A 230,686-nucleotide genomic window follows, 5' to 3' on the forward strand; every position below is an offset into this window, starting at 1 on the left:
ATAGAAGGATTAAAGGGGCTGCCACTTTACACTTCAGGAAAAAAATTAAATTTGCGGACAGCTTTCAGGTAGGGAAAAAACCTCTTTTACTGTTTTATATAAACAGTATAAAAAATAATAAACGGACATGCTGAACACCGTTTTACAAAGTAGGCACACTTAATCTAAAACAAAGAAATGGACAATCAACTCAGATCATTAGTAATGCTTTGCACAGCAGTATTATTGGTTTCTTGCAACAATGGTACAAAAACAGAAAAATCAAATTCAACTTCTATTCCTGCAGAAGATTTAAAACCGGTAGTGTCTCATGTAATGACGAAGGAAGAGCAAACCAGACTTACACCTGATGCTATCTTAGAGGATTTTATAGCAGGAAATAAACGATTTCAAAGCGGTGTAACTACGGTTCGCGACCATAGTAAACAAGCCCGAAAATCGGCACCGGGCCAGTTCCCAAAAGCTGTTGTATTAAGTTGTGTGGACAGCCGAGTACCAGTGGAAGACGTATTTGATCAGGGATTGGGTGATATTTTTGTGGGACGTGTAGCCGGAAATTTTGTAAATGAAGATTTACTGGGCAGTATAGAATTTGCCTGTAAAGTTTCAGGCGCAAAATTGGTTTTAGTGATGGGACACCAGCATTGCGGCGCTATAAAAGGTGCTATCGATGATGTAAAATTGGGAAATATAACTGCCATGCTTTCAAAAATAAAACCAGCTGTAGAAATGAGTCAGGATTTTAATGGTGAAAAAACATCTAAAAATGATAAATTTGTAAAACACGTTTCAGAAAACAACGTGCTTTATGCTATGGATCAAATTCGTAAAAAAAGTCCAATTCTTAAAGAAATGGAAGATAAAGGACAGATAAAAATTGTAGGTGTGTTTTATAATTTGACAGACGGAACCCTTGAATTCTTAAAATAATGAACAAGAAAAATTATGTACTAATCCTCGTTTTTTTAATTGGAGGCATACAATCCGTAATCGGGCAGAATAATCGTATTACTACCAATAACAGCATTGGATGGTATAATTTTTTTGGCACATTCAAAATCTCAGAAAAATTTGCAATACATACTGAATACCAATGGCGCAGAAATGAAACCATTACCGAATGGCAGCAAAGTTTATTAAGAGTCGGCCTAAATTATAATTTAAATTCAAGAGTGCAGTTCCGGGTTGGTTATGGCTGGATCGAAACCTATCCTTATGGAGAAATACCCCTTAATGGCATGGGCAGAGATTTTACAGAACATAGGATTTTTGAAATGGTACAGCTAAATCACAAAGAAGGAATTGTTGATTTATCGCATAGATTTATGTTAGAACAAAGATTTGTTGGCAGATACAGTTCCATTAATGAGACAACAGAAGACGAATTTCCGCTATTGAACCGAATTCGATATATGATAAGAGTTCAGGTGCCTTTAAAAGGAAATGAGATAAAAGACAAAACACCCTATTTAGCTTTCTATGATGAAATTTTTGTTGGATTTGGAAAAAATGTTAATATGAACGTTTTTGATCAAAACAGAATTGGAATTTTATTAGGCTATAGGTTTAATAAAAATATTAGAATTGAAGGTGGTTATCTAAATCAAACTGTACAGTTAGGAAGACAGATAGAGGGTAAAAATGTTTTTCAGAACAATAATGGAGTAATTTTGAATACTAATTTAAACTTTGACCTGACTAAAAACAATAAATAAAACCAGAGCAAATAGTCAATAATAAATTAAGAAGGCTGAAAAATCAAAGTTTTTCAGCCTTTTTTTTCCTAAAATTCTCAGGAAAAATTACTTCTGATTTTTTGCCAGATATTCATCTGGTTTTTTCATAAAGTCATCTTTACATACCGTTGAACAAAAACCGTATAATTTCCCTTTATAAGTAACAGTATCACTAACGCCATACTTGCTGACATCCATATTACAGCTAAAGTCTATGTTGCTGGCATAGGTTAATTTATTGAGCGGGTTTTTAGGATCTTTATACATTGTTTCAGATTCCATAGTATGAGGATGATCATGAGGATGTGCTTTTTCCTCTTTTTTATTACAGCTTAACACAGCAGTAATAGCGGCAATTAGAAGGATTTTTTTCATAATAGTATTAAAATTTTATTATTTCCTATTTTTTATTTTTTACTGGTTTGATAATCTGCGGAACTGCTCGGGTGTCTTGTTTGTCTGTCTTTTAAAAAAAGTAACAAAATAGGACGCATTTTCAAAACCGAGCTGATCCGCAATTTCATTTATAGAATAATTGGTAAAATGAATAAGCCGCTGTGCTTCTATTACGATACGCTTTCGTATCAGGTCACCTGCTGTATAATTTGTTACTTCCTTACATATCTTGTTCAGATAATTTGGCGTTACATTGAGCAGATCCGCATAGGCGGCAGGCATTTTTTTCAACTTAAAATCTTTGTCAATGAGTTTTTCAAATTCTTTTACCTTCTGTTGTTTAGGCGAATTATTTACAACAAATCCCGAGGGATCATACAGCCGTTCCAAATCAAAAAGCAGGATATTGAGATAAGATCGGAGTACTTTTACCGATTCTTTTCTATGGAGACTGAACTCTTTGAAAAATATTTCAAGCAGATATTCCCACTTGTTTGCTTCCTCTTCACTAAGCCTGACAAATAACTTAGAAGTATCATCAAGAAATGAAAATTGGTCTAAAATGTTATTGTTGTAGCGCAGGGAAAAAAATTCTTCAGTAAAACAGATTATTTTTCCTTTGGCTTTTCTGTTAATGTCTATGAAGCTTACACAACGAGGTTTTACAGCGATGACTTTAGCGCTGTCAAGACGGATTTTTTGATTGTCAATACTAATTTCTCCTTCTGCGTCATCTATAAAGAGAAGCATAAAGAAATTCTGCCTGTGAGGGTATTCCAATAAAGGAAACCTTTGCAGCAGGTTAGCTGTGTTATCCATCCAGAAATGACTCTCATCACCTGTGAATAAACTCAGGCTGCGCTCGGGTATTTCTGATATTTGCATTTTTTTGATTTTATGATTAATACTAAAACGAGAGCATTAACCGCATCTGGGAGGATGATAAATCGAAAAAACATAATTAGACTTTTGACCGCACGCCTGCAGCAACGGATATTTCTTTTTAATCATAAAATGGATCGGTGTGAATAAAAATTCCAGAGGACTTTCAAAAAAAAGCTGCACTTCTTTGTAAGTTATTGTTGGAAATTTCTGTTCCTGCTTATCATTTGCTTTCAATTTAGTATCCAGATAGCATTTTCCATTACAAATAGGAATGGAATCAAACCTGTTGATACATAAACTTTTAGCTATATAATTCCTATTGATATAAAAATCACCAATAATCCAGATACTGCCAGTATTTTGAAACACAAACAGCATGAGAATAAATAAAGTGATACATTTTTTCATAAGTGAATTATTATTTTGCCTCACTTTCTTCTAAAAGAGTTTTCACATCGGCAATTAGTCTTGTTGTTTCCTTTGGATTTGTCCCATCATAAACGCCGCGAACATGTCTGTTTTTATCAATAAGCAAAAATCCGCCGCTGTGCACAAAACCTCCAGGCTCATTTTTATCCGGATATGCTGTTGCAAAGTAGCTTTCGGTTGCAATTTTATAGATACTGTCTTTGTTTCCAGTCACAAAATGCCAGTTCTTTTTTATATCGTTATTTACCGTATAGGCCTTAAGACGCGGTACAGTATCATGCTCAGGATCTATGGTATGAGAAAGAAACAATACCTCATTATTAGTTTTGTACACATCGTACACTTTTTTAAGTTGAGTATTCATTTTCGGGCAGATCGAAGGACAGGAAAGAAAAATAAAATCGGCTATGTAGATTTTCCCTTCAAAAGTATTGTTGTTTATCTGCAGACTATCCTGATTGATAAACGAAAACTCTTTGATACGCGGGTACTGCGTTTCATTTCCTTTTACTATTGGATTTCCTAATATTGGAAGTTTCTCCTGTGCTTTCTCACATGATATTACAAATAGAGAAAGCAAAAGAATTAAAGCTGTTTTTTTCATATTTTATTATTTAATCCAGCAGATTATGCTATAAACTACGGACTTGTTTGTATGTATAATTTCAATGAAGATTGATCAAATAAAATTCTGTTAGTATTCAAATAAGGATATTGCCAATCCTATTACACACAGCACTAATTAAAGTTGCTGCCAAAGATTAACAAGGACATGACTTAACAAAACCAATTGTCAAAAACCTTTAAATTTTCTATTTAATTTTTTATCTTATGAAGAATAAATGAATACAGAAAAATAAACTTAGTTCATAGCAATAGCAGTATTGTCAAGCTGCGAAAGGCAATGACAATTTTGTTAATCAATTTGAAAAGAATTTTAGATGTATAAAATAGTGCCGGGCGGGCGAAAAGTAGTAGAGGAAATTCCAATTGGTTTGCTGCTTAAAAAAGCAAAAACATTTTTATGATATCCTGAAGGAGGTAAAAAAGTAAAATTTACTTCAGAGTTGCAGATATAGACAATCTCTACTTTTTCTTTAAGACTGTCCTGCATTTGTTTTTCGTTATCAGAATATTTTTTAAGGCTCTTTTGAAGTTCACATCGACCATTACAAGAGTTAAAAATCTGTTTACGCTGTACACAGATTGTTTTGGCAATTTCCTGCTGATTCAGTTTGAATGAAGCATATACAAACATACTTCCAAAAGATGGAAGAAAAATTAGACCACAAAGTACTATGATAATATACTTTTTCAAGAATGTCAATTTGTTTGTAAATGCAAAAGTACACTAATTTTGTTTTTATTCTCAAGAAATTTGTTGTTTGATTAAACATAACAATTACGTAAAATCCTAAACAAAATTAGAAAGCAGATTACTCTTAGCTAGAATTGTAAAAAAGTTTAATTTTAATCCGATGAAAACCTTCATTACGATTACATTATAACAAATTTAAAGCCTCTGCTGTTCTTACTGCCTCAATAGAATTATTTACATTTAGTTTTTCCAGAATATTTTGTCTGTGCCTATTAACAGTATTAAGGCTGATATTTAGTTTCGTTGCAATTTCTTTACTAATCACACCTTTACCAATTAATCTTAAAACTTCTTTTTCACGCGATGTCAAAAGATTAATACAATTTACATAAGTGTCAATGTAAAAACTTTCCCCCGTTTTGGTATTAATTATTTTACCATCTATACCTGATACAGAACCTGATTTTTCAAATAAATAATTATAAAGACAAACAGCAAGCCACAACCCTCCTTCTGAACTGTTTTTGAGATAAAAACTACGATGCAGAATATACTGGTATTCCTTGTTAGTATTTAGAGTTCTAATTCTGCATTTTGTGGCATAATTTAATCTTTCCTCAGGAGATACTATCTTTAAAAAATTAAAAAATTCTAATTCCAAGAGATGTCTTTGAAAAAGATCATCAGGGTGAATACGCTGATAAATTTCATCTTCCCAAATAGAATCAATTGTTCTATATTCAGAGGATTGCATATTTAAAAAAACACCGAAATTACCTGTAAAAATATAACTTTTATTACTTGCCAAATCAGATAAAACAGCCAATGAATTATCTAATTTCACATATGCATCAATCATCTGAATGGCTTCATTTAATGCTTCTTTACGCTTTTCTGAGCTGTCAATTGATTCGAAAGAGAATTTGTATTCTAAGTTCGATATAGGATCCATAAGTTGAGTAGTTATATAATAAGATAAGAAAGAGATTATAATCAGTTTTTGAAAATGGTTATATATGACTATTGCTGCAAACAGATCAAATCACATCCTTTGTAAATTATTAATAAAATTCAAATTTAAGAAATCATGAAGAGAATTCACTTAGTTTTAATCTGTATCTGTATAATGGCTGTAAAAGCAAATGCACAAAAACTAAATACCATGAACTGGCTCAATGAACCAGCAGAATGGGAAATAAAAGACAACAAACTTATTATGCAGGTAACACCTCAATCTGATTATTGGAACAAAAGCCATTACGGATTTACAGTTTTCGACGGACCATTTTTATATACGGAAAGAAGCGGCGAATTTGAAGTTGTAGTAAAAATGAGCGGAGTATATAAAACCAGATTCGACCAGGTTTGCCTAATGTTAAGAATAGATGAAAATAATTACATTAAAACTGGTGTTGAATATGTAGATGGAATTTATAATATAAGTACCGTGCATACGATTGATAAAAGTTCATGGAGCGTACTGGGCCTGAAAGAAAAGCCTAAAAATGTTTGGATGAAAGCGGTACGCCGACTAGATGCAGTCGAAATTTTTTATTCTGTTGACGGAGTTAACTACACGATGACTAATACTGCTTACTTTCCTGAATTTAAAACGGTGCAAGTGGGTATGATGGCCGCAAGTCCGGACGGAAAAGGTTTTACTGCTGCTTTTGAAGACTTTAAAATCACGCATCTTCCTGATCAAAGACGTTTAGAGTGGTTGAAGAATAATCAATAAATAGGTTTCTCTAGAATAGATAAAAAGGGATTTTACTTCTGGATTGTTTTTGATAAAACTGCTGAATCTAATAGGTTCAGCAGTTTTTTATTTTTAATCTATTTGTACCATAGAGATTAACTAAATAATATAGGTCGTAAAAATGTATCACGTCTTCCGACTTTTGTATAAGCAGCAACAATAAGACCTGCTCTAACTTTGTCTCATTATTAATCATATAAAGAAATAAAAAATGAGCAAAAAAATTTTGATTACAGGAGCATCATCAGGTTTTGGATTAATGCTGGCTAATGACCTTCATAAAAAAGGCTATACCATAATTGGAACCAGTCGTGAACCAGAGAAATATAAAGTTCCGTTTAAATTATTACGTTTAGATATCGATGACGATCATTCAATTAACGAATTTAAAGAAAACCTGTTTAATCAAACCAAACAGATAGACGTTTTAGTGAATAATGCAGGCTTTATGATAACTGGTATTGCAGAGGAAACACCGATCGATGCAGCAAGAAAACAGTTTGAAACCAACTTTTGGGGAACCGTTAAGGTAACTAACGCATTACTACCCTATTTTAGAAAACAAAAATTTGGACAAATTATTACTGTAAGCTCTATTGTTGGCTTAATTGGACCTCCAAATTTGTCTTATTATTCAGCTTCAAAACATGCTGTAGAAGGATATTTTAAATCTTTACGTTTTGAGTTAAATCAATTTAATATCAAAGTAAGCGTAGTAGAACCTGTCTGGTTCAAAACAAATCTTGGACATAACTCAATTTCATCAACAGGAACTATTCCAGATTACAATACCTATAGAAAACAAGTAAATACTGCTACAAAAAAAGGTTTAGACGAAGCAGAATCACCAGATGCTGTGGCAAAAATTATTACAAAATTAATTGGCACAAAAGAACCTAAATTCAGTAATCCAGTTGGTAAAATGTCGGGCATGATTGTATTTCTACAGCATTTTGCCCCAAAAATGTTTGAAAGTTCTATACTAAAGAGTATCAAATAAATCCTTAATGGAGAGAAGCAATAAAATTTTAGACTAAAAAAACAAACAAATGAATATTACAAATAAAACAGTGCTTATTACAGGTGGCGGCTCAGGAATTGGTCTGGAAACTGCTAAATTATTAAGTGAGAAAGGAAACAAAGTTATAATTATTGGCAGAAACGAAAGTAAACTACAGGCTGCTGCAAAAATTTTACCTAACACAATCGCTATTCGCTGTGATATTACAAATCAAAACGACATAACAGATCTTATTGCAAACGTTAATTTAAACTATCCGGAATTAAGTATACTTATCAATAATGCCGGTCACGCATTCGCCTACAAACATGACCAAAATGCCAGAGCATTTGAAAAAGCAGAAGAAGAATTTGCAACAAATTATTTCGCAGTAATTCGTTTAACAGAAAATTTATTACCTGTTTTAAAATTACAGGAAAATGCAGCTATTGTAAATGTAACTTCTATTGTTGCTTTTTCACCTTCAGCTGCGCTTCCATCTTATTCAGATAGTAAAACTGCTTTGCATTCGTATACTCTTTCACTTAGACATACTTTATCTAAGAACACAGCAATTAAAGTTTTCGAACTAATGCCTCCTTTGGTTGATACTGAATTTTCTAAAGAAATGGGCGGAGAGAATGGAATGCGAGCAAGCGATGTAGCCCAAGGATTAATTAGCGGAATGACAAATGATACCTATGAAATTCAGGTTGGACAAACCGCAGAATTTAGAAAGTTGTATTTGCTGTCTCCAAACGATGCTTTTGAAATGATGAATCAAAATTAATTCATACTTAAGTTGGAATGTTTAAGATTTCGAACATTCCAATTTGTATTAAAACAAAAATGATGAAAAATAAAATTATAACTAACGCCGCACTTAAAATTAATCCCGACTTTATTAATGAAGTACTTGTTCTTGCAATTGAAACAAAAAATCATATTCTGCTTGAAGAAGGATGCGAGAATTTTGTACTGATGAGAAAAATCGAAGAGCCCAACACTATCGTAATTTTTGCTGTTTACACATCAAAAGAAACTTATGACTGGCATCTTGAGCAGGATTATGTGAAAATCTTTTTTGCTTTTCTAAATGGAAAGTTAATTGCAGCTCCGGAAGTAACTTATCTTAAAGAAATTTGACAGTATCAAATAAGCGATAACCTTTAAAATCGTAAATTTATAATTCATAAAATGGCTGGAATGAAAAATTACAAAACAATAAGCGAGCTTTACACAACAAACGGATTTCCTCTTCCAGAAAATCCTTTACTTGGTTTAGTAACTTTTGAAGAACTAAAAGGCTGCACGTTTACTGAAACCGAATTCACGATGGACTTTTATAAAATAGCTTTAAAAAAAGTAAAGTCTGGTACTATTTTATACGGAAAAACGAAGTATGATCACGATAACGGTTCGATGGCATTTGTAAAACCAGGCCAGAAAATTACAATGAGCGATATTGAACTAACCGAAAAAGGCTTTATGATTTATATCGATGAAAATTTTTTAATAAATACCAATCTTTATTCGGAAATTAAAAAATATGGCTTTTTTGATTATGAAGTAAATGAAGCTTTGCATTTATCACCAAAAGAAGAAGAAACTATCTGGGATTTGTTTCATAAAATAAAGTTGGAGTATTACAACAATCAGGATGATTTTAGCAAAGATATTATGCTCACCCATATTGATTCTATTTTAAAATACTCGCAGCGCTATTACAAGCGGCAGTTTTTAAACAGAGCTTCATTATCAGGTACCATTATTACCAAGTTTACTGAGATTCTTAAACTTTATTTCGAAAGTGGAAAGCTTCAAAAAGAAGGATTGCCAACCGTAAAATATATGGCATCAAAATTATCTTTATCAGCAAGATATCTAAGCGATTTACTAAAGCAGGAGACAGGTAAAACAGCTTTAGAACACATTCATATTTCTTTGGTTACAGAGGCTAAAAATCTATTGGTCAGCACTGATAGTACAGTAGCTGAAACAGCTTATCAATTAGGTTTCGAGAATCCTCCCTATTTTTCAAGATTATTTAAAAAAGAAACAGGGATGACTCCAACGGAATATCGAGAACAATTTTTGAATTAACTAATTACAAAATTACAGCTTAATATTTGTTTACCTTTTTTTTGACTGGCTAAACGGAGCTCATGCCCTTTTGTACCACAAAAATTTAAAGCTTTCTCTTTCAGTTTAAATAAATAAAGCAAAATTATAAGATTCCATTTTATGGTAAAATCATATACAAAACCAAGTACATTTTTGTTTCAATCCTCAACCAGACATCCAGACCAAAATACTGAAGACTATAAAGCCAACTCCTACTTGTAGTAAGCCAATCTCTTCAAATCTTCATAAAGGGAGAAAGTTAGGTTTACTAATTCCCACGTTTTCATTTTTGTGTAAATCAGGCTGATTAATAATTTTAGAAATAAACAATGCAATGCTCTTTCTCGAAATTGCTGTTCCTATTTCTGGACTACCTTTTTTAGTAATAGTATAATCGATTTCATTCGCATTTGTAAACCAATCTGGTCGCAGAATGGTATAATCTAATCCTGAATTTTCTATAACATCTGCTAATTTTCTATAGGGAATTAAAACCGACTTTAAAGGTTTTTCATAAATACCAATTGAACTAATTGCGATGATGCGCGTAACATCATTTTCATGCATTGATCTCACAATGTTTGTTATCATTGGTTCCAAATTTCCGGCAAGGTTTACATATACAACTTCTTGCCCTGCAATTGCTTTTTTAACATCGTGGTAATTCAATGCATCTCCTTCAATGATGGTGCAGTTATCAGATTCATTTTTTGATAATCGTCCATCATTTCTCAAAAATAAAGTAAGTTCAATATTTCCCAGTTCTTTTATAGCTCCAATCACATATTTGGCAAGGCTTCCGCCAGCACCTATAATAATTACTTTTCTCATAAATTATATGCTTAATGATTACTTTATTATGATTCAGGCGAAAGATCACCGTACCAATAAGCCGATGTAACACCGCCATCCATCAAAAAATCACTTCCTGTTATAAAGTCACCATCTCTCCCCATGAGGAAAGCACCTAAAGTTCCTACTTCATCAGGAGTTCCTGCTCTTCCAGCTGGCGCGATTTCCAGCATTCTGCGGTAACTTTCTCCTCTTGGTCCATTCAGTTCGTCATTGGCAAGAGGTGTTATTATAATTCCTGGACTTATAGTATTGATTCTCAATCCTCGTTTTCCCCAGCGAACTGCTTCTGCCTTTACCCTGAGTGAATTTCCTCTTTTTGATAATTGATAAGCATAGAGTGAACCATCAACAGCATCTGATTGCAAAAAAGGAAGTAATAATAGTTCTTCTACTGGCGCCGTTGCTAATGCTTTGTCTTGTTCAGGCGTTAAAGACTGTAATCGATGACCAGATTGTGATGAGATTACTACTCCTGCCCCACCTTCTTCAATAACATTTCCAAATTCTTGCAATATCAAAGCTGTTCCATATAGATCGACCTTAAATATAGTTTCTGGCGATGCTTGTGAAGGAGAAACTCCTGCTGCATGAATCAGCCCCGTAATACTGCCAATTCCCTGGCTTGTTTCAACAAGTTTTTGAACAGATTCTCTTGATGAAATGTCAACTATGGCTGTGCTCACTTCAAACCCTGCATCCAAAAGTACTCTTGCAGCCGCATTACTATTTTCCTGATTTATGTCAGCAAGAAGTATGTGTTTTCCTGCGCCAACTCTTCGTGCAATTGCCTGACCAATTGATCCTGCACCTATAACTACTATAACTGATTTGTTTTTCATACTTTTTTATTATTTAAAATAATGTCGCCACAGATTTTAGAATAATCCATTTATCAGATCTCTTTTCAAGCTGCATCGTTTGTTGTAACCGCCATTTATTTCTAGTTCCCCAAATTCTTGCATCCAGAATATTTTGACCAATAAATACAGCTTTATCTCCATCAATATTTACTGAAACAGTAATTTCCTTAAAAGAATAATACTTCATTGTTTCTTTTTCAATTTCTGAAAGCCATTCCTCCTTTGGCTGAACATAACCTGTAATATGTGTTAGTGTAAAACTATTATCTAAAAGCTTGTTTATTTCTACTGTGTTTTTGTCAATCATCAACTGAGTTAAGCGACGAGTTACATCAAGAACTTTCTCTCTATCATCTTCTATTTTATTGCTCATGGCAGACTTTAATTTTAGAATGTTTTGTGTATATAAACTAGTCAGATTAAAAAGGAGCATTAGAAATAATAATTCTGTAAATCGATTTATCATTTTTACTTCAAACAGACTTATCTGCTCCCAATCCATTTAACAATTTCAGGATCAAGATGATCGAAGAAAACACTTTTTTCACATTCATCTAAATCTGCTATCTGGTAAACACCAAATCCCAGAAGAGGCATTTCTAATCCGTTATTTAAAACAATATTCTTCACTTTATTTTATTTCATTTTAATTATTCTTCTGATAAACCAAGTAATTCTTCATTAAGTCTTGCTCCCTGAAAAGCAATATTCGCCAATCCATCTTCAATTTCCTGTAAATTTTTTAACGAAAGTTCTACATCAACCGACTTACTATTATCGTCTAAAAATTCGATTTTATCCATTCCCGGAATCGGTACAATAAAAGTTTTTTGAGCCAAAAGCCAAGCCAGCGCAATTTGAACAGGCGTAGCATTTTTACGATTGGCAATTTTGGTTAATAATTCGACAACTGGCATATTTGCTCTGATAGCTTCTGGTGTAAAACGCGGGAAAGCTGCACGTAGGTCAGTATCACTGTCAAATTTTGTATCGGGAGTAATTTTACCCGTTAGAAAACCGGTTCCTATTGGCGCCCAAGGCACAAATCCAATTCCTAATGTTTCGCAAAGCGGTAAAACTCTGGCTTCAGGTTCCCTTGTCCAAATGGAGTATTGATTTTGAACTGCAGAAACAGGCTGAATTATATGAGCACGCTGAATCGTATCGGCACCAGCTTCAGATAGTCCAAAATATTTTACTTTACCTTCTTGAATTAAATCTTTAATTGTTCCCGCAACATCTTCAATAGGAACATTTGGATCAACTCTATGCTGATAAAGCAAATCAATATAATCTGTTTGTAATCTCTTTAAAGAGGCTTCAACCACTTTACGAATGTGTTCTGGTTTACTGTTAATTCCTGATTCTGAAATCATTCCGAATTTTGTAGCAATAATGACATCTTTACGAAAAGGTTTCAGAGATTCTCCAACCAGTTCTTCATTAGTAAAAGGACCATAAGCCTCAGCTGTATCAAAAAAAGTAATTCCTTTTTCATATGCGGCGCGAATTACTTTAATTCCGTCGTTTATAGCTGCAGCTTTTCCTGTTCCAAAACTTAAATTCATGCACCCCATTCCTAATGCAGAAACTTCTAAACCTTGTGTTCCTAATATTCTTGTTTTCATTTTTATAAATTTTATAAATCTTTGCCTGATAATCTTGTTAACTTTTTTAATAGTACAAAGTTCCTTCAATAATTCTTTTGCGATATAATACATATTACTGCTGTTATTACCATTTTTACTGATTTGAATATTTGTCCTAACTAATTAGCAGTCTGCGCAGTATATTTGCATTACATTTTAAATGAATGTATCATGGAACAGATTATAAAAGTTGAAAAAATAGCACAGTACAATGATCTTAAAGGTGTTGAAACCCAGCATCCTTTGATTAGTGTATTTGATAATTCAGATACAAAAGCACTACCAAACAACTGCCGAATGCATTTTGATTTGTACGCCATTTTTTTAAAAGCCGGAAATTGCGGCGAACTAAAATACGGCCGTAATAATTATGATTATGATGAGGGAACGATGGTTTTTATTGCACCTGGACAAGTAATAGAAGTCAACAACCAAATTGATTATAAACCTACCGGAATGGCACTGCTTTTTCATCCTGATCTAATAAAAGGAACTGCTTTAGGAAAACAAATGAGCCAATATTCATTTTTTTCGTATGATTCGAACGAAGCACTTCATTTGTCATTGAAAGAACAGCAAATCATCAGAGATTTATATTCTAAATTAGAATATGAACTCGGCCAGTCCATAGATAAACACAGTAAAAGCATTATTACCAATACTATTGAACTGCTTTTAAACTATTGCGTTCGCTTTTATGACAGGCAGTTTATAACCAGAGAAAATATTAATACTGATATTTTATCAAAATTTGAAAATCTGCTTAATGCTTATTTTGAGTCAGAAAATGCGCAGGATATGGGTCTGCCTTTAGTAGGATATTTTGCCGATCTTTTAAATCTTTCTCCTAATTATTTTGGTGATTTAATAAAAAAAGAAACAGGTAAATCTGCTCAGGAACACATTCAATTGAAATTGATTAACTTAGCCAAAGAAAGGATTTTTGATACCAATAAATCAATAAGCCAGATCGCATTTGAATTGGGTTTTAAATATCCGCAGCATTTTAATCGAATGTTTAAAAAAAATACTGGTTATACGCCCATAGAATACCGAAATTTAAACTAAAATTTATTGTAAATTTCTATATAAAAGATAACGAATGCTCGAAAATTTTCCTTTTTATTTAGGTTTAATAATCATTATTTTACTGCTGATTATGCTGGCTGATAAAATAAAAGTAGCCTATCCTGTATTACTGGTATTAGCAGGATTGGCAATCAGTTTTATTCCCAAAGTTCCAGTAATCGAAATCGAGCCTGACCTAATCTTTTTAATATTTCTTCCCCCGTTATTATATGAAGCAGCCTGGACTGTTTCCTGGAAAGAAATGTGGCGGTGGAGACGTATTATTACCAGTTTTGCCTTTATTGTTGTTTTTCTCTCTGCACTTTCAGTAGCATTAGTCGCAAATTATTTTATTCCCGGATTTTCTCTTGCGCTCGGTTTTTTATTGGGCGGCATCGTATCTCCTCCCGATGCGGTTAGTGCAGGTGCTATTTTAAAATTTGTGAGAGTTCCTAAAACAATGTCATCTATACTCGAAGGCGAAAGTTTATTGAACGATGCTTCTTCCTTAATTATTTTCAGATTTGCAATGATAGCCGTTGCAACAGAGCAGTTTATATTTTACAAGGCGGCCATAAGTTTTAGCTGGATGATTATTGGAGGCGTTGCAATTGGTCTTTTAATAGGATGGCTTTTTATGAAAGCACATAAATATTTACCCACAAATGCCAATGTTGATATTGTCTTATCACTTCTTACGCCTTACATCATATACATTGCAGCTGAAGAAGTACATAGTTCTGGTGTTTTAGCGGTTGTAAGCGGCGGTTTGCTTTTATCCAATAACAGGCATCATTTTTTGAGCAGCAGATCCCGAATACAAGGAGTAAATGTATGGAAAAGCCTTTGTTTTATTTTAAACGGACTGGTTTTTATGCTTATTGGATTAGATTTACCTCAAATTACTTCAGGACTTGAAGGTATGAGTATCACAGCCGCAGTTGGATATGGCGTTTTAATCACTTTTGTTTTAATAATAAGCCGATTATTATCTGCCTACGGCGCTGTAATTGTCACATTAGTTGCCCGTAATTTTATCACAGTAGCAGACCGAAGAAATCCCGGATATAAAACTCCATTTATTCTTGGCTGGACCGGTATGAGAGGTGTTGTTTCTTTGGCAGCCGCTTTATCTATTCCGGTATATTTAGACAATGGAAATGGATTCCCACAGCGAAATCTAATTTTATTTATCACTTTTATCGTAATCCTTTTGACTTTATTAATTCAGGGATTAACACTTCCTTTTTTTATAAAAAAAATAAAACTACCGGCAATTTATGATCCTCTTTCTCGTGAGGAAGTCAGCACTATTTTGCGAAAAGATCTTGCTGAATATTCTTTACAATATTTAAAAACGACTTATCAGGATCAACACGAAAGTAATAGATCATTACAACAGCTCATTCAAAAATGGGAACATCACAGCAAAGGAATTGACGATGAATCGATTGGTAATGAAGTCAAAACTATATATCTTGACTTAATAAATCAACAGAGACAATGGCTCATTGATAAAAATAAAGAAGATCAAAGTATAGATGAATCGATTATTAGAAAGCAAATGTATTATTTAGATCTTGAAGAAGAAAAACTAATTCATTTTTAAGATCATCTTACAAGTGAACATAATTCCTTTTCTATCGTAAAAAAATTAACGATGTTCTTTATTTTAATTATAATCGATAAATTATGAAGAAAATCTTTTAAAATTTAGTATCTAAATTTATTGATAGCATTTTTCTTATTTCAGAATTTATTTGAAAACTTTATAAAGACAAATAATTAATAGAATCATATCTTCATTGAATAATCAATTTTTAATATTTGACATTACGATATATACAAACCGCTCCTAATTAAACATTCAAAACAATTATCTTAAAAATCAACTTGAAAAATGAGTCAATTTCTTTTTTTAATCTTGCATAATATGATTTGGAATTTATAAAGAAGACTTTACAAAACTTAAAATCCCATTTTCTAACGAAACGGGATTTTTTTTTAAGTCTTTTTCCCAGTATTGCATTTTAAAATTTAAATCTGGGATATTTTTTTATCTTTGAAACTCAGGATTTTTAATACAAATGGCTTTATCTTTGAGCTTTTAGAAAAATTGATATTTGTTATGGAACAGAAAATACATCAGGGAAAAAACGTAAAACGTTTCAGAGAAATGCTTAACATCAAACAGGAAGCATTAGCTTATGATCTGGGTGAAGACTGGAACCAAAAGAAAATTTCTATGCTGGAGCAGAAAGATGTAATTGAAGATAATTTGCTAAAACAAATTTCAGCCGTATTAAAAATTCCTGTTGAAGCTTTTCAGAATTTTGATGAAGAACAGGCGATTAATATTATTTCTAATACATTTGATAATTGTCAACAACCTGCATCTGTATTTTACAATTCTACTGTTAATCAAATTGATCAATTGATCAAACTACATGAAGAAAAGATTGCTTTATATGAGCGAATGTTGAAAGAGAAAGATGAAATGATGGTTAGGCTTGAAAAATTGATTAATAAATAATCGTTTATAAAAGATATATTAATTCTAGAAAGAGACTTTTTGAGTCTCTTTTTTGTGTTTTAGAACATTATGTATGGGTGCGAAGTCATGAGATATTCCCATAGATTTTTACAAGAACTCTTTGCAGAGCGAGGGATATTATTGGATGTGTTAGCTTAGCTTGTGCTCTGAATTTTGCTTGAAAATTCAGTTAGAAATTTTTATTTGTAATCTTTAATTTGTAATCTTTTATTATAAATTTACGCAACTCTCACAAAGGGCAAACTGTTAGTTAGAATTCAATAAAAAGTCAAAAAAACATGAAATCAATTCAATCAATCACTTTTATTTTATTATTTATAACACAATTCGGTTTTACACAAAGTAAGAAAGAAAAATTAGAACAACTTTTTGACTTTTATAATCAACAAAATCTATTTAACGGTTCTGTTTTTATTTCTGAAAAAGGAGAAACTTTACTAAACAAAGGTTATGGATTATCAAATGTAGATTTAAAAAAAGAAAATAACGCTAACAGCATTTTTCAAATATATTCCATTACAAAAACTTTTACAGCAACGGTAATTTTAAAATTAGTAGAAGAAAAAAAACTTTCATTACAGGATAAACTTTCAAAGTTCTATCCAGATTATCCCGATGCAAGTGTTATTTCAATTGAAAGTTTGTTAACCCATACCGCCGGAGTTTATGACTATACCAGAGGAAATGATATGAAAGACCAAACGGAAAAATCATTTATTGAATTTCAAAAAACAAAACCTTTGGATTTTCCAGTTGGAACTGATTGGAGTTATTCTAACTCGGGATATTACTTTTTAGGCTATGTAATTCAAAAAGTTACTGGAATGAGTTACGAAAAAGCAGTTAAAAAATACATATTCAAACCATTGAAAATGAAGCAAAGTGGTTTTGCTTTTAAAAATCTAAAAAGTGAAAATAAAACCACTGGCTATGAAATTTTTTCTGAAAAAGAACAAAAACCATCGATTGTTTATGATCCACCTATGCCTTTTGCAGCTGGTGGAATATACTCAACTGTTGAAGATTTAAACAAATATTATAATGGCCTAAAAAATTACAAAATTATCTCCAAAGAAAGTTTGGAAAAAGCATATACACCTTTCAAAAACAATTATGGCTATGGTTGGATTACAATGCCAATGTTTAAAAAAATGACAGTTGGTCATAGCGGTTATGCAGCCGGTTTTTGCAGCAATTTTGTTCAAATTCCAGAAGATGATATCTGCATTATACTGCTTACAAATACAGAAAGAGGTTTAAACACTCCCACTTATGCTATTATGAAAACTTTATATAATTTATATAATAAAGATTACAAAATTCCAGTTGTAGCCAACGTAAGCTCAGAAACTTTAAAGCAATATGTGGGAACTTATCAAGTAGAAGACAATTTTGTAATTTACCTTACAGTTGAAAACAATAAATTAAAATTGCAAAGTGGAAACGGGCCCACAACTATTCTATTTCCTGTAAAAGAAAATTTATTTTTCGCTGAAGAATTAATGGGTGATGTAATTTTTGAAAGAAACGATACTTCACAAATAGAGTCATTAAATTTTCATGTAGGAAATCAAGTAAAAAAAGCAACAAAAATATTTCCTTCTTGGGGAATTGTAGGAAGTGCCACAGAAAAAGGCTGGGAAGGTCCTGATGCAAAACTTTTTGAAACTGAAACAAAAGGAATTTGGACAATTAAAAATGTGACTTTAAAAACAGGAGAGCTTAAATTTCGTTTTAATGACGATTGGACTTTAAATTTTGGAAAAGATATGAGCAACGGAATAATGCCAAAAGGAGATAATATAGAAATTTTAACAGGTGTTTATGATATTATTCTGGACATAACAGATTACGAAAAACCAAAATACAAAATTTTTAAGAAAAGTTAAAACAACCTACAACAGCTAAGTGCCCGATCGCGCGGATTTGTAATCCGTGCCCACAAAGTATATCCTAACAGATTTAAAAAAAGAAAACCAGTTTTTATTAATATTAGGAATGGGCACGGAAAGAATTTCCGCGCTATCGTTGTGCATACCCGTTACCCGTTACCCGCCCGTTAGCGCAGATTTGCAATCTGTGCCCGCAAAGCTAAGTCAAGACAGCAGTTGAGTATTTTAAAATAAATTATAACAAAACAACATCTAAATCATTTTCTAAGTTGGAATAATTCCTTGCAGAGCTAAAATAATAATCTTCAGCCGAATTAACAGTTTTATCTTTTACAGGATTATTATGGATGTAATCTATTTTTTGCTTAATAAACTTATTGCTATAAATATGTTCTGCATGGTAACCATTTTGCCAAACTTTATAATTCTGATCCTTTTTAAAATGTTCACTTGATTTTTGAAAATATTCAAGCATCCATTCTCTTCTACTTTCAGGTTCATTTATTATAGTTTGTATTATTTTTTTTGATGTAAATTTTTTAAAATCTCTAATAATATCAGATAATACAAAACCATTCTTCCCTTTGCAAATCAAGTGAATATGACTGCTCATAATACAGTAAGCATAAATTTCCAAACCTTTGTTTTCCTGACAATATTTTAAAGCATTTATTAAAATATTTTTCTGATTTAGTCTTGTAAATATATCTATCCATCCTACAGAAGTTATAGTTATAAAATATGCTTCCTCAGTTGTTGTTGCTTTATATTTTGTCGACATGTCTTTTTTCTTACAAAAATAAAAAGTATAACGGAAAATTTTATTTTTTTTATTTATGTTTTGAAGAAATTACTTTTCGGGCACAGATTGCAAATCTGCGCTATCGTTGCGTTTTTACTATACCTTTGCAAACGATTCACATAAAAGCCTGTAAACTTATTGTTTACAGGCTTTTTTTATGCATTCCATTTATATAACTTTCTTATTACAACAACATCCTTTCCGTAATTGTTTTATTTGATGAAGTTTCAATTCCGGTAACTTCGGCATACTTTACATTTGGCATCCAAAAAGAACCTCCTTCAATGCGTACAAATATTTTTTCTACTTGTATTTTTTTCTGGTTTACATTTACAAAAACATGATATTTTTGATCTGAATCTACCTTTTTTAAGGTTAAGGGTAACTTTTTATAGGATACAAATTTAAGCTCAAACTCTTCATTATTTAAGGTCTTACTTTCTATTCCGTAGGCAAATTTGCGTTGCATATAACTGAAATCTTTTTTTTCTCCTTTTTCGGCATATCGAATCCAATATGCTTTTATAGGATTGCTTTTGTCTATTTTTCCGTTTTCCTGATAGTTTATAGCATAAATAGCAGTATTTATATTGGGGTCACGCTGAATGTAAAACAGCATATTATCTACGTTTTTAGGTGTTGGAAAATTTAATGGTGATGGATTTTTGGATTGCGCCAATAGATTTCCAGAAATTATATTTACTAAAATCGTTATAACGATTAGTGATTTTGTAAAATGTTTAAATGATAATTTATTCATAACGACATATTTATACAGCCTGTTGGGCGTAATTATTTTAACACATAGAAATATAGGTTTAGGACGCTTAAAGAAGGCATTTCACTTGTTTAAACAATCATAGTTGGGCTATGTGTTAAATTACTTTTTTTGAACTAAACGAATTAATTTGATTCGATTACATTCTGTTTTTCGTTTACCCTAAAAACCCAATACTTAATCAGTGGATAATTAAAGCCATAAGAAACAAAAATATCCGTCATTAATCTTCCGATTCTATAATCGATTTGAAATACTTTTTGTAAAAGAAGTGTACCAAATGATTTTAAAGAAATGCTTCCCAATACAACCAAAGCAAATTTAAAAAGCTGACTATTGATGTTGCTGCTATAACCCGATTGGTTTTTAAATACCCAAAATCTATTGATGCTGAAATTGATAATGGCGCCAACGGTTCCGGAGATTAAAATAGAAAAGGTAAAATGCAATTTAAATACTTCTGTCAATAAAATCATTAAGCCATAATCGGTTATGCCGCCTACAAATGCCGCCACTTGTGCTTGCAGAAAAGTAAAAATGGATTTTTTACTGAACATATCAGTTTTGGTTTTTATCTTTTAAATCGCCCAGCTTTAAAAGTTTTAAGCTGTCTATGGTATTAATTATAAGCAATACAATAGTGATTAAGCAAGCTAAATAGGTAATTGATCCGGGAAATAAAACTTCTGAAATTAAAATTAAAGCAATAATAAACCGAAGCTCTGTTGGGCCAACAAAGCCGGAATCAATACTGTATTCATTTGTAATTTTGTAGCGTAACTGGCTGATGATAATAGACCAGCCATACAACGCAACAAAAGCAAAGGCTATTATTTGTGTGCCATTTTTGGCATAAATATAATAGCCAAAACCTATAAGTACAATACCAATCCAATCGGCAATTATATCGAGTGCAAAACCATACCAACGGCGCGGAATATTTCTATAATAAGCCAATCTTCCATCTAAAGAATCGCCTAACCAATTTATACCCAAACCGATAATACCCAAAAGCAAATACCCATTTGTTAAATAAGTTCCTAAAACAAAAGCTAAAAAAACGAATCCCGAACCAAGCGTACCAATTAAAGTGAGTAAGTTTGGCGAAATGAATTTAGGCACCTTTGGAAGCAAAAATACAATCGTTAGCTGTTCTGCCCTTTTTAAAATATTAGTTCGCTTACGGTCTGAAAATGTTCTTTGTGTAATTACAGTATACTCTTCAACCTTTGTTTCTTTTCCCATTCATAACCTCATATTTATAAGCCGGAAAGCATAACCATTTCTAGCTTATAATTTTTAACTTTATTTTTCTTTGCGTATTTTTAAAAAAATCGGTGGTACTTTTTAGTTTACCTGATCTAACCAGATAACTAAATGCGAGGATAAACAGCATAATTATTTAACAATGCCAGCAAAACGCTGATAGAAAACCGTTGGACTGTTCTCATTTTTAGGAGCGTATTTTCCTGCTATAATCGGAATATAAATAACCCTTCTTCTGCTCTCTTCGCCACGAATAGACGATTCTGCCACTCTGTGCCACAAACGGCCATCATGAATGGTTAAATCTCCAGCTTCCGGAATGATGGAAACTTCCTGTGGATCAGGTTTATTATCTAAAAAGTATTTTTTACGGAAAAGCATTTGATAAATACTTTGCTTGTGCGTACCCGGAATGATTTTAAGTCCTCCGTTTTCAGGTTTTAAAGTGCTTAAGTGAATCCCCACATTTAGCATTGGGTTTAATTTTCCACCATAAAAAATATCTCTCAAACCATCTGTATGCCAGCCCATTTTAGTAAACTTACTTTCCGGTCCATTGATATAATGATTGAAAACCATTCCGTCTTTTTCTTCAGTTCCTAATCTTGCGCCATCGCCTGCTAATGGTAATAAACCATTAAATCTTGGATCAAGTAAAAGGCCGCTTAAAGTTTGATGATGTTGATTAATAAAGGCAAAACGCTGCACAATAGCAGAGCCATCTAAATCTTTTCCATATTTAATTGGAACACCGTTTATTTTTTGAAGGTCATTGTCAATCCATTTTTGTTCCACTTGTTTGGAAGCATCAATGATGGATGAAACCGTTTCCGGGTTTATAAATTTTTTGAAATGGATAAAGCCATGTTCGTTAAAAAAAGCAATTTGCTCATTAGTTAATTGCTCAGTAAGGGTAAAGGTTTTATAAGAAGATCCCATGATAATATAGATTTAATAAATGAAATAATAATGTTTGTAATTTTATCTAAAAGGTTGCGACAACAGCAACAACAATACATTAGCATGTTTTTGTGCATTCGACCTTTAGGAAAATTAAACATATTTTTTCTTTTATCTGACATACTCTATAGAATTAGTAGAATTTAATACAAACATAATATATATTTTCTCTTTTCCAAAGAATATTTTTATATTTTTTTCGAAAAAAAATTAAATTTTATAAATACCGGCTGCCGTTTTTTCGATAAATCCCTTTGGTAGTATACGGTTGGCGTACACCGAAATGAGGTTTGTAAAACCCGGAATAACTTCTGATTTTTTGTTAAACATGGCTTTTACTGCCATTTTTGCCACTTCATCTGGCTGCATATTAAACTTTTCAGCCATTTTATTTAAAGCGTTTAAACCAGCCCTTGAAGCAAAACCCGTATCAACCGGGCCTGGACTAAAACAGGTTACTGAAATTGAAGTTTGAGCAAGTTCGAAACGAAGGGCGCGGGTAAAGGATAAAACAAAGGCTTTTGTAGCCGAATAAACAGCCAGCGTAGGTACAGCTTGGTAGGCAGCTGTACTTGATATATTTAAAATATAAGCTTGTTTTTCTTGTGAAAGTATCGGAACTAATAAATGCGATAGTTCAACTACTACATTCATGTTAAGCTGCATCATGCCAAGCTGATCTATTAAAGAAGACTGGCTAAAATCGCCCCAAACACCATAACCAGCATTGTTAACCAGAATCCCAACAGGATAGTTGTTTATTTTGATCCAATCTGTTACTTTTTGCGATGCGCCATTTATCGAAAGATCAATCGATAAAATCGAAGCATTGATGCCGTATTTAACTTGAAGATCATTAGATAGTGCTCTTAATTCCTCGTCACTTCTTGCAACAAGCAATAGCGGATAACCCTGTTTAGCCAATTCATAAGCAATAGATTTTCCAATGCCTTTGCTGGCACCAGTTATTAAAGCATACGGTTTCGTTTTTTTGCTCATTTTATTAATTTAATAATCAAATATAAAAATTAATTCTAAACCGCTGGGTCTGCTGCGTGCATACTTCTGCTTCACCCATGCTTTGGGACTTATTGCATTAAGTATCCCAAAGAGGACATACAAAACCGTTTCTGAATAAAAATTCAAAACACCTACCCTGTTTAAACTACTGAAAACATTATAGTTAAAAAAAATTACTATTTTTATAGTAACAAACAACTTAAGTTTATGGAATTGGAAGAAGAAAAATTTATATCCCAAAAAGCTCAAATTAAGCCTTTCCTCACAGTAAATAATGGTATAAAAGCGGTTAAATTTTATACTGAAGCTTTTGGTGCTGTTGAATCTGAAAGATTTGAATTGGAAAACAATAAAATATCTTCTGTATTGCAAATTGAGAATGCTGAATTTTATCTTAGTGACGAAGAACCCTGTGATGGCGGTGAAAATAAAAATCACGCCTATAGCACGCTCATTAGAATAATTCTGGAAACTAAAAATGCAGACAAAATATTTGAAAATGCACTAAAATTTGGTGCAATACAGATCTGCCCCATAACAACCGAAGAAGACTGGAGAATTGGAAAGCTAAAAGATCCTTTTGGACATATCTGGGAGATTGGCTATCCATTGTAATTTTAAAACTACACATAGAAAAAATTAAAGAATCTGCCATATTATCTCTAATGTTAATATGATTTGTAAATTGTAAACTAAATATCATTTATTTAAAAACGCTAAATCATTAGATTTCAGCGTTTTTTTATGCCTTTCTTATTCTATTTAATCAGTTTTTATATCTAAAAAGGTATTTTGTATTCCCAGTCAAATCAAACACAAATCCTGTATAAAGCACTATAACGAGATTAATAAAATTGCAGAGTATTCACAATTAGCACTAATTTCAATAAATTTTGCGAAAATTTGGTTGCAAGTTATAATATGCAACACATTAAAATCAAATCACACAAACAAAACTCTTACAATTTTTACCTTTAATCAATCTTATTAAAGTCTTTATGTTTAGTTAGTTTGCAAAACAGCTATCTGCACCGAATTTCTATTTATTTAAAAATCAAAAAATAAAGTTTCTAAATAAATAATCCAGAATAATATTAACACATTAATCTTAGCAATTAAAATCGTAATGTTATGAAAAGTAAATTACTCTTTGGAATATGGTTATCAGGTGTAATAATAGTAAACGCCCAAGAAAAAACGTCTGCTCAAAACTGGCCGGACAGAACAGTTTTACCAATTGAAGCGTATCAAAAAACAGGCAAAATTGAGCCAAATATTAAAGATTCAGATCCTATTGAATGGCCTAAAGAAATAAGCGCTCCAGAAGGAGCTCCAAATGTATTACTTATTCTGATTGACGACGTAGGTTTTGGCGCGACATCTGCTTTTGGAGGTCCCATTCCTACTCCCAATTTTGATGCACTGGCAAAAAACGGATTACAATACAATCGTTTTCATACCACCGCAGTTTGTTCTCCTTCGAGAGCAGCACTTATTACAGGAAGAAATCACCATACGGCAGCAACCGGTATTATTATGGAGTTTTCTACGCCTTATCCCGGCTATAATAGTTTAGTACCCAAAAGTGTAGCAACTATTGGAAAAATATTGACTGATAATGGTTATGGTACTTCATGGTTTGGTAAAAACCATAATGTACCCGATTGGCAGTCTACGCCTGCAGGACCATTTTATTTATGGCCGACTGGTTTGGGTTTTGAATATTTCTACGGTTTTCTTGGTGCTGATGCGCATCAGTTTAGACCTTCTTTAATTGAAGGCACAAAACCAATAGATCCGTATTTGGTTGATGGAAAAGTAGATCCTAATTATATTTTAGATAAAGATTTGGCGAACCATGCCATTAAGTGGATTCAGACACAAAAAGCAGTTTCTCCTAATAAACCTTTTTTTGCTTATTACACACCAGGAACTGCGCACGCACCTCATCAAGCGCCTAAAGAATGGATCGCAAAATTTAAAGGAAAATTTGATCAGGGTTTTGACAAACAGCGTATTGCAACATATGAAAACCAAAAGAAATTAGGTATTATTCCTCAAGATGCAAAACTGGCACCAACTCCTGCTGATTATCAAAAATGGGATGCTTTAAGCCCCAGCATGAAAAAAATTGTAGCTCGTGAAATGGAAGTTTACGCGGCACAGTTAGCTTTTTGCGATGATCAGATTGGAAGAGTAATTCAATCCATTAAAGATTTGGGAGAACTTGACAATACACTTATCATCTATATTATGGGAGATAATGGAGCAAGTGCTGAAGATCCTACAGGACAAGGATTAACAAGTGAAATTGGTATTATGGTGAATGGTGAAAAAGACACAGAAGAATTCATGCTGAAAAATCTGGATGAATTTGGAGGCCCTTGGACACAGGAACATTATTCTCACAGCTGGGCGCATGCCATGAATACACCCTATCAATGGGATAAAAAAATAGCTTCGCATTTAGGCGGCACAAGAACCGGAATGATTATTTCCTGGCCAAAAAAAATCAAGCAAACGGGACAGATTCGCAGCCAATATGCTCATATTACGGATATAGTTCCTACCATTCTTGAGGCTGCAAAAATTCCTGCTCCAACATCTGTAGATGGCTTTAAACAAGTGCCAATCGCAGGAAAAAGTCTTGTATATAGTTTTGATAATGCCAAAGCTCCTGAAACACATACTACTCAATACTATGAAATTATTGCCAACAGAGGTATTTATAAAGATGGCTGGTTAGCTAATACAACTCCGCGTAATTTACCTTGGCAGGGACATCCTATTCCGTCAGAAGATCCGATGAAAGATTATAAATGGGAATTATACGATCTTAAAAAGGATTTTAGCCAGACTGATAATGTTGCCGGAAAAAATCCGGAAAAACTAAAAGAACTGCAAAAAGCCTTTTTAGAAGAAGGAAGAAAATTCAATGTATTTCCATTAGATGACAGGTATATTGATAGAGTAAATCCGGAAAATCGCCCGAATTTAAATAAAGGCAGAACCAGTTATATATATCATGAAGGAAACTCCCGAATTACAGAAGGGATGGCACCAAATATGAAAAACACTTCATTTAGTATTACTGCAGATATAGAAGTAAAAGCTGGAGATGAAGGAATGATAATTACTCAAGGAGGCTATTTTGCTGGGTTAGCATTAATGCTGCAAAAAGGAAAGCCAACTTTTGCTTATGCTTTTTCTCATTATCCTCAATCAAAGTGGACAATACAATCTCCTACCGCATTAACAGCGGGTAAACATAATGTAACTGTTAATTTTGATTATGCTGGCGGAGGTGCTGGTAAAGCTGCAAAAGTTACTTTATTAGTTGACGGAAAAGAAGTTGCAAAAGGTGATATTCCTAAAACGGTGCCAAGCAGATTCTCTGCCGATGAAACGCTGGATGTTGGAGAAGATTTTGGAACTCCAGTAACCAGAGATTATGATGTACCTTTTTTCTTTCAGGGAGAAATTGAAAAAGTAACGGTTAATTTAAAATCATAACTAGTTTTAAATAAAAGAACTATTTAATTATTTATTGAGTCTGCATTAGTTTTTCTTTGATAAATACTATCAAATTACAACTATTGTTATTTAATTTTTTAGATAATTTATAAAAAAGATTTTTATTATAAAGGACCTGCTTTTTTGAATCTTCCAGATTTGAAAACAGAAAGCAGGTCTATAATTTTTCTGTTTCGACCTAATTTTTCAACTATTACCATAGAGGATTAACTATAAAATTCTATGAAAGCACTGTTATTTATCTCTACTTAGGAATTATTTACTAATTAACGTGGTCCTATAAATTGTTCGTACCCACAAAGCAATCCCGCAGCCTATGGAACGATCTATACATATTAAGAATCATTTCAAAAAATTATTCTGCACTGTATTTATACTATCTTTTTATTCTATAAATACATTTGCACAAAATTGTACTGTAAATGCTGGTGTTCTAAATATTACTATATGCGAAACGGATGCCGTAGTTCTGGAAGGAAATACTCCATCTCCTATTGTTGGAAATGTCCTGTGGACACAAATATCAGGCCCTGCAGTAGTTATTAATACCCCAAATAATCCTACAACTACCATTTCTGGTTATACCGGAGGAAACACATATATCTTTAGATACAGTGCAACCTGTGGCGATGGAATCTCTACTTATCAGGATAAAGTGGTTAATGTTCAACCTATTACTATTGCCAATGCAGGAAGTAATATTACAAGCTGCCCAAATAACTCCGGCACCTTAACGATTACAGCAAATGCTCCACAAAATACAGGAGAAACCGCTTACTGGGAAATAGTAGGCGCTAATAATGCGGGAGTCGTTATAAATTTTCCAAATCTGCCAACCTCAACAATAACATTACCAGAATCAAACTGTGGCACCACGACACTTCAATGGGTTATTGAAGGCCCTGAATATTCCTCTGGACAGCGATGCAGAACAACATCACAAATAACCGTTACCAATTACGGTGGTGTTAAACCAGTTTCGGCCGGAGCAGATCAAACTTTGAGCAATTGTTACACTACTAAGCAAAGTACAAATCTTAACGGAACTTATGGGGGATGTGGTCTTAACGGACAAAAAGGACAATGGACATTTGTTAGCGGACCTAATACACCAACTATTGGAAGTTCAAATTCTAACGATACTCAAATTTCTAATCTTGTTCAGGGAACTTATACTTTTAGATGGACAGTTACAGGTCCATGCGCATCTGGAAATGATCTTGTAACAATTACAGTTCCTGCAGCAACTCAAGATGTAACTACCTTATCAGGCGGAGATGAAAATATATTCTTTTGTGATAATACGATTAATCAAGTCACTTTAACAGCCCAAACTCCATTATACGCAGGTGAAACGGTACAATGGACACAAATTGAAGGAGATACTGGCGCCGTGATTGTTTCACCGACAAATCCTACTACTTTGGTTACTACTATCTCAGATTCTGGAGATCCGTATAGATTTAGATATACACTAACCAATAATAACACGGGCTGCGTTTTCACTAAAGATTACATTGTTCAGTTTAATAGTTCTGCAAGAACGATTTTAGCTAATAATGGAGAGGATTTGATAGGAAGCTGTAATGCCACTGTATTTACAATTCCGCTTACGGTAACAGGAACCGGTTACAATCAATATAGAATTGTGAGCGGCCCCACTGCTTCTCCACTCGGGCCCTTCCCTACTGCATTAACTAATATTGGAAACTCTCTGACCTTAACTCTTACTACATCCGGCGAATATATTGTTGAATTTATAAGAAAACAAGACGGATCACTTCCTATTGCATGCGATTATGGTTTTGATTCCTTGAATATTTTAGTTTCTGGTGAACCAACACCTTCAAATGCAGGTTCAGATGTAAGTCTGCCTTGCGGAGATACTTCTACCCTTTTGTCTGGAGTTGCAACAGAAGAAGGAATGCATTTTTGGAGTCAGCTTTCTGGTCCTAACGATTCTGTAATTGTTGATCCATTTTCTGTAGATACTCAAGTAACCGGATTAGTACCCGGAACTTATGTTTTTGAGTATATTACGAAAGGAGGTGGTGCAAAATGTGGTTTTTCTGTATCTACTGTTAGCATATATGTATCAGGAAGTACTCTTGGTGTAACTGATGCTGGGCTAAATCAAATAGTTTGTGCCAATTCACAAGTGCCTCTCACTGCTACTTCTGTCTTAAATGGAGAAATTGGCACATGGAGTCAGGTTTCCGGACCAAGTACTATTACATTTTCTAATGTAAATGATCCAAATGCAGTCGCAACAGGTTTTACAACCGCTTCATCTTCATATGAATTACAATGGACTGTATCTTATCTTCATCCCGGGCCATCGTGCAGCGCGGCTATTTCTGATACCGTAATAATTTCTACCAATAACGCTGCTGCTTCATCCAGTTCTGATGCAGGACCGGATGCTTGTTATCCATCCGGAACAAGTTCTTTCAATTTAAGTGGTAACACTCCAGAAGCATTAGAAACAGGACTTTGGACTGTAATTCCTTCTACAGGAGTTATAATTGCTGATGCAAGTGATCCGAACACAATGGTAACCGTTCCCGGAAATGGAACGTATCTTTTTACATGGGCAATTGAAACTGCTGCCAGATTATGTGAGCCTAACAGAAGCTCTGTTTCTGTTACTATTGCCAATACACCTCCCACAGCAAACGCAGGACCAGATCAGGAAATATGCGGCAATATTATTACTATGGCTGCAACGCCAAGCAGCGGCGGAATTGGAATCTGGACAAGAATTTCCGGCGTTGGAGGTTATACCATAAGCGATGAACATGATCCAAACGCTGTGTTTACTTTTGCTTACAGCGGTTTTTATATTTTTAGATGGACTATTAATGCCGATGTCTGCGGTGAAGCATTTGATGATATTAATTTAACTATCGGAATACCCCCAATTGCTGCTAATGCAGGTCCAGATCAAAATATTTGTAATAGCACTAGTATTACAATGGCTGGAAGTACTTACGACAGCTTTTTTGAAAGCGGACAATGGTCTGTACTTACCGGAGCACCTAATCAGCCTAATATTGTAAATCCTTCCAGTCCTAATACTGTAATCAATGGACTGGCAGCAGGTACTTATACTTTTAGATGGACGATTACGGCAAAAAGTGTCTTTTTATGTCAGGGAACTTTTGATGATGTACTAGTTGTAGTTGCACCAGCCGCCATTGCAGGTACCGATCAAAACTATTGTGATGTAACGAGTATTCAGCTTAAAGGAAATGAAAACTCAACAGGAACCTGGACGCTTGCCAGCACAACAGGAAATAATAACGATGTAGTTATTACACAATCTCCACCAAATAGTTATGTTGCAAATGCAACTGTTGTTCCGGGAAACAGCTATGTTTTTACCTACACAACCAGTGCAGTAAATTTTCCTGCCGGAGGTACTTGCTTAGGATCTTCAGATTCTGTAAATATTACTATTTTTAGTGGTGCCAGTATCGATCCAAATGCAGGAGCAGATCAAACTTTGTGTATTTCTGATGTTGGAGGAATTGCTGCTATGTCAGGTAATGCTGCACCTGCTGATGTTACTGCTGTTGAATGGCGTTTTGTGTATCAGCCCACAGGAAGTGTTGCTGCAATTACAAATCCTAATAATCCATTAACTACAGTTACAAATTTAACCGTACCTGGACTTTATATTCTCGAATGGGTATTTGAAAATAATTCCTGCCGAACATTATCTGACATTGTAAGAATTGAAATGAACGCTGCACCAAGCATTGCCGATGCTGGTCCGGATGATACTGCTGCTTGTCAAACCACATATCAAACTGCTGCTGTTCCGCCTGCAATAGGTATAGGAAAGTGGACTTTTGCAAGTCCGGGAGATGATCCCTCTGGAGGTGCAGTAATAATCAATAATCCTAATAGTCCAACAACCACTCTATCCAATATTACTACTTTAGGAACATATCGCTTAACATGGACAGTTACAAACGGTCCTTTTACCAGTCCATCATCATGTCGGCCCTCTTCAGATATTGTTGAAATAACATTTAACGACGCTCCGCCATCCATTGCAAATGCAGGAGCGGATCAGGAATTGTGTGATGTCGATACTGTCACAATGGCCGCTCAGGCAGTTGCCTCCGGTTTAGGTACTTGGACTCAGATTTCAGGACCTAATACAGCTAATATTGCTTCACCAAATAATGAAAGTTCTTTAATGCTGGGCTTGGTTCCGGGAACTTATGAATTTCTTTGGACAGTTACCACCTTAAACCTAAATGGATGTATTTCACAGGATTCTGTGATTGTTACCATCTATGATCTGCCATCAACAGCAAATGCAGGAACAGACCAAACTATTCCACAGTTTTCACCTGTAAGCATGAATGCCATTACACCAACAGTAGGAACAGGACAATGGACTCAGGTTTCCGGACCTAGTATAGTTGGATTTACTGATGAAACCTCTCCAACAACTGCCATTACAGGTACTGTTTACGGAACGTATGTTTTGCGATGGACTGTAAGCAACGGAAATTGTGCCGTTTCTTCAGATACTGTAACGCTTACTATTTTATCTGTTGCTGATCTTGAACTAACCAAATCGATTAGTCCTGTAACAGGAAACGCAGGCGATATCGTAACTTTCAATATTCAGGTTTTCAATAATAATTCTTTAGGAGGAACAGTTGATGCAACCGGAGTATCAGTTCGCGACTATATTCCGTCTGGTTACACTATAGTTCCAGGTTCCGCAAATTTTGCAGGACAATATAATCTTGGCGATAATACCATTACTTGGAACAATCTGACAGTCCCTGCTGGAAACCGCATAACCTTAACTTTTCAGGCCGTAATTCAATCAACAGGATCGTATCTAAATATAGCAGAAATTATTGCATCCAACCAATTCGATCCTGATAGTACACCAAATAATAATATTTTAGCAGAAGATGATCAGGATGACGCAGCGATACTCTTAGATGTTGCCGATTTATCTCTTCAAAAAACTGTTTCACCAACCACAGTAAGTATTAATGACAATGTGGTATTTACTATTAGAGTAACTAACAGCGGACCAAATAATGCTTCGGGAATTACCGTTTCGGATCATCTCCCTTCCGGATATACCTATGTAAGCGATAATGGAGCAGGAAAATTTAACAATACAACAGGTATTTGGAATGTTGGGAATCTTAACAACGGAAACTCTCTTACTTTACAAATTACAGCAAAAGTAAGTGTTGCGACAGCTGCCAATTATATAAATAATGCCGAAATACAAACGGCACATCAAGTTGATCCTGACAGTACTCCGGGAAATGGTATTCCTGAAGATGATATCGCAAATGCAAATGTCACCCTAAAATCAGCTGATTTAGAATTAACAAAATCAGTTACTCCAACTTCTGCAGCAGCGGGACAACAAGTCGATTTTACTATTAATGTTATAAATAAAGGGCCAGGAAATGTTACAGGAGTCAATGTTCAGGATATTATTCCGGTTGGTTATACTTTGATTGCAGGATCTGTTTCAAATGGCGGTTTATATCAGGTAGCGACTGCCTCTATAGATTGGAATAATATAATTTTGGCAAGTGATGCCAATATAAACTTAACCTTCAGTGCAATTGTAAATCCGCAGGGAAGTTATGTAAACACTGCTCAGATAACAGCAAGTGATTTACCTGATCCAGACAGTACCCCAAATAATAATGCTGCAACAGAAGACGATCAGGATAATGCCGAAATTACTTTTATCAGCCCGTCTGCCGATTTATCTTTGGTAAAAAATGTAGTAGCCGGAAATACGGGTCCGGTAATGGGAAGTCAGGTTTCATTTGAACTTGTTATTACCAATAGCGGCCCAAATAATGCATCGGGAGTTCAGGTAACCGATTTACTTCCGTCAGGTTTTGAGTTCGTCAACTACAGCTCATCCGCAGGAATTTATAATGATGTTACCGGTTTATGGAATGTAGGTTCGGTAGATGTTGGCGTTTCTGAGTCTCTTATTATAGATGCCAAAGTACTGCCAACAGGAATTTACAAAAATATTGCACAAGTTACAGCCAGTAATCTTCCCGATACGGATTCTACTCCAAATAACGACGACGGAGATCAAAGCGAAGATGACGAAGACAATACCCTTATTACGCCTACTCAGCCTATTTCAGATGTATCATTAACAAAATCAGTAAATAATCCAATCCCTTTAGTGGGTTCACAAGTTATTTTTGAAATTATTGTCACCAATAACGGCCCGCAGGATAATACAGGTGTTCAGGTAACCGATTTACTGCCTTCTGGATATACCTACAACAGTTTTACCGTTTCAACTGGAGCTTTTAATCCGGCAACAGGAGTTTGGACTATAGGAAATTTAGTAAATGGAAAAATTGAAACCCTGCAGATTATGGCCGCTGTAAATGGTTCTGGAAATTATTTAAACAGCAGCGAAATCACGGGAGCTGGTCTTCCGGATCCAGACTCTGCTCCAAATAACGGAATTACTACAGAAGATGATTATGCTGAAGTTATTACAATACCAATAACGTTGTCTTCTGATTTATCATTAAGCAAAACGGTAAATAATCCAACACCTCTTATAGGTTCTCAGGTTATTTTTGAAGTTGTCGTAACCAATAACGGACCTCAAAATAATACTGGAGTTCAGGTAACGGATATATTGCCAAGTGGTTATACTTTTGTTGGCTTTACCGTTTCTACGGGAACTTATAATTCAACATCTGGAATTTGGACAGTTGGCAATTTAGCTGACGGAAATTCTGAAACATTGCAAATTGTGGCTTCGGTTAATAATACAGGAGCTTACACCAATACTGCTGAAGTTACTGCCAGTGATCTTTCCGATCCTGATTCAACTCCAAATAATGGTATAATCACGGAAGATGATTATGCCGAAGCTTCTACAGTTCCTGTTCTGCTTTCAGCCGATTTATCTTTAACAAAAACTGTAAATAATAGTACGCCGTTAATTGATTCTCAGGTTACTTTTAGTATCGAAATAAACAATGCAGGCCCGCAGGAAACAAATGGTGTAACAGTAACTGATTTACTGCCTTCCGGATATACTTATGTTTCCTACAGTACTACTATTGGAACTTATACTCCAACAACAGGCTTATGGAATGTGGGTACACTTCCTGTTGCGGCTTCACACACTTTACAAATAAATGCTACTGTAAATGCTGTAGGAAATTATCTGAATACAGCCGAAGTTACAGCAAGCTCAGCTTCAGACCCAGATTCAACACCAAATAATGGAGGAACAACTGAAGATGATTATGCAGAAGCTGCAATTACTCCAACCAATCAATCATCGGATTTATCTTTAACTAAAACCGTAAATAGTATCACGCCAATTATAGGTTCGCAAGTTATTTTTGAAGTCATAGTAACCAATAGTGGACCTCATGATAATACAGGTGTTCAGGTTACTGATTTACTGCCTTCCGGATATACATATAATAATTTTACTATTTCTACAGGAACTTATAATCCTGTAACCGGAATTTGGACTGTTGGTAATTTAATTAACGGAAAATCTGAAACGCTTCAAATTACTGCCACAGTAAATCTTACAGGTAATTATTTAAATACAGCAGAAATTACTGCTGCAGGTTTTCCAGATCCAGATTCAACGCCTGATAACGGAATTACGACGGAAGACGATTATGGCTCTGTAGTAACATTACCAATTAATCAGGCGGCAAATTTATCTTTAACAAAAACCGTAAATAATCCAACGCCTTTAGCGGGTTCTTTAGTTACTTTTGAAATTGCAGCAACCAACAGCGGACCTCAAAATGCTGCAAGTGTCGAAGTGACTGATTTACTTCCTAATGGATATACGTATAATAGTTTTACAGCAACAAAAGGAACTTATAACAAAAATACAGGAAAATGGAATATTGGTTCTCTGTTAAACGGTGATTCTCAAACATTACAAATAACAGCAGTTGTAAATGCGGCAGGCAATTATACCAATATTGCTGAGGTTACTGCAAGCAGTCTGCCAGATCCAAATTCGACACCAAATAACGGAATTCCAACCGAAGACGATTATGCAGAAGCCACTATTACGCCATCTCAGGCTATAGCCGATTTATCTCTTGGAAAAGCAGTTGTAGGCGGTAATTTAAGTCCAATATTTGGTGCAACTGTTACCTTTGAAGTCACAGTTAAAAACAATGGTCCGCAAAATGCAACCGGAGTAAAAGTTATCGATTTACTGCCAAGTGGTTACGAATATATAGTTTACAGTTCTACCAGTGGACAATATTTTAATACAACAGGAATATGGGATGTTGGAACAATTCCAAACGGCGGATCAGAATCACTATTAATATCTGCAAAAGTCAATTTGGCCGGAAACTATCAAAACGCAGCCGAAGTATATGCTTCAAACGAATTAGATTCAGACAGCACACCAAATAACAATACTTCTGGAGAAGATGACATTTCATCTGTATTGCTTTCTCCTGTTCCAGCTGTTGCAGATCTTTCCATAGAGAAAAATGTAATCAACAACAATCTTACGCCAGCCGTTGGTTCGCAGATTTCATTTTCGGTAACTGTAACGAATTCAGGACCAAGTATTGCTGCGGGCGTAACGATTAGAGATATTCTGCCATCAGGATATGAGTTTATCTTTTTTAATTCCACATCTGGGGCTTATGATCATACAACTGGATTGTGGTCGCCTGGAGTTATTTTACCAGGCAATAGCCATACTTTGTTAATTAATGTATTTGTAAAAAGCCCAACTGGAACTCCTAATGAATACTTAAATAGTGCCGAAATTATAAACTCAAATCAATTTGATCCTGACAGTACCCCAGGAAATGGTATTACAACAGAAGACGATTATGACAGCATTTCTGTAACGCCGGTAATTGTAACAGCCGATTTATCTATCAGCAAAACAGCATTAAACCAAGATACCGTACATGATGTTGGTTCTACCGTTATTTTTACGGTTACCGTTACCAATAATGGCCCGGCAGATGCAAGCGGTGTTATGGTTAAAGATTTACTGCCTGCCGGATTCACTTATTTAACAAGCAGCCCTACAAGCGGTCTTTATAATTATGTAACCGGAGTTTGGAATGCAGGCTCTATCACTGCCGGAACAGATCAGTCTTTAGATATTTATACAACAGTAAATCCTCCGTCTGAAGCTGCAAACCAATACAGCAATACAACTGAAATTATTGCCAGTAATCTTCCTGATCCAGATTCAACGCCAAATAACGGAGTTACAACAGAAGACGATTATGACAGTCTGCAAATTAAAGTGGCTGTTGCCGATTTAAGTTTAGAAAAAACCGTCAGCAATAAAAACGCAAATGTAAACGAGGTCGTAACCTATACCATACAAATCAACAACGAAGGGCCAGGTACAGCGACGGGAGTAGCTGTGGAAGATCTTATTCCTTTAGGTTTTTCTAATATCAGCAATATCAATAATGGAGGAATATTCAGTAAAAACATTATAAAATGGATTGACTTAACCGTTCCTGTCGGCGGGATCACCTTAAGTTATCAAACGACTGTTGCAATTCCGCATGGATTGGATGCAAACGATTATTTAAATATTGCCCAGATAACGGCAAGCAATCAGTTTGATCCGGACAGTAAACCTAATAATGATAACGGCGATCAGAGCGAAGATGATGAAGACTCAGAATTTGTAAATATTCCTTCAACAGATATTGCCATAAATAAAGAAGTAGATAAAACCGATGTTCCTATGGGCAGTGAAGTAATCTTTACCATTACTGCCGAAAATCTTGGAAACATAACAGCTACAAATGTTGAGGTCCAGGATATTCTTTCAAAAGGATATTTGTTAAACAGTTTCACCGTATCAGCCGGAACTTATAATAACACAACAGGCATCTGGGCCATTCCGATTGTAAATGCAGGAAGTTCTCAAACCTTAAACATTAATGCCAAAATACAAGATTTTAATGATTACTTAAATACAGCTCAACTTGTAAAAATCGATCAGATTGATACCAATTCATCCAACAATCAGGATAGTGCATCCGTTTTGGCAAACTGTTTGAAAATTTACAATGAATTTTCTCCAAACGACGACGGGCAAAACGATACTTTCTATATCGATTGTATCACACAATATCCAGATAATCAATTAGAAATATTCAACCGCTGGGGTAATTTGGTGTATTACAAAAAAGGATATGATAATAGTTGGGATGGAAAATCCGACGGATCTGCCAAAACACTTCCTGAAGGTACTTATTTCTACGTTCTCGATCTCGGAAACGGTTCGGCTAAAAAATCCGGATGGCTTTATTTAAAATAAAACAGGATAACCAAAATAAGAATTGGCTATGATTAAAAATATAAAAAAGATTTTCACAATCATTACGATGCTTTCTGTATTTGGTGTTGCTGCACAGCAAGATCCGCAATACACCCAGTATATGTACAATACGCTTAGTGTAAACTCAGCGTATGCCGGCTCATTAGGACATTTGGCCATAACCGGAATATACAGAACACAATGGGTTGGTCTGGAAGGAGCACCAAATACACAATCCTTTACCTTAGATACTCCAATTGCAAAAAAGACAGGACTGGGTTTATCTGTTGTTAGTGAAGAAATCGGTCCATCTGAAGAACAATATATCGATGCTAATTTCTCTTATACTATACAATCCGGACAGACTCACAAATTGTCTTTTGGAATTAAAGGCGGCGGAAGAGTCATTAACATCGACTGGACAAAAGGAAGCCATAAAGATCCTGACGTACAGTTTCGCGAAAACATTACCAACAAATTCCTTCCGGTTGTAGGCGCGGGATTATACTGGCATGGTGAAAGAGATTATATTGGAGTTGCCATTCCTAACTTTTTAACCCGCGAAAGATATAATTATGATGATATAGCAGATGATCTTGTAAACGAAAGAATGCACGTTTACTTAATTGGAGGAATTGTTTTTGACCTTTCGGCGCATACTAAATTTAAACCAGCAGCATTGGTTAAATACGTGACTGGTGCGCCCCTGATTGCTGATTTTTCTGCCAATTTCATGTTCAACAATGCTTTTACACTTGGTGCATCCTATCGTACGGGAGATTCTGTAAGTGCAATGGCTTCTTTGCAAATTACACCGCAGTTTCTCGTAGGTTATGCGTATGATTATACCACAACCGAACTGCAAACGTACAACAGCGGTACGCATGAAATAATGCTTCGATTTGAATTAGTGTCTCGTAAAAAGGGATTAAAATCTCCCAGATTCTTTTAAAACTATGATTTATGGAAAGAAGAATTACCATACTCCTATTTCTGCTGATACAATTCGTTTATTCGCAGACCAAAAACAAATCGGCCGATGCCTTGTTTGATAAAATGTATTATATCGAGGCGGCAAAATCGTATGAATTGTCTATAAAAGGCGGAGACGTTTCAAAAGAAATTCTGCAGCGTGCCGGAGATGCACATTATTTTAATACTCAAATGACGAGCGCCAGTAAATGGTACGGAAAACTGCTTGCAGATTATTCAAACGAAGTTTCGCCAGAATACTATTTTAGATATGCTCAATCTTTACAGGGAATTCAGAATTATGACCTGGCAAAAAAATGGATGAAAAGCTTTTCTGAAAAACAAAAAGCAACAGATTCCAAGGCTCAGAATTTTTCACTTAAATCCGTAACTCTCGAAGATATCAAGAAAATAAAACCGCAGTTTATACTAGAAAATCTCGAAATCAATTCGGCTTATTCTGATTTTGGTCCTATGTTTTACAAAGGCGATTTGGTATATTCTACAACCGTAGATTCTTCTTATCTAAAAACAGCAAAATACGGCTGGAACGATCAGCCTTATTTAAACCTGCAGTTAGGAAAAATAAGTTCAACGCTGACTAATGTTACTTTTAAAGAACGTTTTGGAAAGGAAATTACAACTCAATTTCATGAAGCCTGCGTCGCTTTTTCTCCAGATGAAAAAACTATTTATTTTACCCGAAATAATTACAGCGGAAAACTAAAAAGAGACAGCAAAGGCATCAATAACTTAAAAATATATTCGGCGAAAGCGGTAGAAAACAGCAACGGAACCGTTCGATGGGAAAACGTAAAAGAGCTTCCATTCAACAGCGACAATTATTCTGTCGGACAGCCTTCTGTAAGCAGAGACGGAAAAAAATTATATTTCGTTTCAGATATGCCCGGAACGATTGGTGCTGCAGACATTTTTGTAGTGGATATTTTAGATGAAGAACAATATTCGAACCCGAAGAATTTAGGCGAAAAAATAAATACCAGCGGACGCGAAATGTTTCCGTTTATAACCGATAAGGCGTTGTATTTTTCTTCGGATGGTTTTTTAGGTTTAGGCGGACTTGATGTTTTTGAAAGCCGATTAAACGACGGAATATTCGATTCTCCAAACAATCTTGGCGAACCATTAAATAGTAATCGAGACGATTTTGGTTATATCGTAAACGAAAATACCAACAAAGGTTTTGTATGTTCAAACAGAAAAACAGGAAAAGGCGACGATGATATTTATTCTTTCGAAAGAAGCTGTACACAAGCTATTGAAGGTTATGTTTTTGATGCAATATCCAACAACAAAATTGCCGGAGCCATTGTAACACTCAAAAAAAATGAAAATCAAAAAGTCGACGAAACCGTTTCTAAAATTGATGGAAAATTCGAATTCAGCGAAAATATCAATTGCAATACACCTTATACAATTGAAGCTTCAAAAGATAACTTTGCGACAAGTTTCAAAGCGATTATTACTCCAGAAAACTCCAGTATAACACAAGTTCCTATTGGTCTTGATCCGTCGTTGATAGAACGAAAAGATGGTTTGCTGAAAATCAAAATCGGCATTATTTTCTTTGATTTGGATAAATCAGATGTTCGTTATGATGCTGCCATTGAACTAAACAAAGTCGTTTTGTTAATGAGCCAATATCCAAGTGTTGTCATTAAAATTGAATCTCATACCGATTCCCGTGCCAATGACCAATATAATCTTGAACTTTCTGACCTACGAGCCAAGGCAACCCGTAATTATATTATTTCGCAGGGAATTGCTCCTGAAAGAATCGAAAGTGCCATTGGGCATGGAGAAACGCAGCTTATCAATAACTGCTCAAACGGTGTTCCCTGTACCGAAGCACAACATCAAATGAACAGAAGAAGCGAGTTTATTATTACTAAGATGTGACAATAGCCAAAAAAACAATCATTATTGTATGCAATAGATAATTAGATTTTGATGCACATGTTCTTGTTATCTTACAAATTTGCTTGGAAATAACCTGACTGAAGTTGATTTGGCAAGTCACCAACCTTCTTGAAGTCCATCCTGAAGCGCAATTTTATATTTCTCTATATTGAACCTATAAAGATGTGGTGCTTTATGTGCCTTACCTTCCATTCTTGGTTCATCCATTTTATCTAAAATATCATACTTCATCATTTTTCTATAAAAATTTCCTCGATTTAGTTTTTTACCGAGGATAATTTCATAAAGTCTTTGCAATTCCGGCATTGTAAATTCTTCAGGAAGAAGATTATAACCAATGGGCTTATAATTGAGTTCCTTTCGAAGATTTAGTAATGCCTGATCTAAAATTATTTTATGATCCATCATCATAGTCGGAAGATCATTGATATCAATCCATTCGCAGATACTTGAAAAAACGTCAACAACAGGATTTACTTTTTCATAATCGGCCAGGGCATAAAAGCCTAAAGAAATAAAACGCTGTTTATTCCACAAATCATCTTCATAATCTTTAAAGAAATCTTCGCTTCTATCAGCATCGGCAAAAACACTAAACTGCTGTAAATAAATATCATTTGCTCCTGTTCTGTCTGTCAATATTCTTTTTGCAGCTTCTTTTATATCTTCTTCTTTTCTAATATATCCTCCTGGCAATGACCAAAGTTCCTGATCTTTTAGTTTTACCAATAACACCTTCATATTAGAAGTATTATAACCAAAAACAACACAATCAATTGACAAATGTGGTAAATATTCATTCCAGGCTGTTCGCGAAAATTCTTCGACAAGCTGTTTTAATGTGCTTTCCATTTATATGACTTCTTTGTGACAAAATAACTGGTCACTTTGTTATCGTTTATTTATTATACTCGTTTTCACTAACTGCTTCCAGCCAAACCGTTTCTCCTTTTTCTCTTCCCGTAATTGCAGCCTGAATAAATTTAGCAGCAGCACTCGCACCATGCCAATGCGGAACATCTGCTGGGCATTTAATAACATCTCCTTTATTTACAATAACTTTTGGACTTCCTTTTTCCTGATAATAACCAACTCCATCAAGAGCCAAGATGATTTGACCAGCAGGATGACTGTGCCATTTGGTTCTTGCACCAGGTTCGAATGTTACGCTTCCAACCGCATTTTGATTAATGCTGTCTGCCTGCACCAGATTATTCAGCCAGACTTCTCCTGTAAAATTAGTATTTGTGATTTTTTCTCCTTTTGGAAAAATCATATTTGAATCTGCTTTTTTATTATTGCAGGAAATCATTCCTATTGCAATGCAGCATATAGAAACTATTAGTATAGCTTTTTTCAAATTCATATTTTTCATTATTTCTTTGTTTTTTCATGATAACTATATCCGACTAATACTCTTAAAGATTACTTTCAAAAAATCCTTTTAATTTATTTACAGCTTGTAATACATATTCCGGCTTCCAGTAAGTTTGAATATGAGTTGCTCCTTCAATCACAAATAACTCTTTGTTTTTAGCATTCGCGGCTTTACTGAAAGCTTCATCAGTCATATACTTTGTATCGGCTTTACTTCCCGCCATCATCAAAAGCGGCTGATCAATCAAATCCATATTTGTTGCGGCATCCCAGGTCATTAAATCCAGAAGACTGCTCATGGTGTATAGAAATGTCGAATTGGGATGCGCATAAGTTCTGTAATAATACACGTAGCCTTCACGATATAAATCTGTTGAGGTTTTTGCAATTTCTTCATCTGTTACACTTGCTACGCCAGCGTATAGGATCTTCCCTCCTTCAGCTTCCTGCTCGCGTGCATCAGAAGCTTTTTTAAGACGTTCCTGAATAGTTGTCAATTGAGAATTTTGAAAACCATTGCGTCTTACTTCACCTGAGTTGAACATACTCAGCGTAGCAGCTGCTTTAAAACGTTTGTCTGATTGTACCGCTTTCAAAGTATAGCCGCCACCGCCGCAAATTCCTAAAACTCCCAGACGATTTACATCTACTCCAGCATACTGCGTAATAAAATCAGCCATACCATGAATATCTTCTATTCTATTTGCAGGTTTGTCTGTATGACGAGGTTCTCCACCGCTTGCGCCCTGATATGCTGCATCGGCCGTAATGGTTATGTAACCTGATTCTGCTAATCGCTGTGCATACAATCCGGCTGTCTGTTCTTTTATACCGCCGTTAGGATGTGCAACCACAACTGCCGGATATTTTTTTGAAGCGTCGTAATTAGCGGGGGTATATACATTGGCCGTGATATTAATTCCGTTAAGTTTATAAGCAACAGGATGAATATTTACTTTTCCTTTTTCATTTTTGGTTATAGCTCCATCATAAACCAATGTAAATGGATTTTGCTCATATTTCTTTTGAGCAGATTGTGCATTTGCCATGTCTATAAATGAAATTAATACGATTAGAAATTTTATGTTTTTCATTAATTTAATACTTTTAAAATTTGCTTTTTGTTTTTAGCACTTCGTCTAAGACTTTTTGAGCTTCTGTAGATTCTTTAGTTCCAATGGTTTTTTCAATCACAATTATAAATTCTTGCAGCTGACTTGGCTTTAAGCCAACATTCATACAAATATTTAAGTGTGATTTCAGCATTGGTTCTACATCTCCTATTGCTGCCAATACTGATATTGTTACCAGTTCTCTTTCAGCATAAGTTAGAACATCGCGTTCAAAAATAGCTGCAAAAAGATGCTCCTTAAGAAATTGATCGATCTCAGGTGAAAAGGCTGAATATCCTGTTTTTGGTCCGTCTTGTTTTGTTCCGGTGAGTTTAGCCAAGACATTCTGTCCTCTCTCGTATTTGCTGGTTTCTTCTTTTATAGGAGACGCTTCCTTTCCTACACTATCAATAATACCTTTTGCTTTTCTTTCTTCCAAAACAGTCATGAAAGTCTGCAATCCTCGAATACTTCTTGGAAATCCGCAATAAGCATAAAGATGAACTATAACTTCCTTGACTTCATTAATGGTCAAACCTGAATCAAGTCCTGCATTTAATTCTTCTTTAAGCTTTAATAAATCGCCTTTAGATGTTGTTGAAGCTATCCGAATAATTGCTGTTTCTTTATTATTTAAGTTTTGATTCATAGTTGTATGAGCATTCATAATTGAAGTTATAAATAATGTAATTGCAAATAATGTTTTTAAAAGTGATTTCATTTTTATCTATTTAGTATTTACCAAGTCCTATTTTCTTAAGCCAATTTTTGATTTCAGTCTGAACTTCTTTCTCTTTTTCTCCTTCCATTACAAATAAAATCCCATCTCTTTCTATTCCTCCTTTTACTGAAAAACCTTTTAATACTGTACTTTTAGAACATAATTCTTTAACGGTTTGAAAACTGCTTCCAATTCCATAACCTGCATTGGTATTGAATGGAATAATTGTTTTTCCTTCTAAATTGTACTCCTTTAAAAAACTTTTCATCGGAGGAGGCAATTGCATTCCCCAAGTTGGAAAACCAACAAATACAGTGTCAAATTTTTCTATATTGGGTATTTTAGTTTTAAGCGGAGGCAGATAACCTGTTTCATTTTCTTTTGCAACCTGACTTACTATCATTTTATAATCTGTCGGATATGGATTTTGCAATTCAATTTCAACTAATAATCCTCCTGTATTCTTTTGAATGATTTCGGCAACAGCTTTGGTATTTTTAGTACGCGACAAATACACAATCAATATATTTTTATCAGATATTGATTCTTCTTTGTTTTGAAGATTTTCCTGTGCTTTGCTACAACCAGAAAACATACAAACGACTGTTGTTATTAAAACCAAAAGTGCTGTTGATTTTTTCATTTATATTGTTCTAAAAGATTATTTATCCAATCCTTTTTCTTTCAGCCATTCAGACATAAGATCAGCTATTTGAACGTTATTTAAATCAGAAAAAGGAAAATGTGTATTTCCTTTAATGCCAATTTCAGGAAGATGAACAACCGTGACATCACCGCCTTTTTTGTTTACTGCATCACGCCATAATCTGGCCATTTCCAAACGTGCGCGCCATCCGTCTGCACCGGAATTTTTAGATGGTTTATCCGGTATATTATCCCCGTAATAAATAATGATTGGAATTTTAGTCAGTTTCATAAAATCCTGCATGGGTATACTGGAAGCTTCCAGAGCCCCCGCAGAACTGGCTATTGGCGAAGGAACTTCTCCTTCTGGAAACAAAAATCCGCTTCCTGGTTCATAAGAGACAATCGCTTTTACATTTTGGTTTTTAACTGCTGTAATCCAGCCCATTCCTCCAGAGTGAGAATGCGTAACAAGAATCGCCGGACCAATTTTATTGAAAAGTGCAGAAACCGCATCTGTTGTTACATTCAAATCAATCGCTCCTAAATTTGGAGTCATTGAACGGAAATATTGATTAAGCGTTTCTGAATCTTTAGCAAATTGTACGCCTTCAAAATAATCAGGCCAAATACCTACACGGAAAACACCAAACCATTGCTGCTCATCGGGAACTGGCTTTATCGAAGCTTCTGAAGTACTTCGTCCTGCATTTCCTCTTCTAGGCTGATCTATTAAATAAACAGGAAATTTTCTGCGAAGAAAAATATTCTGAAATCCTTCACGTCCGTCTGGTGTCGTTTCCCAAGTTTTAGAAAACTGACCTATTCCATGCCACATTACCAAAGGGTATTTTCGGGCATTTGCAGGCACCTGATAAAAAACATACGCATGATCTCCTCTAAAAGTCTGCCCAGCGGGAGTACTATTATAAGGATCAAATGTGCCGGGATTCTCAATTATCGTTCCTCCTGCCGCAAAGCTTCCCTGCTCTTCAATAATTATTGGTTTTTGCTTTACTTTCTTTTGTGCTGTAATTGAGGAACTGTTTATAATGAGTAATAAACAGAAAATGCTCCATCTTGTAATGATTATGTTCTTCATGTTATTTTTATTTCTAAAGTTATTGTACCGGCGTCATCAACTTAGTAAACGACAATGAACCTAATTTCCAGTCATTATTGTTTTTTATATACACTTCTGTCACAATAAACGGATTGGTAACTTCATTTCCTCCCACAACTGCTAATAGTGTGATCTTGCTTAAAAGTATTGCGGTATCGCCAATAATATTTACCGAAACCTCATGAACGTCTGCTTTCTTGTAATGAATTCCTCCACTTTTAATCACGTTAATTTCCTGGGTTTTCCCCCAACTTCCTCCCATATGAACAAAAACAGATTTATCATCAAACAATGGCGTAAGTTTATCTACATTTTTATCGGCCATCCACTGCCATTTTTGCTGTGACAGCTGTATTACTTCCTTTTCAGCAACAGCAGTTTGTGCAAAAGACTGGTTTGCCATTAGAATAAGTATTAGTAATCCAAAAAGTGATTTTTTCATAAGGCTGTATTTTTGATTCGTATATTTTTTTAAGTGGTTATTTTTCTAATTTTCGTTCACTCAGCCACTTTACCATATTTGGGTCTCTATGATCAAAAAACAGACTTGCATTGGTATCTAAAGTTTGTATAGCTGTTATATCTTCATTTGACAACTCAAAATCAAAAATGTTGAAGTTTTCTGCCATTCTTTCTTTACGAACAGATTTCGGAATAGCTACTACTCCTCTTTGCGTCAACCATCTCAGAATAATCTGTGCGGTAGATTTGTTATGTTTTTGAGCGATTAATTTTAAAATCTCATTCTGGAAAATATCATTCTTTCCTTCAGCAAAAGGCCCCCAAGATTCAATTTGAATATTATTTTCCTCAAGAAACTTTTGTGTTTCAATCTGCTGGTGAAACGGATGCGTTTCTATTTGATTAACTGCGGGAGTAAAACCGGTATTGGCTACTAAATCCATTACCCTGTCAGGATGAAAGTTTGAAACCCCTATTGCTTTTACTTTTCCCTGATTGTATAATTCCTGCATGGCGCGCCAAGATCCATATATATCGCCATATGGCTGATGTATCAGGTACAAATCCAAATAATCTAACTGCAAAAGATCTAATGATTTCTGAAAAGCTGCTTTTGTATTTTCATAACCTGCATCACTTACCCAAAGTTTTGTAGTTATAAAAAGTTCCTCTCTTGCAATGCCGCTTCTTTTAATACCTTTTCCCACAGCTTCTTCGTTCCCATAAGCTGCAGCAGTATCAATTAATCTGTAACCTGTTTCAATTGCATCAACTACCGCCTGTTCACATTCGGCCATGTCCTGCATTTGAAAAACACCAAACCCTAAAATAGGCATCTCTACACCATTGTTTAATTTTATATTGTACATTGTATTATGATTTATAATTCTATTATTACAAATTTCCGAACTTAATGCGACGGCACTGGTATACAGATTACGGAATCTCCTACCAAGATTACTGATTGAGTACAGACCGTAATTTAAAATGCTGTTAATTGGTTAAATTTGTGGAACAAACAATGAAAAACATGGAACAGGTATTTAACTTCGACACTATTAGTGAATACAATGATTTTAATAATCATGAAACACTGCATCCGCTGGTTAGTATAATTGATTTTTCTAAAGCTAAACCAAGAACCGGTTCTAAAATGAATTTTGAATTGTATTGTATATTCCTGAAACAGGTTAAATGCGGAGATTTGAAATACGGTCGTAATTATTACGATTATCAAGAAGGAACTTTAGTGTTTGTATCTCCTGGCCAAACGATTGATGTAGAAAACAAAGTAGATATTTATCAGCCTGTTGGACATGGATTGGTTTTTCATCCTGATTTAATCCGAGGCACATCACTTGCGAAAAGCTTAAGCGAATATAGTTTTTTCGGTTACAGCACCAGTGAAGCCCTGCATTTATCAGAAAAAGAAAAACAACTTGTATTTGACTGTTTTGCTAAAATTGAAGTAGAGTTAAAACAATCTATAGACAAACACAGCAAAAAACTTATTGCATCAAATATTGAGCTGTTTTTAAATTATTGCGAAAGGTTTTATGACCGGCAGTTTATTACCAGAGATACTACCAATAAAGGAATTGTTGAGAAATTTGAAGAACTGTTAAACAGTTATTTTTCTTCGGATAAACCCAACACCATAGGACTTCCTTCTGTGGCGCATTATGCAGGAGAACTTAATTTGTCTCCTAACTATTTTGGTGATTTAATTAAAAAAGAAACAGGAAAATCTGCTCAGGAATACATTCAAAATAAAATCATTGATACTGCCAAAAACAAAATATTCGATTCATCAAAAACAATCAATGAAGTCGCTTACGAATTAGGCTTTAAATATCCACAGCATTTTACTCGTTTTTTTAAACAGCATGTTGGCAGTACGCCTAATGAATATCGTATTATGAATTAGGGAACTACTTTGTTCAATTTCTATTTCAACACTTCCTTCGCGCAGATTTGTAATCCGTGCCCGCAGAGTATATCTTAAAAAATTAAAAAATCCAGTTTTTAACTGCATCCTTTACCTCCATTTTTATTACTACAGGAACGGGCACGGAAAGAATTTCTGCGCTATCGTTGCGCATATCAAAGCGATTGGTATTTCTCCACTCCCCTTTCTCTTATCAGCTCTGCTGCATCTAGCATTTTGATTAAATAAATATAGGGCGTCGTCACATCAGATTCAGGATCTCCGGCATGAGGAGACAAAGAATGCTCAAAGATTTGAGATAGAAAAAATTCAAATTCTTCAAGCGTTTTTTCATCAAATGTATTTTGAAATACAATAAAAGGATTTTCGTATTCTTCCTTCGTTAGCGAAGAAAAATGAAAAACCATTTCACTGCGCAAAGACGGTGTAACTTTCCATTTTTTACTTTTCTTTTGCAGACAGTAACACACTTTGATAAAAAAGCTGAAAGCAGTATACAACACAAAAACATCGCTGGGATTGTCCTGTTTGTGAACTTCTCTTTTATAACTGAAAATTACCGCTTCGCTTAAATTTTGTTTATAATAATCAAGATCTGCAAAGTCAAAAAAGGCCTCAACTGCCTTAAATGGATTTCCTGCCTCAAACCCTGCCCAAAATCCGGTTTCGAAGGATATTTTATTCTTTTTCATTGTAAGAAGGTTTAAAATTATGTACGAAATTATTTTCAATTTAAAGAATAATCTATTCGAAATGCGCCTATAATACCCATTATATATTCAATACAACCCAATTGTATTGTGCTATTTTCATATTACATTGGCATATACCAGAAATTGGGATAAAATAGAAATAGAACTGGTATAATATCTGACAAAATAGATGTATTATGGGATATTTTTTTATCTTTGAAACTCAGGATTTTTAATCCAAATGGCTTTATCTTTGAGCTTTTAGAAAATTAATATTCATTATGGAACAGAAAATACATCAGGGAAGAAACGTAAAACGCTTCAGAGAAATGCTTAACATAAAGCAGGAAGCATTGGCTTATGATTTGGGTGAAGACTGGAATCAAAAGAAAATTTCTTTACTGGAGCAGAAAGATGTAATTGAAGACAAACTGCTGAAACAAATCTCTGCAGTATTAAAAATTCCTGTTGAAGCTTTTCAGAATTTTGATGAAGAGCAAGCAATAAATATTATTTCTAATACTTTTGGAGAACACGCTTTCACTAATTCATTTAATTACGGAACAATTAATATTCATCCAATTGAAAAATTGATTTCACTTCATGAAGAAAAAATTGCTTTATACGAGCGTATGTTGAAAGAGAAAGAAGAAATGATGGTGAGGCTTGAGAAATTGATTACTAAATAATTGTTTTTAAAAGATATAGAATTCATAAAAAGAGACTTTCGGGTCTCTTTTTTGTTTTGATGGCATTTGTTCAATTTATTATCTGATGAAGATTATGAGTGGGAAATCAGAAGACATTCGCGCAACTTTCCTGAAGAATTCTTTGAAAAGCGAGAGTAATCAAAATCTAGACTTTTAGTGATGTTTTTAAACCTTATTCTAGACACGATAGTTATTTATATGTTTCAAATTTGGTAGAAACCTAATAATTATCTGAAAAATATGAATGAAAACATTTTTAAAACAAAAACTGATTTAGATCCTTCTGAGTACAAAAAATTATTTGGAGATCCTTTTTACAATGAAAAAGGAAGCTCAAAGGCTAGAAACTTCTATCTTCAGCAGAATGAGAGAGAAAAAGCTTTAATGTTGAAAAAGAATTACCTTGAAATGATTAAAAAAGCCAGAGAAAGAAATTACAATATGGCCGCTGATTGTTTACAATGGTGGTTAGACGGTTCAGGATTTCCAAAAACCATAGACTTTAACTGGTTGAGAAAACAAAGGGAAATTATTGCTGCTGAAAATTTAAATCTTGATCGTTTTGGAGAAGAGCTTGAAAAATACGGAAAAACTTTAAAAGAAGAAGGCGATACTGCAAAATATAATGATCATTTTGACCACCAAGTAAAAGCAGGTGTTTTTGGGGAACTATATTATGCGAGTGGAGACAGTACTTTAAGTTCACATTGCTATTTTAAGATTACGAAAAAGAAAAACAACTTTTTAGTTACGGGTATAATTAAACATCTTTGGTGGGACAGATATGATTGGCATAAAGGAGCATCTGCATATATTTATGGTTTCGGAAATACCGGAGATTCAGATGCTTTGTTGGTAGAAAAGTATTTTGAAGCAAAACCATTTGATATGAAAAGCGAATGGCAGCAAAGTTTTAATAAAACCTTTCATTCAGGATTTTTAGGCGGTTTGAGTATTAATTTAAAATAAAATAAATGAAAAAAAAGGTCTATGCAACATTCGCCATTCTAATAGTTTTATTTTCTATTTATTATTATTGGCAAAACAGGTATGTAGAACTTCGTCCTGTTATCTTAAATAATGATGTACAACGAGTTAAAGTATTAAATCGTAAAATAGTATTTTTTCAAAATGACTTCTATAAAATCGCTGAAAGAAATGAAACTCCTTCAAATTTTTATAAAAATATAAAGTGGGTTTTGGAAAGAGAGCATCAAGAATATATTGTAAAAAATGGGGTGATTTATATCAAATATAAATACATGAATGATTATGAAATGATTTGGAACCATACCAATAAAACTAACGACCTGGAATGGTTTAAATCTCAAAGAAGCATGGATAGTTTTAATGGTGAAAACAAAAAGACAGAAGAATTAGATAGAATTATTAAGGGGTTTCGTAATTAACAATGTTTATCTTTTGGAGAACATGCTTTCAGTAATTCATTTAATTACGGAACAATTAACATTCTTCCAATTGAAAAATTGATTTCACTTCCTCCGCTGGCGCGAGCGTCTCGCTCGTGCACTTAATGTTAATCAATATCAATTTCTCAAACCATTATAATATAAATTGGATAATAAACTTTTTTCAGGACAAGACAATTTAGCGTTCATGAGCGGGACGCCAGCGCCAGCGGGGGAATTAACAAATCTTTGCGGGCACGGATTGCAAATCCGCGCTATCATTGCTGAGATAAATCTGCGCGATCGGGTTTGTTTTTATGTTTTTTGTATTCCGATAGCGCGGATTTGCAATCCGTGCCCACAAAGTATATCTTGACAATTAAAAAACTATTTTCATTAAAATATTTCCACTTCAAAATTTTGGTGCAAATTTACACCAATCTAAAACTTATATTATTATGACACATACAGAAGAGTTTAGTAGTAAAAGTGAAGCTATTAACTATTTGATTAAGCAAGCTCGTTCACAAGAAGAATACTATGAGTTTGTGAGAGCTAAAATAGATAAGGGAGAAAAAAGCGGTTTTGTAAAAAAACAAACAAGAGAAGAAATGTTAGCAGAATTTAAAAAAGATCTGCCTAATGTATAGCTATTGCTTAAGCAGCGGAGCCAAAGAAGATTTACTTTCCAACAATTGTCCTAACAAATCAACAACAACCGATATTCCCCTTCATTTTCTATTGGAGCTCTATGAATACAAGGTAACACTTGTTGTTTTGGATGATCTACAGCCAGTCGCCAAAGATGTCCTAAACCTAAATTAATAGGTTCTGCATCTTGATTTAGCTGATAATGCAAATCAAAATAATTATCCTTTAAAAAATCTTCGAATTCTTCCTCTGGTCCGTCATGCAGTTCTTTTAGCTTTGCTCGTACTTCTGGAATTAGAATTTTTTGTTCTGCCTGCGAATTAGCAACAATATCACTTGCGGCTCCGTGATAGGTACATAAAAAAGTATCTGTGGCAATGGGCGAACGATCGACATGAAAGGAATACACATCTGTCGAAATGAAATCAAATTCATCATCACGTTCGTAACATTTCAGTAAATTAAGAGAAGGCGAAGCGCCAAAATCAGTTAATAATTGTATATCATTTAAAATTATTTCTCTTGCTGTATTTCCCTTTTCTGAGAGTTGGAGCGCGATTAAATCTTCGGGAAAAACCTCGGTTATATTTTCTTTTAAAGATAATTTGGTTACAATCTCGTTAAAATCGCCATCTAAATTTCTGTGCCAGCATAGCGCATTTATTTCTCCCTTAAAATCGGTTTGTACAAGATCCAAAAATGTAGATGCCAATCCTATTTGGCTGTTGTGAGAAAATGTGTTGCTCATAGTACTTTATTAAAAAGCGGGTTATTTGATGTGTTACAAAATTATGTAATCGTAATTAGCTGAGAAATTTTTATTGCTGTAAACTTTTGGAATTTCGTCTTTTCATTTCAAAAAAATGCTCATTTCTTTAAATTTCCACCCTATTTTTTATTAGTATTCTGCTCATCAAAAAGAAAGAGGGACCTGAAGTCCCTCTTAAAAAATATTGTATTTAATCAGCATCCGGCACGGGAGCATTTTCTGCAATGAGTTTTTCATGCTTAAGCTCCTCCCAAAATGCTTTAGGAATTGATGTTTTAAATGAATCGGCGTTTTCAGACACCTGCTCTGGATTCCACGCTCCCGGAATAACTCCCGAAACTACTTTTGGCGCCGCACAAAACTGAAGAGCAGCTGTACGAAGATCAACATCGTGATTTTTAGATATATCGAGTAATCTGCTTCGTTTTTCGATTACACCTTCGGGAAATTTTCCAGAATAGTCATATCGTTCTACACCCGCCAGAAAACCCGCATTTAAAGGTGCTCCAACGACTATAGATATATCTCTTTTTTGACATGCCGGAAACAATCTGTTCAAAGCATCTTCGTGTTTAATAATCGAATACTGGGTTGCCGAAAGAAAAATATCCGGATCTGCCTGTTCTATTGCTTTTAACGCTGGCTCAAGCGTGTTTACGCCAAAACCCCAGGCTTTTATGATACCTTCTTCACGCATTTTGGTTAACTCCGGAATCGCGCCTTTCATGGCTTCATCAAAGTATTTAGTCCAATTTTCCTTCATATCTTCATTATCCGGCGATAAATCATGTATATAAACGATATCCAAATAAGGAAGTCCTAAACGCTGCAGACTGTCCTCGATACTTTTTCTGGTTCCCTCAGCCGAATAATCATACTGGTAGGAGAAATTAAGCCTGCCTTTCCACAACCCCTTTTCTAATGTAAAATCTTTGTCCGGCGAAAGCAAACGTCCCACTTTTGTTGACAAGGTAAATTCCTCACGCTTTTTATTTCGAAGAAAATGTCCAAAGCGTCGTTCACTAAGTCCCAAACCATACCAAGGTGAAGTATCAAAATAGCGCACACCACTATTCCATGCTGTCTCCATAGCTGCGGTAATACTATTATCCGGATTTTCGTGAAATCCGTTTCCTGCTGCAACGCCGCCTAATCCTGATATACTTAAAGGTCGGTAACGTTTATTTTGATCATTAATATCTTTCATAGTACTGTATTTAAAATTTTCCAAATCACAGTCAGAAAATATTCCTGCTGTTAAATAATGATTGAGATACAAATTTCCGGCAATTCTTGTTTTTATAACTATAGAATTGCAATTTGAAAATTTCATTATTTACAGATTCATCTAAAATGCACTTTACAGAATGTAAGACACGAAATTTCTAAAAGAATGAGATAATGCACGTTATGAAACTGATTATTTAAACTTTTGTATTTCAGAATCTTCTTTCCACTGTTTTTCCTCGGCTGCAATTATTTCTAATTTTGCTACAATAGGTACCAAACTGTTCTCCAGAGAAATTTTTCCGTCGCGCCATTCTTTCTTATATGAATCCTTTCTAATCTGTAAAATAAACTCTCCCGTATAAACATACTCCGACATATCATCATTTCTCTTTGGGGGAATTCTTTTTAAAGCTTCTCTTAGATAAATATCAATTTCAATTTCTCCATTCATACGGATGAAACCCGTTCCGTCTGCGCCTTTTTCAAATTGGTGTCCTCTATACTCGAGGAGTTTAATAAAGGCATCCATAAACCTTAAAGCTCTGGGAATATTCTTTTTTGTAACATTTAAATTAAGAACCTTTACTTGATTAATTACTACTTTTTTGTTCAATTTTTGAGTTGCAAATTGTATCTGGGCTTCTTGTATAATAGTACTTGGATCTGTAAGTGTTTTTAAAACCTGAAGAGGAGCTCCCGAATCTCCTTGTATACTTTTAATTAATTGAGCTAAAGGCGTTGATTTTGAAGTTTTGCGAAGCTGGCTTTCGTAGGTTTTTCTAAAAATCTTTATTTGATTACTCCCTTTATAATCTTGTGAAAGTCTGGGAACTTTACTGCTGTTGTATTTAAACTTTATCCAATGTTTGGTTCCGGGAAGCGGAATCTGCATTTTCTCACATGCGTTTTTTATTGACATGGTCGAAATCTCATAATGTTTGGATATTTGATATATGGAGAATTTCCATACTAGGTTATAGAGTTCCTGGCGGGTAAAAATTACTTTGTCCATAATTCATGCAATTGTACCATGAAATAATTTTAAAAAAAATCCACCATCATTATCAATTATGATAAAGATGATGGATTTAAATGTTGTTTTATTGTACACCTCCGCCTAAGGCTCGGTATAAATTAATTGCTGCATTGAGTTTTTCTAACTTTATTGACACAACGTCAAGTTCATTTTGAAGGGAACTGTTTTGTGCTACAATAACCTCTAGATAAGTTGCCATACCGCTTTTGTATAAAAGTCCGGCATCGGCAGTTGCTTTTTCTAAAGAAACTGATTTCTCTTCTGCAAGTTTAATGCGTTCATCTGCATATTTCAATCTTGACATGGCATCACTTACTTCGCCAACCGCAGTGATGTAAGACTGCTTAAACTGGATTGCTGCTTTTTCCTGTTCTAAAAGCGCCACCTGATAGGCTGTTCGTAACTGCTTTTTTCTAAAGAGAGGCTGTGCCAAATTGGCGGCAATCGTTTTGGTTACTGATCCCGGGAAATTAAACCAGGTATCAAAATTAAATGTATTTAATCCAATTGAAGGACTTAAACTAAGTGTTGGATACATTGTTGCTTTGGCCAATCCTGATTTTGCATACGCCGACATTACAGCGTACTCGCTCGCTTTTACATCTGGTCTTCGGCTTAAAAGCGAAGCGGGAACTCCTGAAGGAACTTCAACAGCAAATTCTGATGCATTTAAATTTCCTGCACGGGTTACGGCATTAGGATATTCTCCGCATAAAATTTGTATCGCGTTTTCTTGTACAGCAATATTCGCTTTTGCTAAAGGAACTAATAATTCGGCCGTTTTTTTCTGAGCTTCACTCTGGTTTAATGCCAGTGAACTTATCGATCCGGCATTGTACTGCAGCTTCATCATGTTTAATGTGCTGTCACTTAACTGAATGTTTTTCTCAGCAATTTTAAGCTGTTCATCTAATGCCAGCAGATTATAATAAGCCTGCGCTGCCTGAACAATAATTCGGGTTTTTAATGCCGAAAGATTTTCTTTCTGGGCAAAATAAGTCGCTTTTGCATCTCTTTTCTGCATTGCTGCTTTTCCCCAAATATCAACTTCCCATGCCAAACGAAGATTGGCACTGTAATCATCCAGATAATCTTTGTTAGTAAACTGTGCACTTAATGATCCGTTAAGCGAGTTTTTTGACTGATAACTTCTGCTTGCGCCTGCATCAAAATCCAGAGTTGGCAATAATGATAATTTTGCCTGCTTATAATTTAAATCCAGCTGTTCCATACTTTTAATTGCAATAAGCACCTCGTTATTTTTAACGAGGGCTTTATCAATTAAATCAACCAATAATGGGTCTTTGTAATAACTTTTCCACGGTAATAAAACCGTATCGCCCGTTACTGCAATTTCTTCACGGTATTTTTCGGGCGCATTTAATTCTGCACGCGAATATTTTTTTCCTACCACGCATGATGTTACGATCAAGCCGGTAAATAAAGTAATTCCTATTTTATATAGTATTCTCATTATTATTCTTTTATAGTTTGAACTACGGTTTTCTTACCCGAAACTTTTTCCTGTAAATATTGAAATACAATGAAAAGCAGCGGAATTACAAAAATTCCTAAAATAACACCGCTTAACATTCCAATTGATGCGCTCACACTTATCGATCTGTTTCCTACTGCCGTTCCGCCCGAAGCAAACATCAACGGAATCATACCCACAATAAAAGCCAATGAAGTCATGATAATTGGTCGTAACCTTGATCTGGCACCTTCGATTGCCGCTTCGACAATACTTAATCCTGCAAGGCGTCTTTGAAGTGCAAACTCTACAATCAAAATGGCATTTTTGGCGAGCAATCCGACCAGCATGATTAATCCAACCTGAACATAAATGTTGTTATCTAAACCCACTGCTTTTACTCCTGCAAAAGCTCCTAAAATTCCTGTTGGAATAGACAATAAAACAGCAAGCGGTAACAAATAACTTTCATATTGCGCTGCCAATAAGAAGAATACAAACAGCAGACATAATCCGAAAATAGCGATAGTCTGGCTTCCACCCGATTTTTCTTCTAAACTCAAACCTGTCCATTCGTAACTGTAATCAGCAGGGAGTTTTTCTAAAACATTTTCTAAATTATCCATAATCTGACCGTTACTATAGCCAGGTAATGCCATTGCTGTAATATTTACTGAATTATAAAGGTTGTAACGGTTTACCGATTCTGGTCCGTACACTTTATGGAATTTCACAATTGATTTTACAGGAACCATCTGCATATCGGCATTTCTAACGAAAATTTCGTTAAACGCATCCTGATCCATTCTAAAAATTCCGTCGGCTTTTACATTTACTCTGTAAAACTTACCAAATCTTGTAAAATCTGACGATTGATCTCCCGCAAAATACGTCTGGATGTTTCCTAAAAGTTCTTTGATGTTCACTCCCATCTGGCGGGCTTTGTCTTCATCTACTTCCAATTCCAACTGCGGATAATCGGCTCTAAAAGTCGTGTACGCATATTGAACGCCCGGCTGCTGCATAATCTGTCCGATTACTTTATCTGACATTGCTTTTAATGTTTCCGGATTTCTGGCCATTCTGTCCTGCAATACAATTTCGGCACCACTCGTTACACCAAATCCTTCAACGGGCGGCATTCTGAAAACCATAATCGAACCTTCTTTAATCTTCGATAATTTTCCTGTAACACTATTTAAAATTTCATCAATATCCTTAACCGCGCCTCTTTCTTTTTTAGGTTTTAGTTTGATAAATCCTAATCCGTAAGCCGTACTGGCACTATTGCTCAAAATATTAAATCCGGTAATACTTGTATTGACATCAATAGCTTCTTCTGTTTCTAATATTTTCTCCATTCTCTGCACTACTTCAGTCGTACGATCAAGCGCAGTTCCAGGAGGCATTGATAAACTGTACACCATAAATCCGTCATCTTCTAACGGAACGAAACTTTTTGGCGTTGACATCATCATATAAACTGCAAAAGCGGTTATACCTGTAACCAATCCTGCTGCAATCCATTTTTTTCCAATAAGAAAACGAACTCCTTTAATATATCTTCCGGTTAAATTATCGAAACTCGTGTTGAAACCCACAAAAAATCGGTCTTTAAAACTGGTTTTGTGCTCGTGATTTCCATGTTTTTCACCATGATTCTTTAGCAATAAGGCACATAAAGCAGGAGTCAGTGTCAAGGCATTTACAGCCGAGATAATAATCGCAATCGCCAAAGTATAAGCAAATTGTTTATAGAAAATTCCCGAAGATCCTGTCATAAAACCAATTGGAATAAATACCGCCGACATGACCAAAGTAATCGAAATTACAGCTCCCGTAATTTCTGCCATTGCGCTGTGAGTGGCTTCTTTTGCCGAAATTCCTGCATCTTCCTCCATTTTACTATGAACGGCTTCGACAACGACAATCGCATCATCGACTACAATTCCAATCGCGAGAACTAAGGCAAAAAGTGTCAGGATGTTAATGGTAAATCCGAAAACCAACAGGAAGAAAAACGTTCCTACAATCGCCACAGGAACTGCAATCGCTGGAATTATCGTCGAGCGAATGTCTTGCAGGAAAATAAATACTACGATAAATACCAGAATAAAAGCTTCTAGCAAAGTCGATTTTACTTGTCCTGTCGCTTCGTCCAGACGTTCCTTGGTACTCATTACGTTTACATACTTAATTCCGGGAGGGAAAGATTTTGAAAGTCTCTCTACTTCTTTATTAATCCCGATTTCAATATCGTTTGCATTAGAACCTGAAGTCTGCAAAATTGCCATCGTAACCGCATTTTTACTGTTCGATTTGTTGTCTCCGCTGTACGAAATTGAACCAAATTCTACTCGTGCAACATCTTTCAGTCTTAAAACATTACTGCCGTTATTTTTAACCACAATATTTTCATACTGTTCTGGTTTGTTCTTTTTTCCTTTGTATCGAATTACATATTCTAAAGCCGCTTTTGATTCTTCTCCTAATTTACCCGGAGCCGATTCTAAACTCTGTTCTGCAATTGCCTGTGTGACATCTGAAGGAACTAATCCCGCATTTGCCATCTTACGTGGATCAAGCCAGATTCGCATCGAATAATCTTTCTGCCCAAAAATCTGAACTTGTCCAACTCCGGGAACACGTTTCATTTGAGGCACTAAGTTGATATTGGCATAATTCTGCAAGAACAACTCATCGTATTTAGCATTATCTTCGGTGTATAAGTTGAAGATAACAATCATACTATTTTGCTGTTTCGAAGTCGTAAGTCCCATACGAACCACTTCCTGCGGTAATTTTGGCGTTGCCTGCTGTACTCTGTTCTGAACGTTTACCGCAGCCTGATCTGGATCAACGCCTTGTTTAAAAATAACGCTGATCGAAAAAGATCCGTCGTTACTCGCAGTAGATTTGATGTACTGCATATTTTCTACTCCGTTAATCTGCTCTTCTAATGGCGTTACTACAGAACGGATTACTGTTTCACTATTTCCTCCCGGATACGAACCGCTTACCATAACAGTTGGCGGTGAAATATCAGGAAACCTTGTAACCGATAATCTGGTAAGACCTATAATCCCCAAGATTACCAATACAATAGAGATAACTGTGGCCAATACCGGCCTGTCTATTATTTTCTTTAACATGGAAAATGTTATTATATGTTTAAATCAAAAAATTATTTGCTGCTTACGGCTTTTCCAGTTTTTGGAACCACTTCCATACCGTCATAAAGTACATCGATAGAATTTAAAGCTACTTTGTCTCCCGATTGCAAACCTGATTTTACAAAGTAATCAGCTCCGGCGCTTCCGGCAATTTCGATAGGAACCATCGCTGTTTTATTGCCTTCTTTCAAAACAAAAACAAAAAATTTATCCTGAATGTCTTTTACACTTGCCATTGGAACTGTAATAACAGATGACAAACTTTTGTTCAACACGATTCTTGCTGAACCGCCTGAACGCAATACTTTTTTCGGATTCGGAAAAATGGCTTTTAAAGCAATTGTTCCTGTTGCACGATCAATATTTCCGCTGGCCACTTCCAGTTTTCCTTTTTGATCGTATTCGCTGTCATCGGCCATAATTAAACTTACGGTTTGATTGGCTTTTGAATCTTTCGAAAAAGCTAAGTAATCTGCTTCTGTCAAAGAGAAATAAACAAATACGCTGTTAATCTCTGAAAGTGTCGTTAACGGAACAGCATCATTTGGCGTCACTAAATTTCCAATTCGGTTTGGAATACGGCTAATATAGCCGCTTACAGGAGCTTTAATCAAAGAGAAATCGGCATTTAACTGAGATGATCCTAAAGCGGCTTTAGCCTGTGCTACCTGTGCTGTTGCAGCTTCTAAATTGGCTTGTGCTGTTTTTAACTGCATGTCTGAGAAAACTCTTCCCTCAACAAGCGGTTTGATTTTTTCTACTTCTAATTTAGCATTGGCTTGGTTGGCCAAAGCACTTTTATAAGCTGCGCGGCTGTTGTTTACCTGCTCGGCATAAACGTCTCCTTTTATTTTAAAAAGAGCTTGTCCTTTGTTTACATAATCTCCTTCTTTTACGTAAATCGCTTCAAGATACCCTGAAACCTGTGCTTTTATATCAACATTTACACTACCTTCTACAGTTGCCGGATATTTTTTTTCAATGTCGCCCGTTACAGACTGTGTTTGAAAAAAATCAACTTCGGGTTTTGGAGCCGCTAAGGCCGCTGCTTCTGATCCGCTTTTACCACATGAAGAAAAACTGATGATAATCAATAAGACTACAACCTTATGTAATGTTTTATAATTTTGGAAAAATTGTTTTGTCATTTTATTTCACTTTTAAGAATACTTAGAATTTGACTTCAAAATAACATCCCAAGACGACCTTTTTGTTGAAGAAATTTACCCAAACGTAGTTTTTTGAACCTGAAACGAACAACGCTGCTAACTGAATAATAAGATGCGTTTCACTCTAAATGTATAGGTCTGGCGCGTTAGTTTTATAATTACGGGACAAACTGAAATACCCCGTATTGTTAAATTTTGTTCAACAAATGTTAAATATGAGTAAAGTGCCCGTATACTCTAAGAAGTTTTCTTATTTTTGTTAAAGGCTCTGCAAAAACAGACTCAGTTATCTTATCCTTAACAGGCATTTTTTTAGATATACTGCCAAAATTTGAAACAGCTGTTCTGAATACCATTCTGGTTTTTAAGATGCCTAAAATGTATAATACCTAATAGCCCCCAAGACTATGAAAAAAATTACTCTAATGATTTGTTTACTGCTGACAGCTGCCGGCGTAAACGCACAGCAGGAAAAAGGAATTATTGGTTACAGCAACTGGCTGGACAACTGGACTGAATTCAAACCTCACAAAACTGAGTCCAGAGAAGCAAATCAAATTTTAGCAGGAAATATTACCGAAAACACAAAACTAATGAAAAGAAATGTATACATTCTTCAGGGAAATGTATATGTAACTAATAATGCAGTACTTAGTATTGAGCCGGGAACCGTAATTATTGGAGATGCTGCTTCAAAAGGAACTCTTGTAATTACTAAAGGAGCCAAAATTATGGCAGAAGGACAGGAAACTGACCCTATTGTATTTACATCAAACCAAAGCATGAAAAAAGCTGGTGACTGGGGAGGTGTGGTAATTCTTGGTGATGCTCCAATAAACAAATTTGGCAACGCAGGTTCTTATAATATAGATCTTGATCCTGCCCTTACTGTATATGGAGGAAATAATATAGCAGCGAGTTCAGGTGTTTTAAAGTATGTAAGAATTGAATTTGCTGGTAAAAAAGTAAAAGGACTAGATACTTTTAATGCATTGACTATTGCAGGTGTAGGAAATAAAACCATTTTAGAAAATATCATGGTAAGTTATTCCGGAGGTGATTCATTTGCTTTTTATGGTGGAGATGTAAACGCATCTCAGTTAGTTTCATACAAATCAATTAATGATGATTTTAAATTTACACAAGGTATTCAATGCCGTCTGTTTAATTCATTAGCTGTGAGATCATCTTATTTATCAAGTAATAAAGATGGTTCAAGATGTCTGGAAGTAAAAACATATGAAAAGAAAAGCGAAACTGACTTTACCAAAAAAGCAACATTCGTTAGTGCTTCAAACTTAACAATGCTAAACGACAGTGAAAATATTAAAGCCGATATTCAGGCAGGTTTAGTAAAAGAAGCTGTTTATGTTGCTGAAAATGCAACTTTAGAATTAAAAAGAAGTGTAGTTTCAGGATTTAATCCTGCAGTGTTAATAGACAGCAAAACTGAAATTAACGAGGTGAATTTAAAGAAAATCAAACTTCAGGAAATGTTTTTTAATCAATGCAGCGGTAACATCTTTAGTGAAGCTAAAACCGATAATACTGATTTAGAAAACTGGTATGGTAACAGCATCTTCTTTAATGTTTACTCGCACACTGATAACAAAGAAACTTTTGTTGATATATATAATGGAAAAAAACCGGATTATAGACTTCAATTAGGAAAAATAACAGCTTCAAGCGGGAAATAAACAAAGACTTTTTCTCTTAAAAGCTACTGATTTAAAAAGGAAACAGAAACTATTCTGTTTCCTTTTTTTATGAACTCTTTTTAAAATTGTGTAATCAGTTTCTAAAAAATAAAAGCCCATTTCAAAAGAAATGGGCTTTTTTATACCTTTTTAACCAATATTGTTTAAGGTTGAAATTTGCTGGTTTAAAATTCACTTTATGGAATAAGAACAGCACGTCCTTTAATTTTACCGCTGCGCATTTTATCATACACTTCGTTGGCCTGCCCTAAGTCAAATTTTTCAATTTCAATATGAATTTTTTTCTGGCTCGCCAGTCCTACAACTTCCATTAATTCGGTACGAGATCCCCAATACGGATTTGTCATTGTAACACCAAAAGGCAGTCCGTTCATACTGTATTGGTAATATCCACCTCCAAGACCTACTATGGTAAGATCTCCGTCCATGCCTATAACTTTTGTTCCAAGATCTATTGTCGAAGTTGCTCCAACAAAATCCAAAACTACTTTTGCCTTTTTAATTCCTGTAATTTTTAAAATCTGCTCTGCTGCATCTGCGTCTTTGGAGTTTACTGTATAAGCTGCGCCTAATTCTTTCGCAAATGCCAGTTTATCTTCGGTTACATCGCAGGCAATTATAGATGCTCCTGACATTTCTCTCAAGATTTGGATTGCAACGTGTCCTAAACCTCCCACTCCTATAACAACCACATATTCATCCGGCATAAGTTTAGGCAGTGATCTTTTAATAGCTGAATACGGTGTTAGCGCCGCATCGGTTAATGGCGCTGCAATTACAGGATCTAAATCAAAAATAGGCACTAATAATCTAGAAGATGGCACAAGCATATATTCTGCCATACCACCGTTAAGTCCAAGTCCTCCGCCGTAGCCAAGTTCACTTTGATGGTCGCAGTAATTTTCCTTTGACTGCTGGCATGGTTTACAATGTCCACAGCCCCACGGTCCATATACTAAAACTGCATCGCCTTTTTTATAATCCTTTACCGTATCACCTACTTCTTCAATCCAGCCTGCATTTTCATGTCCAAGAGTAAATACAAGATCTCCTACTGTACCTTCATCAATAATATGAAGATCAGAATGGCAGACACCTGCACCGCCAATCTTTAACAAAACTTCATCTCCTTTAGGAACTGGTTTTTCTAAATCATTAACAACTCTTACATCTTTATGTCCAAAATAACGTACTGCTTTCATAATTTCCTGTTTTTAACATTGCTTTATTATGAAGCAATATACGCCAAAATGCTGATTTTTAAAAGGACGTCATTTTTAAACTTATGTTAATAATGGCTTTTTATCGATATTAAGACTTGTTCTCAATCCTTAGCAAACCTAATAATAAAATGCGTTACTTCAAGGGCAGATCTGGCTGGTTTATTTTCATCGGGAACAACTAAACGAAATGGACCTGCTCCATCTGCTAAAGGTTTTCCATCTTTTGAGTCAGCCAAAATAACTACTCTGTTTGTAAAACCAGGATCCAGTTCTGCTAAAGAAAAAATCATTTCATAGCCATCACTGCTTCTTACCAGCATATATTTGGTAAGATTCTCCCCTTTCAATTCTTTCCCTACCGTAACTCCTGCCTGTTGTAAAAGATCAAAAATAGGAACTCCAGAATATTGCTGCAGTATACCTTCCCGATTCTTCATCACAGCGTCGACATGTTTCATTTTTGCTAAATCTGAAATAGTCAGTGTCAATGGTTTTAAAACCTCTCCTTCAACTCTAACCACAGCTTCTTTTATAGTATTTTGAGCTGACAGATTCTGCGAAAAAATCCCCCATAATAGGACTATAACAATACTGGATAAATGATATTTTTTCATTTTATAATAAATTTGATTCATTAAATTTAATAGAATATAAACGTAACACTTTTTACTTTTTACTTTTTACTTTTTACTTTTTACTTTTTACTTTTTACTTTTTACTTACATGCGGATCAGAAAACCTGGGATCATTAATAAAATCAGAATCAGTGAGCATCTTTAAAAAACTTATAATATCGGCTTTCTCATCTGCTGTTAATCCAAGACTTTTTCCTCCAATATCATTAGGACGATTCTGCAGCGATATACTTAAAGTTCTGCTTGGCTTGATATGTTCATTATAATGATCCAGCACTTGTTCAAGATTTTTAAATCTGCCGTCATGCATATAAGGGGCAGTAAGTGCAATATTGCGCAGTGTTACCACACGAAACCTGCCCCTGTCATTTGGCATACCCGTAATTTCTTCACGACCTGTGTCTTTCGGTATACTGTCAAGACCATTATTATGAAACAATTCCATGTAAATTTTAGGTGTTCCATGGCACTGGGCACAACTGGCGCCTCTACTCTTTTTACTGGCTACAGCCGAATTCATAAACATTTCCATTCCATTTAATTCCTGCATTGTAGGTGTATATTGGCCGCGAAGATATTTATCATAAGGAGAATTGGATGAAATAAGTGTGCGCTCAAATTGAGCGATTGCCATTCCAATTCGATCTGCTGTTACTTCAGTCGCACCAAACGCTTCTTTAAAAAGAACCGGATAGGGCTTTGTTTTTTGAAGTTCTAAAACGGCCTTATCCAGATAAGCTCCCATTTCATGAGGATCACTAAGCGGAATTTTTGCCTGCGCTTCCAGTCCTTTGGCTCTGCCGTCCCAAAAAAAGTTTCTTACCCAAAGCAGGTTCGCCAGCGACATTGAATTGCGTTTTGTAGACACATTATCTACACCCGGACTAAAAACTTTTCCATCAGTAAATGCTAATTTCTGCTGATGACAGCTGCTGCAGGAAATGGTTTTGTTTGAAGACAGCTTCTTTTCATAAAACAGCATTCTGCCCAGATAAACTCCTTGTTTAGTAGTCGGATTATTCTCAGGAATACTAATCCTATTTCCAAAATAATCCGGATATTCCAATTGATACGGATCTGTATAAACCGGATCTGCGTTAGTGGCTGCTATCAACACAAGAGCAGTTACTAACACCACTAACAAAGTGAGTTTTTTATAATGAGAGGCTATTTGCTTGATAGTACTTTTCAAAATTGGAAAGATTTGCTTATTTCATCATTTTATGCTTTTCATCTTTTTTAACAGATTTTACAATTCAAAATTCAATTAAAAAAACGAAGCGTTACAAAAAAATTACGCCCTTCTTCGGGAAAACCTTCTACAAGACTGTAATTTCTTTCGAATATATTGTTTAATCCGGCATCAAGGCTGAAATTCTTCCATATTTTACCCGAAGCATATAAATTTAAAAGTGTGTAATCTGGAACTGTGGTACCATAACTGGTGCTGAATCTTGAAGAATTAAATTCAGTATTGGCAATTAATCTCAAAACTTTAATCGGTTCGTACTCTAAAGTACCCATAACTTTGGTATTAGGAACATCTGTAAAATGAATATTAGGACTTGTGATATTCTTTCTTTCGATGTAAGTATAATTTAAATTCAGCGAAAGATTTTTTAAAATCGGATATGCAGCCTGCGCTTCAATACCTTTGTATTCCGCTTTGCCAAAATTCTGCATTTGCGCTTTTCCAGGCTGTACATTACTGACGTTCAAAATGGCATCAGTAATTTTACTGTAGAATAAAGCAGTCTGGAAAGTTAGTTTTTCAAAAAATCTGCTGGTATAATTTACTTCATAATTTAAAGCCGTTTCGGGTTTCAAATCCGGATTAGGAATTGCTGTTCCCATTCTATACGAATAACGGTCTTTGATAGTCGCAAATCGGGTTTTCTGCGAAATAGCCGCTCCCAGCTTTTGATCTTGATTTAACTGATAAAAAATTCCTGCTTGTGCATTATAAGCGTCACTTGCACCTGCATAAGGGTAATCTGAAATTACTTTTGATGTACTGTTATAATCCTCTGCTTCAATGTTTTTTCTAATGTTATAACTAACTCCCGGAATTACAGTCAGTTTATCCGAAATTTTAAACACATCTTCAATACCAATCAGTATTGTATTGTCTATAAAATGACGTACCGGTTCTCCAAGGTTGTGTTCACGATGAACATCTTCTTTAAAATGTACTGCAATTTTAAAATCATTTTTTGGAATAATCTGTGTATTGTATTCTACATTTCCTCCAAAAGTATAATCGTCATAGAGACTTTGAAACGCATACCCTTTGGTCATTGCTGAATAGGTTTTATCATCATAACTATTCAGCGTATTTTTGAACTTATCATAGTATATTCTTGTCTTTAAACTATTTTTGTCATCTAGATTTGAATTGGAAATAAAGTAATAACTCTCTTTATTCCAAACCGGCCACTGCCAAAAACGCGGATTTGCCAATAATGAGTTTTTAGCATCACTTCCTGCATAAACCGGATTCCCTTTTTCTCCCTGCTGATTAATGTAACCCAATGCATATTCACTGTTTTTGGTTGGAGTCCAGCCAATTTTGAAGCTTATTTTTTGATCTGTTCTGTATGAATTATCTCTTTCTCCTCCATCTTCATTTTTCATCGGAACAAAATTTGACGACATTCTGGTTGAATTTCGATCTAAATAGGAAAATCCGCCCTGAACATAAAATTGTCCAAAATTAGAACCTATGTTAACATTAGCTCTATATCCGTTAGAATTAATCATTCCCAGCGAACCATCGTATTCTAATTTTTTTGAAGGTTTTCTGGATATAAGATTAATCGCTCCGCCTAATGAATTTGGCCCGTAAAGTACTGATGAAAATCCTTTTGAAACATCAATAGCTGCCAAATCAAAAGTAGTAAATCTAGCCAGATCAACATAACCGTCATAAGGTACATAAACCGGAATTCCATCCATATAAACCGGCACTTGTCTCAAATCAAAACCTCTTATAGAAACCATAGATTCATTTCTTGGTCCAGATGCGCTTAATATAACTCCCGGAAGCATATTTAATGCTCTGGATACATCCATCTTATTTTGCGATTCCATAGCTTTTGCGGTTACTCTGTTTAATGTGTCTTTGTCCTGCTGATGGGTTACAATAACTTCTCCAAGCATAAAAACATTGGATACTTTTACAGAATCTGACTGAACAGTATTATTCTGCTGACTTAAACAGATAAGCGGAAAAAGCATAAATACTATAAATTTTAGTTTCATAAATTTACGATGTTTTCAGTATGTTTTAAAATGAATACTGATGGTTAAAATGATTCGTTTTTGGTTATTAGACTGTAATAGCTTTTCAGTATGCTTTAAAATGAATACTGATTACAAAAAAATAGTATTTATTATTTAGCGGCTTAAGCCAAATTTAAAAATACTTAGATTTATCTTTTTCAAAATTAAGTACAAATACTTAATTAACAAAACTTATTTACGTAGAAACCTGTTTTTATGATAAAATTTGAATTATAGGATTGAATGCTTTTGAAGCAACCAGTACTTTTTGGCCTATTGCAAAATCTTTTACTTCATCTGCTGATGCCGTAACTTTTATAATAGTATTTCCAGAAGACACTTGTATTACATAGAGTATATCACTTTTGGTAATGCTGATTATTTCTCCTGTTAATTGAAATTTACTGCTTATTTTCTGTTCGGCAAAAACGGTATCGGGAGTTCCTTCTTTAGTAATTTTTCCTTTGTCAAGAACGACAACTTTATCCGAGAGTTTAAAAATTTCGGCAATAGAATGGCTGATCATCAGAGTGGTTAATTGATATTTTTGATGAATTTTCAAAATATAATCCTGAAGCTTAAATCGCATTTCATCATCTAAAGCAGAAAGAGGCTCATCTAACAAAAGAATTTCAGGTTTGCGTACAATGGCTCTGGCCAAAGCGACACGTTGCTTTTGTCCTCCTGATAATTGATGCGGTTTACTGTTCTGCAGAGATTGTAATTCCATAAGTTCAATTAATTCAGAAACTATTTCAACTGAATCATTTTTAGATAATGCAAATGCTAAATTTTCTTTTACTGTTAGATTAGGAAACAAAGCAAAATCCTGAAATACGAATCCAATAGAACGTTTTTGAATCTCAAGATGGTATTTTTTTTGAGAATCATCCCAGATTTCATTACCCACTTTAATGTATACATTTTCTGCCTGAGTAAGTCCCGCCAATATTCTGAGAAGAGTGGTTTTACCAGCTCCGGAATTTCCATAAATAGATATAAACTGGCCTTTTTCAAAAGTCAGGGAAATATCCAGCGGTAATTCACCGTCAGCAGTCTGAAGCATTTTATAAGCCTTTATTTGTATCATTAATAAAGTGTCGTTTTTTGGTTTTTATTATTGATTAAATGAACTGCCAGTAAAACAGAAAAAGAGAAAACAAATAGAATTCCGGCGTATATATTGGCGTTTTGATAATTCATCGATTCTACTTCTTCATAAATAGCAATCGAAACTACTTTGGTTTCTTCGGGAATACTGCCTCCAACCATTAATACCACACCAAATTCACCTATTGTATGGGCAAAAGTCATGATAATCCCTGTAAGTATTGAGGTTCGAATATTGGGCAGTAAAATTTTGGTTAAGGTGGTAAATCTTGATTTTCCAAGTGTAAAAGAAGCTTCCTGCAATCCAGCGGGCAGATTTTTTAATCCTGATAAAACAGGATTCACCATAAAAGGCAGACTGTATAAAACAGAAGCCACAATTAATCCCTGAAAGGTAAAAACCAGTCTGAGATCGAAATAATCAGATAAAAATTTACCAAAAGCATTTTCAGGACTGAAGCCTATCAGAAGATAAAAGCCCAAAACCGATGGAGGCAAAACCAAAGGTAAGCTGATTAAAGCTTCTATAACCGCTTTGAATTTAAAACGGCTGTAAGCCAGCCAATAACACAACGGAATTGCCGCAACTAATAAAATAATTGTGGTAATCAGCGCCAGTTCTGCCGTAAGCCATAAGGGTTCCAGATTAATCATGAGCAGACAAGCTTATTTCGTTCGTTTTTATTAAAGCCAATACGGTATCATTTTCTTTTAAATCCAGTTGTTCGCAAGCATTCCTTGTAATAATAGATTTAATCGTCTGCTGATTATGCAATAAATTAATCTGGCTGAGGATGATTCCTTTCTGAATAGATTCAATACGGCAGAGCAGTTTATTTTGAATGCTGATATTGGGATTTAAATCTTTAGAAATAATGACTTCGGTTTCTTTAAAAATAATTTTGACCCGATTCTCTATTTTTAAGTAATCCGAAGTTTGGGGTGTATCCAGAACAATTGATGAAAAGATAACGTCATGAGACTTTACTTTTACAAGCGATATTCCTTCATACGATTCAATGTGCGATATGATTCCGTTTACTACATTCATTTATTCAGCTTGTGTATCATATCCATAATATTTTAAAATGGCCGATGCTTTTTTTGAAGATATAAAATTATAAAATTTAAGAGCATCAGCATTTCCCTTCGCATTTTTTAAAATTACACAGCCTTGGTCTAAAGCAGTATGACTTTTCTGCGGAATAATATAATACTTTCCTCCTTCTTTTTTCATATTGGGTGTAACCACAAGGGATAAGGCAGTAATTCCAATATCAGCATTTCCGGTTGTAATAAACTGAGTGGCTTGTGTAATATTTTCGCCAAAAACAAGTTTACTTTTTACCTTATCATATATTTTGTAAAATTTTAAACTTTCAACAGCTTTTTCACCATAAGGAGCTGTCGCTGGATTACCAATCGCTATTTTTCGAATATCGGCACTCAACAAACTGTTTATCTTACTTTTGTTGGGATCTGTTTTTTTACTCCAGATTACTAATTTTCCTGTGGCATACATTTTAATTTTAGAAACGGTTAATTTTTTCTCTTCTAATTTCCTGGGATAATCCATATCGGCCGAAAAAAATAAATCAAAAGGAGCGCTGTTAGAAATCTGTTCAAAAAACTTTCCTGAAGCGCCATACGTTATTTGTGTATTAATACCCGGATTCTGAATTTTAAAAACCGTGTTTACAGAATCTAAAGCAATCTTAAGATTTGCAGCAGCTACAATTGTAATTTTCTGCTGTGCCTTTACAATTTCGGATACAAGCAGGAAAAGTATGCATAGACTACAGAAAATACTTTTTATATTCTTCATTTTTTGTTGTTTTTTATTGCAGCAATTCATACCCATACTTGCAGTATTCATAATAGTAAAAATAGGTATTCTTAGGCAAAGTATAAAAAGATTATTTTAAAGACAGCAGTCTCAGTCGGTTCACTTGTCTTAGTTATCTGTAAAATAAGACGATGATGGTTTTTTATTACTAAAATAATCTTGCGCATTTATTCGTATTCGGGATATATTGCCTAAATTGGTTATATGGAAACAAACAAGGATGTAGTAATAATTGGCGGAGGGCTAGCAGGATTGGCTGCAGCCATACATCTTTCTAAAATGAATTTACACGTAACGCTGATCGAAAAATCCAGTTACCCCAAACATAAAGTTTGCGGTGAATATATCTCGAATGAAATTCTGCCTTACCTAAAATGGCTTGACGCCGATGTTTCGGAACTTAAGCCAGCCCATATCTCAAAATTCGAATTCTCTTCAAACGATGGAAAAACGGCATCGGCAATACTTCCGTTAGGAGGATTTGGAATCAGCAGATATTCTCTTGATGATTTTTTATATCAAAAAGCGCTTTCAAATCATTGTAGAATTATTAAAGATACGGTCATTGATGTTTCTTTCAAAAATGATTTATTTACCATAACAACTTCCTCTCAAATTTTAACGTCTAAAATAGTATTAGGTGCTTTTGGCAAACGTTCTAATTTAGACCAGGTTTTAAATCGAAATTTTATCCATAAAAAGTCGCCGTGGTTAGCCGTAAAGGCACATTATTCTGGTACTACAGCCAATGATCTGGTAGCACTTCACAACTTTAAAGGCGGATATTGCGGTGTTTCTAAAGTTGAAAATAACGTTATAAACATTTGTTACCTGGCTGACTATGCCACTTTTAAACAATATAAAAATATCGAGGATTATCAGCAAAATGTACTTTATAAAAATAAACATCTTAAATCTGTTTTTAAGAACAGTACACTTCTTTTTGATAAACCTTTAACCATAAGCCAGATTTCTTTTGATAAAAAACAAGCGGTAGAAAACCATATTTTGATGATTGGCGATACGGCAGGACTTATTCATCCACTTTGCGGAAACGGAATGGCTATGGCAATTCACAGCGCAAAAATAGCTTCAGAATCAATTTTAGATTATTATTCAAATAAAGAAATGTCCCGGATAATATTAGAAAAAAAGTATAGTAAAGAATGGAAAAAGCATTTTGGAAAAAGATTATTTATGGGCAGAATTCTGGCCCAAATATTAACCCATAAAAACATTACTAATATTCTCGTTGCCATAACAGCTTCATTTCCCGGATTACTGCCTATAATAATTAAACAAACGCATGGCAAACCCATAACCATCAAATGATCAACACAAAATATAGAACACAGGAAACCGAAATTATGGATGATTTTTCTCTTCAGGGAGAAGAATTAAAAGCCGCGCTTGATCAAATTGCCCGTATCAACCAATTACTGGGCGGCAATAATCTTACGCTCCACGGAATAAAGAGATTATTAAAACAATATGATATTTTAAAAACAATTACCATAGCAGATATAGGATGCGGTAATGGAGATATGCTGCGGATGCTGGAGAAATTTGGCAGAAAAAATAATCTCAATTTAAAGCTTATCGGCATAGATGCAAATGATTTTACTATAAGTTATGCCAAAAAATTATCAGCTGAATTTCCAAATATTGAATATAAATGCATGGATATTTTTAGTGAAGATTTTAAATCGTTAAAGTATGATATTGCTTTATGTACTCTTACCCTGCACCATTTTACTAATGATGAAATATTAAATATAATTACTACCTTTAATAAGAATGCCAAAACTGGAATTATTATTAATGACCTGCATCGCAGTAAAACAGCCTATAGGTTATTTGAATTGATTTGTTTTCTTTTTAATCTCAACAAAATGTCGCGTGAAGATGGATTAGTATCTATTTTGAGAGGATTTAAGAAAAACGAACTGGAGGAATTCTCTAAAAAACTAAATTTAAAAAACTATTCCATTAACTGGAAATGGGCTTTTCGCTACCAGTGGATAATTGCAAAACAATGAGTGTAAAAATTATAACTGCCGCCAAACAACTGCCTCAGTATTCGCGCGAAACAGCTGACATACTTCCCATGCTGGAAAGCTGGCTGAACGGACAAGACGAACGCTTTATTAAAAAAGTCAAAAAAATATTTGAAGGCGCTGCTGTAGACAAACGGTATTCTATAATGGATCCTGAAGAAGTTTTTACAGCATCTTCTTTTGAAGAAAAAAACGACATTTATACCCGGGAAGTTATCATTCTGGGAGAACAAGTTCTAAAAAAAGCACTCCAAAAAGCCAATTGGGAACCGCAGACGCTGGATTATATTATTACGGTCAGCTGTACCGGAATTATGATTCCTTCCCTTGATGCTTATCTTATTAATAAAATGAAACTGAGGCAGGACATTGTCAGGCTTCCGGTAACTGAAATGGGTTGTGCTGCCGGAATATCAGGTATTATTTATGCTAAAAATTTTCTAAAAGCCAATCCCGGAAAACGCGCAGCCGTAATAGCCGTAGAATCGCCGACAGCAACTTTTCAGCTTGATGATTTTTCAATGCCTAATATTGTAAGTGCTGCTATTTTTGGTGATGGAGCGGCTTGTTGTTTATTATCTTCATACAAAGACGATTATGGCCCTGAAATACTCGATGAAGAAATGTATCATTTTTATGATGCCGAACACATGATGGGTTTTAAACTGACGAATTCAGGTTTACAAATGGTACTGGATATTGAAGTACCAGATACAATTGCATCTCATTTTGGCGATATTATTCATCCGTTTCTGCAAAAGAACAATTTAGAAATTGAGGATGTAAACCATATGATATTTCATCCCGGAGGAAAAAAAATAATCAATACTGTTGAAGCTCTTTTTTCGGGACTGGGAAAAAATATTGACGATACAAAAGAAGTTTTAAAACAATACGGCAATATGTCGAGTGCAACGGTTTTATATGTTTTGGAGCAAATTATGGACAGAAATCCAAAACAGGGAGAAAAAGGTCTTATGCTTAGTTTTGGTCCTGGATTTTCGGCACAAAGAGTTTTATTGCAATGGTAATTATTAGATAAAATAAAAATGGAATTAACCAATATTACAGCACTTCTGCCCTACAGTAAACCTTTTTTATTTGTAGATGAATTACTTTCTGTTGATGAGAACAGTGCTGTGGGAACTTATACTTTTAGTGAAGATCTGGATTTTTACAAAGGACATTTTAAAGATAATCCTGTAACTCCGGGCGTAATCCTGACCGAAACAATGGCTCAGATTGGTCTGGTATGCCTGGGTATTTATTTATTGGGTGATGCTTTTACTAAAGATACTGTTGTCGCTTTTACATCGGCAGATATGCAGTTTCTAAAACTGGTTTATCCCAATGAAAAAGTTACGGTAACTTCTCAAAAATTATTTTTCAGATTTGGAAAATTAAAATGTGATGCCGTAATGAAAAACGAATCCGGACAGGAAGTCTGCAGAGGCATTTTGGCGGGTATGATTACTAATAAATTATGAGTAAGCGAGTTGTAATAACAGGACTAGGCGTCGCAGCTCCAAACGGAGTTGGCATTACCGAGTTCAGCCATGCCATAAAAAACGGAATATCAGGCATCAGGCATGATTCTCAATTAGAGGATTTACAGTTTTCTTGTCAAATTTCCGGTACACCACAGATATCCGAAGAACTCAAAGCGCAATATTTTACAGAACTTGAACTGCGTGGTTTTAACAGCACCGGAATTTTGTACGGCGTAATTGCAGGAATCGAAGCCTGGAAAAATGCCGGATTACCAGTTGAAGTTAACGATAATCCAGATTGGGACAGCGGTACTATTTTTGGCTCCGGTACATCGGGTATAGACAAATTTCGCGAAAGCATTTATAAAATAGATGAGCTGCAAGTTCGAAGATTAGGCAGCACCGTTGTAGCACAAACCATGAACAGTGGTATCAGCGCGTTTCTGGGAGGCAAATTGGGTCTTGGAAATCAAGTAACCACAAATTCATCTGCCTGCGCAACCGGAACCGAAGCTATAATGATGGCTTACGACCGTATACAATCCGGACAGGCAAAACGCATACTGGCAGGGAGCACGGGCGACAGCGGCCCTTACATTTGGGCGGGATTTGATGCGCTTCGTGTCTGCAGTTCCAAATACAATGATAATCCCGATCAAGGTTCGCGACCAATGAGCGCCACAGCATCAGGGTTTGTACCCGGAAGCGGTGCCGGAGCATTGGTTGTCGAAGATTTAGAAACTGCATTAGAACGCAGTGCGGTTATTTATGCCGAAATACTAGGAGGAAATGTGAACTCTGGCGGACAGCGCGGCAACGGCAGCATGACTGCACCAAATAGTGCCGCTGTACAGCGTTGTATTACAGATGCAATTCAAAATTCGGGGATTTCTGCGGATGATATTGACGCCATAAACGGACATCTTACCGCAACGACAAAAGACAGCCTTGAAATTGAAAACTGGACAAAAGCATTAAATCGAAAAGGAACTGATTTTCCATATATCAATTCTTTAAAAAGCATGACCGGACATTGTTTAAGCGCGGCCGGAAGTGTAGAAAGCGTTGCTGCAGTACTACAGCTTCATGACGATTTTGTGTTTGGAAATACTAATTGTCATGACCTGCATCCTGAAATTACGGCATTGATTGATGCTTCAAAAGTGCCTCTAAAAACAATTGATCATACTATCAATATTATTGCCAAAGCAAGTTTTGGTTTTGGTGATGTAAATGCCTGCATAATCTTTAAAAAATTTCAAAAATAAACCTATGAACAAAGAAGAACTTATTGCTAAATTAAAATTGATCATAAAGCCTTATACGACCAATACAGAAGCGTATGATACTCTTACTGAAGAAACTGATTTTATTAATGATTTAAATATCAATTCAGCTAATCTGGTAGACATTATACTTGATATAGAAGAAACTTTTGATGTTGTGATTGACAATACTGATATGGAACGTATGCTGGATGTTAAAACCGCTGTTGAAATCATAGAAACCAAATTAGCCCAAAAATGATTGGCAATGATGTGATTGATATTTTGCAGTCGCGCCTTGAAAGTAATTGGCAGCGTAAAGGATTTATAGAAAAATTATTTACCATTGAGGAACAATTGCTTATTTCAAAAGCAGTCCGTCCTGAAATTATGGTTTGGATGCTTTGGAGTATGAAAGAAGCGGCGTATAAAATCTATAATCGTAAAACCAAAATAAGGGAATATATTCCTAAAAAACTGGTATGCAGTATAGAATTACAAAACCTCAACTCTATTAAAGGAAATGTTATTTGTTCAGGAAATATTTATCATACAAAAACATTACTTTCTAAAAACAAAATTCATACTGTTGCTGTAAGTGATTTAAAGAATCTAAATAAAGTGATAGAAATTGAAAAAAAATCTATTAATAAAGATGCTAATGGCGCACCATACCATTTCGATAAAATAACTAAAACGGTAATGCCTGTTTCTAAAAGCCATCATGGACGATTTGAAATTTGTGTTGCTTTAAATTCTATATATTTATAATACTACTTATATCCGTTTTATAATAACAATCTGTAATCCGCATACGATCTTCCGTAATTGGCAAACCTCCGGCCGCTCACTTTCTTCTGAAATTTGTATTTCAATAAAATTATAAAAAAATGAAACAGATTAAACTAGGAAGTCAAGGATTAATTATTCCAAAAATAGGTTTGGGATGCATGGGAATGACCGGTTTTGAAGAAGGAAATATGTATGGTTCAGCAGATGAAAAAGAAGCCATACAGACAATCCACCGTTCATTTGAACTTGGAGGTAATTTTCTGGATACAGCAGACTTATATGGTCCTTTAAAAAATGAACAGCTTATCTCTAAAGCTATCGGAAACGAACGCAGCAAATATATAATAGCTACAAAATTTGGCTGGGAAATCGATGACAGCGGAAAAGTAACCTGGGCTATAAATGGAAGCAGAAAATACATCAAAAAAGCCGTTGAACGTTCACTTAAGAATTTAAATACGGATTATATTGACCTTTATTATATGCACCGTCTGGACAAGAACACTCCGATAGAAGAAACTGTCGATGCAATGAGTGAACTTGTTAAAGAAGGAAAAGTCAAATATATAGGACTTTCAGAAGTATCTTCTGAAACTATTAAAAAAGCACACAAAATTCATCCCATAACAGCCGTACAAAGCGAATATTCTTTATTTGAAAGAACTGCAGAAGAAAGAGGCGTAATAAAAACGCTGGAGGAACTAGGGATAGGTTTTGTGGCCTATTCTCCTTTAGGTCGTGGTTTCCTTTCAGGACAAATTCGCTCAATTGATGATCTTCCCGAAAATGATTTCCGCAGGGCAATTCCGCGTTTTCAGGAAAAATATTTCCATAAAAACATTGAATTGGTAAAAGCAGTTGAAAAAATGGCAGAAGAAAAAAATGTAAACTCATCTCAACTCGCCTTGGCGTGGATAATCAGTAAAGGAATTGTTCCTATTCCGGGAACCAAACGCAGAAAATATCTTGAGCAGAATATCGCTTCTGCTGATATAGAATTGACTCAAAACGATCTTCTAAAACTTGAAAGTATCGTACCTTTGGGCACAGATACCGGAGCTCCATATGATGAATTTAGTATGGGGTTACTAGACTAAACTTAATAAAGACGCTTTTATGAATACTATTGCCTCTGTATCTGCTTTTCACCGCCTGCTCTCTCTTGCAGAACCAAAACATCCTATGGTAAGTGTCATCAATTTATCTGAAAGTATTTTTCTGGATGATGAAATCTGGAAGGGATTTGTCAATAAATTTTATTGTGTTGCTTTAAAAAGAGATGTGAAAGGAAAAATCAGATATGGCCAGGGACATTATGACTATGATAAAGGCGTATTAAGTTTTACTGCACCCAATCAGATTCATTATTTGGATTTTCATAATATGGAATGCGGGGCAGGATATTTATTAATATTTCATGAAGATTTTCTTTTAAAACACCCGCTGGCTCAAAGAATATTTGATTTTGGTTTTTTCTCCTATGCTGTAAATGAAGCACTTCATTTATCAGCACAGGAAGAAAAATATCTTATTGAAATCCTGGATCGAATTGACAATGAATGCCAGCATATTGACCATCATACTCAGGATATTATTTTATCTCAGATTGATTTGCTCCTAAACTATTCAAGTCGATTTTATCAAAGACAGTTTATAACCAGAAAGAACAACACTCATGCCCTGCTTACAAAATTTGAAAGGTTTATTAATGATTATTATAATGATGATACTACAGAAAAAAGTCTTTTGAGCGTTGGTTTAATTGCCGAAGCCCTAAATCTTTCTCCTAATTATCTGAGTGATTTCCTAAAAATACATACCGGACGGAATACAAAAGAGCATATTTATGAAAGGTTGATTAATAAAGCGAAAGAAAAACTATCAGCTACTGAATTATCTGTAAGTGAGATTGCCTATAATCTTGGTTTTGAACATCCTCAATCCTTTAGCACGCTTTTCAAAAAAAGAACGCAGATGGCTCCTTTGGAGTTTCGGGAAAAGATCAGGAATAATTAATCCAGCCATTTTTCTGTAAAAAACAAATTATGCCATTCTTTAGAATTTATGACGCTGGTTTTTAATGTGTCTTAAAAAATAAAAAAGCCGTATTAACTCAACGTTTATACGGCTTTTTGCTATTATTACTCTTTTAAGTTTACTTCTTTTTTCTCACCATCCTTATCTATGCTTACACGCTTCTCAATATTGGCTTTATCAATATAAGATTGTCTGGCCGTACCATAATTTGTTGAAGAACCTGTATACCCCCAATAATTATAATAATTAGTATAACCCGATACATAAGAATAGTTATAAGAATTAGAAAAATCAAAGCTGGCCATGACGACATAAGTACCCGGCATTAGATCTACGAACTCAAAATGTCCTTCGTCGTCATATACTTTAGCTTTCTTTATAGAGTAACCAAAATCACTATTCAAAGGAACTTCCGGCATTTTTTTCTGCTTGCGGATTTTTTTGTTTACTTCTACCCACTCCTCATAATACGCTGAGCTTGGAAAAAGCGTAATCTCGGTGCCTTTTGGTGCATATTGTTTTTTAGCAGTATTCACCAAACCTCCTAATTTTTTGCCCGAATCAGATCGTGCATAGGCTGTTCCAATAATAACACTGTTGCCTTTTGAAATTTGATTGACAACTTCTTCTTTATTGAAACTGTTTTTAATAGGCTGATAATCCAGTTCCTCGTTAACTGTAATTTCCCACATACCATTGGCCATAGACATTTCGCGCTGCCAAAGACGACGGTCTTTTTTATCTATAATATAATTGTATATCGCACCGGTATTTTCTTCTAAAACTGAGGCAAGCCATGTGTCATGTTTACCGGTTCTAGGAGAATTGTAGATAAAACTTTTTACCTCTTTGATCGTGTAGTATTCAATCATCATACCTGATTCCTCACTATAGTAGAATTGTGCAAAACGAGCTTTATAACCTACATCTAATGGTAATGCTCCAATTAAATGATCCGTCCAGTTAAAGTCAAAATATTCCTTAGCAGGAATGAGCTTCACCTTTTTATCTTTTTTAGTTTTCTTCGAATAGGAATTACCTGTAATCGTTTCACCAAAGTAAAGATTTAGTTTTGTGTCCTTGGTATTACCTTCGTAACTAATCGCTTTAAGTGTTTGGGCATCTGCTGTACTAAAGCGTGTAGTAGGCTTTCCATTTTCTTTTGGAGTAAAAGTATTGTCCAAAGTTAATTGATTGTTAGCCGCAACAATATCATAGGTCAAGGCTCCCATATTTTTCCATTCAGTACCTTTTACATAATATACGGTATAGAGCGACTTTCCGGGCTTGATATACTTAATGCTGATATCTTTACTGCCGGGTTCAATTGCCTTTTGACAAAATGCGGTAAATGGAAGCAGGATAAATGCTAAAACAAATGCAAAAAATTTCATAGGAGTAATGTTTTTTATCATGTTGAATACTCTGATTTACGGATTAACTATATCTAAATAAGGAAGATTAAAAGTTCCTTCTGTAATTTCTATTGCTGTACCTGAATCCCCATTTCGAACCTTTCCAGAAAATGTACCTTTAATACCGCTTTTACTTATAGATTCAATTTTAACTGTAAAAATATCATCTGCCGTTCGTGTGCTGTAAAGAATAGTTCCGTTTGCCGTTTGAACAGCATATCTTGCTGCCATTCCTTCATCTGCAGGTGTCGAATAAGTTCCTGGTTTAATATCTCCGCCCAATTTCCATATTTCAAAATCTAAAGATGGCGGCGCCAGTTCTCCTATTTTAGGAAAAGGTGTCTCATATCCTCCTATTACAATTTGTTCAAAACGATTATCATTACCGCCCCCTTGAAAGTTTACGGTGTAAAAATCTATTTTTCGGCCATCGAGACTTGCCCTAAAATAATAACCTGATGCTGCTTTATCTGATCCGTTGTCATCACCTGAACAAGCAGAAAATAATAAAGCTAAAACTAATATACAAAAAAGTTGTTTTACAAAAATTACTGCTTTATTTTTCAAAAATGTTGATTTCACTAATAAAAAACCATCTATACTGTTACTTCTCATTGTGTGCTTTTTTTAATTAATAACAAATTTACTGACGCCAGATATACAAAACAATACCTGATTTCATGGTTATTTACTATCAAAATCACTTCATTAAAGAACTCTTTATCAAAATGCCTTACCAAATTCAGAAAAGCTGCTTTATTATTCTAAAATTAAAATTTAATTCCATTCATGAAGGTTCAAAAATTTGATAAATTTGCCGGTTCCCCAAAAAACTCTTAAGCTTAAAATTAGGCGTATAAAACTTTATCCTTAATACCCAAAACCCAAAATAAGTAGATGAATCTAAAAAGACTGGAAATCAAGAAGAATATTCAAAAAGCAGAAGATAAAAATTTGTCCTTTCGTGTTTTTGATTTAGACACCAAACATATTGAACCCTATTCTAATCCACATAAAAAAGATCATTTCTGTATTATAATTGTTGAGACAGGAAAAATTGATCTTCAAATTGAAGAAAAAATGCACCATCTTAAAACAGGAAAAATTTCTATTATTTTTCCAGAACAAATTCATTCCATTTCTAATCCAACGGAAGATTTGACTGGTAAAATTATTTTATTTGAAGAAGTTTTGTTTTGTTCTGATATATTAAAAAATGAATTAAGCGCCTATAATGTAAATCTTTCTTCAAATCTTAATTGTACTGTACTCCCTGCAGAAGAATTTGAGAGAAATAATGCTCTGGTAATGAACATCCGGAATATTTATAACAAACCCAGCCTTATTAAAAAAGAACAAGCACGCTTTTACATCAAAATATTTTTACTTGGACTTATAGAATCTATTCACGGACAGCATCCCGTACTGCATCAAAAAACAAATCAGCATCTCTATATTGATTTCAAAAAACTACTTAATGAACAGTTCAAAAAAGAGCGCACCGTTCAATACTATGCCGCAAATCTAAATGTTACCAGCAAAAAACTCAATGAAACAGCAAAAAAACATTGCGGAGAAACAGCCATCAACGCTATTCATAATCGAATACTTATCGAAATAAAAAGACAGTTATTATTTTCAGATCTCTCTCATAAAGAAATTGCATTCGATCTTGGTTTTAGTTCTCCATCGGCACTTAACAAATTTGTAAGGGCAAAACTCAAAGAAACACCAACGGAACTCCAGAACGAACTGGCACAAATTTATAACGCGTAGTATTGTATTTATAACATCTTAGCCTTTCTCCGCCTCTACATTTGCAGTAATAATTAATACTAGTAAAAAATGAGCAAATTATTTGTTGCAGCAGAGGTTTTCCACGGTCCAGGAAGCCTTGAAGAGTTAAAGAATATAAAAGGTAAAAAAGCTTTTGTCGTAACCGGAGGAAGTTCTATGAAAAAAAGCGGTACGCTGGATAAAGCGATCGCGTTTTTAAATGAAGCAGGTATAGAAACTATTATTTTTGATGGTGTTGAAGAAGATCCATCATCAGCAACAAGTTTTAAAGGTGCAGCAGCAATGCGCGAATTTCAGCCTGACTGGATTGTAGGTCTTGGCGGATGTTCGGCAATTGATGCGGCTAAAACAATGTGGATTTTTTATGAGCATCCAGAGGTAGAATTTGATTCTCTTATTAAACCTTTCAGTGTACCAACCCTAAGAAATAAAGCTAAATTCATAGCAATTCCATCTACCAGCGGAACAGGAACAGAAACTACAGGTTTAGCAGTAATTACAGATCGTGATAAAGGTGTAAAATATCCTATTGTATCTTATGAACTGACTCCTGATATTGCTATTATTGACGGTGAAATCTGTGCATCTATGCCTGCTCACGTAACATCAAATACCGGACTTGATGCTTTAACACACTGCGTTGAAGCGTATGTTTCTAATATCGATGATAATTTTGCTGATGTATTGGCTAAAGGTGGTTTGGAAATTGTTTTTGACAATCTGGAAGAAGCTGTAAAAAATCCATCAAATATAGCAGCGCGTCAAAATATGCATGATGCTTCTTTTATGGGAGGACTGGCTTTTAATAATGCATGGCTAGGTATTGTTCATTCTCTTTCACATCAGGTTGGAGCTTTATATGGTATTCCACACGGATGCGCTAATGCGATCTTCCTTCCTAATGTTATTCGTTATAATAACTCGGCTACTGCCAAATACCCGGCACTGGCTAAATTAATTGGAGGAGAAACAGCAGAAGATCTTGCTCAGGCAATTGAAGGTCTAAGAAAAAATGTAAACAATATTTCTTCGATTAAAGAATTTGGAATTTCTCAAGAAGACTGGGACAAAAACCTAGATTATATTGCCGGTAATGCTTTAATTGATCCATGTACGGGCTTTAATCCTAGAGTACCTACTATAGAAGATTTAAAAAACATCTACAACGCTTGTTACCAAGGACTTGTTTACAACGATACTGTCGTGAATTAATTTGTACTTAAACAAACGAATATTTTAATGAAACCGCCTCGTAATAAGGCGGTTTTTTTATAGATACGAGTTTCATTTTTGTTGATTAGAAACAAAAAAACAGATAGCATATTTTAATAAAAAAGCTTGAAAAGAATTTGCCGTAAATTTCTTTTCAAGCTTTTTTGTTTTAAAATTTCAGTAAAAGTTTTCCTAAAGCTGTTTTACAGAATACGCTTTGAGTATTGCAAATCATTATTCACATAAAATACTAATTAACAAATAGTTAAAACAGACATAAACTATATAGCATCTATTTTAAAAATCATCCGCATAATTCTATAAGCTATCATTAAAATCATATAAACAAAAACGATACAAACAGTATAATTTTAAACTACTACAAAATAGATAGTAAATTAAAATTTAATCATTATGAGAACGATAGCACAACAAGTACAAAAATCAAAGCCATTATTAAAAACCAATGTATCAACATTAGAAAGAATATTAATGGTCACCAGCGGAGCCTATTTAATATATAATGGCCTGTCTAAAGAAAACAAAAGTATTACTAAAGCAGGTGCCGGAGGAGCAATGCTGTTAAGAGGAATTTCAGGATACTGTCCGGTATATGATGCAGCAGGACATTTGATGAATGATAAAGCATCAAATATCAATATAAGACTGAATACTATTATCAATAAACCTGTAGGGGAAGTATTTGATTTTTGGAGAAATCTTGAAAATTTACCAAAATTCATGAGCCACTTAGCCAGCGTTAAAACGATTGATGAAACAACTTCAGAATGGACAGCAAAAGGTCCGGCAGGAATTGGATCTTTCAGCTGGAAAGCTAAAATTGTGAAAGATAGAAAAGACAAGCTTTTAGCCTGGCTTTCTCTTGACGAATCTACAATACGAAATGCCGGAAAAGTAACTTTTAAAAGTCATGGCAACACCACAGAACTTGGTATCACAATTTCATATCATGCTCCATTGGGAATTGCTGGAGAACGTGCGGCAAAACTACTAAATCCGTATTTTGAAAAATTAGTTAAAGACGATATTGCTAATCTAAAAAATCATTTAGAATCAAATTAGTTAATTAAAAAATTAAAACAAAAGCATCATGGATATCACGTTAAAAAAAGGACAGGACGTACGTCAGGAATTTGGCGGTCCTGTGATGAAAGTAATTGGGTTTGAACCCGAACTTATAGAAAATGTAATTACCCAGTGGGAAGATGAGCAGGGAAATATCATAACAGCAAAGTTTATGGATTCACTGCTCATTCCTGCCTGCTCTTAATTGAATAAAACAAGGTGTAACAAATGGGTGTCGGACATACTTTATAAAAGTTTGTCAAAATGGATAGGTAAATCATTTATTCGTTTTCCGGTGGCATTAAAAATAGCATTTGCTATTGCGGGCGGCATCCCTACAACACCAATTTCTCCCACTCCCTTTACCCCAAGATCGCTTATAAAATCATCTTTCTCATCAACAAAAACAACACTTAAATCATGAATATCAGCATGAACAGGTATGTGATATTCGGCTAAGCTGGCATTCATGTATTTTCCAAACTGATGATCTAAAATGGTTTCTTCGTGAAGCGTTTTGCTTATTCCCCAAATCATACCGCCCAGAATTTGGCTTTCGGCTGTTTTTGGATTGATAATTTTTCCCGCCGCTACAGCCGTTACTGCTCTGGTAACTTCTATAACTCCCAATTCTTCGTCAACTTCCACCTCAACAAAAACGGCGCTGTGAACTGCCCTTGCTTTCTTGCCGAATTTTAAAGGATTAGGCATGGAAGTATTAGTTGTTTTTATTTCTTTTCCATCGTTTGCTTCAAAAATTTCTTTGATATTTATTCTGGCTTCCGGATTATTTTTCAGGATTAAAAATCCGTTCGAAAAAATAACGTCCTCAAATTTTGCCTCACTTAATACAGAATTGTTCAGATATTTTGCTTTATCAAATACTTTTTCAATTAGCGCTTTACAACTTGCTTTAACAGCAGGACCAACAGTAGCAGTTGTAAAAGAACCTCCCTGAATAGGCGCAAAAGGCATTTTACTATCTGCATATGAAAATGTAATATCTTCGATAGGAATTCCCAATTCATCCGAAGCAATTTGTGACATAATGGTCAAAGTTCCGGTTCCAATATCGGTAACGGCACTTTTAATTTCTACTTTTCCATCATTGGTCATAATAGCCTGAGCTCTTGCCAAAAGTCGGTTTGCATCCCATATTCCTGTCGCCATCCCATAACCAACAAGTTTATTTCCTCTTTTAACACTTCTTGATATAGGATTTCTGTTATGCCATCCAAATTGCCTTGCACCTTGCAAAAAACATTCTCTAAGTTCTTTGCTGGAATATTCTTTTTCTGAGCTTTTGTCTATTTCAGAATAATTAATTAAACGAAATTCTAAGGGATCAATATTTAATTTATATGCCAGATCATCCATTGTAATCTCGATTGCGTGCATTCCTGTACTTCCTCCCGGCGCTCGCATATCCAATGGTGTATATACATCCAGCGAAACCAGTTCATGCTCTAACAAAGTGTTTTCGGCTGGATAAAGCATATTCGCCCAATTGACTACAATTTCTACATAATCTTCAAATTGAGACGTCTCACCTATTGCTTTATGATAAATTGCATTGACTTTTCCATTTTCGTCAGCTCCAAATTTCGTTGTTTGCAATGTTGGCGGTCTATGTCCAAACGTATACATTTGAGAGCGATCTAAAGTAACCCTGACATTTCGTTTCAATTTAAGCGACGCCATAACAGCCATGAACAACTGGTATTGCGGACGAAGACCTGAGCCAAAAGCGCCGCCTACAAAGGGCGCAATTACCTGCACATTTTTCATTTTCAGACCAAAAACATTTGAAACATACAATTGCGAATTAATAGTTCCTTGTGTTTTGTCGTATATTTTAAGCTTGTTCTTTCCTTCATAAATAACAGTTGAGGCGAACATTTCCATTGGGTTATGATGCTCTGTTCCGTGTTTGAATACGCCGATACTTTTTACCGCAGCATTTTCGAAGGCAGCTTCAAAATTTCCTTTTGGTTTTGGCGGAGGCGGTTTCAGCATTGATGCAAGGCCTTTTTTAGGGGTTCTGGCTTTATATAAATTGGCTTCCAAATCAGTTTCAAATGCTTCTTCCTGATAAGCAAGTTTAATTTTTGTTGCGGCATACCTTGCCATTTCAAAAGTTTCGGCCACTACCAAAGCAATAGGCTGACCGTTATAGCGAATTATATTATCTTTTAAAGGTTTAAAAACCGTTCCGGGCGGTGCATCCATATCGGCATACTGAAAATCAAACCACGCCGTTGAAGGTCGGTTTTCATGTGTAAAAACCTCTACCACACCTTTTAACTTCATTGCATCCGAAGTATTCATAATCTTGATTTTTCCTTTTGTAATGGTGCTGTTAACCACATATCCGTACAATAAATCATCGGCATCATATTCTCCGGCATACTTTGCGGCTCCGGTTACTTTCAAGCGTCCTTCCAAACGGCTTATTGGTTTTCCTTTTGAGGGTAATTTTGTCATTTCTTTCAATTTTAAACTACATTTATAATGAGGGTTTTGACCCCGGACGCTGTGATTCTGGATGTAGTGCCATAAAGCAGTTACGTACAATAGCTCTTTTTGCCAGTTCAATTTTAAAACTGTTATGTTCATAGCCTTTTGCGCCTTCCAAAATGATATTGGCTGCATTTTCAAAGTTTTCTTTATTTGGTGCTTTGGCTTTTAAAAAATCTTCGGCTTCAGAAACACGCCACGGTTTATGCGCCACACCGCCCAAAGCAATTCTGGCCTCTTTTATAGTATTATCTTCAATTTCAAAAGCTGCCGCGACAGAAACCAGTGCAAATGCATAAGAACTTCTATCTCTTAATTTTAAATACGAATAGTTTTTATTAAATCCTTCTTTGGGCAAATCAATACTTGTAATGATTTCTCCGTGTTTAAGAGAATTATCGATATGGGGAGAATCTCCGGGAAGCTGGTGAAATTCGGCGAAAGCCAAAACCCTTTCCCCTTCCGGACCATTAATATTTACCACAGCATCAAGAGCCCTTAAAGCCACACACATATCCGAAGGAAAAACTGCAATACAACTTTCGCTTTGTCCTAAAATAGCATGAATGCGGTTATAGCCTTTAATGGCAGAACAGCCTGAACCCGGATCTCTTTTGTTGCAGGGTGTATTAATGTCATAAAAATAATAACATCGGGTTCGCTGCATAAGATTACCGCCATTTGTTGCCATATTGCGAATTTGAGCCGAAGCACCAGCTAAAATGGCTTTTGATAATAAAGGATAACGTTCTTCTATAATAGGGTCATAAGCCGTATCTGCATTTGTACAAAGCGACCCGAGTCTTACACCTCCGTTATCCAAACGAATAATAGAATTATTTTCTGTGATTGGGTTTATGTCTACGAGTTTATCTGCTTTGGTAATAAAATATTTTAGCAGATCGTTTATATTGGTTCCGCCGGCCACAATTTTATTCCGTATATCTCCATCAATCTGCAAAATTGCTTCGGCAGTATTAGACACTTTTATATAACTAAAATTATTCATGACGTCCTCCTTCCTTCACTTCCATAATGGCATTAATGATTCCTCTGTTGGCACCGCATCGGCAAAGATTACCACTCATCAGTTCCTGAACCTCTTCACGGCTTTTTGCCTTTCCTTCATTTAAAAGTCCAACAGCACTGCAAATTTGTCCTGGTGTGCAATACCCGCATTGAAATGCATCGTGTTCGATAAAAGCTTTTTGAAGCGGATGAAGATCATCGCCATTGGCAATTCCTTCGATGGTAGTAATCTCAGAACCATTTTTCATTACTCCAAGCGTTAAACAGCTTAATATTCGTTTGCCGTCAACAATTATTGTACAGGCGCCGCATTGTCCGTGATCACATCCTTTTTTAGTTCCTGTCAGATGAATTTCTTCGCGAAGGACATCCAGCAGCGAAACCCACGGTAAAAGATCTAAATGATACATTACATTGTTTATGTATAAAATCGTTGGGTGAGTGTTTGTTTCCATTAATTTGTTTTTTGAAGTAAAGAATAACTTTATCTTATTGAAATAAAGCTTTTTAAAAATAGTTTTAAACGATAACTTTTTTTTACACTATTATAGATTCTTCTTACAGAACTTCAATTCATAATTAGAAACTTAAACGACTTGTAAAAAAATCCTCTCTTAAATTTGCTGTGCAAAATCTATAAATCCAAAATTTAATTATGTAAGTATCTGATTTATTGTTTAGTGAAATTTGTTGTTAAATAAAATCAATATGAAAACATTTTTAAAAAATAATGGATTATGTATCTGCTTTTTAGTGCTTTTCATAGTATCCTTTATTGGGCAGGTAATTTTTGGATTTGAAGAACATAATAAAGAACTTATCGATGAAGGGAGCAAAATGATAAGTCTTGGTTCTTATTTTTTATCTGGTCATTTTTTTCAATCAACTTTTGAAAATTGGGAAAGCGAATTTTTACAAATGGCTTTGTTTGTTGTACTGACTATTTTTCTTAAACAAAAAGGTTCATCAGAATCTAAAAAAATTGACGAACCCGAAGAAGTTGACAGACAGCCGGACCGCCATCGTAAAAATGCGCCTTGGCCTGTTAAAAAAGGTGGATTAATTCTACTGCTCTACAAACACTCTCTTTCTCTTGTTTTGTTTTTACTGTTTTTAATTTCTTTTATTATTCATTTTTATGGAAGTTTAAAAGATGAAAATGAACAATTGGCAATCAAAGGGAAATCTCTTGAAACCATTTCAACTTATATAAGAGACTCCAGGTTTTGGTTTGAATCATTTCAAAATTGGCAAAGCGAATTTCTCTCTGTTTTTGCTATTGTCATGCTTTCTGTTTATTTAAGACAAATAGGTTCCTCACAATCAAAACCGGTTGATGCGGCACATATGGAAACGGGAGAATAGTTTTTAACCCAAACCATAATAAACACATTTAAATGGGAATTATAAAAGTCTTTCCTTAAATTATAAAAACAGTTTTGAATAAGTAAGTTTATATTTACGAGTAAAAAATAAAATCAGCCTTTTTAATATATCAACTGAGGCAGTATGTTTGTAATCGCCTGAAAAAGTAGTCCAGAGTGTGAAATTACAGCAATCTATAGCAGCATATTAAAATAAAAAGAATACGTAAAGAATATAAAGCCTACTCTATATAAATAAAATAGACTTTATAAATTGAACATCTCCCTACGGTTTTGTTCCGTTAATTGAATCTTTTCTCTGCGGAGTCGTACTTTGTGCAGACTTTACAGTTTTTCCTTTCTTGTCAGTACGCTGTTTGTTTACTGTATCTCCTTTTTTTGTATTAGAGTTTTTTTGCGTACTGGTGTTGTGTTTACTTTTCTTTTGATGAATCGTATCTGTACTCTGCTTTTTCTGAACAGGTGTTTCCTGAGCAGATGCAAATCCAAAACACAAAATCATACAAAAGCTTAAAATTAAATGTTTCATAATTTCTTTTATTTTAATTAATAATTTGATTTTCAAAACAATACCATTTTGTTTCATAGCAAATTTTAAGGTTTTGAAGTTCAGTTTTTTATACCCAGAATTATTTAAGTTATATGATTGCCATAAATCCAAATGATAATGAATACGAATGAAATACTAACAGAGACAAATTCAAAAACACAATTTCCGGTTGTAGCAATAGCAACTGCGGCAAATGAAATTGATGTATTAAAAAATATGCTTTCTGATCTACCCCCAGACTCAGGAATGGCCTATCTTATTTTTCAAGATTTATCTTTAAACCAATCTGATAATTTGGCAGAAGCAATTTCTGCAAACAGCAAAATTCCTGTAATTGAAATTATCCAACAAATTGATATTAAACCTAATAACATTTATATTATTCCAGAGAATAACTTTTTAATTCTTGAAAATGGTATATTAAAACTTAAATCGAGAAACAGAAGCAGTAAAGTAAATAACTGTCTGGATATTTATTTTGAAGCTGTTGGGCAAACATTTCAAAGTTATGCCGTTGGTTTAATGCTTACCTGGACTTCTTTTGATGGATCTGCAGGACTCAAAAAACTTAAAGAAAACGGAGGTTCTACAATTGCCGTAGTTTCAAAAAATGGATTTATTCAAAATGCAGTAACATCAGAATATATAGATTATTTTGTATCTCCAGGTGATATAACTGAAAAGTTAGTCCAGATTCACGAAAGTAAATTAGCCACTCATTCATACGAAGAAAAAGAAAACACAGCAGCGGAAAAGAAATTATTTGATGAAATTATTTCTATATTATTTCAAAAAACCGGTACCAATTTCCAGCATTACAAGGACACAACCTTGCGAAGAAGAATTGCCAAAAGAATGGTAGTAACCAAACAGGAAACCACTGAAATGTATTTGAAGTTCCTGAAAAACAATACAATTGAGCAGGATTTGTTATTTAATGATATACTTATTCCGGTAACTTATTTTTTCCGGGATCAAAAAGCTTTTGATAATTTATGCGGCAATACATTTCCCTCTTTAATTGATAGTTTAAAAACCGATGTAATTAGAGTTTGGTGTGCAGGATGCTCTACAGGAGAAGAAGCCTATTCGATCGCCATTTGTATTCATGACTATCTTGAAGAAACAAACAGAACGAATATAAAAGTACAGATTATTGCTTCTGACTTATCTCAAAAATGCATCGCAAATGCCCGTGCAGGAAATTATACGGCACAGGACGTAAAAAACATAAGTGAAACCAGACTAGAGAAATACTTTACCAAAAGAGACAACAGCTTTCATGTCAATAAAATAATTCGTGATATGTGTGTTTTTGCCGTTCATGATTTAACAAAAGATACGCCTTTTGCAAAAATTGATTTTATATCCTGCCGGAATGTGCTGATTTATTTTGATACAGAACTACAAAATCAAGTTCTATCGTCGTTTCATTACGCACTACGGGATCAGGGAATCTTATTTCTTGGAAAATCAGAATGGGCACAAAATGTACCGCACTTATTTACTGCAATTGATCAAACTGATAAAATATACACCCGAAAAACATTTTTACAACTTCATCAAAAAGAAATATATACTACGACTAATACAGTAAAACATATTACTAAAGGAATTGAGCAGAGTATACCAGATGAAAAAGACTATCGGAAAATTGCCTCAGATATTCTTCTCGAACAGTTTTCTCCCGCAGCGGTAATAATAAACGAAGATCTCGAAATTATACATTTTCATGGCGATACAAGCCCGTTTTTACAGCCTGCATCAGGAAAACCTAGTTTTAACATTCTAAATATGGTAAGAGATGAACTGGAATTTGAACTTCGAAATTATATTTTAAAGGCTCGAAATGAGAAAAAAAATTATTCAGGAGAATTTACAGAGGTAAAAAAACAACCTTTTTTGACTTCTTTTGAAGTAATTTACCTTCCTAATCATACTGAACTTCTGCTGATTATATTCTGCAAGAAAAATAACATCCCGGCAAAAAACGAACAAATCGGAGCTTCAAATCCAGATCATACACAACAAATCGAAAAAGAATTAACACAGCTTCGGGGTGATTTTAAGAGAGTAACCGAAGAACAACAGCTCTATTTTGAAGAACTTCAGACTTCTAATGAAGAATTATTGAGCAGCACCGAAGAATTGCAAATTATCAATTATCAGCTCGAAAGTTTAACTATTGAACTTTTATCCAATAACGAAGAATTATCTTGTATAAATGATGAATTAAAAGACCGCAGGGAAGAACTCGCTTTGATGCGCAATTTTTATGAATCAATTGTAAAAACCATTAGAGAACCTTTACTTATTATTGACAAAAACTTTATTATCAAAAGTGCCAATCCCTCTTTTTATAATTATTTTAAAACTACAGAAGAAAAAACCGAAGGTTTATCTGTTTTGGAAATAGGAAATTCGCATTGGAACGTTCCTGCATTTAAAGAATCTATATTAAAAAAAACAAGTAGAAATGAAATTGTAGAAAATTTTAAAATCCAATTTGATTTTGATGTTATTGGTAAAAAAACAATACTTATAAACGCCTCTCCAATCGTTAATTCGACGCCAAACGGAATGATTTTGTTAGCGATTGAAGATAGTACTGATTTAGAACAAAGTAATGAATCATTAAAAATAAAAAACCTTGAACTTCAGGCCTACAACCAGCAATTAGAATCTTTTACTTTTGCCGCAAGCGAAAGTTTACTCGAACCTATACGTAAAATTTATATGTTTGGTAAAAAAGTTTTAGACGGCGAAAAAATACTAACCGAAACAAGCAGGCATAATTTAAGCCGATTATTAAGTTCTGCGGTCAATATGAATCAGCTTATTGAAGACGTAATCGATTATTCTAAAATCAACTTTGGCCGGAAAGATTTAAAAAAAACAGATCTAAATATTCTTCTAAAAAAGATAATTAATGACCTTAAAACTCCAAAAACCGGACAAAAGCCTTTAATAAAAATCAATGCACTGCCCACACTTTATATTATTCCTTCGCAGATGCATCAGCTTTTTACTCACTTGATATCTAACTCAATAAAATATGCAAAACAAACTGCCGCACCAGAAATTACAATTGGAATAGAAAATGTTTCTGCCGAAGAACTAATTGATTTTGGAGCTGATCCAAGCATTAATTATGTCAAACTTTTTGTAAGCGACAACGGAATTGGTTTTAGTAAAAATTTTGAAACTCTTATTTTTAATCCCTTCTACAAACTTCACAGCAATGACCAACAGTACGGCAGCGGACTTGGATTGACGCTGGTTCAAAAAATAGTTTACAATCATAAAGGATTTATAAAAGTTTCCAGCGAGCCCAGCAAAGGAACTATTGTGTTTATTTATCTGCCCGCTTGAAAAAGAAAAAATTAAGTCTCCAGAAAATGGGGACTTTTTTATGAATTTTAATTCCTATGGCAATTGTGGAATATTGAAAGTGAATCTTATAAAAAAGACATGTCTGCAAAATCTAAATTTGAAACACTGGATAATTCACGATCTGTAACTACCTATAAACCTGAAAGGTAATATCGTGCATTGTTTAAAGTTTTTAACTAATAAGAAACACCATGAAAAATTTTCAAGACGAAAAACAACGCGATTTATCCATCAATACCTCCGATGGAACAAACAAATTTTTAACTACAGATCAGGGCGTAAAAATTAATGATGATAATAATTCATTGAAAGCCGGTGATCGCGGACCATCATTATTAGAAGATTTTATTTTAAGGGAAAAAATCACTCATTTTGATCATGAAAGAATTCCGGAAAGAATTGTTCATGCGCGAGGCTCAGGAGCACACGGTTTTTTTGAAGTCACTAACCCAATTCCTGAACTTACAAAAGCAGGATTCTTGCAGGAAAAAGGACAAAAAACATCTGTTTTTGCCCGTTTCTCTACAGTTGCAGGATCAAGAGGTTCTACAGATCTTGCAAGAGATGCAAGAGGATTTGCCGTAAAATTTTATACTCAGGAAGGTATTTATGATTTAGTTGCCAATAATATTCCGGTATTTTTTATTCAGGATGCATCAAAATTTCCTGATCTTGTTCATGCCGTAAAACCGGAACCTCATAACGAAATGCCACAAGCCGCATCAGCACACGATACCTTTTGGGATTTTATTTCATTGATGCCGGAATCTATGCACATGATTATGTGGGTAATGTCAGACCGCGCCATTCCAAGAAGTTACAGAATGATGGAAGGTTTTGGTGTTCATACTTTTAGATTGATAAATGCTCAGGAAGAATCCGTTTTTGTAAAATTTCACTTTAAACCAAAATTAGGAACACACGCGGTTGCCTGGGATGAAGCTCAGAAAATTTCGGGAAAAAACCCGGATTTTCACAGACAAGATTTATGGGAAGCCATTGATACAGGAAACTTTCCTGAATGGGAATTAGGGGTTCAGGTTATTCCAGCCGAAGATGAACATAAATATGATTTTGATTTATTAGACCCAACTAAAATTGTTCCCGAAGAACTAGTTCCTGTTACCATTATAGGAAGAATGGTCTTGAACAAAAATCCAGAAAATTTCTTTGCAGAGACTGAACAAATCGCTTTTCATCCGGGTCATGTCGTTCCGGGAATCGATTTTTCTAATGATCCGCTTTTACAGGGAAGATTATTCTCTTATACTGATACACAATTATCAAGATTAGGAAGTCCGAATTTTCATGAAATTCCAATTAACAGAAGCGTTGCTCCCGTGCACAACAATCAGCGTGACGGACATATGCGCCAGGAAATTAATAAAGGACGTGTAAGTTATTCTCCAAATTCACTTGGCGGAGGATGTCCGTATCAGGCAAAAATTGCCGAAGGCGGATTTGCAAGTTTTAACGAACGTGTAGACTCTCATAAAGTAAGGGCGAGAAGCGAAAGTTTTAACGATCATTTCGGACAGGCAAAACTGTTTTTTAACAGCCAGACACCAGAAGAAAAAAGCCATATCGTAAAAGCATTACGTTTTGAACTTGGAAAAGTAGAAACCACAGCAATCAGAGTTAGAATGCTTGGATTATTATCTCAGGTTGATATCGAACTTGCGGAAAAAGTAGCACAAGGTCTTGGTGCAGCCGTACCATCGACTTTAGAAACTCCTATTAACAAAGGCGTTTCACCGGAAACGGAAGAAGCAGGAACACAAGAACCACAAACTGTTCAATCTTCGGTTGAATCTTCGCAAGCTTTAAGCATGATTAATAATCCAACCAATTCACCCACTATTGAATCCAGAAAAGTAGCAATTCTTGTATCTGATGGTGTTTCTGAAGCATCAGTAATGAACATGAAAAATGCTTTGAAAAAAGCGGGTGCCAAAGGATGTGTCATTGCACCGCATTTAGGTTCTGTAGCCACAGATTCTGAAGGAGCAATTCCAGCTGAGTTTAGTTTTTTAACCGCTTCATCTGTATTATTTGATGCTGTTTATGTACCACACGGATCAGCACTTAATGCTTTAGCCGAAAATGATGATGCACTTGAATACTTAAATGATGCTTACAAACATTGTAAAGTGATTGGTGCCGATGGTGAAGCTTCTGAAATTATCAGCGGAGCGCCATTTGCCAAAAAAATTACAAATGAAGATGAAGGTGTAATTATAACCAGCGAAATTGCCGGTGAAGCATTTGTTCAGCAATTTATAAACGCGATGACCAAACACCGCTTTTGGCAGCGTGAACCCAACTTATACAATTAATTTCAAAAAAAATAAAAAATGAAAAATTCAGAAAAACAAGGCCAGACTAACGCAGCGCAACCCGCAGCAAGTCAGTTAAAGGATATAAAAAACAACGCAAAAATTAATATCGTAGAACCGGCACCAGATGCTGCCACAGAACTAAAAGGTTTATTTATTGACAGTCTGAAAGATATTTACTGGGCAGAGAACGCTTTAGTTGGTGCTTTGCCAAAAATGGCGGCTAATGCATCATCAGCCGGACTTTCGGGAACTATTTTAGAACATCTTTCTGTAACTCAAAACCAAGTTACAAGATTAGAACAGGTTTTTGATTTATTGGGCGAAAAAGCAGAAGGCAAAAAATGTGAAGCCATGGCAGGTTTACTAAAAGAAGGAGACAGTATTCTTTTAGAAACTACTCCTGGCGCCGTTAGAGATGCCGGAATAATAGCCGCTTCGCAAAAAATAGAACATTATGAAATTGCTACTTATGGAACTTTAGTGGCTTTTGCAAAAGCAATTGGCGAAAATGATGCTGCAAAATTATTAACACAGACTCTTGCAGAAGAAAAAGAAGCAGATTGTTTACTAAACGACGCAGCACTTAATTTTATAAACATCGCAGCAGTAGAATAGTCTAACATTATTTCTTTACTTTTTATCTTACCTCGAAAAACACCTGCAAATGCAGGTGTTTTTTATATTAATATATTTCAATTGGAATTTATGAAATCAGCAGGCAACAAACTACATTCAAAAACTAAATAACTGTTAATTATACAATTAGAAGTGGTGTTATATGTAAAATAATGATTTAAAGTCCCTGTACATTTGGCTTATTAACAAATCTAAAAAATTTATATCATGGCAACTTCAAACACTAAAAAAAGCACTGAGAGTGCTAAAGGATCAGATAAACAAACTGATAAAAAAGAAACGGCTTCAAAAGGCGGTTCTAAATCTGCTTCGGATACAAAAAAAGAAACAGGTTCAACTAAAAAATAACTTTTAAAAATTGTACATTATGAATTTAGAAGAAAAAGAAAATTACAATCTTGAAGATCAGAATTTTCAAAATAAAGAACGATACGAAGATCCGGATATTGATGCACCGCCAGCAGATAATTCGATATCTGACAATGCTGAACCTGATTATGGAAATGATTTGGAAAGTCAGGAACTTGGCAACGAGGAATTAGCTAATGAAAATCTTGGCAATGAAGAAACAGATACCGATGAATTTGGTTCTGATAAATTAGACAGTGACGAGCTGGATGATGAATTTGACAATGAAGATATTGGCAATGAAGAATTAGATAATGAGGAACTGGGAGATTTAGATGACGAAGAAGGTACTAGCCCGAATCGGAATTTATAAATAAATTTAAACCCGTTTGAAATTCAGACGGGTTTAAATATTATACGTTTTGTTTCTGTTTTATTCTACAGAAAACAATATAAACCAAACATGGAAATAATGTAAAACAAAAAAGATAATTATATAAAAAACAGCTTTGCCCAAATTTATCTTTGTACATCTGAATTATCTCACAAAGGATATAAAATGAAAAACTTCTATTCTTTTTATAAATGTAATAGCACAAGGAACCAAAAAGAAGCACATTACATAAAGCAGTTATTTAATAAAACCACAAATTAAAGTAATTATTCTAAAAATTAAAACTTATGGAAAATTTAAAAATAACTCACCGCAAAAGTCATTGCACCATTTCTAATACCAGAATGTACACTGGCGAAAATAATGAATTAGTTTGTATAAAAGTCTATAAAGGCGACTGGGGACACTGGGATGAAAAACCTGAAACCCAACGTCAAGAGAATAATGATACTAATCAGGAAATTTTTTCTGATAAAAATTCTGATAAAGAAAAATAATCAATTTAAAATATATCTTCTAAATTATAGAATTTATCTTAATTATATAATGCCCTAAATTTATTTACTATTTTAAAATCGCCCTAAATAAATTTAAAATCCACCTAAATAAACTTATCTAATAAATTTTAATAGTTTTGCTCTTATATGGACCAGCTATGAAAAATATTTTAAGTGACAAAGGTGAAGCTCTTATTAGTATTGAAAAAAGCGAAAATTATTCTCTAGGAACCCCTATTCAATTATCTCAATATTCTATAATTCTGGTTCATAAAGGAGAAGGAATCTACCACGCTGATTTCGCTTCCTTTAATTTCTCCGGCCCTACACTATTATTCTCTACTCCTTTACAGACCATATTTATTGATCCATCTAAAAATATTGACTATACCGTAATATTATTTCATGGTGATTTTTACTGCATCGAAGCGCATCGGGAAGAAGTTGCCTGCAACGGGCTTCTTTTTAATAATATCTATTTGCAGCCTTCTGTAATAATTTCACAACAACAGCATAATGTTTTTTGTAAGCTGTTACAGCATCTGGAAGAAGAACTATCTGACCCCGATTCTTCAGAAATGATTTTAAAATCTTATTTGCAGGTAATCTTAGCGAAATGCAGTACTGCCAAAATACGAACTATGGATAAAGATGCTGTAGTTTTAGCTAAAGATGAAAAAATGGAACAGTTTAGAATTTTGCTGGATGAAAAATATTTGGTTCTCCATAAACCTAATGATTATGCTGCAATACTTTCTATTTCACCAAATACCCTGACCAAAAAAAGCATTAAATATTTTGGAAAAACACCAAGTCAGTTAATTCAAGACAGACTGATACTGGAAGCCAAAAAAATGCTTCATCTTACTACACTCAGCATTAAGGAAATTGCATATCAGCTGCAATTTAATGATGAATACTACTTTAGTCGTTTCTTTAAAAAATGCACCCAGATTTCTCCACAGGCCTTTAGAAATAAAGGAGGCATTTCTCAAGTGGCATATTTGTCCAAGTAATATCCTTTTTCGTCCATTTTAGGGCTGCGTCATACGCTATAACTTTGTTTCATCAAATAAGTAAAACTTTTATTATGAAACAAATGTTACATTTTTTAGCAAATGCTCAACAGCAATTTATCCATTTCATCAGAATATCAACTGCAATTGTTATGATCTGGATTGGCGGACTCAAAGCCTTTCATTACGAAGCAGAAGGAATTGTTCCTTTTGTTGCCAACAGTCCGTTAATGAGTTTTTTCTACTCTAAAGAAGCTCCTGAATACAAACAATACAAAAACCTTGAAGGTCAGGAAATATCAAAAAACATTGCCTGGCACGAAGAAAATGGCACCTATGTCTTTTCAATTGGTCTTGGTCTTGTTATCGTTATCATAGGATTAATGAACTTAGCAGGTATATTTTATTACAAAATAGGTCTTATTGGCGGCCTGTTAACTTTTGCAATGTCATTGGTAACACTTTCTTTCTTAATAACTACTCCAGAAGTGTACGTGCCAAATTTGGGCGGTGACTTTCCAACTGAGCATTTTGGCTTTCCATTTCTTTCTGCTGCGGGCAGACTCGTTATTAAAGATGTAATCATGATGGCCGCCGGACTGGTTACAGCTTCAGATTCTGCTCGAAGAATACTTTTAAATAAAATACAATCTTAATTTTATAAAATAAATATCATGAAAACAATTCAAGTTCCTGCTAAAGATCAATTAAACCCAATTTCACAATCTATATTGGAAACAGTAGAATCTAAAATGGGAAAAATCCCAAATCTATATGCTGTTATCGGTTATTCATCCTCTGCATTAAAAGCAATGTTAGATACAGAAGCTGCCCTTTCTACTGATTCTTCTTTTTCGGCAAAAGAAAGAGAAGCTGTAAACCTTATCGTTTCTCAAATAAATAATTGTGATTATTGTCTCGCGGCTCATACCATGATTGGAAAAATGAGAGGTTATACCCAAGAAGATACCCTTGCTATTCGCAAAGCACAATTCAGCGATGTTAAACTTAATGCAGTTATTGTATTGGCAAAATCGATTACGTCTAATAAAGGAGCTGCTGACCCATATGATTTAGAACGTTTTTTTGAAGCGGGTTATGACGAAAAAGCTTTAGTAGAACTTACCGCATTGATTGCCTTAAGAAGTTTTACAAATTATGTTTTTGCAAATACTAAAATTCCCGTAGATTTTCCTGAAGCGGCATCTTTATAATTTAGTCATAAAAAAAACGTATCACATAAATTAAATGTGATACGTTTTTTTATTTCTTTATCCTCTCTTTTAATCTTCTATCCTGTTATTCCAGAAATTTTTTTGATAATTAAGTCCTTTAATCGTTCCTGATTATCATCTCCCCAGCGTCCTAAAACACCAATAACCGGAATCAAACTTTCACCAAAATCAGTTAAACTGTATTCAACCTTTGGCGGTACTACAGGATATATTTTCCTAACCTATGTCCCGATTTGTACAATAGAGGAAAAACTTATCCTATATGAATCGTGATTCCTATAATACCACAATGAAACCTCTTGCTTTTGAAAGAAATTCTGAAAAAGCCGGTTTAAAAGCAGAAGTATCCGGAACTTTTTCCGGCAGTCCTCTCACCTTAACTTATAATTTTGAGTTTGATGATAAAAAAATCCAATCGCAGCAGATTAATTAATTTGTTTTAACCCGCACATTAATCAAATAAAACACTCATTAACAACCAAATATACTTTTAATTCATGCTGTATTATTTAACAAAATTTCAAAGCAACGATATATCGTTGGCAGTCGATTTTCTAATATTTTAAATTTAAATACTATTATTATCAATACCTTCGTAGAGCCAGTTTAATCCATAAAAAAATGCTTTCTAACCACTACAGAATAATTCTGTCTCTCCTTGTATGGTTTACATTTGGAGAAGTAAATGCATTGGCTCCTTTTACGAGCATAAAGCAGGCAGAAATAACGGGAAAAAGTCAACTCGTTCTGGAAAATGATTTAGATCTAAAAACAGCTTATAACGAACTACAGGTAAAAATAGCAGAGGGAAGGCTAAACAAATTACCGGAAAGCATAGACAAAATCAAAATTTTATTAAAAGTAAGCGACTGGTATGAAGCTTCATACAACAATCCTATAACACTAAAAAAAGCTTTGCAATATGCTGAGGAAGCCCTTCAGATAAGTCAGACCCTTCATTCTAATATTTATACAGGTAAATGTTACCTGCAGCTTTCTATGGTGCAAGAGTTGAGAAATAACAATTCGATGATAGAAGTCAACGCCAGAAAAGCAATAGAAGCACTAAATAAAACAAAACAAACAGATGATTTAGGAGAGGCATGGGTAATGGTTTGGTCAGCTAAAATGCGTACTGATGCACCAATAAAAGAAAGATTAATTCCAATTTTCAAAGCGGCATCTTTATTTGAAAAGTCCGGAAACAAAAAAAGAAGCGGCGACTGCTACAGAGAAATCAGCGAATTGTATTTTTCAATCTCAGATTTTCATAACTCCTCAAATTCACTAAAAAAAGCGATCTCTTATTACAAGGCAGCCAATCTTAATGAAACTGATATTTATCCCATTACCTCAAGACTGAACATCATTTATGAAACAGAAAAGAAAAGTCTGGATATTATCAAACTTAAAAATAAAACCTTATTACAGCAAAGCAAACTTAAAAATGAAGTTTTTTTGCGCAATTCAATGGTAACTTTTGTTTTCCTTTTACTTATAATTCTAGGTTTACTTTACAAAAGTTACAGATTCAAGAAAAAAACAAATAAGGTACTCGAAACGCAGCAAAATGAAATCAATAAAAAAAATAATGCACTGGAAAAGCTCGTTGTTGAAAAAGAATGGCTGCTGAGAGAAATTCATCATAGAATAAAAAATAACCTGCATATGGTCGTAGGGCTTTTGGCAAGCCAGACAGAATTTTTAAAAAATGAAGAAGCAGTTCAGGCCATCAATAACAGTCAGAACAGGATTCAGGCGATGTCATTAATTCATCAAAAATTATATCAGTCAGAAAGTTTATCTATTATTGATATGCCTTCATATATCTTTGAATTGACTGAATACTTAAAAGATTCATTTGAAATTAGAAACCTAATCCGATTTAGCCTGGATATAGACAGTTTTAATCTGCCTTTGTCACACTCAATTCCAATTGGCCTTATTTTTAATGAAGCCGTTACAAATGCTATTAAATATGCTTTCCCAGATCAAAAAAACGGAATTATTACTATTTCACTTAAAGCCGTCGAAGATAATAAGTACATGTTAATTATTCACGATAACGGCATTGGGCTTCCACCCGATTTTGATCCTTATAATAACCCTTCATTGGGAGTTAAATTAATGCATGGACTTTCTGCAGATATCGATGGAAAGTTTCTCATCAATAATTCAAATGGTACTAAAATAACACTTGAATTTATTTTTAACGAAAATAATTCTCATTAATTCAATTTTAAAATGGCAAAACCATTAAAAATACTTATTGTTGAAGATCAGTTTGTAGAGGCAAATCATTTACGATTAATGCTGAAAAAAGCGGGGCATTCTATAATTGGAATGGCACGTTCTGTGGCTGATGCCAAATATTATATTGCACAGCAGAGACCAGAACTGGTTCTTCTGGATATTTTTCTTTCGGGAAAGGAAACCGGCATTGACCTTGCCGAAATACTAAAAGACGATAACATTCCATTTATTTATCTATCGGCTAATTCTAATGAAGAAGTGCTCAGCAAAGCTAAATTGACGCATCCGTATGGTTTTTTAGTAAAACCTTTCAGAGAAAAAGATTTACTAATCACCATTGAAATTGCCGAATATCATCAGGAACACGGTATTGAATCCTCAATTAGAAAAGAACTTTTATTTCAAAAGCAATTAAAAACAATTATTACAAAAAACGGTACTTGGGATGACAGAGTCCTGACCATTATTACGGCCTTACAATCTCTTATTTCTTTTGATCTTGTAATGGCAGTTTTTTATATAGATGATACACTATCAAACAAAGTTTTGGGATATGCAAGAACAGGTTTGCACGAATATCAAAAAATAGGAATTGAGGAATTACAAAATATTACCGCTTTAAAAGAATCTGAAATAAATGAATTAAGAAATAAAAGTAAAGTGGAAACTGAAGCTGCTTTCTATAACGATCAGGATTTTATAAAAATATGCGATAAAACCCCAATCAAAAAGATGATTGCAAATTCAATGAATATGAAATCCAATCTTATGCTTCCAATACCATTATCACGAAATGAAAATGGCGGATTGTACTTGTCTTTTTTCAGCAGACAAACTAATAATTACAATAAAAATCATGTAACGCTTTGCGAAAGACTTCAGGAACCTTTAATATATGCTATTGAAAATTTAGTTAGTCATGATAAAAAAATAGATCAAAAAAATAGTTCCGCTGCACATCATAAAACAGAAAAGAATGCAAAAGTAACAGGCTTTGAAACGATAGTAGGAAAAAGTCCGGTTCTGCTCAAATTATTTGATCATATTCTACAAGTCGCCCCAGCCGATACAACTGTTTTAATTACCGGAGAAAGTGGTACCGGGAAAGAAAGCATTGCTCAAAGCATACAGCAGCTTTCGAACAGAAAAGAACAGCCATTTGTAAAAATTAACTGCTCTGCACTTCCTCCAAGTCTGATTGAATCTGAACTATTCGGACACGAAAAAGGAGCTTTTACAGGCGCCGCCGAAAGAAGAATAGGCAAATTTGAACAAGCACATAATGGTACATTATTTCTGGATGAAATTGGCGACATGCCTCTAGAAATGCAGGCAAAACTGCTTCGTGCTATTCAGGAAAAAGAAATTGAGCGCGTTGGCGGTAATCTTCCCATAAAAGTAAATGTTCGTATAATAGCGGCAACCAATTGTAATCTGGAAAAAGAAGTTGCTGACGGCCGTTTTAGACTTGATTTGTATTACAGGCTGAATGTATTTCCTATTCAGCTGCCACCACTGCGAGAACGTAAGGAAGATATTGGTCTTCTAGCACGTCATTTTATTGCTGTCTATAGCTCTAAAACGGGGAAAAAGGTAACAGAAATAGCAGAAAGCGCACTCAAAAGTCTTTTATCCTATCAATGGCCGGGAAATATTCGCGAACTTGAAAATCTTATTGAAAGAAGTGTTCTTTTAGCCAAAACAGAAACAATTGAGCATATTCCGCTTCCCGCTTTTGATGAAATAAAAGTAAATAATAACACAAATGAATGGTACTTTAAAACCATTCAAGAAAATGAAAGAGAGCATATCATCAATGTTCTAGAAAAATGCAACGGCAGAATCAGAGGTGCAGGCGGTGCATCAGAAATATTAGGACTTCCTCCTACTACACTAGCATCCAGAATGCAGAAACTCGGCATCAAAAGAAGCCATTTTTAATTGTGAATTGTGAAATGTGAATTACCCAGCTACAGTGGCAAAAGCGGTGTGAATCTCTGTGCCATTTTCATAACTAACATTTCACTGCAAACTACCAACTATCAACTCCCAACTATCAACTATCAACTATCAACTACCAACTATCAACTCGTCCACAATTCACAATTAAAAAAAACGTTATTACGTTGCCTTAATTTCGTCGTACGACGAAATATAGTTCGTTTAAAATCAATCAAAAACAATCAATTGACTAATATTCAATTAATTACAAAATAGGTTCGGTTTTCGTTTACCGTTTGGCATAACATTAAAACAGGTAATTATGCTAACTGAAAACCCTACTACAATACTTTTTATTACAGGTGCATTTGTCAGTAATAAATGCTGGGACGAATGGAAAGCTTTCTTTGAAAGTAAAGGCTTTAAAACGCTGGCTCCAGCTTGGCCTTACAAGGACGCTCCTTCGGCAGTTTTACGCGATCGTCATCCAGATCCGCAAATTGCAAGTCTGCGATTAACTCAGTTAATAGAACACTTTGAAAATATTGCCAAAAGCCTTCCTCAAAAACCTATCGTTATTGGTCACTCCATTGGCGGACTTACAGCACAAATACTTCTACAGCGTAATTTAGCCGCAGCGGCAATTGCTATACATTCAGTTCCTCCACAGGGAATAATGACCTTCAAATTTTCATTTTTAAAAGCTGGCTGGGGACCGCTTGGTTTTTTTACTTCAACAAAAAAGACTTTTCTAATGAGTTTTAGCCAGTGGCAATATGCGTTTACTAACGGAATGCCTGAAGAATGGCAGGATAAAGCGTATTGCGATTCTGTAATTCCAGAATCTAAATTAATCGTTCGAGATACGATTACTTCGGCGGCAAAAGTTGATTTTAAAGCTCCTCATAATCCTCTATTACTAATTGCCGGATCAACAGATCATACGATTCCTGAATCACTGAATTATTCCAATTACAAAAAATACACTGACAAAGATTCTATTACAGATTTCAAGGTTTTTCCAGAAAGAAATCACTTTGTTTTAAACCAGCCCGGATGGCAGGAAATCGCACTTTTCATACAAAACTGGCTCGAAAAACTTCCAGTTCAAAATTCATAATAACCAATTATTTTTTAACTAATTAAAATTTTAAAATCATGAAAACGAATTTATTAAGTACCTCATTTTTTAACTTTAAAGGAAAAACGAAGCTTTTTTTTGCATTTGGCTTTTTACTATTGACTCTAATTTCTTGTAATAAAAAAGCAGAAGAAACTCCTGTGGCAGAAGCAAAACCAGCAGCATCAGCAGAAACAGCTCAAACTCCACCTGCAAATCCGCCTGCCAATTTTAAACATGCCACCGCAGAAGTCAACGGAGTTAAAATTCATTATGTTATTGGCGGTAAGGGAGATCCGCTTGTTTTAGTTCATGGATTTGGACAAAACTGGTATATGTGGAATCGCCTATTGCCAGAATTATCAAAACATTTTACGGTTATCGCTCCCGATTTGAGAGGTGTTGGCGAATCTGATAAACCAGAAAGCGGTTATGATAAAAAAACAATGGCAACAGATATTCACGAACTGGTAAAAAAATTAGGTTACAATAACATCAATCTTGCAGGACATGATATTGGACTTATGGTGGCTTACGCGTATGCGGCGCAATACGGAAACGAAGTAAAAAAAATAGCTTTAATGGACGCACTTTTACCCGGAATTGAGCCAGTTTGGTCTAATGTGAAAGGATCTGCATGGTGGTTTGGATTTTTTGCATGGCCAGCTTCCGGCGATATTGTAAAAGGAAAAGAAAAAGAATTCTTAACCAATTTCTGGCCGGTTGTAGGACACGCCAAAGATCCTTTTACTGCTGAAGAAACTGCAGAATTTATTAGAGCTTATGCTGTTGAAGGCGGTACAACTGCTGCTTTTAAATGGTTTGGGGCATTTGACCAAGACGGAAAAGACAACCTAATTTTCGCGAAGAAAAAGCTAAAAATGCCATTATTAGCAATGGGCGGAGAATATTTTGCTGCTGCTTTCTTAAAAGATCATTCCAAATTAGTGGCCGAAAATGTTTCTGAATCTAAAATTGCCGGCTCTGGCCACTGGCTTGTTCAGGAAAATACAGCACAGGTACAAAAAGATTTACTTGCTTTTTTCTTGGCTAAATAATTAAAATCATGAAAAAACTATTGTTTTCAGTATTGTTTTTTACTGGGCTTGTATGTCAAGCCCAGCAGAAAGCAGATCTGATTATTTACAACGGAAAAATTGCAACCATGCAGCAACAAAATGAATTTGTTCAAGCAATTGCAATAAAGGACGGAATTATTTTAGACACAGGAACCGAAAAAAATATACTCTCAGTTTATAAAAATTCGGCGACAAAACTAATTGATGCCAAAGGAAAAACGGTAATTCCGGGATTGAATGACAGTCATATGCACGTTATTCGTGAAGGTTTAAACTACAATTCTGAACTGCGCTGGGACGGTGTAAAAACCTTAAAACGTGCTATGGAAATGCTAAAAGAACAGGCGGCAAGAACTCCAGAAGGTGTTTGGATAAAAGTTATAGGCGGCTGGAACGAATTTCAGTTTGAAGAAAAAAGACAGCCAACCATTGCCGAAATCAATGCTGCTGTTCCTGATAAACCTGTGTTTATAACGTATTTGTATGGAAAAGCTTTTCTAAACAAAAAAGGTATTGAAGTTTTAGGTTATACAAAAGATACCAAATATGAAGGAAGTCTTCTAGAACAGGATTCTAATGGCAATTTAACGGGTTTAATGTACGCCAAAGAAACACCAAAAGCGATTTATACCACATTGGGACTTACCACAAAATTAAATCCCGAAGAACGTTTAAACAGTTCCATTCAGTTTAATCGTGAACTGAATCGTTTTGGTCTTACAAGTGTTATTGATGCTGCAGGTGGAAGCCAAAACTTTCCTGCGGATTATGTTACTTCATTAGAATTGGCAAAACAAAACAAATTGAGTCTCAGAATTTCTTATTATTTGTTTGCACAGCAAAAAGGCAGAGAATTACAAGATTATGAGAAATGGGTTGCCACAACTCAAATCAATAAAAACGATAATTTGATTGTTGCCAATGGTTATGTTGAAGAAGGCGCTGGAGAAAACATCGTCGCTTCGGCGGCTGATTTTGAAAACTTTCTGGAACCGAGAATCGTATTGTCTGATGAAATGGAAAAAGATCTCGAACCTATTATTCGGTTATTGGCTAAAAACAAATGGCCTTTCAGACTTCACGCCACTTACGGTGAATCGATTGACAGAATGCTGCATGTTTTTGAAAAAGTAAATAAAGAAATTCCGTTTAACGGATTACGCTGGTTTTTTGATCATGCCGAAACTATTACACCATCAGAATTGGAGCGTGTTAAAAAACTAGGAGGCGGTGTTGCGGTGCAATTTAGAATGTATTATCAGGGAGAATTGTACAACAAATTATACGGAGCGCCAAAAACACAATTACCTCCAATTAAAAAAATGCTCGAACTTGGAATTCCGGTTGGTGCGGGAACAGATGCAACTCGAATTTCTACCTACAATCCGTGGATGTCACTGCATTGGCTGTTGACAGGTAAAACAATTGGAGGAATGCAGTTCTGGCCAAAAGATCAGATTTTAGACAAATTCACCGCTTTGCAATTGTACACTTCTGGAAGTGCCTGGTTTTCTGGTGAAGAAAAAGACAAAGGAAAATTAATCAAAGGAATGTACGCCGATTTAGCCATTTTGTCTGACGATTATTTTTCGGTCAAAGCAGATGATGTTCGAAAAATTGAATCGGTTTTGACGGTTGTTAATGGTAAAATTGTTTACGCTTCCGCGGAATATAAAGCGTTGAATCCAGAAATTCCTGCTGTAATTCCGGATTGGTCGCCTGTGAAATACTTTGGAGGTTATCAGAAATGATGGCACGCAGATTTTACGGATTCGCTTTGGCGAAGACGCTGATTTAAACGGATTTTTTTATGTTTTAGTTTGAGCTGATTCCAAAAAAGCAATTTCTCTCCCTTTAGCCCTGATCGAAGCGGCATCCTTTGCTTTTTTTCTTTAAAAAAGCAAAGATATAGCGAAGAGCAGGAACCATGTATCCAAAAAAGCCAAATGTCTTTGCTTCTAAAAAAATAAACATTGAAAAAAATATTCAAGATGAAAAATTATAAATCCATACTAATTACCGTACTTTTTGCTGTCGTTTTTCTTTCGACGCAAAATACATATGCACAGATTCCGCTTCCGCCCGAAGTTCCAATTTGGGATGCGAATAAAGTGACTTTACAACTGCATAAAATATCTGATAATGTTTATGCCGTTTCGCCGTCAACAACCGAAACCGAAACAACAAAAGGAATTCCGCAGGCAACTTCTGCGGGATTTATTGTGGGCGATAAAGGTGTATTGTTAATCGAGACGATGTTGAGTAAAAGACTATACGACCAATTGTATAAATTGATTCGTTCTGTTACGCCAAAACCAATTATTTATGCGGTAAATACAAGCGATCACGGCGATCATTGTTTTGGAAATTATCTGCTTCCAAAAGAAACTATTTTAATACAAAACGAATTCTGCAAAGAAAATCTTGCGAAGAATTACGACGGAATAAAACAATTTATGATCATGCTTTTTGGAAAAGATCGCGGGATAGAACAAAGTGTGTATCATCCCGCTGATCTTACTCTGGCAGTTAATCAAAGTTTAAAATTGGATTTGGGCGGCGGAAAAATTGTAGAAATCATCAATGTAGGAACCGCGCAGTCTCCGGCAGATTTGTTTGTTTTTTTGAAAGATTCAGACAAAAATGTATTGTGGGCAGGAAATCCATTTATTGCTGAAAGCCCTGCGATTCCATGGCTTTTTGACGGTTATTTTTTAGAGCCTGTTCAAAATCTTCAGAAAATTTATGATATGATTGGCGACAATGATGTTGTTGTTCCCGGTCACGGCCGAATTACCAATAAAAAGGGAATCAAATTTACAATCGATTATGTAAATGCATTAAAGAAAAATGTGGAAGATGCAGTCAAAAAAGGCGAAACAGTAGAACAGGTTAAAACTTCGGTTACAATGAAAGAGTTTGATAAAGGGTATGTCCTTTTTAACTGGCTGCATTACAATTTCAACATTCCAAACGCTTACAACGATATTAAGAAAAACAGTTTAGGCAAATAGCCATGAAAAAAATTATTCTATTATATCTGATTTGTGTACAGCTTCATGCTCAGTCTTATCCTGATTTTAAACCACTGCGATTTGATGAAAATTATGAAGTTTTACAAAAAGATACCGTCAAAAATAACTGGTATAAAACCATGAAATATCTGCCTCTCTCCTTCTCGGGGAAAACGTATCTGAGTTTTGGAGGAGAGATAAGATATCAATATTTCTATGCCAAAAATGAAAAATGGGGAGACGATCCTGTTGATCATGACGGCTATATTTTAAACCGATTTTTGCTTCATGCTGATTTTCATTCCAGCAAATTTTTCAGGGCTTTTGTACAGCTTCAGAGCAGTAATGCCAACAGCCGAATTGATCCAAGTCCAGTTGACAGTGATCCGCTGGAAGTGCATCAGGGTTTTGTGGATCTAAATCTGATTTCAGAAAAAAACAAACAATTGATTTTTAGGGCAGGAAGACAGGAATTAAGTTACGGTTCACAGCGTTTGGTTGCCGTTCGCGACGGGCCGAATAATCGTCAGTCGTTTGATGGCGCAAAAGCTATTTTAGGTTTTACTAATTATCGAGCCGATTTATTTTACAGTCATTATGTAGTGGCGCAAGATGGCATTTTTGATGATTATTCGAATAAAAAAAGACAGTTTTGGGGAAGTTATTTTGTGATCAATAAAATTCCAGTCATTAAAAATATTGACCTCTATTATTTGGGTTACCAAAGAGCAAATGCCAATTTTGATGATGCTTCTGGAAAAGAACTTCGGCATTCTGTTGGAACACGAATTTGGGGAAAATATGACGAATGGCGGTATGATGCGGAAGCGGTTTATCAGTTTGGAGATGTCGATTCTAAAGATATAAGAGCTTGGACGGTTTCTTTAAATACAGGTTATCAATTTTCGTCTGTTATCTTAAAACCCGAATTTGGATTTAAAGTTGAATTAATCAGCGGAGATAAAACAAATGGAGATAACAACCTCAACACCTTTAATCCGCTGTTTCCTAGAGGTGGTTATTTTGGTTTGGCATCTGTTATTGGTCCTTCCAATTTAGTTGATTTTCATCCGTCTATTAGTTTAGAATTGTCCAAAAATATCGATTGGGTTATTGATTATGATATGTTCTGGAGATACAGCAGCGAAGACGGAATTTACGGTCCAAACACGATTATGATTTATCCGGGAAATGCTACAACTGCAAAAGAAATTGGAAAACAATTAGAAAGTGAAATTATCTACACTCCTAATCAATATCTCTATTTTAGAGTTGAAGCTACTTGGTTTAAAGCTGGGGATTTTTTGAAAGCGGCGGGTGCGGGAAAAAATATGTTTTTTACGGGAGTTACGATGCAAATTAAGTTTTAAGATTATTCCTTTTGCGATGAAAATTGCTCGAAAAGTCGCGAAGACGCAAAGTTTTTTTCTTTTTTAAGTTTTGTAATAAGGCTTTGAAATTCAAAAGGAAATTCAAGAAAAACATTCCCTTTTGAATTGAATTGCCTCCAGCTTTAGCTGGAGGTTTCTAGTAACAATAAGGAAAAGGCTTTAGCCAAATAGGCGGTTTCGGCTAAAGCCAATTTCTCATTTTATTTTTTACCTCCAGCTAAAGCTGGAGGCAACTCACAAAAATTTTGATAAAATTCAAAAAATAGAACAATGACAACAAGAAGAAATTTTATAAAAATGGCAGGATTGACAAGTGCAGCAGTAATGGCAAATCCTGTTGAAACTTTTTCGAAAACTATAAATGAAGAAAAAATGGAATTTGAAACCCAAAATAAATGGCTGGACGGATCAAGATTGGTTGTTTCTGTATCTATGCAGTTTGAAGCCGGAGGACAACCCGAAAATGCTGAAAGTCCGTTTCCGCAGAACATGCAGAAAGGTTATATTGATCAGCCTGCTTTAACCTGGTATCAATATGGTTATAAAGAAGGGATTCCGAGAATGCTCGACAATTGGGACAAACACGGCATAAAAGTTACTTCGCATATGGTTGGTTCGGCTGTGCTGCAAAATCCGCAGCTGGCAAAGGAAATAGTACAACGCGGTCATGAAGCGGCGGCTCATGGTATGAATTGGAGTTCGCAATATGCTATGTCTTATGAAGATGAGAAAAAATTTATCAAAACGGGTGTCGATGCTATAAAAAGTGTAACAGGTTTTACAGCTGTTGGTTATAATGCAAACTGGCTTCGACGCGGCGAAAACACAATCAAAATTCTTCAGGAATTGGGTTTTACGTATCACATCGATGATTTAAGCAGAGACGAACCGTTTATAATTCAAGCAAATAAAAAAGATTTTGCCGTTGTACCTTATACTATACGCTGTAATGATATTGTTTTGATTGAAGGAAAGAACTTTTCTTCAGACCAATTCTTTTATCAGGTAAAAGCAGAATTTGATCAGCTTTATGCCGAAAGCGAATTCAAAAGAAGACAAATGTCTATAAGTTTTCACGACAGAATTGGCGGCACTCCGCAAATGGTAAAAACAACATCTGATTTATTAAATTATATTAAAGGACATAAAGGAGTCAGTTTTAAACGAAAAGATGAAATTGCGAGAATGACACTTCAAGATAAAACTTCTATTCGGGAATAGCAGTATTTTAATTTGATACTTTCTATTGTTATTATTTCTTCTATTTTATAAACTACCTTTCAAAATATGTCGTTTTTTGAAATGCTAAATCTTTCGATTTAGCATTTTTTATTTCTTTTTTTTATTTTAACCAATAAATACATATAACTCAAATTAAGATTAAGGCTTTATATCTCTATAAATTATTGAATATAAATACTTTATAGTGTATTTTATTTTTATTTAGAATAATTAAAAATTATCTTGTTTGTAAAGTGTTTTAATAATATTTTTGCATTAAATTAATTTAAGTTTAAGATAATGCGTGCACAAGGAATAAAAGTTCTACTAGCCTTTTTTTTAATAACAGCAAACATTTACTGTCAAAATAATAAAGCAAAAATTTCCGGAATTGTATTTACAAATACGGGTAAACCTGCAGAGGGCGTTTCAGTATCTTTAAAAGGAACTTCTTATACAGATTTAACAAACGAAAAAGGAGAATATCAAATTACTGCTGCACCCGGAAATTATACTTTATTAATTAGTTCTGTGGGTTTCAAATCAAAAGAAATTGAAGTAAATATAGAACAGTCAGACAAAAAGGTTAAAAATACTTATATCGAAGAAGATACAGCAGCTTTAGATGAAGTTAAAGTTACCGGAAAATCTAAAGAACAGCGTGTACGTGAGCAGCCTTTTAATATAAATTCTATTGAATTAAATAAATTATATAATACCTCTGCCGACTTAAATCAGGTTTTAAATCGTTCTTCGGGAATTCGAATTCGTGAAACCAGCGGATTAGGAGGAGATTTTAACTTCTCTGTAAATGGATTATCCGGCAAGCAAATTAAATTTTTTATTGATGGTATTCCGATGGAAAATTTTGGAAGCACCATGTCTTTAAATAACATACCCATAAATTTAGCCGAACGTATTGAGGTTTACAAAGGTGTAGTTCCGGTTTCTTTAGGAGCAGATGCTTTAGGAGGCGCGGTAAATATCGTAACCAACCAAAACATCAATACTTTTTTGGATGCTAGTTACAGTTATGGCTCTTTTAATACTCACAGAGCAGCATTATCAAGCAGATATACCAGCGAGAAAAGCGGTTTTACTATTGGCGTAAATGGTTTTTATAATTTTTCTGATAATAATTATATCATGAAAAATGTCACTTTGTCCGGCCAAAGCACGCCTCGCAATTTCAGGAGATTCAATGACGGTTTCGAATCGACTATGGTACAGGTTGAAACTGGTTTTAGAAATAGAAACTGGGCTGATGTTTTCCTTATTGGTTTTCAATATGCCGATCGCTATAAAGAACGCCAGACTGGCGCTACTCAGGAGAATGTTTTTGGCGAAGTGCATTCATCAGGCGATTTTATTCTGCCAAGCATAAAATATAAAAAAGACAATTTTTTAATCGATGGTCTAAGCGCTAATTTATACGCTTCTTATGCTGTTGATAAAAATACCAATACAGATACCTCGATTAATAAATATGACTGGAATGGTGAAGTGATCGATACGCATCCCAACTTTGGAGAACAGGGATCGTTTCAGATATTTAAATATGAAAATAAATTTGCCATTGCCAGAGCCAACTTTAGTTATCAACTGAATGAAAATAACTTATTCAGCTTTAATTACAATTTAAGCAACAGCACCAGAAAAGGGATTAATTATTATGATTTAAGCAATCAGGAATCGAATGCTTTAGATATTCCTAACAAATTAAATAAATCAATTGCAGGATTGGGCTGGGAAAATCAAGCTTTTAATAACCGATTAAATACTTCTGTATTTGTAAAAAATTACCGTCTGCATACTTACATCAGAGAAGCTGTTTTTTATAATTCTACGGGGTATAAAAAAGAAGAATCAGAACTTACCAATAATTATTTTGGATACGGAACCGCCCTTAGGTATAAATTATCTGATAACAGCGGCATAAAAGCTTCTTTTGAACATACCTACAGAATTCCTGAAGTTGAAGAACTATTGGGAGATGGAATAAACGTACTTGCCAATCCTAAATTGAAACCGGAAAGCAGTAACAACTTTAATTTTGGAGCTTACTATAAATTTATTTTGCAGGATTATCATAGTGTTGCTATTGAAGCAAATGGTTTTATAAGAAACGCTCAGGATTTTATTCTTTTATTACCCGGAGGTATTTTTTCTACCTACAGCAATGTGGGTAAAGTAGATATTACAGGTTTTGATGCAGATATTAAATACCATTATAAAGCTTTTAATGCTTCGCTTAATGCAAGTTATAATGATGCTGTTAATAAAGATAAAGGTTCTTCTGCCTATTTAGACAAACTGCCTAATCAGCCTTGGTTATTTGCCAACGGAAGTTTAGGATATGGAAAAGAAAACTGGTTAGGAAAAAATACTAAGATTCAATTTGACTGGTATTCACAATATATTCACTGGTTTTATCTAACATGGCCAAGCAAAGCATTCGAAGCGGGTAAAAGCAGAATTCCAACTCAGTTTATTCAAAATGCCAGTATAAGTTATTCTTTAAATAACGGAACCTATAATATTTCGTTAGACTGCACGAACATTTTTGATACAGAAGCGTATGATAATTACAAATTACAAAAAGCAGGAAGAGCTTTCTATATAAAACTAAGATATTTCATTAAATAATAAATTAAAATTAACTTAAACAACTAATAATGAATACTAAATTAAAATTTCTGGGTCTGTTAAGCGTGGCATTGATGGGTCTTGTTTCTTGCAGTAATGATGACAAGAAAGAAAGTGATGAAACTACAACGGGAGAAGAATTTGTTTTTGCAGGAGGCGTAAATAATCCTTCGGCTTCTTATATGCTTACATCTGGAACATTGGCAAGCGGTTTTGTATCTGCTAATGGAAATGGTGCCGAAATAACAGGAAACGGCAGATTATTTAAAAATGGATTTTATTATAATCTGGCTAACGGAAAACTATCTAAGTATAAGTTTGAAAAAAACATACTTACTTTATCAAAAGAAATAACATTGGCAGGTAATGCTTTATGGTCATATTGGTTAAATGATACTACTCTTATTATATGGAATGGTACAACATCTGCACCAAGCGCAGATTTGACTTATAATATTGTTAATACAGATGATTTATCAGTAGCTAAATCAGGAACTTTGACTGTTACAGGTTTACAAGCTGCAGATAAAGCTATTTATCTTTCGGGATGTACTTTAAATAACGGTAAATTATATTTACCATACGTGGTATATCATTCAGGATGGACCAGTACTTCTGTATCTTACCTGGCATCTGTAGATTATCCTTCAATGACTAATTTAAAAATTGATACTGATACTCGTTCTGGTGCTTTAGGTACATTTTCTACTTTAATGGGAGGTACGATAAAATACAATAATGATCTTTACATCATTACAGACTGCGGTGACCGTTGGGGATCTGTAGCAGACAAACCAAGTGCTATTTTTAAAGTAAGCAATGGAGCAGCAGAAATTAATGCTGATTATTTCTTTGATTTATCTGCAATCAGCGATGGAAACAAAGAATTTTATGGTCTTTATGATTTAGGGAACGGAAAAGGAATAACCCGTCTTGGAAAAAAAGATGTTCTTTTAACTTTTGATGACTACAACGGATCGGATGTATTTGAATATTATGTGGTTGATGTAGCGGCTAAAACTAAAACTAAATTGAATTTACCTTTAAGCCAGTATGTAAGTTCTTCTCCTGTTTTGGTTGAAAATGGTAAAGCTTATATTTTAGCATCAACAAAAGCAAACGGTAACTTTGTTTATACTTACGATATCAATTCGGGAAGTTTGTCAAAAGGTATTGAAGTAAAAGGTTTAGATTACGTAAACTGGATTTCAAGATTAAATAAATAAGCAGTTTAGAATTAACTGTTATTAGAAGGTCGGGAATTAGATTCCCGACCTTCTTTTTTATAAAAAAGAAAGTAAAGTCACATTTACTTTAAATTTAAAATCAAGGATTTCTAAATCTAAACTAAGTAATTCTTAAAAAAACTCAATTTAATAACGGCAGAGTAATGGTAAATATCGTTCCTTTTGCCACAAGAGAACTAACATCAATTTCGCCATTATGCAGGCTGATGATTTGTTTTACAATAGACAATCCGACACCATAACCATTTTCGTAGTTTTTGTTTTTTCCTCTGTAAAATAAATTATAAATCTGTTCCAAATCTCCTTCAGGAATTCCAATTCCGTTGTCTGAAAAAGTTAAGATAATTTTATCAGCAGAAGCATTTATGTCAACGTTACAGGAATGATCTTCAGAATATTTACAGGCATTTTCCATAATATTGGAAAAAGCAATTTGCAGTAAATAGGGATTTCCCAAATAATTATAAAAATTAGCATCAGTATCATCTAAGTCAGCGTAGCTTATCCCTATTTTATATTTTACATCCTTCTTATTCAGCAGGTTTAATTTAGCATCAACTAAAACTTCGTCTATTCGAATATTTGACATTTTAATTTGCGAAATATCATAATTAGCCCGTGCAAAGTCAAGCAATGCAGTCGAAAGCTGCGAAACATGATTGGCTTCTTCTAAAGCATTGTCTAATGAAACTTTATAATCGTCAATAGTCTGATTTAGTTCTTTTCCGAGTTCAATTTCTGCAATTAAAATAGAAAGCGGTGTTCGGAATTCATGTGAAATCGTAGTCACAAAATTTCTATGATTATTAAATGACTTTTCTAATCGGTTGAAAGTTGCGTTGAAAGTTTGTGTGAGCTCGTAAAGTTCGTCTTTAGCTTTGGGAACTACGATTCGTTTATTAAGATTATGTTCGGATATATCTCTAATCTGAAAAATAATATCCTTTAAAGGTTTCAAGGTATAATAGGAAAATCCAAAACCAATAATAAAAATCAATACGATCGAAATAAAATATACATAAAGTACATTTTCTTTAAAAGCATTGATATGATTTAGTCCCGTTACATCTATTGCTCTTCCTACTATATAAAATTCTTTGTTATTGTCGGTATATAAAATGCCTCGGTATTGGTATTTATCATCCATCCAGTTTACTGCACGATTCTTTTTTATAGACTGTACTATTTTTTTACTGCCAAGAGGCGGCATATTATCCGAAAAATAAAGATTAAAGTTGCTGTCGTAAACGCTGATATCGGCTTCGTTAAGCACTTTTTTATTTTTGTTATGTAGAAATTTAATAAGATTTTTATTGATCTGGGCATCAAATATAAACTCGGCGCGCCAGATTATTTTATAATCGAGACGGTCAAAAAATTCCTCTTTTCTGTTTTTTTCAGAAACAAAATAGACGCTGTATGCAAAAACTAAGAGAATAAAAGCCGTTAAAATAGCGTAAGCAAGAGCCGTTCGGGTTACTAATTTCATATTTTACTGCTTAAAATAAATCCCATTCCAACTTTGGTATGAATGAGTTTCTGTTCAAAACCTTTATCAATCTTTTTTCTCAAATATGCGATGTAGACATCAATATAATTGGTTCCAGTGTCAAAATTATTCCCCCAGACATTATCGGCAATTTCATCCCGGGTAAGCAGTCTTTCGGGATTCTGCATCATAAAATGCAGTAAATTAAATTCTTTTGGCGTAAGGTTAATTGTTACTCCTTCTCTATAAATAATCTTATTGCGTTTATCCATCACCAGATCATTGTAGGTAATTTGTGTGCTTTCTTCAGAAGTATTAACCGCGTCGCTTTTACGTTGCAACAATGCTTTCACTCTTGCGTAAAGTTCTCTGATTTCAAAAGGTTTTACCAAATAATCATCGGCGCCAGCATCAAAACCTTCAATTTTTTCATCGATAGTTCCGAGTGCAGTCAGCATAATTATTGGGATTTTTTTTCCGGAGTGGCGTATTTTTTTGCAGAATGTAATTCCATCCATTCCTGTCAGCATAATATCTGTGATAATCAAATCAAAGTCTATTTTTTCCAAAAGTATAAGTCCTTCTTCTGCTTCTTCTGCAATATACACTTGGTATCCCTGACTTTCCAGTCCACGTTTCAGTAATGCCGAAACACGGCTGTTATCTTCCACTATCAACATCTTCATCTGTATGCCTTCCTTTTAAAATTCAAATCAAATTTACGACAATATTTTGGCTTTCTAAAAGGCCTCTTTAAGCATTGTCCTTCACAACACATTAAAAACAATTTGATTTCCAAACTATTAACCTCCAAACAAAGCTTTTTCTAATAACATTCTATAGCCTTTCTAATACTTTTCTAATACCCTCAAGCCTATCCTAAATCTACCTTTGTCGAGTCAAAAACAAGTAGTGATCACTACCACACAGAATGTAAATTTTAACTATACATGAAAACAAATTATTTAAAAATTGGGTTGTGTTTTTCTCTTTTAGCGGGATTAATGAACACGGTAAATGCTCAAAAAAAGAACGATTTTGGAAACCCAACTCTTACGCATTATTTAAACGATGAAAAAACACGTTCGATTTCTTTTAGCGGGTACACTGAAATTTGGGCGCGTTATTTAGAACTTAATCCAGGAAGTTTGGTAAATGGCGAACAGGTAAATAGTATTTCTGATTTATCATTACGAAGAGTACGTGTAAAAATGGCTTATCAGCCTACTGAGAAATTTACTTTTGTATTGCAGGGAGGTTTAACAAACGTAAATGTGGCTTCTAAAACTACACCAACATTTGAACTTTTAGATGCTTACGCAGAATATAAATTCAGCGATATAATTGCTGCCGGTGCGGGTCGATCTACTTGGAGAGGTTTATCCAGATTTACTACAGGACCATTAAACACTTTATTATATGATTTACCTTCTTATGCTACCGGAAATGCCGGAATATCTGATGAAACCGTAAGAGAATTAAGTATTTACGCAAAAGGACAAATAGGAAAATTGGATTATCGTTTGGTTATTGCTGATCCTTACACCAATGTCAGTGCCGATCCGCAGTACAATCTTGCAACATTTAGCAAAACACATCCTAACAAAGATTATTCGGGATATTTTAAATATGAATTCTTTGAATCAGAAAATAACTCTTCACCATTCCATTCTGGAACTTACAGCGGTAAAAAGAAAGTATTGGCATTAGGAGCAGGATTTGAATACATGCACAATGCGCTGTGGCATTTAGACGAAGCAAAAACGACCATTAACGATGATGAAAAAAGCTTCGCCGTTGACCTTTTCTATGATACGCCAATAAACAAAGACCGTGGAACTTCGTTTAGCGCTTATGCCATGGCAATGAATAACAATTACGGTCCTAACTATGTGCGTTATTCTGGTGTGAGCAATCCTGCAAGCGGCGTAAATACTACTGAAAGCAGTCTGAATGGTGCTGGAAATAATTCGCCTGTAATTGGAACTGGGAACACTTATTATCTACAAATTGGTGGTACACTGCCTTACTTTAACAAAGACAAAAACAATCTACAGTTACAGCCGGCAGCAAGTGTGATGTTGTCAGACCTTGACGGACTTCACGATAAAGCCTTGACTTACGACGCTGGTGTATCATTGTTAATGAATGGTATGTCATCAAGACTGACTGTTGATGCTCAAAACCGTCCAATTTACGCTTTAAATGATGCTGGTCAAGCCGATGTTTCAGACCGAAAATGGCAGTTTGTTTTAAAATACAGAATCGACTTTAATTAAAACTTTACATTATGAAAAGAAGAAATTTTATTATCTCGTCTGCGAGTGCGGGAGCGCTTGCTCTTACAGGAGAAAACGTATTAGCCAATACGATAAAGGAAACAGAAACGAAGTCTAAAACCGTTTATTTTCATTACCTCTTATTTTGGCTTAAACCAGAACTTACGCCAGAGCAGGTAAAAGATTTTCAAAACTTTTTTGAAGGACTTAAAAAACTTCCTTACGTAAAAAATGTACGTTACGGAGGACCAGCAAACTCAAGCCCAAGAGCAGTTTTAGACAATTCTTTTACGTACAATGCGTCTATGGAATTTGATTCTCTTGAAGATTTAGAAACTTATGGAAAACTTGACGGCCATCTTGCTTTGGTCGCAAAATACAAACCATTTTTTAATAAAATGATGGTTCATGATTCCGTTTACAATCAATAAAAATTATTACTTTTAAATTAATATCCAAATGAAAAATTTATTAAGAGGACTTGTCCTAATTACCCTACTTATGTCAGCAAACAGTAATGCACAAGACCACAAAAAAGTTCAGGTGAAAGCTTTAGAGGAAGAGTCTGATATTCCTGCTTATCGCTTATACAATAACCCAGATGGAACTTGCGCCTTTGAAAAAGGTTCTATTCCATCATTAAAACACATGAATACCGCTTCTTTTTGGTATAGCAATAAAACTGAAGAGTGGGAAAAAAATGCACACCCGGCACCTAGAAAACAATTTGTAATAACGGTTAAAGGTAAAATCAAATTTAAAGTATCAGACGGCAGTACTTTTATTATTGAGCCCGGAGTAGTTTTAGTGGCAGAGGATCTTAAAGGTAAAGGCCACAGCTGGGACAAAGTTGACAGCGACGTTTGGGAACGTTTGTACATTCCTATTACTGAAAATTCAGATGATCTTTTTAAAGCTGATTCTAATTAGGTCTATATATAACTGGAAATTAAGCAGAAAGTATTTTTTAATTTCTCCTGCTAAAAAATAGGACTTTAAATCCCATTTCAAATGAAATGGGATTTTTTATTCATTTTGCGTATTTTTGTAAAAATACACTCTTCACATGAAACGTTCCGGCACAGCAGATCTTCCTTTACATTATGGACAAGTGCCGCTATGGCTTTCTGAACGAATGTCGAAACTGGGTTTTGCCATTGTCGAAACGATCGCTTTAGAATTTTCTACTTCAGAAGTAATCAGTAAACTAAGTAATCCTTTTTGGTTTCAAAGTTTTGGCGCTGTCATGGGAATGGACTGGCATTCCTCGGGAATTACAACTTCGGTACTTGGCGCATTAAAGAAATCTGTAAATCCTCATTCAAAAGAACTGGGAATTTATATCTGCGGAGGAAAAGGCAAAAATTCACTTTTAACACCGCAAGAACTTTTATTTGTGGGAGAAAAAACAGGTCTTGACGGAAACAATCTTGCGAATTGCAGCCGACTTACGGCCAAAGTAGACAATACGGCTATTCAAGACGGATTTCAGTTATATCAGCATAATTTTATTGTTGATAATAAAGGACAATGGGCAGTTATTCAGCAAGGAATGAATCCCAACTCTAAAACGGCCAGAAGATATCACTGGCATTCACCCGATTTAAAATCTTTTATAAATGAACCTCATACGTTTATCTACGGTGAAAATCAAGGAACTATTTTAAATCTTACTGCGCAGGCGGCATCAAAATCAAGAGAAGGTATTTTAGAATTAGTTAAAGAATCGCCGGTTAAAATCATAAAAGAGATGCAGCATCTTTCTATGCCTGCACATCATGATGTTAGAATCGAAGATGTTAATATGAAAAGGCTTGGTGCCATGCTTTGGACAACGCATGAAAATAGGCCTGAAGATTTTGAAGATCTGCTTCTTTTAAAAGGAATGGGACCAAGAGCTTTGCAGTCTTTAGCATTGGTTAGTGAAATTATCTACGGTACTCCTACCCGCTTTGAAGATCCTGCACGTTTTTCGTTTGCTCATGGAGGAAAAGACGGACATCCGTTTCCTGTACCTGTAAAAATATATGATGAAACGATTGACACGCTTCAAAGAGCGATTAACCGTGCTAAAATTGGCAATACTGATAAGATAGACGCTATTAAAAAATTATCTGAAATCTCAAGAAAAGCAGAACAAAGTTTTACTCCAAATACTAATTTTGACGCTTTAGTGCAGCGAGAGCGTGATGAATCGTATAAATACGGAGGAAAAACTATTTTTGGAGATGCTAAACCTCCTAAAAACAAACCTATAAATCCTAACAATCAGCTTGAATTGTTTTAATACATGGCTTCATCATCTATAAAATATCCATACAAATTGCCCTTTGCATATTATCTAAACCAAGATGTTGTTTTCCTGGCTAAAGATCTTTTGGGAAAAGTGCTCTACACTCAAATTGACGGAAAGATAACTGCTGGTATAATTGTAGAAACTGAAGCTTATTTTGGCATACAGGATAAAGCTTCTCACGCTTATGGAGGCAGACGAACTAATAGAACCGAAATAATGTATAGCAGCGGCGGTATATCTTATGTATATTTATGTTATGGAATCCATCATCTTTTTAATATCGTCAGTTCTGTAGAAGGCGAACCTCATGCCGTTTTAATCCGAGCGATTGAGCCTCTGACCGGAAAAGAAATTATGGAAGAAAGAAGGAATATGTCTTTTTCTAAAGCCGCTATTTCATCTGGTCCCGGTTCTACGGCAAAGGCTTTAGGAATTGATGGCTCATTTAATAAAAAGGACTTAGGCGGAGATGAAATTTGGATAGAAGATCACGGCATTCGATATACTGAAGAAGAAATTGCTGCCGTACCGCGTGTAGGTGTCGCTTATGCTCAGGAAGATGCCCTTTTGCCATGGCGTTTTTTTATCAAAGGAAATAAATATGTCAGCAAACCCAATAAAACATAAAAAGTGATTTTAAAATCGCTTTTTATGTTTTATTGAACAAAGTAGTCAAATCCTATTTAATAATCTCAAAACTATCTATTTTCCAGCCGTTAGGTTGTTTTACCAAACGAAAAGCAACATTACATTTCTCTGTTTTATTTTCTTGAAAAGTAATTTCCCAATTTTCCTTAATCGTCACTTTTTCGCCAAAACTGCCGCTTCCTCCTAAACTTTTAATGTCAGTGATATTAGGATACGGAAGTAAAATATTATCAACTTTCTCCGCCATTTTTTCGGTACAATGCTCTTTTGCGATGCCTGTTTTTTGTTGTATTAAAGCATATCTAAAATAATCTGCTGTTTGATTTGGAGTAAGTTTAGAAATAGAGACCGATGAAGTTTTATTACCAATAAATTCACATAGAATACTTCCGTTTTCACTTGCAATGTTTACAATATTATCTTCGTATTTTATCGCAATTATTGATTCTTCATTCTTCTTTTTCTTACTGTATTCAGTACGTTTGATTATTTTAGTAACTCTGTTTTCATTATCAGTATTGTATTCGTTAATGATACTTTCTGTACGATTATAGCTGTCTCCAACAAAATACTTTTTCTCATACAATACTACAAAACCTTTCTTGTTATAAACCGTTTTAATCTCTTTACGAACGTCATAACTTCCATATTCTGTTTTAATTTCAGTCATGGTATTGTTCTCATAAAAATATTTGGCATTCTCCTCTTTTTCAAATGATGTAATATCTTCTTTTTCAATTTTATCCCAATCTTTTTTAACTGAGAAATACTCATTTAAATCGATTTTTTTATAAACAGAACCTCCAATCTTTTCTACAAGAGTTTCTTTATTCTTAAAATCTAAAAACTTATTGGTTTTAAAAACCTCGTATGCCTCTGTTGAAAGCATTTCTTTTTTTGAAGGAGAATAAATTTCATTAGCAGTCTCTGTTTTCAGAGTTTCCTGTGCGCTGCATGTAAGGAAAGATATTACTAATAAACCAATACAAATATTCGTTTTGAGTACTTTATTCATTGTGCTTTTTAGAGTTTTGATTTCTTTTGTTTTTTAAAATTTTATTTAAAATTCGTACAAAATGGAATATAAAAATATAAAATTAATTGGATTTTAAATTCAATGTGAAATTTTTAAATCTAATTTTTTAATAAAAAAGCTTCCTTAAAAAAGGAAGCTTTAATGTAGATTATTTCGTAAAAAAATTAACGCCAGCCCAGTTCTGGAGCGACATATTTTAATATAGATGATAATATATGCACATTGTAATCAACGCCCAATGTGTTGGGTATAGTCAACAAAACGGTATCGGCTTCCTGAATAGCTTCATCCTGAGCTAACTCTGCGATAAGTTTATCCGGCTCGGCGGCATAACTCTTTCCGAAGATGGCTCGTTTATCACTTTCAATATTCCCAAAACTATCAGAGCCTTTCCCCTGATTTCCAAAGTAATATTTATCCTGATCTGTAACCAGTGCAAAAATGGAACGGCTTACCGAAACTCTTGGTTCATGCTGATGTCCGGCTTTTTTCCAGGCTTCTTTATACAATCTGATTTGCTCCGCCTGCTGAATATGAAAAGGTTTTCCGTTTTCATCATACTTTAGAGTAGAACTTTGCAGATGCATTCCGTTTTCGGCCGCCCAAACAGCAGTTGCATTAGAGGCAGCACCCCACCAGATTCGTTCTCTTAATCCTTCTGAATGCGGTTCCAGACGCAATAATCCCGGCGGATTTGGAAACATTGGATACGGGTTTGGCTCAGCAAATCCCTCACCTTTAAGCCTTTCTAAAAATTCCAAAGCTTTTTTACGTCCCATATCGGCATCCGTTTCTCCTTGTTCAGGTTCATAACCAAAAGCGCGCCAGCCGTCAATGACTTGTTCCGGCGATCCTCTGCTGATTCCTAATTGTAATCGTCCACCAGAAATTAAATCTGCGGCACCGGCATCTTCGACCATATAAAAAGGATTCTCGTATCGCATATCGATTACTCCCGTTCCAATTTCGATTTTACTCGTTTTTGCACCAATTGCTGAAAGTAAAGGAAATGGCGATGCCAGCTGTCGAGCAAAATGATGCACTCTAAAGTAAGCACCATCTATGCCAATTTCCTCGGCTGCAACGGCTAAATCGATAGATTGAAGAAGTGTATCGGCTGCTGTACGTGCCAGATAAGAAGGATGATCGGCCCAATGCCCAAACGATAAAAATCCTATTTTCTTCATAGATAGCAGTATTATTTATTATTTCAAATATACGCATCATTATTGAGTGTATCTGCAAGGTTTTTATAAATCAATGAAGAATTCTTGCTCAGCAAAAAAATGATAATTTTAAAATAATATATGTTGAAGTATTAGATTTGGCTGGTTATCGAGTGATTAGAGAATAAACTTTGAAGATAAAATTGTCTAACTATTTTTCAGTTTTATCTTCAAAAGTCACTGTTCCAAAATTTATTTTTTTCATCTCATACAGGAAAGGCATATGAGAATCAGCTATCCATTCTCCATTTTTAAAAATAAAAGACAAATGTTCTCTAATAAAGCTTTCGGGAGTAAAAATTAGAAGATTATCTCCTTCACTAGGCTGGTAATCGAAATCAAAACAATTTTTACTGTTAAGATCAACAAGCATTCTTTCATTTGTCAAATCCTCTGTTAGGGCATCCTCCGGCCTATACCCCATTCCATCCATAGTAGTTTTACTGTACCCCATACATCTTTGTAAAGTCCAGGTAAAATCGACACGTCTTTTTTGTCTGTTTTTTCGGGAATTCTTGTGATGAATAATGGTATCCATTCCGTTTGGAACACAGGTACAAAGTTTAATTTCTTTTCCGCTTTGGCACATAGATTTTTATATTAGAAATGGTTATTCTTCTGCTATATTTTGCAGTATTTTGTGTATTGTTTTTAGTGCCTGGGTTGAAGTTTCACGAATGATAATTTTATTCTTCTTCTCTTTAATAAGCGCTGTAAATAAATTATCTTCGGTATTAATATCAACGATTGTTCCGCCGTATTTTAGTGTCGTTTCTGCAATTGCCATTGGAAGATTTGTTGCTCCAGAAGTTCCGACAATAAAGAGAATTCCTGAGTTTTTAGCCATTTTTAAAGAGCTGAATTTTTTATTTGTTTTTTCATCGTAATACTCATCAAACCATAAAATGTTTGGCCGCATCCAATTACCGCATTCTTTGCATTTCAATAATTCGATATCTTTTTCGGTTAGATCTTCATCTATGTCTTTACCTTCAATTTCTGCTGGTAAATTTTCTATTCCTTTACATCCGTTTGAACATTTAATCTCTCTTGCTTTTCCGTGTATTTCATATAGTCTTTCTGTACCCGCGCGCCGGTGCAAGTTGTCTATATTTTGAGTTATTAAATGAAACCTGTCCTGCAAAATATTTTCGATTTTAACTATTTCGTGATGGCTTTCGTTTGTCTGGGCATTTTCAAACATTTTTTTTCTAAAGAGAGAATATTGCCAGACTTCTTCTGGATTTTCCTTAAAATATTTGAATGTTCCAAATTCCTCCGGTTTATGAAATTTAGTTCCTTTGATCCATATTCCGTCAACTCCTCTGTAAGTTGGTATACCGCTTTCTGCAGAAATTCCTGCACCGGTTAAAAATGTAAATAGATTTCTGTTCTTTTTATGATAAACCTTCCTTATAATTTCAGTAAGCTGTTCTTTCATTTCTAATTCTCAAACTAATTATTCTGTAAATCCTTTATTGATTTGTTCTTTAGTAAAACTAGTAAATTTTAGTTTTCAATTCTTAATCTTTTAAAAGAGTAATCTGAAATTATAAATTCAAAAAACAAATAAAATAAAACAGCTGATTTTATAACATTAAAACAAGCAAACATCAGCTTCAAATATGATAAAAATCATAAATCATAAAAAAACATCTCAGTAATATTGTCCTGATTCAGAAATATTCTTTTACGCACTAATCTTTTAAACCCTTTCAAATATATGCGCCCCAATGCTTATAAAATTTTGATTTTTTCTGTGTTATGCATTTCATATTTTACTTATTCAGTATGCATTTATAAAGACATATCACACAACACGGATATAAACAATTCCTTTGCAGATCAAGGAAAAAAAATATGGCAGAAAAACAACTGTACTGCCTGTCACCAAATTTACCAGTTAGGCGGTTATCTTGGACCCGATCTTACTAATACTTACTCTTTAAAAGGACCTGAATATATAAAAGCCTTTCTTAAAAATGGCACGCAGGTAATGCCTGACTTTAATTTAACACAATATGAAATGGATGCTCTTACAGCTTATCTTAAACAGATAGACGATACCGGAGTATCTGATCCCAGAAGCTTTACTGTTTTAAATAATGGTACTACATACCAAAAATAATGATCATGGAAACAAGCAAAAAATTTATAGTACTTGCATTGATAATGCTGGGATTTGGTTTACTTTTTGGAATACTGGGTACGTTTCAATATGTTTTACCGGGGTTTCTTAAAACGGTTTTTTCTTTTGAAAAAACAAGACCGTTACATGTATCATCTGTTGTGTTTTGGATTATTTTGGCCGCAGCAGGTGTTGTTCAAAACTATCTTAACGAGTGTTTTAAAAAGGGTATGAAATATCCAATTCTTACCAAAATACAATACTGGATGTTTCTCTCTGCAATTCCGCTCATACTTATCTCTTATATACTGGGTATTTTTGGCGGGCGAGAATATTGGGAGTTTCACCCGGTTTTGGCATTACCCATAATAATAGGCTGGATCGCTTTCCTTATTTATTTTTTCGCCTCCGTTCGTGAACTTACAAAACAGCCCGTCTATGTCTGGATGTGGCTTACCGGAATTGTTTTCTTTCTCTTTACTTTCCTTGAATCTTATTTATGGCTTATCCCTTATTTTAGAAATAACATTATTGGAGACATGACTGTGCAGTGGAAATCATACGGTGCCATGGTGGGATCCTGGAATATGCTTATTTACGGATCAAGTATTTATCTTATGGATAAAATAAGCGAGGACAAGAAAAACAGTTCTTCTATTACTGCTTTCCTTATTTATTTTTTGGGATTATTTAATCTTATGTTCAATTGGGGACATCATATTTACTCTCTGCCTACAGCGCCTTATATACGTTACATAAGCTACGGAGTAAGCATGACTGAGTTACTTCTTTTAGGGAGAATGATTTATTATTGGAAATCAACGCTTTCAACTGCTAAAAAATACAGACATGAAGTTCCGTATAAATTTCTTCTCGCTGCAGATATCTGGATTTTTATCATGCTTGCCCAGGCTATTATAATGTCAATTCCTGCTTTTAACCTTTATACGCATGGCACGCATATTACAGTAGCGCATTCTATGGGTACAACTATTGGCATAAACAGTATGCTTTTGATGGCTTTTGTATATGATATTTTAGGAAAGAACCAACTAACTAAATCAAGGCTTTTTAAAATTGGTTATATTATGGTGAATGCTTCATTAATAGTATTCTGGCTTTCTTTGATGACTGCAGGAATTTTGCGGGGCTTTTGGCAAATGGACCATTCACAAAATGCTTTTAGTCAGATGATGAGCATCTTGGCTCCATTTTTTATTTCTTTTAGCTTAAGCGGTATAGCACTGGCTATTGGATTTTATCTTTTATTCAGGCATTTATATCTAATACGCTCTAAAAAAAACTATATAATACTTTAACTAAACTTTCTATTCTTTAAACACAACAATTATTTAATGCAATAAGGTTGCGTTAAATTAAAAAATGTCTTTAATTTACCTTCTATTAAAAAAAATAAAATGAACAGACGCAGATTTTTAAAAGGTTCAACAGTATTGGCAGGACTATTTACTCTTAGTCCATCTGTTATTCTTTCAAATGATTTAGAAGCAATAACTAAAAAAGGCAAAAAAGCAAAAAATATAATTTTCCTGATTAGTGACGGAATGAGTTCAGGAACGCTTCAAATGGCGAATTTGTACTCTCAGAATATTCTAGGAAAAAATGGAAACTGGATGAATCTTTATACCGAAAATAAAGTTTCAAGAGCTTTAATGGATACGGCTTCTGCAAGTTCTGCCGTAACTGATTCTGCTGCGGCAAGTTCGTCTTTTGGAGGTGGACACCGTGTTAAAAATGGCGTTTTGAATATTGGTCCAAATGGCGAAAAGTATCTTCCAATCTGGCAGAAATTTAAAAACGCAGGAAAAAAAGCCGGCTGTGTTACCACAGTTACAATAACTCATGCTACTCCAGCGGGTTTTTGTGTGAATTCAGACAGTAGAAATGCTGAAAATGAAATTGCTGAAATGTATGCAGAACTCGGATTAGATGTCATGATGGGCGGCGGTGATGAATTTTTTAATCCTTCAAAAAGAGCGGATAAAAAAGATGTCTACAAAATTTATGAAGATAAAGGATATCAGGTTTTAAAACGAAAATCAGATTTAGAAAATATCAAAAAGGGACAAAGAACACTTGGCGTTTTTAATACCGGAGCACTTCCTTACACGATCGACAGAAACAATATTCCAGACTTACAGCACACTCCTACTCTGGCAGAAATGAGCGCTGCCGCAATTCATCAAATGAAAGATCATGAAAATGGTTTTGTGCTTATGATTGAAGGCGTAAAAGTCGATTGGGCAGCGCATGCTAACGATATTGCCGCTTTAATTCACGATCAGCTGGCTTTTGATGAAGCTGTAAAAACAGCCATTGATTTTGCCGAAAAAGATAAAGAAACTTTGGTAATCATAACTACAGATCATGGAAATGCAAATCCGGGACTTATTTATGGAACTGATGCCGTAAAAAATTTCAACAGTATTGCTGACTATAAGTATACTAACGAATATATTTTGAATGCAATTCATGCCGATTTTAATCTGCAGCAAATTAAAGACTGGGTTAAAGAGACCAATAAAATCAGTTTAACCGATGATGAAGCAAAACATTTATTGAATTTTTATTCCGGACTTGAAAAACAGGAAGACGGTTTATATAATTATAAAAAACTGCCTTTTAAAGCTTATTCAGAAATTCAGAAAAAGCATAATAATGTAGGATGGATAAGTATGGATCATTCAGGCGATTATGTTGAGCTGGCCATGTATGGTCCGGGAAGTGAATTATTAAAACCTTTTGTTAAAAATATAGACCTTCATTATTTAATGCTGAAAGCCTCAATTGAAAAGGAAGTGTAAATTGAGTTTTAAGTTTAAATGAAAATAAAAGAAGCTTAAGTAAATGGTATATAAACCTTTACTTAAACTTCTTTCGCTTTTATATTGAAATTTTATGCTAAAGATTTATCTGGATCCTATACAAAAAAGTGTTTCTCCTTTGTTTACAGGCGGTGTTCCTGTTTTATATAAAATTATACCTTCAGCCGTAGAATTTATTTTTTGTATTTCATTGCCAAATTCATCTGTAATATAACCTATCTCCTGCCCTTTTTTAACCTCGTCACCACTTTTGAGTTTACTATAAAACAAACCTTTAAAATCAGATTTCACATAAGTTTGATTATTCAGAAAAAATAAAATAGTTCCTGCATATGCATATTCACTTTCTAAAGAATACATTTTCATCTGTCCTAACATATTGTAAACTGCATTTTTAATGAGTTTAACAGACTCGGGATTAGAAGTTCCCAGTTTACCTGCTTCAATACTCAATGCTGTTTTACCATCTTGAACAGCTTGTTTAAATGCATATTGGGCCGGCTCTGTGTTGGATAATGTATAAGGATAGGAAACCTGATGATTTATCCCTGAAATCTCCGCCAGTTTTATCGCCGCTCTTGTTTTTCCGGGATTACTTTTATTGTTATAATAGCATACAAACGGCAGTAAATCTTCATTTGCATCTCCGCCGTGAATATCTAAAAATACATCTGATCTTGAAATTACATTTTTGGTTATCCAGCTGGCAATTTGTTCTGTTAAAGTTCCCGAAGGAGATCCCGGAAAAGCATTGTTGAGATTTTTACCGTCAACGGGATTTATAAAAGGTGTTCTTTTATAAAAAGAGGCAGTGTTGGCAATAGGAATTATAATTAATGTACCTTTTAATTTATCGGGATTAATTTCTTTAATCAGTTCCTGCACAGCCATTATTGGCGGATATTCGTAGCCGTGAATACCAGACACTATAGTAAAAACCGGACCACTTTCTTTCCCTTTTATGATAGTCAGCGGAAGATAATTAAACGGACTGTCATCTTTAAAATAGATTAGTTTGTCTTTTCTGCCCGTTGTCTCTTCAAAAAATATCGATTCTTGTTGCTGCGCTTTCATATTATTCTGCGTAAGAAGCATTATAATAAAAAGAAGTACTTTATAAAGTTTATTCATATTATGTAAGTGTGTTATGATTTTAGCGTAAAAAAAATACAGCATCTTATTCTGCTGTATTTTTGATTCTTTATTATTTTATTTTTTTTAGTATTTCCATTCCTTCCTCCCAATTTGTATGTCCGGATGCGGCATTTATATGTCCTGCATTTCCAATATTTATAAATTCGCTTCCCCAATTCTCAGCAAAGAATTTAGCTCTTTCCAAAGAAACCCATACATCATCTGCACTTGCCACTACAATAGTCTTAAAATTGATTTTATCTAGTGGAATTGGCGAGAAACCAACCGCAGGAAAAGTATATTGAGGCGCTTCAAGATCACTTGGCGCAACCAGCATAGCGCCTTTAATTTGTTTGTTATATTTTAAAGCCCATTGCGCAATTGTCGAACAGCCTAAACTGTGTCCAATAAGTACAACGCTGGAAAGATCAAACTCCGAAACTTTTTTGTCAATCGTTTCTATCCAGTCTTTACAAGTTGGAGCATCCCATTCCTGCTGCTCTATTCTATAAAAATTTTCACCTGAATTCTGAAAATAAGTCTGCCAATGTTCGGGTCCTGAATTACCAAGCCCTGGTACAATTAAATAATTAATCATTGTTTTTGTGTGTTGTGTTGTTGTAAATGTAGTTCTGTTATACAGTATTAAAAATGTATGAAAGTTTGGCGAAAATAGAAATTTTACCCCGATTTTCCAATTACAAATCCAGTTTAAACTGAAGGCAAAAGAGCTTTTTTTCATCAATTAGAACACAAAAAATGGATTAGAAAAACGGTTGAAAATATAATATTTTGTTTTTCAGAAAAAATGATATATTTGCGTTTTACAAAAACAATGAAAAAGCAAATTACTTCCTCTATTAGTATTAATAGTATTATCATTCGATAGTAGTAGAGGAGATTTTATATAATAGTATCACAAAACCATTTTTAAAACCTCCCTGACACGGGAGGTTTTTTATTTAAACTAATATGAAAAATTCAGTTATCATTATTATCGCAATTATTATCATTTGTCTCTTATGACGAGTCAGGATTCTATTGTGTAATGCAAACCTTTCTCAGTCAAACGAGGAAGGTTTTTTTTTATCAAAAAAATTAAAAAAAATACAAAAACAGAATACATCTGATTCAATAAACAACAACAAAATAAAATGAAAGAAGAATATACTTTAACCGCTTATACAGAAGATCAATTAGGGCTAATCAATAAAATAGCCATCATGCTTTTAAGAAAAAAAATCAGCCTGAAAAGTCTCAATATTTCTTTATGCGAAATTGAAAATATGTACCGATTTACAATTGTAGTTTATGAAACTTTTGAAACTGTAAAAAATCTCACTCTTCAAATAGAAAAAATCATTGATGTTTTTAAATGTTACTGCCATAATGCTCAGGAAATAATGAGTACACAAACGGTTTTGTATAAAGTACCGACGAACATCCTAATGAATGAAGAAAGTTTTGATGCCGTAATACAACCATTCAACATCAAATATACAGCAATTGAAAAAGAGTATACCGTTTTTGAAGCTTCCGGTAAGGAAAAAGAAATAGATAATCTGACTCAGGCCTTACATAAATTCGGACTGGTTGAATTTGTGAAAAGTGCGCCCATTTCTCTTTTCAAATCCGGGAATAGTTTTGCAAAAGAATTAGCTTAAAGAGGAGAAACAGACCGTTAGAAATTATTTCTTTTGAAAATAAAGATAACTTGTTTTAGTATTTACATCACGCAGTCGTATCTGAGAATTATTAAACTCAAACAGTTTCCAGTCTTTATTTAATTGACGAAGTACTTCTGAACTAAAATTAAGCTGTAATTGTCTAACACCATTTTGTAATGTAGTGTCCCACTGTCCCGTTTCTGAAACCGTTCCTTTACTGGCAGTTACAGATTTATCGGTTTTAAAAACAAAGGAATAACCACTGTAATTTGAAGTCTTTACAACATCATCAAAAAAATAAGGAATCTCCCAGGAACCCTTTGTTATCGTTGCGGCAAAATCAAGAGTTACAATATTATTTTCGGGACAGTAATCAATAGCGTATTTAATAGCGTTTTCGAACTCTAAATTATTAGTAATTGATTTTGTCTGATAATGATAATCAGCAATAGAAATAGGATATTGTAAAGATATATATTGGCTTTCATTCAAGTTTTTAATAAAATTAAAAAAGGCCTGGTCGCTTATTATCGATTGAGAACTTGCTGTTTGATTAGTGCTGTTGTAGATAGTAATGGTAATAGGATAATTGATATTCAATCCGTTAATTTTGGATAAAAGATCAGGATATTGATTCCAATAATCAATTAAAGTATCAAAATCAGACTGATTTGGAATCAATTGTTCGATGTAATTATAGTACACCATCGTTACCGGAAAATCAATTTTTACAATATCATCATCATAAGTACTGGCATTAATATTATTTAATACTTTTTGATAATCAGCAGTGGTATTAACTGCAATCTGCTCATTATTTACAGTAACTGTATATGGGAGTTTTATCGTGCAATAACTTGATCCGTCGATCATATTATCCTGCACAGTTTTAACCATAGCAACCCTTTGCAGATAGGTAGTAAGCGGGGAAACATTGGTAATTGTTCCCTGTGCAGTATCATTTTGCTCCTCCATTTCACTTTGACAGGAAATTAGTAAGAGCAGGAAAGCTGCCATTGATAAATATTTTTTCAAAAGGAACATATTTATATTTTTACAAATGTATAAAATTAAAGAAACAGTTTTTTAATAAATTAACGTCAAGGTTTTAAGTACCATCTTCAATACTAAATTGTCAAAAACCTATAGCATTTTATTCTTCTATAAAACAATCCGCTTTGCTTTTACCCTACTTCAATTAAAAACAAATACTTTTGCGTTGTACAAATCGAATCTCTAAATGCCACATAAAAACCAATCAAATACTTGTGATGAAATCATTTTTTCGTCTTTCTTCAAAAGTCATGTAAAAGCACTTCGGAATTTTCTTTTTTACAAATTTGGCAATGAGGAACAAGCACAAGATCTCGCCCAGGAAGCATTTGTAAAACTTTGGCAGAACTGCGCTTCGGTGCCATTAGAAAAAGCAAAATCATACATTTACACGATTGCAAACAACAGCAGTCTTAACCAAATTGCGCACCAGAAAGTGGTTCTCAAATATGAAAAAAACTTCACCGGTTTAGACCAAACGAATGAAAGTCCGGAATATCTTCTGGAAGAAAAACAATTTCAGGCCAAGCTTTTAAAAGCCATCGAAAACTTAAACGAAAAACAGCGCACCGCATTTTTGATGCATCGAATTGACGGCAAAAAATACAGCGAAATTGCCGTTGATCTCAACATAAGCGTAAAGGCTGTAGAAAAACGTATTCACTTGGCTCTGTTAAGTCTGCGTAAAGAAATTGATTTATAAAAGTAGGGTAAATTTAGTTCTAATTGTTTTAATTAAATAATACGATAAAATGAAAAAAAATCGCTTATTAGCAAAATGGCTCAACGATGATTTATCTCCGGATGAATTAGCTGAATTTGAGGCAAGTCCCGATTTTGAAAAATACCAAAAGATAAAAAATTATACCGCTCACCTGCAAACAGGTGATTTGGATGAAAATACGATGTTGTCTAACATTTTAAGCCAGAAAAAAACAGCGCCAAAAGTAGTGCCGTTATACAAAAAATGGATATTTAGAGCAGCTGCCATATTTGTTCTCGCTCTTTGTGTTACGTTTGCGATGAAAGTTTTTGTGCCTGAAACAGAGATTGCAGATTTTGGAAAAAAAACCACTTTTTCTTTACCTGACAATTCGGAGGTAGTTTTAAATTCTGGTTCTGAAATACACTATAAAAAATGGAACTGGGACAACAACAGAAATCTCGAATTAAAAGGAGAAGCTTATTTTAGGGTTGCAAAAGGCAAAAAGTTTGAAGTACAAACGCGCCTTGGAAAAGTAACGGTTTTAGGAACGCAGTTTAATGTTAAAACCCGAAAAAACAGGTTTGACGTAGTGTGTTATGAAGGGCGTGTAAAAGTAAATTATGCCAAAACTGAAATTGTATTAACGCACGGACAAAGCGTTAGTTTTGAAAACGGAAAACAAGTTAAAATGACTGTAAATTCATTAAAACCGGAATGGATGAACAATCAAATATGTTTTTATCAGGAAAATATACGAAGCCTTTTGGACGAAGTTGAAAGACAATACAATATTAAGATTGAATTAAAAACCAAAGATACTATCTCTTTATTTACAGGAAAATTACCAGCAACAGACTTGGATACAGCCTTGCAGATTATTAGTACAACGTATCATTTAGAGGCGAAAAAGGTCTCGGAACATAAAATAATTTTTGACGAAAAATAAATGTTGCGCCCCAAACAATTTCATTTTTTGTTTTTTCTGTTCTTCTTTGCCCTGAATCTTTTTGCTCAGGACAAAGGAAAAACTATGCCTTTTAAAAAAATAATAATTGATATTGAAAAACAGCATGGTGTGAGCTTTAATTATACCGAAGACAACATTGAAGGTCTGGAATTAAATCCGCCTAAAAAATCACTTTCTTTAGAACAAAAACTGGAATATCTTACCAAAAGAACCCATTTGTCTTTTGAAAACATAGGAAACCAATTCATTAATATCTACAAAAAAGAGAATATTCAAAAAATAATCTGCGGATATATTTTATCTGCCGCAGATAAAAAACCTGTTGAAAATGCAAACATTAGTTTACTTAATAAAACTCAGGTAACAACGGATTCCGAAGGTTATTTTGAATTTAATAAAGAAGAAAAAAACACCTTTGTAATTAGTCATATTGGGTTTGTATCCAAAAGAATCACGGCTGGCAATACCGATTATAAAAATTGTCTTCAAATAACATTAGAACCCGAAATTACAGAACTTCAGGAGATAAAAGCCAATGCGATTCTGGCTTCGGGTATTTCTAAAAACGCTGATGGATCACTGGAAATTAAACCCAAGAAATTTGGTATTCTGCCCGGACTTATAGAACCTGATGCTTTACAAACAATGCAGCAAATTCCGGGTGTAAACAGTCTTGATGAAAGCGTATCGAGTATTAACGTCCGCGGTGGCACGCACGATCAAAATTTGTTTTTATGGAATGGAATCCGAATGTTTCAAACGGGACATTTTTTTGGTTTAATTTCTGTTTTCAATCCCAATTTGGCGCACACTATTTCTATTTATAAAAACGGAAGTTCTGCCTTTTACGGCGAAAGTGTATCAAGCGTTGTGGCTATTTCTTCTACTTCTCAAACAGCAGAAAAAAACTCATTTAGTGCCGGAATAAACATGATTAATGCTGATATTTATGGAAAGTACAATCTTTCTAAAAAAAGTTATATCGAGATTTCGGCACGTAAATCAATTACAGATTTTTTAGAAACTCCCACCTATAAAGAATATTTCAATAAAGTATTTCAAAATACTACTATTACTGATTTTTCGCAGAACCAAAATGTAGATTATCAAAGTGATAAGAAATTTGGTTTTTATGATGCTACGCTTAAATATGCTCAAAAAATAGGAACGAAAGATCAAATAGTGCTTGATTTAATAACCATAAAAGACAATCTGGAAGTTTTTCAAAGTGCAACCGTGTATAACATAAACACATCCGAAAACAATGTATTGCGACAGCAGAATTACGGAGGAAATTTGTCATGGAAAAGGAACTGGAACAACTTTAATACAACTAAAATAAATCTCTATAATTCTACGTATGAGCTTTTGGCCAATCAAAAAACAACTTATGATAACCAAATCGTTATTCAGGAAAATACAGTAAACAACAACGGAATCAACTTAGAAAACCATCATATCATTAACTCTAAGTTTAGTTTTAGCGACGGTTATCAGTTTAATGAAATAGGAATTACAAATTTAGAACAAGTAAGTAATCCTGATTTTTATCGTAAAGTAAAAGACGTTTTAAAAACTCATGCCTTGATTTTGGAAGGAAAATATAACGATACGATTTCCCGAATATATTTGAAGGCAGGAATGCGAATTAACTATCTTGAAAAATTCAAAAAATATATTTCAGAACCCAGAATACAATTGGGTTACGGCATTAGTAAAACTGTGAATTTAGAATTGCTGGGCGAACTAAAAAGTCAAAACTCACAGCAGATTATCGATTTGCAGAAAGATTATTTTGGTATTGAAAAAAGACGATGGATTATTTCAAACAACACCACAATTCCCATTCAAAAAAGCAGACAGGTTTCTTTAAATTTATTCTACAAGAAAAATGACTGGCTTCTGGACATCGAAAATTTTTATAAAAAAGTTACCGGAATAACCACTTCCAGCCAGGGTTTTCAGAACCAGTTAGAATTTGTGCGAACTACCGGAGATTATGAAGTCTGGGGAACAGAAATGCTTATTCAGAAAAAAATAAATCACTTTCTAACATGGTTGAGTTATACTTACAACGAAAACAATTATCATTTTCCTGATTATGAATATCCTGTTTTTCCAAATAATTTTGAACTAACGCATACTTTATCATGGGCGGGAATTTATGAGAAAAACAATTTTAAAATCGCTTTGGGAACAAAATGGTCTTCGGGAAGACCAAAAACGTCTCCTAACGTGTCGCAAATAGATCTTTCAGATCCTGTACTTATTTACAACAGACCAAATAACACCAATCTGCACATTTTTTCTCAGGTCAATATTTCCTCAACTTACAAGTGGGAAACCGCAAATGGAATACAATACAAATTAGGAATATCAATCTTAAATATCCTAAACCGTAGAAATGAAATCAGCGAATATTATAGAATTAGTTCTCTAACAAATTCTATTGAAGAAGTTGATACTTTCTCCTTGCAAAGAACTCCAAACATGAGTTTTAGGGTTTCATTTTAATGCTTTTTCTGCAAGAGTTTTAAGAACTCTTATTCTTCTTTTTCATTTTTTTTCACAAAATAACAATTCTTTGGTAGGGTAATCTCTATCAAGGCTGTTTTATTATTGAATCTTATCAAAATAATAAAAATGAAAAGAAAAAAAACAGCATTAATCATTGCAATAGTATTCATTGCCGTTTCAGCAGGAATTTATTTCTATTACGGATATCTCTTTAAAGAAGCACGGAATATAGAATCTGAAGCCCCGGATTTTAGTATAACCGCCGTAAAACTACTCGAAGATTACAACTCAAATCCTAAAACAGCAGACTCTTTATATCTCAACAAGACTATAGAAATTACAGGAACTGTAACCAAAGAAACCGATTCTGTAATCACACTTGAAAATACTGTTTTCTGCCTTTTGACCCAAAAAATAAAGACGTCGCTTATAAATACTAAAGTAACTGTTAAAGGCAAATGTATTGGATATGACGAACTATTTGAAGAAGTCAAATTAGACCAATGCACCGTAATAAATAAACAAATCAATTAATCAATTTATGAAGAAATTTTTAGTTCCAATCTGCCTTTTTCTGGCGACCATTGCCTATTCGCAAGATGATTTGCTAAATAGTCTGGATTCTACCCAGGTAGAAGAAAACTACTCGACCGCAACTTTTAAAGCTTTACAGCTGGTAACACTGCAGACAACCAAAATGCCTGCAAAAAAAGAATTCTATTTTGTAGTCTCACACCGTTTTGGTACTGTCAAAGACGGCCTTGACAGTTTTTTTGGTCTTGATAACGCTACAACAAAACTGGGTGGTATTTATGGAGTTACAGACTGGTTATCTGTGAGCCTTTCCAGACATACATTAAACAAAATGTATGAAACCGGATTAAAATACCGAGTGGCAAGACAAAACGATAATTTTCCTCTGGACATTGTAGGATATAGTGTGGCAGACATAAACACTTTTTTAGAAAAAGACCAATATCCAGGATTAGAATTTAAACATCGTATGACGTATGTACAACAAGTTTTAATTTCCAGAAAGGTAAGTGAAAAATTCTCTCTTGAATTGGTTCCGTCCTTTATACACAAAAACCTTTACAATCCTGATATCGAAAGAGACAATCAGTTTTCTTTTGGAGGCGGCGGACGTTATAAAATCACTAAAAGATTGTCTGTCAATTTAGAGTACATGCACAATTTTGACAAACCCGACTTTTATAAAAATCCACTATCTGTAGGTCTTGATGTAGAAACCGGCGGACATGTATTTCAATTAATCTTTACCAATTCTCAATCAATGAGTGAGAGCGGATATCTTACTAATGCCTCCGGTGATTGGGGCAAAGGCGATTTCTTCTTTGGCTTTAACCTGTACAGAGTATTTTAATAATTATAAAAACAATAAATCATGAAAAAAACAATCGCACTTACAATTTTACTGGCTGCAATGGCAAGCTGTAGTGATTCAGATACAATTCAGGATATCGAAACACCAACTGCACCAACAAACCCGACGAATCCAACAGATCCGACGAATCCGACGAATCCGACAAACCCAACAAATCCAACAACCTCAATAACTTATAATAAAGATGTAAAATCTATTATTGACGGTAATTGTGTAAGCTGTCATTCAAGCGGAAGATCGGCGTCTTTTAGACCGCTTACTACATTTGCTCAGGTAAAAGCGGCAATTGAAAATTCCGGTTTATTAAACCGAATTCAATTACAAAGCGGTCAGCAGGGACTTATGCCTCAAGGCGGAAGAATGTCTCAGGCCAATATTGATTTAATCGTAAAATGGAATACTGACGGACTAAAAGAAAATTAATCATTATGAAAAAATCAGCCCTAAATTTCTTCGTTTTACTGTTAATTGTAGTTTCAGGCGCAAACGGATTTGCACAAAAACTGATTACCAAAACAGGAAACATCAAATTTCAGGCTTCAATGCCTTCTTATGAAGAAGTTGCGGCCGAAAACAAGTCAGTATCAGCAGTTCTGGAACAGTCAACAGGTGATTTCGCTGCTTTGGTGCTAATTAAAGGTTTCCGTTTTAAGGTTGCTTTAATGGAAGAACATTTCAATGAAAATTACATGGAATCTGAAAAATTTTCAAAAGCCACTTTAAAAGGTAAACTAGAAGATTTTGATATTTCTAAAATCACAAATACTCCTAAAAACTTTACTTTAAAAGGAGATCTGACTATCCACGGAAAAACAAATCCTTTAACCGTAATCGTCAAAGTTTCAAAAGCTCCCAACGGAGTTAATGCAATTGGTTCTTTTGAAGTAAAACCGGAAGATTTTGGTATAGAAATACCAAGCCTGGTGAGAAAGAAAATTGCTGACAAAATAAAGATCAATTACAATTTTTTATTAATTAAATGATCTTAAGAAGATAACTATTCAGATGATAATAATCGCCCCCTGTTATTATCTGGGTAACTCCTCTTGATTTGGAAGATCATGAAACATGACTAGTGTTTTGAGGTCAGTTTTTTATATAAAACTGACCTCTTTTTTCTAACTTCAACTCAAAATAAATGATCTGCAAAAATTACGTTGTTACCGGAGAAGATGTAAATGATTTTATGGTGATGGAAAATGCTTCATATATTTCATATACTATTAGACTATTATATCATTTTTTGTTTCATAATGGATTTTCAAAACAGAAACTTTATACTTTGAATCTCGATTTACACGAAGGAAACCATGAATTAATCTGCCACAAAGATTTAATGTTTACCGAACCTTTTTTTATTGAATTAAAACATTGTTATATAGATGATAAAATCAATATTAAAAGCTGTTTTTTCAACTTCAAAAACGAGTGTTGTGCCGAAGTTGTTAAAGAAGTAGAATGGTTTGATCCTCTTCGCAGAGAAATCATTGCAACACCCAAACAAATTTTAAAGCATTTTAATTTAAATAATCATCGCACTTTTTAAAGAACGTATACTTGCTGCATATTCTATTAAAGATTTTTTTTATATCTTATTCCCTTAAAGAATTTTTAATTTTAGAAAGAACTATAAATGGACTTAAAGTTTAGTCATATTGATATTTTAGTAAACGATTTGCAAACAGCCTGCGACTATTATGCAAAAATATTTAATGCCGCAATTTCTAAAAAATTGGTCTGGCAGAGAGAAGATCTTCATGTTACCTATGCTATTGTAAAAACGGGTCAGGAACGCTTTATGCTCGTGCAGCCTTTTACCGGAAATCTAAAAAATCTATTAGACGCAAAAGGTGAAGGTACTATTTACCGCCATTGCTATTCTACTCCTGATATTGAATCAGCTTTTGACCAATTGATCGCATCCGGCGTTCAGCCAGAAGACGAAAATGGAAATGCATTATCAAAAGAAAAACTAAACTCCCCAAGCGGCGTTAAAATTATTTGGCTTCCAAAACGATTTGGAGAATTCTCAATTGAAATACTCGAACAAGAAGGACTTGATCAATTTATGAATGAAGCATTTAAAAACTAATATACTTTTGTAAAACAAAACGTTAAGATAAAAAATTAGCGTTTTTTTTATGCCTTTCTGTACTCTTTAATGAGTATAAGTTGATTTTTTTTCTAGTTGCCAATACTATATTAAAGTAATAATTCTTAAATAAATCTAAGATATATCGTAAATTTAGAAACCTCAAAATTTTCTTAATCTAGATTAATCAACAGACTTGCGGGTCTTGCCTAAGTTTGTAAAAGAAATTTAACAACATCAAATTATAACTAAAATAATATGGAAACGATAAAACTAGAATTAAACGAAAAAAAACACGGCGCTTTTAATCTTTATGTTGATGGCAAAAAACAAGGCGAAATGACGGTAAGCATTAAACCTGATTTATTAACCGTTTACCACACAGGCGTTGAACCGGAAGCCGAAGGAAAAGGGTATGCAAAAAAACTTCTGGAAGAAATGGTATCTTATGTTCGTGCCAATAATTTAATGGTTTTACCGCTTTGTCCATACGTTCACGCGCAATTCAAAAAACATCCGGACGAATATCAGGATATTTGGAAAAAATAACTTTTGCTTTTAAACACATAGAAAAATAGGTTTCTATGTGTTTAAAATAACAGCCAGTCCAGATAGCTTTTTTTGCAACGAATTACAAATTTTCACGAATCAAAATAGGGATAATAAATTCGTGGCAAACCAATCTTTATAATCTGTGGCAGAAAATCACACGCAACTTTCTAATTTAAAAATATAACAATATGAATACAGAAATTTTAACCGACGGCGTTCCATTAAACGAAGCTAAAAAAGCTTTAATCATGATTCATGGTCGTGGTGCGGGCGCTCACGATATACTTTCAATTGCGAAACATCTTAAAGTTGATGGCTTTGCTTTGGTGGCACCGCAGGCAGAAAACAGAACCTGGTATCCGTATTCTTTTCTGGCACCGCTCGATGAAAACGAACCTTCTTTTTCAAAATCATTAGAAGCCATTCATCAGGTTGTGGTGGCAATTCAGCAAAACGGAATCGAAAAAGAGAATATTTACTTTCTTGGTTTTTCGCAGGGCGCTTGTCTGGCTTTAGAATTTACAGCCAGAAATGCAGCAAAATACGGAGGCGTTATCGCTTTTACAGGCGGACTTATTGGAGATAAAGTATATGAAGATCATTATAACGGAAACTTCGAAAACACTCCAATTTTCATCGGAACAAGCGATCCTGATTTTCATGTTCCGGTTGAAAGAGTAAACGAATCTGAAACGCTTCTGACAAAATTGGGTGCAGATGTTACTAAAAAAATCTATCCAAATATGGGACATACCATAAGTCAGGACGAAGTCGATTGTGCAAATGCATTAATTTTCAATAAAAAATAATGATTACCATAACGCGGGTTTACAGCGATACCAACGGCGAAAGTCACTTTGAAGACTTCGAAGTTCCGTTAAAAAACAATGGCGATATCGGTTTTTTATCTGATGATGAACCGGTAAAATCTATCGTTTTCAGAGAAGTTAAACCTTCTTACGATTATGATTTTCACAATGCACCAGACCGTCAATATATTGTTTTACTGGAAGGCGGTGTAGAAATCGAAACTTCTCTTGGAGAAAAAAGAAAATTTGAAACAGGATCTATTCTCTTGGTTGAAGACACTACAGGAAAAGGACACAAAACCAAAAATATCGAACCCAGACTTCGAAAATCAATATTCATAAAATTATAAACAGCCGGCATTATGTCGGCTTTTTTATTTGCCAATATTTCGCTTGGTATTATGCTTTGCTTATAGAATTTTAAGAAATAATCGACATTGGATTATATCCATTTTCTAAATAAAACAGCTTCGTTCATCAAATTACGATATATCGTAAAATCGTAAACTTTAAAATACAATCAAAACACTTGTTATCAATAACTTGACACACTTGGAATGCTATTTGGTTATGAAGTTGTGAATAACAAAAGAGGTTTTTATTTCTTAATCTAGGTTAATCGATTTAGAGCGATAACGGATGTAAATTTGTATAAGAAATCAATAACAATTTAATAGTACAATACCATGGAAAATAAAATTTTAGGCTTACACCATATTACTGCAATTGCAGGTGACGCTAAAAGAAACTTCAACTTTTATTCAAATATTTTAGGATTACGTTTCATAAAAAAAACAGTGAATTTTGACGATCCGGGAACTTACCATTTTTACTTTGGTGATGAAGTTGGAAGTGCAGGAACAATCCTAACTTTTTTCCCTTGGGGAGAAGGAATTCAGCAAGGAAGAAAAGGTTCTGGAATGGCAACCGAAATTGGATATTCTGTTCCTAAAGGAAGTTTGGATTTTTGGCAGGAACGTTTTGAAAAATACAATGTAATTTACAACAAACCGTCTGAAAAATTCGGAGAAAAATACCTTACTTTCTTAGATCCCGATGGTTTAAAATTAGAATTAATCGAATCTAAAACCGACGATAACAGAAAAGGCTGGGAAACTGATGAAGTAAAAGCAGATGCGGCTACAAAAGGTTTTCATAACATTACTTTGACTTTAAACGATATTAAACCAACTGCAGCTGTTTTAACTGAAATATTTGGTTACAAATTAATTGATCAGGATGTAAACCGTTACCGTTATGCTACAGATGCTGTAGAAAACGCTGCAATTGTTGACTTAGTAGAATTGGCTGATGAAAAATGCGGTTTAAACGCAAATGGAACTGTTCACCATGTGGCTTTCCGTGTAAAAAATGACGAAATTTTAATGCACTTCCGTGAAAAAGTCGAAGAATACGGATTGTCAATTACACCACAGATAGACAGACAATATTTCCACTCTTTGTATTTTAGAGAACCAGGAGGTGTTTTATTTGAAATTGCTACTGATAATCCCGGATTTACAGTAGATGAAAGCTTAGAAGAATTAGGCCAGAACTTAAAACTTCCTGCTCAATACGAATCTCAGAGAGCGGCTATTGAAAAACATTTGGTTAAAATTAATTAATCAAAAACATACAGGCAGCAAATGGAAACATAAAAAAGAGTATTTTTATTACAAGAAATTGACAGTCAATATCTTGAAATCAATTTAACTTTCATATTTTCATTTGCTGCCTAATTTTTTTCTAAAATAAGTAAACCATAAAAAACAATATATATCATGGCAAAAATAGCATTATACGGTTTTGGCCGAATTGGGAGACAATTTCTTCGTATCGCCTTAAAAAACAATCTTTTTGTTCCTGAAGTCATTGCTGACATTCAAGATATAGATCTGCTCGGAGCACTTTTCAGCGTCGACTCTAACTACGGAAGATGGCACGAAGAAGTAAAAACGGCAGATGAAAATTTTAGTATTGGTGACAGAAAAATTCCATACAAAAACTCTAAACTGGAGATTCCGGATTGGAAAGCTTTAGGCGTTGATTTGGTTGTAGATTGCACCGGGCGTGCCACGAATAGAGAAAATGCGCAAAAACACATCGACAAAGGGGCAAAATACGTTTTGGTAAGCGCGCCAAGTAAATCTCTTGCAGATTGTGATGCCGTACTTTTAAAAGGTATTAATCTGGATGAATTTGATGCCGATAACCATAAAATAATCAGTATGGGAAGTTGTACAACTAATGCATTAGCGGCAGTTGTAAAAGTAATTAAAGAGAATTTTGGTATTGAATACGGTCTATTTTCAACGGTTCACTCCTACACTAACACACAATCTTTGACCGATCAGCCAATGAAAGACAGACGTGATTCGTGGGCTGCGGCAGAAAATATAATTCCGTCATCATCCGGAGCGGCAAAAGCATTGCAGTTTATTTGGAGTGATTTAAAAATTACCGGAAAAGCCTATAGAGTTCCAACCAAAACCGGAAGTATTGCCGAATTGAATTTGGTTACAACCAAAGATTGTTCTGTAGAAGAAGTAAACGATGCTTTTAGAAAAGCGGCAAAAGAAGGTTCTTTAAAAGGTGTTTTAGATGTTTTGGAAGAACAATGGAGTTCTGCCAGGATTGTAGCCGATCCGCACTCTTCTATTATCGATTTACCGCTTACGACTAAAGAGGGAAACTTACTTTCTGTAGCGGCATGGTATGATAATGAATGGGGATTTGCAAACCGACTTGCAGAAGTCGCTCAATATATAGCGGCAAAAATCTAAATTGTAATATGATAAAAAAGCTGTCTAATTTTTAGACGGCTTTTTAACTTTTACTTATGACCAAAAACGACATAGAAATACTACCTTTTATTTCTATTTAATTTTATACATCTTCACTATGCAAAACGACATTTACCAGATTAAAAAAGTATTACAAACGGCAGGCAGAGAGTTTTCGTACTACAGTCTTGCTGAAATGCAGAAGCAGGGATATGAAATCGAAAAAATGCCATTTTCTATCCGAATCCTTTTAGAAAATGTACTGCGAAATTTTGATGATTTTGCCATTACAAAAGAAAACATTGAAACCATATTAAACTGGAAACCAGAAGCTTCAGATAAAGATATTCCGTTTAAACCAGCAAGGGTTCTTATGCAGGATTTTACAGGTGTTCCGGCTGTGGTTGATATTGCTTCGCTTCGCGCGGAAGCAGCGAGAAGAGGAAAAAATCCCGATGCCATAAATCCGCTTATTCCTGTAGATTTAGTTGTAGACCATTCTGTACAAGTAGATTATTTTGGAACAGAATACTCCTATCAGCGAAATATGGACGAAGAATACAAACGTAACAGCGAACGTTATCAGTTTTTGAAATGGGCGCAGGAATCTTTTACTAATTTTAGCGTCGTACCGCCCGGAATGGGAATCTGTCATCAGGTAAATCTTGAATATCTTTCTAAAGGTGTAATTGAACGCAGCGGCGAAGTTTTTCCGGATACTCTGGTAGGAACTGACAGTCATACGCCAATGGTTAACGGAATTGGCGTAATTGCCTGGGGTGTGGGAGGAATTGAAGCCGAAGCCGCAATTCTGGGTCAGCCTATTTATTTTATTATGCCCGAAGTTATCGGACTTAAACTTACGGGAAAAATACCATTGGGTTCTACTTCAACAGATATGGTATTGACAATTGCAGAACTGCTTCGAAAATACGGCGTTGTGGGAAAATTTGTAGAAGTTTTTGGACCCGGACTTGATAATTTAAGTGTTCCGGATCGTGCTACAATTGGAAATATGTCCCCTGAATTTGGTTGTACAGTAACCTACTTCCCTACTGATGAAAAGACTTTGGAATATATGAGACTCAGCGGCAGAACTGAAGAGCAGATTCATTTAGTTGAAGATTACTGCAAAGCCAATATGTTGTGGAGAAAAGGAGATGAAGGTATTACTTATACTGATGTTCTGGAACTTGATCTTTCTTCTATAGAACCTGTAATTGCCGGCCCAAAAAGACCGCAGGACAAAATTCTGCTTAAAAATCTTCAGCCTGCTTTTGTGGATGCCTTAGATAAAAACTTTGGCAGAAAATATAAAAAAGCAGCCAAACAAATTACAACTTGGTTTGCAGAAGGAGGTTCACAACCTATAAATGACAGTAAACCCGTTCCAGATGAAGTTCAGGTTGATCCAAAGACAGAAAACGGCAGTAAAAGCGTGGTTGTAACCATTGGTTCTGAACAATTTACACTTTCAGATGGTTCAATTGGTATTGCGGCTATTACTTCGTGTACCAATACTTCTAATCCGTACCTGATGATTGGTGCTGGTTTAATTGCGAAAAAAGCCAGAGAAAAAGGAATTAATATAAAACCGTGGGTCAAAACATCACTCGCTCCGGGTTCAAAAGTTGTAACTGATTATTTGATTAAAGCTGATTTATTGAAAGATCTTGAAGCTTTAAAATTTCATGTCGTGGGTTATGGATGTACTTCATGTATTGGAAACTCAGGCCCGCTTCCTCCGCATATAGCAAAAGCAGCAGATGAAAACGATTTGGTTCTTACTTCTGTACTTTCGGGAAATAGAAATTTTGAAGCCAGAATTCATCCGCAGATAAAAATGAACTTTTTAATGTCGCCAATGCTTGTTGTTATTTTTGCTATTGCCGGAAGAGTCGATTTAGACATTATAAATGAACCTCTTGCTTATGATTCTAATCTGCTTCCTGTATATCTTAAAGATTTATGGCCGGAGGATGACGAAATCAGCAAACTATTAAGCGAAGTACTGACGCCGGCACAATTCAAATCCAGCTATTCCACAATATTTGAAGGCAATGAAATATGGCAGCAGCTTGAGATTACGAATGAAAAAATTTACCGTTGGGATGACAACTCCACTTATATCAAAGAAGCTCCGTTTTTTAAAGATCTTCCAGATCATCCAAAGGCACTTCAGGATATTACCAATGCCCGTACATTATTAGTTTTAGGAGACAGTGTAACTACAGATCATATTTCGCCTGCCGGATCGTTTAAAGAAAACTCCGCAGCGGGAAGTTATTTGTTAAGCCGAGGTGTTGAAAAAAATGATTTCAATTCGTATGGATCGCGCCGTGGCCATGATGAAGTAATGATTAGAGGAACTTTTGCCAATGTTCGTATCAAAAATGGATTGGCAAAACAGGAAGGCGGTTTTACAACGCATCTTCCAACGGGAGAAGAAATGAGTATTTACGAGGCTTCAGTTAAATATAAAGAAACACAAACTCCTTTAATTATTCTGGCCGGAAAAGAATACGGAAGCGGCTCATCGAGAGACTGGGCGGCTAAAGGAACTTTCCTGCTTGGTGTAAAAGCGGTTCTGGCAGAAAGCTATGAGAGAATTCACCGAAGTAATTTGGTTGGAATGGGCGTTTTACCATTACAATATAAAAGTGGTGAAAATGCAGCAAGTTTAGGACTTACCGGAAGAGAAACTTTTAGCATAACCGGAATTGCAGAGAATATTAAACCTTTGAAAGAATTATCAATTACAGCCGTTAAAGAGAATGGCGAAATATTTAATTTTACTGCAATAGCAAGACTGGACTCGCAGATTGAAATAGAATATTATAAAAATGACGGAATTCTTCAATACGTTTTAAGACAGTTTCTTCAAAAATCATAAAAAACAAGAATGTAATATATACAAAAAAGGGTCTTTCTATAAGACCCTTTTTTAGTAATTAAAATGACTGTAATATATCATTTTATATGAAACGACAAATACGGCCCCTTTTCAGAATACCGTATTTATCAAACTAATTCAAATTAAAAAAACTACAAACTTGCTTTAACTTCACCGCAAGTCAGCATATTTTTTGGATAGTAAGGATTTTTAATTTCCTTACTGTCACTTGTCCACACAGCGCCCGTCATTGGGCATACTTGTAGATATAATGTCGCATCAGCTGCTTTGAATTTAGCTGCCAGGTCCCAATATTTAACAGAAAGGGATTCGAAAATTTTACGCTGCTTATTGATGTTTTTAATTGATGCCATTTCAGCCGCAAAATTCATAATTGCTGTTCTGGTTGTTGTGGCCGCATTCATTTGTTCCAAAGTCAACTTTTTGAATTTGAAGTTCTTTAAAGAATTCTTTAAGGCATCGGCATTTTTAACTACACCAAGGCTGTCTGAAACGATAAGACTATTTTTTAAAGCCAGATACTTTTTTGTGATTTCTTTTTTCTGTGCTTCTCTTTTTTCTACCAAGTCCGGCGTTACTTCTTCTTTTGATGTTACTTGAGCTTGTGCAAAAGTGCCTAAGAAAATGAATGTAAGAATTACTAATTTTTTCATATTGCTGCTTTGTCTAATTTTGTAATGATTTTATCTATTTCTGTCAAAATACTCTCGAAATGTTCTTTATTAAATCCAGTTGAAGCATTCATTAATTTTGTAACTTCAGTTTTTACTTTCGTCAGATGTTGTTTTCCGTACAATCTTACGTCACTTCGTTGTGCTGCACTTAAAGCTTTTCCGGGTTCTGTTTCTTTTGGCAATAACAGCATTCCCAGTTTCTCAATATAACCGCGCTGTAAACTTCTTCGGTAATAATCTTGCTTTTCATTACCACTTAATTTTACCCAAACCGTTTGCTGTAAATCGTTTAAGAATTCAGGAACGGTATACGCTCCTTCAAATTGTATGGCTTTCTGGCTGATGTTGTAAAGCATTCCTGAACTCAAAAGCATATTTAAAACCTGATTTTGCTGATCTGATATTTGATCGGCTGTTTTTAAAGGAATAAGCTGCTCAATTTCCTGCGGATATAACCATAAAGGTGCTGTAAACAATTGTCTGCCTACATAATCGATTGATGCTTTTATTTTGGCTTTTGGAATTGGCTGATATACTGCGCCTTTTTCATCAACGGTTCTTTTTGTTACGTAGTTATTACCAATATTTTTAAGTACATGATACAAATAGCGGCTATATTGCGATACAACTGCTTTATGCATATCAGATAGATTATCGTAAGCATCGTTTGGCTGATAGGTCCACTGAATAAGATTTGGCACTACTCGCTTCAAGTTTTTAATACCGTAATCACTTGCCAAAACTGAATCATCTCCCAAATCTTCTGACTGACTGCGGGGATCTTCGTCTTTTCCTTCGCCTCCAAACCATAATTTAGGATTTGCCGTTAGACTTTCGGTTGTCAGTTTAGCCAGAATATTTTCTTCTTCAAACTCATCTTTAGCGTTTGGATAATATTCGTAACCCCATTTTACAGCCCATTTGTCGTACATTCCAATACGCGGATAAATTCCCTGCGGGCTAATATTGTCTTCCGGTTGTGCTACATAATTAAAACGGGCATAATCCATGATAGAAACGGTATGGCCATTTTCTTCGACCCATTTTTTATCGCGAAGTTTTTCTACAGGAGTAGCGCTGCTGGCTCCCATATTATGACGTAAACCAATTGTATGTCCAATTTCATGCGAAGAAACAAATCGAATTAATTGTCCCATCAATTCATCATCCAAATGCATTTTTCTTGCTCTTGCATCTAAAGGTCCAGCCTGAATCATGTACCATCTTTGTACTAATTTCATCACATTATGATACCAGCCTACGTGGCTTTCCATGATTTCACCGCTTCTTGGATCGCTGATTCTCGGTCCATAGGCATTTGGAGTTTCAGATGCTAAATAGCGTACTACAGAATATCTTGCATCTTCCAGACTCATTGTTTTATCATCTTCCGGCCATTCTTTACCAACAATCGCATTTTTAAAACCAGCTGCTTCAAAAGCTTTCTGCCAGTCGTTGATTCCTGCAATTAAATACGGTCTCCATTTTTTTGGAGTTGCCGGATCGATGTAATAGACGATTTGTTTTTTGGGTTCAACCAATTCGCCTTTTAGATATTTTTTAATATCCTTATCTTTAGGCTCTAAACGATAACGCTGTACAATAAATTTTTTCTGGGCGCTTTGTTCATCATCATCAAACAAAACATATTTATTGGCGAAATATCCTACTCTTTCGTCAAAAAAGCGTTTGCGCATTGGTATTTTTGGCAATAATACAATAGACGTATTTAATCGTAATGTTATGCTTCCGCTGCTTGCTGTAGAACTTGTATAAGTTTTTGTGGTTTTTACTTCAATATTGATTGGATAAGTATCTATAGCTTCAATAAAAGATTTATCATCAGCCAGAGAACTTAACTTTTTCTCTGTTTTTTCTTTGCTTTCTATAGAAAACATGGCGTTTTCTTTCTTAAAAACATCGGTTACATCAATAACTACATTTCCGTTATCGGGATTAGTTGTTTTGATTGGAAAAGCGGCAACAATTGGATTTTCGTTGCTTCCCGCCAATGCTTTAGCCAGCATCGAATCGGCAGAACGAACGTCTTGTCTGTACTGTAGTGACCTTAAAAAGACGGTATTGTTTGTTCCTTTTTCAAAATAAATAGTCTGTTCATTGGCTTTTTCACCGCCAAAAATTCCCATTCCTTCAGGAGTTGAAAGATATCGGGTTACAACCAGCATATAGCGATTAAATAAACTATCCGGAATTTGAAAGTAATATTTAGTATCGACCTGACTTACCGTAAAAAGACCTGATTTGCTTTTGGCTTTATCAGTAATTACTTTGTTGTAAGCCTGCATACCTTTTGGCTGTGTACTGGTACTGTCGGCTTTTTTTTCGGGAGTTTGAGCAAAACCATGCTGTCCGGCAGACAGCATGATTAGTAAAATAAGTAACTTCTTCATCTAAATTAAAATGGGACTTTCTCGTCTGTGTTTAATGTCAATTTTGGGTTTTTCTGCAAGGCAGTTAAAGGAAACGGTATAATATACAATCTTGAATTGGGTTGTAAAGTATACGTTTTTTGAGGAACCGTTTTGTTTACTAATGGAAATACTCTTGTAACCGTTTTGGCAAATTCAGTTTCTGTGTTTAATCTCTTTAAATCAAAGAAACGGTTAAATCCTAAAAGCAGTTCTTTTCTGCGTTCGTTGATTACCAATTCCATTGTTTCTTTTCTTGTAGCAGGAACCGTGAAGTTTACAGTACCAGATAAAATACGTTTTGCTCTCAATGTATTTAAAACCGTAACAGCTTCATTAAACTTATTATCTCTGGCATAACATTCTGCCAGAATTAAATATACTTCTGTCGTTTTCATCCCCACGGTAGGATAGAAAAATCTGGTGTATTGTGTTCCCCAATATGCTGTATTTGAACCCTGATCTAAATTAGTTGTACTAGTCGAGTTGAAAAACAAATTAAAACGTGCATCATTAGTGCCAAATAAAGTTCTCAATTCCGGACTGATAACATAAAGCTGGCCGAAGTTCATTTCGTTATAACCTGTCATGTACATGTAACTCAATACTTCTATATTATTTGCTGCCGGCACTGCAACTGCAGTTGGTCCGCCTTGTTTGCTGTAAGCTACCATATCAAAAATTTGATTGTTGTAGCTTAATGATTTTTCTGCTGCTTCCTGAGCTTGTGCAATTTCTCTTTTAAATAAATGCACTTTAGCTTTAAAAGCATAAGCAAATGCTAATGACGGATGATAAACATCTAACGGTTTTTCCTGAAGATATGGCAGCGCTTGTTCAATATCTTTTTGAATAAAATCATAAACCTGTGCCACGGTAGATTTTGAAGGCTGTGCTTCTAAATCAAATTTATCCATGATACAAACACCGCCATCAGTTGCTGCAGTCTGCGGATCATATCCTTTTGCGTAAGTGTTTACTAACAAAAAATGATCGTAAGCTCTGTAAATTTGGGCTTCGGCTTTTGCTAATTGTTTTGTATTCCCATCCCCTTTACTGTTATCTACTAATGAAATAATTGTATTCCATCTGTTGATATAATTATAAGCCTGATTGTAAAAACTAGAACCTGTTAATAACGAAACCCTGTCGACACTTTCATCAAAAGTAAAATTAAGAATATCGATGTTTGGCGTTCTTCCTATTACGTTGGCTTCTCTCATCCATTGATCGTCTGACAGGTATTGAAAGTTATTGATTGGATAACCGCGCCCAGGCAAAGAAACCATTTCATGAAACTGATCGGCTGTTTCGACTACTAAAGATCCTTTTGGTGTTATGTCTGTATATTCTTCACAAGATGTTACTGAAAACATCATTACTGACAGAATTGAAATATATAAATGTTTCATAATTTAAAGAGTAAGATTAAAGCCAAATAAATACGTTTTTGGCAATGGCAAATTACGTGTAGCTGAATTGGCAGAATAAACCTCAGGGTCAATACGATTTCCTGCAGCACTCCAATACCAGATATTATTCATCTGAAAAGTAAACTTAGCCGAAGAAATATTCATTTTAGAGGCAAACGTTTTGGGTAAATTATAAGCTAATGAAATGTTTCTAAGTTTGATGTAATCACCATCTACAACATTTATATCTGAGTTTCTCCATTGACTGCTCATGTTTACAGCATAGTTTCTAACACTTTCATCATAATCGACATACAAACGTGTATTTCCATTAGGATTTGCATCTGTATAACGATCTGCAATACCAGAAAGGTTTACAGCATCTGTACCTGTATCCAGAACTTCTTTTCTCATTACATTTCCGCCTGAGAAAACAAATAATAAATTCAAATCAAATTGTTTATATGAAAATCGCTGCGATAACGAACCTGAGTATGTAGGTGTTAAACTTCCCATATTTACCAGCGCTTTAGGGGTATTAATTGTTTTAATAGAACTTGATACCGGAACGCCATTTGCATCAAAAGTGACTGCAGGATTTCCGTTTTCATCTAAAACATAAGGATATCCGTTAACTGTTCCACCGTATTTGTAAGCGTATAAACTATTATAAGTTTCTCCTATTAAGAAATAATTTAATGGCGAACTTACATAAGAAGCTGCTGACGATTCTGCTCTTGTAATTTTCTCAACAGTTGTTCTGTTAAAGGCTAAAATTACATTAGAACCAATACGGAAACTTCCGTTATTGTACCAATCTGAACCAACGCTGAATTCGACTCCTTTGTTTAATAAAGCTCCGGCATTAATTCTTCTGTTTAAAGCACCAACCGTTGGATCTAAATCAGTTGTAGCCAATAAATCACTGCTGTATTTACGATAAATATCAATACTACCGTTTAATTTAGCTCTAAACAAACTGTAATCAACACCTAAATTGGTACTTTGTGTTTTTTCCCATCTTAACATTGGGTTGGGCTGTCCGGTAATATTGGTATATTGTATAGACTGATATAAATTATCATTTCTTCTGGTAGCCGTTACGTACGGTGTTGTACTTTGATCTATGTTTCCGTTAACACCATAAGTGGCTCTTACTTTAAGTGCCGTAACCCATTTTATTTCTTTCATGAATTCTTCATTACTCGCATTCCATCCAAAACCAGTAGACCATAAAGGACGGTTTTTATATTTTGGATCAACTCCAAATAAATCTGCCCTGTCTACTCGGTAACTTCCTGTTACGTTGTATTTTGATAAGAAAGTGTACCCCAAAGTACTAAAAACCGAAAAGTAACGGTGAAGAATCTCTGTTTGTGTTCTTGATAATGCAGACAAAGTTCTATTGTTTCCGTACATATAACTTGGCGTTCCAGTCTGGCTTAAGGCAAGATTATTCATTACAGCCGAAGAAAGTGTTACAGGATCGTAACCATATCGCAATTGTTCGATTGTTCTTGGAAGAAAAGTTTCACGCATTTCAAAACCAGCCAGCGCGTTAACAGAGTGTTTACCTTCGCTAAAATCCTGAGTATAATCTAATTGGTTTCTAAAAGAATAATTAGTTGACTGGTTGCTTATTTGTTTGTATCTCCCTCCGGTAGAAAAACCTTCTAAATACGTATAAGCATTAGTTGCAGGATTATAAGCTGTTAAAGCATTAATAGCGTAACGCATTTTATATGAGTTAACGTCATAAAACTGCTCGTTATCATTTTTTCTAACTTCGTATTGAAATTGCGTACTAAGACTTAAACCTCTCCATAATTTCGCTTTAAGATTTCCAAAAGCTCTTAAGCTTAATGATTTTTCTTTTAAAATTCCTTCCTGAAGTGCATCAAGAACATTAAAAGTCATGGGTTTAAATCCGCTTAAAGCTGCTAGTTTTTCTGCCGCAGCAGGATTAATAACACCGCTGGAAGTGAAACCGTCTTTAATTCCAACAAAAGGTGATACTACTAAATTACCGTTATCGTCTGTAATTCGTTCGTATCTTTTTTGAATATCGTAATTATTGAAATCATTATCAGTTACATTATCATTGCTGTAAGTTCCGTTGATTCCAAATGTAGCATTCAACCAGTTGTTTACCTGAAAACTGCTTTTGGCATACAAATTAAATGATCTGCTTTCGTTAAATTTAATACGATTTTTTGCTTCATCATAATTCAATGACACATAAGTGTTTTGTCTGCTTGTACTTCCGGAAAACGAAACATTGTAACGTTGTCTAAATTCATTCTGCCATACATTATCGCGATAATCTTTGACATAATCATTCTTTCTCCATTGGGCAATAGTACTGTCGTAATCTGCACTGTTGATTTTTCCTTCTTCTAAATTTCTGTTCAGCTGATAAAGCGGACTATAGTATTTCATACTGCTGTTTCCAATATCTCCATAACTGCTGAACATCGTAGCCGTATCGGCAAACCTGCCTCTTTCTCTATTGTAAACTGCCTGTTCAAAATCGATTAAATCGCTTGTTGAAGCGTAATTCATATCTCTTAAATTCGGCTTGGTAGAAACAAAGAAATCCGAGTTGATGCTCACTTTTAGTTTACCATTTCCTTTTTTAGTAACGATAACGATAATTCCGTTTGCCGCTCTTGAACCATAAATAGAGGCCGCTGCGGCATCTTTTAGAACATTTATGCTCTCCACATCATACGGATTAATATCTTCCAGCGTTAATTCAGTCGGAAGTCCATCTACTACTAAAAGCGGACTAAATCCTACTTCTGATCCGGAAAAAGTTCCCATACCTCGCAATATCGGCGTATCTGCACCTCCTCCGGTTGGATTTTTTTGAAATACTAAACCTGCTACACGACCTTCTAAGGCACTTGTCAAATCAGCATTGATATTTTCATTTAAGGTTTTCTCACTAATTGTAGAAATAGAACCGGTAGAATGGCTTCTTTCTAAAGTTTGATACCCTGTAATTACCACTTCTTTCATTGCGGCAACTTTATCTTCAACAATAAGAGTTAACTGCGTTCTGCTGCCAATACCAAAAGTTTTTTTCTCGATCGTTAATCCAGTACATTCGATAATACCATCAGAAGGAACGCCGTCAAAAGAAAAACTTCCGTCAAAATCAGTAATACTGACTCTGTTTGTTCCTGACAGAGAAACGGTTACTCCCGGAAAAGGTTCGTTTTTATTGTTTAGTACTTTTCCGCGAATATTTATTAATTCGTTTCCCAAGCTCTCCCCTTTTTCTTTTGCAGCAGTTACCACAATGGTTTGATTGGTAATATTATATTTTAAATTTTGAGATTTAAAAATTTGATTTAAAGTTTCATTCAAAGATGAATTTTTAACATTGATGCTTACAGGTTTAGAATCTTTAAGCAGTTTTTGAGTGTATAAAACTTCATGATTGGCCTGTTTGGCAACTTCTTTTAAAACTGTTTCAAGCGATGCACCTTTAAAAGTAATGGTGATGTTTTGTGCTTGGCCCGAATAACTGCAAAACAGTATAAAAAGTACACTAACCGCCCATAAATGAGCAGAAAAATTGAATCCGGGAATCTTTTTTTTAGTTTTTTTGTAAGGTTTTTTTTGTTGTAAATTAAATTTCATACATTTACATTGGTTTTAGTTAAACGAATAGGTGGACAACTTATACTGGCTATAAACCTTTATAACAACCAGAAGCATCGCAACTGCCTCTGGTTTTTTATTTTATAACGTAGTATTTTCGGTTAAACTTAAAAGTCTTACGGATATACAATTACTGTTTTTCCTTCAACCTTAAATTTTATATTATTAAGCTCAAGTACTTTTAATACTTCAGACAAATTTTTGTTTCTAAACGTACCGCCATTGAATCGAACATCAGATACATCCCCGCGATATTCTGCTTTAATTCCGTACCAGCGTTCCAATTGTTTCATTACTGATTTCAAATCGGCATTATCAAATTTAAAACGGCCGTTTTTCCAAGCAATAGCCGTTTCCGGATCAACTTCTCTAACTTTGATTTTAGAAAAACTCTCAGAAACATCAGACTGCTGTCCGGGTTTTAAAATTGTTTTTTGATTTTTGCTCGTTACCGCTACACTTCCTTCCAATAAAGTGGTTTTTACAACAGATTCATTGGCGTAAGCATGAACATTAAAATGGGTTCCTAATACTTCAATAGACTGATTATCTGATTTTACGATAAAAGGTTTGTTTTTATTTTTGGCCACTTCAAAATAAGCTTCTCCTTCTAACTCCACAATTCTTTTATCTCCGTTAAATTGTGTTGGATATTTAAGAGACGAAACGGCATTTAGATATACTTTCGTTCCGTCTGCCAAAACAATATTATATTGACCGCCTGTAGGTGTCGAAAGCGTATTGAAAGAGTTATCCTCTTTTGAGCCCGCCGCATTTGGATTTATGATATAGGTTATTTCACCATTTGCATTCATCTTAATGGTAACTTCTTCTTTATCGCCTTCGTGAGCAATGGTATCTTTTTCTGAAATATTGGCCAGAACAATTTGTTTACCGTTAGAAAGTGTCAGGATTCCTCTGGTTCCGCCAGGCGCAATTTCATTTTGTTTTTCGACAACCTGAATTTGTTTTTCTTTTTCTTTTGATTTGGTAAAGTAAAATATTCCCGTACCCAAGAATAAAGCTATAGAGGCTGCAGCCACAACACGAGGCCAAATGCTGATTACTTTGGTTTCTTGATGTAATGGCAGTTTCGATTCCAGATATTCGTAACTATTTTCAAGTTCATACTCGCTTAGCTGTAATTTACTAGTAGACGCTTTTTTTAGATACCATGCATCTAGTTGATCTTTATCTTCATGTGATAAAGTGCCATTTTTGTATTTTTGAAGCAGCTCTAAGATTTCAGTTTCTTTCATATATACAACACGAAATTTTGTCCCGTTTTTAAGTAAGACAGTTATATATGGCTTTTGTCATAGACAAAACCGAAAAAAAATTAAAAAAAATATTATTATATCATTAACAAATCCGGCACAATGTTAGTTTCTGTTTATTAATGAGCGCATTAAGAGTAAATTCTATCACAAAAATTAACAAAAACCTTTATAATAATTCACCATACAAAAACACCCATCAAAGATTTGAGTTTTTCCCGCAGAATTTTAAGCGAATTATATACTTGCTGCTTGGCTGTTTTATCTGTAATATTTAATTGAAGTGCGATTTCATCATATGAAAGTTCTTCTACTTTTCTTAATAGAAAAACTTCTCGCATTTTTTCGGGAAGTAAAGCAATTTCTTTTGCAATAATGGCTTCCAATTCTTTTTCGCGAAGATTAGAATCAGCAAAAACATAATCTTGTTCGATAAAATCGGAAATGGAATCAGCATATCGCGAAACCACTTTTTCATGTGCGATATGATTAAGAACTCTGTTTTTAACCGCTTTATATAAATAAGAAGAAAGAGATCCTGTAACGGCCAATTCATGACGTTTGTTCCAGATGGTCAAAAAAACCTCCTGAACTACATCGTTAGCCTCATCTTGATTTTCAAGAATTTTATAGGCATGATTAATTAAGATTTTAGAATATCTTTTAAAAATTTCTGTATACGCCAGCTGGTCATCTTTCTTAAGAAGATCTAATAAAATATGATCAGCATATTCGCTATAAACAGGCATTAATGGAAGGAGTTGAGAATCAAAAACGCAATATTAAACATTTTTTATGTTAAAAGCTAAAAGATGACACTGTTACTCAAGGCTGGAATATCTGGGATCTGACCTCATTTTTATATCTAACTGTATATTCTGCGCCGTTCTTCCGGATAATCCTTCCTAAAATAACAGGCAAATTTTTATTATAAATCCCTGCAGTGCTTGTAAGAGTTACTTTGCCAAAGAATTAGGCAGTAGTATTTTAGTATTGATTATTATGATCTAACAGATAACAAAAAGAGCTGTTAACAGACAGCTCTTTTTGATTCAAAACTAAGTTTTGCTACTTTTTCTTTTGATTTACATTGTTTTTTTTATCAGCATCTTTCTGCTTTGGTGATGAGTTCGTATAAGTAGATCCATCTTCTGCACTTTCACCCGGACCACTTCCAGAACCGGTATTTCCTGATACGGTTGCATCTGTTCCGGAATTACTTCCCGCTGCAGGAGTTTTTGTATCATTATCTGAAGGTGCAGGATTTGGTCCCGATGCGCTTCCTGACCCTGTATTAGGACTTCCTTCGCTGTTTGCTCCAGAAGCATCTAAACTAGTGCTGTCCTGAACTTTTGTACTATCTAAAGGAACCTGAGTCGTTTCGATTTCATCGCTGTATCCGTCTTTATTGTTTTTGCACGAAAATAAAAGGCTGGTAAAAAGTAAGACAACGGCTATTTTGGATAACGTTTTCATAATTATAAGTTTTTGAATTTACAATCTTCAAATTTATTATAACCATTTCCCAACTCTTTACACAATTCCTGTAATATTTTATAATCAGCACCTTAAGTATTCTAAATCGTATCTAAACTATTTGTGAGATTAACAAAAGTGCTATAAAGAAAACCATCGTAAATACCATTAAATTGATGATTCGGTCTTTATTCTGCATAGATTTATTTGAAACATATAACTTTGTAATCTCCTTGCTTCTTGTTTTATTTACTTTCATTTTTAATGTTTTGCGTTTATACTAATTTGTATAAGCAAAAAACAAATGGTATGCCAAAGCCTTTAAAACAAAACAAATAACTCATTATCAAATAAATATAAAATACAAATTAGGTTTCATTTATAGAACCCTATCAAAATGATAAGAGCTGCGATTCAAAATGAAAGGGATAATGCCTTCAAATTTTTCAATACTTTAACTCGTCTTATTTTAGTATTACAGATTGCACAATAAAACTTTGTATCAAAATATTGCTTCTTCCAAAAATTCAATCACTTCACCATTCGGGCTGTATACCAAACTATTGGCAACCGTAACGAAACGGCTTTTTGAATGCAGCTCTAAAACTTCTTTTGCTGAAAGGGGTTTTGCTCCATTTGCAATTGCCTCTTGATAAGCTTCCTGAGCATCATTAACCGTAAAACACAAATGCATTATGGAATTCTGAACATATTCTTCTCCTCGTTGATGTTTTCGTCCCTGCGAAGGAAAATCAGCATCTTGATCGCATATTTCTATGTAACAATCAAAATACTTGTTGCGCATCATGACACATTGTTTTAAATTAAATTCGGGAAGACTCCAGGAATGTGCGATTTCAAAATGAAGGCTTTGATAGAATTTTAAAGTTGCCTGAAAATCTTGTGCTTTGATTGCGAAATGATGAAATCCTTTGATTATAACTGCCATTTTATCTATTTTTGAAAGACAAATATAAGCCATGCAAGTCGTTCCAGATTCTGCTTACAAAATTGTTAGTTATGCGAAAACCTACTTCTACCAACCTCGAAAACGAAATCAATCTAACGAACTTCTGCAACGGATCCAGAGCATTACTTTTAATCAATGGACGATGGAAACTTCCTGTTTTGTTTTTTCTGCTGAACAATAATACTGGAACATTTTCTGATTTTATCAAACTTCTTCCTGACGTAAGCGACCGAATGCTGGCACTTCATCTTAAAGAAATGATTTCTGATGATCTTATTGTTAAAAAGAAAAATGGAACATCACTGACCTATTATTTAACAGATAAGGGAATTTCTTTAAAACCTGTATTAAATTCTCTAGCCGACTGGAATACCAATTAGACTTTAATTTAAACAAGGTAACTGCAATACATTCGCATTTAATGGCTGCTCAATTTTTCGCTCCAGTTTTTCATTATTAATCGTAATGTAGACTTCCATAGAACCCGTCCCCACTTTGAGCGCCAGGATATGACCGCCGTAAGCATCAAATTTATCATCGGTTGCCACTCCATGAATATGTAATGAAGGTTTTCCTCCGCTCCATGCTATTGATCCGGTTAAACTTCCCATTTCGACTTTATTGAACGTTTTTGGATTAAATTTCTTTTGGCTGAAATCATAAAAGCCAAATGTTACTTCCTGTGCAAAACCTATTCCTGTAAAATTAGCAGATGGAATTTGTTGTTCACTTACCAGACTTTCAATTAACGCCAGAACATTATCTCCTTCTCGCATCACCATTAAATATCCGTTGGCGGTTTTAGTATATCGGCATTTTTGATTGTTGTCTTTCTGCTGGGCATTTATTATATGTTTTCCAAGAATAAGTAATAGTGTTATAATGATTTTTTTTGATGATAATGACATATTTATAGGGGTTTTAAATTTAAGATTTGATGTAAAGTACAGCAATCAATTTATATTGATATAACGTGACTTTGAGAAGTTTTTTATCTGTTCAGACCTTATAAATTTAAGGAAAATTTAATCAATTCTTCATCAGCATCCTCTCAAAAAAAATCCATAACAAGAGAGAATCTTTTAAATCGCTCAAAGAAAGAGCTTTTAGAAGTCTAATCGTTATGGATTTTAACATTATGTAAGCTTAGTCATTACCTGGCAGTGTTGAGCTGTGTAAGAGGTTTAATTTTCCTTTTAAACAGCATCTGCCATTTATCACATATTGTAATAGATTTTTTTAATAAACAAAATCACCATTGTGGTTTTATTTATTCCGGGCCTATTTAATGTTTACACAAACTATAGCGCATCCCAGGACGCACTTGGATAATAAATAGAACTTGTTACAGGAGAGGTCCAGTAATTTTGACTGCCGCCACGGAAGGTGTGCAGACTTACTGCATTAACATTTCGCTTAGAATCGTTAGTCACCCAGCGAATTTTTTGATTTAATATCTCTGTACCATTTACATAATATTTGACATATCCATCAGTATTGGATCCCGTATTTAACTTAACTGATATCTGACAGTTATAAGTCACGCCTTCTTGTATATAGTATTTTTTTCCAAAATCATTACCAAATTGTCCCGGCTGATCTTTGTAATAAACATAAGGCTGTAAATAAGCACCGCTTCCTTTTGCAGTATTTGAACCGCTTGGGCAATACCACATAAATCTTGCGCTGCCGCCATTTCCATCCCATGCTGCATCGCCTCCGGTATTTTGATCACCAATCAGGATTCCGTAGCCGCATTTACCGCCTCTGCTCCAATAAAATCCTGAATTAAATCTCATCGTGAACCAAACAGTGTAAACACCTGTTGACCAAACGCCATACGATGTGCATAAACCGCCGGGACACGATAATGTATTGGTCTGCAATGTTATGGTTCTTGCTCCGGTACTGCCTTTTGCCGTGCTTCCAGTTGAGATGGTTTCTTTCTCAACGATTTGAGGCACTTCTTTTTCAGTGTTTTGCAGTTCATTTACATCTTGTTCCTTTTCACAGGAATTGAATACTAATGCTGTAATAAATAACAAACTTGTTAATTTTAAGATTTTTTTCATTTTTAAAACTTTTAAGGTTATTAAACAATTGATAGTTAAATAAATAATAGATAGTGATTAGTAATTGACAATGTAAAGTTGATTAATAATAATTTGCATCAGGAGAAATAAAGTCCGTTTTTACGTACACAAAAATCCAGCTTCTGTATTTATATAGGCACAATTGACAAGTTTATATTGAGATGCGTCTTTCCTTTTTCTTTTACTTAAAAATTAACAGTCAATCTCTAGTCAAAAAAAATCACTATTTTTAGTACACATTCATTCTTTTACTATGACGAATAAATCAGAACTCCGCAGTTTTATTTTTAGACATCTTGACGGCCTGGCAGCTGCTCCGGTTGCAATAGCATTAAAAAACCATGCTGTTTTAGAATTTATACTAAACAAAAAAGAAGTACAATTAACCGAACTGGCAAGTGTATTTAAAGCCAATGAAGGTTATTTGAATGTTGGTTTGAGAATTTTAGCTTCTCAGGGATTTTTGAATTACAAAGTCAATAACAATACACAGGAAATTACAATTTCAGTAAATGAAAAAACAGAAATTGCTTTTTCAATGTTTCATCTTTATGAAGATGTTGTTGATTTGCTTCAGTTTTCTATTCAGTTTCATTCACGTCTATTTGATGATGCACCTTTTCAAAAACTGAATCTTATTCTTGAAAAATATAAAAACAGATACGGAATTAAACCATCTGATGACCAACTGACGAATACCATTCAGGAGCAGATTTTACAACATATAGAAGGCTATTTGATTGGTCCAACGATAGTACGCCTGGCAATGAACGGAATGTTTCATAAATATTTTATGGAGACTTCTTTCAGACCGGAAGAGTTTCATAAATCTCCTGAAAATTTTAAAAAAATACTGGACTTTTTTGTACATCTTGGATGGTTTCTGGAAAAAAACGGCAATTACCAATTTACAGAAGTAGGTTTGTTTTTTGCAAAAAGAGCCAGTGCTTATGGCGTAACGGTTTCTTATTTACCCACATTTGCCAAAATTGAAGAACTAATTTTTAGAGATCCAACCGTTTTAAGAATGATTGCCGATGGTGAAAACGAAATTCATGTTGATCGTGAAATGAATGTTTGGGGAAGCGGAGGAGCTCACGATACCTATTTTAAAGTCGTTGACGAGATTATTGTCAGGCTCTTTAATCTTCCTATTGAAGAACAGCCAAAGGGAATTCTTGATATGGGATGCGGTAATGGCGCTTTCCTCCAGCATATTTTTGAAGTCATCGACAGACAGACTTTACGAGGAAAAATGCTCGATGAATATCCTTTATTTTTGGTTGGAGCCGATTATAATCAAGCTGCTCTGAAAGTAACGAGAGCTAATCTTATAAAAGCTGATATTTGGGCAAAAGTAATCTGGGGAGATATTGGCCGTCCCGATTTGCTTTCGAATGATTTGCAAGAGAATTACAATATTGACCTGAAAGATTTACTGAATGTGAGGACTTTTTTAGATCACAACCGAATTTGGAGCGATCCGAAACATATTAACAAAAACAGAATCAGCAAATCTACCGGAGCCTTTGCTTATAGAGGAAAAAGAATCAGCAATAATTTTGTAGAAGATAATCTACTGGAACATTTACAAAAATGGTCGCCTTATGTGCGTAAATTTGGCTTGCTATTGATTGAACTGCATACCATAAATCCAAAACTGGCAGCAGATAATGTTGGTAAAACGCCTGCAACAGCGTATGATGCCACTCATGGTTTTTCTGACCAATATATCGTTGAAATAGAAGTTTTTAACGAAGTGGCCGCAGAAGCAGGATTATTTCCTGATCCATCCATTTTTAAACGATTTCCAGATTCTGATATTGCTACCGTCAGCATTAATTTACTAAAAGGGAATTAAAACCTCATTTAAATAAAATTCTAAAAAGTAAAAACCCATTTCAATAGAAATGGGTTTTTACTTTTTAACCTAATGTATCATAGTTAATTACCTGAAAATTTATGATCACTTAACGTTTTCATGAATGTAATAAGATTCTCTTTTTCTTCTTCGTTCAACGGAATTCTTTTATCATTATTTTTAAAAATCGGATCTAAATTATCCGCATCCAGAACACCATTATCAAAATAATCCAAAACCGATCTCAATGTTGCAAACTGCCCAAAACTTCCATAAGGAGCTGTATACTCAATATTTCTTAATGTTGGAACACGAAAACTCATAAAATCAGCAGGAATACCTGTAACTCTGCCCCGACCGGCTTCATTGGTATCTGTATTTATAGGAAAACCAATATTTCTAAAACTCTGATCTGTAAACAATTCCGTAGCGTGACAGCTTGCACATTTTTGCTGAAAGGTTTGATAGCCTTTTAATTCATTTTCTGAGAAAGATGCCTCATTTCGCTTTACTTTATCATATTTACTGTCTGCAGAAATTAACGTGTATTCAAATTGTGCGATACTTTTATAAATTCTGTCAGGCGTGATATTTTCATCTCCAAAAGCTTTTCTGAACAAATCCTTGTAAACTGCATCGTCTTTAATTTTGCCAATAACTTCCAAAATAGAAGAATCCATTTCTTCATGTGTTATAATGGGAACCAATGGCTGATTTTCTAATTGGAGTTTACTTCCGTCCCAATTGTAAAACTTCATAAAAGCTAAATTTTGAATAGATGGCGTATTTCTAAGTCCTACTCTGCCTTCAATTCCAATTGCTTTAGGGTTATGATCTGAAAAAGCATTTTCCTGAATATGACAACTGGAGCAGGAAATAGTATTGTCTGCACTAAATCTTTTTTCAGAAAACAATTTTTCCCCTAATTCCACACCATATTTAGTGGGTTTATTTTCGTTTACAAAAGCATTCAATTCCGGAAAACCAGATGGAATGTTGAGCGAAATTTCAGGATTATCAATAGAGATCATATCAGAATCATCGCTGCTACAAGACGTAACAAACAATAAAAGCAATATGAAACCAGTTATTTTTTTCATTTTAAATGAATTTAAACAGAACCGCTTAAGTTTTTAAAATCAAACGGTTCTGCAATATGAATTTAGTTTTCTACACTAGAAACAGAAAACATTCCTGAAATGTCGCTCGATCCGTTTCCGCCCAAATTATCTACAAATTTTACCATTTGGGCTGCGGTGTGAATGTTTGGTGTTGCGTTATCGCTCATTCCTGTTCCTGTTGAAAGGGTAATCGTATTTATTTTACCACTTAATAATTTATCAAAATCGGCTTTAATTTTAATTTTAGGAGCTGCGCTTCCCACAACTGCATTTGCTGTCAGGTTTAAAGTTATATCTCTATACGCATTTACTCCTTGTGTATAAGCACCTTCTTTTCCTTCAACAGTACTTCCTGTGTGAATAGACATCGTTTTATTATCAGTATCATAAAAACCTTCTACTTTTGTAAAACGGTAACCGCTTCCCCATTCCCACATCATTGAAGTATCATTAGCTCCGGCTGCTGCATAAAAATTTGGGAATCTTACCTGATCTAAAGTATTTTGCTCTGGTTTTATACCCAAACCAAATTTAATCTGCTTATAAGCCGCAGATGGCACATTGCTCAAAACATAACTCAAAGAAGCTGTTTTTGCCTGATCGATTACTGCTGCACCTTTATCTAAATCATTAACGTTATAAGGAACTTCATCTCCATTGTCTTTTACCAGACGAATATTACTGATTACATATTTCAATTCCGAAAAATGATGTACTTGTCCCGATGCTGAAGTATTGGCTGTTGCCGAAGCTGAAGCCGCATTTCCTAAAACAATTGTGGTGTTTTTGAAAGTATTATTGAATTCTAACGTTAGATTGTTCGCTGCAGGATTGTCATCATCGCTTGAACACGATACAAATGCCAAAGAGGCAATAGATAATAAAAGGTATTTTGTTATATTTTGCATTTTGTATTAATTTAATTTTTATACTGTTTGACTCAAAAAGAGGCAATTAATTTAAACACACAGAAACATAGATTATATTGATTTAATTAAGATTAAAATAAGACAAATTACTATGTGTATAAATACAAGTGAAACGCCTTTAAAAGCTCCAAAAATCTATGTTTCTAAATATTTAAATTAACTACATTCGATGAGTTTTCTAATTTATTAACTGAGTCGAAGAAACAATTTATAAATAGGCGGCGGTACAAAAATTTCCAGACAAGGTTCTGTTTGACCTGTCTCTTTGTAAATCAATACTTTTTTGGAATTTAGTTCTCTTATAATGTCAAATGAAAATTCAGTTTCCGAAGTCAAAATAATATCAATGTTTTTACTAATGCTCGTCAGTTGTAAATCTCTGTTATTATCTGATTTTTCCAGTTCTGTCTTTAAATGACATTTACCATGACATTGGAGTTCGGGTTTGGCTTTGTTGACACAAAACTCTTGTTCAATATTTTGTTGATTCAGTTTAAAGTGTACAATAATCAATGCCTGCTGGAAAGAAACCAGCAGAAACAGCATTGTCATTGTGATACTAAAAACTTTTCTCATTGTATTAGAAGTTGAATTTTAAAGAAGTGAAAATATTACGTCCCATTCTTGGAATATTTCCCCAATCGGCATACGTGCTGTAATATTCATTTAATAAATTCTCTGCTCCAACCTGAACAACGGTTTTTACTTTATTGATTTTAAAAGAATAATTGGCTGAAATATTCCAGATAGTGTAAGCCGATGTCAAATCTTCTCCATATTCCGGACTATAATTAATCTGTTCGAAATCACCATTAACAGAAGTCTGGATTCCGAAATCTTTATACATATAATGAAGTGAAGTCTGATAACTCAGCGGACGAATAAAAGGCAGATTTCCCTCTTTATTATCCATTCCGCGTGCATAAGTTACCGTTCCTTTCCAATGTAAATGCTCCAGAATATCATAACTCACATTCATAGACATATTCAAAAGCGTTGCGTAATCTAATGAAGTATAACCTTTTACTCCTACAGACTGGTAATTCATCGGACTTCCCATACTTAGAATCCTTCCAATGATGTAATTCTCAATATAGAAGTAATTGATTTTTCCCTGAATACTTAATTTTTCGTTTTTAAAACCTGCGCTTGCATTTCCTTCATACGAAATTTCATTTTTCAAATTAGGATTTCCGATGTAATCGTAACGGTCAAAACTATTATAGATGTAATATCCGTAACCTTCAGAAACAGAAGGCGCTCTGTGTCCGTAACCCGTTCCGACAGAAAAATTAAAATGATCAATATCCAGATTGTAACCTGCATGAAGGCTCGGCAAAAATCTTGTTTTTTCCTGCGGTGCTCCCGGATGAAAAATCCAGTTGAATTCTACATATTTAGAGTAATTGTAATTTACGCCCAAAGAGCCGCCCAGATTCACCTGACTTTTCTCTGAAATATCCCAGGAATTATTCATCGAAAGTCCTGCATAACGTGTTGTTACCCAAGGCCAGCTGTAAGCAAACATGGTTCTTTTGCTTCTGTCCTGCGGATACATTCTCATTTCGGCAATAGACAAATTATCGTAAGCATTCAATTGAATTTCAGATGAATAACTGTTCTTTTTTAGATTGGCTTTAGAAACTAAACCATACGTTGTACTCCAGCCCGGCATATCCATATGAACCAGATTTTCAGGACGCGTCGTATCATCCATATAATGCTCTATGGCGTTGAAATAAATTTTTGAATCAATTACTTTTACTAAACCCTCTTCAAATAATTGTTTGTATGATGCTGATGTAATTAAGGCACGGGAAAGTGATAAATCCATTGGCAAAGCCGGATAACCCACATCTTTTGCCATATCAAAAATCGCGTCTACTCGTACCGATGATAAATCAGTTGTTTTATATGCAAAACCTAATGACGTATTGAACTTTTTGTATTGTGAATGTTTTACTTCGTCATCATTTCCGTCGTAATAATCATCTGCTTTTCGATACGAAATACTTCCTTCGGCAACAAATTTTTCGCCTGAATAAGCCACATTTCCAAGATTGAAAAACTGTTTGTTATTGAATTCAAATCCACTTTGGTACGCTCCATTCCATTTTTTGGCTAAACCAAACGGGGTACTTTTTCTTTTTAAATCAATACTTCCGGCCACAGTTGCGCCGTGAAGACTTCCTTCCTGTCCTGATTTTATATCAATTGTCGAAAGATTATTGCTTTCTACATACGATGTAATGGGGTCCATTTTATCCGTACAGGCGCCAAAAACGTGCATTCCGTCAATCGTAACCGTTGAGCGTTCTGTACTCATGTTGTTCAACAAAGGTTCCCAGGCATAAGCACCGCGTTTTATAAAACTGATATTATCCGATGATGATAGAAATTCATCTACAGAAACGGCCATTTTCATTTCAGTTTCAATTTTCTTTTTCGCTGCATTTTTTACTGTTACTTCTTCTAAGTTTTTGATGCTGTCGTGGTGCGCGTGCGTATTTTGCGCTGTTGCAGACATTCCTAAAAAAAGTAACATTAGTATATATTTCATGTTTTTAGAATAAAGTATCAATATAAAGTTCACTTTTAACGCCTTCAACTCCCGGCGTAAAATCTGTTGGAACAACGGTTCCTTTTATGATCAACCCATTTTGATTCATCATGATTAAATTTAAGGTCCAGTTTCCTGTCATTGTGTAGTTTACAACTCCGTGATACAAACCGTCATTTTCTTGTGTTAAATCCTTATTATTTGGCGAAGAATGATTTCCCATTGAAGGTTCGGGCATTCTTGGGTCTAACTTTAAAGTATAACCGCTTACTTCTGAATACGAAAACTGAGCTGGATCTGGAAAAGTTCCCGCAGAAAGGGTTGGTTTATTGTATTTATAAATACCAGCAGTCAATTTATTCTCGGAAACGGTTGGTTTTTGAGGCGAAACCAATGCAATAACATATTGTTCGTCATCTTTTCCTGTAAAGGTTGTCATATTCAGGTTTTTATTACTTTGCTTTTCAACCAAAACATCTTTACTAATCTCAAACTTCTGATTATCAACCGTAAAACTTACATATAATTTCCAGCTGTCTGCTGTAGTACTTTCATTTGTAAATACAGAATATCCGGCGAAATATTTATTTGCTGCATCATATTCTGGATTGTATTCGTGCGGACAAGAAGTTTTGCTGCCGCTTGTATTACTTAGAATTGGTAAAAAAGTAATATCTGACGCACTTATATTCTGATTAGTCTGTGTATTTAAAACTTTCAAATGAAGTTCATTATATCCTTTATAAAAGGTTCCGTTTAAGGCTTCTACGCTTATTTTATAGTTACCGCTGTTAAACGAAACGGCTTCTTTAAACTCATAATATTCAGGAACTTCAGCGTCAATTTCGGCTTCGTAATCTGTTTTATCGATTGTACAGGAAGTAATCACACAAAAAAGTGCGATCACTAAAATTTTAAAAGATTTCATTTGTAATGAATGTATAAAAACGGTTTAAAATGCAGCACAAAGCCATTAGATTCTGAAAGCTAAAATGCCGTGAAATTTTAATAATGTTTTTAATTGAAAAATGTTTTTAAAATACATTTTCAATTATTGAAGAATAGAATCAACAGTTTCCGGAGTAAAAAATACGTACAATCAAAACAGAATTGAATTGAATAAACTGAGTTTTTGTAATAAATTCAAACGATTACAGAATATGAAAATGCATCATATCTATATGTATCATTGAATAATGGCGTAAAAATTTTAAAACTGAAATATTGATCCGGAGAAATTACGCCAGCGGAGGGTGAAAAGTAAGGTTAGAAGCCTTGATAGGTTTCTTTTGAAATAAAATAGAAATATTTTCTTTTGATTCCAAAACCGGAATCAAGCTGAAATCAACTTCGGCAGTATTTTGAACATAAACAAGCTCTAATTTATCTTTTAGGCTGTCCTGCATTTTTCTTTCGTTATCAGAATATTTTTTGATGCTTTTTTGAAGTTCGCATCGACCGTTACAGTTGTTAAAAACCTGCTTACGCTGCACACAAATAGTTTGTGCAATTTCTTTTTGGTTGATTTTGAAGGAAGCATAAACAAACAAACTGCCAAAAGATGGCGATAAGATCAAAAGGGAAAGTGCTATTATGATTAACCTTTTCAAAAGTTTGTCTGATTATTAATTTGGGCAAAAATACGTCATTTTATAATTATTTTAATAAAAACTTTCGTTGTATCCAATAAAAAAACATTTACAGGCTCATTTACAAGCCGTAATAAACTCTTTTAGTGTTGTTTTGATAATAATATTGTCTATTCTTCTTTCGGTTTAAAACTGCCTTCATCCGGATATTTAATACTGTCTCTTAATTCTTCAACACGTTTAGGATCAAATTTTGGCAATTGCAATTCGTTGTTTTCTTTCCACTTTTTAACGGTTTCCGAAACGGCTTCTGATTTTTCAGCTGAAGGAGAAATATCGCGTGCCATATAAAGTGTCTGAGACGGATACGCCAAAGAAGTTCCGCTTGCTTCGATTACATCCATCATTCGCAGTAAAAGATCTTCTTGCACCTCTTGTGATATTTCAAAGTTTATTGCTTCTATATAGGCTGTAATTTCAACTTTCAAAGCATCGGCTGTGATTCCTGTAAAACGTACTATTGGAGGTGAGTTTAATACGGCAGGATGAGAATACAGTAATGATCGTAATTCTACCAGTAGATAACGCATTTGATCTGGCGTAGTTTCCATCCTGAAAGTAAATATCGGATTGAAAATAAAACGGTCGCGATGGGCAAAATTTTCTATTTTACTGGCCGAAAGCTGCCCATTTGGAATGGTGACAATTGTGCGTGCAGAAGTACGAAGTGTAGTAGAACGCATTCCGATAGATTCTACGGTGCCTTTAATATCATCGACACGGCAATAATCGCCTACTCTCAACGGCTGATCGGCAATAAGGCTGACACTGCCCACAAAATTTTCTATTGTTTTTTGCGCTCCTAATGCTAAAGCGATACCTCCAATTCCTAATGCGGCAAGTCCGGCTGTAACATCAACTCCAATAATACCGAGTATTGCAATAATCCCAACAAAAACAATGGCTGCTTTAGTGGTGCGGCTTAAAAACAAAATCGCAGATATGGCTGAAATACGGCCTCTCCTGCTCATTCTGCCGCGCGCAAACATACTTACAAAGTCGGTCATTCTCCAGAGCAGTATTAAAAAAGCTACGATCCCAATGGTAATTATAATAATACTAAAGCGCTGTCGAACGACTATAGAAATTCCCATTCGCTGCGTAAAAGCGACAAATAAAATTACGGTAAGATACATATGAACCGGAAGTGTAAGCGCTTCTATAATAGCTGTTCCATTCTCAGTATCGGCTTTTTTCCATACTTTTTGAATCACAAAACCTATCACGAAGATTAGTATTCTGGCAAGTAAATAAGATAAAATTGTCATGACCACTACTACTGCCCAATGACCAATGGGAACGTTTCCTATTTTTCTTTCTTTTAAGTAGTGAGGAAGTATTCGGTCTAAAAAGGTTTTTTCTCCTTTAATATCGGCAGAAATAATTGATTCTACAGTTTCGGCAGAAAAAAGCCATACCGGAGACTGGCTGTCATCTGACTGATTTTCTACATAGAGTTGTATAGCTGCTTTATTGGTTGAAATATTTCCCACAAGATCAACGCCCGTTGCCAGATCATCGTCTGTTCGGCCGGTTTCTTTATTGCTGATAATAGAAGATGGAGAAAGATTACCGCCCTGATCTAAAAGCTGCTGAAATGTTTTGACTATACGAATTCTTTCAGCTGTTTTGCGGTAAGAACGTTTACTTAATACTAAATACTGGCTGGCCCGCAAATAATTCTGCTCTCCAATAGCCTTAATAAATCCATTAACGGTTCCTTGAGGTGTTCTTCTTCCCAGGGAATCTTCGGGAGTTTTTGCGGGTTCTTCTGCTGTTGTTTTAGCCGGACCTAATAACTGGGCTGCAACTGTATCTGGCTTTATCAGTAATGCTGATAATAAAAGTAAAGAGAACAATAAACGCTTAACACTTAAAATCATGCTTTCTTATTTTACTTATTTAGTATACTAAAAATAAGAAATATAGCAGAGAAAAGAAATCTTTTAATTGGAAAAAAAGGAAACTAAACTTAGATTATAAAATTTTAATGAATATACTACCCCGAAATTTAATAAATCGCCTGCTTCCTGTTTTCCTGTTTTTTACAAATGAAAAATATATTTAGAACCTTTGGATTGCAGGTTCATAACAGCTTCTCGTAATCCGTTTCCTAAGTTGGATGTAATAACGTTAAGAGTATATTTTAAATCATTAAAATCATTTGGTTTTACAAAATAACCCAGCGATCCTAATTGTGAAGCTTTATCCATATCGTTCTTGTGCGAAGATGTTGAAATCATAATCACGGGTATATCCTTGTAACGGCTGTCATTTTTTATCAGCTGCAGACATTCCCAGCCATTGGCAATAGGCATATTTATATCCAGAAAAATAAGCTGTGGTTTTTCATTCATTTCATTAAGTAAACGCCATGCCTGATCACCGTTTGCAGCGCATTCGCAGATAATATTTTCATTGACCTCTTCTAAGGCTTCACAAAACATTTCGATATCATCTCTGTCATCATCTGCTAATAAAATAATTTGTTTATTCATCTTTAAATATCATTTTGTTCTTGTTTTAATGGAAGTACTATTGTGAATACCGCTCCTGCAGAAGGTTTTCCTTCAGCAGTTATAGTTCCTTCATGGCGCTCTACAATTTTTTTACAGAGCGACAATCCTAACCCTGTACCTTCGTAAGCGTCTTTGGAATTAAGTCTTGTAAAAGTTTCAAATATTCTTTGTGCCTGATTTTCATCAAAACCAATTCCGTTATCTTCCACAGTAATAACGGCAGACTCTTTGTCTTTTTCTTTTATTCTTTTTGAAGATAATTTTACCTTTACAGGAATATCGTTTCTAGCAAACTTAATAGAGTTATAGATCAAATTATAGAAAAGCTGATACAGCAATACCTGTGCTCCTTCCAGAACAGGAAGATCATCATAGTAAATTTCGCCTCCCGCTTTTTGTAAAGGGACTTCCAGATCAGTTTCGATGTTTTTTAAAACTTCTTTTAGGTCTACTAATGTTGGTTTCTGCTGATCTGCATTGATTTTAGAATACGCCAGAACGCCTTCGATCATATTGAACATTCTATCAGAAGCCACATGAATTCTGTCAATAAACTTTTTTGCAGATTCATCAAGCTTTCCGTCAAGATTATCTTCAAGTCTGCTTATAAAAGTCTTTATTTTTCGTACCGGTTCTTTTAAATCGTGGGAAGCAACATGGGCAAACTGCTGCAAATCTTCATTAGAACGCTGCAGTTCACGGGTGCGTTCGCTTACCAGAATTTCTAATTTTTCGGTTACTGTTTTTTGTTCATGAATATCTGTACAGGTTCCAAACCATTTTATAATAACGCCTGCGCTATCCTTAATAGGAAGTGCTTTACTTAAAAACCATCTGTATTCGCCTGTTGCGGCTTGTTTTAAGCGAAATTCCAATTGATATGGATTTCCGGTTTGAATACTTTTGTACCAATTTTCTTTCACCAGTTCCATATCATCTGGGTGTAGTACGGGAATCCAGCTTGAATCGCCGTATTCGTTTTCATCAAAGCCAGTATATTCGTACCAGCGTTTATTATAATAATCAATAAAACCATCGACTTTGCTTGTCCAAATAATCTGCGGAACCAAATCTGCAAGCTGTCTGAAATTTTCAGCACTTTCGTTAATAATTTGCTGCACCTCTTTCTGAGAGGTAATATCACTTGCTGCACCAAACCACTCAATTATGGTATTATCGTGATCTAAAATGGGAACTACTCTTGAGAAATTCCATCCAATAGTACCATCTGCTTTTAAAACACGATGTTCCAGATCAAAGATGCTTTTATTGTGTATTGACTGAGATATAAGTCGTAACGCCGTTTCTCTGTCATCAGGATGTATGTAACTGTTGATCCAGTTAGAAACTGCTTCGTCTGAATCCGTATAAGAATCAGGAGTTTCTAAACTTCGCATTACCGTCCAGTCTGCATTCATTCGATACACAAAATCTGAAGAAGCATTTACCAAAGCCCTGAAACGATTTTCACTTTCTTCCATTTTTTTTCGTGCCGATACCTGTTCAGTAACATCAACAGCAACCTGAATCATACCCGTTATTTTTCCGTTTTCAACCAAAGGGCGGTAAGCCAGATTATAGTAATAGTCGCGCATTCCTCCTGTTCGGCTGTGCTGTACAAGCACTTCGGTTTGATCAAATGGAATTCCTTTATTATAAACGTTCTGGACCTGAGTCCATACATATTGACCTTTTAATTCAGGAAGAACATCAATCAGTCTCATGCCTATAATTTCTTCACCGCGGCCAATCAATGCAAGCATTTGTTTGTTGATTTCTTCGATAATAAAATCTGCACCCATCAATACCAATGTAGCCGACGGGGTTTGATGAATCATCGATTTTAATCTGGATTCGCTTTCTTGTATTTTTCTGTTGGCTAAAAACTGTTGTTCTTCTGCCATTTTTATTTCTGTAATGTCACGAGTTGTGCCGGCAACCGCTTCTACTTCGCCCTGCTTATTAAAAACAGGCGCAAAAATATAGTCATAAACTCTTCGGCCTAATTCAGCATGCGGGAAAGATACTGTTCCTCTAATATTTTTTTTCTTAGAAACCACTTCATCTATTTCTCTTTCATGCATTACAGCATGCCATTCTTCATAGCCGTTATCTCTAAGTCCTTTGCCAATAGCATCTTCTGCTGATTTTCCCCACATCGTGAGTAAGGCTTTATTGGCATATGTAAAATTATAATTAAGATCAAAAACATATACCAAATCCGGTGTGGTGTTGGTAATAGAATTATAAAATCTTTTTTGTTTTTCAGTCGCCGCTAAGGCTGTGGCAAGTGCCGTTTGTTTTTTTTTGTATTCGGTTATATCTTCAATCGTAACGATAAGTAAACCTTCTTTTTCTTCTGCTGTAAAGCGATACCAATTTTGTATTTCTTTAATTTCAAAACTAATTTCAAAATTAGATATGATGCCGCTCGTTAAAGTTTCGGCGAATTTATCAATAAGAATAGTGCTTTTATATTGATAAAAAACGTCTTTAAAAGGAAGATTTTTATAGGCGTGAACCTCAAAATATTTTTGAATGCGGATATTGCAGAACAGTATGGTAAAATCTTCAATAATTTCTTTATTATATACAGGCCGCAATACTATAAGGCCGTTTGCTGCAGAGTTAAAAATTGCATAAAAAAGATCATTATTCTCTGTTAACTCCATCGCTGTTGAATATCTAAAGAAGCTTAGTTGCCCTTTACTTACTAATGTCAAATATAATTATAACGTAATAATATTGGATGAAAACAAGCCGCAGAAAATCAAATTTATTATATACAAATCTTATCTTTTTTATCCACTATTATTAAAGCAAAAAGGTCTCAAAACGAACTTTTAAACTATAAAAACAGTAGTATTTTAGATCTGATAATGTTCTTTTTCAAGGAACAATCTATTTCTTTAATTCTGTTGTTTAAGCACACAAATCCTGATCAAATATAAATTACGTATTTAATTTCTTGTTTATATAATTCCCATTATAGTTTACAAAATTTTACGCTTAGAAAGTAAGATTTTTTCATTAAAAACCAGAAAAATCCCTATGTATCAAATACATAAGGATTTTTTTTTTCTACAAGTTCTCTCTATTATTTTACGATTAACTTCTTAGAAACCGTATAAGTATTAGAACTGATTGTAACAACATAGATTCCTGAAGCTAAATCATGATTTATGGATGATGATGTGTGAAGTTTTTTTACTAAAACCCTTCTTCCGTTTATATCCGTAACTGTAATCGTTGCACTATCATCCGAGCTTAATTCCGGAAGTATAATATTAAATTCATGGTTTACAGCAGGATTTGGATAAATAGTAATTGCAGTATTATTTTCGTCAGCTGCTTCTATTTCATTAATTTTCTTTGATGCAGAAACCGTTTGAAATTGCCATTGCGCACTTTCCCAATTGTTTTGAGCTCCAGCATATTGAGCAGAACCCGTCAGATTTTCAATATGAATCATACTTGCTGTCTGCCATCTGTTTTTAATTCTTACCCAGGTTCCGTCTACATTTTCAGCAGACCATTGTGCGCTCCACCAGTCAGATCCTGCTGCTGTACATTGTACTGATCCTGTTAAGTTTTCAATATGCATTATATCTCCTGTACCTACATTTTTCAATATAAAATTTGTCGCGTCAACCGGTACTTTTTCCCATTTGTAATTGTTGTTTGCAACCGTCGCGCCATAACCAGCATTCGCACCCGCATCATATAAATAATTATTAGTCCATTTATTTTTGATGGTAAAATAATTTCCTGCTGCCGTGCTCACGGTAATTAAAGCCGTGCCGGTTTTGTTTCCATCTGCCGTTGTTACTGTAATTGTCGCTGTACCATTGGCAATAGCCGTTACTATACCTGAAGCATTTACTATGGCAACTCCAGTATTATTTGAAGTATAACTAACTGATTTATTAGCCGCATTAGACGGTAAAACTGTTGGCGTTAATTGCTGCGCTGCACCAACAGATAAGGACACCGAATTAGGACTAAGGCTTACACTGGTTACTGCGGCATTAGATGAATTTACAGTAATTACAGAAGAGGCTGTTTTACCACCATCCTGCGTAGTAACCGTAATCACTGCCGTTCCAGATGCAACAGCAGTAACCAAACCTGATCCATTTACAGTTGCCACGCCAGTATTGCTTGAACTGTAACTTACTGTTTTGTTTGTTGCATTTGCAGGAGCAATAGTTGGTATTAATTGTTGTGCTGCGCCAACGCCTAAAGCTGCATTTGCAGGAGTAACCGTTACGCCTGTAACCGAAACATTGTTTACAGAACAATTACCGCTTTGTGTCCAAGAAAAATTACCAATCGCACTAATTTCTTCATTTGCGGCAGCATTACCGCCTCTGTTAGAATAATTCATACCGCAATACGTTCCGTTTCCGTTTGGAGAACCCGCAATAAGTACAAAATAGCCCCTGCCCCAATTTCTGTTAAGCGCATTGTTGTTTGGGTATTCTTTACCAGTTCCGTTAACGGTTATATTTTTAAAAGAAAGATTATAAATACCGTCTCCTGATCTTTTACTTATAGAAATAGCATCGTTTCTGGAATCTAAAATATCGATATTATACAACTGAACGTTCTTGACCTGAGTCCCTGCATTACTGGTGCTGAAAATATCAACCGCTGCTACCGGATTGTTGTACGTATCGTTAAAAGTCCCGCACGTTGTTACGGTAATATCATGTATTTCGTGGCTTCCGTCATTATTAAATGGCGCACCGTCAAAATTATTACTAACACGAATTCCCGCTTCAAGATTATCTTTTATAATTAAATTATAGGCTTTGTTATTTTTTCCACCGTAAATAGCCAGTCCGCAGGCGCGCCAGCAGTTTTCTGAAGTATTATATCTAAAAGTATTGTTGATGCATTCCTGTCCGTTCGCAGACCAAATCGCCTGATCATCGTCTCCGTTATTTCTAAAGTTACAATGTTCTACAACCGAATTTGCAGTTCCCTTACAAAGATTAATTCCATCAGCATAATTATTTCTAAAACGACAATGAGACAATGTAAATCCGTCAGCAACAGCAGGTCCTCCCACATTATACTGAGCAATCCATGCACCACACTCAAAATGTTCTGCCCAAATATTTTTTATGGTTGAACCAGATGTAAAAACGCCGTTTACAGCTTTATAAGAATTACTTCTTGAAGTTGAATTGGTAGTTAAATACAAATCTGAAAATGAAATGTTACTGGCATTTGCTCTTAATCCTCCGTTGCCGGTGCTTGTGTTGGTAAAATTAATCTGAGTGTACCACATTCCGGCTCCAATTAAAGAAGTATTAGCAGAACCAAAATACAATTCGCGATTAACGTTAAAAACACCGCTTGGAACAAATATTTTTTTACCTCCGTTGGCATCAATAAAAGTTTGAAGGTCGCTGCCATTTCCTGTATAGGTCACAGAACCAGACGGTGCCGTGACTGCTGCCGGAATAGGTTCCATTTCTGCAAAATCTAAATGAACATTTCCAGTTTCTTTTACAAGTCTTAATGTTCCTGATACTGCTATTTTGCCTGGAAGTTTATAGCGTACTTCATCAAAACGCATTCTTGGATTTTGATTTGTGATTCCGTTATTGTTTGGGTTTCCATTACTCCACAAATATTCCCAAGACCAGGTTGAAGTCAGCGTAAGCGTTGTTATTTTTGTAGTTCCATTATATACGCCTAAAGTTGCTGTTTGTCCGTCAGGAACACTGTAGCGAATGACAAGTCCGTCAGCAGCTTCTGTCAATGTCCATTGAACTGTGGCGTTTGATGCCGACATATTCACACATATCTGATCTGAAGCTTCTGACTGTAAATCAGATTGAACATACGATTTTGCAGTAACTGAAGCTCCATTAGATAATTGTCCCAAATTTACTTCATATCTTTTATATGGCGCATCATAATAACCGCGCTGTGCATATAAATTTGAAGTTAAGAGAACGAAAAAAATCCACATTATAACAGGACAGCAATTGTCTCTTTTAAAAAAAATACCATGTAATTGTTTTCTCATAATTTTCGGTTTTTTAATTAGTTAGTTCCTAAAAAAGGATTATAACGAAACTAGAATTAAAAAAAAGATTACAAAAAAAGTGGAATAAAAATCAAGATTCTTACAACGATTTCGTTATTATAAAAACCTGAATATCAAAACATTAAATTATTTACAAGAAATAAAAAATCAAGAAAAGATATAGATAATAAATCCATTATTTAAGAACTAATCAATGTGAATATTGAAATTTTTAACTTCTTTTTTAAACACATTCTCTATTTTCAGAATTATACTATAAGATTCACTTTTACAAGGCTGTAGGGATTTCATTTTTAGGATCATACAGCATCGCTGTACATAAACAGTTTTTTCTTTCTTTACTCATTAATATTGGGCAATTGACACATGACTTACAGTTTTCCCAAAAAAGTTCATCTGTAGTAAGTTCTGAATAAGTTACAGGTTCAAAACCCAGTTCGTGATTCATTTTCATTACGGCCAAGCCAGTTGTGAGACTGAATATTAAGGCATCAGGATATTTTTTACGGCTGAGTTCGAATATTTTTCTTTTAATAGTTTTGGCTAAACCAGTATGTCTAAATTCTGGAGCAACAATCAATCCGGAATTAGACACATATCTGCCATTATCCCAAGAGGAAATAAACGAAAAACCAGCCCATTTTCCATTATCTGCAAAAGCAATTACAGCTTCACCTTTGTTTATTTTCTCTATCAGGAATTCAGGCGAACGTCCAGAAATACCTGTTCCTCTTGCTATTGCCGAAGATAATGTGACTTCACAAATTTCCTTTACCCAGAAAGCATGATCTGAATTAGTAACTTCTACTCTAAAATCCGGAAGTTCAACAGTAGTTTGATTATTAAGGGATAAAGTTCTTTTTTCTTGAAATGGTTCAGCTTGCAAAAAGTATGGAGCTGAAAAATCTATAGTACGTTTTAGCGTTTTCATATTTGATGTATCGTGTTTCCCATTTTAGTTTTTGGAAAGACAAAAACATACTGCCCAAATTAAGTACCAATTATAACATTTTAATATAATTTGGTCATTAGAGCCTTTTCAAAGCGGTTTTCTAGTAAATACACATTTATCCATGTGTAAAAATCCATATCAAAATGATACGGTTTTATTATTTTGATACGAAATTATAAGGCTGATGAAATCGGTTTATTTCAAAAAAAAAACTCCAAAATCAAATGACTTTGGAGTTTTTTAAGTTTACTTATATGCTATTACATTTCGTTCAACTCGTTGAATTCGTGTAAAGATTTTAACGTGTTTTCGTAGAATAAAATCGCCGCAATAAGGTTTCCTTTATCTGAATAAGGCATCATTTTTCTTTGAAACTCAACTGTAGTATCTAAGAAAGTAGATGTTCCTATTGCTTGATTGTCTAATATTTTTTTGTGATCGCTATCGTCCGGAATACCTAAGTCTGCCATTGTAACACCTGGTTTAGTAACCAAAGCAATGTATGGAAGGGTTTTCACTAAAACTTTAATACGCTCAATGTACAATTCTAAAAGTTCTCCCTTTTGCATACCGCTCAATTCTTTTTGATCATGGTATTTGCGGATTAGGGCTGTTGTACTGATAATACTTCTTGGGGCGTTTTTTGCCTGTGCCGAAACTGCTGCCGTTGTCAAGAAGAAAAGGACACTTAATAAAATAATTTTGCTCTTCATTTTCGTAGATCTAAATAGGTTCTTGGTTAGAGCAAAAATATACATTTTAACTTAAATTACAACTTAATTGATTTCTTTTTTTTAGAAAATTTTAACAATTAGCATTTTTCAATCTTTCCTTACGACTTAATTATTCTAAAACGTCCCGGATATTTTATAAATATACTTTTCTTATTACCGTAATAGTCCATAAATTCTTCACACACAAAAACGGCGTGTACTTTAGACCAGGCAACTACACCGCAAAATTCGCTTCCCTCCTGTCTTCCCAGTTTTTCAATTTGTTTACCCAGCTTAAAACCTAAATACTTATAAATTGTGGGTGTATAAACCGTACCGTCTTCTAAATCCTCCAAAGCTTCATCAAAAGTTTTCTCTTTGTCGATGATTTGTTTGTATTTTGCCATTACTGCATAAGTCAAAATCGCATAATCTGTTATTTTTTCACTGTCGCAATTGTCTTTTATAAATACAAAACCGGCAGAAATTTTAGCTCTGTTCAGCTCATCACTTTTCAGATCAAATGTTGCATTATTCTTTAAGGTTATCTTTTGCAGGTTATCGTCTATTTTTTGGCTTTCAAAAAGATTATCCAATCCATAAACGTTTAATGAGGCCTTGATGAAAGCAATCGATGAGCAGTTAGTGCGTTCTCCTTGTTTAAAGCTTTCGAATATTTTATCTGAACTTAATTGTGCGTAAGAGTTTGAGTAGATAAAGATTAAAAATAAAAAGATGGGAGTAACAGATTTCATTGTAATTAAATTTTAATATAGTTTCTCATCTTTTTTGGAAAATTATGAGAGTTTACAAATCTATAAAAATCAAGTCATAGTTTTTTTTTTACTTTCATTTTTATCAAAAATTGTAAAGAATACTTTAATTCTTCCTTATATATCGATAAAAACAAAAAAGTCTCAAGGATTTGAGACTTTTTATATTATTTTTTTTCTTCGTTGTTCAACTTATCGTCAAAATCAGGTTCTTCACCTTTAAACTTATGAGTGTCAACATCATAATTTTCATCGTTCGTTAAAACTTCTTCATGATCTTTATATTGATGTTTTCTCATGTCACTTCGATTATCTGAACCGCTTTGTTTAGCATTATTCGGATTTGGATTATTTGTGCTCATATTTTCTAAGTTTTAAATTTCTATAAAATTACTTCAAATAGAAAAATCAATACTTATATAATGATTTGTAAAAGTTATAAAATACCACTTAAAGGTCAGTTTTCAGCTTTAAATATCAAAATCAACCGTAAATAGCTTTATGGTTTTTGCTTTTCCTCTTAAAACTATTTCCCCTTGCTCTTCATATTTTATAGATGAATCTTTAATTAATGCGTTTTTCATGTTTTCAGAAATAACAAAATCATGGTTAAATTCATTGCATTTACATTGAATTCTGGAAGTTGTATTTAAAAGATCTCCATGATATACGATTTCTTTTTTTACTTTTCCAACCCAATTTGTAACGGCATTTCCTATATGCATTCCGGCTTTAAATTTCGGAATCGTTTTATAAGTTTTTAAATAATAGTCTTGTTTATTTCTGATGCTTTGTTTCAGCAGATAAAAACAATATAGACAACGATTTTCATTTATTCCTTTTGATGCTTTCCAGGTAAGGATAATTTCATCTCCCGCATATTGGTATATTTCAGCGCGTGACGCCAGAATTGAATCTGTAAAATCATTAAATAAATCCTGAAGCAGTTTACTGTAAAGAACATCCCCAAGCTGTTCTGCCATTGTGGTCGACGATTGTACATCGACAAACATAAAAATCCGTTCTTCCTGAACAGGACGATGATAACGTCCGGTAAAATAATTATAGAAAAAACCAGGACTCAGCAAACTGCTGATTTCCAAAAAGAGGATTAAAAAAATGGACGCTCCAAGCGAAAACAAAAAATCTTTAAATAAACGGTCATTAACATACGTACTCAAAGCCTGTTCATACGAAATATGTGCTGCGATTTTGTTAAATGCAACCGCAAATAATAGTAAAAAAATGAGTATGCTGATGCTGTAAATAACCGCTTTTAAAAGTATTGCCGCGATAAAAGAATAGTCGTTTAAATACGAAAGAGATTTTTCTAAAGTAATAATAATGAAACCAATAAAAATTCCAATAACCGTTCCGAGCAAAAGCCTCAAATATCCAAAATCCAATCCTGCGTAATACATTGCAGCATAAATCAACCCTAATATGCCTCCGGCAATAATAGCTTTAAATATCTGGCTGTGTTTTTTATAAAAAGGTAATTTAGGCAATTCCATATAATTGGATATTAATGAATTTTCAAACCTTTTTTGTCTGTCTTTAATGCATATAAAAATAGACAAAAATTAAACATAAAACTCTAGTATTCAAATTACTATTCCCTGAACATTATAAAAACATTCAGGGAAAAATAAGTCTTTTGTAAACTGTTATTTTTTAATTAACCAATTCTCAACAGCTCTAGAAAAATCAGCTACATCAATTGGATGCCGGCTGGTTATGATATTGCCGTCTGTAACAACGGTTTGTTCTAAAACAGTGCCGCCTGCATTTTTCAAATCAACCTGAATATTCCAATAACCCGTTAATTTTCTTCCTTTTAAAATATCGGCAGAAGCCAAAACAACCGGAGCATGACAAATAGCAGCAATCAGTTTTCCTGCTTTATTAAAATCCTGAATAAATTTAATAACATCTTTATCATAACGCAGATTATCGGGATTCCATGCACCGCCAGGAATAAAAATGGCATCATAATCATTTACTTTAATCTGATCGGCAGTTTTGTCAAATTTTATCCACCCAACAGGCTGTAAATATTGTATCGCCATGACATGAGTTTTGGACATTTCAGGAAAAGCCAGTCCGTATCTTTCGGGTGCTGGATTGAATTTTGGAGCTACAATTTCTACTTCTGCACCTAATTCTTTAAAATACCATACCGGTCCCGTTAATTCAATCTCTTCAAATCCGTCAGCGACGATAACGGCAATCTTTTTTCCTTTTAAAGCTGATTTGTTTTTTACAGGTGTAAAGAAAAAAGATTTCAATTCTTCATTTCCCGGAGCATTTAATAATTTTGTTACCGGCATATTTACAACGGCCGACTGTGTAGACAATTGGTTTACAATTTCTAACTCATTACTGTAGTTTGTTTTCATTTCTTTAGTTTTTTCGGTTACTTGTGCTTCTGCGTTTAAAACAGCAAATACACTAATACCTGCTGCAATAATTTTACTGATTGTTTTCATGTTTTTAGATTTTAAATATGGATAATGATTGTGTTTAAAATTGGATTGTTATTCTCGGGTAAGTGGTGCGAATTCTATTAGATTGTGAATTCCGTCCTGAAACGGCTGCTTTTTAATACTCGTATTCAAATAATCAATTACAGGCTGAATGGGCGGAAAATTGAGATGATATTGAAAAGCATCATTACTTCTGAATTTTTCAAAAGTCACAAAACGGGTTTTCTCATTTTCAAACTCTGATAATTGATACGTTACCACGCCGGGTTCACTTCTAAACTGAGGCATCGCTGTATGATAAATCTTTTTGAAATTTTCCTCTGTGCCAGGTTTTGCATCAATAAAAAGCATAATTGTTAACTGTTTGTCTTCAGTTTTACTTGTTCTGCGCCATTCTTCTTTAGAAATAGGTTCTAAATCTTTGATGTAGATTATTTCTTCCGGTTTTGCCAATGCCGTTTTGGCTAATGTCAGGAGTTTTGAATTGTTTGCAGGTTTCTCATTTATCCATCGTTCAAACAGCCAGATAATGGATTGATTTTCCTGCTCAAAATAAGCTTCTGCCATAATGTTATTTTGCTTTAAAAGTGACTCCTGAACATAATTGCTTATGGCTTTTTGAAATTTCTCCTGATATTCCTTTTTTACTTCGTAACGTATAATTTTTGCAGTCATTTCTTGTTTTTGAGTTACCGTTTTATTTGATTTTTGTGCCGATATAAATGTGCTGTACAGCAGAAATAATGCTGTAAGAATTCCGAAGAATTTTGTCGTATTTGTTTTCATTACTTATTATTTTTTGATTTTTTAAAAACAAAAACGCCCAGATAATGAAAAAGTAAACCTATCGCCCATGCCCCGCTCTGCCAAAGCGGCCATAAATACGTTCTGCTGGTTAAAAACCAGGTTAACCAAATTACAGGAACGGTTAACACAAATACGAATAAGTGAATTTTAAAACCTTTTTTCGGGTTGATTTGAGCCATAGTAGGCTCGCTTGCTAAATGTCTCATGATGTTTAATTTTATTGTTAATTGATAATCGTTATTGAAGTTTTACTCCTAATTGCTCTACTTTTTTAAGCCATTTATTACGCTGTTTTTCAGTTGATTTTCGAATAAAACCAAAAGTCGAAAACTTAACAGGATTAAATCCTACGTAACCAAACACGATATCTTTTAGAATTTGATATTGTGAAGCGCGATAAATAAGATAAAACCACCATTTTGGCGTATCCATTGTAACCAGAAGTCTTACACTTTTTCCTTTTAAAAGCTTTTCAGGAAATAGTTTTCCTGAATGATGTTTGAATGCAAAATCGGGCAGAAAAATTCGGTCAATAAATCCTTTTGTAACGGCAGGCATAAAACCCCACCAATTTGGATAAGCCAGCACAACATGATTGGCCCATTTAATTAGTTTTTGAGAATTAATAAGATCTTCTTCAAGCTGTAAAGTCTCGCCGGTTTTATAACCATCAGCAAGATTTACATCAAATTTCAATTCCGATATATAAATCGTTTTACAGTCTGCTCCTCTCGACGCTGCGCCTTTTTTATAAGCATTAAGCAATGCATTACAAAAAGAATTTTGAGAAGGATGTCCAAGTATAAGTAAGATATTCGTTTTCATTGCAGTTCATTTAATTTGACACTGCAAAGATTTTAAATAGTAGAGAGGCGTACCTGACACAAATGTGTCAAAATTATTGATGGGCTAGTTTTTGCCTGATTCGGGTAAGTGTTTGTCTTTCAATTCCAAGATAACTGCAAAGATGAGAAATAGAGATTCTGTTAAACAAGCCGGAATGCTCTTTTACAAAATCCAGATATCGTTCTTCAGCAGTTTGAAATATAAAGCTTTCTATGCGCGCCTGCTGGCGTTTTAAAATTTCCTCAGCCACTAATCGGCCATATCTTTCAATATTTGGTAAGTTTTCATAAATCCACTGCATATTTTCATATGAAAGACAAACCATTGTAGTAGGTTCTAAACACTGAATAGAATATTTACTGGGCTGCTGTGTTATAAAAGCCGGATAATGTGTGGCATAATCTCCTTCAGAATAAAATCCAACTGTAATTTCATTTCCGTCTTTATCTACAAAAGAAGAACGCACTAATCCGTTTACCACAAAACCAATATTCTTTTGGACTTTCCCAAACTGAAGAAAATAGTCTTTCTTCTCTAATTCTTCAATAGTAACTCTTGAGGCATATTGAGAGAGTTCATTATCAGTTATATCAGGACAAGTTTTCCTTATAGAATGTAAAAATGCATCTGTTCCTGATTCCATCTAATTTCTGTTTCAAAAGTAAATTTTCAAATAAAATATAAATATAAGAATTTTGAATATAAATAATTAAAATACAGCTATTTAGAACCAAATATTTTTTACTTTTTTTATAAATCCGAAAGCTATTTTGTACTGGTAATCTTTTATCTTAAATTTGCACGCCTGAAAAAAGTATTAAGTCCGGGAAAAATAAGAGGAAGTGGAAAAAGCAGCAAACGAAAAAACAAACTGGACTATTTGTAAAGAATGCCTGGGAAGCGGTAAAAAAAATCGCGGACTTAGCAGTAAAGCCCGACGCGACTACCAAATAGCATTGGCAGAATTTGAAAAAACCAATGGCGAAGGCAAAGCTCCAATTCGGCCAAAAGCACATTTATATACGTGTTTAAAATGCAGCGGTTCCGGTTTGATTTCTTCATTGCATTTTCCTGAACCAGATACCCAAAATTTTCCTCACACTGCTATTATTGGTGCCGGAATTGGAGGTGTTGCTTTGGCTGTGGCTTGTTTACACAGAGGAATTCCTTTTACACTTTTTGAACGTGATATTAATTTTGAAGCCCGATCTCAGGGTTATGGACTTACTTTACAGCAAGCGAGTAAAGCAATTGAAGCTTTAGGTATTTTTTCGTTAGATGATAAAGTAATTTCTACAAGACATTTGGTTCATACCACCGAAGGAAAAGTAATTGGCGAATGGGGAATTAGGAAATGGCTGCAATCCAATGTAAAAAACACTTCAAAACGTACCAATATGCATATTGCAAGGCAGTCACTGCGATTGGCATTGCTTGAACAGCTGGGCGGACACGATAAAATTCAATGGGGACATCAATTAATTGATTTTAAACAAGATGATAAAAGTGCTGTTCTAAATTTTCAGGTAAATGGCGAAACTAAAACTTTTAAAGCAGATCTTGTAGTGGGTGCCGATGGAATTAGAAGTTCTGTTAGAAAACTCTTGATTGCTGATGAAATTACACCTTTGCGCTATTTGGATTGTATTGTAATATTGGGAATTTGTCCTTTAAGTGCGCTTGAAAATCTAAATAGTCCGTTGTTAGACAGTGCAACTGTATTTCAAACCGCAAACGGAAACGAACGTATTTACATTATGCCTTATAAATCAGATTCGGTAATGTGGCAGCTTAGTTTTCCAATGTCTGAAAAAGAAGCTAAAATAGTAAGTGCCAAAGGTCCGAAAGCGCTTAAAGAAGAAGCCTGCCGAAGAACGCAGTGGCACGATCCTATCCCGCAGATTTTAATGGCAACTCAGGAAGCGCAGATTTCCGGATATCCTGTTTATGACCGTGAATTATTAAAACAAGAATTATTGCAAAAAGCAGGTTCAGTAACTTTAATTGGCGACGCCGCACACCCAATGAGTCCGTTTAAAGGACAAGGAGCCAATCAGGCATTATTAGACGCGCTGACATTGGCACGTACAATTGTAAAAAGATGCCAGCCTTCTTCTCCATGGAGAGAAACCGGAATAAGGGAAAGTGTATTAGCCGAATTTGAAGCCGAAATGATCGAACGCAGCACTGTAAAAGTGAAAGGTTCTGCAGATGCCGCACAATTTTTACACTCTGAAATTGTTCTTTATGAAGGTGATGAACCACGAGGACGATGTTTAACGAAAAAAGAAAAATAGAAAAACCTTAATATTAAAAAAAGCCCAATTCTTTTCAGATTTGGGCTTTTTTAGTCTTACAACTTATGTTTTTTATGCTAAAATTAATTATTAGCCAGTGCTTTTAAGGCAATGTATTTATCCAGACTTTTAAAGTCATGCCCTTTTGCCCGCATCGATTTAATATAAGCCGGTGTTGTTCCTGTTGCTTTTGCTCCAACAATTTCATCCAGATCAAAATCGTCAAAACCAAGGCTTTTGTATTCTTTTACTAAATCTGGAGTAATATTTTGCGATTTAAAAGCAATAAAATTATCCGCCGGAATGTTTTTATAACCTGCATTTTGAAAACTTTTTATGTATTCTGGCGTAACATTCAGCGATTTCATTGCGATAAGATCACTGTTTGAAAGTCCATTATATCCTATTGCTTTAAAAGAATCAATAAACGCCTTATCAATATTTAATGATTTAAAAGCAATAATATCGTCGTCGTCGTGGTCTTTATTCTTGTTTCTCGTTTTGTTTTCAGTTTTATCACTATTTGCAATAGAACTGTGGAAATCATTGATATACTTCGCGTCTATTCCCTGAGATTTTAAGGTAATAATAGTACCCGCGCTGACATCTTTATATCCTGAGCTGCGAATTTCCTCAATAAACGTTTTATCTATTCCTAATGATTTAAAAGGAACAAGATTATTCAAATCAATATCCGGAATCTCTTTTTTAATTGAAGTTATATAAGCTTCATTTACATCTAAAGCGGCAAGCGGAATAATTTGATCTTTGTCTAAATCATTAAAACCACTTTTCTTAAGCATTTGCACATAAGACACTTTGATATTAATAAAAAAGAAAACCATAAGATCATTATCTTTTTTAATATCTACTCCTTCTTTATTCATCGCAGTGGTGTAGTCTTTATTTGCGGTAAATTTATAAGTTCCCATTCCTTTATCACCTTCAAATTTTCCGGTAAAATGAATGGTTCCGGCATCGCGCGTTAAGTTAAATTCGCCTTGTTTATCTCTCGGAATACTGTTTAATTCACTTAACGGAAAAGTAGTCGAAGCATTGTCATTCTCATCGCCCTTAAAGTTGATTTCTATAGAATTGCCTTTGATAACAGCAAACCAGTTACCGCCGGTTTTCATTTCGTTTTCTACGATTACGTCTTTTTTCGATTCCTCTTTAGAAGTAAGAGTCTGACTTTGCGCTGCCGGTTGATTAAAAAGGCAGGCAAAAAGCACCATAAGCGGCACAAGGAAAAAGTATTTCCAAGTGGTGTGCACATTTGATTTTTTTGAGTTCATCATGATGATTCGTTTTTTTAATAATGATTGATTATAATTGGTTGTAAGACTCAAAGGAAATTGCGGTGCGGCAACTTTTAGCAGACTGAACTGATAACTCTCTTTTTCAACCGTATCCTGCTGCAGCATTTGATCATCGGTTAAAAATTCAAGATTTGTTTCCAGCGCTTTTCGCCACTGCCAGGCAAATGGATTAAACCATTGAAATACTAAAACAAGCTCTGCAAGCAGAAGATCTATGGTATGTTTCTGCTCAATATGAATTTTTTCATGAAGCAGAATTTGATTGTAGGTTTCCCATTCGTATTTTTCAGGATTGATAAAAATGTTGTTGCCAAAAGAACACGGCGCTTTATCCCCCGTTATTTCAACAATACGAAATTTCCCATCCTCAATTACAGATCCGGAATAGGATCTAAAGAGTAATATAACGGCCTGCATTATAAAATTAAGGCCAAAAACCACTACGCCAAACCAGTACAAATACATTACAATCTGCAATACGGCATCAACATTGATTACGTGTTGTGTCTCTTGAACTGATACAGGCGGAACAGCTTTTTCTGTTGATGTTTGAAATCCAGGAATATCAGTTGCAATTTTTGCAGAGGAAACAGGCTGTTCTATACCATTTTTTCTAAATGAAAATTGCTGCGGAACCGGAACCAAAGGCAGTGTAAAAGCCAGCACCATGCAAAACAACAGTACATATCTGTTTAAATAGAAAAAAGTCTCTTTTTGCAGCAACAGTTTATAAAATATAAAACAGGCTGAAAGAATAAGGGCTGTATATAAAATATAAGGTATCATATTTTTTCTTTTTTAATGATGCTCACTATTTCATCCAATTCCTTATCAGAAAGCTTTTGCTCTTTTGCAAAAAAAGCTAACATTCTAGGATATGAATTATCAAAATATTGACTTACAATATCTTTTAAGGCAAACTGCTGATACTCTTCTCTGCTGATTATTGGAAAAAAGCAATGCATATTTCCGGCAGTTTCAAAGCTTAAAAAACCTTTTTCTGCCAGAATCTTTACAATTGTAGCTACACTATTGTAATGCGGTTTTGGATCTGGAAGAAGCGGAATTACATCCCTTATAAAAGCTTTATTTAAATCCCAAAATACCTGCATGATCTGTTCTTCTCGTTTGGCTAATTTTATCATAATTGAAATATTTTGATGCAAGATACTACTAATTAATTAGTAGACAAACTAATTTGTTAGTTTTTTAACTAATACATTAGTATAACATTCCAATTATCTGTTAAAATAATTTCCATAAAAAACAACAAACTACTAATTATCAAATACATAATAAACAATTCTCTCTAATTAAAGAAAGAAAAAAATGTTTTTAAATTTGGAGTAAACTTATTTTTATTATTTTTGTACCAATCATTACAAAATAAAAAATAAACAATGAGAGGAAGGCCTACTATTTACGAAGACGCTAATATTGTAAAAAAAGCACAAGAAGTTTTTTGGCAGAAAGGATACAGCGCCACTTCTTTGAGCGATTTACAAAAAGCCACCGGAGCCGGAGCCGGAAGTTTTTACAATACTTTTAAAGGCGGTAAAAAAGAGGTTTTTCAAAAAGCAATTGAAGAACGACGATTGGCATTTGATGCTTTTAAAATTGAACTGAGCAAAAGCAAATCTCCCATAGAATTAATTAAAGACTTTTTTAGAAGTATTGCTTCCGATGATGAAAATGAACACCTAAAAGGCTGTATTATTGCTAATACAATTGTAGAAATGACTTTTATTGATGAAAATCTGGAAGCCAACGCGGTTCAGATTTTAAAAGAAGTGGAACAAATGTTTACTAAGACCATTAAAGACGAACAAACAAAAGGAAATTTAAAAACTCAAACTGATCCCGAAATACTGGGCAGATATTTAATAACATTCTGGTGCGGCCTTAATACACTGCGAAGAATGTATCCTGACAAAAATGTCTTGAAAAATCAAATTGAAATGCAATTAGCTGTTATCAGCTAATTTTTTTAACTATTTATGTATCGATCATTACAAAAATAAAAACAATAAAAAATGAATTTAAAATTAGAAGGAAAAAGAGCTTTTATAAGCGGTTCGACACAAGGAATTGGTTTTGCAACAGCCAAACAATTATTAAATGAAAAAGCGGAAGTTATCCTGAACGGACGGAATGAAGAAAAAATAAATCTGGCTGTTCAAAAACTAAAAGATGAATTTCCTAATGCTGTAGTTTCCGGAATTGCCTGCGATTTTGGAAATAAAGAAGAAGTAAACCAATTATTAAATCAACTAAACGATATTGATATTTTAATAAACAATGTAGGGATTTTCGAATTAAAGGATTTTGAAACTATTGAAGAGGAAGACTGGTATCGAATTTTTGATATAAATGTAATGAGCGGTGTGAGACTTTCTAAAAAACTTTTACCGCAAATGCTTCAGAAAAAATCAGGAAGAATCATTTTTATCAGTAGTGAATCTGGCGTGAATATTCCAGTAAACATGATTCATTACGGAATGACAAAAGCGGCTATGACAGCTGTGAGCAATGGTTTGTCTAAACTAACTCTGGGAACTGAAGTTACTGTAAATACAATAGTAGGCGGTCCAACCTATTCTGATGGTGTTGCTTCGACAATCGAACATATTGCCTCTTTACAAAATATAGAAGTTGAGCAAATTAAAAGCGCCATTATTCAGCAGACTAATCCGCATTCATTATTACAGCGATTTATTGATCCGGCAGAAATCGCTTCTTTGGCTGTTTATTTATCAAGTCCGCTTTCAGCTGCAACAAATGGTTCTTGTCTTAGAGCCGATGGCGGTGTTTTAAAGACGATATAATTTAAAACCCAAAATCCTGTTCAGTTTAAGCTGAACAGGATTTTAGGTTTTCAAAAATACTATTGTTAAGTGACAACGCCGCCAGTTTTTCATCACTGCTTAAATTCTCTGTATTTTGTTTTCTTTTCATTTAACAGCTATTCAAAACGTTTGATATCAATAATCAAGTTTATTGCAGACTATAAATGTACTTAATATTCGACAAAATGTTAAAATGATGATACTAGAATTCTTTTACAGAACTTGCTTTTGAATCATTCATCATCGATATCCGTTATTTTCTTTTTCGAATATGTAAGTTTTTCGATTTCTCTTAGAAATTCAGAATCGAATTCAGAATAAGCACGCAAGGTATATTTTTCATCTCTCTTCTGCATAACCAGACGAATTTTCTGCACCATCAGCCAAATGGGTTCGTAGCGTTTGTGTCCTAATAAATATTGAATTTGCAATATGGAGAATTTTCTTTTGGAAAGGGTCATTAATTCTATGCAGATCATCCAGTATCTTACGGGTAAATTAGAGTTTTCCATGACAGTCCCGGATCGAAGACTTATTCGGTTACCGCATTTTTTGCATTGAAATTTTAAATCAACTCTTCTAAACGAATGTTGATTGTGCGAGCATTTTCTGCAAATTAAACCATTTTGCAGACGCTTCTTTATTAATTCTTCTATACAGGTTTCTTCGTTGTGGTATTTTTCGAAGTACTCTCTTAATTCCATTTATTAAGATTCTCTTTTACGGATTAAATATAGTCTAATCTGCACAGACAAAAAATGGAATGAAATAAAAAAGAGGAAATTCAAAACAGAAAATCCTCTTTTAAAATTATAAATTAGGGCAATTACAGTTTTTGGGCAATTTCTTTCTTGTATTTATTCAAAATAGATTTTGTCATACCAAGATTTGCTTTGTTTGAATCTACTGCTAAATAAATAAAATAATCTCCGTTATCAGAAACGTCAATAATATGAATTTGTGAAGTTAAAGTAATCATGATATTATCTACGACCTGTCCTTCTAAGTTTAAGGCTTTTATTGCGTTCATCTTTGCTTTAACCACTTCAAGGTTATATGCAGAAGCTAATTCAGGGTCGAAACCACTCAAAACAGATTGTGAGTAATATGACATTCCAGTTTGAATTTCAGCAACAGAAACTGCGATAAAACCTGGAACATTTTTTTTAAGATCTTCTCCAAATTGTTTTAAAAAATCAGACATAAGTATTGGTTTAATTTAGGGTTGTAAAAATCCTTTTCCTGAGGATCTTATGCAAAATTATAGATATGATTCTATTTAATTATCCGCATTGCGTACCTAAATTTATTTTTTTTACATTCTAATATTTTTTCTAAAAAAAATCATATTTCTTATTCAAATCCAATCAGATTATACTGTAATTTTTTTTAAAAAAGTATGATTCTGATAAATGTCAATATCTGTAAAAATCCATTTAGAATAATTTTGGGATTAAAAAAAAAGCAATTGAGGAAATGAAAGAGATACTTGCGGCATTAATTCAACAGAAAACAACAATAAAAAAAACGAGCTTAACCAATACTTTCGTATTTCAAGTTTTGGTAACCAATGCGAGTAATGATGTTATTTTAAAAACTGATTTGTAAGTTTTTAAACAAAACTCAGATAACTAAAAAACTTCCCGTCAAAAGGGGGAAGTTTTTTAGTTTAAGAAATATCTTAAAATGAAAATGTACTCAAAAAGACTGAACCTATTTTTCAAAATATACCTTATTCTATTATAAAAATGTCTTTTACCGGCTAACTCGAAAAGAGCTCTAAGTATATATTTACTAAATTATTAAGCCTTTAAGTAAGTATATGCAGACTCAAGAATTACTCCAAAATTTACTCACACAAAAGTATATTAAATCTATTGTAATTGAAGGTAATTACATGACCAATAAAAGTGCAGTTCTTTTAGACTCACAAAATGGAACTGTTTTTAGTGTCTCAGCAGATTTTCTATTTTATTTTAAAGATAAAAGTAATAATGGCTGGCTCACCATTCCCGAAGAATTAATCCTAAATGGTAAAAAGTACTACCCGCAGCTGGGAGACAGTATTACTAAAAATGATGGAACAACCTATTATTTCACTACAAAAGAAGCTGTTATAGAAATGGCATCCTCTTATTTTAAAAAATTCATAGATCCTCACTATGGAATTCAAACAATAGTTCATGGGTTGTCTTTTTTTGAAAACATTGATGACAAGAGTGATATATATTGGGTTATTTTTCAAAAATTCAAATCCCGAAAACATCAGCAGATAGAGGCATTTGTATCCAGCAATTAATAAATGTTCTCTAAAAGGAATAATTGATTATGAGATTGCTAAAAAAAGAGGAAAAGAGAGTTTTATATACCAGTTTTTTATTCTAGTCCTAAAAGACCTTTAGCAAGTGGAGACTCATTTATGTTACAAATTATCTAAAGAAGGCAAAGGAAGCAAAGGAATTTACTGTTAAATATATGATGTATGAAGGTAATTATCCTATGCCTTTAGAAGGTGAAGAAATAACAAATTTACTTCATACGAAGTTTAGTTTTTTTAGTGAAAATTATTTTTATTATACTGATGCATATAAATTGAAGTTTTAAATGAAAAAAATAGTAATATTTAGCTTTTTAATATTTTTTCTTCAATTCTTTTTATTTAGAGGATTATTTACCTCATTAGATTCTTACGCGCCCGAGAATACTTCTGGAAATCCTATATTAATAGCTCTAGAGTTTATAGTTACCATAATTATTTGTTTGATTGTTTTTATAATGGTATTTATAGAAAAAATCGTTGAAACAAGTCTAAAATATATATACATCTTTATACTATATCTACATTGCATATTTCATTTTTGTTGTGATTCATTTTATGAATATAATTTATTTAATGATTCAAAATCATTTAGCATTTCATCAATTATAATTATCTTGATTTATTTTATTTTCGAATTGTTTTTGACTTTTTATATAGTTAAAAGGCTTTATCAATCAAAAGATCACGAATAAATTTCTAATGAAAAAAATAATAGTTAATGCTTTTTTAATGTTTTTTGTGCATTTTTTATTCTAATTATTCTTTTACAAGATTAAACGCATACATACCAAAACATTATGAAAGTAGTGATAGAGGAATATTTACGTTAATTGCGTTCTACTTAACATTTTGCTATATATGCTGTCCGCTATTTTAGTTATAATAGAAAAATTAATGAGAGTTAAATAAATGGGGAATGTATTTTTTATTGTATTTGAATTGTTTGCCTGTATTTTATATAAACGCGTTTTATCAATACCTTTTATTTAATAATCCCAATGTTTTGAAACATCTTCCATTGTTATTATTCTTATTTATTTATTATTTGAATTAGCGATTACTTTTTATATAGTTCATTGATTATATAGATATAAATGTTAATTATCTTATTGAGATTACCTTGATTTAGAAAGTCTTCAAAAATTAACAAACCAATACCTGCACTGGTCTGTAAAAGCCAACGAAAATACCGCAAAAGAGAAATACACAATGGATAAAAAACTATAAAACTTTTAATCTGCTTTTTAGCCTCTATACAAATAACAAGCTGTCAAATGATAAAAGAAAAAACACGCGAATGACACGAGCATCCGCTAGTGCAACATAGTTTATGTAAGCGAATTGAACTAAGTCTCAAGTACACGAGCGGGATTCGAGCCCGCGAGGTATGTCAGGAAAATGCAGGAAAAGCTAGCTCCAATAAGTTTGATAATGGTCATGGGATTAGGAAGTCCTGTAGCTTTAATAACCGATGGAAGGTTCAGCGGTGCCACCAGAGGCGCATCTATAGGACACGTTTCTCCAGAAGCGGCAGAAGGCGGTATGATTGACCTGCTTAAAGATGAGATGAAATTCATATTGATGTTGACCAATAATATCTTATCTGTAAATTCATCCGATGAAGAAATTAAGGCTCGAAAAGCCGTTTTTCAGCCTACCAAAAAAGTAGTAAATTCAAAATAGCTTGGGCAAGAGCTTTGGTAACCAATGCGAGTAATGGTGCTATTTTAAAAACTGATTTGTAAGTTTTTAAACAAATAATCGTCCTAACTAAAAAACTTCTCGCTGAAACTGCCGAAGTTTTTCATCTTTAAAATCATTATTTTATACTTAGACAGAAGTTTCCTTCCATTGTTTTTTTATCAGCAATTAATTCTAATATGGCTGTAATAACGACATTACCGATCCATCCATTGTTTAAAATAGGGTGCTTTTTCGCGGCTTATAATTACTTCGCGTTCGGGATCTGATTTCAATTGGATCTTCAGTTTGGCATTAAAATAATTGGCAATCGATTTTATGCTTTCAGCACGAATAAAAAACTGCCTGTTGGCACGAAAGAAAACATCAGGATCCAATTCTTGTTCCAGGTCTTCCATTGTCTGCGGAATTGGGATTACCGTACCTGATTGTAAAACTAAATTTGAAGTTTTAAATTCAGAGTAAATAAAATCAATATCGGTAACATTCACGCTTTTATAACCGTCGCGATATGTAACCAGAAACCGGAGACGAAAACTTGGCTTATTTACAAAGCCTTTTAAAATGCCGGCAATATCATGATAATTGTCGGTTTTAGATAAACTTTTGAATTTCTGCAAAGCAAACTCCAGTTCGCTTTTATCAATGGGTTTCATCAAATAATCGATGCTGTTGACTTTAAAAGCTCTTACCGCATATTCATCATAAGCAGTTGTAAAAATAACGGGACTGGCAATTTTGATTTCATCGAAAATAGAAAAACTGATTCCGTCTGCCAGACGAATATCCATGGTAATTAAATCCGGTTTTTCGTTTAAACGGAGCCATTTTACAGCACCTTCAACGGTATCTATAATATCCAGAATCTCGCAATTGGGTTCTAGTTCTTCTAAAAGCCTTTTAAGACGGCTGGCATTAATACTCTCATCTTCAATAATCAAAATTCTCATACTCTCTATATTAATGGTAAACGCACTGAAAAACTTTCTAATGACTGTGAAAAAACAGGTTTTTTATTGAATAAAATTTTATAGCGAAACTCAATATTTTTACGTCCTACTCCTGTAGAAACTAAGGTTTTGCCAGATGTAGGCTGTAAATTGTTTTTTACGATTATATTTTTTTCTTCAGAATAAATAGAAATAATAAGCGGACTTGACAAGGTTGCCATATTGTGTTTTACGGCATTTTCGACCAGTAACTGCAAAGTTAAAGGCGGCAAATGAAGATCCAGACAATTGCTGTCGACTTCTAATTGCAAATCGATTTTTTCGCCCAATCGTTTCTTTAGCAGATAAAAATAAGCATTAAGAAACTCAATTTCTTCTCTTAGAGTTATGGTATCTTTGTCTAAGTTGGAAATCATGTAGCGGTAAACACGGGTAATATTCTCCAAAAATGCTGCAGCAGCCTGCTGGTCTTCGTGAATCAGCTCTGTTAAAGTGCTGAAATTATTGAAAATAAAATGCGGATCCAGCTGTAATTTTAAAGATTCTAACTGCGAACGTGTTACGGCTTCCTGGAGTTCTGAGGCTTTAATTTTTAATTCCGCTGCTTCGTTTGAAGTCAAACGCCAGCGGTTAAGTAAAAATATTCCGGTATGTACAGAACTAATAAAAAGCGACAATATCGCCGCCATAATGTTTGACTGCCAGATGATAAGCAGTTCATTTTCTTCTAAACAAGTTTCGGGATACAAATAGTTCCATAAATGCGAGAATGTATAGTTTAGCAGCATATTTCCCGCGATGAGGCATAAAAATTGTGCAATTGCCCTAAAAATAGGATTGTGTTCCCAGCGTATCAATCGGTTTAAACTACGCCCAACAAAAAGACTTAATTCTGTTAAAACGCCGCAATACACCAAAATAATAAAGATATCAAATGATTTATCAAATGATATTAAGGAATCTTCTTCGAAATTCTGGTTCGGATTTAAAAGATAATACGATGACAAATACACTAAAAAAACCACAGGAATAACTATAATTCTATAGTATTTGTAGAAAAAATTCTTTCCGGTAATTTTATTTTGAATACTTGACCCCATTTACTTTTTAAAAATTGATGATTTATTTTTTAATATTTTTAAACACATAGAAACATAGTTTCGAAATCTAAAAAAAGGCGTTTCACCTGCATGAACAAACATAGGGTGCTGTGTTTAAAAAGCGTGCTTTCTTTTAAATTCTTTTAACCAACAATAAAACTATGTTTCTATGTGTTTATTTTTTTATTACAAACTATTTTTATTTTAGACAAAGATAAAATAAGATTTATGATAACTGCGGTACTAAAACTTTCCTTTTATTGCCGGTTTTTATAAATCTCTGCGATTTTCTTTCTCTCATAATTCCCCATTTTAAGCAGGTTGCACCCCAGGAAAATCCGGCACCAAAAGTGGTAATCAATAAGTTTTGACCTTCTTCAAAATCAGCGGCAAAATCCCATAAACATAGCGGAATTGTTGCTGATGTTGTATTTCCGTATCTTTCAATATTAACTTTGACTTTTTCTGAATCAATATTTAAACTGTCACTTACGGCATTAATAATTCTCAAATTAGCCTGATGCGGAATAACCCAGTCAATTTCATCAGCATCTAAGCCATTACTGATCAAAACATCTCTCGAAACGCTGGACATTGCTGCAACTGCTTTTTTAAACACAAATGATCCTTCTTGTTTAATATAATGTTTTTTATGCACAATGCTCTGCATACTGGCTGGAAATTTAGAACCTCCCGCCGGCACAACCAAAGCTGAAGTACCGCTTCCGTCAGTTCTTAAAATGCTTTTCATTAATCCGTACTCTGTCTCTGTTTTTTCTAAAAGCACTGCTCCTGCACCATCTCCAAAAAGAATACAGGTATTTCGGTCTTCATAATCTACGATTGAACTCATTTTGTCAGCGCCCACTACAATAATTCTTTTGTAGCGTCCGCTTTCGATCATCGTTGCGCCCATTTCAAGCGCATACAAAAAACCGCTGCAGGCACCGTTCATATCAAAACCAAAGGCATTTTTAAGTCCGCTTAATTCACATATTTTACTGGCAGTTGGCGCCAAAATATGATCTGGTGTAGCAGTTGCGAGTATCAAGGCTTCAATTTCAGAAGCCTCAATATCATAATTGCTCATTAAATTTTCTATAGCACCGCAGGCAAGATCAGATGTGCTTTTGCCTACTGCAATTCGTCTTTCTTTTATTCCGGTTCTTTTTTCAATCCATTCTTCTGTAGTTTCAACAGTTTCTGAAATTGTTTTATTATCTAGGATTGAAGTGGGTACAAAACCGCCGATAGCTGTAATTACTGCCTTCATTTTTCTTGTTTTTTTGTTATGTTTTTAATTTTTTGGAATAGATAATAAAGGAATATCTAAACCTGCTGCCATGATTCTGGTTTTACTTTTATGAACCAGGGAATCCCAAAAACCATATTTTTGAGGCACCATTACTAAAATATCAGCATCAAAATTTTTAATTTCTTTTTTAATTTCATTGATCACCGCATTTGATCTCACGTTTTTGTAAATATATTTTACGTCTTCAAATTCTTTTTCGATAGAAGAATTCAGTAAGATTTTGCCTTGTTCTTCTTTAATTTCATCCAGTTTTTCATCAACGCTGAAAAATTCAATTTCAGAACCTAAATTTCCAATTACACGTCTAATCCATGTAAATCTTTTAATTGAGGATAAACTTAAAGTATCGCAGGCATACAAGATTTTCTTTGCGTTTTGAAAGCGGGCCTTCTCCGGAACAGCCAAAACCGGAATGTTTAAATTTTTAATAACTGCAGTGGTCGAATTCCCCATTAAATCCTGCTCCAGCGAGCGCTCTGCCATTCCCATAACCACAAGATTGGCATTCGTTTGATTAATTATCGAAGGAAGCTCATCTTCTAAAAAAGAATAACTGCAAATGCTTTCTACCGAAATTTTGAACAAATCTGCAATTTCCAAACCTAAAGTCTGAATTCTGGAAGCGGCTTTGTCCATTTGTTTCTGCATCGATTCGGCAGTAATTAAAGAATTAGCACTGTGAACGCTCAACGAAAATGAGTTAAACAAAATAAGTTTAGCTCCTGTTGCTTTTGCAAGTCCTGCTGCGTAAGTAACCGCATTATTTGCGATCGAAGAAAAATTTGTAGCGGCGATTATAGTAAGTGGAGGAATCATAAATATATCGATTAAATATTTCTAGTAAAAATGATTAATTAACTACTCCAATTCTTTTAAAAATTACCCAACAAGCATTTTTTAGGCCTCAACCGTAAAATTTAGTATCTGAAAAATGACATAATATTCCAAAAGAGATCCTATTTTGTTCCCTTTACTTTCCAACACTTTATCCATTAAAAAAAGAGCAAAACAAATGGATACATTCCATTAAAAATTCCTAAACAGGTTAGTTACCTCTCAAACTGCATCAATTAAAATCTTCTATGGTTTATCTGCTAAAACGGGTATTTCTACTCGTTTTAATTTACTGTTTTTTAATTATTTAACAGAATATGACACAGAAAATCATCCCGATAATTATGCTGTTATCAGACCAGAATATTTTTTATGATAAAGAATACGTTTAGATACCAAAAATGCATCAACATCTTTAATGGCTTTGATTCCCAAAAAAGAAAATGTCGAGACTTTGTAAATGCAATACAAAATCCCGAACAAATAAAGTAGATAATAAAATGCCATTATTCAGGATAATTGATTAAATCCTGATAATTAAGAAGAGTCTATTTCACCAATACGCTTATAGTATTACTTAAATTTTCTTTTAATATAAAATCCTGAATGAACTCTTTAACTTCGTGGCGGGCCTCAATTTTGGTCTCAAATGAATTAATATGAAATTCATCATCCTGATCACTAATATGGATTATTTCAGTATATCCTTTAGAAATTAAACTGCCTTTGAGCTTAATTATATTTAACTGCTGCTTGCCGTCCAGCTCTTTACGAACCTGTAGTTTTATAGCTCTTTCCATTTGTAAATATTTTAAAATAGTTAACTCTCATTCAATTATAAATTTATAATAATTAATAATTCAAAAGAATAATTTAACACACCCTGCAACCTATTATTTATCAACACCTTATGAACATAGTTTAAAACCAGTCCAAAATGGTGGTCCGGCTTTAGATTTGTTAAAAAAACTATCCTTATAATTAAGTAAACATTCTGCAAAATGCTATAAAATTGTTAGTTAGATATGTGATTATTTTTGAATTGAAACTTTATATACGATAAATCAATTAAAAAAGATTTTATATGACAGCAGATACTAACCGATATTATAATCAGGACGATTATAATTTCACAGACGATAATCAGAGCTATGTTGATCAATATCAGCAGGAACATATTGGAGACGAAAATTTTGAACAGGAACAACTATTAAATCAGGAACAGAATTATCTGGATAATGAATTCTCAAATGCCCTCGAAAGAGATGAAGAAGACGAAATCGAACCGGAATATGATGAAGATGGTCTTGAAGAAGATGGTCTGGAGGAAGATGACTGGGACGAGGATGATGATTTAGATGAAGACGATCTCGACGACGATCTAGTTGAAGATTATGATGAAAATGATCGTGAGATTGAAAGCTTTTCTGATGATGGATATAAAATAGACTAGTTAAAAGTCAATTTATATTTGCTAATAAATGCTCCAGCGCAGCAAAATAGGCATAGTAATAAATCGCAAAAGATTTAAAGCTCCAGCGGAGCGTAATATCTATCAACTTCAAGTATAAAGTATTACTTTGGCTTTATACAGGTTTGGATAAATTATACTATACTTATTTTGCTCCGCTGGAGCATTTTTTTCTACTATACAATATATTAAAATGCTATTTAGTTATCTAAAACTAGTTTGGTTTTATTAAATTTTCTGTCGTACACAATTACAAATCCTATCCATACGACTAAAAGAGCTACAATTACCGTTAGTTCTTGTTCGTGTACTCCTTTTACAAAGAAATTATTTAGTGAATGAACTCCTGCAACTGCAATAAGTGAATTTGTTTTAGAATATATCTTACCAATTCCCCAGGTTCCGAAGAAAATAATGCCAAAGAAAATTAAATTTGAACTTGTCATATTAAAGTTTAAGTGCCATACAAACCAAAGAACAGCAATAATAACCGTTGCAGTAAATTTTGGAAGTCCTTTTAATTGTTCCTGCAAGAATCCTCGCCAGCCAATTTCTTCCAAAAGTCCGTAAACCAAGACGGTAAAAGCAAAAACGATTGGAAACTTTCCGTATATAAAATAATATAAAGTTGTAATAGACAATGCCGGCAGAAGCCAAAAAATCACAAAAGGCAGTGCAATATTTGTATATATTCCTTTTAAAGACATTGGATTTTGAAGAGAGAATAATTTTATTGCGATAAAAGCTCCTAAAGCCGGGCCGGCACCGCGAATTAAAATAAATACATAATCGTGTACAACGCCGTTAAACAATTCCGTTTTAACTGCTATAAATCTGCATACAATAGCAATGATATAAAAAACTGCAATTGCTTCGTAGTTAATTTTAAGTTTCATAAGTTATCTTTTTGATTAGGTTGAGACAAACTTAATAATAGGAAACAAGAATAAAATTGACTTTGGGTAAGAAATTATTTCTCGGTAATTCTTTTTCTAATTCGGCTTAAACTTTCTGCTGTTAATCCCAAATATGATGCTATAACCTTTAAAGGTGTTCGCTGAAAAATTTCAGGCCTTGATTCAATCAATTTTAAATAACGGTCTTGCGGTGTAAGTGTTAAAAGATCAATCTGTTGCTGTTGTTTTTGTATGTACAACATTTCCGAAACTGCTTTTCCTACTCGCAAACCAGCTTCAGAACGACTGTAAAGCTCTTTTAAATCTTGGTGATGAATGGACCATAACGTAATATCTTCTAAAGCTTCCACTTTAATTACAGATGGTTTTTGATTAAGAAAAGAAAGATAATCACTTATAAAAGACCTTTCGTACAACAGATTAATGCAGATATCCCTGCTTCCATCCCATACAAATAATCCGGCTGAGCCTTGAATTATAATATTCAAAAATTTTTCTATCTGATTGTATTCCTTTATAATCTGTGCTTTTTTGAATTTTCGTACTTCAATTTTTTTGGAAAATTCATCCCAGATATTGGTGTCTGAAACATAATAAGAATCAAAAATCTTTTTAACATCTTCTGGAGAAGGGTTTTGGGACATAACTATAGAAATATCGATTTTGCAAAAACCAAAATACAAAACTAATTTTAGTAAAATCTGCAAAAAGTCTTTTTTTCTGCATCTTTTTTAGAAAATATTAAGAAACCCTTACTTTACAATGCCTATATTTGGCACATTAATTATTCGCCCTTTTTAACAAAAAACATATTTATAATCCTCGGATTTCTCGATGAAAAATACCAAGTTCACTTGTATACTTTTATTATTTCTGCTTTTCTTTATAAGAAGCACGGAATCGTATAAATATCATTATGAACCTGAGTCAGTTGAAAATCAATTTGCTTATTCTCCTGAAGATATTCCGCAGTTTTCATCTACAGATTTACAGAATAAAGAACTCCAGATTCATTATGTTGTAAAAAAGAAGATTAAATTTCGTGCTACAACTTTAGACAGCAGTACTTTAAGACCTCCTTATTACAGCAATCTGATTAAATTCAGAAATTACAAAAGAAGCCTGATTTATGGTATTGCATCTATATACCAAATTCAGCGTCATACTTACCTTCATTTATATCAATTGTTCTAGTTTTTAGAACCCCGTTTTTATTTTTATAAAATGCAGCTTTTTCGGCTGTCATAACTTTTTGTGTTCCTAACCAGACACAAGAAGCAGATTTTCTATTTGTAAAAATATTAACCCCGCTCGAAACGGTCTGAAAAGATTGTATTCGCAGCATTTCCATTTTTTTTCTAAACCCAATTAAAAAACTCCCTATAGCCGCTATAAGGGAGAGAATCTATTTATTTATATTATAACAAATTAATCATGAGCATTAAAAACAATTCATTTTTCATCTCTATTTTATCGCTGTTCGTTCTAGTCTCGTGCGGGGATAAAGCAAAAAAAAACTCAGACAAAATAAAGACCGTTCCGGTTTATAAAGTAACTTTAAAAGACACCATAGTTTCTAACAGATTTGTTGCTGATGTGCATGCCAAAAACAATGTCGAAATTCACGTTCGTATTCCCGGATTACTGGATAAAGTGTTTGTAAGCGAAGGACAAAAAGTAAAAAAAGGACAGTTGTTATTTAAAATAAGCGATGTAGAACTTCAAATACAACTCCTAAAAGCCGAAGCAGTTTATAAAAGCAGTATGGCCGATTTAAGAATCGCCACCGTAGAACTGGAACAAGCACAGACTCTTTTTAATAAAAAAGTAATTGCCGATAAGGAATTAGAGTTATCTAAAGCAAAACATGATGCGGCTTCTGCCAAAGTTGCTCACGCATCTGCAGAAAGAAAAGCGATCAACCAGCAGATTACTTTTACCACAATCCGTGCGCCATTTGACGGTACGGTTGACAGAATTCCATTTAAAGAAGGAAGTTTAGTAGAAAACGGTTCACTTTTAACAACCGTTTCGCAGCTGGATGATATTTATGCTTATTTCTCAATTCCAGAGAATACATATTTCCAGATGATGGAAGACAAAACCCTTAATACACAAGGAGATATTAAACTCGTATTGCCAAACGGAATGGTTTACGGGCAAAAAGGAGAACTAAAAACTGCCGACGGAGAAATCGACAGACAAACGGGTTCTATTCAATACAAAGCAAAATTTCATAATCCGCAGGGATTCATCAAACACGGAACTTCGGGAAAGCTGATTATTTCAGAACCTAAAACCGATGCGATTATAATTCCGCAAAAAGCCGTTTTTTCTATTCAGGATAAACAATTTGTATTTCTGGTTGATAAACAAGGTATTGTAAAAATGACCAACATAACTATTGGAAGTACTCTTGATGATGTATACATTCTAAACAAAGGTTTAAAAAACAACGATTTAATTGTTCAGGAAGGCATTCAGTCTTTACGCGACGGCGATAAAATCAATATTAAAGAAACCCAAAACGTAAGCCTGTAATTATACATTATTAAAAAGATTTCACAATGATAGAAATGTTTATCAAAAGAAAAATATTATCATTAATCATCTCGGTTATGATAGTACTTTTAGGATTGCTGGCATTGTTCCAGCTTCCTATTACGCAGTTTCCGGATATCGTACCGCCCTCTGTAACGGTTACAGCAAAATATACGGGAGCGAATGCAGAGGTTTCTGCCAATGCCGTGGCGCTTCCGCTGGAACGTGCCATAAACGGTGTTCCGGGAATGACGTACATGTCGACCGTAACTTCTAACGATGGTTTAACGCTGATTCAGGTTTTCTTTGAAGTAGGAACCGATCCCGATTTAGCTGCCGTAAACGTGCAAAACCGTGTTACGACCATACTTGACGAACTTCCGGAAGAAGTAATTCGTGCCGGAGTTACCACAGAAAAAGAGGTAAACAGTATGCTGATGTACCTCAACATTACCAGTACCGATAAAACTCAGGATGAACAGTTTATCTTCAACTTTACCGATATTAATATTCTACAGGAATTAAAACGTATTGATGGTGTTGGGCGTGCTGAAATTATGGGTCAGAAAGAATATTCGATGCGTGTCTGGCTGGATCCGCAAAAGATGCTTTCGTACAATATTTCGGCAAATGAAGTGATCAATTCTCTTCAAAAACAAAACATTTCTGCTGCACCCGGAAAAGTTGGTGAAGGTTCAGGACAGCTTGACAATCAACTGCAGTATGTAATTAAATACGGCGGAAAATTCTTTGAACCAAAACAGTATGAAGAAATTCCGCTGAGAGCCAATTCAGACGGAACAATTTTACGATTGAAAGACATTTCGAACATTGAATTTGGTTCAATGAGTTACGGAATGGTTTCTAAAACCGATGGAAAACCTTCGGCATCTATAATGTTGAAACAACGTCCGGGTTCGAATGCATCTGAAGTTATTGCCAGCGTTAAAGAAAAAATGGCAGAATTAAAAGTATCTTCTTTTCCTCCCGGAATGGAATTTAATATTGCTTATGACGTTTCTCGTTTTCTTGATGCTTCTATCGACGAGGTTTTAAAAACGCTAATCGAAGCCTTTATTCTGGTTGCATTTGTGGTTTTCATCTTCCTTCAAGACTGGCGTTCGACTTTAATTCCGGTTTTGGCCGTTCCGGTTGCCTTAATTGGTTCATTTACTTTTATGTCGATGATGGGATTCTCAATCAACTTGCTAACCCTTTTTGCTTTAGTTCTCTCGATCGGAATTGTGGTTGATAACGCCATTGTCGTCGTCGAGGCCGTTCACGTTAAAATTTCCGAAGAACACATGGAGCCTCTGCCCGCCACGATAAGCGCGATGAAAGAAATTACTGGTGCCGTAATTGCGATTACCATTGTTATGGCTGCCGTATTTATTCCCGTAGCCTTTTTGAGTGGTCCGGTTGGGGTTTTCTACAGGCAGTTCTCCTTAACAATGGCAATTAGTATTGTCATTTCTGGAATCAACGCTCTTACGCTTACTCCTGCTTTATGTGCGATTATGCTGAAAGCACACGATCCGAACAAACAAAAAACATCCTTACTGGATAGATTCTTCCACCGATTCAATAAATGGTTTGATAATATAACTTCTAAATACATTAAAATACTGGTAAAATTTGCCGATCGTACTTCGATTACGGTTGGATTATTGGTTTTATTTTGTTTGTTTACGTGGGGAACGAGCAAGTTTCTTCCTTCCGGATTTATTCCGTCTGAAGATCAGGGAATGGTTTATGTAAACGTAACTACGCCTCAAGGAGCAACGGTAGAACGTACCGAAAAAGCATTAGACGAAGTAACTCGTCTTGCCAAAGGAATTAAAGGCGTAGACAACGTAACAACGCTTGCCGGATACAGTATTGTAACTGAAATCGCCGGAGCTTCGTACGGAATGGGAATGATCAACTTGAAAGACTGGAAAGAACGTGATATTTCGGTAAACCAATTTATTGCCAAACTGACCGAAAAAACAAGAGGCATTACAGATGCGCAGATCGAAATTTTCGCGCCGCCAACGGTTCCCGGATTTGGTAATACAAGTGGTTTTGAGCTTCGATTATTAGATAAATCTGGAGGAACTATTAACAATACCGATGAAGTAACCAAAAACTTCATAAAAGAACTGAATGCTTCGCCCGAAATACAAAACTCCTTTACAAGTTTTGATGCTACTTTCCCGCAGTATTTAATTCATATTGATTATGATCTTGCGGCTAAAAAAGGAATTTCGGTAGATAATGCAATGGCCACTTTACAGACTATGTTAGGTTCGTTTTATGCGACCAACTTTATCCGTTTCTCGCAGATGTATAAAGTAATGGTTCAGGCAAGTCCGCAGTTTAGAAAAAATCCCGAAAGTATTCTGGATATGTATTTAAAAAATGATGCAGGCGAAATGGTGCCATTTTCGACTTTTATAAAACTGGAACGCGTTTACGGACCAGAGGTTTTAACGCGCTACAATATGTACATGTCGGCAATGATTAACGGAGAACCTGCCGAAGGTTTCAGCTCTGGAGAAGCGATTGCTGCTGTTGAAAGAATTGCTGAAGAAAAACTCCCTAGCCGATTTGAACTCGAATGGTCGGGAATGACGCGTGAAGAAATTCTCTCCGGAAATCAGACTATTTACATTTTTGCCCTGTGTATTCTGTTTGTGTATTTGCTTCTTGCGGCGCAGTACGAAAGTTTACTGCTTCCGTTCCCGGTGTTATTAAGTCTGCCTGTTGGCGTTTTTGGTTCTTATCTTACTCTTTTAGCGGTAGGTTTAGACAACAATATTTATGCACAGGTCGCGCTCGTCATGTTAATTGGTCTGCTTGCCAAAAATGCCATCTTAATTGTGGAGTTTGCCATGGCAGAAAACAAATTAGGAAAAGACATTACCGAAGCAGCGATTGAAGGGGCGAGACTTCGTTTCAGACCTATTCTTATGACCTCATTTGCTTTTATTTCAGGATTGATTCCGTTGTGTATAGCCACCGGAGCAGGAGCAGTTGGAAACCGTTCGATTGGTACTGCTGCTGCCGGAGGAATGTTTATAGGAACCGTTTTTGGACTTGTAATTATTCCGGGGCTTTATATCCTGTTTGCCAAATTAGAAAAAGCAATGAATAAAAATTAAAACATGAAACAAGAAATTAATAGATATATCATCTGCGGAAGCGTTTTACTGCTTACCGCCTGCTCTGCTCCTAAAATCAACGATAATCTCGCAGCAAAACAACTGCCTGAAAATTTTGATTTAAAAAGAAAAAAAGCAGTCGACAGTCTGCAGAATTTTATTCCGCTTAAAACAGAAACGTATTTTAAAGATGTCAAACTGGAAAATCTTTTAAAGAAAGCTATTACCCAAAATCCTGACTATTTAATTGTGCAGGAAAGAATTTTAATTGCTAATTCTCACTTAAAAGTCGCTAAACTGGGACTTCTTCCTTCTTTGGATTTTGTTGCAGATGCTTCTGGAACTCATTATGGAAAATATACCATGGATGGTGTAGGGAATTTTGATACCAATTTTTCGCAAAATATTAATGAAAAACAAAGGATAAACGAAAATGTTTCTCCTAACCTCTTTTTAGGCGGAAAAGTTTCGTGGGAAGCTGATATCTGGGGAAAACTAAGCAATCGTAAAAAAGCCGCTCGTGAACGCTTTTTTGCTTCCCAGGAAGGAATGCGCTTACTGCAAACCCGATTGTTAAGCGATGTTGCCGATTTGTATTATAAACTGATTGCTTTAGATAAACAAGCTTTGATTTATGATAAAAACCTGAAAACGCAGCAAAAAGCACTTGATATTATCTCGGCGCAAAGATCTGTGGGGAAAGCTACAGAACTGGCTGTTCAGCAGTTTAATGCACAGAATAATAATATTTTGGCCGAAGCCGAACAACTGAATTTAAGCATTGATCAAACTGAAAAAGCATTATTAAATCTTTTAGGAGAATATGGCGGAAAAATCGACAGAAGCTCTGATTTTCTTTCCGGTCATCTTGAAGTATTAAATCAAAAAATAAGCGTAGATTCGATTATTCATAAAAGACCTGATGTATCTGAAGCGTATCACGAACTGCGTGCCTCAAATGCTGATGCAAAAGCAGCACGTGCAGCCTTTTTCCCGACTTTAAATTTGGGAGGTTATGTTGGATTTAATTCGTTTTCTTTCTCCACTTTCTTTGATAACGGATCGTTTGCCTGGCAATTACTTGGCGGTTTAACGGCTCCGGTTTTTAATAAAGGACAGATTAAACAGGAATTTTTTGTATCTAATAAAAGACAGCAGATTTCGTTTTTACACTATCAAAATACGATTACAACAGCGTATAATGAATTGAGTGCTTTACTGCACAGAACAGAATCTTTTGTTGATGTTTTGAAATATAAATCGAAAGAAATTGAACATCTGGAAATTGCCGTAAACGTTTCAAATGATTTGTATTTGAGCGGTTATGCCAATTATCTGGAAATTATTAATGCTCAAAAAAACAAACTGCAGGCCGAACTTGACTTTGTAGACATTCAATTAAAAAATGCAGAGTCACAGGTTTTATTGTACAAAGCTTTAGGAGGAGGAATTAACTAATCCTGAAGTAAACTGGTCGTAAACTTTAAATTAGTACTTAAAAAACTGTAGTTATAAATCCCACCCGTTTGAACGGGCGGGATTTTTTATTTTAAGAGTTACTTTGAAGCCAGCTCGTTTACTGTTAATTTTAAAATACTTCCATACGCAACAGCCGCTTTATGAACCTGAACAGTCCAATCTTCGGCAGCATTATCATCGGCTCCGTCAGATATATATTTTAAACATAAAAACGGAATATCCTCTTTCATGGCAATCATTGCTAATGCGTAAGATTCCATATCTACAACATCATAAATTGTTTCAGAATGCTGCATCTCAAAACTGTCACCCGTACCGCAGATTCCTAATGGAAGGCCTTCCATTTCTAAACCGTATTCTAAAACAGGCGGTAAACCGGATAATGGAGTTTCATATAATTCAAAACCCAATCCGCGTACGTCCATGTCTCTCTGAACAAATTTAGTACAGCAAACTACATCACCTTTTTTAAAATGAGTACTTCCTGCCGAACCAAGATTTACAATTAATGACGGTTTTTGTAATTGTATAGCTTTTGTTAATTCGTATGCCGCATTGACTTTGCCAATTCCGGTTATAAGCGCCGTATGCTCTTTAAAAACCTCTGCAGCTTCTGAGGCCAACGCAAAAGTGAAGAGAATATCTTTGAATGGATAGGTATGTTTGTCGTTTATTTTTATCATAAAAATTGAAGTGTTTTCTATGAGGCAAATATCGGGGATTTTGTTGTGAACTTTTAAAATAGGCAGGGCAAAAATTGTTTATTATGCTGTGCGAAAGTGGACACATTTTTGAATTTCAGTTGAATACTTTGGAGACGCAGATCAATTATAAGTTTCAATTTCCTTGTTTTTCAAAATTGTCCTAATTACACTGTATAAAACGCTTACATTCCAATCCTGATGATAATTATAACCGCGATTTAAATCCTGTGGATTCTCTATTGAATAAATAGAAAAATAAGTGTAATAGTTTTTAGTTCTAACATTTTCCCAAGGAATAGTTACTCTTTTCTGATTAAAGATTCCGCTGATATTTAATGAAATGTTATCTTTTGTAAAGTGAACATCTCCAATAGTAAATTCTTTACCATCATTGTACATATTTATATGCTGATTAATTATATCTGAAAAATAATAATCCCACAAGCCATCAACAATCTCAGCATACTGTTTATGAAGAATATCTCTTTTGCGTCCAAGATAAGACTTAAAAGTAATTTTTAAAATATTGTCTTTCTTATTGCCGATAAAAATTTGATATTCCCTCCCATAAGTAAATTCAAATTTAATCCATCGAATACCATATCTAAAGTCTTTTATTTCATCTTTCTGAAAAACTGTATTTAAATTCTCAGCAAAATCATTATTCTCAAATTTTAAGAAGTTTTGATTTAAAACTAATTTCCTTAAAGCATTATCACGAAAACCTCTTTTGATAAAAAATATTCTTTCTTCCATTTTCAATTATATAAACATTTGACACGTTTTCAATTTCTAAGTAACAAAAAAAATGCGCAAAGTCAGAGACATTTGCGCAGCTTTTTAGTTGAAGATTTCGTAAAGCTGGAAATCTTCTTTTGAAAAGATTTATTTTTTTATAAACTTTCCAGACTTATTGCCAAGTTTATAAATATAAACTCCATTCTGAAATCTGCTGATATCTATTTGAATTTCTTCGTTTGCATGGTTTTCTTCTAATATCTTTTTGCCATCTGCAGAAAATATCTGTAGTACCGAGGATTCGCCGCTATTATTTGCGTTCGAGATATTGATCGTATTGCTGCTTGGATTTGGGAATACAAAAGCTTTTTTTGTTAAAATATCCTGCTGTTGGGTTGATAACGTTCCTGTTAATCCATATACATCATAATCATATGAATTTGTAGCAGGATTTTGTTCTGAAGCCGCAAGAATCATTTTATAATTGTTTGAATTATCCTTAACTATTCCGGCATAATACTTACCTGCAAAACTCTGAAGAAGTACTCCAGTATCATTACATAAATATATTTTTCTATTATTAGTTTCCCCAATCTTGTATGACTTGTACAAAAACTCGATTTGATTATCATTATTGAAAAGCTTATCTGTTACAAAAATAAATTCTGAAAGAAAATGCCCCGAATCTAACGGAATTGTAAAAGATGTTTCAAGTACATGAGACTGATTGTAAATTTCGACTGTATTTGTTGTTCTGTTGAAAGTATAAAACTTTAACCCATTAGCGGTATTGATTCCAAGAACATTCGACATATTTAGATTTTGCACCCCAGAACTGTAAGTATGTTCTAAAGTTAACTGCGAATAAGAATAACTGTAAATAAAAAGGTTTGTTAATAATAAAAAAGTAATTTTCTTCATGAATTAAAATTATATAATTATCCTACTTTCAGTTATTTTAGAGTCGCTGTTTCGGTTTTCCGACTTAAAATTATTTAATTAACGATCAGTGTTTTGTCTTTTTTCTCTTTTGGTAAAAAATACCATCAGAATTTATTTGATTTGATTTGTTTCTCTATTAAAATTTTCTATGAGCTAAACTAAGAAAAGTATTTCAATTTTTCACCCATTTCCTTAAACTGCTGTGCAAATGTTTCTGACTCTGCACAGTTTCAAATATATCTAAAAACGCAGCCCTTCAAATCCCAACTTTAAAAATAATTCAGAAAATAGGTATCCGTTTTATTTCATCAAAAAATCATTAAAAAAATAAGGCACTTTTAGCACGTTTATAATTTCTAATAGCGGAAAAAAAACGCAAAGTCAGAAAGATTTGCGCAACTTTTTAGTTGAAGACTTTGGGGAGCGGGGTTTCTTTTTTTTATATGCTTTGTCGAGTCTCTCTGCGGGCACGGAAAGAATTTCCGCGCTATCGTTGTCTACATATCAGAGCGATCGGGTTACTGTGACGGTACTAAAATAGTAGAAAAAAGATTCAATATCACCACAGGTACATTTACGGCTATTCCCTAAACATGTAGCAACTCTATAAACAGTAAAAAGCCACTTCGTAATGAAGTGGCTTTTTTGATTTTATCTTTGAATACTCGTTTAATAGCTCTTTGCGGGCACGGTTTGCAAAACCGCTATCGTTTTCGACATATCCTAGCGGTTGGGTTGTTGGGAGAATTCAGCAGATGTTTACTCAGATTTTAATTATTAAGTCCTAACCTCAGAGAGTGCTCTGTCATTTATAAACTTTACCATCACACTGAAAATTAAAGCTTAGTATTGTATCTTTTTTATGAATACTAAATATCAACTCTCCTTTCTTTTTTATAATGGTATCACCAATTAATATTTGTTCTTTATAAAGTGCCCACCATCTACCGCTTATAGATGAATTACAATCACATTTTTTTTTAGTAATTGGATTAGTTCCATTATAATCAAAAACATCGTCTGTATTACTTGGAATCTTTTTCACCACTAAAAGACATTCGTCATTTCTGTAATTCTCTGCTGAAACATCACAATCATAAGTAGGTCCACAAGAAAATAGAAACAAACTTAAAAATAATAAAATAATACGTATTTTCATGATTTTTGATTTTTAAAATAATCTTTTTGTTGTAGTAACTCCATAATTGGCCCCCTGCTCCGCAAAGTCTTATTCACAACGCTGCGCAAATGTCTCTGACTTTGCGCCTTTCAAACAAATGTAATTAAAAACGTTCACGCCATAAAGTCTCTGACTTTAAAAAAAAAATTCTAAAATAAAAATGCTGTTAAGATTTGATCGGTAAAAGTCAGGAGACTTTTGACAGGTCTTTAGTATTTAAGCTACAAAAAAATTGCGCAAAGTCAGAGACATTTGCGCAGCTCTTTATAAGGAACTCTTCGGGGAGCGGGTTAATTGAACAATCTTTTCATTAATATCTAATTTGTAAGCTTGATTTGTATAATATTCTATAAAACGGTGAGAGCACATTTTACAATAGTACTGCTGCTTATTATTTTTTGTTCTCCCATTTTTAATAACCTTTTGCTCTTTACATTTTGGACAATTCATACCATCACTAACTTTGGAACACTATGTCGCATTTTTACTCATTTTAGCTCATTTAAGGCAATATTAAAACAAAAAAGATGAGCATTACTGCTCATCTTTAAATTATTTATCTCTAAAATTTATTCAATTTCAGAAAGTTAGAATTTCAAAATCTCATATCACTAACTTTGAAACACTACCCATTGGCGAGGTTTCTTCTTTTTTATATTCTTTGTCGATTATCTTTGCCGGTGCGAAGTCAGAGACATTCGCACAGCATTTCCATTAGAACTCTTCGAAGAGCTGGAGTGGCAAAAGCAATTTAAGGCTTATTAAAAGACAAAAATGAAAGAGACGACCTACCAGCCGTCTCTTTTCTATTCAATAATTTAAATTTAATATTCTTTTTCAGTCAGTTAAGTTGTTAAATTATAAAAACACCTAATCTGTAACACTACCGTAGTTTTTCTAGATATTATATTCGTTCAGAAAATTTAATTAAAAGCATTATCAACCATCACTTTTATTAAGTCAGCTAAACCGAAGTCCAATTTTTCTAAAATAACATCTTTTTTAGCATTTGGATTTTCACATATGTATATGGTTGGATTATCTAATTCTCTATGTCTATAGATAGCAAAACATATTTCTCCGTCAGAACCGATTATTAAATAGTCATTAAAAATTTCTGGTTTAAATTTAAACCAGTAGCTTGTTTCAGGATTGTTTATACGCTGTAAGTTTTCGGAAAAAGTTTTCTTTTCTTTTTCATCATAAATACTGTAAATTATCTTGTTATCAATTCTTAATCCGTTCGATTCTTCGTGATAAAGTTGCTTAAACACAGTAGGAAACTGAAAACCCAATTGTTTTTCAGCTTTATCTACTAAATTAATATCACAAGGTTTGATAAAGCCAATATCTCCTCCAAATTCATCATCTAATGATGACATTAAGTCTTTTAAATCATTAATCATTTATATCCATGTATTTTGTGTTCTGTTCTATGGTCTGCAGTATTTTTTAATTTGGCATCTTTATAACTATTTCCTGCTCCGCAAAGTCTTATTCACAACGCTGCGCAAATGTCTCTGACTTTGCGCCTTTCAAACAAATGTAATTAAAAACGTTCACGCCATAAAGTCTCTGACTTAAAAAAAAAAAATCTAAAATAAAAATGCTGTTAAGATTTGATCGGTAAAAGTCAGGAGACTTTTGACAGGTCTTAGTATTTAAGCTACAAAAAAATTGCGCAAAGTCATAGACATTTGCGCAGTTCTTTATAAGGAACTCTTCGGGGAGCGGGTTATTCAAATTCTAAAGCTATAATTTTTGAGTTACTAGATTTGATAATTATATTCATAGATACTGCCAATTTCTCAAAAACAAAGGCTTCTTTAATAACAATAACATTTCCAAATTCTTTCTCCTCTTTAAATTCAAAACCTTGAAATTGAGTTTTTTTAATCTTTCCAAATTCTTTCTCAACCTTGTTAAATAACCCTTCAATGTTTTTTGAATTAATACCTACGGTATTGTCAAAAAGCTTTACTAATTCATCATATTTTTGCAATTTTATTTCTTCAATTACATTACTAATAAATGGTTGAAGCTTTTCAACCTCATAAAGCTTTTCATTGGAGTATGAAAATTCTTCACTACTTCCATCAGATAAATTAATTTTTACCTTAATGTTGTCATATGCGTCTGTATTACTTAAATTTGAATAAAATAGGTACGCAATATTTGCAGAATGGCTTTTTAAATTACTCAAATCTATATTCAATAATTTACTTTTACTTATTTCTAACTCGAAATAAGATTCATTTTCACCATTTTTGAATATGATTCCTTTACTCTTTTTGCATTCACCATTATAAAAATTTAAAACCTGCTGAACAGCTTCCGTCTCGTTATTTATTAACTTATTTTGCTTACAGGAAATTAAACTTAAAAAAATTAAAATGATTATTCTTTTTTTCATTTTGATGTTATATTTTTTATTACGCACTATCTGTTATTCCAATTGAATACATTGAAAATAATACTAAAATGTAATATTCTAAGCCATTGGAATCATAAAAATTAAAATCGAAATATGTATCGGATTTTTTTTCGCTCTTTTCGATTTCTACTACACATTTTCCATCAATAAACATTTTCCCAATTACTTTTTTAAAAGGGTTACTTGCAAATTTTATTGAAATAGACTTGTTATCTACTATTAAATTGTAGTAAGAACCGTTATTTTTAAGATTTATTATTTTATCGAATTTTTGATATAGTATTTTTAGTTTCCAATACAAAAAAATAAATTCGGAACTATAAAACTCACAAATTATCTCATCTCCTTTATAAATGCTGCACCGATTCCTTGTTCCAAGCCATAATCGTTTTCTTTTAACGGTAAATAATAATTCTCCTTTAAAATAATATTCAGATTGGTTACTCGGGTGAAAAATAGCTCTATACATTTTTTATTCTTTAAATCCTGCCTTTACTGTTTTATTGCTCAAATCCAAAAATAAATCTTCAAGACAGCAGTAAAGATCACTAAACTTTTACTGAAACAGATTGTCCTGCGATTGAGTCGTTTCAGATGAGTTCTAAGTGTCAGATTCTTCCTTTCAATATGGTTTGTCCCGAAACGTTTAACAGAATGTAATTTTTCATCAATCAGATATCTGTAGTTTTTTAATCTGTCTGTAAATATCTTTTTAGCTTCGGATAGTTTTAAAGTCTCTAGAACATGACTTAATGTTTTATTAGTTCGTTTACCAACATTAAAACTCACAACTGTTTTAGAATTCTTTTCCAAGGCATAAACCAGCCAGATGTAATTTTTCTTGTGTCTGATATAAGTGCACATCTCATCGACTTCATAAGTTTTACCTCTGCTGATAATTGGCTTGGAAATATTTTTGGCAATAGAAACAATCCTTTTCAATAATGTTGTAGTAGAAATATTTAATATTCTTGCCGTACTTCTTATTCCTAAACCTTCTTTAGTTAATTGAATAATATTCTGGCTTATATCTCCTTTATAAGCCAGATATGCATAATTTTCAACTCTAGTTTTCCCGCATCCTCTGCAAATATACCTTTGATTACCAGATTTTGTCTTTCCATACTTTATCATGTTTGGAATGTCACCAACACATCTGAAACACCTAGTTTGGTTTGAACTCATTTTTTTCGATTTAAGACAATATAAAATAAAAAAACAACCCGAAGGTTGTTTAAATTTTTATGCGATATTAATATAAATCATTGATAATCTGTAAATGTATGATGCAATAATTAACCACCAACACATCTGATACATTACCGATTTTCTGTAGATGTTAATGTAATAATTAACCACAAACATATCTGATACATTACCCTATTCTTTTCCAATTGATGTATATTCTTGATTATAATTTCCATCATAAAACTGGATAATTTTTTTTAAATATGATAACATTTCATTTTTAGTGAATTTATATCTGGAAGAAAAATCCATAACTTCTTTTATTACGAATTCTATATCTTGAATATCCAAAATTTTATAGCTAGAATTTTCTTTTATTAGTATATGTTTCTCTGAATGACTTTGGAAAACGGATATGCTATATATACCAATCTTGTCAAATCCTATAATTCTTTTTTTATTTATCTCATTAATTAATACATAATCTAGGTTTTCTTTGACAAGGTTTTTGTTTAAAATTTCTTTCTTTAAAAAAAAAACAGTTACATCTTTCCTTATGGCCCCAATAAGACTATCACTGTCAACTTTTTGAGCATAACTACTTGTGAAACTAAAAATTAAAACAATTATTATCATTTTTTTATAAGTCATAACTATTCTTTTTTATTTTGATTTAAACTTTCTTGTATAATTTGATTAGAAATTTGTGTTGGATCTTTTTCATATTCATCTTCACTTGCATCCGTTGCGTATAAGACTATATTAGCGTCTGTAGTATGTTCTATTTCATGCCCTATAACTGCTGCTAGTATTTGAACAAAAGATAAGCCATTCACTTTTGTACCGTTAAGTTTACCTACCTCTCCGTTTTTATCAGCATCTGCCAAATTTCTAACAGTTTTCATAAACACTTTTATAGTAGATTTTTCAAATGAAATATCTTCAACTTTACCTGTCGCATCTGTTGCTACTACTGGGTTTCCGTTATCAGTTTTCCCTGCTTCTCCTTTCGGGCCTTCTCCATTATCTAATACAATTTCTGTAGGTTTAGCCGAGTTTACTAGTTTATCAAATTGTTCTTTACCAGTAGCAGTACTCTGAAGTGCTGCACCAATATTTTTATCATTTTTAGTAGCATATTCAGTGTAAGCACCTTTTCCCCCATTAGCTTTAGGATCATAAATTAAGTTTCCTGCACTATTTCTCCAATCATTTGGTGCCATTCCATCAGGATCAATAAATCTCATAGGATTATTAAAAGCATAATTATAAGGGCTAAACCTTCTCATTTTCTCTGATAATGGATCAATGTTCATCCAGCGTCCTAACGCTGGATCATAATTTCTTGCACCATAGTCGTAAAAGTTAAGCCCCAGCTCGTCTTGAAGCTCTTTTCCGTTGTACTTATACTTATAGGGTTCTGTAAACCTTTTTTATATAAAACAACCCCTTGCAAAAAATCTCCATATAAAGAACGTCCATTTACATTTTCCTATAATACGAAATTAGATTTAGTTCAGTTATTTTCCTAATAAAAACATAGCCAATTTATCCCACAAAAAAAGCCCTCATTCCTGAGGGCTTTTTTTGTTATTGAAATAATATTTTATAAAGAACTAGCTTTAATTCTTACGATTTTACCGTCCTTCATTACAACTAAATCGCTGTTAGTTTTCTTTTTAGACTCAATCAATTTTTCATAAACTTTATCCATTGCGTCTATAATCTTCTTCTGAGTCGGTGTTGTTGTGTGTTCCCCCATGATTCATTATTTTTGAGTTTATCGAACTTGATTTTATGTATAACTTCAATATCGTTACCTAATGTTTTTTGCGCAATCAATTCAGCCTTGCCAGCTGTATTATCAAAAATCAATGCCTCATTAACTATCGGCAAATATATATCAAATAAATTTGTAATTCCATTTTTATAGCGTCGCTTAATAACATCGGTTTCAATATTATGCCCGCCATCCTGAACCCGAAGCTTAACCCTCTCAATAGCCAGGTCAACATTATTCAGCCAGAAAAACAAAAGTACAACTTTATAATCTTTTTCCTGAGCTGTAATCACTTTCTGTTTATAGCTTTTCGTTGCTAAAGTTGTTTCAAAGGCAAACACTTCGTTATTCGCTAATAATTCATTTATTCTGTGAAGCATTATTCTTCCCGCTTCAAAAGCTACCTTTTCCGGTTGAAACGGCGAAAGTCCTTTGGCTATTTCATCAGCATTTACAAACTCCTTACAATTTAATATTTCAGGAAGTATTGTAAACGAAGCAGTTGTTTTACCCGCTCCATTGCAACCTGCGATTATGTAAAGATTTTTACTCATTATTACAAAGATAAGAAATTTCAAATTTAATAAATACTATTTTTTAGATACTTGGAAAGTAACGATGATCGAGCGACGCCATTGAAAAACTGTAACTTTAATATATTTCTAAATTATGGAAAACCGTAAAAGCGACATTACTTTAAAGTCGAACTTTACATCTATGAGTACAGCCCAAAGCCATTAGTAATTTCAAATTAATCTTATGCTAAAACGAACTATTTTAATTGAAAACAAAATTTCAATAACGACAAAAAATAATCAGCTAGTACTAAAATCAGAAATGAAGGAGAGCTGCATTCCAATTGAGGATATTGGTTTTCTTGTTCTCGATCATAATGAAATCTACCTTAGTATTCCTGCTATGAATTTACTTGTTGATAACAATACTTCTATTGTTATCTGCGGAAAGAATCATCTTCCCAACGGAATGCTGTTAAACCTTAACAGCCATCATATTCAGCAGGAAATATTCAAAAATCAAATTGAAGCATCTATACCATTAAAAAAGCAATTATGGCAGCAAACAATAATTGAAAAAATTAAAAACCAAGGACAATTACTCGAAAAAATAACTGATTCAAAAAATAGTTTTGTGTTTCTAGCCAGTAAAGTATTAAGTGGAGATTCGTCTAATATGGAAGGAGTTGCAGCACAGCAGTATTGGAAATATTTTCCTCAACCTAATCTAGAATTTGATGGAATTAAACGAGAACGATATGGCGACTATCCTAATAATTTCTTGAATTATGGATATGCGATTTTAAGAGCCGCAACTGCAAGAGCTCTTTCCGGAAGTGGCCTACTCAACACATTAGGAATTCACCATAAAAGTAAATACAATGCTTTTGCACTTGCTGATGATATCATGGAACCGTTTCGTCCCATTGTGGATGAAAAAGTCTTTGAAATTATGCAAAATTTCAAAGAGCAAGAACTAAACACTGTTATCAAGGCTGAATTATTACAAATACTAACTAGAACAGTTTATTTTAAAGATGAGAAAAGCCCTTTAATGATAGCTTTACAAAAGACTGCAAGTTCTCTCCAACAATGCTTCACAGGAAGTCGAAAAAAAATTAAATATCCTGTCTTATGGAGCTTAACGGATATCGAATAATGTGGCTGTTTGTTTTTTTTGATCTACCCACAGAAACAAAAAAAGACAGACGAAATGCATCTGGATTTAGAAACAATTTATTAAAAGATGGATTTTCGATGATGCAATATTCTGTTTATGTTCGACATTGCGCAAGCAGTGAAAGCGCTGATGTTCATGAAAAAAGAATCCACAAACTACTACCTCCTTTAGGCAAAGTAAGTGTGCTTAGAATAACCGATAAACAATTTGGTAATATTTTAAATTTTTGGGGAAAAGCAGCCTTACCATCAGCACCTCAACCCACGCAACTAGAATTATTTTAATACTACGTTATTTATAATTATCAATAAAATTTGAACACCCGAAACCTTATTTACTAAACCCTACAATAGAAAAAATGCCTCAATTATGGGTTATCAAACCATAAAAGAGGCATTTTTCTGAACGATATTCACACATAAACCATTGTATATCAGAAGGAAACAAGCCGACTAATATCGTGTTTTCTAATCTTTAATCAAACCACAACGGTATAATTACCTATGTTTATCTTTTGGCGAATATCGTGTTTTCTAATCTTTAATCAAACCACAACAGCTATTGAATTAAATATAACCCCAAACTTAATATCGTGTTTTCTAATCTTTAATCAAACCACAACTCTTTAATAAAACATCTGAAGAGTAATTCAAATATCGTGTTTTCTAATCTTTAATCAAACCACAACGATAGAATAGAATATTGGTTAGATAGAATAAATATCGTGTTTTCTAATCTTTAATCAAACCACAACAAAGCCATTGCGTTACCTGTGAAAGTACCAATATCGTGTTTTCTAATCTTTAATCAAACCACAACAATTATTGTTGACGAATGCCATTTGCTGTCAATATCGTGTTTTCTAATCTTTAATCAAACCACAACTGGTTAAATTTATCGTGCTTCTGTCATAATAATATCGTGTTTTCTAATCTTTAATCAAACCACAACAGATACATGATACACCGGTACGGGTAGTTAAATATCGTGTTTTCTAATCTTTAATCAAACCACAACAAGGCTATATATCGAAGCTTAAGCCGCAATAATATCGTGTTTTCTAATCTTTAATCAAACCACAACCAGTCAATTTTAGTAACAGGATCAAAATTTAATATCGTGTTTTCTAATCTTTAATCAAACCACAACTCTCTATCTGATGATAAGAAATTAAGTTTAATATCGTGTTTTCTAATCTTTAATCAAACCACAACCTGATACCACATTTTAGCCGTGTCATTAAAAATATCGTGTTTTCTAATCTTTAATCAAACCACAACTTCGATTATCTGTTCCCCAAGCATATCAAGAATATCGTGTTTTCTAATCTTTAATCAAACCACAACTGTATAAGTTTCTGAATTTCTTTATCTGAAATATCGTGTTTTCTAATCTTTAATCAAACCACAACACCGCGGAAGTTATGGAAATTGAGAAGTTTAATATCGTGTTTTCTAATCTTTAATCAAACCACAACACCAACATCCGATAATTCAACATCATTAATAATATCGTGTTTTCTAATCTTTAATCAAACCACAACCTAACTAATGTCGCTATGACTGATCCTATTAATATCGTGTTTTCTAATCTTTAATCAAACCACAACATATATAACCGTCTTCCACGCCTTCCAAAAAATATCGTGTTTTCTAATCTTTAATCAAACCACAACTAGTATTGCCATATCTTACAACAAAGATGAAATATCGTGTTTTCTAATCTTTAATCAAACCACAACAATATCTCCTTTTCTAACTCTTTCGTAATTAATATCGTGTTTTCTAATCTTTAATCAAACCACAACGGTACTGCCTGAAACATTTACAGGTCAAATAATATCGTGTTTTCTAATCTTTAATCAAACCACAACGTTTCCTGGTGACCTTTGTAATGTGCATTGAATATCGTGTTTTCTAATCTTTAATCAAACCACAACTATAACAAGACCTTTATTGAAAAGCCAAGCAATATCGTGTTTTCTAATCTTTAATCAAACCACAACGTCTTGTGTCATGGTTTTATAAGAGTTTAAAATATCGTGTTTTCTAATCTTTAATCAAACCACAACCTCTAATAATACTTTAATAGGTTCGTATCTAATATCGTGTTTTCTAATCTTTAATCAAACCACAACTCTTTTGTTACAATTAAATTACCTGTAATTAATATCGTGTTTTCTAATCTTTAATCAAACCACAACATCCGGTATTGTCGGGGTTTTGGTTTCGCAAATATCGTGTTTTCTAATCTTTAATCAAACCACAACACTTGTAAAGGCTTGGAAGGAAAAAGACGAATATCGTGTTTTCTAATCTTTAATCAAACCACAACAAAAAAGATCGCAGACGCTGAACTTATACGAATATCGTGTTTTCTAATCTTTAATCAAACCACAACTCTACATCAGAATGTTTTTTTCTCCAAGCAAATATCGTGTTTTCTAATCTTTAATCAAACCACAACTATTTGGAGTAACTATGATAAGCTTCAAAGAATATCGTGTTTTCTAATCTTTAATCAAACCACAACACCAATACTAAAAATTAAAAATTATGAAATAATATCGTGTTTTCTAATCTTTAATCAAACCACAACCTATGTTTTAATTTTATGCTAATGTAGTTAAATATCGTGTTTTCTAATCTTTAATCAAACCACAACTTTTTGTGCTATACTGTTCATCTTTATTTAAATATCGTGTTTTCTAATCTTTAATCAAACCACAACAACCATAGCTTGCCATTGCGACTGCGCAATAATATCGTGTTTTCTAATCTTTAATCAAACCACAACTCTCTCTGGCTTTATTGTTTTCGTGAATGTAATATCGTGTTTTCTAATCTTTAATCAAACCACAACGATCTTGTGTTTGAACAGCCAATTCTAAACAATATCGTGTTTTCTAATCTTTAATCAAACCACAACCTCGGCTTGTATGCTTATAACCGGAGTAGCAATATCGTGTTTTCTAATCTTTAATCAAACCACAACAAAATGTAGGAATAGTATTAACGATTATCAAATATCGTGTTTTCTAATCTTTAATCAAACCACAACGCGTTCATCAAATGGATTAAACCTATTTTCAATATCGTGTTTTCTAATCTTTAATCAAACCACAACTAGTATGGTTTCTTTAGAAGAAATGTCTTTAATATCGTGTTTTCTAATCTTTAATCAAACCACAACAATACAATTTAGGTAATGGCAAAACAGGAAAATATCGTGTTTTCTAATCTTTAATCAAACCACAACTTTTTTCAACTCATCAGTTTTCCTTACAAGAATATCGTGTTTTCTAATCTTTAATCAAACCACAACCATTAGCTCTTGTTGTGTTTTCATCATTCCAATATCGTGTTTTCTAATCTTTAATCAAACCACAACATGTGGCGGCGGCGGTTCAATATCATTTACAATATCGTGTTTTCTAATCTTTAATCAAACCACAACTGATACGAATGTTGTAAACGGTAGTTATGTAATATCGTGTTTTCTAATCTTTAATCAAACCACAACCGGCTCCTTTTAAACCATTTTCTGCCAATAAATATCGTGTTTTCTAATCTTTAATCAAACCACAACCTGATTTACCTGTAATTGAAACTTTATCCAAATATCGTGTTTTCTAATCTTTAATCAAACCACAACTATTATCGGACAACACGAAAACTTAAAAAAAATATCGTGTTTTCTAATCTTTAATCAAACCACAACAGATAATTTAGACGCAATCAGCGACATAATAATATCGTGTTTTCTAATCTTTAATCAAACCACAACCAAGTAATGTTGTATTGTCTGAACAATTTCAATATCGTGTTTTCTAATCTTTAATCAAACCACAACACATTGTGACGTTATTGTATCAAATGCCATAATATCGTGTTTTCTAATCTTTAATCAAACCACAACTAGTGAACGTCAAGAACCTAGTTATCAAAAAATATCGTGTTTTCTAATCTTTAATCAAACCACAACAATAATTTAATAAAACTAGCCAAAAATGAAATATCGTGTTTTCTAATCTTTAATCAAACCACAACTGCAAAGCCAAAAGTTGTTACTAAGATTAAAATATCGTGTTTTCTAATCTTTAATCAAACCACAACGATAATTATATTTTCCTGCTCAGATATAGAAATATCGTGTTTTCTAATCTTTAATCAAACCACAACCTGATTTACCTGTTATATAAACTTTGTCGAAATATCGTGTTTTCTAATCTTTAATCAAACCACAACCAGCTAAAATCATTAACTTTTCTTTAGTTGAATATCGTGTTTTCTAATCTTTAATCAAACCACAACTTCCTTTGCCTCCTAGTGCTACTGTTCTCAAATATCGTGTTTTCTAATCTTTAATCAAACCACAACCAACTTTGTAAAATCAAATGATTCCACTTTAATATCGTGTTTTCTAATCTTTAATCAAACCACAACTACAATAGCATCTTATTTAGGGCAATCAGAATATCGTGTTTTCTAATCTTTAATCAAACCACAACTGTGGATAAAATGGATAAAACGCTGAACAAAATATCGTGTTTTCTAATCTTTAATCAAACCACAACAATCAACTACTTTTCCCCAAACACCATTTCAATATCGTGTTTTCTAATCTTTAATCAAACCACAACCGAATTCTTTATATTTCGGATGCTCTTCTAAATATCGTGTTTTCTAATCTTTAATCAAACCACAACGTAAAGATCGCTTTCGATTATATCTTTGGAAATATCGTGTTTTCTAATCTTTAATCAAACCACAACTTATTTACTGCACGAAAATACAGAAATCGAAATATCGTGTTTTCTAATCTTTAATCAAACCACAACTATAACCTATGAACGTGATATACGTATCAAATATCGTGTTTTCTAATCTTTAATCAAACCACAACTTCTTCCTATTGCTTGTCCTGCGTTAGGGTAATATCGTGTTTTCTAATCTTTAATCAAACCACAACTATCTAAGTTCATACCCTACACCGTGTTAGAATATCGTGTTTTCTAATCTTTAATCAAACCACAACAACCGCGGGCGATACGTTCACACTGGACGGAATATCGTGTTTTCTAATCTTTAATCAAACCACAACGTAGAATGTGAAAGAGTTGGCCGCGCGCACAATATCGTGTTTTCTAATCTTTAATCAAACCACAACCATTCTTTCAGAAATTGCAGGCGTGATATAATATCGTGTTTTCTAATCTTTAATCAAACCACAACTTATACGCTAGAAGGAATAAGCGCGCCAAAAATATCGTGTTTTCTAATCTTTAATCAAACCACAACCGACATTTTCAAACTTTAAGAAATCAATATAATATCGTGTTTTCTAATCTTTAATCAAACCACAACTTCCTTGTTTACGCTGTCGTAAATTCTTACAATATCGTGTTTTCTAATCTTTAATCAAACCACAACATTTAGAGAAGAAGCAAGGCTTTATACTACAATATCGTGTTTTCTAATCTTTAATCAAACCACAACTGTTACGCATGAGTGGGAGGGAGAAGGTGGAATATCGTGTTTTCTAATCTTTAATCAAACCACAACAAATCAATTGGTTTTTGCTGAGTAGTTTTAATATCGTGTTTTCTAATCTTTAATCAAACCACAACCACCCATTACATATTGATAATCTAACTCTAAATATCGTGTTTTCTAATCTTTAATCAAACCACAACACCTTTGAATTCAATGATGTTGAACATTTGAATATCGTGTTTTCTAATCTTTAATCAAACCACAACGAATAGAAAGTATAGAATCAATTGAATTTGAATATCGTGTTTTCTAATCTTTAATCAAACCACAACAGGGGTGACAACTTCTCAGACCATTTTTTAATATCGTGTTTTCTAATCTTTAATCAAACCACAACTACTGCTGTTAAATTTGCCTGTATAGATTTAATATCGTGTTTTCTAATCTTTAATCAAACCACAACTACCTGTAACGACTTCGTCGCGCCAGTATTAATATCGTGTTTTCTAATCTTTAATCAAACCACAACTTTTCTGGGTATCTGCCAGTTTTTTAGCGGAATATCGTGTTTTCTAATCTTTAATCAAACCACAACGGTACTGCAAGAATGTGAGTACTTCTGTAAAATATCGTGTTTTCTAATCTTTAATCAAACCACAACGGAAAATCCGCTACAGAAAATCGGAACGATTTTCCGTTGTGGTTTGAGAGGTTTAAGATTAAAAGTATGTCAAAGAACTTAATTAATCTTTATTTATTCTCAATTTTTCCAAAAATAGAAACTGTAACTTTGATTGGATTTACTTCTTGAAATTTTTTCATACTTGCAATTCTAACTTCTTGTTCTTTATGTAATACAGTTGAAGCTAAATGGTGTCTAAATGAAAAATCTCCTTCAGATATTTTTTGAACCCTATATAAATGTTTACTCAAAAACGCTTCATTTCCAACATTATCTCTATATTCATCATCAGTAAGCCCTAATATAAACATATCATTTTCTTGAAAAGTTAATAACATTTCTTTTGGATATGGCTCTCCAAATGTTGACGCAGGCAACTTATATATTTCATCATTTTGCTTTTTTCTTTCAACCACATTCCAAAAATTAGTTATTCCATCCTTTACTTCATCTTTTTCATTCTTATATATAATAACATGATGATTATTCCTTGGATTTACAAATTGTTTGATGGAGGGCTTTAATTGTTGTGCATTCCCCATTTCCTCTGAAACTCGTACTTTTTTAATTGGAACTCTTTCTCCATTTTTATTAGGTAAAGTATATAAATTCCTTGTCTTAATTTTTAAAAATTCAATTTCCTTTTTTAATTGTTCATCTTCAAAATCCGTTTTTGTTGTTTTTATTTGTTTAGTCAATTTCTCAATTTCCTTAAAGAGTTGAACTTCTGCTTTTCTAGCTTTAATAATAATTTCACGGATTTTTACATCTACAATTTTATTAATTTGTTTATCTGTCACAAGACTCTCTACAGATTTGCGAATATGATATCCTTCTTTCCCACTTGGTGGAATTACCTTTCCATAAAAGTTTTCCATATGTAATTGTCCTCGTACAGCCTGACCAACACTCAAATAACTCTTTCCGTCCTTGACAATCTTTTTTCTAACTTCTACAAGTATGTTTCTGTTCTGTTTATGAGAAATCAATATTTTACTAATTACATCTGTTGCGTCAGTATGAAATCCATTCCAAGGTTCTGGAAAATCCAATTGCTCTTTTTCGTATTCATTACCTCTCTTTTTATTTTCAACAGAAGCATTGTATTTACTCAATTCCTGAAAATATCTTTCCTTCGTTAAAGCAATGACTAAAGCGTCAAGTGCGTGATGCCTATGATCTTCTCTATTCTTTTTTGGATCAAACTTAATTTCGCCTGTATACTTATCAACCCATACTATTCCCTCTACCAACGTTTGCCCATCTTCAAGTTTTGGAGCCTCGTTCTTAACATCATAATAATCTTTGACTTCAGAAATTATATCAAACAATACCCAATACCTTCCTTTTCCGTCCTTCATTTCAAACTGATGCTGGTTGTCCATTTCCGAGACAAAAATACCATCATCGTTTGTAGTCCCTTCAATTAATATTTGATAATCATTAAGAATAGGTCTTTCGTTGACTGCTCTTTCAAAATCAACTTTTTCAAAATCAACATCAATTAGTAGCCAATATTTACCATCTAATTCAGTGGTTTCACACTGATAAATATAGGATGAGAAAATACCTTCTTTTACTTCTCCAAAAAGCAATAATTGTTTTCCATTCTTTTTAGGTTGATCCTCTTTATTAGGTGCTTCAAATTTCTTTTTCAAGATGGAGAATTTAGCCCAATAAGTACCATTATCTCTTCCCGAAGCATTTATTAGGCCCAATCCTTCATTTTTAAACTTTTCTTTTTCAACTTTGCCTCTTAATACGATTTCTTCTTCAGATGCTTCTGGTTTATCTCTAAAAACTCTAACAACATCTTTGGGTTCTGATATTTTTAACTTTGCCCAATATTCACCATTTTTGAGTTCTGGAGTTTCCATCTGAAAATTGACGTATTTGACACTAGATTTGAAAATTCCTTTATCAACATTTCCGAATAATGTAGTTTCATCATTTTCTAATTCTGGTTTTGAATTGTAAATTCTTTGGGAAACTACTGCCTTATTATCTGCATTCAGAACAACATAATGGGGTATATGTTTATTTTCAGCAATGTACAAATCTGGAATATCAACCGTAAATGTGGGTTGTAAAATATTGTTCAATCCCCAAAGTTTTCTGAGCTCAGCCGTTAACCCACCTGGCATTACACGAACATCATCACAAACTTGCGAAAGTATTTCATTTGTTTTTTTACTGATATACCTTGTGTCATTTAATTGTCTTTCAATAAAATCATTCTTCTCAAATTTTGTTTTAGAGGTAAATTTCTTTGCTTTTGAGTAAGGCAATAATTTAAACACACGATACTCGATTTCTTCCCAAGTTTTAGCACCGCCCCACAAATTAGAATCCTTGTTTAATTGATAAAAATCATACGGCGTCCTTTCTCCTTTCAATCCATTAAATTTTGCATCGCAAAGTGTTTTGTTTGCAAAACTATCATCGAGGGAAACACTTCTTGGGATAATATGCTCAATCTGAATTTTATTTTCTCTTCCTAAAACATCTGAAATATTGATTGTTTTATTAGTATAAGGACAAACTGCAATTGTACCACGTTCCTGCATTTCTTTATACAATAAAACTTTTTGAATATTTTCCCTACTGTGTTTTAATCCAAATTCTGTTAGAAGTTGCCTAGCTTCATCATTTTTCTTGGTATTATCAGCAATTTTATAACCTAATTCCTGTCTTTTTGTTTTATTATTTTTTAAATCCCGTCCTAGCTCTACTCTTATCTGGTCAAATGCCTGATATGTCTTTAATAATTCATTAACTAACCTCTTTACTTCATTAACGCCTTGCTGAACTATTGGGTTCCTTAAATTTTCAATTTCTCCAATTCTATCCTTTTTCTCAACCTTTTCAATTTCTTGACTATGATGATAAAATTTTCTAAATCTTTTATCATTTTCAACAAAACCGTATTTATTTTCAATCAGGTACTCTTTTATTTTCTCAATTGCATCTCCCTCCTTGTTATATTTAAGTTTCAATATAGAAATAATATCTTTCTCAAATTGCTGATGATCATTTTTATAAATTTCCCATTTATGACCAAAGGCATTCCTGACACCTCCAAGAATTACAGCATCACTAAACCTTTTGCCCTGTTTTAAATAGGGTAAAATATTTTTTATAGCTTTTAATGATACATTGGAATAACCTTCTTTTAAATTAATTTTAGCAACTTTATTTATATTTATTTCTTCTAAAGCAAAATCAACAGAAAGCTTCTTTACTAGTAAATCATTATCTTGAAAATAATGAAAACAGTGCCAAATTTTTTCAAATCCATATTCAACAACTTCTTTACCATTAACAGAATTAACATGCTCCTTTCTTAACACTGATTCAGAAAAAATTGAATTTAAATTTTTAATACTATAATTACCTGGAACCTTCTGATCATCAGAATAATTAAATTTTTCATATTCTAGTTTCAGTTTCTTCTTTATCTCAGAAAAACTAAAATTGCTGTCTTTTGAATTTATTAAATCCAAAACCTGAAGTCGCTGACTTTCTTCCAATCTTTGTTTTTTTCCATATTCAATATTATTAATGAATTGGTAGGCTCTAAATTCCTCATATAATGGATGTGATAAATGACAAGGTGTTTTCCCTTTTTGCAAATATTTGCCATTGTCGTCTTTCAAGTCTGGTTCAAAACGACATTTTGATAACAAGCTTTTTTGCGATTTTAAAGGACGTTGCCAAAACAAAACACTATCTTGACTTTTAAATTTTAAATTTTCGTCCTCACCCTTTTCAATAATACCCGCTAAAAACTCTTTAAAAGGAATTTCAGAAGCTACTTTTATTAGATATTTTTTACTTGAAATATTGCCTGTATTATTCTCTAATAAATTAATGGCAACATTTTCAATTCCTTTTGACTTTATAAGATATTCTAGTTTTCTTTTATTTCTATTATTTTTTTCAATATCACCGTTAAGAAATATATTTTTATTCTTGAATACATTTTTCTTATCCAGTCCTAAATGGCTTTCTTGTCTATTCCAAATGGCTTCAAATTCTGCAACATACATATCTCGTAAGGTATAACGTGCTCTAACTCTTAACTCGTTTCCTTCTTCATCAGTAATTAATTTATAAGGCTCCCCTTCTTTAGGAAGAATCTCAAATAGATATTTGCCAAGAGTTGAATTTTCAAGTTCTTTTTGAGTTTGCGAGATTCCTATAATATTTTCTTTTCCTTTATAGATTGCTCCATCGTCTTTTCCCTTACGATTACTTAAAAAACCTCTTCGTTGAATTAAATGGTACAAAACTCTTCCAAACTCATAAAGAGTCAAATCGTTTTGTAATGCTTTATCTCTTAATTCATAAGGATTTTGCTTTAACCATAAATGGTAAGGATGATTTTCAGGCAAATGAATTTCGGGAGCCATTCTACCCTCTTTTTTCTTTTGCTTGTCCCATTTACTCCAAATATCAAGTTCTTTATTTGTTAATGGACACATATCAAAAGATAGTAAAGTCCTTAGTAGCTTTATTTTTCTTAATCTCTTTCTGTAAAATTGCTTTCTTAGCTGTCTGCTATTTCTTCTTTTTGCATTCTTACTTTCTTCTCTATCTCCTTGACCAATTGTTTTTGCAACAACACCTTCAGGAAATATTCTAACTCCCGAATCAACAATTATTTTTTTTTCATCATCCACAATAGCCCATCCAATGCTATTTGTTCCTAAATCTAATCCTAATATTTTTGCCATAATAACTCTATTTTTAAAAACAACTTCGAAAGATAAATAAAAAACAATTGACCTCTTTACGGTTTTCCTTTTTCTAAATAGAATATTTTTTCTATATATTTGTAACTGATTAAAATTTCTAATCTTTAATCTTATCACAATAAGGCTATATGCCGTAGATGAAAATCTTTAGTCCTGCTTCGGTGGGACTTTTTTTTATTATTAATTTTACAGATAAAAAAAGCTCTTATGGCAGAGCTTTAAATATTTGGGAAATACCGATTAATCATTTCTCTCTGCTGAGAACTATTCACTTTAATATATTTTTCCGTAGTTCCTGGCCATTTATGTCCTGCCAGTTCCTGCGTCCTTTCAAGTGCAATATTTTTCTCGTTAAGCCAATTACAGATCACACTCATTCTTATGGTCTGCGGATTGAGTTTTCGATCAGGAAATAAAACCCTGAGCGGATCAATCATTCCATGAATACCCCCCACTGTGATAGGCTTGCCAAGTTTGGTAATAATTAGTTTTTCTGTTTTACAGCGAAGTATTTCCAATCGGGTTTCCTGCAAGTAATTGAAAAACAAAATCATCTGTCTGGGGACTAAATTCATTGTTCTTTTATTAAGATTGATAGAGGCTTTGATGTATATCGTTCCATTATCCAAGTCAACGTCTTTAACATTAAGCCTTATAATTTCATCACTTGTAAGTCCCTGATATATAAGAAGTGATAATAAAACATTATTCCTCACGTCTAAATGCTTGTAACGGTTTTCACGCTCCAAGAGCAGTTGCAGTTCTGAACTGCTGAAAAGATCCTGAACCTGTATCGCCTGATTGCTGTTTACTTTAATATTCAGGCGTTTGCATGGATGGTCATTTCTGTAACCGCTCATGACCAGATAATCATAATATTTTTTGATTGCTGATAGAATAACAACACGATATTTACTATTAGAGTTCTTTTTGCTGATTTCGTCCATATACTCCACGATATTTACGTATTT

Annotated in this window: 202 protein-coding genes, 3 pseudogenes and 1 CRISPR repeat array (1 of these 206 cut by a window edge); of the genes and pseudogenes, 95 read left to right on the top strand and 110 right to left on the bottom strand. The window is 34.0% G+C overall.

Annotation, left to right across the window (positions count from 1 at the left end):
* Positions 1 to 177 precede the first annotated feature (177 nt).
* Both L1276_RS01615 and L1276_RS01620 read left to right on the top strand, forming a co-directional pair.
* The gene (locus L1276_RS01615; protein WP_253784783.1) at positions 178 to 930 is read left to right on the top strand and encodes a carbonic anhydrase family protein; all 753 of its coding nucleotides are present in this window, start codon (positions 178 to 180) and stop codon (positions 928 to 930) included.
* Positions 930 to 1,715 (top strand): DUF2490 domain-containing protein, encoded by a 786-nt coding sequence (locus L1276_RS01620; RefSeq protein WP_253784785.1) that lies wholly within the window; start codon positions 930 to 932, stop codon positions 1,713 to 1,715. Before L1276_RS01615 ends, L1276_RS01620 begins: the two co-directional genes overlap by 1 nt.
* Before the next feature lie 87 nt (positions 1,716 to 1,802).
* Here the strand turns inward: L1276_RS01620 and L1276_RS01625 are convergent, their stop codons facing one another.
* From L1276_RS01625 to L1276_RS01650, 6 genes are all read right to left on the bottom strand, one after another.
* Positions 1,803 to 2,111 (bottom strand): YHS domain-containing protein, encoded by a 309-nt coding sequence (locus L1276_RS01625; RefSeq protein ID WP_253784787.1) that lies wholly within the window; start codon positions 2,109 to 2,111, stop codon positions 1,803 to 1,805.
* A gap of 39 nt (positions 2,112 to 2,150) precedes the next feature.
* Positions 2,151 to 3,017, bottom strand: coding sequence for an AraC family transcriptional regulator (locus tag L1276_RS01630; RefSeq protein WP_253784789.1), 867 nt, complete (start codon positions 3,015 to 3,017; stop codon positions 2,151 to 2,153).
* 36 nt (positions 3,018 to 3,053) lie between these two features.
* Positions 3,054 to 3,425, bottom strand: a complete 372-nt coding sequence (locus tag L1276_RS01635; protein WP_253784791.1) for a hypothetical protein — start codon at positions 3,423 to 3,425, stop codon at positions 3,054 to 3,056.
* A 10-nt stretch (positions 3,426 to 3,435) separates the two neighbouring features.
* Positions 3,436 to 4,050, bottom strand: coding sequence for an SCO family protein (locus tag L1276_RS01640; protein WP_253784793.1), 615 nt, complete (start codon positions 4,048 to 4,050; stop codon positions 3,436 to 3,438).
* A gap of 333 nt (positions 4,051 to 4,383) precedes the next feature.
* Positions 4,384 to 4,764 (bottom strand): hypothetical protein, encoded by a 381-nt coding sequence (locus L1276_RS01645; RefSeq protein WP_253784796.1) that lies wholly within the window; start codon positions 4,762 to 4,764, stop codon positions 4,384 to 4,386.
* A gap of 184 nt (positions 4,765 to 4,948) precedes the next feature.
* Complete coding sequence (locus tag L1276_RS01650; RefSeq protein WP_253784798.1) at positions 4,949 to 5,623, bottom strand: response regulator transcription factor; 675 nt, start codon at positions 5,621 to 5,623, stop codon at positions 4,949 to 4,951.
* Positions 5,624 to 5,851: 228 nt separating this feature from the next.
* On the opposite strand from L1276_RS01650, the gene L1276_RS01655 reads away from it, so the two are divergent.
* From L1276_RS01655 to L1276_RS01675, 5 genes are all read left to right on the top strand, one after another.
* Positions 5,852 to 6,502 carry a DUF1349 domain-containing protein gene (locus tag L1276_RS01655; RefSeq protein ID WP_253784800.1) on the top strand — a complete coding sequence of 217 codons (651 nt, stop codon included), beginning with the start codon at positions 5,852 to 5,854 and terminating at the stop codon, positions 6,500 to 6,502.
* Between the two features lie 232 nt (positions 6,503 to 6,734).
* Positions 6,735 to 7,523, top strand: a complete 789-nt coding sequence (locus L1276_RS01660; protein ID WP_253784802.1) for an SDR family NAD(P)-dependent oxidoreductase — start codon at positions 6,735 to 6,737, stop codon at positions 7,521 to 7,523.
* A gap of 49 nt (positions 7,524 to 7,572) precedes the next feature.
* Entirely contained in the window at positions 7,573 to 8,313 is a 741-nt protein-coding gene (locus tag L1276_RS01665) for an SDR family oxidoreductase (RefSeq protein ID WP_253784804.1), read from the top strand.
* Positions 8,314 to 8,375: 62 nt separating this feature from the next.
* The gene (locus tag L1276_RS01670) at positions 8,376 to 8,669 is read left to right on the top strand and encodes a putative quinol monooxygenase (protein WP_253784813.1); all 294 of its coding nucleotides are present in this window, start codon (positions 8,376 to 8,378) and stop codon (positions 8,667 to 8,669) included.
* 60 nt (positions 8,670 to 8,729) lie between these two features.
* Complete coding sequence (locus L1276_RS01675) at positions 8,730 to 9,626, top strand: AraC family transcriptional regulator (RefSeq protein ID WP_253784815.1); 897 nt, start codon at positions 8,730 to 8,732, stop codon at positions 9,624 to 9,626.
* A 264-nt stretch (positions 9,627 to 9,890) separates the two neighbouring features.
* Here the strand turns inward: L1276_RS01675 and L1276_RS01680 are convergent, their stop codons facing one another.
* The 5 genes and pseudogenes from L1276_RS01680 to L1276_RS01700 form a co-directional block, all read right to left on the bottom strand.
* Entirely contained in the window at positions 9,891 to 10,478 is a 588-nt protein-coding gene (locus L1276_RS01680; RefSeq protein ID WP_253784817.1) for an NAD(P)H-binding protein, read from the bottom strand.
* Positions 10,479 to 10,504: 26 nt separating this feature from the next.
* On the bottom strand, positions 10,505 to 11,341 hold the full coding sequence (locus tag L1276_RS01685) for an SDR family oxidoreductase (protein WP_253784819.1): 837 nt from the start codon (positions 11,339 to 11,341) through the stop codon (positions 10,505 to 10,507).
* A gap of 13 nt (positions 11,342 to 11,354) precedes the next feature.
* Positions 11,355 to 11,735: a nuclear transport factor 2 family protein gene (locus tag L1276_RS01690; RefSeq protein WP_253784821.1), complete on the bottom strand. Its 381-nt coding sequence runs from the start codon at positions 11,733 to 11,735 to the stop codon at positions 11,355 to 11,357.
* 161 nt (positions 11,736 to 11,896) lie between these two features.
* Positions 11,897 to 11,992 (bottom strand): annotated as a pseudogene (locus L1276_RS25235) (aldo/keto reductase); the annotation flags it as partial.
* A gap of 20 nt (positions 11,993 to 12,012) precedes the next feature.
* On the bottom strand, positions 12,013 to 12,990 hold the full coding sequence (locus L1276_RS01700) for an aldo/keto reductase (protein WP_253784823.1): 978 nt from the start codon (positions 12,988 to 12,990) through the stop codon (positions 12,013 to 12,015).
* Positions 12,991 to 13,182: 192 nt separating this feature from the next.
* On the opposite strand from L1276_RS01700, the gene L1276_RS01705 reads away from it, so the two are divergent.
* The 4 genes from L1276_RS01705 (at position 13,183) to L1276_RS01720 (ending at position 18,522) form a co-directional block, all read left to right on the top strand.
* A complete protein-coding gene (locus L1276_RS01705) occupies positions 13,183 to 14,079 on the top strand; it encodes an AraC family transcriptional regulator (protein WP_253784825.1) in 897 nt (298 codons plus the stop codon).
* Positions 14,080 to 14,113: 34 nt separating this feature from the next.
* Complete coding sequence (locus L1276_RS01710; protein ID WP_253784827.1) at positions 14,114 to 15,688, top strand: Na+/H+ antiporter; 1,575 nt, start codon at positions 14,114 to 14,116, stop codon at positions 15,686 to 15,688.
* Between the two features lie 519 nt (positions 15,689 to 16,207).
* Positions 16,208 to 16,612: a helix-turn-helix transcriptional regulator gene (locus L1276_RS01715; protein WP_253784829.1), complete on the top strand. Its 405-nt coding sequence runs from the start codon at positions 16,208 to 16,210 to the stop codon at positions 16,610 to 16,612.
* 299 nt (positions 16,613 to 16,911) lie between these two features.
* Positions 16,912 to 18,522 (top strand): serine hydrolase, encoded by a 1,611-nt coding sequence (locus L1276_RS01720; protein ID WP_253784831.1) that lies wholly within the window; start codon positions 16,912 to 16,914, stop codon positions 18,520 to 18,522.
* 238 nt (positions 18,523 to 18,760) lie between these two features.
* On the opposite strand, the gene L1276_RS01725 is transcribed toward L1276_RS01720, so the two are convergent.
* The 6 genes from L1276_RS01725 to L1276_RS01750 form a co-directional block, all read right to left on the bottom strand.
* Entirely contained in the window at positions 18,761 to 19,306 is a 546-nt protein-coding gene (locus L1276_RS01725) for a transposase (RefSeq protein ID WP_253784833.1), read from the bottom strand.
* A gap of 205 nt (positions 19,307 to 19,511) precedes the next feature.
* Positions 19,512 to 20,087 carry a DUF4833 domain-containing protein gene (locus L1276_RS01730; protein ID WP_253784836.1) on the bottom strand — a complete coding sequence of 192 codons (576 nt, stop codon included), beginning with the start codon at positions 20,085 to 20,087 and terminating at the stop codon, positions 19,512 to 19,514.
* A 143-nt stretch (positions 20,088 to 20,230) separates the two neighbouring features.
* A complete protein-coding gene (locus tag L1276_RS01735) occupies positions 20,231 to 20,662 on the bottom strand; it encodes a GtrA family protein (RefSeq protein ID WP_253784838.1) in 432 nt (143 codons plus the stop codon).
* Between the two features lies 1 nt (position 20,663).
* Complete coding sequence (locus tag L1276_RS01740) at positions 20,664 to 21,350, bottom strand: CDP-alcohol phosphatidyltransferase family protein (RefSeq protein ID WP_253784840.1); 687 nt, start codon at positions 21,348 to 21,350, stop codon at positions 20,664 to 20,666.
* A 153-nt stretch (positions 21,351 to 21,503) separates the two neighbouring features.
* On the bottom strand, positions 21,504 to 22,310 hold the full coding sequence (locus L1276_RS01745; protein WP_253784842.1) for a phytanoyl-CoA dioxygenase family protein: 807 nt from the start codon (positions 22,308 to 22,310) through the stop codon (positions 21,504 to 21,506).
* A 231-nt stretch (positions 22,311 to 22,541) separates the two neighbouring features.
* A complete protein-coding gene (locus tag L1276_RS01750; protein ID WP_253784844.1) occupies positions 22,542 to 23,330 on the bottom strand; it encodes an SDR family oxidoreductase in 789 nt (262 codons plus the stop codon).
* A gap of 228 nt (positions 23,331 to 23,558) precedes the next feature.
* On the opposite strand from L1276_RS01750, the gene L1276_RS01755 reads away from it, so the two are divergent.
* The 5 genes from L1276_RS01755 (at position 23,559) to L1276_RS01775 (ending at position 40,122) form a co-directional block, all read left to right on the top strand.
* The gene (locus L1276_RS01755) at positions 23,559 to 23,966 is read left to right on the top strand and encodes a VOC family protein (RefSeq protein ID WP_253784845.1); all 408 of its coding nucleotides are present in this window, start codon (positions 23,559 to 23,561) and stop codon (positions 23,964 to 23,966) included.
* A 516-nt stretch (positions 23,967 to 24,482) separates the two neighbouring features.
* Positions 24,483 to 26,864, top strand: a complete 2,382-nt coding sequence (locus L1276_RS01760) for an arylsulfatase (protein WP_253784846.1) — start codon at positions 24,483 to 24,485, stop codon at positions 26,862 to 26,864.
* Between the two features lie 337 nt (positions 26,865 to 27,201).
* Positions 27,202 to 37,230, top strand: a complete 10,029-nt coding sequence (locus L1276_RS01765; RefSeq protein ID WP_253784847.1) for a gliding motility-associated C-terminal domain-containing protein — start codon at positions 27,202 to 27,204, stop codon at positions 37,228 to 37,230.
* Positions 37,231 to 37,258: 28 nt separating this feature from the next.
* Entirely contained in the window at positions 37,259 to 38,182 is a 924-nt protein-coding gene (locus tag L1276_RS01770) for a type IX secretion system membrane protein PorP/SprF (protein WP_253784849.1), read from the top strand.
* 11 nt (positions 38,183 to 38,193) lie between these two features.
* Positions 38,194 to 40,122, top strand: coding sequence for an OmpA family protein (locus L1276_RS01775; RefSeq protein WP_253784851.1), 1,929 nt, complete (start codon positions 38,194 to 38,196; stop codon positions 40,120 to 40,122).
* A gap of 117 nt (positions 40,123 to 40,239) precedes the next feature.
* On the opposite strand, the gene L1276_RS01780 is transcribed toward L1276_RS01775, so the two are convergent.
* The 8 genes from L1276_RS01780 to L1276_RS01815 are packed head-to-tail and all read right to left on the bottom strand — an operon-like array spanning position 40,240 to position 46,452.
* Positions 40,240 to 40,995 (bottom strand): NUDIX domain-containing protein, encoded by a 756-nt coding sequence (locus L1276_RS01780; protein WP_253784853.1) that lies wholly within the window; start codon positions 40,993 to 40,995, stop codon positions 40,240 to 40,242.
* A 46-nt stretch (positions 40,996 to 41,041) separates the two neighbouring features.
* Entirely contained in the window at positions 41,042 to 41,518 is a 477-nt protein-coding gene (locus tag L1276_RS01785; RefSeq protein WP_253784855.1) for a cupin domain-containing protein, read from the bottom strand.
* Positions 41,519 to 41,561: 43 nt separating this feature from the next.
* Positions 41,562 to 42,614 (bottom strand): alpha/beta hydrolase, encoded by a 1,053-nt coding sequence (locus tag L1276_RS01790; protein ID WP_253784857.1) that lies wholly within the window; start codon positions 42,612 to 42,614, stop codon positions 41,562 to 41,564.
* Between the two features lie 13 nt (positions 42,615 to 42,627).
* Positions 42,628 to 43,353, bottom strand: coding sequence for a carboxymuconolactone decarboxylase family protein (locus L1276_RS01795; protein WP_253784859.1), 726 nt, complete (start codon positions 43,351 to 43,353; stop codon positions 42,628 to 42,630).
* A gap of 10 nt (positions 43,354 to 43,363) precedes the next feature.
* Entirely contained in the window at positions 43,364 to 43,996 is a 633-nt protein-coding gene (locus tag L1276_RS01800) for a flavodoxin (RefSeq protein ID WP_253784861.1), read from the bottom strand.
* Positions 43,997 to 44,014: 18 nt separating this feature from the next.
* Entirely contained in the window at positions 44,015 to 45,100 is a 1,086-nt protein-coding gene (locus L1276_RS01805; RefSeq protein WP_253784863.1) for an alpha/beta fold hydrolase, read from the bottom strand.
* A 19-nt stretch (positions 45,101 to 45,119) separates the two neighbouring features.
* On the bottom strand, positions 45,120 to 45,563 hold the full coding sequence (locus L1276_RS01810; protein WP_253784865.1) for a nuclear transport factor 2 family protein: 444 nt from the start codon (positions 45,561 to 45,563) through the stop codon (positions 45,120 to 45,122).
* A gap of 37 nt (positions 45,564 to 45,600) precedes the next feature.
* Positions 45,601 to 46,452: an aldo/keto reductase gene (locus tag L1276_RS01815; protein WP_253784867.1), complete on the bottom strand. Its 852-nt coding sequence runs from the start codon at positions 46,450 to 46,452 to the stop codon at positions 45,601 to 45,603.
* Positions 46,453 to 46,613: 161 nt separating this feature from the next.
* On the opposite strand from L1276_RS01815, the gene L1276_RS01820 reads away from it, so the two are divergent.
* Entirely contained in the window at positions 46,614 to 47,510 is an 897-nt protein-coding gene (locus L1276_RS01820; protein ID WP_253786291.1) for an AraC family transcriptional regulator, read from the top strand.
* A gap of 176 nt (positions 47,511 to 47,686) precedes the next feature.
* Here L1276_RS01820 and L1276_RS01825 read toward each other — a convergent pair whose 3' ends face one another.
* On the bottom strand, positions 47,687 to 48,223 hold the full coding sequence (locus tag L1276_RS01825; protein WP_253784869.1) for a hypothetical protein: 537 nt from the start codon (positions 48,221 to 48,223) through the stop codon (positions 47,687 to 47,689).
* Positions 48,224 to 48,504: 281 nt separating this feature from the next.
* Between L1276_RS01825 and L1276_RS01830 the strand changes: the two genes are divergently transcribed.
* The 4 genes from L1276_RS01830 (at position 48,505) to L1276_RS01845 (ending at position 50,992) form a co-directional block, all read left to right on the top strand.
* Positions 48,505 to 48,912: an XRE family transcriptional regulator gene (locus tag L1276_RS01830; protein ID WP_253784870.1), complete on the top strand. Its 408-nt coding sequence runs from the start codon at positions 48,505 to 48,507 to the stop codon at positions 48,910 to 48,912.
* Positions 48,913 to 49,173: 261 nt separating this feature from the next.
* Positions 49,174 to 49,902, top strand: a complete 729-nt coding sequence (locus L1276_RS01835) for a hypothetical protein (RefSeq protein ID WP_253784872.1) — start codon at positions 49,174 to 49,176, stop codon at positions 49,900 to 49,902.
* 5 nt (positions 49,903 to 49,907) lie between these two features.
* Positions 49,908 to 50,342, top strand: a complete 435-nt coding sequence (locus tag L1276_RS01840) for a hypothetical protein (RefSeq protein ID WP_253784874.1) — start codon at positions 49,908 to 49,910, stop codon at positions 50,340 to 50,342.
* 458 nt (positions 50,343 to 50,800) lie between these two features.
* On the top strand, positions 50,801 to 50,992 hold the full coding sequence (locus tag L1276_RS01845) for a CopG family transcriptional regulator (protein ID WP_253784876.1): 192 nt from the start codon (positions 50,801 to 50,803) through the stop codon (positions 50,990 to 50,992).
* Positions 50,993 to 51,042: 50 nt separating this feature from the next.
* Here the strand turns inward: L1276_RS01845 and L1276_RS01850 are convergent, their stop codons facing one another.
* From L1276_RS01850 to L1276_RS01875, 6 genes are all read right to left on the bottom strand, one after another.
* On the bottom strand, positions 51,043 to 51,741 hold the full coding sequence (locus tag L1276_RS01850) for a DUF1826 domain-containing protein (RefSeq protein ID WP_253784878.1): 699 nt from the start codon (positions 51,739 to 51,741) through the stop codon (positions 51,043 to 51,045).
* 211 nt (positions 51,742 to 51,952) lie between these two features.
* Positions 51,953 to 52,969: an aldo/keto reductase gene (locus L1276_RS01855; RefSeq protein WP_253784879.1), complete on the bottom strand. Its 1,017-nt coding sequence runs from the start codon at positions 52,967 to 52,969 to the stop codon at positions 51,953 to 51,955.
* Positions 52,970 to 53,182: 213 nt separating this feature from the next.
* A complete protein-coding gene (locus tag L1276_RS01860; RefSeq protein WP_253784881.1) occupies positions 53,183 to 54,004 on the bottom strand; it encodes a hypothetical protein in 822 nt (273 codons plus the stop codon).
* An 88-nt stretch (positions 54,005 to 54,092) separates the two neighbouring features.
* Positions 54,093 to 55,502: an efflux transporter outer membrane subunit gene (locus L1276_RS01865; protein WP_253784883.1), complete on the bottom strand. Its 1,410-nt coding sequence runs from the start codon at positions 55,500 to 55,502 to the stop codon at positions 54,093 to 54,095.
* A 2-nt stretch (positions 55,503 to 55,504) separates the two neighbouring features.
* Positions 55,505 to 58,654, bottom strand: coding sequence for an efflux RND transporter permease subunit (locus L1276_RS01870; protein ID WP_253784885.1), 3,150 nt, complete (start codon positions 58,652 to 58,654; stop codon positions 55,505 to 55,507).
* Positions 58,655 to 58,686: 32 nt separating this feature from the next.
* Positions 58,687 to 59,823 carry an efflux RND transporter periplasmic adaptor subunit gene (locus L1276_RS01875; RefSeq protein ID WP_253784887.1) on the bottom strand — a complete coding sequence of 379 codons (1,137 nt, stop codon included), beginning with the start codon at positions 59,821 to 59,823 and terminating at the stop codon, positions 58,687 to 58,689.
* Between the two features lie 428 nt (positions 59,824 to 60,251).
* On the opposite strand from L1276_RS01875, the gene L1276_RS01880 reads away from it, so the two are divergent.
* Positions 60,252 to 61,541, top strand: a complete 1,290-nt coding sequence (locus L1276_RS01880; protein WP_253784889.1) for a hypothetical protein — start codon at positions 60,252 to 60,254, stop codon at positions 61,539 to 61,541.
* Positions 61,542 to 61,738: 197 nt separating this feature from the next.
* On the opposite strand, the gene L1276_RS01885 is transcribed toward L1276_RS01880, so the two are convergent.
* The 8 genes from L1276_RS01885 to modA form a co-directional block, all read right to left on the bottom strand.
* On the bottom strand, positions 61,739 to 62,764 hold the full coding sequence (locus tag L1276_RS01885; protein ID WP_253784891.1) for an NAD(P)-dependent alcohol dehydrogenase: 1,026 nt from the start codon (positions 62,762 to 62,764) through the stop codon (positions 61,739 to 61,741).
* Positions 62,765 to 62,886: 122 nt separating this feature from the next.
* Complete coding sequence (locus L1276_RS01890; protein ID WP_253784893.1) at positions 62,887 to 63,399, bottom strand: molybdopterin-dependent oxidoreductase; 513 nt, start codon at positions 63,397 to 63,399, stop codon at positions 62,887 to 62,889.
* 94 nt (positions 63,400 to 63,493) lie between these two features.
* Positions 63,494 to 64,612, bottom strand: coding sequence for a cytochrome-c peroxidase (locus L1276_RS01895; RefSeq protein ID WP_253784895.1), 1,119 nt, complete (start codon positions 64,610 to 64,612; stop codon positions 63,494 to 63,496).
* A gap of 71 nt (positions 64,613 to 64,683) precedes the next feature.
* On the bottom strand, positions 64,684 to 66,681 hold the full coding sequence (locus L1276_RS01900; protein WP_253784897.1) for a TonB-dependent siderophore receptor: 1,998 nt from the start codon (positions 66,679 to 66,681) through the stop codon (positions 64,684 to 64,686).
* 235 nt (positions 66,682 to 66,916) lie between these two features.
* Positions 66,917 to 67,792: an ABC transporter ATP-binding protein gene (locus L1276_RS01905; protein ID WP_253784899.1), complete on the bottom strand. Its 876-nt coding sequence runs from the start codon at positions 67,790 to 67,792 to the stop codon at positions 66,917 to 66,919.
* Complete coding sequence (gene modB / locus L1276_RS01910) at positions 67,792 to 68,466, bottom strand: molybdate ABC transporter permease subunit (protein WP_253784901.1); 675 nt, start codon at positions 68,464 to 68,466, stop codon at positions 67,792 to 67,794. Before modB ends, L1276_RS01905 begins: the two co-directional genes overlap by 1 nt.
* On the bottom strand, positions 68,459 to 68,863 hold the full coding sequence (locus L1276_RS01915; RefSeq protein ID WP_253784903.1) for a molybdopterin-binding protein: 405 nt from the start codon (positions 68,861 to 68,863) through the stop codon (positions 68,459 to 68,461). Before L1276_RS01915 ends, modB begins: the two co-directional genes overlap by 8 nt.
* The gene (gene modA, locus L1276_RS01920) at positions 68,864 to 69,637 is read right to left on the bottom strand and encodes a molybdate ABC transporter substrate-binding protein (RefSeq protein ID WP_253784905.1); all 774 of its coding nucleotides are present in this window, start codon (positions 69,635 to 69,637) and stop codon (positions 68,864 to 68,866) included.
* A gap of 225 nt (positions 69,638 to 69,862) precedes the next feature.
* On the opposite strand from modA, the gene L1276_RS01925 reads away from it, so the two are divergent.
* From L1276_RS01925 to L1276_RS01965, 9 genes are all read left to right on the top strand, one after another.
* Positions 69,863 to 70,990, top strand: a complete 1,128-nt coding sequence (locus L1276_RS01925; protein WP_253784907.1) for an NAD(P)/FAD-dependent oxidoreductase — start codon at positions 69,863 to 69,865, stop codon at positions 70,988 to 70,990.
* Positions 70,987 to 71,697 (top strand): methyltransferase domain-containing protein, encoded by a 711-nt coding sequence (locus tag L1276_RS01930; RefSeq protein WP_253784909.1) that lies wholly within the window; start codon positions 70,987 to 70,989, stop codon positions 71,695 to 71,697. The genes L1276_RS01925 and L1276_RS01930 overlap by 4 nt, the downstream gene beginning before the upstream one ends.
* Positions 71,694 to 72,746 carry a type III polyketide synthase gene (locus tag L1276_RS01935; RefSeq protein ID WP_253784910.1) on the top strand — a complete coding sequence of 351 codons (1,053 nt, stop codon included), beginning with the start codon at positions 71,694 to 71,696 and terminating at the stop codon, positions 72,744 to 72,746. Before L1276_RS01930 ends, L1276_RS01935 begins: the two co-directional genes overlap by 4 nt.
* An 18-nt stretch (positions 72,747 to 72,764) precedes the next feature.
* Positions 72,765 to 73,202, top strand: a complete 438-nt coding sequence (locus L1276_RS01940; RefSeq protein ID WP_253784912.1) for a 3-hydroxyacyl-ACP dehydratase FabZ family protein — start codon at positions 72,765 to 72,767, stop codon at positions 73,200 to 73,202.
* A complete protein-coding gene (locus L1276_RS01945; protein WP_253784914.1) occupies positions 73,199 to 74,473 on the top strand; it encodes a beta-ketoacyl synthase in 1,275 nt (424 codons plus the stop codon). Before L1276_RS01940 ends, L1276_RS01945 begins: the two co-directional genes overlap by 4 nt.
* Positions 74,474 to 74,477: 4 nt before the next feature.
* Complete coding sequence (locus L1276_RS01950; protein ID WP_253784916.1) at positions 74,478 to 74,732, top strand: acyl carrier protein; 255 nt, start codon at positions 74,478 to 74,480, stop codon at positions 74,730 to 74,732.
* The gene (locus tag L1276_RS01955; RefSeq protein WP_253784918.1) at positions 74,729 to 75,241 is read left to right on the top strand and encodes a 4'-phosphopantetheinyl transferase superfamily protein; all 513 of its coding nucleotides are present in this window, start codon (positions 74,729 to 74,731) and stop codon (positions 75,239 to 75,241) included. Before L1276_RS01950 ends, L1276_RS01955 begins: the two co-directional genes overlap by 4 nt.
* A gap of 119 nt (positions 75,242 to 75,360) precedes the next feature.
* A complete protein-coding gene (locus L1276_RS01960) occupies positions 75,361 to 76,359 on the top strand; it encodes an aldo/keto reductase (RefSeq protein WP_253784920.1) in 999 nt (332 codons plus the stop codon).
* A gap of 19 nt (positions 76,360 to 76,378) precedes the next feature.
* Positions 76,379 to 77,278: an AraC family transcriptional regulator gene (locus L1276_RS01965; RefSeq protein ID WP_253784922.1), complete on the top strand. Its 900-nt coding sequence runs from the start codon at positions 76,379 to 76,381 to the stop codon at positions 77,276 to 77,278.
* 125 nt (positions 77,279 to 77,403) lie between these two features.
* On the opposite strand, the gene L1276_RS01970 is transcribed toward L1276_RS01965, so the two are convergent.
* Together L1276_RS01970 and L1276_RS01975 are read right to left on the bottom strand one after the other, a co-directional pair.
* The gene (locus L1276_RS01970; protein WP_253784924.1) at positions 77,404 to 78,693 is read right to left on the bottom strand and encodes a hypothetical protein; all 1,290 of its coding nucleotides are present in this window, start codon (positions 78,691 to 78,693) and stop codon (positions 77,404 to 77,406) included.
* A 36-nt stretch (positions 78,694 to 78,729) separates the two neighbouring features.
* Positions 78,730 to 79,329 carry a hypothetical protein gene (locus tag L1276_RS01975; protein ID WP_253784926.1) on the bottom strand — a complete coding sequence of 200 codons (600 nt, stop codon included), beginning with the start codon at positions 79,327 to 79,329 and terminating at the stop codon, positions 78,730 to 78,732.
* A gap of 282 nt (positions 79,330 to 79,611) precedes the next feature.
* On the opposite strand from L1276_RS01975, the gene L1276_RS01980 reads away from it, so the two are divergent.
* The 4 genes from L1276_RS01980 to L1276_RS01995 all read left to right on the top strand — a co-directional run bounded on the left by L1276_RS01980 (position 79,612) and on the right by L1276_RS01995 (position 83,014).
* On the top strand, positions 79,612 to 80,490 hold the full coding sequence (locus tag L1276_RS01980) for a helix-turn-helix transcriptional regulator (protein WP_253784928.1): 879 nt from the start codon (positions 79,612 to 79,614) through the stop codon (positions 80,488 to 80,490).
* 69 nt (positions 80,491 to 80,559) lie between these two features.
* The gene (locus tag L1276_RS01985; RefSeq protein ID WP_253784930.1) at positions 80,560 to 81,723 is read left to right on the top strand and encodes an iron-containing alcohol dehydrogenase; all 1,164 of its coding nucleotides are present in this window, start codon (positions 80,560 to 80,562) and stop codon (positions 81,721 to 81,723) included.
* A gap of 414 nt (positions 81,724 to 82,137) precedes the next feature.
* Positions 82,138 to 82,806, top strand: coding sequence for an SRPBCC family protein (locus L1276_RS01990; protein WP_253784932.1), 669 nt, complete (start codon positions 82,138 to 82,140; stop codon positions 82,804 to 82,806).
* 28 nt (positions 82,807 to 82,834) lie between these two features.
* Positions 82,835 to 83,014, top strand: a complete 180-nt coding sequence (locus L1276_RS01995) for a hypothetical protein (protein WP_253784934.1) — start codon at positions 82,835 to 82,837, stop codon at positions 83,012 to 83,014.
* A 41-nt stretch (positions 83,015 to 83,055) separates the two neighbouring features.
* On the opposite strand, the gene L1276_RS02000 is transcribed toward L1276_RS01995, so the two are convergent.
* From L1276_RS02000 to L1276_RS02010, 3 genes are read right to left on the bottom strand one after another with little or no spacing between them, the layout of a single operon-like run.
* Positions 83,056 to 85,293: a xanthine dehydrogenase family protein molybdopterin-binding subunit gene (locus L1276_RS02000; protein ID WP_253784936.1), complete on the bottom strand. Its 2,238-nt coding sequence runs from the start codon at positions 85,291 to 85,293 to the stop codon at positions 83,056 to 83,058.
* A 22-nt stretch (positions 85,294 to 85,315) separates the two neighbouring features.
* Positions 85,316 to 86,335, bottom strand: coding sequence for a xanthine dehydrogenase family protein subunit M (locus L1276_RS02005; protein WP_253784938.1), 1,020 nt, complete (start codon positions 86,333 to 86,335; stop codon positions 85,316 to 85,318).
* Positions 86,328 to 86,810, bottom strand: coding sequence for a (2Fe-2S)-binding protein (locus L1276_RS02010; protein ID WP_253784940.1), 483 nt, complete (start codon positions 86,808 to 86,810; stop codon positions 86,328 to 86,330). The genes L1276_RS02005 and L1276_RS02010 overlap by 8 nt, the downstream gene beginning before the upstream one ends.
* 253 nt (positions 86,811 to 87,063) lie before the next feature.
* Between L1276_RS02010 and L1276_RS02015 the strand changes: the two genes are divergently transcribed.
* Positions 87,064 to 87,720, top strand: a complete 657-nt coding sequence (locus L1276_RS02015) for a DUF6766 family protein (RefSeq protein WP_253784942.1) — start codon at positions 87,064 to 87,066, stop codon at positions 87,718 to 87,720.
* A 285-nt stretch (positions 87,721 to 88,005) separates the two neighbouring features.
* Here L1276_RS02015 and L1276_RS02020 read toward each other — a convergent pair whose 3' ends face one another.
* Entirely contained in the window at positions 88,006 to 88,269 is a 264-nt protein-coding gene (locus L1276_RS02020) for a hypothetical protein (protein WP_253784944.1), read from the bottom strand.
* 138 nt (positions 88,270 to 88,407) lie between these two features.
* Between L1276_RS02020 and L1276_RS02025 the strand changes: the two genes are divergently transcribed.
* The 9 genes from L1276_RS02025 (at position 88,408) to L1276_RS02065 (ending at position 98,127) form a co-directional block, all read left to right on the top strand.
* Positions 88,408 to 91,662, top strand: a complete 3,255-nt coding sequence (locus L1276_RS02025) for a CheR family methyltransferase (RefSeq protein ID WP_253784946.1) — start codon at positions 88,408 to 88,410, stop codon at positions 91,660 to 91,662.
* Between the two features lie 212 nt (positions 91,663 to 91,874).
* Complete coding sequence (locus L1276_RS02030) at positions 91,875 to 94,019, top strand: catalase (protein WP_253784948.1); 2,145 nt, start codon at positions 91,875 to 91,877, stop codon at positions 94,017 to 94,019.
* An 18-nt stretch (positions 94,020 to 94,037) separates the two neighbouring features.
* Positions 94,038 to 94,637: a ferritin-like domain-containing protein gene (locus L1276_RS02035; protein ID WP_253784950.1), complete on the top strand. Its 600-nt coding sequence runs from the start codon at positions 94,038 to 94,040 to the stop codon at positions 94,635 to 94,637.
* 228 nt (positions 94,638 to 94,865) lie between these two features.
* The gene (locus L1276_RS02040; protein ID WP_253784952.1) at positions 94,866 to 95,006 is read left to right on the top strand and encodes a hypothetical protein; all 141 of its coding nucleotides are present in this window, start codon (positions 94,866 to 94,868) and stop codon (positions 95,004 to 95,006) included.
* Between the two features lie 19 nt (positions 95,007 to 95,025).
* Entirely contained in the window at positions 95,026 to 95,379 is a 354-nt protein-coding gene (locus L1276_RS02045) for a hypothetical protein (RefSeq protein WP_253784954.1), read from the top strand.
* Positions 95,380 to 95,687: 308 nt separating this feature from the next.
* On the top strand, positions 95,688 to 95,897 hold the full coding sequence (locus tag L1276_RS02050) for a hypothetical protein (RefSeq protein WP_253784956.1): 210 nt from the start codon (positions 95,688 to 95,690) through the stop codon (positions 95,895 to 95,897).
* Between the two features lie 158 nt (positions 95,898 to 96,055).
* Positions 96,056 to 96,913, top strand: coding sequence for an AraC family transcriptional regulator (locus L1276_RS02055; RefSeq protein WP_253784958.1), 858 nt, complete (start codon positions 96,056 to 96,058; stop codon positions 96,911 to 96,913).
* Between the two features lie 74 nt (positions 96,914 to 96,987).
* Complete coding sequence (locus L1276_RS02060; protein ID WP_253784960.1) at positions 96,988 to 97,569, top strand: DUF417 family protein; 582 nt, start codon at positions 96,988 to 96,990, stop codon at positions 97,567 to 97,569.
* 18 nt (positions 97,570 to 97,587) lie between these two features.
* Positions 97,588 to 98,127 carry a carboxymuconolactone decarboxylase family protein gene (locus L1276_RS02065; protein WP_253784962.1) on the top strand — a complete coding sequence of 180 codons (540 nt, stop codon included), beginning with the start codon at positions 97,588 to 97,590 and terminating at the stop codon, positions 98,125 to 98,127.
* A 77-nt stretch (positions 98,128 to 98,204) separates the two neighbouring features.
* Here the strand turns inward: L1276_RS02065 and L1276_RS25240 are convergent, their stop codons facing one another.
* Positions 98,205 to 98,360: a winged helix-turn-helix transcriptional regulator gene (locus L1276_RS25240; RefSeq protein WP_371924145.1), complete on the bottom strand. Its 156-nt coding sequence runs from the start codon at positions 98,358 to 98,360 to the stop codon at positions 98,205 to 98,207.
* 50 nt (positions 98,361 to 98,410) lie between these two features.
* Between L1276_RS25240 and L1276_RS02070 the strand changes: the two genes are divergently transcribed.
* The 11 genes from L1276_RS02070 (at position 98,411) to L1276_RS02120 (ending at position 114,039) form a co-directional block, all read left to right on the top strand.
* A complete protein-coding gene (locus L1276_RS02070; RefSeq protein WP_253784965.1) occupies positions 98,411 to 98,581 on the top strand; it encodes a hypothetical protein in 171 nt (56 codons plus the stop codon).
* Positions 98,582 to 98,769: 188 nt separating this feature from the next.
* Entirely contained in the window at positions 98,770 to 100,380 is a 1,611-nt protein-coding gene (locus L1276_RS02075) for a sensor histidine kinase (RefSeq protein ID WP_253784967.1), read from the top strand.
* 12 nt (positions 100,381 to 100,392) lie between these two features.
* Positions 100,393 to 102,342, top strand: coding sequence for a sigma 54-interacting response regulator (locus L1276_RS02080; protein ID WP_253784969.1), 1,950 nt, complete (start codon positions 100,393 to 100,395; stop codon positions 102,340 to 102,342).
* A gap of 322 nt (positions 102,343 to 102,664) precedes the next feature.
* Positions 102,665 to 103,462, top strand: a complete 798-nt coding sequence (locus L1276_RS02085; RefSeq protein WP_253784971.1) for an alpha/beta hydrolase — start codon at positions 102,665 to 102,667, stop codon at positions 103,460 to 103,462.
* Between the two features lie 38 nt (positions 103,463 to 103,500).
* Positions 103,501 to 104,520, top strand: coding sequence for an alpha/beta fold hydrolase (locus tag L1276_RS02090; RefSeq protein ID WP_253784973.1), 1,020 nt, complete (start codon positions 103,501 to 103,503; stop codon positions 104,518 to 104,520).
* An 8-nt stretch (positions 104,521 to 104,528) separates the two neighbouring features.
* Entirely contained in the window at positions 104,529 to 106,292 is a 1,764-nt protein-coding gene (locus L1276_RS02095; protein ID WP_253784975.1) for an amidohydrolase, read from the top strand.
* Between the two features lie 240 nt (positions 106,293 to 106,532).
* On the top strand, positions 106,533 to 107,555 hold the full coding sequence (locus L1276_RS02100) for an MBL fold metallo-hydrolase (protein ID WP_253784976.1): 1,023 nt from the start codon (positions 106,533 to 106,535) through the stop codon (positions 107,553 to 107,555).
* A 2-nt stretch (positions 107,556 to 107,557) separates the two neighbouring features.
* On the top strand, positions 107,558 to 108,925 hold the full coding sequence (locus tag L1276_RS02105) for an alginate export family protein (RefSeq protein WP_253784977.1): 1,368 nt from the start codon (positions 107,558 to 107,560) through the stop codon (positions 108,923 to 108,925).
* Positions 108,926 to 109,216: 291 nt separating this feature from the next.
* On the top strand, positions 109,217 to 110,167 hold the full coding sequence (locus L1276_RS02110; RefSeq protein WP_253784978.1) for a polysaccharide deacetylase family protein: 951 nt from the start codon (positions 109,217 to 109,219) through the stop codon (positions 110,165 to 110,167).
* A gap of 300 nt (positions 110,168 to 110,467) precedes the next feature.
* Positions 110,468 to 112,813, top strand: coding sequence for a TonB-dependent receptor (locus tag L1276_RS02115; RefSeq protein ID WP_253784980.1), 2,346 nt, complete (start codon positions 110,468 to 110,470; stop codon positions 112,811 to 112,813).
* A 29-nt stretch (positions 112,814 to 112,842) separates the two neighbouring features.
* Positions 112,843 to 114,039 (top strand): hypothetical protein, encoded by a 1,197-nt coding sequence (locus L1276_RS02120; protein ID WP_253784982.1) that lies wholly within the window; start codon positions 112,843 to 112,845, stop codon positions 114,037 to 114,039.
* 142 nt (positions 114,040 to 114,181) lie between these two features.
* On the opposite strand, the gene L1276_RS02125 is transcribed toward L1276_RS02120, so the two are convergent.
* Both L1276_RS02125 and L1276_RS02130 read right to left on the bottom strand, forming a co-directional pair.
* Entirely contained in the window at positions 114,182 to 115,549 is a 1,368-nt protein-coding gene (locus L1276_RS02125) for a HAMP domain-containing sensor histidine kinase (RefSeq protein WP_253784984.1), read from the bottom strand.
* Entirely contained in the window at positions 115,546 to 116,235 is a 690-nt protein-coding gene (locus tag L1276_RS02130; RefSeq protein ID WP_253784986.1) for a response regulator transcription factor, read from the bottom strand. The genes L1276_RS02125 and L1276_RS02130 overlap by 4 nt, the downstream gene beginning before the upstream one ends.
* 264 nt (positions 116,236 to 116,499) lie before the next feature.
* Here L1276_RS02130 and L1276_RS02135 point away from each other — a divergent pair, with 264 nt between their 5' ends.
* The 5 genes from L1276_RS02135 to L1276_RS02155 all read left to right on the top strand — a co-directional run bounded on the left by L1276_RS02135 (position 116,500) and on the right by L1276_RS02155 (position 120,751).
* Positions 116,500 to 117,828, top strand: a complete 1,329-nt coding sequence (locus L1276_RS02135; RefSeq protein WP_253784988.1) for a hypothetical protein — start codon at positions 116,500 to 116,502, stop codon at positions 117,826 to 117,828.
* A gap of 11 nt (positions 117,829 to 117,839) precedes the next feature.
* The gene (locus L1276_RS02140) at positions 117,840 to 118,259 is read left to right on the top strand and encodes a Dabb family protein (RefSeq protein ID WP_253784990.1); all 420 of its coding nucleotides are present in this window, start codon (positions 117,840 to 117,842) and stop codon (positions 118,257 to 118,259) included.
* Between the two features lie 70 nt (positions 118,260 to 118,329).
* Positions 118,330 to 118,758, top strand: a complete 429-nt coding sequence (locus L1276_RS02145; protein ID WP_253784992.1) for a hypothetical protein — start codon at positions 118,330 to 118,332, stop codon at positions 118,756 to 118,758.
* A gap of 136 nt (positions 118,759 to 118,894) precedes the next feature.
* On the top strand, positions 118,895 to 120,115 hold the full coding sequence (locus L1276_RS02150) for a DUF763 domain-containing protein (RefSeq protein WP_253784994.1): 1,221 nt from the start codon (positions 118,895 to 118,897) through the stop codon (positions 120,113 to 120,115).
* A 3-nt stretch (positions 120,116 to 120,118) separates the two neighbouring features.
* Positions 120,119 to 120,751: a DNA-3-methyladenine glycosylase gene (locus L1276_RS02155; RefSeq protein ID WP_253784995.1), complete on the top strand. Its 633-nt coding sequence runs from the start codon at positions 120,119 to 120,121 to the stop codon at positions 120,749 to 120,751.
* Between the two features lie 52 nt (positions 120,752 to 120,803).
* On the opposite strand, the gene L1276_RS02160 is transcribed toward L1276_RS02155, so the two are convergent.
* From L1276_RS02160 to L1276_RS02175, 4 genes are all read right to left on the bottom strand, one after another.
* Positions 120,804 to 121,787, bottom strand: a complete 984-nt coding sequence (locus L1276_RS02160; protein ID WP_253784997.1) for a hypothetical protein — start codon at positions 121,785 to 121,787, stop codon at positions 120,804 to 120,806.
* 185 nt (positions 121,788 to 121,972) lie between these two features.
* Positions 121,973 to 122,995: an LLM class flavin-dependent oxidoreductase gene (locus L1276_RS02165; protein WP_253784999.1), complete on the bottom strand. Its 1,023-nt coding sequence runs from the start codon at positions 122,993 to 122,995 to the stop codon at positions 121,973 to 121,975.
* Positions 122,996 to 123,185: 190 nt separating this feature from the next.
* Complete coding sequence (locus L1276_RS02170) at positions 123,186 to 123,623, bottom strand: hypothetical protein (protein ID WP_253785001.1); 438 nt, start codon at positions 123,621 to 123,623, stop codon at positions 123,186 to 123,188.
* A 21-nt stretch (positions 123,624 to 123,644) separates the two neighbouring features.
* On the bottom strand, positions 123,645 to 124,475 hold the full coding sequence (locus L1276_RS02175) for a Sir2 family NAD-dependent protein deacetylase (RefSeq protein ID WP_253785003.1): 831 nt from the start codon (positions 124,473 to 124,475) through the stop codon (positions 123,645 to 123,647).
* 318 nt (positions 124,476 to 124,793) lie between these two features.
* On the opposite strand from L1276_RS02175, the gene L1276_RS02180 reads away from it, so the two are divergent.
* From L1276_RS02180 to L1276_RS02190, 3 genes are all read left to right on the top strand, one after another.
* Positions 124,794 to 125,162 carry a c-type cytochrome gene (locus L1276_RS02180; protein WP_253785005.1) on the top strand — a complete coding sequence of 123 codons (369 nt, stop codon included), beginning with the start codon at positions 124,794 to 124,796 and terminating at the stop codon, positions 125,160 to 125,162.
* A gap of 5 nt (positions 125,163 to 125,167) precedes the next feature.
* Complete coding sequence (locus L1276_RS02185) at positions 125,168 to 126,481, top strand: cbb3-type cytochrome c oxidase subunit I (RefSeq protein WP_253785008.1); 1,314 nt, start codon at positions 125,168 to 125,170, stop codon at positions 126,479 to 126,481.
* A gap of 99 nt (positions 126,482 to 126,580) precedes the next feature.
* Complete coding sequence (locus tag L1276_RS02190) at positions 126,581 to 127,987, top strand: alkaline phosphatase (protein ID WP_253785010.1); 1,407 nt, start codon at positions 126,581 to 126,583, stop codon at positions 127,985 to 127,987.
* 105 nt (positions 127,988 to 128,092) lie between these two features.
* On the opposite strand, the gene L1276_RS02195 is transcribed toward L1276_RS02190, so the two are convergent.
* Positions 128,093 to 129,139 carry a succinylglutamate desuccinylase/aspartoacylase family protein gene (locus L1276_RS02195; RefSeq protein WP_253785012.1) on the bottom strand — a complete coding sequence of 349 codons (1,047 nt, stop codon included), beginning with the start codon at positions 129,137 to 129,139 and terminating at the stop codon, positions 128,093 to 128,095.
* Between the two features lie 73 nt (positions 129,140 to 129,212).
* A complete protein-coding gene (locus L1276_RS02200; protein ID WP_253785014.1) occupies positions 129,213 to 129,740 on the bottom strand; it encodes an alpha/beta hydrolase in 528 nt (175 codons plus the stop codon).
* 556 nt (positions 129,741 to 130,296) lie between these two features.
* Here L1276_RS02200 and ilvN point away from each other — a divergent pair.
* Positions 130,297 to 130,806, top strand: a complete 510-nt coding sequence (ilvN, locus tag L1276_RS02205; RefSeq protein ID WP_253785016.1) for an acetolactate synthase small subunit — start codon at positions 130,297 to 130,299, stop codon at positions 130,804 to 130,806.
* A gap of 24 nt (positions 130,807 to 130,830) precedes the next feature.
* Here the strand turns inward: ilvN and L1276_RS02210 are convergent, their stop codons facing one another.
* On the bottom strand, positions 130,831 to 131,853 hold the full coding sequence (locus L1276_RS02210; protein WP_253785018.1) for a hypothetical protein: 1,023 nt from the start codon (positions 131,851 to 131,853) through the stop codon (positions 130,831 to 130,833).
* 196 nt (positions 131,854 to 132,049) lie between these two features.
* On the opposite strand from L1276_RS02210, the gene L1276_RS02215 reads away from it, so the two are divergent.
* The 15 genes from L1276_RS02215 to acnA all read left to right on the top strand — a co-directional run bounded on the left by L1276_RS02215 (position 132,050) and on the right by acnA (position 146,586).
* Positions 132,050 to 132,565: an RNA polymerase sigma factor gene (locus L1276_RS02215; RefSeq protein ID WP_253785020.1), complete on the top strand. Its 516-nt coding sequence runs from the start codon at positions 132,050 to 132,052 to the stop codon at positions 132,563 to 132,565.
* Between the two features lie 49 nt (positions 132,566 to 132,614).
* Positions 132,615 to 133,514 carry a FecR family protein gene (locus tag L1276_RS02220; protein ID WP_253785023.1) on the top strand — a complete coding sequence of 300 codons (900 nt, stop codon included), beginning with the start codon at positions 132,615 to 132,617 and terminating at the stop codon, positions 133,512 to 133,514.
* A gap of 84 nt (positions 133,515 to 133,598) precedes the next feature.
* Complete coding sequence (locus L1276_RS02225) at positions 133,599 to 136,049, top strand: TonB-dependent receptor (protein ID WP_253785024.1); 2,451 nt, start codon at positions 133,599 to 133,601, stop codon at positions 136,047 to 136,049.
* Between the two features lie 129 nt (positions 136,050 to 136,178).
* Entirely contained in the window at positions 136,179 to 136,586 is a 408-nt protein-coding gene (locus tag L1276_RS02230) for an OB-fold putative lipoprotein (protein WP_253785027.1), read from the top strand.
* Between the two features lie 7 nt (positions 136,587 to 136,593).
* The gene (locus tag L1276_RS02235) at positions 136,594 to 137,436 is read left to right on the top strand and encodes a DUF5777 family beta-barrel protein (RefSeq protein ID WP_253785028.1); all 843 of its coding nucleotides are present in this window, start codon (positions 136,594 to 136,596) and stop codon (positions 137,434 to 137,436) included.
* A 21-nt stretch (positions 137,437 to 137,457) separates the two neighbouring features.
* Entirely contained in the window at positions 137,458 to 137,880 is a 423-nt protein-coding gene (locus L1276_RS02240) for a cytochrome c (protein WP_253785030.1), read from the top strand.
* Positions 137,881 to 137,885: 5 nt separating this feature from the next.
* A complete protein-coding gene (locus L1276_RS02245) occupies positions 137,886 to 138,440 on the top strand; it encodes a YceI family protein (RefSeq protein WP_253785032.1) in 555 nt (184 codons plus the stop codon).
* Positions 138,441 to 138,595: 155 nt separating this feature from the next.
* Positions 138,596 to 139,003 carry a hypothetical protein gene (locus tag L1276_RS02250; protein WP_253785033.1) on the top strand — a complete coding sequence of 136 codons (408 nt, stop codon included), beginning with the start codon at positions 138,596 to 138,598 and terminating at the stop codon, positions 139,001 to 139,003.
* Between the two features lie 87 nt (positions 139,004 to 139,090).
* Positions 139,091 to 139,549, top strand: a complete 459-nt coding sequence (locus tag L1276_RS02255) for a VOC family protein (protein ID WP_253785035.1) — start codon at positions 139,091 to 139,093, stop codon at positions 139,547 to 139,549.
* 258 nt (positions 139,550 to 139,807) lie between these two features.
* Complete coding sequence (locus L1276_RS02260; protein ID WP_253785037.1) at positions 139,808 to 140,098, top strand: GNAT family N-acetyltransferase; 291 nt, start codon at positions 139,808 to 139,810, stop codon at positions 140,096 to 140,098.
* Positions 140,099 to 140,289: 191 nt separating this feature from the next.
* Positions 140,290 to 140,910: an alpha/beta hydrolase gene (locus L1276_RS02265; protein WP_253785039.1), complete on the top strand. Its 621-nt coding sequence runs from the start codon at positions 140,290 to 140,292 to the stop codon at positions 140,908 to 140,910.
* On the top strand, positions 140,910 to 141,260 hold the full coding sequence (locus tag L1276_RS02270) for a hypothetical protein (RefSeq protein WP_253785041.1): 351 nt from the start codon (positions 140,910 to 140,912) through the stop codon (positions 141,258 to 141,260). The genes L1276_RS02265 and L1276_RS02270 overlap by 1 nt, the downstream gene beginning before the upstream one ends.
* A gap of 336 nt (positions 141,261 to 141,596) precedes the next feature.
* Complete coding sequence (locus tag L1276_RS02275; protein WP_253785043.1) at positions 141,597 to 142,535, top strand: ring-cleaving dioxygenase; 939 nt, start codon at positions 141,597 to 141,599, stop codon at positions 142,533 to 142,535.
* 156 nt (positions 142,536 to 142,691) lie between these two features.
* Entirely contained in the window at positions 142,692 to 143,693 is a 1,002-nt protein-coding gene (locus L1276_RS02280) for a type I glyceraldehyde-3-phosphate dehydrogenase (protein WP_253785045.1), read from the top strand.
* Between the two features lie 118 nt (positions 143,694 to 143,811).
* On the top strand, positions 143,812 to 146,586 hold the full coding sequence (gene acnA, locus L1276_RS02285) for an aconitate hydratase AcnA (protein ID WP_253785047.1): 2,775 nt from the start codon (positions 143,812 to 143,814) through the stop codon (positions 146,584 to 146,586).
* 152 nt (positions 146,587 to 146,738) lie between these two features.
* On the opposite strand, the gene L1276_RS02290 is transcribed toward acnA, so the two are convergent.
* The 8 genes from L1276_RS02290 to L1276_RS02325 form a co-directional block, all read right to left on the bottom strand.
* On the bottom strand, positions 146,739 to 147,260 hold the full coding sequence (locus L1276_RS02290; RefSeq protein ID WP_253785049.1) for a DUF3347 domain-containing protein: 522 nt from the start codon (positions 147,258 to 147,260) through the stop codon (positions 146,739 to 146,741).
* Positions 147,257 to 149,692: a zinc-dependent metalloprotease gene (locus L1276_RS02295; RefSeq protein ID WP_253785051.1), complete on the bottom strand. Its 2,436-nt coding sequence runs from the start codon at positions 149,690 to 149,692 to the stop codon at positions 147,257 to 147,259. Before L1276_RS02295 ends, L1276_RS02290 begins: the two co-directional genes overlap by 4 nt.
* A 5-nt stretch (positions 149,693 to 149,697) precedes the next feature.
* The gene (locus L1276_RS02300; RefSeq protein ID WP_253785053.1) at positions 149,698 to 151,122 is read right to left on the bottom strand and encodes a RagB/SusD family nutrient uptake outer membrane protein; all 1,425 of its coding nucleotides are present in this window, start codon (positions 151,120 to 151,122) and stop codon (positions 149,698 to 149,700) included.
* A gap of 3 nt (positions 151,123 to 151,125) precedes the next feature.
* Positions 151,126 to 154,770, bottom strand: coding sequence for a SusC/RagA family TonB-linked outer membrane protein (locus L1276_RS02305; RefSeq protein ID WP_253785055.1), 3,645 nt, complete (start codon positions 154,768 to 154,770; stop codon positions 151,126 to 151,128).
* 137 nt (positions 154,771 to 154,907) lie between these two features.
* Complete coding sequence (locus tag L1276_RS02310; RefSeq protein ID WP_253785057.1) at positions 154,908 to 156,050, bottom strand: FecR family protein; 1,143 nt, start codon at positions 156,048 to 156,050, stop codon at positions 154,908 to 154,910.
* Between the two features lie 197 nt (positions 156,051 to 156,247).
* Positions 156,248 to 156,817 (bottom strand): RNA polymerase sigma factor, encoded by a 570-nt coding sequence (locus tag L1276_RS02315; protein WP_253785059.1) that lies wholly within the window; start codon positions 156,815 to 156,817, stop codon positions 156,248 to 156,250.
* A gap of 319 nt (positions 156,818 to 157,136) precedes the next feature.
* Complete coding sequence (locus L1276_RS02320) at positions 157,137 to 157,544, bottom strand: hypothetical protein (protein ID WP_253785061.1); 408 nt, start codon at positions 157,542 to 157,544, stop codon at positions 157,137 to 157,139.
* A 502-nt stretch (positions 157,545 to 158,046) separates the two neighbouring features.
* The gene (locus L1276_RS02325) at positions 158,047 to 158,493 is read right to left on the bottom strand and encodes a VOC family protein (protein ID WP_253785063.1); all 447 of its coding nucleotides are present in this window, start codon (positions 158,491 to 158,493) and stop codon (positions 158,047 to 158,049) included.
* Positions 158,494 to 158,564: 71 nt separating this feature from the next.
* Between L1276_RS02325 and L1276_RS02330 the strand changes: the two genes are divergently transcribed.
* Positions 158,565 to 158,894 (top strand): helix-turn-helix domain-containing protein, encoded by a 330-nt coding sequence (locus L1276_RS02330; RefSeq protein WP_253785065.1) that lies wholly within the window; start codon positions 158,565 to 158,567, stop codon positions 158,892 to 158,894.
* A gap of 3 nt (positions 158,895 to 158,897) precedes the next feature.
* Here the strand turns inward: L1276_RS02330 and L1276_RS02335 are convergent, their stop codons facing one another.
* On the bottom strand, positions 158,898 to 159,422 hold the full coding sequence (locus L1276_RS02335) for a PPC domain-containing DNA-binding protein (protein WP_253785067.1): 525 nt from the start codon (positions 159,420 to 159,422) through the stop codon (positions 158,898 to 158,900).
* A gap of 393 nt (positions 159,423 to 159,815) precedes the next feature.
* Positions 159,816 to 160,586 (bottom strand): polysaccharide lyase, encoded by a 771-nt coding sequence (locus tag L1276_RS02340; protein WP_253785068.1) that lies wholly within the window; start codon positions 160,584 to 160,586, stop codon positions 159,816 to 159,818.
* Between the two features lie 274 nt (positions 160,587 to 160,860).
* Between L1276_RS02340 and L1276_RS02345 the strand changes: the two genes are divergently transcribed.
* On the top strand, positions 160,861 to 162,468 hold the full coding sequence (locus L1276_RS02345) for a class I SAM-dependent methyltransferase (protein ID WP_253785070.1): 1,608 nt from the start codon (positions 160,861 to 160,863) through the stop codon (positions 162,466 to 162,468).
* Between the two features lie 83 nt (positions 162,469 to 162,551).
* Here L1276_RS02345 and L1276_RS02350 read toward each other — a convergent pair whose 3' ends face one another.
* The 20 genes from L1276_RS02350 to L1276_RS02445 form a co-directional block, all read right to left on the bottom strand.
* The gene (locus tag L1276_RS02350) at positions 162,552 to 163,568 is read right to left on the bottom strand and encodes a cytochrome-c peroxidase (protein ID WP_253785072.1); all 1,017 of its coding nucleotides are present in this window, start codon (positions 163,566 to 163,568) and stop codon (positions 162,552 to 162,554) included.
* A gap of 62 nt (positions 163,569 to 163,630) precedes the next feature.
* Positions 163,631 to 164,497 carry an MbnP family protein gene (locus tag L1276_RS02355; RefSeq protein ID WP_253785074.1) on the bottom strand — a complete coding sequence of 289 codons (867 nt, stop codon included), beginning with the start codon at positions 164,495 to 164,497 and terminating at the stop codon, positions 163,631 to 163,633.
* Positions 164,498 to 164,704: 207 nt separating this feature from the next.
* The gene (locus L1276_RS02360) at positions 164,705 to 165,094 is read right to left on the bottom strand and encodes a hypothetical protein (protein WP_253785076.1); all 390 of its coding nucleotides are present in this window, start codon (positions 165,092 to 165,094) and stop codon (positions 164,705 to 164,707) included.
* 4 nt (positions 165,095 to 165,098) lie between these two features.
* The gene (locus L1276_RS02365) at positions 165,099 to 167,078 is read right to left on the bottom strand and encodes a TonB-dependent siderophore receptor (protein WP_253785078.1); all 1,980 of its coding nucleotides are present in this window, start codon (positions 167,076 to 167,078) and stop codon (positions 165,099 to 165,101) included.
* 4 nt (positions 167,079 to 167,082) lie between these two features.
* Positions 167,083 to 168,006 carry a FixH family protein gene (locus L1276_RS02370; protein WP_253785080.1) on the bottom strand — a complete coding sequence of 308 codons (924 nt, stop codon included), beginning with the start codon at positions 168,004 to 168,006 and terminating at the stop codon, positions 167,083 to 167,085.
* Positions 168,007 to 168,316: 310 nt separating this feature from the next.
* Entirely contained in the window at positions 168,317 to 168,688 is a 372-nt protein-coding gene (locus L1276_RS02375) for a hypothetical protein (protein ID WP_253785082.1), read from the bottom strand.
* A 149-nt stretch (positions 168,689 to 168,837) separates the two neighbouring features.
* Entirely contained in the window at positions 168,838 to 170,610 is a 1,773-nt protein-coding gene (locus tag L1276_RS02380; RefSeq protein WP_253785084.1) for a mechanosensitive ion channel family protein, read from the bottom strand.
* Positions 170,611 to 170,772: 162 nt separating this feature from the next.
* The gene (locus L1276_RS02385; RefSeq protein WP_253785086.1) at positions 170,773 to 171,225 is read right to left on the bottom strand and encodes a response regulator; all 453 of its coding nucleotides are present in this window, start codon (positions 171,223 to 171,225) and stop codon (positions 170,773 to 170,775) included.
* Between the two features lie 2 nt (positions 171,226 to 171,227).
* Positions 171,228 to 173,918 (bottom strand): PAS domain S-box protein, encoded by a 2,691-nt coding sequence (locus L1276_RS02390; RefSeq protein WP_253785088.1) that lies wholly within the window; start codon positions 173,916 to 173,918, stop codon positions 171,228 to 171,230.
* A 425-nt stretch (positions 173,919 to 174,343) separates the two neighbouring features.
* Positions 174,344 to 177,289 (bottom strand): Ig-like domain-containing protein, encoded by a 2,946-nt coding sequence (locus L1276_RS02395; protein WP_253785090.1) that lies wholly within the window; start codon positions 177,287 to 177,289, stop codon positions 174,344 to 174,346.
* Positions 177,290 to 177,578: 289 nt separating this feature from the next.
* Positions 177,579 to 178,241 (bottom strand): GNAT family N-acetyltransferase, encoded by a 663-nt coding sequence (locus tag L1276_RS02400; RefSeq protein ID WP_253785092.1) that lies wholly within the window; start codon positions 178,239 to 178,241, stop codon positions 177,579 to 177,581.
* 281 nt (positions 178,242 to 178,522) lie between these two features.
* Positions 178,523 to 178,975, bottom strand: a complete 453-nt coding sequence (locus L1276_RS02405) for a hypothetical protein (protein ID WP_253785094.1) — start codon at positions 178,973 to 178,975, stop codon at positions 178,523 to 178,525.
* A gap of 119 nt (positions 178,976 to 179,094) precedes the next feature.
* Positions 179,095 to 179,730 (bottom strand): hypothetical protein, encoded by a 636-nt coding sequence (locus tag L1276_RS02410; RefSeq protein ID WP_253785096.1) that lies wholly within the window; start codon positions 179,728 to 179,730, stop codon positions 179,095 to 179,097.
* Between the two features lie 185 nt (positions 179,731 to 179,915).
* On the bottom strand, positions 179,916 to 180,110 hold the full coding sequence (locus tag L1276_RS02415) for a hypothetical protein (RefSeq protein WP_253785097.1): 195 nt from the start codon (positions 180,108 to 180,110) through the stop codon (positions 179,916 to 179,918).
* A gap of 108 nt (positions 180,111 to 180,218) precedes the next feature.
* Entirely contained in the window at positions 180,219 to 181,262 is a 1,044-nt protein-coding gene (locus tag L1276_RS02420; protein WP_253785099.1) for an adenylate/guanylate cyclase domain-containing protein, read from the bottom strand.
* 153 nt (positions 181,263 to 181,415) lie between these two features.
* The gene (locus L1276_RS02425) at positions 181,416 to 182,237 is read right to left on the bottom strand and encodes a DJ-1/PfpI/YhbO family deglycase/protease (protein ID WP_253785101.1); all 822 of its coding nucleotides are present in this window, start codon (positions 182,235 to 182,237) and stop codon (positions 181,416 to 181,418) included.
* Positions 182,238 to 182,285: 48 nt separating this feature from the next.
* On the bottom strand, positions 182,286 to 183,020 hold the full coding sequence (locus L1276_RS02430) for a putative quinol monooxygenase (protein ID WP_253785103.1): 735 nt from the start codon (positions 183,018 to 183,020) through the stop codon (positions 182,286 to 182,288).
* Positions 183,020 to 183,247, bottom strand: coding sequence for a 2TM domain-containing protein (locus tag L1276_RS02435; protein ID WP_253785104.1), 228 nt, complete (start codon positions 183,245 to 183,247; stop codon positions 183,020 to 183,022). Before L1276_RS02435 ends, L1276_RS02430 begins: the two co-directional genes overlap by 1 nt.
* Before the next feature lie 31 nt (positions 183,248 to 183,278).
* Positions 183,279 to 183,866, bottom strand: a complete 588-nt coding sequence (locus tag L1276_RS02440; protein WP_253785106.1) for an NAD(P)H-dependent oxidoreductase — start codon at positions 183,864 to 183,866, stop codon at positions 183,279 to 183,281.
* Positions 183,867 to 183,939: 73 nt separating this feature from the next.
* Positions 183,940 to 184,530, bottom strand: coding sequence for a Crp/Fnr family transcriptional regulator (locus L1276_RS02445; protein WP_253785107.1), 591 nt, complete (start codon positions 184,528 to 184,530; stop codon positions 183,940 to 183,942).
* 199 nt (positions 184,531 to 184,729) lie between these two features.
* Between L1276_RS02445 and L1276_RS02450 the strand changes: the two genes are divergently transcribed.
* On the top strand, positions 184,730 to 186,184 hold the full coding sequence (locus L1276_RS02450) for an FAD-dependent monooxygenase (protein WP_253785109.1): 1,455 nt from the start codon (positions 184,730 to 184,732) through the stop codon (positions 186,182 to 186,184).
* An 83-nt stretch (positions 186,185 to 186,267) separates the two neighbouring features.
* Here L1276_RS02450 and L1276_RS02455 read toward each other — a convergent pair whose 3' ends face one another.
* Both L1276_RS02455 and L1276_RS02460 read right to left on the bottom strand, forming a co-directional pair.
* Positions 186,268 to 188,289: a M56 family metallopeptidase gene (locus tag L1276_RS02455; protein ID WP_253785110.1), complete on the bottom strand. Its 2,022-nt coding sequence runs from the start codon at positions 188,287 to 188,289 to the stop codon at positions 186,268 to 186,270.
* The gene (locus L1276_RS02460) at positions 188,286 to 188,648 is read right to left on the bottom strand and encodes a BlaI/MecI/CopY family transcriptional regulator (protein ID WP_149207540.1); all 363 of its coding nucleotides are present in this window, start codon (positions 188,646 to 188,648) and stop codon (positions 188,286 to 188,288) included. The genes L1276_RS02455 and L1276_RS02460 overlap by 4 nt, the downstream gene beginning before the upstream one ends.
* Positions 188,649 to 188,903: 255 nt before the next feature.
* Between L1276_RS02460 and L1276_RS02465 the strand changes: the two genes are divergently transcribed.
* A complete protein-coding gene (locus tag L1276_RS02465) occupies positions 188,904 to 189,485 on the top strand; it encodes a TetR/AcrR family transcriptional regulator (protein ID WP_253785111.1) in 582 nt (193 codons plus the stop codon).
* Between the two features lie 51 nt (positions 189,486 to 189,536).
* Positions 189,537 to 190,328: an SDR family NAD(P)-dependent oxidoreductase gene (locus tag L1276_RS02470; RefSeq protein WP_253785112.1), complete on the top strand. Its 792-nt coding sequence runs from the start codon at positions 189,537 to 189,539 to the stop codon at positions 190,326 to 190,328.
* A 278-nt stretch (positions 190,329 to 190,606) separates the two neighbouring features.
* Here L1276_RS02470 and L1276_RS02475 read toward each other — a convergent pair.
* Together L1276_RS02475 and L1276_RS02480 are read right to left on the bottom strand one after the other, a co-directional pair.
* Positions 190,607 to 191,053 (bottom strand): annotated as a pseudogene (locus tag L1276_RS02475) (IS1595 family transposase); the annotation flags it as partial.
* Between the two features lie 122 nt (positions 191,054 to 191,175).
* Positions 191,176 to 191,553, bottom strand: coding sequence for a hypothetical protein (locus L1276_RS02480; RefSeq protein WP_253785113.1), 378 nt, complete (start codon positions 191,551 to 191,553; stop codon positions 191,176 to 191,178).
* A gap of 272 nt (positions 191,554 to 191,825) precedes the next feature.
* On the opposite strand from L1276_RS02480, the gene L1276_RS25245 reads away from it, so the two are divergent.
* The 3 genes from L1276_RS25245 to L1276_RS02490 all read left to right on the top strand — a co-directional run bounded on the left by L1276_RS25245 (position 191,826) and on the right by L1276_RS02490 (position 194,352).
* Entirely contained in the window at positions 191,826 to 191,957 is a 132-nt protein-coding gene (locus tag L1276_RS25245) for a hypothetical protein (RefSeq protein ID WP_256527357.1), read from the top strand.
* 214 nt (positions 191,958 to 192,171) lie between these two features.
* Positions 192,172 to 192,648 carry a hypothetical protein gene (locus tag L1276_RS02485; protein ID WP_253785114.1) on the top strand — a complete coding sequence of 159 codons (477 nt, stop codon included), beginning with the start codon at positions 192,172 to 192,174 and terminating at the stop codon, positions 192,646 to 192,648.
* Between the two features lie 1,419 nt (positions 192,649 to 194,067).
* The gene (locus L1276_RS02490) at positions 194,068 to 194,352 is read left to right on the top strand and encodes a dihydroxy-acid dehydratase (protein WP_253785116.1); all 285 of its coding nucleotides are present in this window, start codon (positions 194,068 to 194,070) and stop codon (positions 194,350 to 194,352) included.
* Between the two features lie 215 nt (positions 194,353 to 194,567).
* On the opposite strand, the gene L1276_RS02495 is transcribed toward L1276_RS02490, so the two are convergent.
* From L1276_RS02495 to L1276_RS02515, 5 genes are all read right to left on the bottom strand, one after another.
* A complete protein-coding gene (locus tag L1276_RS02495) occupies positions 194,568 to 195,320 on the bottom strand; it encodes a LytTR family DNA-binding domain-containing protein (RefSeq protein ID WP_253785118.1) in 753 nt (250 codons plus the stop codon).
* Positions 195,321 to 195,325: 5 nt separating this feature from the next.
* Positions 195,326 to 196,420, bottom strand: coding sequence for a sensor histidine kinase (locus L1276_RS02500; RefSeq protein ID WP_253785120.1), 1,095 nt, complete (start codon positions 196,418 to 196,420; stop codon positions 195,326 to 195,328).
* Between the two features lie 226 nt (positions 196,421 to 196,646).
* Entirely contained in the window at positions 196,647 to 197,693 is a 1,047-nt protein-coding gene (locus L1276_RS02505) for a beta-ketoacyl-ACP synthase III (protein ID WP_253785122.1), read from the bottom strand.
* Between the two features lie 24 nt (positions 197,694 to 197,717).
* On the bottom strand, positions 197,718 to 198,551 hold the full coding sequence (locus tag L1276_RS02510; RefSeq protein ID WP_253785124.1) for a universal stress protein: 834 nt from the start codon (positions 198,549 to 198,551) through the stop codon (positions 197,718 to 197,720).
* 566 nt (positions 198,552 to 199,117) lie between these two features.
* The gene (locus L1276_RS02515) at positions 199,118 to 199,369 is read right to left on the bottom strand and encodes a hypothetical protein (protein WP_253785125.1); all 252 of its coding nucleotides are present in this window, start codon (positions 199,367 to 199,369) and stop codon (positions 199,118 to 199,120) included.
* Between the two features lie 284 nt (positions 199,370 to 199,653).
* Here L1276_RS02515 and L1276_RS02520 point away from each other — a divergent pair, with 284 nt between their 5' ends.
* Complete coding sequence (locus L1276_RS02520) at positions 199,654 to 200,022, top strand: hypothetical protein (RefSeq protein ID WP_253785127.1); 369 nt, start codon at positions 199,654 to 199,656, stop codon at positions 200,020 to 200,022.
* A gap of 218 nt (positions 200,023 to 200,240) precedes the next feature.
* Here L1276_RS02520 and L1276_RS02525 read toward each other — a convergent pair whose 3' ends face one another.
* On the bottom strand, positions 200,241 to 200,936 hold the full coding sequence (locus L1276_RS02525; protein ID WP_253785129.1) for a CPBP family intramembrane glutamic endopeptidase: 696 nt from the start codon (positions 200,934 to 200,936) through the stop codon (positions 200,241 to 200,243).
* A gap of 74 nt (positions 200,937 to 201,010) precedes the next feature.
* On the bottom strand, positions 201,011 to 201,601 hold the full coding sequence (locus tag L1276_RS02530) for a Crp/Fnr family transcriptional regulator (RefSeq protein WP_253785131.1): 591 nt from the start codon (positions 201,599 to 201,601) through the stop codon (positions 201,011 to 201,013).
* 190 nt (positions 201,602 to 201,791) lie between these two features.
* On the opposite strand from L1276_RS02530, the gene L1276_RS02535 reads away from it, so the two are divergent.
* From L1276_RS02535 to L1276_RS02550, 4 genes are all read left to right on the top strand, one after another.
* Complete coding sequence (locus L1276_RS02535; protein ID WP_253785133.1) at positions 201,792 to 202,151, top strand: hypothetical protein; 360 nt, start codon at positions 201,792 to 201,794, stop codon at positions 202,149 to 202,151.
* A gap of 240 nt (positions 202,152 to 202,391) precedes the next feature.
* Complete coding sequence (locus L1276_RS02540) at positions 202,392 to 203,498, top strand: efflux RND transporter periplasmic adaptor subunit (protein ID WP_253785136.1); 1,107 nt, start codon at positions 202,392 to 202,394, stop codon at positions 203,496 to 203,498.
* Between the two features lie 26 nt (positions 203,499 to 203,524).
* The gene (locus L1276_RS02545; RefSeq protein WP_253785138.1) at positions 203,525 to 206,641 is read left to right on the top strand and encodes an efflux RND transporter permease subunit; all 3,117 of its coding nucleotides are present in this window, start codon (positions 203,525 to 203,527) and stop codon (positions 206,639 to 206,641) included.
* 3 nt (positions 206,642 to 206,644) lie between these two features.
* The gene (locus tag L1276_RS02550) at positions 206,645 to 208,099 is read left to right on the top strand and encodes a TolC family protein (RefSeq protein ID WP_253785140.1); all 1,455 of its coding nucleotides are present in this window, start codon (positions 206,645 to 206,647) and stop codon (positions 208,097 to 208,099) included.
* Positions 208,100 to 208,197: 98 nt separating this feature from the next.
* On the opposite strand, the gene L1276_RS02555 is transcribed toward L1276_RS02550, so the two are convergent.
* The 11 genes and pseudogenes from L1276_RS02555 to L1276_RS02605 form a co-directional block, all read right to left on the bottom strand.
* Positions 208,198 to 208,803, bottom strand: a complete 606-nt coding sequence (locus L1276_RS02555) for a nucleosidase (RefSeq protein ID WP_253785142.1) — start codon at positions 208,801 to 208,803, stop codon at positions 208,198 to 208,200.
* A gap of 141 nt (positions 208,804 to 208,944) precedes the next feature.
* Entirely contained in the window at positions 208,945 to 209,580 is a 636-nt protein-coding gene (locus L1276_RS02560) for a hypothetical protein (RefSeq protein ID WP_253785143.1), read from the bottom strand.
* A gap of 129 nt (positions 209,581 to 209,709) precedes the next feature.
* Positions 209,710 to 210,483 (bottom strand): T9SS type A sorting domain-containing protein, encoded by a 774-nt coding sequence (locus L1276_RS02565; RefSeq protein ID WP_253785145.1) that lies wholly within the window; start codon positions 210,481 to 210,483, stop codon positions 209,710 to 209,712.
* Positions 210,484 to 211,309: 826 nt separating this feature from the next.
* Entirely contained in the window at positions 211,310 to 211,663 is a 354-nt protein-coding gene (locus tag L1276_RS02570) for a hypothetical protein (RefSeq protein ID WP_253785147.1), read from the bottom strand.
* Positions 211,664 to 212,607: 944 nt separating this feature from the next.
* Positions 212,608 to 213,066, bottom strand: a complete 459-nt coding sequence (locus L1276_RS02575; RefSeq protein ID WP_253785149.1) for an SMI1/KNR4 family protein — start codon at positions 213,064 to 213,066, stop codon at positions 212,608 to 212,610.
* 353 nt (positions 213,067 to 213,419) lie between these two features.
* Positions 213,420 to 214,097, bottom strand: a complete 678-nt coding sequence (locus L1276_RS02580) for a hypothetical protein (RefSeq protein ID WP_253785151.1) — start codon at positions 214,095 to 214,097, stop codon at positions 213,420 to 213,422.
* Positions 214,098 to 214,116: 19 nt separating this feature from the next.
* On the bottom strand, positions 214,117 to 214,587 hold the full coding sequence (locus L1276_RS02585; RefSeq protein WP_253785153.1) for a hypothetical protein: 471 nt from the start codon (positions 214,585 to 214,587) through the stop codon (positions 214,117 to 214,119).
* 38 nt (positions 214,588 to 214,625) lie between these two features.
* A complete protein-coding gene (locus L1276_RS02590) occupies positions 214,626 to 215,303 on the bottom strand; it encodes an IS1 family transposase (protein ID WP_256527359.1) in 678 nt (225 codons plus the stop codon).
* A gap of 195 nt (positions 215,304 to 215,498) precedes the next feature.
* A complete protein-coding gene (locus L1276_RS02595; protein WP_253785157.1) occupies positions 215,499 to 215,957 on the bottom strand; it encodes a hypothetical protein in 459 nt (152 codons plus the stop codon).
* Positions 215,958 to 216,526: 569 nt separating this feature from the next.
* Positions 216,527 to 216,721: pseudogene (locus tag L1276_RS25330) on the bottom strand (RHS repeat domain-containing protein); the annotation flags it as partial.
* A 304-nt stretch (positions 216,722 to 217,025) separates the two neighbouring features.
* Positions 217,026 to 217,640, bottom strand: a complete 615-nt coding sequence (locus L1276_RS02605) for a zeta toxin (RefSeq protein ID WP_253785159.1) — start codon at positions 217,638 to 217,640, stop codon at positions 217,026 to 217,028.
* Between the two features lie 205 nt (positions 217,641 to 217,845).
* On the opposite strand from L1276_RS02605, the gene cas1 reads away from it, so the two are divergent.
* A complete protein-coding gene (cas1, locus tag L1276_RS02610) occupies positions 217,846 to 218,760 on the top strand; it encodes a type II CRISPR-associated endonuclease Cas1 (RefSeq protein ID WP_253785161.1) in 915 nt (304 codons plus the stop codon).
* Positions 218,736 to 219,065 carry a CRISPR-associated endonuclease Cas2 gene (gene cas2, locus L1276_RS02615; RefSeq protein WP_073485070.1) on the top strand — a complete coding sequence of 110 codons (330 nt, stop codon included), beginning with the start codon at positions 218,736 to 218,738 and terminating at the stop codon, positions 219,063 to 219,065. The genes cas1 and cas2 overlap by 25 nt, the downstream gene beginning before the upstream one ends.
* A 170-nt stretch (positions 219,066 to 219,235) precedes the next feature.
* Positions 219,236 to 224,937: a CRISPR direct-repeat array (repeat unit 36 nt; unit sequence AATATCGTGTTTTCTAATCTTTAATCAAACCACAAC).
* A gap of 89 nt (positions 224,938 to 225,026) precedes the next feature.
* Here the strand turns inward: cas2 and cas9 are convergent.
* Positions 225,027 to 229,694, bottom strand: a complete 4,668-nt coding sequence (gene cas9, locus L1276_RS02620; RefSeq protein WP_253785163.1) for a type II CRISPR RNA-guided endonuclease Cas9 — start codon at positions 229,692 to 229,694, stop codon at positions 225,027 to 225,029.
* A 239-nt stretch (positions 229,695 to 229,933) separates the two neighbouring features.
* A protein-coding gene (locus L1276_RS02625) for a site-specific integrase (protein ID WP_253785165.1) crosses the window boundary here: on the bottom strand, positions 229,934 to 230,686 show its 3' portion. It continues 117 nt past the right edge of the window; the window shows 753 of its 870 coding nt (coding positions 118–870); its start codon lies off the right edge, out of view — the gene reads right to left on this strand; the stop codon is at positions 229,934 to 229,936.

The organism is Flavobacterium sp. HSC-32F16, assembly GCF_024171645.1.
Lineage (GTDB): Bacteria > Bacteroidota > Bacteroidia > Flavobacteriales > Flavobacteriaceae > Flavobacterium.

Coding starts and splice junctions, on each gene's coding strand:
- L1276_RS01615 (WP_253784783.1), top strand. CDS start 178: ATGGACAATCAACTCAGATCATTAGTAATGCTTTGCACAGCAGTATTA.
- L1276_RS01620 (WP_253784785.1), top strand. CDS start 930: ATGAACAAGAAAAATTATGTACTAATCCTCGTTTTTTTAATTGGAGGC.
- L1276_RS01625 (WP_253784787.1), bottom strand. CDS start 2,111: ATGAAAAAAATCCTTCTAATTGCCGCTATTACTGCTGTGTTAAGCTGT.
- L1276_RS01630 (WP_253784789.1), bottom strand. CDS start 3,017: ATGCAAATATCAGAAATACCCGAGCGCAGCCTGAGTTTATTCACAGGT.
- L1276_RS01635 (WP_253784791.1), bottom strand. CDS start 3,425: ATGAAAAAATGTATCACTTTATTTATTCTCATGCTGTTTGTGTTTCAA.
- L1276_RS01640 (WP_253784793.1), bottom strand. CDS start 4,050: ATGAAAAAAACAGCTTTAATTCTTTTGCTTTCTCTATTTGTAATATCA.
- L1276_RS01650 (WP_253784798.1), bottom strand. CDS start 5,623: ATGATTGATGCATATGTGAAATTAGATAATTCATTGGCTGTTTTATCT.
- L1276_RS01655 (WP_253784800.1), top strand. CDS start 5,852: ATGAAGAGAATTCACTTAGTTTTAATCTGTATCTGTATAATGGCTGTA.
- L1276_RS01660 (WP_253784802.1), top strand. CDS start 6,735: ATGAGCAAAAAAATTTTGATTACAGGAGCATCATCAGGTTTTGGATTA.
- L1276_RS01665 (WP_253784804.1), top strand. CDS start 7,573: ATGAATATTACAAATAAAACAGTGCTTATTACAGGTGGCGGCTCAGGA.
- L1276_RS01670 (WP_253784813.1), top strand. CDS start 8,376: ATGAAAAATAAAATTATAACTAACGCCGCACTTAAAATTAATCCCGAC.
- L1276_RS01675 (WP_253784815.1), top strand. CDS start 8,730: ATGAAAAATTACAAAACAATAAGCGAGCTTTACACAACAAACGGATTT.
- L1276_RS01680 (WP_253784817.1), bottom strand. CDS start 10,478: ATGAGAAAAGTAATTATTATAGGTGCTGGCGGAAGCCTTGCCAAATAT.
- L1276_RS01685 (WP_253784819.1), bottom strand. CDS start 11,341: ATGAAAAACAAATCAGTTATAGTAGTTATAGGTGCAGGATCAATTGGT.
- L1276_RS01690 (WP_253784821.1), bottom strand. CDS start 11,735: ATGAGCAATAAAATAGAAGATGATAGAGAGAAAGTTCTTGATGTAACT.
- L1276_RS01700 (WP_253784823.1), bottom strand. CDS start 12,990: ATGAAAACAAGAATATTAGGAACACAAGGTTTAGAAGTTTCTGCATTA.
- L1276_RS01705 (WP_253784825.1), top strand. CDS start 13,183: ATGGAACAGATTATAAAAGTTGAAAAAATAGCACAGTACAATGATCTT.
- L1276_RS01710 (WP_253784827.1), top strand. CDS start 14,114: ATGCTCGAAAATTTTCCTTTTTATTTAGGTTTAATAATCATTATTTTA.
- L1276_RS01715 (WP_253784829.1), top strand. CDS start 16,208: ATGGAACAGAAAATACATCAGGGAAAAAACGTAAAACGTTTCAGAGAA.
- L1276_RS01720 (WP_253784831.1), top strand. CDS start 16,912: ATGAAATCAATTCAATCAATCACTTTTATTTTATTATTTATAACACAA.
- L1276_RS01725 (WP_253784833.1), bottom strand. CDS start 19,306: ATGTCGACAAAATATAAAGCAACAACAACTGAGGAAGCATATTTTATA.
- L1276_RS01730 (WP_253784836.1), bottom strand. CDS start 20,087: ATGAATAAATTATCATTTAAACATTTTACAAAATCACTAATCGTTATA.
- L1276_RS01735 (WP_253784838.1), bottom strand. CDS start 20,662: ATGTTCAGTAAAAAATCCATTTTTACTTTTCTGCAAGCACAAGTGGCG.
- L1276_RS01740 (WP_253784840.1), bottom strand. CDS start 21,350: ATGGGAAAAGAAACAAAGGTTGAAGAGTATACTGTAATTACACAAAGA.
- L1276_RS01745 (WP_253784842.1), bottom strand. CDS start 22,310: ATGGGATCTTCTTATAAAACCTTTACCCTTACTGAGCAATTAACTAAT.
- L1276_RS01750 (WP_253784844.1), bottom strand. CDS start 23,330: ATGAGCAAAAAAACGAAACCGTATGCTTTAATAACTGGTGCCAGCAAA.
- L1276_RS01755 (WP_253784845.1), top strand. CDS start 23,559: ATGGAATTGGAAGAAGAAAAATTTATATCCCAAAAAGCTCAAATTAAG.
- L1276_RS01760 (WP_253784846.1), top strand. CDS start 24,483: ATGAAAAGTAAATTACTCTTTGGAATATGGTTATCAGGTGTAATAATA.
- L1276_RS01765 (WP_253784847.1), top strand. CDS start 27,202: ATGGAACGATCTATACATATTAAGAATCATTTCAAAAAATTATTCTGC.
- L1276_RS01770 (WP_253784849.1), top strand. CDS start 37,259: ATGATTAAAAATATAAAAAAGATTTTCACAATCATTACGATGCTTTCT.
- L1276_RS01775 (WP_253784851.1), top strand. CDS start 38,194: ATGGAAAGAAGAATTACCATACTCCTATTTCTGCTGATACAATTCGTT.
- L1276_RS01780 (WP_253784853.1), bottom strand. CDS start 40,995: ATGGAAAGCACATTAAAACAGCTTGTCGAAGAATTTTCGCGAACAGCC.
- L1276_RS01785 (WP_253784855.1), bottom strand. CDS start 41,518: ATGAAAAATATGAATTTGAAAAAAGCTATACTAATAGTTTCTATATGC.
- L1276_RS01790 (WP_253784857.1), bottom strand. CDS start 42,614: ATGAAAAACATAAAATTTCTAATCGTATTAATTTCATTTATAGACATG.
- L1276_RS01795 (WP_253784859.1), bottom strand. CDS start 43,353: ATGAAATCACTTTTAAAAACATTATTTGCAATTACATTATTTATAACT.
- L1276_RS01800 (WP_253784861.1), bottom strand. CDS start 43,996: ATGAAAAAATCAACAGCACTTTTGGTTTTAATAACAACAGTCGTTTGT.
- L1276_RS01805 (WP_253784863.1), bottom strand. CDS start 45,100: ATGAAGAACATAATCATTACAAGATGGAGCATTTTCTGTTTATTACTC.
- L1276_RS01810 (WP_253784865.1), bottom strand. CDS start 45,563: ATGAAAAAATCACTTTTTGGATTACTAATACTTATTCTAATGGCAAAC.
- L1276_RS01815 (WP_253784867.1), bottom strand. CDS start 46,452: ATGTACAATATAAAATTAAACAATGGTGTAGAGATGCCTATTTTAGGG.
- L1276_RS01820 (WP_253786291.1), top strand. CDS start 46,614: ATGGAACAGGTATTTAACTTCGACACTATTAGTGAATACAATGATTTT.
- L1276_RS01825 (WP_253784869.1), bottom strand. CDS start 48,223: ATGAAAAAGAATAAAATATCCTTCGAAACCGGATTTTGGGCAGGGTTT.
- L1276_RS01830 (WP_253784870.1), top strand. CDS start 48,505: ATGGAACAGAAAATACATCAGGGAAGAAACGTAAAACGCTTCAGAGAA.
- L1276_RS01835 (WP_253784872.1), top strand. CDS start 49,174: ATGAATGAAAACATTTTTAAAACAAAAACTGATTTAGATCCTTCTGAG.
- L1276_RS01840 (WP_253784874.1), top strand. CDS start 49,908: ATGAAAAAAAAGGTCTATGCAACATTCGCCATTCTAATAGTTTTATTT.
- L1276_RS01845 (WP_253784876.1), top strand. CDS start 50,801: ATGACACATACAGAAGAGTTTAGTAGTAAAAGTGAAGCTATTAACTAT.
- L1276_RS01850 (WP_253784878.1), bottom strand. CDS start 51,741: ATGAGCAACACATTTTCTCACAACAGCCAAATAGGATTGGCATCTACA.
- L1276_RS01855 (WP_253784879.1), bottom strand. CDS start 52,969: ATGAAAGATATTAATGATCAAAATAAACGTTACCGACCTTTAAGTATA.
- L1276_RS01860 (WP_253784881.1), bottom strand. CDS start 54,004: ATGGACAAAGTAATTTTTACCCGCCAGGAACTCTATAACCTAGTATGG.
- L1276_RS01865 (WP_253784883.1), bottom strand. CDS start 55,502: ATGAGAATACTATATAAAATAGGAATTACTTTATTTACCGGCTTGATC.
- L1276_RS01870 (WP_253784885.1), bottom strand. CDS start 58,654: ATGTTAAAGAAAATAATAGACAGGCCGGTATTGGCCACAGTTATCTCT.
- L1276_RS01875 (WP_253784887.1), bottom strand. CDS start 59,823: ATGACAAAACAATTTTTCCAAAATTATAAAACATTACATAAGGTTGTA.
- L1276_RS01880 (WP_253784889.1), top strand. CDS start 60,252: ATGAAAAAAATTACTCTAATGATTTGTTTACTGCTGACAGCTGCCGGC.
- L1276_RS01885 (WP_253784891.1), bottom strand. CDS start 62,764: ATGAAAGCAGTACGTTATTTTGGACATAAAGATGTAAGAGTTGTTAAT.
- L1276_RS01890 (WP_253784893.1), bottom strand. CDS start 63,399: ATGAAAAAATATCATTTATCCAGTATTGTTATAGTCCTATTATGGGGG.
- L1276_RS01900 (WP_253784897.1), bottom strand. CDS start 66,681: ATGAAACTAAAATTTATAGTATTTATGCTTTTTCCGCTTATCTGTTTA.
- L1276_RS01905 (WP_253784899.1), bottom strand. CDS start 67,792: ATGATACAAATAAAGGCTTATAAAATGCTTCAGACTGCTGACGGTGAA.
- modB (WP_253784901.1), bottom strand. CDS start 68,466: ATGATTAATCTGGAACCCTTATGGCTTACGGCAGAACTGGCGCTGATT.
- L1276_RS01915 (WP_253784903.1), bottom strand. CDS start 68,863: ATGAATGTAGTAAACGGAATCATATCGCACATTGAATCGTATGAAGGA.
- modA (WP_253784905.1), bottom strand. CDS start 69,637: ATGAAGAATATAAAAAGTATTTTCTGTAGTCTATGCATACTTTTCCTG.
- L1276_RS01925 (WP_253784907.1), top strand. CDS start 69,863: ATGGAAACAAACAAGGATGTAGTAATAATTGGCGGAGGGCTAGCAGGA.
- L1276_RS01930 (WP_253784909.1), top strand. CDS start 70,987: ATGATCAACACAAAATATAGAACACAGGAAACCGAAATTATGGATGAT.
- L1276_RS01935 (WP_253784910.1), top strand. CDS start 71,694: ATGAGTGTAAAAATTATAACTGCCGCCAAACAACTGCCTCAGTATTCG.
- L1276_RS01940 (WP_253784912.1), top strand. CDS start 72,765: ATGGAATTAACCAATATTACAGCACTTCTGCCCTACAGTAAACCTTTT.
- L1276_RS01945 (WP_253784914.1), top strand. CDS start 73,199: ATGAGTAAGCGAGTTGTAATAACAGGACTAGGCGTCGCAGCTCCAAAC.
- L1276_RS01950 (WP_253784916.1), top strand. CDS start 74,478: ATGAACAAAGAAGAACTTATTGCTAAATTAAAATTGATCATAAAGCCT.
- L1276_RS01955 (WP_253784918.1), top strand. CDS start 74,729: ATGATTGGCAATGATGTGATTGATATTTTGCAGTCGCGCCTTGAAAGT.
- L1276_RS01960 (WP_253784920.1), top strand. CDS start 75,361: ATGAAACAGATTAAACTAGGAAGTCAAGGATTAATTATTCCAAAAATA.
- L1276_RS01965 (WP_253784922.1), top strand. CDS start 76,379: ATGAATACTATTGCCTCTGTATCTGCTTTTCACCGCCTGCTCTCTCTT.
- L1276_RS01970 (WP_253784924.1), bottom strand. CDS start 78,693: ATGAAATTTTTTGCATTTGTTTTAGCATTTATCCTGCTTCCATTTACC.
- L1276_RS01975 (WP_253784926.1), bottom strand. CDS start 79,329: ATGAGAAGTAACAGTATAGATGGTTTTTTATTAGTGAAATCAACATTT.
- L1276_RS01980 (WP_253784928.1), top strand. CDS start 79,612: ATGAATCTAAAAAGACTGGAAATCAAGAAGAATATTCAAAAAGCAGAA.
- L1276_RS01985 (WP_253784930.1), top strand. CDS start 80,560: ATGAGCAAATTATTTGTTGCAGCAGAGGTTTTCCACGGTCCAGGAAGC.
- L1276_RS01990 (WP_253784932.1), top strand. CDS start 82,138: ATGAGAACGATAGCACAACAAGTACAAAAATCAAAGCCATTATTAAAA.
- L1276_RS01995 (WP_253784934.1), top strand. CDS start 82,835: ATGGATATCACGTTAAAAAAAGGACAGGACGTACGTCAGGAATTTGGC.
- L1276_RS02000 (WP_253784936.1), bottom strand. CDS start 85,293: ATGACAAAATTACCCTCAAAAGGAAAACCAATAAGCCGTTTGGAAGGA.
- L1276_RS02005 (WP_253784938.1), bottom strand. CDS start 86,335: ATGAATAATTTTAGTTATATAAAAGTGTCTAATACTGCCGAAGCAATT.
- L1276_RS02010 (WP_253784940.1), bottom strand. CDS start 86,810: ATGGAAACAAACACTCACCCAACGATTTTATACATAAACAATGTAATG.
- L1276_RS02015 (WP_253784942.1), top strand. CDS start 87,064: ATGAAAACATTTTTAAAAAATAATGGATTATGTATCTGCTTTTTAGTG.
- L1276_RS02020 (WP_253784944.1), bottom strand. CDS start 88,269: ATGAAACATTTAATTTTAAGCTTTTGTATGATTTTGTGTTTTGGATTT.
- L1276_RS02025 (WP_253784946.1), top strand. CDS start 88,408: ATGAATACGAATGAAATACTAACAGAGACAAATTCAAAAACACAATTT.
- L1276_RS02030 (WP_253784948.1), top strand. CDS start 91,875: ATGAAAAATTTTCAAGACGAAAAACAACGCGATTTATCCATCAATACC.
- L1276_RS02035 (WP_253784950.1), top strand. CDS start 94,038: ATGAAAAATTCAGAAAAACAAGGCCAGACTAACGCAGCGCAACCCGCA.
- L1276_RS02040 (WP_253784952.1), top strand. CDS start 94,866: ATGGCAACTTCAAACACTAAAAAAAGCACTGAGAGTGCTAAAGGATCA.
- L1276_RS02045 (WP_253784954.1), top strand. CDS start 95,026: ATGAATTTAGAAGAAAAAGAAAATTACAATCTTGAAGATCAGAATTTT.
- L1276_RS02050 (WP_253784956.1), top strand. CDS start 95,688: ATGGAAAATTTAAAAATAACTCACCGCAAAAGTCATTGCACCATTTCT.
- L1276_RS02055 (WP_253784958.1), top strand. CDS start 96,056: ATGAAAAATATTTTAAGTGACAAAGGTGAAGCTCTTATTAGTATTGAA.
- L1276_RS02060 (WP_253784960.1), top strand. CDS start 96,988: ATGAAACAAATGTTACATTTTTTAGCAAATGCTCAACAGCAATTTATC.
- L1276_RS02065 (WP_253784962.1), top strand. CDS start 97,588: ATGAAAACAATTCAAGTTCCTGCTAAAGATCAATTAAACCCAATTTCA.
- L1276_RS02070 (WP_253784965.1), top strand. CDS start 98,411: ATGAATCGTGATTCCTATAATACCACAATGAAACCTCTTGCTTTTGAA.
- L1276_RS02075 (WP_253784967.1), top strand. CDS start 98,770: ATGCTTTCTAACCACTACAGAATAATTCTGTCTCTCCTTGTATGGTTT.
- L1276_RS02080 (WP_253784969.1), top strand. CDS start 100,393: ATGGCAAAACCATTAAAAATACTTATTGTTGAAGATCAGTTTGTAGAG.
- L1276_RS02085 (WP_253784971.1), top strand. CDS start 102,665: ATGCTAACTGAAAACCCTACTACAATACTTTTTATTACAGGTGCATTT.
- L1276_RS02090 (WP_253784973.1), top strand. CDS start 103,501: ATGAAAACGAATTTATTAAGTACCTCATTTTTTAACTTTAAAGGAAAA.
- L1276_RS02095 (WP_253784975.1), top strand. CDS start 104,529: ATGAAAAAACTATTGTTTTCAGTATTGTTTTTTACTGGGCTTGTATGT.
- L1276_RS02100 (WP_253784976.1), top strand. CDS start 106,533: ATGAAAAATTATAAATCCATACTAATTACCGTACTTTTTGCTGTCGTT.
- L1276_RS02105 (WP_253784977.1), top strand. CDS start 107,558: ATGAAAAAAATTATTCTATTATATCTGATTTGTGTACAGCTTCATGCT.
- L1276_RS02110 (WP_253784978.1), top strand. CDS start 109,217: ATGACAACAAGAAGAAATTTTATAAAAATGGCAGGATTGACAAGTGCA.
- L1276_RS02115 (WP_253784980.1), top strand. CDS start 110,468: ATGCGTGCACAAGGAATAAAAGTTCTACTAGCCTTTTTTTTAATAACA.
- L1276_RS02120 (WP_253784982.1), top strand. CDS start 112,843: ATGAATACTAAATTAAAATTTCTGGGTCTGTTAAGCGTGGCATTGATG.
- L1276_RS02125 (WP_253784984.1), bottom strand. CDS start 115,549: ATGAAATTAGTAACCCGAACGGCTCTTGCTTACGCTATTTTAACGGCT.
- L1276_RS02130 (WP_253784986.1), bottom strand. CDS start 116,235: ATGAAGATGTTGATAGTGGAAGATAACAGCCGTGTTTCGGCATTACTG.
- L1276_RS02135 (WP_253784988.1), top strand. CDS start 116,500: ATGAAAACAAATTATTTAAAAATTGGGTTGTGTTTTTCTCTTTTAGCG.
- L1276_RS02140 (WP_253784990.1), top strand. CDS start 117,840: ATGAAAAGAAGAAATTTTATTATCTCGTCTGCGAGTGCGGGAGCGCTT.
- L1276_RS02145 (WP_253784992.1), top strand. CDS start 118,330: ATGTCAGCAAACAGTAATGCACAAGACCACAAAAAAGTTCAGGTGAAA.
- L1276_RS02150 (WP_253784994.1), top strand. CDS start 118,895: ATGAAACGTTCCGGCACAGCAGATCTTCCTTTACATTATGGACAAGTG.
- L1276_RS02155 (WP_253784995.1), top strand. CDS start 120,119: ATGGCTTCATCATCTATAAAATATCCATACAAATTGCCCTTTGCATAT.
- L1276_RS02160 (WP_253784997.1), bottom strand. CDS start 121,787: ATGAATAAAGTACTCAAAACGAATATTTGTATTGGTTTATTAGTAATA.
- L1276_RS02165 (WP_253784999.1), bottom strand. CDS start 122,995: ATGAAGAAAATAGGATTTTTATCGTTTGGGCATTGGGCCGATCATCCT.
- L1276_RS02170 (WP_253785001.1), bottom strand. CDS start 123,623: ATGTGCCAAAGCGGAAAAGAAATTAAACTTTGTACCTGTGTTCCAAAC.
- L1276_RS02175 (WP_253785003.1), bottom strand. CDS start 124,475: ATGAAAGAACAGCTTACTGAAATTATAAGGAAGGTTTATCATAAAAAG.
- L1276_RS02185 (WP_253785008.1), top strand. CDS start 125,168: ATGGAAACAAGCAAAAAATTTATAGTACTTGCATTGATAATGCTGGGA.
- L1276_RS02190 (WP_253785010.1), top strand. CDS start 126,581: ATGAACAGACGCAGATTTTTAAAAGGTTCAACAGTATTGGCAGGACTA.
- L1276_RS02195 (WP_253785012.1), bottom strand. CDS start 129,139: ATGAATAAACTTTATAAAGTACTTCTTTTTATTATAATGCTTCTTACG.
- L1276_RS02200 (WP_253785014.1), bottom strand. CDS start 129,740: ATGATTAATTATTTAATTGTACCAGGGCTTGGTAATTCAGGACCCGAA.
- ilvN (WP_253785016.1), top strand. CDS start 130,297: ATGAAAGAAGAATATACTTTAACCGCTTATACAGAAGATCAATTAGGG.
- L1276_RS02210 (WP_253785018.1), bottom strand. CDS start 131,853: ATGTTCCTTTTGAAAAAATATTTATCAATGGCAGCTTTCCTGCTCTTA.
- L1276_RS02215 (WP_253785020.1), top strand. CDS start 132,050: ATGCCACATAAAAACCAATCAAATACTTGTGATGAAATCATTTTTTCG.
- L1276_RS02220 (WP_253785023.1), top strand. CDS start 132,615: ATGAAAAAAAATCGCTTATTAGCAAAATGGCTCAACGATGATTTATCT.
- L1276_RS02225 (WP_253785024.1), top strand. CDS start 133,599: ATGCCTTTTAAAAAAATAATAATTGATATTGAAAAACAGCATGGTGTG.
- L1276_RS02230 (WP_253785027.1), top strand. CDS start 136,179: ATGAAAAGAAAAAAAACAGCATTAATCATTGCAATAGTATTCATTGCC.
- L1276_RS02235 (WP_253785028.1), top strand. CDS start 136,594: ATGAAGAAATTTTTAGTTCCAATCTGCCTTTTTCTGGCGACCATTGCC.
- L1276_RS02240 (WP_253785030.1), top strand. CDS start 137,458: ATGAAAAAAACAATCGCACTTACAATTTTACTGGCTGCAATGGCAAGC.
- L1276_RS02245 (WP_253785032.1), top strand. CDS start 137,886: ATGAAAAAATCAGCCCTAAATTTCTTCGTTTTACTGTTAATTGTAGTT.
- L1276_RS02250 (WP_253785033.1), top strand. CDS start 138,596: ATGATCTGCAAAAATTACGTTGTTACCGGAGAAGATGTAAATGATTTT.
- L1276_RS02255 (WP_253785035.1), top strand. CDS start 139,091: ATGGACTTAAAGTTTAGTCATATTGATATTTTAGTAAACGATTTGCAA.
- L1276_RS02260 (WP_253785037.1), top strand. CDS start 139,808: ATGGAAACGATAAAACTAGAATTAAACGAAAAAAAACACGGCGCTTTT.
- L1276_RS02265 (WP_253785039.1), top strand. CDS start 140,290: ATGAATACAGAAATTTTAACCGACGGCGTTCCATTAAACGAAGCTAAA.
- L1276_RS02270 (WP_253785041.1), top strand. CDS start 140,910: ATGATTACCATAACGCGGGTTTACAGCGATACCAACGGCGAAAGTCAC.
- L1276_RS02275 (WP_253785043.1), top strand. CDS start 141,597: ATGGAAAATAAAATTTTAGGCTTACACCATATTACTGCAATTGCAGGT.
- L1276_RS02280 (WP_253785045.1), top strand. CDS start 142,692: ATGGCAAAAATAGCATTATACGGTTTTGGCCGAATTGGGAGACAATTT.
- acnA (WP_253785047.1), top strand. CDS start 143,812: ATGCAAAACGACATTTACCAGATTAAAAAAGTATTACAAACGGCAGGC.
- L1276_RS02290 (WP_253785049.1), bottom strand. CDS start 147,260: ATGAAAAAATTAGTAATTCTTACATTCATTTTCTTAGGCACTTTTGCA.
- L1276_RS02295 (WP_253785051.1), bottom strand. CDS start 149,692: ATGAAGAAGTTACTTATTTTACTAATCATGCTGTCTGCCGGACAGCAT.
- L1276_RS02300 (WP_253785053.1), bottom strand. CDS start 151,122: ATGAAACATTTATATATTTCAATTCTGTCAGTAATGATGTTTTCAGTA.
- L1276_RS02305 (WP_253785055.1), bottom strand. CDS start 154,770: ATGAAATTTAATTTACAACAAAAAAAACCTTACAAAAAAACTAAAAAA.
- L1276_RS02310 (WP_253785057.1), bottom strand. CDS start 156,050: ATGAAAGAAACTGAAATCTTAGAGCTGCTTCAAAAATACAAAAATGGC.
- L1276_RS02315 (WP_253785059.1), bottom strand. CDS start 156,817: ATGCCTGTTTATAGCGAATATGCTGATCATATTTTATTAGATCTTCTT.
- L1276_RS02320 (WP_253785061.1), bottom strand. CDS start 157,544: ATGAAAACGTTATCCAAAATAGCCGTTGTCTTACTTTTTACCAGCCTT.
- L1276_RS02325 (WP_253785063.1), bottom strand. CDS start 158,493: ATGGCAGTTATAATCAAAGGATTTCATCATTTCGCAATCAAAGCACAA.
- L1276_RS02330 (WP_253785065.1), top strand. CDS start 158,565: ATGCGAAAACCTACTTCTACCAACCTCGAAAACGAAATCAATCTAACG.
- L1276_RS02335 (WP_253785067.1), bottom strand. CDS start 159,422: ATGTCATTATCATCAAAAAAAATCATTATAACACTATTACTTATTCTT.
- L1276_RS02340 (WP_253785068.1), bottom strand. CDS start 160,586: ATGAAAAAAATCTTAAAATTAACAAGTTTGTTATTTATTACAGCATTA.
- L1276_RS02345 (WP_253785070.1), top strand. CDS start 160,861: ATGACGAATAAATCAGAACTCCGCAGTTTTATTTTTAGACATCTTGAC.
- L1276_RS02350 (WP_253785072.1), bottom strand. CDS start 163,568: ATGAAAAAAATAACTGGTTTCATATTGCTTTTATTGTTTGTTACGTCT.
- L1276_RS02355 (WP_253785074.1), bottom strand. CDS start 164,497: ATGCAAAATATAACAAAATACCTTTTATTATCTATTGCCTCTTTGGCA.
- L1276_RS02360 (WP_253785076.1), bottom strand. CDS start 165,094: ATGAGAAAAGTTTTTAGTATCACAATGACAATGCTGTTTCTGCTGGTT.
- L1276_RS02365 (WP_253785078.1), bottom strand. CDS start 167,078: ATGAAATATATACTAATGTTACTTTTTTTAGGAATGTCTGCAACAGCG.
- L1276_RS02370 (WP_253785080.1), bottom strand. CDS start 168,006: ATGAAATCTTTTAAAATTTTAGTGATCGCACTTTTTTGTGTGATTACT.
- L1276_RS02380 (WP_253785084.1), bottom strand. CDS start 170,610: ATGATTTTAAGTGTTAAGCGTTTATTGTTCTCTTTACTTTTATTATCA.
- L1276_RS02385 (WP_253785086.1), bottom strand. CDS start 171,225: ATGAATAAACAAATTATTTTATTAGCAGATGATGACAGAGATGATATC.
- L1276_RS02390 (WP_253785088.1), bottom strand. CDS start 173,918: ATGGAGTTAACAGAGAATAATGATCTTTTTTATGCAATTTTTAACTCT.
- L1276_RS02395 (WP_253785090.1), bottom strand. CDS start 177,289: ATGAGAAAACAATTACATGGTATTTTTTTTAAAAGAGACAATTGCTGT.
- L1276_RS02400 (WP_253785092.1), bottom strand. CDS start 178,241: ATGAAAACGCTAAAACGTACTATAGATTTTTCAGCTCCATACTTTTTG.
- L1276_RS02405 (WP_253785094.1), bottom strand. CDS start 178,975: ATGAAGAGCAAAATTATTTTATTAAGTGTCCTTTTCTTCTTGACAACG.
- L1276_RS02410 (WP_253785096.1), bottom strand. CDS start 179,730: ATGAAATCTGTTACTCCCATCTTTTTATTTTTAATCTTTATCTACTCA.
- L1276_RS02415 (WP_253785097.1), bottom strand. CDS start 180,110: ATGAGCACAAATAATCCAAATCCGAATAATGCTAAACAAAGCGGTTCA.
- L1276_RS02420 (WP_253785099.1), bottom strand. CDS start 181,262: ATGGAATTGCCTAAATTACCTTTTTATAAAAAACACAGCCAGATATTT.
- L1276_RS02425 (WP_253785101.1), bottom strand. CDS start 182,237: ATGAAAACAATCAGTAAAATTATTGCAGCAGGTATTAGTGTATTTGCT.
- L1276_RS02430 (WP_253785103.1), bottom strand. CDS start 183,020: ATGAAAACAAATACGACAAAATTCTTCGGAATTCTTACAGCATTATTT.
- L1276_RS02435 (WP_253785104.1), bottom strand. CDS start 183,247: ATGAGACATTTAGCAAGCGAGCCTACTATGGCTCAAATCAACCCGAAA.
- L1276_RS02440 (WP_253785106.1), bottom strand. CDS start 183,866: ATGAAAACGAATATCTTACTTATACTTGGACATCCTTCTCAAAATTCT.
- L1276_RS02445 (WP_253785107.1), bottom strand. CDS start 184,530: ATGGAATCAGGAACAGATGCATTTTTACATTCTATAAGGAAAACTTGT.
- L1276_RS02455 (WP_253785110.1), bottom strand. CDS start 188,289: ATGATACCTTATATTTTATATACAGCCCTTATTCTTTCAGCCTGTTTT.
- L1276_RS02460 (WP_149207540.1), bottom strand. CDS start 188,648: ATGATAAAATTAGCCAAACGAGAAGAACAGATCATGCAGGTATTTTGG.
- L1276_RS02465 (WP_253785111.1), top strand. CDS start 188,904: ATGAGAGGAAGGCCTACTATTTACGAAGACGCTAATATTGTAAAAAAA.
- L1276_RS02470 (WP_253785112.1), top strand. CDS start 189,537: ATGAATTTAAAATTAGAAGGAAAAAGAGCTTTTATAAGCGGTTCGACA.
- L1276_RS02480 (WP_253785113.1), bottom strand. CDS start 191,553: ATGTCTGATTTTTTAAAACAATTTGGAGAAGATCTTAAAAAAAATGTT.
- L1276_RS25245 (WP_256527357.1), top strand. CDS start 191,826: ATGAAAGAGATACTTGCGGCATTAATTCAACAGAAAACAACAATAAAA.
- L1276_RS02485 (WP_253785114.1), top strand. CDS start 192,172: ATGCAGACTCAAGAATTACTCCAAAATTTACTCACACAAAAGTATATT.
- L1276_RS02490 (WP_253785116.1), top strand. CDS start 194,068: ATGCAGGAAAAGCTAGCTCCAATAAGTTTGATAATGGTCATGGGATTA.
- L1276_RS02495 (WP_253785118.1), bottom strand. CDS start 195,320: ATGAGAATTTTGATTATTGAAGATGAGAGTATTAATGCCAGCCGTCTT.
- L1276_RS02500 (WP_253785120.1), bottom strand. CDS start 196,420: ATGGGGTCAAGTATTCAAAATAAAATTACCGGAAAGAATTTTTTCTAC.
- L1276_RS02505 (WP_253785122.1), bottom strand. CDS start 197,693: ATGAAGGCAGTAATTACAGCTATCGGCGGTTTTGTACCCACTTCAATC.
- L1276_RS02510 (WP_253785124.1), bottom strand. CDS start 198,551: ATGATTCCTCCACTTACTATAATCGCCGCTACAAATTTTTCTTCGATC.
- L1276_RS02515 (WP_253785125.1), bottom strand. CDS start 199,369: ATGGAAAGAGCTATAAAACTACAGGTTCGTAAAGAGCTGGACGGCAAG.
- L1276_RS02520 (WP_253785127.1), top strand. CDS start 199,654: ATGACAGCAGATACTAACCGATATTATAATCAGGACGATTATAATTTC.
- L1276_RS02525 (WP_253785129.1), bottom strand. CDS start 200,936: ATGAAACTTAAAATTAACTACGAAGCAATTGCAGTTTTTTATATCATT.
- L1276_RS02530 (WP_253785131.1), bottom strand. CDS start 201,601: ATGTCCCAAAACCCTTCTCCAGAAGATGTTAAAAAGATTTTTGATTCT.
- L1276_RS02535 (WP_253785133.1), top strand. CDS start 201,792: ATGAAAAATACCAAGTTCACTTGTATACTTTTATTATTTCTGCTTTTC.
- L1276_RS02540 (WP_253785136.1), top strand. CDS start 202,392: ATGAGCATTAAAAACAATTCATTTTTCATCTCTATTTTATCGCTGTTC.
- L1276_RS02545 (WP_253785138.1), top strand. CDS start 203,525: ATGATAGAAATGTTTATCAAAAGAAAAATATTATCATTAATCATCTCG.
- L1276_RS02550 (WP_253785140.1), top strand. CDS start 206,645: ATGAAACAAGAAATTAATAGATATATCATCTGCGGAAGCGTTTTACTG.
- L1276_RS02555 (WP_253785142.1), bottom strand. CDS start 208,803: ATGATAAAAATAAACGACAAACATACCTATCCATTCAAAGATATTCTC.
- L1276_RS02560 (WP_253785143.1), bottom strand. CDS start 209,580: ATGGAAGAAAGAATATTTTTTATCAAAAGAGGTTTTCGTGATAATGCT.
- L1276_RS02565 (WP_253785145.1), bottom strand. CDS start 210,483: ATGAAGAAAATTACTTTTTTATTATTAACAAACCTTTTTATTTACAGT.
- L1276_RS02570 (WP_253785147.1), bottom strand. CDS start 211,663: ATGAAAATACGTATTATTTTATTATTTTTAAGTTTGTTTCTATTTTCT.
- L1276_RS02575 (WP_253785149.1), bottom strand. CDS start 213,066: ATGTCATCATTAGATGATGAATTTGGAGGAGATATTGGCTTTATCAAA.
- L1276_RS02580 (WP_253785151.1), bottom strand. CDS start 214,097: ATGAAAAAAAGAATAATCATTTTAATTTTTTTAAGTTTAATTTCCTGT.
- L1276_RS02585 (WP_253785153.1), bottom strand. CDS start 214,587: ATGTATAGAGCTATTTTTCACCCGAGTAACCAATCTGAATATTATTTT.
- L1276_RS02590 (WP_256527359.1), bottom strand. CDS start 215,303: ATGAGTTCAAACCAAACTAGGTGTTTCAGATGTGTTGGTGACATTCCA.
- L1276_RS02595 (WP_253785157.1), bottom strand. CDS start 215,957: ATGACTTATAAAAAAATGATAATAATTGTTTTAATTTTTAGTTTCACA.
- L1276_RS02605 (WP_253785159.1), bottom strand. CDS start 217,640: ATGAGTAAAAATCTTTACATAATCGCAGGTTGCAATGGAGCGGGTAAA.
- cas1 (WP_253785161.1), top strand. CDS start 217,846: ATGCTAAAACGAACTATTTTAATTGAAAACAAAATTTCAATAACGACA.
- cas2 (WP_073485070.1), top strand. CDS start 218,736: ATGGAGCTTAACGGATATCGAATAATGTGGCTGTTTGTTTTTTTTGAT.
- cas9 (WP_253785163.1), bottom strand. CDS start 229,694: ATGGCAAAAATATTAGGATTAGATTTAGGAACAAATAGCATTGGATGG.